The organism is Draconibacterium mangrovi, assembly GCF_010586825.1.
Classification (GTDB): domain Bacteria; phylum Bacteroidota; class Bacteroidia; order Bacteroidales; family Prolixibacteraceae; genus Draconibacterium; species Draconibacterium mangrovi.
In genome coordinates, this window is record NZ_JAAAGB010000008.1 from 57,672 (window position 1) to 287,296 (window position 229,625).

145 protein-coding genes, 1 tRNA gene and 4 pseudogenes (1 of these 150 only partly in view) are annotated in these 229,625 nt (G+C 40.5%); 51 read left to right on the forward strand and 99 right to left on the reverse strand.

Annotated elements, in window-relative coordinates; genetic code table 11:
* A protein-coding gene (locus G4420_RS17935) for an aminoacyl-histidine dipeptidase (RefSeq protein ID WP_163325323.1) crosses the window boundary here: on the forward strand, positions 1-734 show its 3' portion. It extends 721 nt beyond the left edge of the window; only the last 734 of its 1,455 coding nucleotides appear in the window; the start codon falls outside the window, past its left edge; its stop codon occupies positions 732-734.
* Between the two features lie 37 nt (positions 735-771).
* On the opposite strand, the gene G4420_RS17940 is transcribed toward G4420_RS17935, so the two are convergent.
* The 4 genes from G4420_RS17940 to G4420_RS17955 all read right to left on the reverse strand — a co-directional run bounded on the left by G4420_RS17940 (position 772) and on the right by G4420_RS17955 (position 3,632).
* The gene (locus G4420_RS17940) at positions 772-1,248 is read right to left on the reverse strand and encodes a hypothetical protein (protein WP_163325324.1); all 477 of its coding nucleotides are present in this window, start codon (positions 1,246-1,248) and stop codon (positions 772-774) included.
* 35 nt (positions 1,249-1,283) lie between these two features.
* Positions 1,284-1,850, reverse strand: a complete 567-nt coding sequence (locus G4420_RS17945; protein WP_163325325.1) for a nitroreductase family protein — start codon at positions 1,848-1,850, stop codon at positions 1,284-1,286.
* Between the two features lie 114 nt (positions 1,851-1,964).
* Positions 1,965-3,380, reverse strand: coding sequence for a type III PLP-dependent enzyme domain-containing protein (locus G4420_RS17950; protein WP_163325326.1), 1,416 nt, complete (start codon positions 3,378-3,380; stop codon positions 1,965-1,967).
* A gap of 84 nt (positions 3,381-3,464) precedes the next feature.
* Positions 3,465-3,632 carry a hypothetical protein gene (locus tag G4420_RS17955; protein WP_163325327.1) on the reverse strand — a complete coding sequence of 56 codons (168 nt, stop codon included), beginning with the start codon at positions 3,630-3,632 and terminating at the stop codon, positions 3,465-3,467.
* Positions 3,633-3,741: 109 nt separating this feature from the next.
* Between G4420_RS17955 and G4420_RS17960 the strand changes: the two genes are divergently transcribed.
* The 10 genes from G4420_RS17960 to G4420_RS18005 all read left to right on the forward strand — a co-directional run bounded on the left by G4420_RS17960 (position 3,742) and on the right by G4420_RS18005 (position 14,515).
* A complete protein-coding gene (locus tag G4420_RS17960) occupies positions 3,742-4,935 on the forward strand; it encodes a saccharopine dehydrogenase family protein (protein ID WP_163325328.1) in 1,194 nt (397 codons plus the stop codon).
* A 69-nt stretch (positions 4,936-5,004) separates the two neighbouring features.
* The gene (gene nspC / locus G4420_RS17965; RefSeq protein ID WP_163325329.1) at positions 5,005-6,141 is read left to right on the forward strand and encodes a carboxynorspermidine decarboxylase; all 1,137 of its coding nucleotides are present in this window, start codon (positions 5,005-5,007) and stop codon (positions 6,139-6,141) included.
* Positions 6,142-6,176: 35 nt separating this feature from the next.
* On the forward strand, positions 6,177-7,967 hold the full coding sequence (locus G4420_RS17970) for an alpha-L-fucosidase (RefSeq protein WP_163325330.1): 1,791 nt from the start codon (positions 6,177-6,179) through the stop codon (positions 7,965-7,967).
* Between the two features lie 813 nt (positions 7,968-8,780).
* Positions 8,781-9,236 carry a potassium channel family protein gene (locus G4420_RS17975; RefSeq protein ID WP_163325331.1) on the forward strand — a complete coding sequence of 152 codons (456 nt, stop codon included), beginning with the start codon at positions 8,781-8,783 and terminating at the stop codon, positions 9,234-9,236.
* Complete coding sequence (locus G4420_RS17980) at positions 9,220-10,356, forward strand: HlyD family secretion protein (protein ID WP_163325332.1); 1,137 nt, start codon at positions 9,220-9,222, stop codon at positions 10,354-10,356. Before G4420_RS17975 ends, G4420_RS17980 begins: the two co-directional genes overlap by 17 nt.
* A complete protein-coding gene (locus G4420_RS17985) occupies positions 10,346-11,380 on the forward strand; it encodes a hypothetical protein (protein WP_163325333.1) in 1,035 nt (344 codons plus the stop codon). The genes G4420_RS17980 and G4420_RS17985 overlap by 11 nt, the downstream gene beginning before the upstream one ends.
* Positions 11,370-12,752 (forward strand): efflux transporter outer membrane subunit, encoded by a 1,383-nt coding sequence (locus tag G4420_RS17990; protein ID WP_163325334.1) that lies wholly within the window; start codon positions 11,370-11,372, stop codon positions 12,750-12,752. The genes G4420_RS17985 and G4420_RS17990 overlap by 11 nt, the downstream gene beginning before the upstream one ends.
* Before the next feature lie 52 nt (positions 12,753-12,804).
* Entirely contained in the window at positions 12,805-13,626 is an 822-nt protein-coding gene (gene kdsA / locus G4420_RS17995) for a 3-deoxy-8-phosphooctulonate synthase (RefSeq protein WP_204273738.1), read from the forward strand.
* Positions 13,627-14,103 (forward strand): DinB family protein, encoded by a 477-nt coding sequence (locus G4420_RS18000; RefSeq protein ID WP_163325335.1) that lies wholly within the window; start codon positions 13,627-13,629, stop codon positions 14,101-14,103.
* Position 14,104: 1 nt separating this feature from the next.
* A complete protein-coding gene (locus G4420_RS18005) occupies positions 14,105-14,515 on the forward strand; it encodes a Dabb family protein (RefSeq protein ID WP_163325336.1) in 411 nt (136 codons plus the stop codon).
* Positions 14,516-14,527: 12 nt separating this feature from the next.
* Here G4420_RS18005 and G4420_RS18010 read toward each other — a convergent pair whose 3' ends face one another.
* From G4420_RS18010 to G4420_RS18025, 4 genes are all read right to left on the reverse strand, one after another.
* Positions 14,528-14,833 (reverse strand): hypothetical protein, encoded by a 306-nt coding sequence (locus tag G4420_RS18010; RefSeq protein ID WP_163325337.1) that lies wholly within the window; start codon positions 14,831-14,833, stop codon positions 14,528-14,530.
* A 102-nt stretch (positions 14,834-14,935) separates the two neighbouring features.
* A complete protein-coding gene (locus G4420_RS18015; protein WP_163325338.1) occupies positions 14,936-16,168 on the reverse strand; it encodes a nucleoside recognition domain-containing protein in 1,233 nt (410 codons plus the stop codon).
* Between the two features lie 155 nt (positions 16,169-16,323).
* Positions 16,324-18,156 (reverse strand): RagB/SusD family nutrient uptake outer membrane protein, encoded by a 1,833-nt coding sequence (locus G4420_RS18020; protein WP_163325339.1) that lies wholly within the window; start codon positions 18,154-18,156, stop codon positions 16,324-16,326.
* A gap of 37 nt (positions 18,157-18,193) precedes the next feature.
* On the reverse strand, positions 18,194-21,364 hold the full coding sequence (locus G4420_RS18025; RefSeq protein ID WP_163325340.1) for a SusC/RagA family TonB-linked outer membrane protein: 3,171 nt from the start codon (positions 21,362-21,364) through the stop codon (positions 18,194-18,196).
* 398 nt (positions 21,365-21,762) lie between these two features.
* On the opposite strand from G4420_RS18025, the gene G4420_RS18030 reads away from it, so the two are divergent.
* Positions 21,763-22,641 (forward strand): hypothetical protein, encoded by an 879-nt coding sequence (locus G4420_RS18030; RefSeq protein WP_163325341.1) that lies wholly within the window; start codon positions 21,763-21,765, stop codon positions 22,639-22,641.
* A 66-nt stretch (positions 22,642-22,707) separates the two neighbouring features.
* Positions 22,708-24,939, forward strand: coding sequence for a GH92 family glycosyl hydrolase (locus tag G4420_RS18035; protein WP_163325342.1), 2,232 nt, complete (start codon positions 22,708-22,710; stop codon positions 24,937-24,939).
* 133 nt (positions 24,940-25,072) lie between these two features.
* On the opposite strand, the gene G4420_RS18040 is transcribed toward G4420_RS18035, so the two are convergent.
* The 3 genes from G4420_RS18040 to kduI all read right to left on the reverse strand — a co-directional run bounded on the left by G4420_RS18040 (position 25,073) and on the right by kduI (position 28,108).
* On the reverse strand, positions 25,073-26,338 hold the full coding sequence (locus G4420_RS18040; protein WP_163325343.1) for a DUF4861 domain-containing protein: 1,266 nt from the start codon (positions 26,336-26,338) through the stop codon (positions 25,073-25,075).
* Positions 26,339-26,431: 93 nt separating this feature from the next.
* A complete protein-coding gene (locus tag G4420_RS18045) occupies positions 26,432-27,229 on the reverse strand; it encodes a gluconate 5-dehydrogenase (protein ID WP_045027602.1) in 798 nt (265 codons plus the stop codon).
* A gap of 36 nt (positions 27,230-27,265) precedes the next feature.
* Positions 27,266-28,108, reverse strand: coding sequence for a 5-dehydro-4-deoxy-D-glucuronate isomerase (gene kduI, locus G4420_RS18050; protein ID WP_163325344.1), 843 nt, complete (start codon positions 28,106-28,108; stop codon positions 27,266-27,268).
* Between the two features lie 121 nt (positions 28,109-28,229).
* Between kduI and G4420_RS18055 the strand changes: the two genes are divergently transcribed.
* The 8 genes from G4420_RS18055 (at position 28,230) to G4420_RS18090 (ending at position 37,286) form a co-directional block, all read left to right on the forward strand.
* Positions 28,230-29,255 carry a LacI family DNA-binding transcriptional regulator gene (locus G4420_RS18055; protein ID WP_163325345.1) on the forward strand — a complete coding sequence of 342 codons (1,026 nt, stop codon included), beginning with the start codon at positions 28,230-28,232 and terminating at the stop codon, positions 29,253-29,255.
* 209 nt (positions 29,256-29,464) lie between these two features.
* Positions 29,465-30,652: a T9SS type A sorting domain-containing protein gene (locus G4420_RS18060; RefSeq protein ID WP_163325346.1), complete on the forward strand. Its 1,188-nt coding sequence runs from the start codon at positions 29,465-29,467 to the stop codon at positions 30,650-30,652.
* Positions 30,653-30,878: 226 nt separating this feature from the next.
* Positions 30,879-33,227, forward strand: a complete 2,349-nt coding sequence (locus tag G4420_RS18065; protein ID WP_163325347.1) for a TonB-dependent receptor — start codon at positions 30,879-30,881, stop codon at positions 33,225-33,227.
* Positions 33,228-33,232: 5 nt separating this feature from the next.
* On the forward strand, positions 33,233-34,150 hold the full coding sequence (locus G4420_RS18070) for a DUF4249 domain-containing protein (RefSeq protein WP_163325348.1): 918 nt from the start codon (positions 33,233-33,235) through the stop codon (positions 34,148-34,150).
* 91 nt (positions 34,151-34,241) lie between these two features.
* A complete protein-coding gene (locus G4420_RS18075) occupies positions 34,242-35,231 on the forward strand; it encodes a YbbR-like domain-containing protein (RefSeq protein ID WP_163325349.1) in 990 nt (329 codons plus the stop codon).
* A 3-nt stretch (positions 35,232-35,234) separates the two neighbouring features.
* Positions 35,235-35,834, forward strand: a complete 600-nt coding sequence (gene coaE / locus G4420_RS18080; RefSeq protein WP_163325350.1) for a dephospho-CoA kinase — start codon at positions 35,235-35,237, stop codon at positions 35,832-35,834.
* Positions 35,818-36,555, forward strand: a complete 738-nt coding sequence (locus G4420_RS18085) for a TerB family tellurite resistance protein (protein ID WP_163325351.1) — start codon at positions 35,818-35,820, stop codon at positions 36,553-36,555. Before coaE ends, G4420_RS18085 begins: the two co-directional genes overlap by 17 nt.
* 92 nt (positions 36,556-36,647) lie before the next feature.
* Positions 36,648-37,286 carry an MOSC domain-containing protein gene (locus G4420_RS18090; RefSeq protein ID WP_163325352.1) on the forward strand — a complete coding sequence of 213 codons (639 nt, stop codon included), beginning with the start codon at positions 36,648-36,650 and terminating at the stop codon, positions 37,284-37,286.
* 346 nt (positions 37,287-37,632) lie between these two features.
* On the opposite strand, the gene argS is transcribed toward G4420_RS18090, so the two are convergent.
* Positions 37,633-39,423: an arginine--tRNA ligase gene (gene argS / locus G4420_RS18095; RefSeq protein WP_163325353.1), complete on the reverse strand. Its 1,791-nt coding sequence runs from the start codon at positions 39,421-39,423 to the stop codon at positions 37,633-37,635.
* Between the two features lie 103 nt (positions 39,424-39,526).
* Complete coding sequence (locus tag G4420_RS18100) at positions 39,527-40,828, reverse strand: OmpA family protein (RefSeq protein WP_163325354.1); 1,302 nt, start codon at positions 40,826-40,828, stop codon at positions 39,527-39,529.
* A gap of 162 nt (positions 40,829-40,990) precedes the next feature.
* On the opposite strand from G4420_RS18100, the gene G4420_RS18105 reads away from it, so the two are divergent.
* Positions 40,991-41,530, forward strand: coding sequence for a 3'-5' exonuclease (locus G4420_RS18105; protein WP_163325355.1), 540 nt, complete (start codon positions 40,991-40,993; stop codon positions 41,528-41,530).
* Here G4420_RS18105 and G4420_RS18110 read toward each other — a convergent pair.
* The gene (locus G4420_RS18110; RefSeq protein WP_163325356.1) at positions 41,527-41,949 is read right to left on the reverse strand and encodes a DUF5606 family protein; all 423 of its coding nucleotides are present in this window, start codon (positions 41,947-41,949) and stop codon (positions 41,527-41,529) included. The two genes, G4420_RS18105 and G4420_RS18110, sit on opposite strands and share 4 nt — an antisense overlap.
* Positions 41,950-42,096: 147 nt before the next feature.
* Positions 42,097-44,193: a TonB-dependent receptor plug domain-containing protein gene (locus G4420_RS18115; protein ID WP_163325357.1), complete on the reverse strand. Its 2,097-nt coding sequence runs from the start codon at positions 44,191-44,193 to the stop codon at positions 42,097-42,099.
* A gap of 312 nt (positions 44,194-44,505) precedes the next feature.
* Between G4420_RS18115 and G4420_RS18120 the strand changes: the two genes are divergently transcribed.
* Together G4420_RS18120 and G4420_RS18125 are read left to right on the forward strand one after the other, a co-directional pair.
* On the forward strand, positions 44,506-45,015 hold the full coding sequence (locus G4420_RS18120) for an RNA polymerase sigma factor (protein WP_038554909.1): 510 nt from the start codon (positions 44,506-44,508) through the stop codon (positions 45,013-45,015).
* A gap of 244 nt (positions 45,016-45,259) precedes the next feature.
* A complete protein-coding gene (locus G4420_RS18125; protein ID WP_163325358.1) occupies positions 45,260-45,808 on the forward strand; it encodes a DJ-1 family glyoxalase III in 549 nt (182 codons plus the stop codon).
* A 343-nt stretch (positions 45,809-46,151) separates the two neighbouring features.
* On the opposite strand, the gene purL is transcribed toward G4420_RS18125, so the two are convergent.
* Positions 46,152-49,841: a phosphoribosylformylglycinamidine synthase gene (purL, locus tag G4420_RS18130; RefSeq protein ID WP_163325359.1), complete on the reverse strand. Its 3,690-nt coding sequence runs from the start codon at positions 49,839-49,841 to the stop codon at positions 46,152-46,154.
* A 184-nt stretch (positions 49,842-50,025) separates the two neighbouring features.
* On the opposite strand from purL, the gene G4420_RS18135 reads away from it, so the two are divergent.
* The 3 genes from G4420_RS18135 to G4420_RS18145 all read left to right on the forward strand — a co-directional run bounded on the left by G4420_RS18135 (position 50,026) and on the right by G4420_RS18145 (position 52,089).
* Positions 50,026-50,355 carry a hypothetical protein gene (locus tag G4420_RS18135; protein WP_163325360.1) on the forward strand — a complete coding sequence of 110 codons (330 nt, stop codon included), beginning with the start codon at positions 50,026-50,028 and terminating at the stop codon, positions 50,353-50,355.
* A 99-nt stretch (positions 50,356-50,454) separates the two neighbouring features.
* Positions 50,455-50,540: transfer RNA gene (locus tag G4420_RS18140), tRNA-Leu, on the forward strand.
* Positions 50,541-50,829: 289 nt separating this feature from the next.
* The gene (locus G4420_RS18145; protein ID WP_163325361.1) at positions 50,830-52,089 is read left to right on the forward strand and encodes a site-specific integrase; all 1,260 of its coding nucleotides are present in this window, start codon (positions 50,830-50,832) and stop codon (positions 52,087-52,089) included.
* A gap of 327 nt (positions 52,090-52,416) precedes the next feature.
* Here G4420_RS18145 and G4420_RS18150 read toward each other — a convergent pair whose 3' ends face one another.
* The 3 genes from G4420_RS18150 to G4420_RS18160 all read right to left on the reverse strand — a co-directional run bounded on the left by G4420_RS18150 (position 52,417) and on the right by G4420_RS18160 (position 55,844).
* Positions 52,417-53,316, reverse strand: coding sequence for a relaxase/mobilization nuclease domain-containing protein (locus tag G4420_RS18150; RefSeq protein WP_163325362.1), 900 nt, complete (start codon positions 53,314-53,316; stop codon positions 52,417-52,419).
* Positions 53,313-53,657, reverse strand: a complete 345-nt coding sequence (locus G4420_RS18155) for a MobC family plasmid mobilization relaxosome protein (RefSeq protein WP_163325363.1) — start codon at positions 53,655-53,657, stop codon at positions 53,313-53,315. The genes G4420_RS18150 and G4420_RS18155 overlap by 4 nt, the downstream gene beginning before the upstream one ends.
* Positions 53,658-54,206: 549 nt before the next feature.
* Positions 54,207-55,844: an NACHT domain-containing protein gene (locus G4420_RS18160; protein ID WP_163325364.1), complete on the reverse strand. Its 1,638-nt coding sequence runs from the start codon at positions 55,842-55,844 to the stop codon at positions 54,207-54,209.
* Between the two features lie 550 nt (positions 55,845-56,394).
* On the opposite strand from G4420_RS18160, the gene G4420_RS18165 reads away from it, so the two are divergent.
* From G4420_RS18165 to G4420_RS23290, 6 genes are all read left to right on the forward strand, one after another.
* A complete protein-coding gene (locus G4420_RS18165) occupies positions 56,395-56,580 on the forward strand; it encodes a hypothetical protein (protein ID WP_163325365.1) in 186 nt (61 codons plus the stop codon).
* A 144-nt stretch (positions 56,581-56,724) separates the two neighbouring features.
* Positions 56,725-56,964 (forward strand): hypothetical protein, encoded by a 240-nt coding sequence (locus G4420_RS18170; protein WP_163325280.1) that lies wholly within the window; start codon positions 56,725-56,727, stop codon positions 56,962-56,964.
* 151 nt (positions 56,965-57,115) lie between these two features.
* Positions 57,116-58,408 (forward strand): glycosyltransferase family 4 protein, encoded by a 1,293-nt coding sequence (locus tag G4420_RS18175; protein ID WP_163325366.1) that lies wholly within the window; start codon positions 57,116-57,118, stop codon positions 58,406-58,408.
* A gap of 30 nt (positions 58,409-58,438) precedes the next feature.
* The gene (locus tag G4420_RS18180; protein ID WP_163325367.1) at positions 58,439-59,671 is read left to right on the forward strand and encodes a polysaccharide deacetylase family protein; all 1,233 of its coding nucleotides are present in this window, start codon (positions 58,439-58,441) and stop codon (positions 59,669-59,671) included.
* A gap of 73 nt (positions 59,672-59,744) precedes the next feature.
* Positions 59,745-60,197 (forward strand): hypothetical protein, encoded by a 453-nt coding sequence (locus G4420_RS18185; protein ID WP_163325368.1) that lies wholly within the window; start codon positions 59,745-59,747, stop codon positions 60,195-60,197.
* Positions 60,198-60,209: 12 nt separating this feature from the next.
* Positions 60,210-60,356, forward strand: coding sequence for a hypothetical protein (locus G4420_RS23290; RefSeq protein WP_204273739.1), 147 nt, complete (start codon positions 60,210-60,212; stop codon positions 60,354-60,356).
* 33 nt (positions 60,357-60,389) lie between these two features.
* On the opposite strand, the gene G4420_RS18190 is transcribed toward G4420_RS23290, so the two are convergent.
* The 5 genes from G4420_RS18190 to G4420_RS18210 all read right to left on the reverse strand — a co-directional run bounded on the left by G4420_RS18190 (position 60,390) and on the right by G4420_RS18210 (position 65,273).
* A complete protein-coding gene (locus G4420_RS18190; RefSeq protein ID WP_163325369.1) occupies positions 60,390-61,298 on the reverse strand; it encodes a cation diffusion facilitator family transporter in 909 nt (302 codons plus the stop codon).
* Between the two features lie 131 nt (positions 61,299-61,429).
* On the reverse strand, positions 61,430-63,004 hold the full coding sequence (locus G4420_RS18195; protein ID WP_163325370.1) for a L,D-transpeptidase family protein: 1,575 nt from the start codon (positions 63,002-63,004) through the stop codon (positions 61,430-61,432).
* Between the two features lie 22 nt (positions 63,005-63,026).
* The gene (locus G4420_RS18200; protein ID WP_163325371.1) at positions 63,027-63,731 is read right to left on the reverse strand and encodes a murein L,D-transpeptidase catalytic domain family protein; all 705 of its coding nucleotides are present in this window, start codon (positions 63,729-63,731) and stop codon (positions 63,027-63,029) included.
* Positions 63,732-64,256: 525 nt separating this feature from the next.
* Positions 64,257-64,655: a hypothetical protein gene (locus G4420_RS18205; RefSeq protein WP_163325372.1), complete on the reverse strand. Its 399-nt coding sequence runs from the start codon at positions 64,653-64,655 to the stop codon at positions 64,257-64,259.
* Between the two features lie 45 nt (positions 64,656-64,700).
* Positions 64,701-65,273: an RNA polymerase sigma factor gene (locus G4420_RS18210; RefSeq protein ID WP_163325373.1), complete on the reverse strand. Its 573-nt coding sequence runs from the start codon at positions 65,271-65,273 to the stop codon at positions 64,701-64,703.
* 72 nt (positions 65,274-65,345) lie between these two features.
* Here G4420_RS18210 and G4420_RS18215 point away from each other — a divergent pair, with 72 nt between their 5' ends.
* Genes G4420_RS18215 through G4420_RS18225 form a run of 3 tightly spaced genes read left to right on the forward strand, consistent with a single transcriptional unit; the run spans position 65,346 to position 66,456 of the window.
* Entirely contained in the window at positions 65,346-65,792 is a 447-nt protein-coding gene (locus tag G4420_RS18215; protein ID WP_163325374.1) for a hypothetical protein, read from the forward strand.
* Between the two features lie 39 nt (positions 65,793-65,831).
* Positions 65,832-66,077 carry a hypothetical protein gene (locus tag G4420_RS18220; protein WP_163325375.1) on the forward strand — a complete coding sequence of 82 codons (246 nt, stop codon included), beginning with the start codon at positions 65,832-65,834 and terminating at the stop codon, positions 66,075-66,077.
* Between the two features lie 49 nt (positions 66,078-66,126).
* Positions 66,127-66,456: an STAS domain-containing protein gene (locus G4420_RS18225; protein ID WP_163325376.1), complete on the forward strand. Its 330-nt coding sequence runs from the start codon at positions 66,127-66,129 to the stop codon at positions 66,454-66,456.
* Positions 66,457-66,595: 139 nt separating this feature from the next.
* Here G4420_RS18225 and G4420_RS18230 read toward each other — a convergent pair whose 3' ends face one another.
* The 5 genes from G4420_RS18230 to G4420_RS18250 all read right to left on the reverse strand — a co-directional run bounded on the left by G4420_RS18230 (position 66,596) and on the right by G4420_RS18250 (position 72,195).
* Positions 66,596-67,660: a mandelate racemase/muconate lactonizing enzyme family protein gene (locus G4420_RS18230; protein ID WP_163325377.1), complete on the reverse strand. Its 1,065-nt coding sequence runs from the start codon at positions 67,658-67,660 to the stop codon at positions 66,596-66,598.
* Positions 67,661-67,758: 98 nt separating this feature from the next.
* Positions 67,759-68,559 (reverse strand): creatininase family protein, encoded by an 801-nt coding sequence (locus G4420_RS18235; protein WP_163325378.1) that lies wholly within the window; start codon positions 68,557-68,559, stop codon positions 67,759-67,761.
* Positions 68,543-70,060 (reverse strand): hypothetical protein, encoded by a 1,518-nt coding sequence (locus tag G4420_RS18240; RefSeq protein WP_163325379.1) that lies wholly within the window; start codon positions 70,058-70,060, stop codon positions 68,543-68,545. The genes G4420_RS18235 and G4420_RS18240 overlap by 17 nt, the downstream gene beginning before the upstream one ends.
* A complete protein-coding gene (locus G4420_RS18245; protein WP_163325380.1) occupies positions 70,057-71,130 on the reverse strand; it encodes a DUF1611 domain-containing protein in 1,074 nt (357 codons plus the stop codon). Before G4420_RS18245 ends, G4420_RS18240 begins: the two co-directional genes overlap by 4 nt.
* 3 nt (positions 71,131-71,133) lie before the next feature.
* Entirely contained in the window at positions 71,134-72,195 is a 1,062-nt protein-coding gene (locus G4420_RS18250) for a pyridoxal-phosphate dependent enzyme (RefSeq protein ID WP_163325381.1), read from the reverse strand.
* A gap of 1,397 nt (positions 72,196-73,592) precedes the next feature.
* Between G4420_RS18250 and G4420_RS18255 the strand changes: the two genes are divergently transcribed.
* On the forward strand, positions 73,593-74,813 hold the full coding sequence (locus tag G4420_RS18255) for a site-specific integrase (RefSeq protein WP_163325382.1): 1,221 nt from the start codon (positions 73,593-73,595) through the stop codon (positions 74,811-74,813).
* Between the two features lie 1,181 nt (positions 74,814-75,994).
* On the opposite strand, the pseudogene G4420_RS18260 reads toward G4420_RS18255, so the two are convergent.
* From G4420_RS18260 to G4420_RS18365, 22 genes and pseudogenes are all read right to left on the reverse strand, one after another.
* Positions 75,995-76,216: pseudogene (locus G4420_RS18260) on the reverse strand (ankyrin repeat domain-containing protein); the annotation flags it as partial.
* Positions 76,217-76,337: 121 nt separating this feature from the next.
* Positions 76,338-76,447, reverse strand: a pseudogene (locus tag G4420_RS18265) (transposase); the annotation flags it as partial.
* A gap of 174 nt (positions 76,448-76,621) precedes the next feature.
* Positions 76,622-78,862, reverse strand: a complete 2,241-nt coding sequence (locus G4420_RS18270) for a GH92 family glycosyl hydrolase (RefSeq protein WP_163325384.1) — start codon at positions 78,860-78,862, stop codon at positions 76,622-76,624.
* Position 78,863: 1 nt separating this feature from the next.
* On the reverse strand, positions 78,864-81,332 hold the full coding sequence (locus tag G4420_RS18275; RefSeq protein ID WP_163325385.1) for a glycoside hydrolase family 95 protein: 2,469 nt from the start codon (positions 81,330-81,332) through the stop codon (positions 78,864-78,866).
* A gap of 28 nt (positions 81,333-81,360) precedes the next feature.
* A complete protein-coding gene (locus G4420_RS18280; protein ID WP_163325386.1) occupies positions 81,361-84,624 on the reverse strand; it encodes a glycoside hydrolase family 2 protein in 3,264 nt (1,087 codons plus the stop codon).
* A gap of 132 nt (positions 84,625-84,756) precedes the next feature.
* Positions 84,757-87,597 carry a glycoside hydrolase family 31 protein gene (locus tag G4420_RS18285; protein ID WP_163325387.1) on the reverse strand — a complete coding sequence of 947 codons (2,841 nt, stop codon included), beginning with the start codon at positions 87,595-87,597 and terminating at the stop codon, positions 84,757-84,759.
* Complete coding sequence (locus G4420_RS18290; RefSeq protein WP_163325388.1) at positions 87,594-88,877, reverse strand: glycoside hydrolase family 71/99-like protein; 1,284 nt, start codon at positions 88,875-88,877, stop codon at positions 87,594-87,596. The genes G4420_RS18285 and G4420_RS18290 overlap by 4 nt, the downstream gene beginning before the upstream one ends.
* A gap of 29 nt (positions 88,878-88,906) precedes the next feature.
* Positions 88,907-90,169: a glycoside hydrolase family 71/99-like protein gene (locus G4420_RS18295; RefSeq protein WP_163325389.1), complete on the reverse strand. Its 1,263-nt coding sequence runs from the start codon at positions 90,167-90,169 to the stop codon at positions 88,907-88,909.
* 22 nt (positions 90,170-90,191) lie between these two features.
* On the reverse strand, positions 90,192-90,626 hold the full coding sequence (locus tag G4420_RS18300; protein ID WP_163325390.1) for a hypothetical protein: 435 nt from the start codon (positions 90,624-90,626) through the stop codon (positions 90,192-90,194).
* A gap of 15 nt (positions 90,627-90,641) precedes the next feature.
* Positions 90,642-92,897 carry a glycoside hydrolase family 3 N-terminal domain-containing protein gene (locus G4420_RS18305; RefSeq protein WP_163325391.1) on the reverse strand — a complete coding sequence of 752 codons (2,256 nt, stop codon included), beginning with the start codon at positions 92,895-92,897 and terminating at the stop codon, positions 90,642-90,644.
* Between the two features lie 29 nt (positions 92,898-92,926).
* Positions 92,927-94,033, reverse strand: a complete 1,107-nt coding sequence (locus G4420_RS18310) for a Gfo/Idh/MocA family protein (RefSeq protein WP_163325392.1) — start codon at positions 94,031-94,033, stop codon at positions 92,927-92,929.
* A gap of 46 nt (positions 94,034-94,079) precedes the next feature.
* Positions 94,080-95,048 (reverse strand): family 43 glycosylhydrolase, encoded by a 969-nt coding sequence (locus G4420_RS18315; protein ID WP_204273740.1) that lies wholly within the window; start codon positions 95,046-95,048, stop codon positions 94,080-94,082.
* A gap of 303 nt (positions 95,049-95,351) precedes the next feature.
* The gene (locus G4420_RS18320; RefSeq protein ID WP_163325393.1) at positions 95,352-97,901 is read right to left on the reverse strand and encodes a kelch repeat-containing protein; all 2,550 of its coding nucleotides are present in this window, start codon (positions 97,899-97,901) and stop codon (positions 95,352-95,354) included.
* Between the two features lie 297 nt (positions 97,902-98,198).
* Entirely contained in the window at positions 98,199-99,446 is a 1,248-nt protein-coding gene (locus tag G4420_RS18325; protein ID WP_204273741.1) for a hypothetical protein, read from the reverse strand.
* 24 nt (positions 99,447-99,470) lie between these two features.
* Positions 99,471-101,189 (reverse strand): family 43 glycosylhydrolase, encoded by a 1,719-nt coding sequence (locus G4420_RS18330; RefSeq protein WP_163325394.1) that lies wholly within the window; start codon positions 101,187-101,189, stop codon positions 99,471-99,473.
* Positions 101,190-101,207: 18 nt separating this feature from the next.
* On the reverse strand, positions 101,208-102,533 hold the full coding sequence (locus G4420_RS18335) for a hypothetical protein (protein ID WP_163325395.1): 1,326 nt from the start codon (positions 102,531-102,533) through the stop codon (positions 101,208-101,210).
* Positions 102,534-102,760: 227 nt separating this feature from the next.
* Complete coding sequence (locus G4420_RS18340; protein WP_163325396.1) at positions 102,761-103,750, reverse strand: family 43 glycosylhydrolase; 990 nt, start codon at positions 103,748-103,750, stop codon at positions 102,761-102,763.
* A 46-nt stretch (positions 103,751-103,796) separates the two neighbouring features.
* Positions 103,797-105,503, reverse strand: a complete 1,707-nt coding sequence (locus G4420_RS18345; protein ID WP_163325397.1) for a family 43 glycosylhydrolase — start codon at positions 105,501-105,503, stop codon at positions 103,797-103,799.
* 13 nt (positions 105,504-105,516) lie between these two features.
* Positions 105,517-109,071: a glycosyl hydrolase family 28-related protein gene (locus G4420_RS18350; protein ID WP_163325398.1), complete on the reverse strand. Its 3,555-nt coding sequence runs from the start codon at positions 109,069-109,071 to the stop codon at positions 105,517-105,519.
* A gap of 294 nt (positions 109,072-109,365) precedes the next feature.
* Positions 109,366-110,658, reverse strand: coding sequence for a DUF5013 domain-containing protein (locus G4420_RS18355; protein WP_163325399.1), 1,293 nt, complete (start codon positions 110,656-110,658; stop codon positions 109,366-109,368).
* A gap of 24 nt (positions 110,659-110,682) precedes the next feature.
* Positions 110,683-112,617 (reverse strand): RagB/SusD family nutrient uptake outer membrane protein, encoded by a 1,935-nt coding sequence (locus G4420_RS18360; RefSeq protein WP_163325400.1) that lies wholly within the window; start codon positions 112,615-112,617, stop codon positions 110,683-110,685.
* Between the two features lie 13 nt (positions 112,618-112,630).
* On the reverse strand, positions 112,631-115,831 hold the full coding sequence (locus G4420_RS18365; RefSeq protein ID WP_163325401.1) for a SusC/RagA family TonB-linked outer membrane protein: 3,201 nt from the start codon (positions 115,829-115,831) through the stop codon (positions 112,631-112,633).
* 730 nt (positions 115,832-116,561) lie between these two features.
* On the opposite strand from G4420_RS18365, the pseudogene G4420_RS18370 reads away from it, so the two are divergent.
* A pseudogene (locus G4420_RS18370) lies at positions 116,562-116,764 on the forward strand (DDE-type integrase/transposase/recombinase); the annotation flags it as partial.
* Between the two features lie 538 nt (positions 116,765-117,302).
* Here the strand turns inward: G4420_RS18370 and G4420_RS18375 are convergent.
* From G4420_RS18375 to lacZ4, 9 genes are all read right to left on the reverse strand, one after another.
* A complete protein-coding gene (locus G4420_RS18375) occupies positions 117,303-118,697 on the reverse strand; it encodes an alpha-L-fucosidase (RefSeq protein ID WP_163325403.1) in 1,395 nt (464 codons plus the stop codon).
* Between the two features lie 33 nt (positions 118,698-118,730).
* Complete coding sequence (locus tag G4420_RS18380) at positions 118,731-120,272, reverse strand: sulfatase (protein WP_163325404.1); 1,542 nt, start codon at positions 120,270-120,272, stop codon at positions 118,731-118,733.
* Between the two features lie 7 nt (positions 120,273-120,279).
* The gene (locus tag G4420_RS18385; protein ID WP_163325405.1) at positions 120,280-121,188 is read right to left on the reverse strand and encodes an endonuclease/exonuclease/phosphatase family protein; all 909 of its coding nucleotides are present in this window, start codon (positions 121,186-121,188) and stop codon (positions 120,280-120,282) included.
* A 130-nt stretch (positions 121,189-121,318) separates the two neighbouring features.
* Positions 121,319-123,220: an alpha-L-fucosidase gene (locus G4420_RS18390; protein WP_163325406.1), complete on the reverse strand. Its 1,902-nt coding sequence runs from the start codon at positions 123,218-123,220 to the stop codon at positions 121,319-121,321.
* Between the two features lie 190 nt (positions 123,221-123,410).
* Positions 123,411-125,783, reverse strand: a complete 2,373-nt coding sequence (locus G4420_RS18395; RefSeq protein ID WP_163325407.1) for a glycoside hydrolase family 95 protein — start codon at positions 125,781-125,783, stop codon at positions 123,411-123,413.
* Positions 125,784-125,999: 216 nt separating this feature from the next.
* Positions 126,000-127,550: a beta-N-acetylhexosaminidase gene (locus G4420_RS18400; RefSeq protein ID WP_163325408.1), complete on the reverse strand. Its 1,551-nt coding sequence runs from the start codon at positions 127,548-127,550 to the stop codon at positions 126,000-126,002.
* A gap of 19 nt (positions 127,551-127,569) precedes the next feature.
* Positions 127,570-129,120 carry a sulfatase family protein gene (locus G4420_RS18405; RefSeq protein ID WP_163325409.1) on the reverse strand — a complete coding sequence of 517 codons (1,551 nt, stop codon included), beginning with the start codon at positions 129,118-129,120 and terminating at the stop codon, positions 127,570-127,572.
* Between the two features lie 33 nt (positions 129,121-129,153).
* Positions 129,154-130,341 carry a glycoside hydrolase family 88 protein gene (locus tag G4420_RS18410; protein WP_163325410.1) on the reverse strand — a complete coding sequence of 396 codons (1,188 nt, stop codon included), beginning with the start codon at positions 130,339-130,341 and terminating at the stop codon, positions 129,154-129,156.
* Between the two features lie 23 nt (positions 130,342-130,364).
* On the reverse strand, positions 130,365-132,392 hold the full coding sequence (gene lacZ4 / locus G4420_RS18415; protein ID WP_163325411.1) for a beta-glucuronidase LacZ4: 2,028 nt from the start codon (positions 132,390-132,392) through the stop codon (positions 130,365-130,367).
* 1,122 nt (positions 132,393-133,514) lie between these two features.
* Here lacZ4 and G4420_RS18420 point away from each other — a divergent pair.
* A complete protein-coding gene (locus G4420_RS18420; protein WP_163325412.1) occupies positions 133,515-137,534 on the forward strand; it encodes a hybrid sensor histidine kinase/response regulator transcription factor in 4,020 nt (1,339 codons plus the stop codon).
* Positions 137,535-137,913: 379 nt separating this feature from the next.
* Here the strand turns inward: G4420_RS18420 and G4420_RS18425 are convergent, their stop codons facing one another.
* On the reverse strand, positions 137,914-141,114 hold the full coding sequence (locus tag G4420_RS18425; protein WP_163325413.1) for a glycoside hydrolase family 2 TIM barrel-domain containing protein: 3,201 nt from the start codon (positions 141,112-141,114) through the stop codon (positions 137,914-137,916).
* Between the two features lie 312 nt (positions 141,115-141,426).
* On the reverse strand, positions 141,427-142,554 hold the full coding sequence (locus G4420_RS18430) for an alginate lyase family protein (RefSeq protein WP_163325414.1): 1,128 nt from the start codon (positions 142,552-142,554) through the stop codon (positions 141,427-141,429).
* Positions 142,555-143,320: 766 nt separating this feature from the next.
* Between G4420_RS18430 and G4420_RS18435 the strand changes: the two genes are divergently transcribed.
* The 8 genes from G4420_RS18435 (at position 143,321) to G4420_RS18470 (ending at position 161,812) form a co-directional block, all read left to right on the forward strand.
* Complete coding sequence (locus G4420_RS18435) at positions 143,321-146,503, forward strand: SusC/RagA family TonB-linked outer membrane protein (RefSeq protein ID WP_163325415.1); 3,183 nt, start codon at positions 143,321-143,323, stop codon at positions 146,501-146,503.
* Positions 146,504-146,536: 33 nt separating this feature from the next.
* Positions 146,537-148,549 (forward strand): RagB/SusD family nutrient uptake outer membrane protein, encoded by a 2,013-nt coding sequence (locus G4420_RS18440; RefSeq protein WP_163325416.1) that lies wholly within the window; start codon positions 146,537-146,539, stop codon positions 148,547-148,549.
* A 105-nt stretch (positions 148,550-148,654) separates the two neighbouring features.
* On the forward strand, positions 148,655-151,660 hold the full coding sequence (locus G4420_RS18445; protein ID WP_163325417.1) for a SusC/RagA family TonB-linked outer membrane protein: 3,006 nt from the start codon (positions 148,655-148,657) through the stop codon (positions 151,658-151,660).
* Between the two features lie 38 nt (positions 151,661-151,698).
* The gene (locus tag G4420_RS18450) at positions 151,699-153,375 is read left to right on the forward strand and encodes a RagB/SusD family nutrient uptake outer membrane protein (protein ID WP_163325418.1); all 1,677 of its coding nucleotides are present in this window, start codon (positions 151,699-151,701) and stop codon (positions 153,373-153,375) included.
* Between the two features lie 16 nt (positions 153,376-153,391).
* Positions 153,392-155,095 carry an SUMF1/EgtB/PvdO family nonheme iron enzyme gene (locus tag G4420_RS18455; RefSeq protein WP_163325419.1) on the forward strand — a complete coding sequence of 568 codons (1,704 nt, stop codon included), beginning with the start codon at positions 153,392-153,394 and terminating at the stop codon, positions 155,093-155,095.
* Positions 155,096-155,264: 169 nt separating this feature from the next.
* Positions 155,265-158,045, forward strand: coding sequence for a polysaccharide lyase family 8 super-sandwich domain-containing protein (locus tag G4420_RS18460; protein ID WP_163325420.1), 2,781 nt, complete (start codon positions 155,265-155,267; stop codon positions 158,043-158,045).
* Positions 158,046-158,234: 189 nt separating this feature from the next.
* Entirely contained in the window at positions 158,235-160,349 is a 2,115-nt protein-coding gene (locus G4420_RS18465) for a glycoside hydrolase family 2 protein (protein WP_163325421.1), read from the forward strand.
* Positions 160,350-160,387: 38 nt separating this feature from the next.
* Positions 160,388-161,812, forward strand: coding sequence for an alpha-L-fucosidase (locus G4420_RS18470; RefSeq protein WP_163325422.1), 1,425 nt, complete (start codon positions 160,388-160,390; stop codon positions 161,810-161,812).
* A gap of 18 nt (positions 161,813-161,830) precedes the next feature.
* On the opposite strand, the gene G4420_RS18475 is transcribed toward G4420_RS18470, so the two are convergent.
* The gene (locus tag G4420_RS18475) at positions 161,831-162,226 is read right to left on the reverse strand and encodes a hypothetical protein (RefSeq protein WP_163325423.1); all 396 of its coding nucleotides are present in this window, start codon (positions 162,224-162,226) and stop codon (positions 161,831-161,833) included.
* 304 nt (positions 162,227-162,530) lie between these two features.
* On the opposite strand from G4420_RS18475, the gene G4420_RS18480 reads away from it, so the two are divergent.
* Together G4420_RS18480 and G4420_RS18485 are read left to right on the forward strand one after the other, a co-directional pair.
* A complete protein-coding gene (locus G4420_RS18480) occupies positions 162,531-162,905 on the forward strand; it encodes a helix-turn-helix domain-containing protein (protein ID WP_163325424.1) in 375 nt (124 codons plus the stop codon).
* A gap of 269 nt (positions 162,906-163,174) precedes the next feature.
* The gene (locus tag G4420_RS18485; RefSeq protein ID WP_262888346.1) at positions 163,175-163,975 is read left to right on the forward strand and encodes an alpha/beta hydrolase; all 801 of its coding nucleotides are present in this window, start codon (positions 163,175-163,177) and stop codon (positions 163,973-163,975) included.
* Positions 163,976-164,320: 345 nt separating this feature from the next.
* Here G4420_RS18485 and G4420_RS18490 read toward each other — a convergent pair whose 3' ends face one another.
* The 20 genes from G4420_RS18490 to G4420_RS18585 form a co-directional block, all read right to left on the reverse strand.
* Positions 164,321-165,517 (reverse strand): beta propeller repeat protein, encoded by a 1,197-nt coding sequence (locus tag G4420_RS18490; RefSeq protein ID WP_163325425.1) that lies wholly within the window; start codon positions 165,515-165,517, stop codon positions 164,321-164,323.
* Between the two features lie 164 nt (positions 165,518-165,681).
* The gene (locus G4420_RS18495; RefSeq protein WP_163325426.1) at positions 165,682-168,777 is read right to left on the reverse strand and encodes a glycoside hydrolase family 2 TIM barrel-domain containing protein; all 3,096 of its coding nucleotides are present in this window, start codon (positions 168,775-168,777) and stop codon (positions 165,682-165,684) included.
* Positions 168,778-168,852: 75 nt separating this feature from the next.
* Positions 168,853-170,307, reverse strand: coding sequence for a carbon starvation CstA family protein (locus tag G4420_RS18500; RefSeq protein ID WP_163325427.1), 1,455 nt, complete (start codon positions 170,305-170,307; stop codon positions 168,853-168,855).
* An 8-nt stretch (positions 170,308-170,315) separates the two neighbouring features.
* Positions 170,316-171,338, reverse strand: a complete 1,023-nt coding sequence (locus tag G4420_RS18505) for a hypothetical protein (RefSeq protein WP_163325428.1) — start codon at positions 171,336-171,338, stop codon at positions 170,316-170,318.
* Positions 171,339-171,445: 107 nt separating this feature from the next.
* A complete protein-coding gene (locus G4420_RS18510) occupies positions 171,446-173,299 on the reverse strand; it encodes an FAD-dependent oxidoreductase (RefSeq protein WP_163325429.1) in 1,854 nt (617 codons plus the stop codon).
* Positions 173,300-173,391: 92 nt separating this feature from the next.
* Positions 173,392-175,857, reverse strand: a complete 2,466-nt coding sequence (locus G4420_RS18515; protein WP_163325430.1) for a hypothetical protein — start codon at positions 175,855-175,857, stop codon at positions 173,392-173,394.
* Positions 175,858-176,149: 292 nt separating this feature from the next.
* Positions 176,150-178,195 carry an alpha-galactosidase gene (locus G4420_RS18520; protein WP_163325431.1) on the reverse strand — a complete coding sequence of 682 codons (2,046 nt, stop codon included), beginning with the start codon at positions 178,193-178,195 and terminating at the stop codon, positions 176,150-176,152.
* Positions 178,196-178,388: 193 nt separating this feature from the next.
* Positions 178,389-180,077, reverse strand: coding sequence for a RagB/SusD family nutrient uptake outer membrane protein (locus tag G4420_RS18525; RefSeq protein WP_163325432.1), 1,689 nt, complete (start codon positions 180,075-180,077; stop codon positions 178,389-178,391).
* Between the two features lie 12 nt (positions 180,078-180,089).
* Positions 180,090-183,413 (reverse strand): TonB-dependent receptor, encoded by a 3,324-nt coding sequence (locus G4420_RS18530; protein WP_204273742.1) that lies wholly within the window; start codon positions 183,411-183,413, stop codon positions 180,090-180,092.
* Positions 183,414-183,705: 292 nt separating this feature from the next.
* A complete protein-coding gene (locus G4420_RS18535; protein ID WP_163325434.1) occupies positions 183,706-184,788 on the reverse strand; it encodes a FecR family protein in 1,083 nt (360 codons plus the stop codon).
* Between the two features lie 45 nt (positions 184,789-184,833).
* A complete protein-coding gene (locus G4420_RS18540) occupies positions 184,834-185,442 on the reverse strand; it encodes an RNA polymerase sigma factor (RefSeq protein ID WP_163325435.1) in 609 nt (202 codons plus the stop codon).
* An 810-nt stretch (positions 185,443-186,252) separates the two neighbouring features.
* Positions 186,253-188,448, reverse strand: a complete 2,196-nt coding sequence (locus G4420_RS18545) for a family 43 glycosylhydrolase (RefSeq protein WP_204273743.1) — start codon at positions 188,446-188,448, stop codon at positions 186,253-186,255.
* Between the two features lie 397 nt (positions 188,449-188,845).
* Positions 188,846-190,282, reverse strand: coding sequence for a glycoside hydrolase family 125 protein (locus G4420_RS18550; RefSeq protein WP_163325436.1), 1,437 nt, complete (start codon positions 190,280-190,282; stop codon positions 188,846-188,848).
* A gap of 33 nt (positions 190,283-190,315) precedes the next feature.
* Complete coding sequence (locus tag G4420_RS18555) at positions 190,316-192,478, reverse strand: GH92 family glycosyl hydrolase (protein WP_246241690.1); 2,163 nt, start codon at positions 192,476-192,478, stop codon at positions 190,316-190,318.
* 38 nt (positions 192,479-192,516) lie between these two features.
* On the reverse strand, positions 192,517-194,904 hold the full coding sequence (locus G4420_RS18560; RefSeq protein WP_163325437.1) for a LamG-like jellyroll fold domain-containing protein: 2,388 nt from the start codon (positions 194,902-194,904) through the stop codon (positions 192,517-192,519).
* A 35-nt stretch (positions 194,905-194,939) separates the two neighbouring features.
* Positions 194,940-196,085, reverse strand: coding sequence for a glycoside hydrolase family 76 protein (locus G4420_RS18565; protein WP_163325438.1), 1,146 nt, complete (start codon positions 196,083-196,085; stop codon positions 194,940-194,942).
* Positions 196,086-196,151: 66 nt separating this feature from the next.
* Positions 196,152-197,291 (reverse strand): SusE domain-containing protein, encoded by a 1,140-nt coding sequence (locus G4420_RS18570; protein ID WP_163325439.1) that lies wholly within the window; start codon positions 197,289-197,291, stop codon positions 196,152-196,154.
* A 47-nt stretch (positions 197,292-197,338) separates the two neighbouring features.
* Positions 197,339-198,976, reverse strand: a complete 1,638-nt coding sequence (locus G4420_RS18575) for a RagB/SusD family nutrient uptake outer membrane protein (protein WP_163325440.1) — start codon at positions 198,974-198,976, stop codon at positions 197,339-197,341.
* An 11-nt stretch (positions 198,977-198,987) separates the two neighbouring features.
* The gene (locus tag G4420_RS18580) at positions 198,988-202,335 is read right to left on the reverse strand and encodes a TonB-dependent receptor (protein WP_163325441.1); all 3,348 of its coding nucleotides are present in this window, start codon (positions 202,333-202,335) and stop codon (positions 198,988-198,990) included.
* 189 nt (positions 202,336-202,524) lie between these two features.
* Positions 202,525-203,496, reverse strand: a complete 972-nt coding sequence (locus G4420_RS18585) for a FecR family protein (RefSeq protein WP_163325442.1) — start codon at positions 203,494-203,496, stop codon at positions 202,525-202,527.
* A gap of 163 nt (positions 203,497-203,659) precedes the next feature.
* Here G4420_RS18585 and G4420_RS18590 point away from each other — a divergent pair, with 163 nt between their 5' ends.
* Positions 203,660-204,238, forward strand: coding sequence for an RNA polymerase sigma factor (locus G4420_RS18590; protein ID WP_163325443.1), 579 nt, complete (start codon positions 203,660-203,662; stop codon positions 204,236-204,238).
* A gap of 18 nt (positions 204,239-204,256) precedes the next feature.
* Here G4420_RS18590 and G4420_RS18595 read toward each other — a convergent pair whose 3' ends face one another.
* The 6 genes from G4420_RS18595 to G4420_RS18620 are packed head-to-tail and all read right to left on the reverse strand — an operon-like array spanning position 204,257 to position 214,945.
* Entirely contained in the window at positions 204,257-205,399 is a 1,143-nt protein-coding gene (locus G4420_RS18595; protein ID WP_163325444.1) for an MFS transporter, read from the reverse strand.
* Between the two features lie 14 nt (positions 205,400-205,413).
* Complete coding sequence (locus tag G4420_RS18600; RefSeq protein ID WP_163325445.1) at positions 205,414-206,343, reverse strand: ROK family protein; 930 nt, start codon at positions 206,341-206,343, stop codon at positions 205,414-205,416.
* Positions 206,344-206,353: 10 nt separating this feature from the next.
* The gene (locus G4420_RS18605; protein ID WP_204273744.1) at positions 206,354-208,117 is read right to left on the reverse strand and encodes a class I mannose-6-phosphate isomerase; all 1,764 of its coding nucleotides are present in this window, start codon (positions 208,115-208,117) and stop codon (positions 206,354-206,356) included.
* A 57-nt stretch (positions 208,118-208,174) separates the two neighbouring features.
* Positions 208,175-210,508: a GH92 family glycosyl hydrolase gene (locus tag G4420_RS18610; protein WP_163325446.1), complete on the reverse strand. Its 2,334-nt coding sequence runs from the start codon at positions 210,506-210,508 to the stop codon at positions 208,175-208,177.
* Between the two features lie 14 nt (positions 210,509-210,522).
* Positions 210,523-211,809, reverse strand: a complete 1,287-nt coding sequence (locus G4420_RS18615) for a glucosidase family protein (protein WP_163325447.1) — start codon at positions 211,807-211,809, stop codon at positions 210,523-210,525.
* A gap of 10 nt (positions 211,810-211,819) precedes the next feature.
* Positions 211,820-214,945, reverse strand: a complete 3,126-nt coding sequence (locus G4420_RS18620; protein WP_163325448.1) for a GH92 family glycosyl hydrolase — start codon at positions 214,943-214,945, stop codon at positions 211,820-211,822.
* A 227-nt stretch (positions 214,946-215,172) separates the two neighbouring features.
* On the opposite strand from G4420_RS18620, the gene G4420_RS18625 reads away from it, so the two are divergent.
* Positions 215,173-215,904, forward strand: a complete 732-nt coding sequence (locus G4420_RS18625) for a GntR family transcriptional regulator (protein WP_163325449.1) — start codon at positions 215,173-215,175, stop codon at positions 215,902-215,904.
* A gap of 288 nt (positions 215,905-216,192) precedes the next feature.
* Here G4420_RS18625 and G4420_RS18630 read toward each other — a convergent pair whose 3' ends face one another.
* The 10 genes and pseudogenes from G4420_RS18630 to G4420_RS18675 form a co-directional block, all read right to left on the reverse strand.
* A complete protein-coding gene (locus tag G4420_RS18630) occupies positions 216,193-218,007 on the reverse strand; it encodes a glycoside hydrolase family 2 protein (protein ID WP_163325450.1) in 1,815 nt (604 codons plus the stop codon).
* Positions 218,008-218,034: 27 nt separating this feature from the next.
* Complete coding sequence (locus tag G4420_RS18635) at positions 218,035-219,009, reverse strand: family 43 glycosylhydrolase (protein ID WP_163325451.1); 975 nt, start codon at positions 219,007-219,009, stop codon at positions 218,035-218,037.
* Between the two features lie 132 nt (positions 219,010-219,141).
* Positions 219,142-221,145, reverse strand: coding sequence for a beta-L-arabinofuranosidase domain-containing protein (locus tag G4420_RS18640; RefSeq protein WP_163325452.1), 2,004 nt, complete (start codon positions 221,143-221,145; stop codon positions 219,142-219,144).
* A 27-nt stretch (positions 221,146-221,172) separates the two neighbouring features.
* Entirely contained in the window at positions 221,173-222,165 is a 993-nt protein-coding gene (locus tag G4420_RS18645) for a glycoside hydrolase family 43 protein (RefSeq protein ID WP_163325453.1), read from the reverse strand.
* A gap of 11 nt (positions 222,166-222,176) precedes the next feature.
* Complete coding sequence (locus G4420_RS18650; RefSeq protein ID WP_163325454.1) at positions 222,177-223,733, reverse strand: glycoside hydrolase family 43 protein; 1,557 nt, start codon at positions 223,731-223,733, stop codon at positions 222,177-222,179.
* Positions 223,734-223,749: 16 nt separating this feature from the next.
* A complete protein-coding gene (locus tag G4420_RS18655; protein ID WP_163325455.1) occupies positions 223,750-225,615 on the reverse strand; it encodes a glycoside hydrolase family 127 protein in 1,866 nt (621 codons plus the stop codon).
* Positions 225,616-225,618: 3 nt separating this feature from the next.
* Positions 225,619-226,725 (reverse strand): glycoside hydrolase family 43 protein, encoded by a 1,107-nt coding sequence (locus G4420_RS18660; RefSeq protein ID WP_163325456.1) that lies wholly within the window; start codon positions 226,723-226,725, stop codon positions 225,619-225,621.
* A 257-nt stretch (positions 226,726-226,982) separates the two neighbouring features.
* Positions 226,983-228,137, reverse strand: coding sequence for an aldose epimerase family protein (locus G4420_RS18665; RefSeq protein ID WP_163325457.1), 1,155 nt, complete (start codon positions 228,135-228,137; stop codon positions 226,983-226,985).
* Between the two features lie 13 nt (positions 228,138-228,150).
* Positions 228,151-229,215, reverse strand: a complete 1,065-nt coding sequence (locus tag G4420_RS18670) for a glycoside hydrolase family 43 protein (protein ID WP_163325458.1) — start codon at positions 229,213-229,215, stop codon at positions 228,151-228,153.
* Positions 229,216-229,297: 82 nt separating this feature from the next.
* Positions 229,298-229,625 (reverse strand): annotated as a pseudogene (locus G4420_RS18675) (gfo/Idh/MocA family oxidoreductase); the annotation flags it as partial.

The following is a 229,625-nucleotide window of genomic DNA, read 5'->3' on the forward strand; positions in this document are numbered from 1 at the left end:
ATTTTAAAATCCGCCTCGCCGATTTTAACGGAGGAAATTTACGTAATGCCATCGCCCGCGAAGCTTTTGGCATTATCACAGTTCCGGCCGATAAACAAGATGAAGTGCTGGCTTCATTCAACAAAATGGCAGCTTCGATAAAAGCTGAATTTCAGTATGCTGAGCCAAAACTGGAAATCAGTTGCACAGAAACTGAACTACCGGCTTTTGTTGTTGATTCCGATACGCAGAACAAACTTTTAAATGCAGTGTATGCTTGTCCGCATGGTGTTTTGGAAATGAGTTCGCGCATGGAAGATATGGTTGAAACCTCAACCAACCTGGCTTCGGTAAAATTTACCAACGACAATAAAATAGTGGTAACCACCAGTCAGCGCAGCGAAATTGAAGGACGTAAATATTATGCCGCCGAAACCGTCAAAGCAGTTTTCAACCTTGCCGGAGCAACAGTTAAACACAGCGACGGTTATCCGGGCTGGACACCAAATCCGAATTCTGACATTTTAAAAACTACTGTTGATTCTTACAAAAAACTGTTTGGAGTTGAGCCGGTTGTTCGCTCGATTCATGCAGGATTGGAGTGCGGACTTTTCCTTGAAAAATACCCGCACCTCGACATGGTTTCTTTCGGGCCAACTATTCGCGGGGCTCATTCACCCGATGAAAGATTGGACATTTCAGCAACCGAAAAATTCTGGCAACACCTGGTTGATGTACTCGAAAATATTAAATAGACTTCAAGAAAAAAGAGCTTCAAATGAAGCTCCTTTTTTATTCTTTATTAAAATAAAATGATCGTAATGCAATTTTGGTTCCTAAGCTTTCAGAATTATTCCGCTCCACAATCCGGATCTGCAGCGTGTGCTTTCTGCTTTTCAATTCTTTATCCAGCGTAAAACCTTTTAATGTTGCTTCTGCATTTTTAGAAGATGCATCCAGCTCAAACCAGGGCTGTCCGTCAAGGCTGTATTCAATAATACCAGAAGTATTGTCGGAGTATACCAATATGCCAATTGCAGTTCCTTTAAACCGGAATTTGATGATTTCACCGGGAAATTTTCCTTGCAACACCTTTTCTTCCAAAACGCTTGTCATTTCCCAGCCTTTAATTGGCTTTGGCGGATCGGGAGAAATAAAAACCGGGTTTGGAAAATCCTTCCCGTCAACCAAAGTTGTTACATTCTGGTCGGTTTGTGCCAATGTAGTCAGGCACATTGTCAGCATTAAAAAGATTCCTGCTATTCGCATGATTCAGATTTTTTGAAAAGCTGAAGGTAAGAATTTCAATCCTTCCATTCAACTTTTTCCTTCCAGTCGCGGCGTCCCGGCGAAGGAAAATCCATCATTACCTGCCCAACGTAAAAGAAGCCCAAACTTTTTTGATTGTTTTCCAGTTCAAGCAATCCATCAAACAACTCGATAAAACCCGGTGTTGCCCAAAAGGCTGCCAAATCCATTTCGGTGGCAGTTAACCACATATTTTGCACGGCCATTGATACCGCGGCAATTTCTTCCCATTCCGGCAAACGACCGGCCGAATCGGGCTGTAAAATTACAGCAATAGCAACGGGCACACGCTCAATTGTTGATGCAAACTTTTCGATTTTCTCTGACGCAACCGGGTAACCTTCTTTTTGCTTTTCAAGTAACAAAGTCCTCGCATCAGCGGCCAGTTTGACTTTGGCTTCGCCACGGTAAACTTTAAAACGCCAGGGTTCCGTTTTTTTATGATTTGGTGCCCAGTTGGCACTTCTCAACAACTCCTCAATGGAGCCGTTTGGCAAGTCTTTTTTTGCAAATAAACGGGGAGGTGTCGCTCTTCGGTTTTTTATAATTTCTATAACTGACATGTTATTTTTCTAAAAAGATTAGTTTTTAGAAAAACACAGCATCACTCAAAAAGTTGAATGGATTTTTATAAAGTTTCAGCTTACAAAATTCGTAACTAAAAAATCTACCAAGAACTATTCCTCGTCCTTGGTATAACCTAAAATTTTAAACATTTCATCTGCCGACTGCTCATTACGATATACATAATCGAAGAAATTACCTTTCTCGTCCCGATCGATAATTACGTGTTTTGGCGCCGGAATCAAACAGTGTTTAATTCCGCCATAACCACTAATGGCATCCTGGTATGCTCCGGTGTGGAAGAATCCAAGGTAAAGCGGCTCCTTATCATCATCTGAATAGGCAGGAAGTAAAACCTCCTGGTTAAAGTCTTCCGAGTTGTAATAATCAGAATGGTCGCAGCTGATACCGCCAATATTGGCACGTTTGTATTCGTTATTCCATTTGTTGATAGGCAGTAAAATAAACTTTTCGAAAATCGACCACGAATCCGGGATGGTGTTCATTAAGCTATTGTTAATGATATACCAGCTTTCGGTATCGTTTTGCTGTTTTTGCTCCAGCACCTCGAAAATGATCGCTCCGCTTTCGCCAACCGTATATTTTCCAAACTCGGTGTAAATATCCGGATCGGGTAAATTTTCAGCCGAGCAGGCCGTTTTTATATTCGACACAATTTCCTTGATCATGTACTCGTAATCGTACTCAAAACCCAGGTGGTTACGAATTGGGAAACCACCTCCAAGGTTAAACGAATCGAGCGTGTCGCACTGTTTCTTCAACTCCACGTAGAGCTTCATTGCTTTTTGGAATTCGCCCCAGAAATACAGACTGTCTTTAATTCCCGAATCAACAAAAAAGTGAAGCATCTTTAATTCGATGTTTTTCTTTCCTTTTATCTGATTCTGGAAAAACTCAGGGATATTGGTGTGTCTGATTCCCAAACGAGAAGTGTAATAAGCCGATTGCGATTCCTCGTTAATCGCCATACGAATACCCACTTTTACTTTTTCTCCATTGGCCAGTTTTTCAATCCGCTGCAACTCGTTAATACTATCCAACACAATAATATTATTCTTAAAACCAAGGCGTTGCAGCTCGATGATTTTCGACAGGTATTCCTGCGTTTTATAGCCGTTGTGAATGATCTTCCGGTTCTTATCGATTTTTTTATCCTTAAAAAGATGCAGGATCAGATCGATGTCGTACGATGATGAAGTTTCGAGGTTTACATTGTGTTTTAAAGCCTCGTTAACCACGTGCGAAAAGTGGTTGCATTTTGTACAATAACAATAATAATATTTGCCATTATAATTGTTCTTTTTAATGGCCTTATTAAACAGGTTACGCGATTTTTTTATTTGTTCCCCAATTTTCGGCAGGTATATAAACCTAAACGGGGTACCGTATTTTTTAATCAGATATTTTAAAGAGATTCCGTGAAAAGTTAGTGAATCACCTCTTAAGTCAAAGCCTTCCTGTGGGAAATAGTAGCTTTGTTCAATCAAATCAAAATAAGTATTCTTCATCTACGTAACCATAAAAAATTATTAGTGTTTTTGCTCAAGTTTCAAACCGCAAATAAACTTAATTTTTTTCGATAATTCCCGTACTCAAAGTAAAAACGAAGCAAAAGCGTCATTTTTTTCCATTTCAGCAAAAAGCGGGTAAGAAATGCCAACAGCAATGTTGGCTTTCTGGTTCTGCCTTCCCTGTCGCGCATTCGCAAAAACCAAATAAACTTTTGCGGCAAAATCTTTATTTTCGAAACTTTCACTCATCAAAAAAAATGCTTAATTTGTCTCGGATTTTTTTATTCATTCCTACGAAATTACAATATTCGTATGAAAATATTTTATGTTATTGAATTTAAAATGATTAAACAAGAAAATGAGTAAAGTTTTAATAATTGGTGCAGGTGGTGTTGGCCGTGTGGTTGCCAGCAAGTGTGCGGATAACCCGGAAGTTTTTTCAGAAATTCTGTTGGCCAGTCGTACCGTTTCCAAGTGCGATGTAATTGCAAAAGAAGTTGGTAAAGGCAGAATAAAAACGGCCTCGTTGAATGCCGATAATGTAGCAGATACAGTTGCGCTGATAAAAGAATTTCAACCCGAATTGGTTATCAATGTTGCACTTCCCTACCAGGATCTTCCGATTATGGATGCCTGTTTGGAAACTGGTGTAAACTACCTCGATACTGCCAATTACGAACCCAAAGACGAAGCTAAATTTGAATATAGCTGGCAGTGGGCTTACCACGATCGTTTTAAAGAAAAAGGTATTATGGCCGTTCTGGGTTGTGGCTTCGACCCCGGTGTAACCAGCATTTACACCGCTTATGCAGCCAAACATCATTTTGATGAAATGCACTACCTTGATATTGTAGATTGCAACGGCGGCGACCACGGAAAAGCATTTGCCACCAACTTTAACCCTGAAATTAACATTCGCGAAATTACACAAAACGGACGTTACTGGGAAAATGGCCAATGGGTGGAAACCAAACCTTTTGAGATTAAACAGGCATTGAATTACCCGAATATAGGTGCCAGAGACTCATACGTTCTTTACCACGAAGAACTGGAATCGCTGACTAAAAACTTCCCAAGTTTGAAACGCGCACGTTTCTGGATGACTTTCGGACAGGAATACCTGACTCACTTGCGTGTAATCCAGAATATTGGAATGAGCCGCATTGATCCGGTTAAATACAAAGGTATTGACATTATTCCGTTGGAGTTCCTGAAAGAGGTACTTCCAAATCCGGGAGATCTTGGCGATAACTACACCGGCGAAACATCTATTGGATGCCGCATTAAAGGTGTAAAAGAAGGTGAAGAAAAAACCTACTACGTTTGGAACAACTGCAGTCACCAAAAAGCATTTGAAGAAACCGGTACTCAGGGCGTTTCATACACCACCGGAGTTCCTGCAATGTTGGGAGCCATGATGGTACTTACCGGAAAATGGCAGGGCAAAGGCGTGTTTAACGTTGAGGAATTCGATCCGGATCCGTTTATGGAGAAAATCGGAGAACACGGTTTGCCGTGGAACGAAGAAATTAATGGAGATCTGGAAGTGTAACAACATACTTGCTTCGAGCCCCGGGTTAATAACTTGGGGCTTTTTATTTAACTGCAAAATATTAAGACATTGAATTATAAAGAAATACCCTCTCCGGCTTTTGTGCTCGATGAAAAACTGCTTCGTAAAAATCTGGAGTTGATCAACACCGTTCAGCAGGAAGCCGGAATTGAAATTATTCTCGCATTTAAAGGATTTGCCATGTGGAGCGCCTTCCCCATTGTGCGCGAATATTTAAAAGGAGCAACAGCCAGCTCGTTGTACGAAGCACGTTTGTGTTTCGAGGAAATGAAAACCCGCGCGCATCTTTATTCGCCGGTGTACCTCGATCATGAATTTGATGAGTTGATGAGCTACAGCAGCCATATTGTTTTTAATTCAGTTAAACAGTTTGATAAATATTACCAACGCACGCAAACTGCCGGACATAAAATTTCTTGTGGTATTCGGGTAAATCCTGAATATTCCGATGTGGGTACCGACCTTTACAACCCTAGTGCTCCGGGCTCGCGACTGGGAATTGGCAGCAACGAAATGCCGGATGAACTCCCCGAAGGAATTGAAGGCATTCATTTTCATGTGTTGTGCGAATCGGATTCATTCAGCCTGGAAAAAGTACTCAAGAACCTCGAAAACAAATACAGTAAATATTTGCACCGGGTAAAATGGGTGAACATGGGCGGCGGCCACCTGATGACACGGGAAGGCTATAACCATCAACACCTCATCAAACTGCTGAAAGATTTCAGAAAAAAATACGATGTAAAAGTTATATTGGAACCCGGTAGTGCCATTGCCTGGGAAACGGGCGTTTTGGTTTCAACCGTTCAGGATATTGTGGAACACCAGGGCGTTAAAACAGCGATTCTGGATGTTTCGTTTACTGCCCACATGCCCGACACACTGGAAATGCCCTATCGCCCGAAAATTATTGGGGCCAAAGATCCATCAGAAGAAAGCCGATACCGTTATCGTTTGGGAGGCGGCAGTTGTCTGGCAGGTGATTTTATGGAAGCTTACGATTTTGGACGAGAATTACAGATTGGTGAACAGATCGTTTTCCTTGATATGATTCATTACACCATGGTAAAAACCACCATGTTTAACGGTGTTAATCATCCAACAATTGCCATTTGGACAAAAGATGATGAACTACAGATTATTCGGAAATTTAAATACGAGGATTTTAAAAACCGATTGTCGTAGTTATAAGCTATTTGCTAAAACTAACTAACCAACCTATGAAAAACCTTATTGTTTCAATTTGCCTGCTTTGCAGTTTAACATCATTTGGCCAGAAAGACACCAATGAACGCGCCAAATGGTTCACCGACTCACGCTTTGGAATGTTTATCCACTGGGGAGTGTACAGCGGTGCCGAAGGTTACTGGAAAGGCGAAAAACTGCGTCACGACAACAACTACGCAGAATGGATTTTATACCGAAACCGTATTGAACGCGACGAATATGTTACACTCCTCGACCGCTTTCGATGGGATGAAATTGATCCCGAAGAGTGGGTAATTCTGGCTAAAAATTCGGGGATGAAATACATTACCATTACAGCCAAACATCATGATGGTTTTGGGTTATGGGACAGCCATGTTAGCGATTACGACCTGGGAAATTATACAAACCCCAAACGCGATATCATCGCCGAAATGGCCGAAGCCTGCAAAAAACACCGCATAAAACTTTGTCTGTATTATTCGCATTGGGTGGATTGGGAACACCCGCTTGGTTGGGACCATACCCGCGAAATCTATAAAATATCGGAAAGCGATTACGACCGCTACTGGCAGCAAAAAGTAATACCGCAAATTACCGAGCTGCTAACCAATTACGGCGAGATTTCGATGCTTTGGTTCGATATGTGGATTCATCACTCGGAAAGTATTGTTACCAAAGAACAATTACTTCAGCTGAAATCACAGATTCGAGAGTTACAACCCAATTGCCTTGTAAATTCTCGTTTAGGTCTATCGATCGAGGAAGATTCCGACATTGATTACAAAACACTGGGCGATAATCAACTTGGCGACAAAAAAGAAGATTTCCCATGGCAATCACCGGCAACAGTGGCTCATTCCTGGGGTTTCCATTCGTCTGATTCGCAATGGAAATCAACAACAACATTACTTAAATCACTAATTGGCAACGTTAGCTTGAATGGTAATTTTATGCTGAATATCGGGCCACGTGCCAACGGCGATGTGCCTCACGAGATTTCGCAACGCATGCTTGAAATGGGCAAATGGCTGGAGGTGAACGGAGAATCGATTTACGGTGCAGAAGCTTTCGACCTAAACAAAGACCTTCACGACTGGGGAAAAATTACCTGTAAGCAAGATGGAAACAGCTTTAAATTGTTTTTGCATGTTTACAACTGGCCGTTAAACAAACACCTCAATCTAACAGGAATTACCGCGACTCCTGAAAAAATCTACCTGCTGGCCGATACACAGAAATCACCTCTCTCCTTTTCACATTCCGGAGCATTTACTCAAATCATACTTCCCGATAACGAACCGGATCCGTATGTTTCAGTACTAGTGGTTGAATACCAATCGAAACCGGAGATTATGGATGGACTGGTAGCCCAAACAAGCGACGATGGATATTCCTTACTTCCCGGGAATCAGAATCCGCAGCCTGAATCAATGAAAATTACGTCTCCGGCAAAATACGGTACGGTTCCGGCTTTTGTGGCCGCTGATGGTGTTACTGATTTTAGCTGGAGAATATACGTTGACAAACCGGGTGCAAAACGGGTGGATGTGTCGTATAGTTTTCAGGGCAACAGAAACAACAGCCAGATTGTATTAAAAGCTGCCGGGCAATCATTGTATCACCCAGTACATCCAACCGGGCAAACTGTTGGTGAACCCAACCAGGATTGGCATATCGATAACTTCGAATCGAAAAAAATAGGTACAATCAATTTTCCCAAACCCGGTTTTTACACTATAGAGCTCAGCATTCAGCCTACTGAAGCAGATCCGATCAGGTTCCAGTGGTTGTGGATTAAATAAGTTTGAATTGAGGATAAAAGACTAAACGGCCTTATTAACAATTGTTGATAACCGTGGTTAATTCATGGTGGATATAAACGACTGAAAATCACTTGCATTTTTCATTTTTCGCTGTATATTTGATCTATCAGGTGAGCGATAAAAGGCTGCTTGGAAATTGTGGAAACGGGAAAAGTTTCTTAGTCGAAACCGGAACCATTTCATCCCACCCTTCGGGGCGGCACAGTGAAAAAGCTGAAGTTTGAACGCGATATTCTGGAGTATCAAAGTTCAGGCAATCATCTGGAAGAAAATCCAGAAGTTCTTTCAAGATTGGGTCATCAGGCAGGAAGTAACAAGATCAAGGTCTTAACTGCGAAACTGCACAACGAAAACGAGGCAACTCAAACCCGTTGATTGGAAAGGGGACATCCTTAGGGATTAGCTGAATACACTGACAGACACTTCGTTCAGGAAGGTAAGCGCGATTACCGAAAGAACAACCGAAAGGCTGAGCCGTAGAAAGCAAAGCCGGAAAGTTAAGGCACAAGCCGATTCGAAAGAAAAAGCCAACGCCGGTCGTAATAACCGTAACCTGGCACCAATAGTAACTTCGGTTACTTGAGAGTGAATGGGAGCTATTTGTAACAAAATAGTTCCCATTTGTGTTTTATAGAAACCGATCATTCTCCCTCATATTCCCAAAACAATCCACATAAATTCATTCCAGCTCTTGATTTACGTTTTAGTATTATGTAATTTTAACAAAACACAAGTTTAATTCCCGACCTTTCTGTCTGGTGATTACACTGTTATTTAAAATTCTTAAATAAAATGTTTAAAATTCTAATAATTGGTTTTGCCATAATCGCCTTTAATGTTGTTCTTCAGGCGTGGGCAAATATCTACCTTACACGAAAAACAGTAAGTGTTATAAGCGAGTGGAAGAAAAAGCTCAACAATTTGCGAATATTACGCCTGCTTGTTTATTCCTTTCTGTTTCTAACATTCTTACATGCAATCCACTCTCTGATTTGGGCCTATTGTCTGTACCTTATCCCAACCATACAGCCCGATTTTGCCAGTTTTCACGACATGTTCTATTACTCGATTGTCACTTTCACAACGCTTGGTTATGGCGATATGACAATTAGCTCAGAATGGAAAATTCTGTCGGGAATTGAGGCGATAAACGGAATTATGCTTATTGGATGGTCAACAGCATTGATGTATTCGTTGATTCAAATTATATATAAAACCTTACGAGAACAAAATGGCAAGCAGCGATAAAACTGAACCAAAAGAACAAGATCCGGTTGAAAACAAACAACAGGAAACACCAGCGAAAAAAAGTCCGGTAAAGAAAATAAGTCTTATCATACTTATCATCACGGTACTTATTTTTATCATCAATGTCCTTTCCGATCGCCATACGCCTCACACCGATCAGGCGCGGGTAAAAGGGCTCGTACTGCCGGTGGCCCCAATGGTTAGCGGCTACATTGTTAAAACAAATGTTACCCAGCACTCGCTTGTAAAAGCAGGCGACACACTGTTTATCATCGATCCAACATCGTACGAAATTGCCGTAAAAGTTGCCGAATCGAACCTTGAAAAAGCCATTCAGTCGATTGATGCAGGTGAGTCGTCGTTAAAATCTGCACAGGCACGTTTAAGCCGTGCAAAAGTTAAACTCGAACGATCGACAAAAAACTGGGAACGCACCCAGCGTGTTTTGGCAGAAAACGAAGGAGCCCTTTCGGAAGCCGACATCGACAGGTCGGAAGCTTCGTATCTCGAAGCTATCGAATCCGTAAAATCATCGCAGGCCGATCTGGAGCGGCAAACCGAAGCTTTGGGGCCGTTAAACGAAAACAATCCAACAATAAAAGCGGCCTTAAACAACCTCGAGAATGCACAAATTAATTTGGGGTACACAGCGGTCATTGCTCCATCTGATGGAATTGTGGAAAGCTTTAACATCGAAGATGGCTATTTTGCTGCGGCAGGGCATTCACTTATGTCGCTGGTTTCGAACAACGATATGTGGATTCAGGCCAACCTGAAAGAAAATAACCTCTCGAAAGTTAAACTTGGCGACAAAGTGGAACTGATTTTTGACATTGAACCCGGTAAGGTTTTCGAAGGGAAACTCACCAGTATTTCTTACGGCGTATCGGTTGACAATACCAACCCGAACGGTTTGCCAAAAGTGTCATCGGCACAGGGTTGGTTACGAGACCCACAACGGTTTCCGGTGATGATCGAACTGGAAGACAAAGAAATTATAAGCAAACTACGCCAGGGCAGCCAGGCCGAAATTGTAGTGTATACCGGCAAAAAGCCACTACTGAATATGATTGCCCGTTTACGCATCAGAATCATGTCGAAACTTTCGTATGTCCGATAAAATCAAAACATATTTTACAGATTTAAGAAACGAATACCCTGTTATACGTGCAGTATTTGCCGTTACGCTTGCACTGGTTTACGCCACAACTGTGGGTTATCCGGCTCCTCACCTCACGGCCATTTTAACCATGATGTTTATCGGTCCGGGGAAACAGGCACTCGGCCTAAAAAAAGAAATAATTGTTCCTTTTTTAATTTATGTTCTGGGGTCCATTGGCGTTTTTCTGGGCAACAGGCTTATCGACTACCCGCTTGTAATTCTGCCATTGCTGGCTCTGGCAATTTTCTGGAGTTTCAAACTGGTAAAAATTCCAGCCCCCATCCGTTTGGTATTTTTGATGTTGATCGTGCTTATACCCTTTAATAGTATAACAGCCAACGCCATTGGCGGAATAATTCTACAGGTTTTATTGCTTAACCTGATCATTGCACTGATCATCGTAAAGATTGCGTTTGCGTTATTCCCCGACAAACCGGTAAGTACCAACCTTGCAAAAAAGAAAAGTGCAGCGCCTCCCAATCCGCTCGACATGAACAAAGTGGCTTTAAACGGTGTGCTGGTGATTTTCCCTCTGGTAGTACTATTCTATCTTTTTAATGCCACCGTTGGAACGCTTACACTTGTTTTTACCATTATCCTTGGATTTGATCCTTTTGTTTACCAATCAAAAAAAGGGCTGGTTATAATTGTAGCCAACATTCTGGGTGGATTCTTTGGTGTTCTGGCTTATCAACTCTTAATTATTGTACCTGCTTACCTGTTCTATATTTTCCTGATTCTGTCGGTAGCTTTCTTTTTTATGATCAACCTGTTCTCTACCAAAAAAATAGCGCCCGTTTTCGCAACAAGTTTTAATACATTTATTGTGATTATGGGAATAATTTCCACCTCAAGCAGTGGAGCAGGAAGTGAAGTCTGGAATCGTTTATTACAGATCGGTATTGCCATTGTTTACACCACATTGGCCTACATTGTGGTTACCGCTTTTAATAATCCTAAAATCTCAGCAATTGAAGAATAAAATTACATACCCACTTCTCACCTGTATGTTCGGAATGTTTGTTTTTTCGTGCAATGTTCACGAGAAATTCACTCAACCCGAAATTGATATTCAGGAAACGTATACCGACCAGATAGCCGACAGCAGCAGCTTTTCAGATGTTGACTGGTGGCAAATCTTCAACGACAGTATGCTTATCTCACTCATTCGCGAAGGACTGGAAAACAACCTGCAGGTGCAAAATATGGCGACCTCGATAAAACAGTCGGAGTTGCAATACGAAATTGCCAAAACCATGTTAATTCCGGCGGTAAATTACGGAGGAAGTGCATCTACTTCGGCAAACTCCTTATCCTCGGGCACTTTTAAAGGCAATGTGGCAGCACTGGCCAATGTTTCGTATACGCTCGATTTTTGGGGCCAGCTAACCAACCAGCGCGACGCCGCACTGGAAGCATACCTCGCCACCGAAATTGGCTATCAACAGGTAAAAGCAACACTGGTAACACAAATTGCAAGTTTGTATTTTACATTGCGCGATATCGACAACAAAATCATTGTAGCCGAGAATATGATCGTGAACATGAACGATTTTCACGACATTATTGGTGCGCGATACCGGGGAGGATTTGTTTCGAAAGTAGATGTTAACCAGTCGGAAATTGCGGTAAAAGATGCAGAAGTAACACTGGAATCGCTACTTCGTGCCCGCGGACAACTGGAAAATGCCATTAGTATTGTATTAGGGTCGGCACCAAAATCTATCCCGCGCGGTCTGCCACTGGAGCAACAGGTTATTACATCGGAAATGCCTCTTGGCGTACCTGTTTATTTACTTCAGCGCCGCCCCGATATCATTATCAACGAGAAGAAATTAAAGGCACAACTACGCATTATCGATGCCACGCAGGCCTTACGGTATCCGAATCTAACTTTATCGCTTGATGTGGGTGCACAAATTACAGACCCATCAATGGTATTTACCGAGTTGGCTGCCGATTTGCTGGGACCGATATTCAATGCCGGACGAATAAATAAATCGATTGCCGTGCAACAGGAAGAATACAATATTCTGGTAAATAACTACATCCAGTCGTTTTATTTGGCTTTACAGGAAGTACAGGATGCTGTGATTGCCATTGATTCGTATCAAAAAGAGTTTGAAATCAAAAAACAAAAACTCGATCTTTCGCAGGAAGCACTCGACCTGGCCTGGGTGCGTTACGAAGAAGGTGTGACGACTTTCCTCGAATTTATAAACTTGCAAAACTCGCTGTTTAGTGCGCAATTGCAAGCGTCGGATTCGTATATGAATTACCTGCAATCGGTGGTAAAACTGTATTTGGCACTTGGCGGCGGCTGGGAATACGAAGCTTATGTTGAAGCTGATTAGTGTGCCGTAGCAAATCATTTTCTTACTACCTTTACCCACTAAAATTCAGAACATGATTCCTACGATTAAAAATCTAAAACATACCGACGCGGGCAACTTTTTTCTGATGGCCGGCCCGTGCGCCATTGAAAGCGAAACCATGGCGATGGAAATTGCCGAAAAAGTGGTTGCCATTACCGACAAACTTAAAATCCCTTATATTTTCAAAGGCTCGTATCGAAAAGCCAACCGTTCGCGCATCGATTCGTTTACAGGAATTGGCGACGAAAAAGCATTAAAGATTCTAAAAAAAGTTAGCGAAACATTCGATATTCCGGTGGTTACTGATATTCACACGGCGGACGAAGCGGCGATGGCTGCAGAATATGTTGATGTGCTTCAGATACCCGCATTTTTGTGTCGCCAAACCGACATTTTGGTGGCTGCTGCAAAAACCGGGAAGGTGGTAAACATCAAAAAAGGACAGTTTCTTTCGGCTGATGCCATGCAATTTGCAGTGAACAAAGTTCGTGAAAGCGGAAACAACAATATCGCACTTACCGAAAGGGGAACAACATTTGGCTACCAGGATTTAGTGGTGGATTACCGCGGAATTCCGGTAATGAAAGAAATGAATGTTCCGGTTGTTCTGGATATTACCCATTCGCTGCAACAACCCAACCAGGCCAGCGGCGTAACGGGTGGCAAACCGGAATTGATTGAAACGGTTGCCCGCGCCGGAATCGCTGTTGGAGCCGACGGAATTTTCATCGAAACACATCCTAATCCTGCCGAGGCCAAATCGGATGGTGCGAATATGTTGCAACTCGATCTGTTGGAGCAACTTTTAACCAAGCTGGTTTTACTAAAACAAACCGTCAATCAACTGGGATAAATGGCATTTCAAACAATTGCAGAGGAATTAAACGAGCTGGTAACGAACTGGGTAAAGAAGTTTGAAAATTTGCCGCCGCCAACTATTTCCGATCGAAGAAATAGTCAGGACCGTTCGATCCGGCAAATCGTTGGCCACATGGTTGATTCGGCCTCGAACAATACACACCGTATGGTTCATCTGCAATACAGAGAATCGCCGGTTGAATTTCCGAATTATGCCACCTTTGGCAACAACGACAGGTGGATTGCCATTCAGAATTACCAGGAAGAAAACTGGAGTGTACTCGTAAACCATTGGAAATTTGCGCATCTGCATTTTATTCATGTCATCCGAAATATAAATACGGAGAAACTTGATCAGCAATGGATTGCAGACACCAATCAGTTTGTTTCGCTAAAAGATATGGTGGAAGATTTTCCACGACATTTTAAGCTGCACATCGGAGAAATTGAAGAACTATTAAACCAACAATAAGATGCAAAAAAGAAGATCGTTTTTAAAGAAAGCCATTGCGGGAGTTACCCTATCGGCCTTGCTTCCTATTACCAAAAGTGCCACTGCCGGCGAGGTAAAACTTAAGAATGCGCTGATACATCATGTATTTTTCTGGCTAAAAGAACCTGCAAATGAGCAGCATAAAAAACAACTGGTTGAAGCTCTAAACCAACTCACCAAAGTAAAAACCATAAAACTAAGCCACATTGGTTTTCCGGCATCAACCGAAGACCGTGATGTGGTAGACCATTCCTATTCGGTGTCGTATATGGTACTATTCGATAGTCAGGCCGATCAGGATTCGTACCAGATCGATCCGATTCACCTGAAATTTGTAGAGGAAAACCAGCACTTGTGGAATAAAGTGATTGTGTACGACTCGATAGACTAATTCATTTTTCTTTCAAATTAACGCGGAATACAATTTATCCAGTGCGGAGCACACTTTTGGTCGCGCGGAACCCTCTTTCGGTTGCGCGGAACATTCTTTCACCTGTGCGAAGCCCTCTTTACCTGACGCGCTGTCAGTTTTGGGTAGTGCGAAGCCTTCTTCACCTGACGCGCTGTCAGCTTTCAGTCGTGCGAAGACCGCTTTGTGTTGTGCGAAGATGTTTTTATGTTGCGCGAAGTCCTTTCTGTAATGCACATAAACTATTAAAAGGGCTGGATAACTTGATTTCATCTCTTCATAATAAACGTATTCCGTCATATCAACTTATCAGGATTTTACAATAAAAAGTGTTTGCCATTCATCCTACAATTGACAATAAATTTTCAGGATCTTGCGAAAAGAATCACAAACGTTCAGCGATTAATAGAAGAAAAGATAAGCCAGCAATATGGATGCGATGATTCCTACAAAATCGGCAATTAAACCACAAATTACGGCATAGCGGGTATTTTTAATTCCAACGGCACCAAAATAAACGGCCAGAATATAGAATGTTGTATCGGTGGCTCCCTGCACAGTACTTGCCACGCGGCCAACAAACGAGTCGGCACCGTAAGTTGTCATGGCGTCCACCATCATTCCGCGCGCACCACTTCCGCTCAGTGGTTTCATTAGTGCTGTTGGCAATGCCGGGGTAAAATCGGCATTAACGCCCATTTGCTCAAAACACCAGGTAACACCGGCAACCAGCCAGTCCATAGCCCCCGATGCACGAAACACACCAATGGCCACCAAAATAGCCACCAGGTACGGAATGATCTTCACGGCAGTTTTAAACCCGTCTTTTGCCCCCTCGATAAACGCCTCGTAAACATTTACCTTGCGGAACAAAGCCATAAGAATAAAGGCTACAATTACCGTGAACAGGATAAAATTACTGGCTACATTCGATACCTGCGTTATGGCATCTTTATCGAGGGTTGAAAAATACCAGATGATACCCACAATGATGGCCGTTAATCCTCCAAGGTAGGCCAGAATCGTTTTGTCAAGCAGGTTTATTTTCTGGTAAATCGCCACCGAAATCAGTCCGGCAATGGTAGAAAAATAAGTAGCCAATAAAATAGGAATAAATATATCTGACGGATTTACCGCTCCCAACTGGGCTCGATAAACCATAATACTTATGGGTAGCAAGGTAAGCCCCGAGGTATTCAGCACCAAAAACATAATTTGTGCATTCGATGCCGTTTTTTTGTTGGGGTTGGTTTCCTGCATTTCTTTCATGGCCTGCAAACCCATTGGCGTTGCGGCATTATCGAGATTCAGCATATTGGCCGCAATGTTCATTAATATCGAACCGTGTGCCGGATGTTCTTTCCCCAACTCGGGAAACAGTTTATTAAAAAACGGCCCAATAACTTTCGAAAACACATGAACAATCCCGCCTTTCTCCCCTATTTTCATAATCCCCATCCACAGGGTAAGCACACCGGTTAATCCCAGCGATATTTCGAAACCGGTTTTGGCCATATCGAAAGTGGCCTGCACCATGTCGGTAAAAACCTGTGTGTCGCCTAAAAACACAAGCTTTACAAGGGCAATTACAAATGCGATTACAAAAAAGAAAATGAAAAGATAATTCAGTGCCATTCTGCCAATTGAATTTTGATTTTATTCAAGAATTTCTGCTAAAAATTGTGCTTCATAAGTTTGGCATCTAAAGATAGATGAAGTTTTCTTTTCTGCAAACATAAAAAAAGAGGGACTTTCCAGCCCCTCTTCCATTCAAACCAAATCTCTATTTATTATTTGTATTCCGGACGTTGTTCCAGAACACCGATTTGTTGATCTAACTGATTTTGCGGAATTGGCATATATTTGTCGTTATCACTGAAGTTTGCACCCGACAAGAATGATGGGCGAACTCTAAGGTCAGCAGTAGCGAAACCATTAAGAATTTCTGCCATACTTTTACCACCAATCTGATTAGGAAGATCATCCCAGCGACGAAGATCGAAGAAACGCATACCTTCAGTAGCAAACTCCAAACGTTGTTCCCACTGTACAGCTTCCATAGCAGCATTTGCATCAGCAAACGATGTATATAATCCAATTTGATAATTAGCAGCTGGTTTAGTCCAGTCTACATCTCCTCCGGTTAAATAATCAGCGTCAGATGAACCTATACCCCAAGGATATGCTTCAGGAGGAAGTTTTGTAATAAGTACTTTTCCCATAACCACGTCACTATCTTTAGCACGCTGGCGTATCATATTTACATAAGTACGAGCAGTTTCCAAATCGCCACGGTAAGCAGCACATTCAGCTTTCCAAAGAATTACATGAGTGTAACGTAAGTAACGATAGTTGTTGGCGTTAATACCTGTTTGCCATCCTGTAGTTGTAGACAAGCTAAAACGCTCTGACTTTTTAAAGAATGGTTTTGCAACCGGCAGATAAGGACCACCATCAGTTTGTTTACGTACCCATGCATTACCGCGGTTAATACCCCAATCTTTATATGGGATACCACGACGGCTGAGAGTATGATCAACACGTGGATCAAGAGCATGATCAGTAGGAACAAAAGTTTCGTCCGATCCAATTCCAGCATCATTTGCCAAATCGGCATCATTAAATGTATCGAACATTGGTAAACCGTTAGCATCTACTTTATAGGCATTGAAAAGGTTTTGTGAAGGCTGGTGAAAACCACAGCACATACCTATATCTCCACCGTGTGGCCAGTTCAAACCAATTCCCATCTCAGCATTCAACGACTCGTTGATATCGTTTACGTTTGCCTGTATTTCAAAGATCGATTCTCCATTATTGTTTGTTGCAATGTTGAAGTTGTCCATAAAATCAGGAGCTAAAGTATACTTTCCACTCGCAATGATTTGATCGAGTAATGCTTCTGCTTCCGAATATTTCAAATCCTGCAGGTATGCTCTTGCAGCCAATGCCATCGCAGCATATTTAGTTGCACGACCAACCTGAGCTTGTGAAGCAGGCAAGTTGCTTGCAGCATAAGCTAAATCATCAGTGATAAATTTAAGGACTGCTCCATCAGCGTTTACGTTAGTAACCTGTGAAGGATCCTCTGTATTTTCATCCAGAATTGGTAAGTAATCTCCAAATACCAAACGAGCTTCAAAATAGAACATGGCACGCAGGAATCTGGCCTGAGCTCTGTATTGAGTAGCCTCATCTGCAGTAATAGTTCCATCCTCTTCAGTTTTATTGATCACTTTTATGGTTTTATTGGCACGGTCAACACCCATACCAAAAGCCCATTGCCATTTATTTGATGGATATCCGTTGGTTGTTTGAACCTGCCAACGTTCGATATCATTAACAGGAGTCTGGTCTCCTTCTTCCGATCCTTTATAAGCATCGTCAGATGCTGCAGAACCGTAAGTCCAGTTTTGGATAGATGCTCCCCATGAAATTTCCCAAAGAGAACTACCTCCCACCATCGCGTAGGTACCGATCAGCAAGGCGTCAATACCGGTAGCATCGTAGAAAACATTCTCTGAAGTGGAACCAGGAGGTTCCTTTGTCAGGAAGTCTTCAGAGCATGAATATGACATGGTTAGTAAAAACACTATAACCATTAATATTGATAGTTTTTTCATAATTCTTATCTGTTTAATATTCAAATTAAATTAACTGTTATAAACCGAGTTGAACACCGAACATGATCTGACGTGGTGTTGGCCACGCACCTTGGTCCAATCCCATAGTGGTTCCTGAAGAATTAACTTCCGGATCCAATCCACTATATCCAGAGATAGTAAATACGTTAGATACCTGTCCGTAAAGTCTTAAACTTTTAATTCCTGCTCTATCAAGCAATGATTTAGGAACAGTATAACCCAGACGTAAGTTTTTCAAGCGTAGATAAGAAGCATCTTCCAGGAATGCAGTAGAAGGTTCCTGAGAATAATCATTTTGATCCAACATTGGTAATTTTGCTTTTGAGTCGTCATCCAGATAAGGACTTCCCCAAGAATTGTACAAGGCGTCTTTACTTAAACCTCCATTAAACTGACCGTAATCAATCCAGCGAGTTACATAGTTCACCATATCGTTACCTAAACTTCCGTAAAAGAACATTGTTAAATCAAAGTTTTTATAACCCAAATTAAGGTTCAATCCTCCAACTAAATCAGGATGTGGACTTCCGATAAAAGTTCTGTCATCAGCAGTAATTGTACCGTCGCCATTCACGTCTCTGTATTTAAAGTGACCTGGTTGGTTGTAATCAGTATCACCATACGGAGCGTGTGCATCAGCTTCAGCCTGAGTTTGGAAAATACCATCAACGATATATCCGAAGAATTCAGGGAATGCAGTTCCTGCTGCATAACGAGTATAGGTCTTTTGACGCAAACTTCCGGCATCAATATAACGATCAGGATCTCCTGAAAGTCTCATGATTTCGTTTTTATAATGCGACAGGTTCATGCTTATGTTGTAAGTAAGATCACCACCAACAGCAGTATTATTATAAGATAACTCGAAATCAACACCTTTGTTACGCATTTCACCAACATTCACGTAAGGAGCAGTTGCAATACCCATTACCTGTGGTATCGGTTCACGGAACAACATATCTTCTGTGTCGCGTTGCCACAAGTCAATAGCAACTGATAAATGGTTATCCAACATATTCGCATCAATACCGATGTTTACTGTTTTAGTTGTTTCCCAGGTTACATCTTCACTACCTAAAGTAGCTGGTTTAAACCCTGATACAGCACTTGTATTCGATCCATCGATTGCATACGATGCTCTGTAAGAATCAGTTGAATAAGTTGAGTATGAGTTATAGTTACCAATACGGTCGTTACCTGACATACCCCAACCTAAACGCAATTTTAACATATCTAACCAGCTACGAGATCCTTGCATAAAGCTTTCTTCAGAGATTGCCCATGCAGCAGAACCAGCAGGGAAAACAGCATATTTGTTTTCTTCACTGAAACGTGAAGAACCGTCACGACGTACTGTACCTTCCACATAATATTTACCCATGTAGTTATAATTTACACGACCAAATACAGAGAACAATGACCATTCTGATGCATTACCACTGTTTTCTTTGTTACTTTCACCTGAATCTAATTGCATGTAATTAGGATCTTCAGAGAAGTATACACGACGACTTGCATTCAATGACTGATATGTATTTTCAACAGCCTCTGTACCTACCAACAAGTTCAATCGATGAACATCGTTAAATGTTTTGTTGTAGTTTAACGTGTTCGACCAGTTCCACTGAATGCTGTAATTCGAGTTTACATCAACTCCATTCACAGTATTTGGTTCTGAATGTTCGTAGGTTGGAAGAACATAACCTTTGTAGTTCCACTGTCCCATGTTTGCGCCAAATAATGTTTTTGCGGTAAGGCCTTCAGCTAAAGTAACTTCAGCAAATGCGTTACCTAAAATACGCATCCATTTACCATTGTTATTACGTGCGTCATAAAGCACACGAACAGGGTTTGCAGAGTTACCCATCTCCGGCGCTTTTGAACCTGCAAATTCACCGGCGATATCGTATACTGGGATGATAGGTTGTGAACGGTAAGCTTGCGAAATTACAGTTCCTTCACCGTTATCACCAAAGTTACCATTCTCGTCGATGTATACAACTTGTAATGATTCACCCACTTTTAACCAGTCGTTAAATTTGGCATCCGAGTTCATACGCATGGTATAACGTTTGAATTCTGTCCATTTTAAAATACCTTCCTCGTCAAGGTAATTGGCAGAGAATGCGTAAGTAGAGTTTTTACCACCACCACTAACTGAAAGGTCATACTCCTGAATGATACCGGTTTGATAAATCTCATCGTACCAATCAGTACCTAGTTTGTTCGCTTTAAAGATAACATTACCAGGATAGCTGTAAGCTGATTCATCAACTTCACCATTCATAGCACCACCAGGCAAAATATAATCAGGAATAACTGGAGAAGATCCAGAACCATATTGTTGGTGAGAAGGAGCTACTCCCCTGTTAGCAAACGATAACCAAACAGCTTCGGCATATTCCGGAGTATTCAACAAATCGTATTTGTTTGTTGCTTTGGTAACACCGGTACGTACAGAGAAATTAATGCTTGGCTGCTGGTTTGCACGTCCGCGTTTGGTGGTAATAATTACAACACCGTTTGCACCACGTGTACCATAAATAGCAGCAGAAGAAGCATCTTTCAATACTGAAATACTTTCAATATCTCCCGGAGGGATATTGTTACCTGGTCCTGAAGGTACACCATCGATAATATACAATGGATTTGGATCGTTAATCGTTCCAATACCACGAATACGAATGGTAGCATCGGCACCCGGACGGTTAGCAGAAGTAACGGTAACACCCGATACCTGACCTTGTAAACGGCTGGCAACACTGGTTTCAGAAGTAGTCTCCAGCTTTTCAGCGGAAACAGTAGAAACAGCACCTGTTAACTCTTCTTTCATTTGAGTACCGTAACCAACAACAACAACTTCGTCAACTCCGATCACGTCGGCTTTCATAACTACATTAATTGTTGATTGACCGGCAATCTCAACCTCCTGAGTTAACATCCCGATGTAAGAGAAAGTTAAGTTCTCAGCGCCTTGGGGCACTGTTAAGGTGTAATTACCATCAATGTCGGTGATTGTTCCCTGAGTAGTTCCTACAATCACAATCGACACACCAGGTATCCCTACGCCATCTTCACCGGTTATAGTACCGGTAACAGCTGTTTGCGCATAAGAACCTAGAGAAAATGCCATGAATACAGACATCATAAGCAAGGTTAAAAAACCTCTTAAAGGATTTTTTTCCATAGATTTTAAGTTTTGGTATTAATAAATAGAAATTTGAATAAAAAATTATTCTGGATTGAATTGTAGTGAGCCTACAATTCTACATAAGGATCAGTGTGGCTTATCCATAAGTTTAATTAATTAGTTAGCAAAATAGACTCTTCGTTAGTTTTAGTTTGTAATCGAAATACTGATTAAGTATTTTAGATTCGAATGCTAAAATATATTTTTCATTTCAACATCGATTATGTAGGCTATGTGTTAGAAAACATAAATGTAATTCCGACACAATGAAAACCAATCCAACCCAGACAATTACAAATAGCAAACTATTATTTTAAAAATCAGATGTATTCTTTTCATAGCTTAGTTATTCAGAAAATCCTTATATAATTGTATTATTATTCAAAACTGCTAAGATGAAAAGTGTACTTTATTGGTTACTTGCTATTGTTATCACTCTTGTTGCCGTTATCTACCAACGAAAAACCGGCCCAACCTACGACAAAAAGTTGTCGGTAGAAGTTAATAATACCCCATACGAAGTTAAACTCGTACGCAGTATTGAAATAGGCAGCAACAACGGGGTAAAACTGTCCATTGATGATAAAAATATTGAAGCCCGGCTTTTTTATAAAAAGTTCCTGTCTGACGATTCTTACCAATCGGTTGACTTTGTGTACAAAAAAAAACCTGTTGATTCGTATCTCATGAATAAGGTTTTTAAAATTACCGAAGAAAAAGGATGGTTTGCTCCGGTACCCGAACAGCCGGCCGCAGGAAAAATTCAGTACTATCTCGAAATCACCGACTCAAACGGAACAAAAACATATATGGAAAAAACTCCGGTTGTAATACGTTTTAAAGGAGCCGTTCCTTCATCGGTATTAGCACCGCATATTTTCTTTATGTTCTTTGCCATGCTGTTAGGTAACCTGGCCGGAATAATGGCTGTTTTCAGACATCGGCGATATACATTTTACACCACTATTACACTGATTACCTTACTGATTGGCGGCATGATTCTGGGGCCAATCGTTCAGTTATATGCTTTTGGCGAAGCCTGGGCCGGCGTTCCATTTGCCTGGGACTTAACCGACAACAAAACACTGGTGGCCTTTATTTTCTGGATACTGGCATTTGTTATGAACCGAAAAAAAGAACGTCCTGTGTATACTATCGTTGCATCGATTGTTATGTTGATTGTTTATTCTATTCCGCACAGCATGTACGGCTCGCAACTTGATCCTGAAACCGGTAAAATCATTCAGGGATGGATTCAACTGTTGATTATTTAAGCTAAAATTGTTATCCGTTTTTTCCGAAAATTTTAAATTTGGCATTCCTAACTAAAGCTAACTAAAATGAAGAACTGGTATTTACTTGTACTTGTACTCCTGTTTTCCTGCACGCACAATACCGAAAAAAATTACCTCAGTTATGTCGATCCACTAATTGGGACGGGACCGGCATCGACTATAGCAGCAAAAGATCATCCTGGTGACCATGTAAGCAACGGACAAACAATTCCGGCCGTTACTGCTCCATTTGGGATGACACAATGGACACCACAAATTTACGATAACGAGCAAAAATGTATCGCTCCTTTTTATACCGGACAAACCATGATTCAAGGTTTTAGGGCCAGCCACTGGCTAAGCGGTTCGTGCACGCAGGATTATGGTTCTTTTACCATCTACCCCACTGTGTTAAGTACCGGTTTTAGTTTTCAGCCGGTGCAACGCCAAACTTTGTCTTTAATGAAAACCGAAAACCTGTCGCCGGCTTACGCTTCATTTTTATTTCCGGCAAAAACCATTTTGTCGGAGATGACCGCAACCAAACGATGTGGCTTTTTTCGTTTTTCGTGGTTGGAAGAGAAAAATCCAACCATCATGTTCGACGTTAACAGTGACGAAGGTAAAGGATATATAAAGATCGATTTGGATAAACAGGAAGTATATGGTTATAATCCGGCCTTCCGCATTTACAGCGGACAGGATAAACCGGCGGGGATCTCAGGTTATTTTGTGGCTAAATTCGATCAGGAGATCGTAAAATACGGCACCTGGGGCGATTTTGAATACGAACACGGGACAACAGAACGTAAGGATCAGAAGCAAATTGGAGCTTATGTAACCTTCAACCTTGAAGGAGATGCACCGGTAAAATTAAAAGTGGGAACCTCGTTTACCAGTATTGAAAATGCACGCAAAAACCTGGAAGCCGAAATTACCGACTGGGATTTTGAAGCTGCCAAACAAAAAATGGAGAACACCTGGAACAATTACCTCGGGCGAATTGATGTGGAATCGGAAAACAAAGAGGAGCTCACTAAATTTTACACCGCTATTTACCACTCATTGTTTCACCCGCGATTAATGAGCGATGTAAACGGCGACTACCCTGCTTTTTCGAAACAATACGAAATAAAAAACAATAGCGATTTTGATTATTATGGCGATTTCTCGAACTGGGATATTTTTCGGGCACAAATGCCATTGCTTAGCCTTATTGCCCCAAAAGAATACAACGACATGGTAAAATCGCTGGTTGCAAAAGCCGAAGATGGTGACTGGCTTCCTATTTTCCCGATGTGGAACAATTACACCTCGGCAATGATTGGCGATCACAGCACATCGATACTTTGTGATGCAGCATTGAAAGGCTTCGATTTTGATTTGGAGAAGGCCTACCAATTTATGCGAAAAAATGCCTACGAAACACCTGAGGAAGAAGCCTACAAAGACGGAAAAGGACGCCGCGCTCTAACTTCATATATCGAGTTTGGATATGTTCCGCTTGACGATGTTGTTGCCGATGCTTTTCATAAAAACGAACAGGTTTCGCGAACAATGGAATATGCCTACAACGATTGGTGCGTTGCTCAAGTGGCTAAGAAATTGGGCAAAACCGACGACTACAATGATCTGCTTACCCGTTCGTACAACTATTCTAATGTTTTTGATGAAACTCAGGGCTGGGTAAGCGGGAAATATGCTGATGGTAGTTTTTATGAAGATTTTAATGCCAGCACAGAGCAATTTTTTATAACCGAAGGCACCCCAAAACATTACACCTGGTTTGTTCCGCACGATGTTGAAGGACTGATCGGGTTAATGGGTGGAGAAGAAACGTTTAGCGAAAAACTGAATAAACTAATTGACGATAAACTATACTGGCACGGCAACGAGCCCAGTCATCATATTCCTTTTCTGTTTAATTACACCAACGAGTGGGACAAAACACAAAAAACGGTAAAATATATTCTTCGCACAGAATATGGATTAGGACGTGGCGGACTTTCAGGAAACGACGATGCCGGGCAACTTTCAGCATGGTATGTTTTTGGGGCTATGGGTTTTTATCCGATGTGCCCGGGAAGCAACGAATATCAACTGTCGTCGCCAATATTTGAGAAGGTTACACTTAACCTGGATAAGAATTATTACCCGGGAGGCAAGTTTGTTTTAAATGCCGACGGAGCAACATCGTCAAGCTTATTCACTTCCGTTAAATTAAACGGAAAAGAAAGTGCCACGAAAATAAACCATGAGGATTTGCAAAAAGGGGGAACGTTGAAGTTCTTGAAATAAAAAATTCAGCAGATGACTCTTGTGTTTATAAAATAGTCACCTGCTGAATTTGTACTCCCGTCAATCTGAGCGAAGTCGAAGACTGAATGATTACACTTCGACTTCGCTCAGTGTGACATTAATCAAGATCAAGCTACAGCTTTTGAATAGGTGCTGAAAGCTTTTTAGCCTCATCAGTAATGTATTCCCTGAAACCATCTTCCGTTTTCCACTGGTCTTTATCCAATCCCCAAACCGAGAAGAAATAATGTTTGGCAGGTTGGGCATCTTTACATTTTTGACCGATGTAATACGTTTCCGAAATCACATGGCTAAAATTTTTCTCCGGCACGGTTTCAAAACCTTTTTTAAACCAGTTGATATTGGTAGTTCTTCCTATTTTACCGGCTTCGGTTTTAGGTACAATTACTGCCATTCCCAACTCATCATTGTTCAGCGACTGTACATCGTGCGTACCGATACAGGTAAAACCGGCTGCATCGAACCGGAACGGTTCCTTTTTTAATTGCGAGGTAACAATTCCTGTTACAATCTGGTCGGTTTCTGAACATCCGTAAACCGTTAAATCCGACTCAAACCAGTATTTTCCTGGATAAATGGTAATGCGCTCCACAGCTTCCATTTCTTCACCATCAACATCCCAACCCGAATATTTTAAATCGAAAACCGAACGAATCGGGCCTTCAACAATTTTCTGATATTCATACACATCAGTCGATCCCAACCGAATCAGTGAGTCATTTCTCAATAATGCAATGCCACCCGATCCCAGTGAACTACCGCAATGTAGCACATCCATTCCCCAGTCGTTCAAAACATGATAATCGTGTATGGCAGCAGTATGAACATCGTCGGCTACCATCACCGGTTTGCGTTTGCCAAACAGGTCTTTTACATTTCGGCAATCGAAATAAACCCTGAAAGCAATCTTGTCATTTTCCCAGGTCACACCTTCTCCCTGTGCAATAATTTTAAAAGGCTCGCTAACCGGAATTGCTTTATACTTATCTACCTCTTTGTAGGTTCCGTCAACTTGTGCAATTCCTAAACGTAAGTTAGTGCGTTTTTCAACTTTTGGATAATCCGATTCCGCAACCAATTCGATTGTTGCCTCAATGGTTTCGCTGGCTTTCAAATCTACCAACAGAACCACTTCGTCCCAGGTTCCATCACCGTCTAAATCGTCAACCTGGCTGGGAATAGTTTTTTCGCCGTTTTTAAAAACCGGTAGTTTGCCTTCCTGCAAAGTTATTTTAGCGGCAATTTCTTCGCGTGAAAATACGATCACTTCATCAGTTCGTTCTTCCGCGAGTGGATTTTCCAGAGTAATTGCAGCTTGCTGTGTACACGCGGCAAACAGCATAAGAGATAAAATACCAAATGGGAAAATGTTCTTCATAGTAGGTCCAGATTTATTGATTAGAAAAAGTGTATCAGAAACAAGTAACGATTCCGAAACTCTGTTTCCAACACACTTGTTTCTTGTTAATTATTAAATATCGTTTTCGCCTTTTACGTAGCCAAAATTGGCCAAAATACCACCATCAACATAAAGCACCTGACCGTTTACAAAATCAGCTGCTTTTGAAGCTAAAAACAACGCAGCGTTTCCAATATCTTCAGGTTCTCCCCAGCGGTTAGCCGGTGTACGCATCATCACCAAATCGTTAAACGGATGGCCACCTTCACGAATTGGCGCTGTTTGAGCCGTTGCAATATACCCCGGACCGATTCCGTTAATCTGTACATTGTATTTTGCCCACTCGCAGCACATATTTGCAGTTAACAGTTTTAAGCCTCCTTTTGCCGATGCATAAGCCGATACTGAGTTACGTCCGTAAACGCTCATCATCGAGCACATGTTGATGATTTTTCCCGCACGTTTTTCGATCATTTTCGGCGCAACTCGTTTGGCAAGAATCAAAGGTGCTACAAGGTCAATATCAATAACCTGCTTATAATCGGCAACCGGCATATCCAGAATTGGAATACGTTTGATGATTCCGGCATTGTTGATCAAAATATCCACATCTCCTACCTCTTCTTCAATTTGAGAAATTCCTTTATCAACAGCTTCCTCGTTGGTAACATCAAATTTCAGGGTATATACATCAACGCCTGCTTTGGCATATTCTGCTTTACACTCTTCCAGTTTTTCATCAGAAATATCGTTCACACAAATTTTTGCACCGGCCTGACCCAATGTTTTTCCAATGGCCATTCCAATGCCGTGAGTTCCACCGGTTATTAGTGCTACTTTTCCGTTTAGGCTGAATAATTCTTGTATCATTTCAATTAATATTTTTTTATGATTGCTTCTTGTGTCTTATCTCAATTCTTGTGGCTGAATAACATCCATATCAGTGTAATCGAGATTTTCTCCTGCCATTCCCCATATAAAAACGTAGTTTGAAGTTCCGGCAGCTGAGTGAATCGACCACTCAGGAGAAATAACAGCTTGTTCGTTTTTCATCCATATATGACGTGTTTCCTGTGGCTCACCCATAAAATGGCAGATGGCCTGATTTTCGGGAACTTCAAAATAAAAATATACCTCATTACGACGGGAGTGCTGATGTGCCGGCATGGTATTCCAAACGCTTCCCGTTTTCAGCTCGGTCATTCCCATTTGCAGCTGGCAAGTGTCAACAACTGTGTTAATCATCAGCTGGTTAATATTTCTTTCGTTCGATGTTTCCAGACTTCCCAGGTGCAGCACATTGGCATCGGCCAGTGTTACCTGCTTGGTTGGGTATTCTTTATGTGCCGGTGCCGAGTTAAAATAGTAGTGTGCAGGTTTAGCAGCATCGTCTGATTTAAAAATAACTTCTTTGCTTCCACGGCCAATGTATAAAGCATCTTTATAATTCATTTTATACGCTGTACCGTCAACTACAACTGTTCCGGTGCCACCAACATTCATTACCCCCACTTCGCGACGCTCGCAAAAATAGGCAGCTTTTAAGGGGTCGATGGTTTCCAAAGGAAGTTCGTCTTTTACCGGTACAGCACCACCTACAATGTAACGCTCAATCGATGAATACACCATACGAACATTACCTTCTTCCATCAGGTTTTCCACCAAAAATTCTTTTCTTATTTTTTCTGTATCGTATTTCTTAAAATCCTCAGGATGATAAGCATACCTTCTTTCATAAATTGTTGCCATTGTATTTATTTTTTAATTCTTAAACCATTTAGTTGTGCAAATGTAAGAAGAAAGAAACAGAAATGCAATCGATTGCATTGATTAAAAAATATTCTTAACTTTGCCGTAAATAAGACAACAAATGGCGCAAAAACCGGAAATTACAATTCACGATATAGCCAAAAAGCTGAAAATTTCGGCTTCCACTGTTTCGCGTGCTTTAAAAGACAATCCTTTGATTAGTGAAGCAACACGACACAAGATTAAAAAAGCGGCAATAGAAATGGGTTATCGGCCTAATGTAATGGCGGCTAATTTGCGTACCCGGCGCACCAATACCATCGGAGTAATTGTTCCGCTTATCAACCGTCATTTTTTTTCATCGGTAATTTCCGGAATTGAAGATGTGGCCTACAACCAAGGATTTGCCGTTACCATTTCACAGTCAAACGATAATCTGGAGAAAGAAAGTACCATTGCCCACACTCTTTTTTCGAACCGGGTTGATGGTTTGATTTTATCGATCGGTATGGAAACTCAGTCGTACGATCACCTGAAACTTTTTTCGGAAAGAAATATTCCGCTGGTATTTTTCGACCGGATTGTGGACGAAATTCCGGCGCATAAAATTGTTGTCGATGATTTTGGGGGAGCATACCGGGCCACGCAGCACCTTATAGAGCAGGGACGAAAAAAAGTTGCACATATTGGAGGGCCACTTAATCTGCAAATCTACGCAAAACGTGAAGCCGGTTACCGGAAGGCAATTAGTGATGCCGGATTGCAAATTAACGAAAATCAGATTTTGCATAACAGCCTTACCCGCGAAGACGGACTCAATGCCATTAAAAAGATCCTGAAAACAAAAGAACGACCCGACGCCATTTTTTGTGCCAACGACACCACCGCTTTGAGTGCTATCATTCATTTAAACGAAAAAGGCATTAAAGTGCCTGAAGATATTGCGATTGTAGGTTTTAGTAACGAGCCGTTTAGCGAATTGGTAACACCATCAATATCTACAATAAAACAGCCCGGTTTTGAAATGGGTCAAAAGGCAGCAGAACTGCTCATTAAACAAATTGGCAGCAAAACAAAACCCAAAAACTACGAAACGATAATGATGGAAACAGAACTGATTGTTCGAAATTCATCACAACAAAAATAAAACAATCACATCCTGCATTTCTAAATTCCTTAGCCAACACTCAGCAAAACAGATGTTTTACGCGCAAATACCTTACACACAACACAATAAAACTTAGTCCCACTAAGTAAAACGCCTTTTAAAAACAATCTTTTCACCCCACCATTTCAGCAATTATTATTCGCTAAAGCCCTCATTATCTGAGTAAATTTGAATAATACAAACCCGTTTTGAAAATACGAGCCAAGATATGGAACGCAGGCGTGCTTCTGGTTTTCTTTTTTTGTAGTTTATATACAACTCAAGGAGCATCGAATCTTACCAACAATGATGACGGTTTGAACGTTCCTCCCATAGCTGAAAACGATACTTTTCTTTTAACCGCCCAATACAATCTTATATTTTACGGAGATGTACTTGGGAACGATTATGATCCTAACGGAGACAGGATCGAAATTTTATTTGCAGCTTCTCCAAAAGAGGGTAAGCTGTCAATGGAAAAAAACGGGCATTTCAAGTTGGAGGTACCGGATAAATGTGAAGGAACAATTAGTTTCGACTATTACATTAAAGAAATTACCGAAAATGAATACAGTGCTCAAGCCAGAGTATTTATTCAAATCATAGAAAACGCCGATCTGGATGACATACCGAATTACGCTGACCTGGATAACGATAACGACGGCCTACCCGATTATTTGGATGGAATAGGACTGGATACCGACAATGATGGTGTTCCGAACAATTTTGATATCGACAGCGATAACGATGGTATTACCGATAATATTGAGTGGCAACAAGAGCACAATTACGTTCAGCCCGTAAATATTGATGCCAACCAAAACGGATGGGATGATGCATACGAACCAGAAATGGGCGGCACATGCTATAATCCGGTAGACACCGACCGCGATGGAATACCCGATATGCTTGATAGTGATTCGGATGATGATGGAAGTTCCGATTTATTTGAATCATACAACTTGGGAGACGCAAGCAAGGCCGGAATTCAACTCCTTCTTTCGGATCAGGATAACGATGGACTTGACGATCTTTTTGACATTGTAGTGAAAGGTTCGAACTGGCAAAACTCAACGGCCAGTAGCACTACTCCCGGCGATTCAAACCAAAACGGCATTCGCGACTGGCGCGATAACACCAGCCATCTTTCTTCACAATCGGCCTATCTTTTCCCAAATCCGGCATCAGAAACAGTTCAGTTTTTTGATCCCGAACAACAATTTGATCAGCAGTTAACCGTTCAAATTTATAATACAATAGGTCAGCTGAAAAAGGTTTATACAACCACCTACAGCAAAGATCGTATTCCGGTTCTGGACCTGACGAACGGAATGTATATTGTAACCGTTAGCTCAGGCACATATCAGCATTCTCAAAAGATTTCTATTCAGCACTGATTTCAAAAAAAATTCCTAAAACTGTAACCCTCATCATTTTTTGTTGTCACTAACTACAGAACCGACAAAAATATGGATTCGTATCATTTGTCGACTAAAATCGGTAATTGGTCGGATTTTTAAAAACACATTTATATGATGTATTACTTTTGTTGGAGCTAGAAAACAATGTGGATGTTCAGCCAAACATCCAAAACAAAAAACAATTAGAAACAAAAGCCAAAAAATGATGAAAACAATGATGTTACTCCTTCTCCTTTCTATTGGAGTTGTAGTACAAGCACAGAACATTACCTTAAGTGGGTACCTCAGAGACGCTTCCAACGGAGAAGCGCTAATTGGTGCTACGGTTTATGTTGAAGAACTGAAACAGGGCACCGCATCAAATGCCTACGGATTTTACTCGATCACCATTCCCGAAGGAAGCTACACGCTTCAGGTTTCGTTTATCGGTTACAAAACCGTTAAACAGAAAATTGATGCCCGGGAAAGTCTAAACATTTCGCTTTCGTTACAGGAAAATACCGAAGTAATGGAAGAGATTATTGTAAGCGGCGAAGCTGCCAATGCCAATGTGGAACGTATTGAAATGGGAATGGAGAAACTTCCGGTAAAAACCATTCAAAAGCTTCCGGCATTTATGGGAGAAGTGGATATTATCCGCACCATTCAGCTATTGCCCGGAATTCAGAGCGGCGGCGAAGCCAGCTCGGGTTTATACGTTCGAGGTGGTGGCCCCGATGAAAACCTGATGATTTTGGACGAAGCACCGGTTTACAATGCCTCGCACCTGATGGGTTTCTTTTCGGTGTTTAACTCAAATGCCATTAAAGATATTCAGGTGTACAAAAGTGGAATTCCGGCCGAGTATGGCGGAAAGGCTTCGTCGGTAATCGATATCCGACAAAAAGACGGTAACTCCAAACAGTTTGGATTCGATGGTGGAATCGGAAACCTGTCGAGCCGCTTAACGCTTGAAGGACCGATTATTAAAGACAAATGGAGTTTTCTGCTGGCCGGACGCCGCACCTATTACGACATTCTGGGAAAAGCAGCCGGTTTGGATGAGCTGGAAGACAACACCATGTATTTCTACGATTTGAATGGAAAATCAAATCTTGTTATCAACAACAATAACCGCATTTACCTTTCCGGTTATATGGGCGAAGATGTTTTTGAGCTGGGCGAATCGATGTACATGCGCTGGGGAAATGCCACAGCCACCGCCCGCTGGAACCATATTTTCGGAGATAAGATCTTTATGAATATTTCGGCCATTTTTTCCAACTACGACTACAAACTTGGAGTTCCGGGAGATAATGCCGATAACTTCGATTGGTCGTCAAGGATAAAAGACTACAACGGGAAAGCAGATTTTACCTGGTTTGCAAATCCACAAAACACCGTTAAGTTTGGAGTGAACACCATCAGGCATGAATTCCGCCCGGGCAAAATTACTACCAACGGCGATAACTCCATGTTTTCGGACATGGAACTGGCACACTACAATGCCATTGAAAGTGCGTTGTATCTTTCGAACGAACAGAAATTATCCGATCGTTTTTCCATGCAATACGGCGTACGTTTAAGTCACTTTCAGCAGGTTGGTAAAGGAGAAGTTAATATTTACGCGGATCCTGAAAATCCTGATAAGAATGAAATTATTGAAACCATCAGCTACGAAAAGAATGATAAAATCGGCGATGCCTTTGTTCATCTGGAGCCACGTTTTAGCATGAAATACACCCTCGACCGGAATAGCTCGGTAAAAGGATCGTATAACAGGATGGTGCAAAACCTGCACCTCATTTCGAACACACAATCACCTACACCACTTGATATTTGGTTGCCATCGAGCACCTACATCAAACCGCTAAAAGTTGATCAGGTATCGTTCGGCTATTTCCGAAACTTCCAGCAAAACATGTATGAAACATCTGTTGAGGTTTATTACAAAGACATGCACAATGTTCTGGATTACATTGAAGGGGCAGAACTGTTTTTGAACGATGCCATTGAAACCGAATTACTACACGGCTCAGGCACATCGAAAGGACTGGAAGCACTGGTAAAAAAATCGAAAGGAAAACTTACCGGTTGGGTGGGTTATACCTGGTCGAAAACCGAGCGCGAAATTCCGGGTATTAACAACGGAAATCCTTATCCATCGTCGTACGATCGCACACACGATCTTTCGCTGGTATCGAGTTACCAACTGAACGACCGCTGGAATTTTGCAGCCAATTTTGTTTATGCAACCGGAAATCCAACATCGTACCCGGTGGCTAAATACTATGTTCAGGGCAATCAGGTTTATGAATATTCGGCCCGCAACAGCAACCGGATTCCAGATTACAACCGCCTGGATCTTTCGTTCACCTACGACTTTAAAAAGAATGCAAACCGCCGTTTTAAACAATCGATAAACGTATCGGTGTATAATGTTTACGGACGACGAAATGCTTATTCGATTACTCCGGAGGCGAACGAAGACAATCCGAATCAAACAGAATTTATCCGTTTGTCGATTATCGGAGCTCCTATCCCATCCATCACTTATAATTTCAAATTCTAGAAGTCATGAAAACAGCACAAATAATAAAAGGAATTATCATTCTTCTGTTTGCCATCGTTGCATTCACCGCCTGCGAAGATGTGGTTGAGGTGGAACTGAACGACGAAGATATTGACCTGATAGCCGTTGAAGCATATATTAATACCAAAGCAGAAAACAACGTTTACGTAAAACTGGAACGTACGCTTGCGGTAAATCAAACAGCACAAAATCCGGTAATCAGTAATGCCGTTGTTCAATTAAGTGACAATGCCGATTCGCCAAACACCGTAACACTCGAAGAACAAGGAACCACAGGAATTTATATGCTGCCTGCCGGCGCTAATTATCCGGGAGTTACAGGCAGGACTTATACCTTAACAATAACAACTCCCGACGGGACCGTAATTACCGGCGAAGAATATTTACAGGAAGTTGAAACGCTTGACAGCGTAAAAGTAAATTTAAGTGACCGTGGCAATTACGAATACCTGGGAATTTATATCAACTCGCAGGAAACACCGGGTTTAGGACATTATTACAAATGGGATATTTACCTAAACGGCGAGTTACTTAATGACGGTGAAGACCTGGCTTTTGCCAGCGATGAACTGGTAGACGGAAATTATATTTACGACATGCTGGTCCTCCTCGACTGGGAAGACGAAGAAGAAGACAAAATACTCCATTTGGGAGATACAGTTGTTGTGGAGCAACTCTCCATTTCGGAGGCTGCTTACGAATTTTACTGGGGACTGAGCGACCAGGCCTGGGCCGGAGGTCCGTTCAGTGTACCGCCTGCAAATGTACCCGGCAACCTGACATCGAGCGATGGAAAACGAATTCTGGGATTGTTTTCGGCACGCGATATGTCGGTAGGAAATACGGTGATCATCGACGAATCAAATTTTACACCTTTGGTATCGAGCGTTCCCGGAATTTAAAAAAACGAAGCTTGCAAAAGGAATTTTGCAAGCTTCGTTTTTGATGTCGGTATTAATTGCTACTTTTCGTTAATTTTGCTGTTTTACCGGAATGAACAAGAACATTGAGAAAATAACGGGCTACTTAAAAATTGATCAACTTAAAAACGACAAACGGGTGATCGTTTATTTAATTTGTTTGATTATTGCCACAGTTTTGTGGTTTTTAAATGCTTTGGAAAAAGATTATTCAACAACTATTGCCTACCCGGTTCGATATGTAAGTCCGCCCAACCACCAGTTTTTGGCCAACAAACCTCCCGAAAAACTCGATTTAAAAGTTGATGCGCACGGCTTTACTCTTTTGCGTCATAAACTCAATTTTTCGTATTCGCCAATTATTTTAAACCTGACGAATATTACCCAAAACCTGGAATCGACAAATGGTACTTACCTGGTACCGACAAATACTTTAAACCGACGCATTTCGAGCCAGATAAGCAGCGAAATAAGCCTTCAACAGGTTAATCCTGACATCATCCGGATTGTACTCGACAGTTTAAAAACAAAATCGGTTCCCGTTAAAGCCGATGTTTCAATCGACTTTAAACCTCAGTTCAATTTAAAAAATACGGTACACGTAAAACCATCGGAAGTTAAAATTACCGGTCCTGCGTCGGTAATCGATACGGTTCGTTTTCTTTTAACTACAAACAAAACTTTCGAAGAAGTAGACAAAACGATTAACCGCAACATAAAACTCATTCATCCTGAAACCACCACAGTTGTTCCGGCAGAAGTGTTGTTACAAATTGAGGTGGAAAAATATACAGAGAAGCAGGTTCGCCTTCCCATACAGGTTATCAACAAACCGGCCGATGTAAGAATTAAACTTTTCCCCTCGGAACTTACGCTTAACTGCATAGTAGGTTTGAGCGAATTCGACAATATCTCGGAGGCCGATTTTCGGGCAGTGGTTGATTATGCGTCGATGAGTAACAGCGAAAGCCGCCTGAGGGTGAAAATAACTGATAAACCATCGTTTGTTGAGATCTCTCGTTTTAACCCCGAATCGGTAGAATACCTTATTGAAACGTATTAAAAAATGGCTTTAAAGATTGGTATTACAGGTGGAATTGGAAGTGGAAAATCGGTAATTTGTCAGGTTTTCAAGCTTCTGGGAGCTCCTGTTTTTGAAGCCGACGCTTGGGCAAAGAAACTGGTAAATACGCACCCTGAAATAAAAACCGGACTTATTGACTGGTATGGCCCCGACATTTATTCACCAAACGGCACAATTGACCGAAAAAAGCTGGCTGGCATCATTTTTACAGATAGCACACAGTTGAAGAAAGTAAACGAGTTGATTCATCCCGTGGTGCGGCAGGAATTTATGATTTGGGCGGATAAACAAAGCAGTCCGTACGTCGTTCACGAAGCGGCCATTCTTTTTGAAAGCGGTTTCTATAAAATGATGGATAATACGATTCTGGTAACTGCACCCGAAAATATGCGGATCGACCGCGTTACGAAGCGCGACGGTTCAACAATCGAAGCCGTAAAAGAACGGATGGACAAACAATGGAGTGATGAGCAAAAACGTAAACTCGCTTCAAAAGAAATTAAAAACGATAACAAAACATTATTGATTCCTCAGCTAATTGAAATCGATAAACAACTAAAAAAATATGGCAAAATTTGGTAAATGGATAGGAGCCGGACTAGGTGCTTTTGCCGGTGGTCCTATCGGCGCAGTTATAGGTTTTACAATAGGTTCGATGTTCGACGGCGGACAGGAAGCCGTAAAACGCGGAACGCGTGGAGGCTACTCGGGCAGAACAACTACCACCGGTGGATATGTAATGAGCCTTCTGGTTTTGGTGGCTGCCGTAATGAAAGCCGATGGAAAAGTGCTGAAATCGGAACTCGACTACGTAAAGAAATTTATGGTGCACAACTTTGGCGAAGATTCGGCACAGGAAGCTATACGAATGTTGCGCGATCTGCTGCAACAAACCATTCCGGTTAACGAAGTTTGCCAGCAGATAAAAGCAAACATGAACTACTCGGCACGCCTGCAGCTGGTGCATTTTTTGTTTGGCATCGCCCAGGCCGATGGCCAGGTTGATGTGGAAGAGCAAAAGCTGATTACACACATTTGCAACCAGATGGGTATTGGTAATAACGATTTTGAATCGATTCAGGCCATGTTTGTGCCCAACACCGATGGTGATTACAAAATACTTGAAATAGAACGCTCGGCCAGCAACGACGATGTGAAAAAAGCCTACCGCCGTATGGCAATGAAATACCATCCTGATAAAGTAAGCACCTTGGGCGACGAAGTTCAGAATGCTGCAAAAGAAAAATTCCAGAAAGTAAACCAGGCATACGAGAACATTAAAAAAGAACGGAAGATAGCGTAGCAAAAGTATTCAGTCTCAGTTAGCAGTTGCAGACTACTTTCTTATCTTGAAGCTTGGCTGCCCTTTCTCACCTCGTTCGAAATATCAAAACAATGAAAATCATCTCTACAAATATTGCTGAAGCCCGGATAATTGAATGGAAGGAAAAAGAAGTACCTACCGGTTTATTCAAATTTGGTGTCGATAAGGGGATTTTTCTGGGTAAAGAGGATATAAAACACGACAATGTAATGGATCGCAGATACCATGGCGGGGTTGATAAAGCCTGTTATCTCTACTCTGGGGATCACTACCAATACTGGCAAAACCTTTATACTGATTTGGAAATGCCCTGGGGAATGTTTGGCGAAAACCTGACCGTGGAAGGCCTGCACGAAAAGCAAATAAATATTGGCGACACCTTTAAAATTGGAGAAGCTGTGGTACAAGTTACCCAACCGCGCCAACCCTGTTTTAAACTGCAGTTCCGATTTAACAACAATAATATTGTGCGCCAATTTGTCGACTCCGGTTTTTCGGGTGTTTATGTCAGGATTTTGGAAAAAGGCCACGTAAATCCCGGCGACAGCATGATGCTGATCGATAAAAAACAATCGTTGTCAATTCACGAAGTTTACACCCTGCTTTACGCCGATGAATTCGATGAAAAAGTAAAAGAAGCTGTAAACGACCCTTTAATAGCCGAAAGTTGCAAAAGTGATTTAATAAAACGCTGGGGCGATTATTTGTAAGCCGTTAGCCACCAAAACCTTCCAAATAGAACGGTTTTAAATAGCAACTAATTCATAGATTTAAAGGTTACCTTTCCCCTTTTTTCAGAATATATAAGTGGACAAGGAAGGAAGTGCAAACCTCTTTCAACCATTAAATCAGAAGTGCAACATAAAGTTGCAAAAGACATTAAGGAGGCTTTGAAGATGGCCTCCTTTCTTTTTTTAAAAAAAATTCGACCTAAAATCTCATTAAGATTAAGCTATAAAAAACAACCCGTTTCAAATCGAGTCTTGAAACGGGTTGTCAATCTATTAAAATAGTACAACTATCAGTGTTGCCTATTTATGACCAAGGTCAATGGATCTACATTCTTTCGGGCATTTCAACACCAAGTAAGCCCATACCGGTTTGTACCACCTTACCCACTGCTGATGCCAGCACCAGACGGAAGTTTTTCACACTTTTGTCAGCTTCTCCAAGTATTGTATGATCGTGATAAAACTGATTAAATTCTTTAACCAACTCGTAACAGTAGTTGGCAATAATCGCCGGGCTGTAATTTTCGCCCGCTTCCTCAACTGCTGCAGGAAATAACGAAATACGTTTCACCAAATCCTTTTCTTTTGATGACAGCGACTCAACCGCCACGTTTTCATCGATAGTAATATTTTGGTCGGCAGCCTTTCGCAGAACCGATTTAATACGTGCATAAGTGTACTGAATAAATGGCCCGGTATTTCCGTTAAAATCAATCGACTCTTCCGGGTTGAACATCATATTCTTTCGCGGATCCACTTTCAAAATAAAGTATTTCAGCGCACCAAGGGCAATCATTTTAAAGGTATTCTCGGCATCGTCACCGGTTAGCGAATCAAGCTTTCCTAACTCAGCCGACATTTCGCGGGCCACTTCTACCATGTTATCCACCAAATCATCGGCATCAACAACAGTTCCTTCGCGCGATTTCATTTTACCCGATGGCAATTCAACCATACCGTACGAGAAGTGGTATAAATCTTTTCCCCAGCTAAATCCAAGTTTATCCAGCAAAATAGCCAACACCTGGAAGTGGTAATTTTGCTCATTACCCACCACGTAAACCATTTTATCGATCGAATAATCGTTAAAACGCATTTTAGCGGTACCAATGTCCTGGGTCATATAAACAGAGGTACCATCGCTACGAAGAAGTATTTTCTGATCCAGTCCGTCACCGGTAAGATCGGCCCAAACTGAATTGTCTTCATGTCTTGTAAAAGTTCCTTCTTCAAGACCTCTCAGCACTTCTTCTTTACCTATAAGGTAAGTGTCTGATTCGTAATAAATTTTATCGAAACCAACTCCAAGTGTTTTATAAGTTACATCAAAACCTGCGTACACCCAGTTGTTCATCATTTTCCAAAGCTCAACTGTTTCCTCATCTTTTGCTTCCCACTTTCTCAACAATTCGCGGGCGGCAATAATTGATGGTGCCTGGTTTTCAGCTTCTTCTTTTGAAACACCTTTTTCAACCAGTTCAGCTATTTCAGCTTTGTAATGTTTGTCAAATTCAACGTAGTACTTTCCAACCAGGTGGTCGCCTTTCATTCCTGTGCTTTCCGGTGTTTCTCCATTACCCCATTGCTTCCAAGCATACATCGATTTACAGATGTGGATACCACGGTCGTTTACAATGTTGGTCATTACCACTTTTTTACCATTGGCTTTCAAAATCTCAGAGATTGAAAATCCCAACAGGTTATTTCTGATGTGGCCAAGGTGAAGTGGTTTATTGGTGTTTGGCGACGAGTATTCAACCATTACCAACTCACTGTCGTAGGTTACGGATTTTAAGCCAAATTCTGAACTGGTGAAGCTGTTTTTTAGAACGTAGAGCCAATAGCTCTGGTGGATCTCCAAATTCAAAAAGCCTTTAATAACATTGAAGTTTTCAACTGTTTCAATATTTTCAACCAAATACTTTCCAAGATCTTCGGCAGTTTGCTCCGGCCCTTTTTTTGAGTATCGTAAAAAAGGAAATACCACAACGGTTATATCGCCGTCAAACTCTTTTCGGGTATTCTGAACCTGTACCTGATTTTCCGGTAAATCTGCACCGTACAAAGACTTCATCGCTTCTACGGTTCCTTTCTGAATCAAACTTTCGATACTCATAACTAAGCTTATTTTTTAGAGACCGCAAATATAACACATTACAGCCATAAACGAGAAAAGCCCTGCCAAATGACAGAGCTTTTCGAAAATATTTAATTAAAGCTTATTTGCGAATTTTTGCTACTTCAAATTCTGCTCTACGATTTTTACGTTTGTTATCTAATGTTGTATTAGGAACAGCCGGTTTAGTTTCACCATAGTTATTAGAACCTACATAAGCGTTGTTCACACCTTTTTGCAGTAAGTACTTAACAACAGCCTGAGCACGTCTTTCAGACAATCCCATGTTGTATGATTCAGTACCAATATCATCAGTGTGACCACCAATTACGATATCGTATTCTTTAGCAGCATTCAACTGATCAGCTAATTTATCCAATTCTGCTTTTGCTTCTGGTCTTAGAGTCGACTTGTCGAAATCGAAGTAGATAGTTGGAATTGAAATTTCACTCCAGTCTGGGCAACCATTGTTGCTTGCAGGACCTACTTCAGAAGGACAATCATCTTCACAGTCAATTACACCGTCGCCGTCTGAATCAAGTGGACAACCGTCAGCGTCAACAGGACATCCTTTTGGAGTATCAGGACACTTGTCTTTTGGATCTGGAACTCCGTCTTCGTCAGTATCAGGACAGCCATTGAATTTAGCCAATCCAGGAGTATCAGGACAGTCGTCATCTTTATCAGCAATTCCGTCACCATCTTTGTCTGGGCAACCATTTAAAGAAGCAGGACCAGCCTCTGTAGGACAGTCATCTTTGTAATCAGGAACTCCGTCGCCATCAGTATCGATCGGACAACCTTTTTCATCAACTTGTACTCCCGCAGGTGTACCAGGACATTCGTCTTTACGATCACTTACACCGTCACCGTCTTCATCTTTGGCTTTACCCAATGCGAATTCAAGCACACTGGTAACCTGAAAATGTTCGTCAGTCCATCCGTAAGCGTTGTTTGGATCATCTGAATGGTATCCTTTAATACTATTCACATAAGAGCCTGATACGAAAAGTGAAGTTTTTTCACCAACAGGAAATTTTAATCCTGCACCATAGTCGAATGTAAAATCACTTTCATCGTTATCCCACATATAACCAGGACCACCAAACAGGTATGGCTGAATTGCCATATCGTCATTGTAAAGTTTCAAACGCAGGTTCAACAATGATGCAACTACATCAGTTCCGGCATCATTGAATGACCACCTGTTGTCAAGCATTAAATCGAACCTTGGAGACAGGTAACGACTAACATAAAAGTCAGCTAAAATTCCGGTAGCTTCGGTCTCAATGTTATATTCCAATCCGGGGCCAACTCCAATGCCCCATTTGTTGTCTGCATTTTGTGCGATGGTATAACCAAGGGACAAAACCAATGCAAATAAGAAAAGAGTAATTTTTTTCATAGTTTTGAAATTATTTTTTTTGTTGTTTGTTGAATTCTACGGGCAATTTAGAAATTAATTCGCAGGTATCAAAAAAAGTTAGCAGTCTTAATTTCATGCTTAAGAATATTTTTTTCACAAATTTAAATATTTAAGTTCAATTAATTCAAAATATTAAACATTTTGTTCTCAATAATCGACATAGAAACTACCGGGCAAAGTTATAAAAACGGTAAAATTACCGAAATTGCAATTTATCAACACAACGGGCAAGAGGTTACCGACTCTTTTTCGACCCTTATTAATCCTGAAATGGACATCCCTTTTTTCATTACCGAGTTAACCGGAATAAATAATGAAATGGTAAGAACCGCTCCAAAATTTTACCAGGTGGCAAAAAAAATTATTGAGATGACAACGGGGCGAACGTTTGTTGCCCACAATGCAAGTTTCGATTATAAGTTTATAAAAGAAGAATATGCACGCCTTGGATACAATTATCATCGGAAAACAATGTGTACGGTTAAACTATCGCGAAAACTGCTTCCCGGACATCTATCCTATTCGCTGGGGAAGCTATGTGACGATTTAGGTATTGAAATTAATGGCAGGCACCGCGCTGCCGGCGATGCACTTGCCACTGCAAAACTTTTTGATATTCTTGTTGATCGAAACGACTCGCTGGGAAATCCCAAAGCCGTCAACAATTACAAATTGTTTTAATCTTCTTTTTCTTCAGTTGTTTCGTCCTCTTCAGTTTCTGAAAAGTCAAGCATATCCTTTTCCTGCAAAGCATTGTACCACTGCAGTACTTTTTTAATGTCGGAAACATATACCCGATCCTGATCGTAATCAGGCAGTACTTTCTCAAAATAAGTCTTCAACTCATTTCCCGACGATTTATGCGAAATGGCTGCTCCACCATCCTCGGTATCAGAAATGGCTTTAAAAACATCCTTTAACGGCACATCACTTTCGTGAGTGTAAATGGCTATATCTTCCAATGCCGATACCTTTGCGGTTGAATAAACCGGCATACGCTTTTGCGTGTCTAACGATTCAACAATAATGCTGTTTTTACTTTCGGCAACCATTTTGAACAGTCCCGAGTGTCCTGAAATTGCTAATATACCTTTTAACATGACTATCTAATTTTCGGCGAAGATACAATTTTTGTAGATTTCAAAAAGTAAGTACATGAAGTAAAAAGCCGGAAGCTTGCCTGTTTTGGCGAACTCCCGGCTCAAAATATTAATTTTTAAGATCTTAAATCAAGCGTTAAAAACAATTTAATTAAATCCTATTTTATATATAACCCCGGTTTTAAACCAACGCCCGGGCTGTATTACATTACCAATGTCGTTGTATTGTTTATCCAGAATGTTGTTTACCGAAGCAAAAACCGAGAACTGCTTTCTCCGGTAGCTCAACTTTCCGTCGAAAACCCAGAACGGATCGTACGACACTTCCCCAACCGGTATTTTATTTTCGAACCGGGTGTAGCTACCTTCCCTATCCTGGAAAACAAAATGCAAATCGAGCTGCAGCCCTTTCACCAGTTGCTCGCTAAGCGAACCAACCAGTTTATGTTTCAGGTTATCCAAAGCATAATTCGATACCAAATCGGCATTTCCTTTTTCTACATTATTATATAGGTAACTGATTTGAATATTTGGATAGTGGCTTCCAAACTCATTTCGGAACAGCAACTGCGCCTGAACCTCCGTACCCAGGTTATTTATCTCGGTCAGGTTTTGCGGTTGCCAGATCTCCGAAGTAGGATCTTCCTTTACCCAATCAATAATATCTTTTCCATGGCGGTAAAAAACAACAGCGTGCCCGCGCACCAGTTTCGATCGTAGTTTTAAACCACCTTCCAAGGTGGCCGACTTTTCAGGTTTCAAATCGGGGTTACCAATGTTCGACGGGCCATCGTAATACAAATCGGTAAAAGTTGGCATACGCAACGACGTGTTGTAACTCGAGTACAATTTTACCGCATCCGATACATTATAACTCACATCAATTCCCGGAAAAACATTTAATCCCAAATCACTTCCCGAAATGTAGTTTGCCATCAGCCCGGCTGTAAACGTCCACTTATTTATATAGTATGCGTGTTCCAAAAATCCGGAAACCGTATTGCGGTCATCCGATTTGGTAAACTGTGCATCTTCTCCCGGCACATCTTTTGGTTCGTCCATATCCAAACCAAGCGTATTACTATATATCTGTTCTCGGCGAAATTCAACTCCGAACGCCGTTTTCCCGGCAGCCCATTTTACCCACGAGTTAAGATTGGCACCGTAAACATTCGTAAGGTGATAATTATGTCCGCTGTACCAGCCCGGCAGCGTGTCGTTTTGCCAAACGTTGTAACCATCGTTGGTTAAGCCATATTTATCGGTTCGGTACAATTCAAACCGATCGTGATGCCGCCTGTAATAAACAACCGGAGTGAGATGCAATGGCCCGTTACCTTCCCATTTCAGCGAAGTGAACAATGTTTTTGTGGCTTCGTACTGGTTCGGGTATTTTGGCGTGTAAAAGCTGTTTGCACCAAATCCCTTTTCTGAAAGCCCCAACTGAAACTTTAACGTACCCTTTTCGGTATTCAACTGATTGGAATAAAAGCCATTCAGTTCATTAAAATCGGTGTTGTTGGTGTAACCGTCCGATATTTTTCCGTTAAAAGCGAGCATGTGTTGCATTTTGCCGGTTGAAAACGATCCCGAAAGATTTCCATCGAAATACCCGAAGCTACCACCCGAAACGGCAGCAGAAATTTCAGAATTTGCCGTCTGACGTGTTACAATATTAATAGCCCCCGAAAAAGCGTTGGGTCCATATACACGTGCAGCCGGTCCTTCGAGAATCTCTATTCGCTCGATTTGGGCTAAACTTACTGGTAGATTTAAATTGTGATGGCCGGTTTGCGGGTCGGTGATGTTGATGCCGTTAAGCAGGATTAATGTTTGGTCGAAAGTACCACCGCGAACACTAACGTCCGCCTGTACTCCTTCTGTTCCCCGTTGCCGTATGTCGATAGCTGCAACATACTCTAACAGGTCCTGAACACTCTGAGCCGGCGCCGCCTCAATTTCTTTACTCTCAATCACGGAAATTATCCGTGCAACCTGCGAATACAATGCAGGTGTTCGTTGCGCACTAACCTCGATCTCATCAAGGTCGTACTCCATTTTAACTTCAGAAGTGTCCTGAACAGTTGCCATGGTGATTACAGGTGCTGATAGTAAATACACCACCGATAACACTGAAATGACAACTTGTTTTCTGACCGTTAGAAAAGAAGAATAGTTCTTCCTTCCCCACTTTCTGAAAGTTAAAACAGATTGCGCATCATGATTAAACTTCAAATTTTTCATTATAATACTAATTGAACTTTAACAGACAGAATTCATTAAACGCTTGATTTTTTTTTTATCGACTTATCCTGTCTCAAATTCGAATGACAAATATACGCTTTACAATTATATATCGACTACCTCTATCACAGGAGCTCCTATGGAAACACAGACTTAACAATGCTTTTCGTAACCTTTAACCAATCAACGCGTTACCACAATAGAGAATCTTTATCCTGCATAGATAGAATCGACTGATTTAGGTCATCATTTATTTGCAAAAAGGGACTCGTTTGACTTAAATTTGTTTAGACAAATTAAAAATAAGACGCCATGACTCAGATTCAATTTAACAACGCTTTACTCGGCTTGAGTGACAAATTGCATTACTATGCACTTAGTTTAACTGCTGACTCGGAAAGAGCTGACGATCTGTTGCAAGAGACTTTCCTTAAGGCATTAACTTATCGTGACAAGTTTACACAAAACACGAATTTCAAGGCATGGATTTACACCATTATGAAGAACACCTTCATTAATGATTACCGTAGAAACGTAAAAACAAAGAACACCTTTGATGGTTCAAACAACGATTTCCATCTGATGTTCTCGAAAGACAAAGTTTATCCTGCGCCCGATTCGTTCTACAGTTCAAAAGAAATTAACAAAAGCATTAATGCTTTAGAAGATGAATATCGCGTTCCTTTTCGCATGTTTTTAGAAGGATACAAATACAAAGAAATTGCAGAGCAACTTGATTTACCACTAGGTACTGTTAAGAGTCGTATTTTCTTCACTCGCAAGAAACTGGAGAAAGCATTAAACGAATATTCAGAAAATTAATAATAGAGATAACGTGTATTGGTTTTTAAAAGGTCTTCAATTTTGAAGGCCTTTTTTTTATGGACAAAAAGGATGTCATCTTTTGTATAAGGTGACATCTTTTTTGCTTACACAAACCCTAAATCTTTGTTATTTTTATAAAATAATTTATACCTTCTTCTCCCCTAATGTTAGGGGAGGTGTCAGCGTAAGGCTTAAGGGCGGGTTGACAGAGGGGTAATGTTTCGAATTACAAATTAATACCATGAAAAAAATTGCAGTTCATTTAGCCGAAGGATTTGAAGAAATTGAAGCCATAAGTATTATTGATGTACTTCGCCGCGCCGTTTTTGACGTTACCATTGTTTCCATGAACAAATCGATGGAAGTAGACGGAGCACACCAAATTACCGTAAAAGCCGATACGCTGTTTGAAGACCTGGATTACGATAACATCGATATGATCGTGCTTCCGGGAGGAATGCCGGGGGCGGCAAATTTAAAAGCACACAGTGGTCTGCGAGAGCAAATCTTAAACTTTAATGATATGCAAAAACCGCTGGCTGCTATTTGTGCTGCTCCAATGGTGTTCGGGAACCTGGGTTTGCTGAAAGAAAAAAAGGCAACTTGTTTCCCGGGATTTGAAGATGAACTGCACGGAGCAATTATTACCGGAGAAGCGGTGGCAGAAGCCGGAAACATTATTACCGGAAAAGGTGCAGGTGTAGCCATCAAGTTTGCTCTTAAAATTGTAGAGCTGTTTAATGGGAAAGAAGTTGCCGACGATTTGGCAGCCAAAATGATAGCGAATTAAAAAGGTATAAAATCAATTCTATCTCAAGTTGCATTTTTGCGATACGATCCGCAGTCTTTGAGTAACAATCCGTAGTCTTTGAGATGCAATCCTGGGTTCTTGAGCAACGATCCGGGGTCTCTGAGATGCGATCCGGGGTTCTTGCCCAACGATCCGCACCTTCTGAGACGCAATCCGCACATATTGAATAACAATCCGCAGCTTCTGATTAACAATCCGGGCTTATTGCTATCCGATTCGGAAGTATCTCTTTACAATACGTGCTTTTCGTAATCAACTTTGTAAAAAACAAAAGCCGCCTCGTTAAACGATAGCGGCTTTCTTATATCCTCTTCCGAAATGTTTATTTCGTTTTCTCTGCGATCCAGTTTTTAGCATTTACAAAAGCCTGAATCCAAGGTGCAACCTCATCGGCTTTTCTGTCAGCAGGGTAATTTGCCCAAAGATGCGGTTTGAAAGCACGTTCCAGGTGAGGCATCATTACCAAATGACGGCCATCATCAGAACACAACGACGCAGCGTTAAAGTGCGATCCGTTTGGATTACCCGGATAACCTTCGTTACTGTATTTCATCGGAATATTGTACTGTTCTTCGTTAAACGGCAAGTAGAATTTACCTTCGCCGTGTGCCACCCAGATTCCGAGTTTCATTCCGGCCATATTTTCCAACATCACCGATTTGTTGTCCTGAATATCAACATTCAGGAACGACGATTCGAATTTACCCGATTCGTTGTGCAACATTTTTGGTTGAATGCTGTGCTCAGGATAAACAACTCCCAATTCCACCATTACCTGGCAACCGTTACAAACACCTAAACTCAAGGTATCTTCGCGTTGGTAGAATTTCTCCAGTGCCACTCGTGCCGTTTCGTTGAATTTAAAAGCTCCGGCCCAACCTTTTGCCGAACCAAGAACATCAGAGTTAGAGAATCCACCAACGAAAACAATCATGTTAACGTCTTCCAGCGTTTCGCGTCCTGCAATCAGGTCGGTCATATGAACATCTTTCACATCCATTCCGGCAAGGTACATCGCGTACGCCATCTCGCGGTCGCCGTTTACACCTTTCTCCCGGATAATTGCAGCTTTTACACCCGAAGCCGTGCGGCGCTTCAGGTCGATGCCCAAATCGGCAGCTTTTCCGGTGAAATCTTTAAAGTCGAATTTTAATCCCTGATCTTTATAATTTTTAAAACGTTCCAGCGCCTTTTCTTCTCCACTTTGTTTGCGGTCTAACAAATACGATGTTTTAAACCACATTTCGCGTAAGGAGTTGATATCAAAGTCGGCTTCGATAGTGCGGTTCATCACCCTTACTTTACGGTAAGGAACAGGGAAACCTAACGACATGAACTCTACTCCGGCATCAGTAAGTTGCTTTTTCACCTCATCGTTATCAGCACACTGAATAACAATTCCAGGGTTCTCAGCCAATAATATTTTCGCCAGATCTTCTTCCTCAAAAGAAGTAACATCTACTTTCATTCCGCCTTTTACGTTGGCGAAACACATTTCAAGCAAAGTAGTGATCAAACCTCCCGAAGCCACATCATGCCCGGCAAGAATCAGTTCCTGTTCGATAAGATCCTGAACTGTATTAAATGCCGTTACAAATTTTGCAGGATCAGCAACTGTTGGTGCCGTGCGACCAAGTTTATTGATCGACTGTGCAAAAGCACTTCCACCAAGCGCACGCTCCATAAACGACAAGTCAATGTACAGAATCTCTTTGCTTTCGTCGTTTACCAATACAGGCTCAACCACTTTTTTCACATCGGTAACTTCGCCCGACGATGAAATGATTACCGTTCCCGGTGCCAATACCACATCGCCTTTGTATTTCTGTGTCATCGACATTGAGTCTTTACCGGTCGGAATGTTAATTCCCAATGCACAGGCAAAGTCGCTGGCTGCTTTTACGGCGTTGTAAATACGGGCATTTTCTCCCGGATTTTTAGCCGGCCACATCCAGTTGGCACTCAACGATACACTTTTAATTTTATCGGGCATTGGCGCCCAGATAATATTTGTCAGCGACTCGGCAATTGCAAGCACCGAACCTCTTTCAGCATCAACAAGTGCTGCTACCGGTGCGTTACCGATTGCAGTTGCCAATCCGGCTTTCCCCTGGTAATCGAGTGTAATTACACCGCAGTTATTCAGTGGCAATTGCAATTCGCCGGCGCATTGCTGTTTGGCAATTCGTCCGGTTACCGAGCGGTCAACCTTGTTGGTCAGCCAGTCTTTACTTGCCACCGACTCCAGTTGAATGGTTTGTTCAACCAAGTCGTATATTTCTTCCCAGTTGTATTCTAATTCGTCAAACTCAGGAACGATGGTTTCATCCTCCATTATTGTTTTCGGAGGATTTCCGAACATGTATCCCAACTGCCAGTCGATCGATTTTTCCCCGGTTTTTGAGTTCTCAAAAGTAAACTGCATATCGCCGGTTGTTTCACCGATTTCGTAAATTGGTGCACGCTCGCGTTCTGCAATCTTACGAAGTAACTCAACATGCTCCGGTTTCATAACCAATCCCATGCGCTCCTGCGACTCGTTACCAATAATTTCTTTTTGCGAAAGGGTTGGATCGCCAACAGGTAATTTCGATGTATCGATTTTTCCTCCGGTTGTTTCAACCAGTTCGGACAAACAGTTCAGGTGTCCACCTGCACCGTGGTCATGAATTGAAATGATCGGATTATCATCAGCCTCACTCAGCGCACGAATGGCATTGTAAGCTCTTTTCTGCATTTCAGGGTTAGCACGTTGAACAGCATTCAATTCAATATGGTTTTCGAATTCACCTGTTGCCACCGACGAAACAGCGCCACCACCCATTCCAATGCGGTAATTATCGCCACCAAGCAACACTACTTTATCACCTTTGCCCGGCTCATCTTTCAAGCTATCCTTTTTGTTTCCAAAACCAATACCACCTGCAAGCATGATTACTTTATCGTAACCATATTTCACAAAGTCCTCGAAATGCTCGAAAGTAAGCAGTGATCCTGTAATAAGTGGCTGACCAAACTTGTTACCAAAATCGCTGGCACCGTTTGATGCTTTAATCAGGATTTCTTCAGGAGTTTGGTACAACCAATCACGTTCTTCGGTTGCCTGCTCCCACGAACGTTGTGCTTCGGTACGTGGATACGATGTCATATAAACCGCCGTTCCGGCAATTGGCAAAGCACCTTTTCCACCGGCAATACGGTCGCGAATCTCTCCACCTGTTCCAGTTGCTGCACCGTTAAAGGGCTCAACTGTTGTTGGGAAGTTATGTGTTTCGGCCTTTAACGAAAGAACCGTTTCAATATCTTTTACTTCAAAAAAGTCGGGTTTATCTTGTGTTTTCGGGGCAAACTGCTCAACAACCGGCCCTTGAACAAACGAACAGTTGTCTTTGTATGCCGAAACGATTTTATTCGGATTTTCCTTCGATGTCTTTTTAATCATCTGGAATAACGACGATTCCATTTCTTTTCCATCAATAATGAAGGTTCCGTTAAATATTTTGTGACGGCAGTGTTCCGAGTTTACCTGGGCAAAACCATAAACTTCGCCATCGGTAAGCGGGCGTCCCATTTCTTTCGACACCGAATTCAGGTATTGAATCTCGTCGTCGCTCAAAGCCAACCCTTCCTGTTCGTTGTACGCTGCTATATCTTCAATATTTAAAATCGGATCGGGTTCTTTGTCGATTGCAAAAACCTGCTGATCAAGCCCTTTGTAGATAGCCTGAAGCATTGGGTCGAATTTTGCTTTTTCATTTTCTACCTCGAAGAATTCCTCCATACGGCGGATTCCTTCAATGCCCATATTCTGGGTAATTTCTACGGCGTTGGTACTCCACGGAGTAAGCATTTCCTTACGCGGGCCTACAAACCAACCGTCGATTTGCTGAGGTTTTAAACTTTCGGCTCCGGAAAATAACCATACCAGTTTTTCGGTATTTTCATCGCCTAAGGGCTGTGCAGAATAAACTGCGATAATATTGTTACTTTGAGTTTTAAAGAATTGAATCATGTTGCAGCGAACTATTAATTTAAGAACATGTTGTAAAACACGCTGCAAAGATAAAAAATATTAATTGGCAAGTCGGCTAAGTTATAACAATAAGACAACAGTTTTTTAACACCGAAAACGTTAAATAGGATTAAAAGCCGGCGGATTTCATTTTTTCTGGTTTTCTTTGGGCAAAATTAGGTACATGAGAGTTTTATTATTTATTGTCGCTGTAGTTATTATGGTATCGTGCAGCTCGCAACGAAATCTGCAAAAAACATATATCGGAAAACCCTTATCGTCGTTAGAATCGGAATTAGGTAAACCTCAAACCGTTTTTAACAAGGAAAGTGAAAACATTTATATTTTTGAAAAAATTGAGATGCTGAAAAGCACTGAAATCAGCCAGCATAAACTTACGCTTGACCCGATGGTGACACCAAAGGTGAAAAAAACATCGCGTTACACAGTTACCGTTGTTGATGAAGTGATTACGAAAATAGAGCTGGAAGAACAATACGATCGAAACAATTAATAACAGTCTAAATCTGCTGAGAACTGCAAAAAAACAAATTGTATTTATCAGGTTTAAAGAAATTTTATAGTTTTGCAGGCACGTTCAAAAAAAATTATTGCCCAGGTGGTGGAATTGGTAGACACGCAAGGTTGAGGGCCTTGTGGGAGAATTTTCCCGTGCAAGTTCGAGTCTTGTTCTGGGCACGACGCAAAAATCATCAAAAACTAAAAGCGCTTAAAATCAATGTTTTAAGCGCTTTTTTTTGTTTTCCAGAAAGTCAAAAAAGCACAAAAAAAGTCAAAGTAAACGAGACTTTATCGAGAACAAGCATTTTTTTCAAAAACTGTTCTCGGCAAATCGTGTAACTATCTCTTTTACAACATTTAAATTGATACGAATTGACTCGATTTGGTGTTGAAAAACATGGTCAGAATGGGTATTTTTGACCAACAATCGAGAACAATTCTTCTGAAACTTTAAAATGAAGAAATTATGAGATTGACGATTAACTTTTTGATGAAAAAATCGAGACAGAAAAACAATGGTGAAATCCCTGTCTACGTGAGATTTACAATGAATTCAAAACGAGTAGAATTATCTACGGGAATTTACTGCCATTCTGATAAATGGGATGATGTCGGGCAACAAATCCGAGGGAGGAATGAATCCGCCAGGATTCTTAATAACAGGCTGGACAAAATCCAAAATGAAATCCAGGATCACTATAATAAGCTAAAGTCTTCCGGTGAAGAATTTAATGTTACAACCATAAAGAATAAACTACTTAACATTGATGAAAGTAAGGGTATTCTTAAAATATTCGATTACTACTTAAATAGCATTCTGGAGAAACTGGATAAAGGTTACTCCATGGAAACTTACAAACACTATAAATCTTCCAGAAAGAGATTGGCAGCCTTTATTAAATACCAATATAAAAAGGCCGATTATCCAGTTGAGTCTATTGATTACAAATTTTTAGATGCTTTCGATGTTTATCTGAAAAAAAGGTTTAAAGTTCACCAGAATACGGCATGGAATTATCACAAACATTTACGACGTGTTTTAAATCTCGCAGTTTCAATGGATCACATACAAAAAAATCCATACAATAAATACAAAGTAGATTTAAAGGAAACTCATCGTGAATTTTTGACGTCTGAAGAACTTGCTAAAATCGAAGAGAAAGATATTCAGATTGAACGTTTATCTGCAGTTCGTGACATATTTGTTTTTGCCTGTTATACTGGCCTTTCCTATTCTGATATTTCTAAATTAAGTAAACAGCACTTGCAAAAGGGTATTGATAAAAACGAATGGATAATCATAGACCGATCTAAAACTAATAACCGTTGCCGGATTCCCATTCTTCCGAAAGCCAAAGAAATTTTGGAGAAATACAAGAATTATCCCAAAAATCATAACAAAGACCTACTACTTCCCGTGCTAACTAATCAGAAAATGAACAGTTATCTGAAAGAGTTAGGTGATATTTGCAGTATTAACAAAAGTATTACAATGCACATGGCCAGGCACACATTTGCAACTTCCGTAACTTTAGCAAATGGGGTTCCTATTGAAACCGTTTCAAAAGTACTTGGACATTCCTCACTGAAAACAACACAGATTTACGCAAAAATTCTTGATCAGAAGATTTCGGAAGATATGCAAGCACTTCAGGAAAAGCTTGGGAGTAATGACAAAAAGGAAAGTTCAGCTGAATTCGAGAAAGGCAAGGCTAAGCTTTCTTAATTAATCATTTAAACATCTGTATCAATTTTCCAAAGCTGTCCTTAATCCCAAATCGTAAACACCGGCTCTTTCCAATTCAGGCATTAGGCAAAAGAAGGCGGAATAAATGGACTGAAAGATTGCGCTGGAGGACAGTAAATTGGCAAGTGTTTTCCCAATGCTTTGCTGCCAAGTCTCCTTTCGAAGTATGAGAAATGTGTATTGGCAGCAAAGAATACCAATAATTCCAATACTCTTGTCAATTTGCTGGCTGCGTTTATGCCGTAAGCTTTTGACGTTTGCCTGAATTGAAATCAATTTGTTGAAGATTTGGGAGAACCTTATGATTTACATCCTGTAGCCCCTGTTCTTTTTCTTTATAGGCTTTATTCGTTGATATGACTCCTTTTTTTGTTGTCTCTTTTCATCCTTCTCTGCCTGAAGCAGACCTTCTTTGATCAACTGATAGAAAGCCTGATCCAGTGATGGATTATCAATAACCGCAATATATTCCTGCCTCTTATTCTCATCCAGCTTGTACTTAATTTTTGAATAACTGAATTGCCTGTCAATTTTAGAACCGTTAAATCTCAAATCATTTTTAGTAAACGAAATCCCCTGAACAACATTTGTATTCCCCCTGCATTTGTAGTTTACTGTTATCCCCTCTTTATTCAGTTTAGCTTCCAGTTCGTCCAGGTCTTTACATTTGGGTACAAGCTCTTTCAGGCAAATATAAATCTCATATTTTGTTTTGTCCGGTTCTTTTAGCCGGTGAAACTTCACATTTTCTTTTCCCTTGGCAAAATACAAGTCGTTTTTTCGTGTAAGCTCTTTACAGATCTTTTCACTACGGTAACGATCGTTTTTATTGGATATCGTTTTCCCCTGGTTGTTCACCCTGTTATACACAATGTGAATATGAGGATGCTCCTTATCGTAATGCCGGGCTATTATAAACTGGGTATTTATGATTCCCATTCTGTTCATGTAATCATCCGCAATCTTTAGAAGAAACTCATTATTCAACTTTGCTTTATCCTGGACGGAAAAATCCAGGGAAATATGACCTACCGGTTTGCTGACCCGCGAATTGAGTTCTGTTTGAGCAACAAAACTTTTTGTTATCGAATTGGTATTTTTCAAACGAACGCCCTCTACCATTAACAATTCAGCCGCTTTCTTTGGATCAAGGATATAATCTACCGCCCCGGCAAAGTCTCCACCTGTTGTAATCTTGGCAATCATAGAATTTTGTTTATTATTCGGTCAATCTTATTAGCAAGAAACAGGTATTCGCTACGAATATGATCGTAACCCTGGGCATTGGCTTTACGTGCAATCTGATTCAGGTTATTGGCCATTCCTGAGAGTTTTCTTATCTCAGCATTCAGTTCGGGTGTCAGGCGTTGGACAACTGTAGTATTCATTATTGACCGTCTGACGAACTCACTTTGTGAAATCCCGGCTTCTTTCGATTTGCTAATAAGGGAGTAATATTCAACGGTCGACATTTTTACCGTTACCTTATATTTCATCTTCTCACCATCCAATTTTCGTGGACGTCCACCTTTGTTAAATTGCACCATATTTTATTACCATTTTTTAGACCAACGGGATGCTAAACATGGGTTTTGGTCTTACCAAAACATAAACTTGCTATCCTACCTCGAAAGGGTCTTTTTATGGAAATAAAGTTAGGTAACAGAACAGAGAAAGGAAACACCAAACTAACTCAATATCAATCAAATAAAATGCTTCATGGGTTTAGCTAGTTCTAATAAATTCTTTTATTAATTGAATCAGTTATCGTCACTTGTCACTAAACCGGCCTGAATATGATTCGTAATCAAGTCCTTAATAGCCACACAAGAGACATCGAGTTTTTCTGACAACAATCTGAGGACTTCATCCATGACATGTTGTTTTTCCATCGTTGCCACCGGAATCCCTTATTTATATTGAGTGTAATTATACAATAGATGACGAACGTTTAGCAATTAATCTGCTTTAACCTTTTAGTTTAAATTCTGACTTATTATTGCGATGCGTTCCAGTTAATTCAAAACCATTGGTGCTCTCTTATCAGATTCTTCTAGAACTCAGTATCAATAGTGTTAAATAACGGGCTAATTATACTACTTTGAATTATGGTCTAACATTTCATTTAATGTAGATAATGATATGGAAATACATTCCGAAACATCCAAATCGGTTTTCGAATACGCCTCACATTCAAGCAATTTCGTGTTGATCTCTTTAACAAGCTCCAATTCATTATTTTGCATTGCCATTTTCACGAAAAACTTAGTCATACTGCACTGCATCAGCCTATTACCTCTATAATATTCTATAATCTTAAAAAATAAGTCAGTTGAAAATAATACATCTTCGGTCCACGTACGAAAAATAATGTATTCAAGGATTGTCTTTTGGGCGAAACAAATCATAATTTTTAAATCGATAGTGTCGGTTGGAATTAAATATTCATAAAAAATTCCTTCTGAAATAAGCTGATCGTACGCCGGAACCAGTTCCGGAACAGACAATAATTGATTTTTGTCAACGAAAGTAGTTTCTCGGCCCTTCTTACAAAGAGTTACAAATCGTTTCAGTAACAACAATTTTTCCTCCAGAAAAGGGTGTGAAAATATTCTTGTTTTAATAAAATGATTGAGTAAAATTATTTCGGATATGTTATCGTTTTGCCTGAATTTATGAATAAATAACGAAAATGAATAAGGATGAGATATGATTTCAAGTACATCTTTATATCGGCTAAAAATATCTTTGTATTTGGATTCCGCATTCTGAAGTTTTAAGAGTGAATAAATTTCGTCTGAACTGAAAAGCGGAAAATTTATGGCATCGATATTTTTCTCATATGTAAAAGCAACATCGAACCAAAAGGATCGTCGAATCGGATTTTTATAAAGTTTTTGAACAAATACATCCAGGTTTTCCGGCCTGCACGTTAGCAACACTTTAAACCAACCTCCATCATCAACCATCATGATATGCATAATATTATCAACAAGTTGAGCGTAACGCTTCTGCTCGAAAAATACATCATCAACATCATCGATTATTAACCAAATACGCCCTTTCCGTTTTTCCGGATATTTATGAAAGTAGAAGTGACGGCTAGAATCGACTTCGAACTTTAAAAGCTGGTTGATTAAATCAATATTACTGTTTTTTGAATAGAGGTTAAAAAATATTTCCCCATCAATTAAACAGACGATATCATTTTCAAATTTCTCATTTCCCTGTAAAAAATATTTTTCTACAAGCTGTATCATCAGGGTCGATTTTCCATATCCGTCGGGAGCAATAAAAAGGGTGGCCGGAGTATTGCTTGTCTCAAATTTTTCAAAGCGATCTAATAGCGGTCGTCTAAAGATGAATTTCTGGTTATTATATTTGGTTTTTTGTTTTAACGAATCAAGACTGGTTCGCGTAACTTGCATCATTCGCCTTTTTAATAACTCCCATTGATCCTCTTCGGTGTCGGTTAGTTTAACTTCACCGTAACAAGCATAAAAATCATTCCAGTCTTTAAATCCAACAAATTCGGCTAAGGTATCAAGGGTATACTTGGAAGGGTTATGATTACTTTTTATCAGTCCAAAAAATCTTTTAAGGGTAGAAACGCTAATCTGCTTTTGAGTTTCTTCATATATTTTCTGCGACAGCCAGTTGCAATCGCTTCCATATAATCTTACTTTATTAAGTTTAGCCTGGACGCTGTTTCTTAACAACTTGTAAATATCCACAACAATCTATTTTATAGGTAAATAATTTCCAATATTCAAATAGATTAATTGCTTGTCTAAGTACAAAAGTATTGCAAAATGTTAAAGAAACCAACAGCTGATGGGGTATACACATCTTAGAACAATTAATATTAAAAAGTTAGTCTGTGATAATCGAATTCAAAGCCCATCTGTTCGATTATTTGAGCTTTCAATTCTTAAAATTCGGAATTAGGGAGTCCCCCTACACAATAGAATAAAAACCCTGAATTTCGGCTAGTTACCCAACTGCAAATCAAAAACTTTATTTATCATATAATCAAAACTCTAATGAGCTAATTAATGTAATTATTTCATTCATTATTATGAATAAAATGAGCAACAACATGAAAAGCTATTGTTACAACTTTCTGCTTTACAGATACTATTTTTGTATTCCAAGTTGTTGATAAAATCATTGCTAGCGCAAGGCCGTTATCGGTTACACTGAGTAATTCCGAGTGAAAGGAATTATGAAACTGCCAAAAGCAGGCTATTCGTTGAGATAAAAAATTAGGTTTTAATTGATACAATGGATACTACAACAAGAAAAGCGACGGTTTATTTGGACAGGGACCTTGTTGAAAGTAAGAAAACATCGGGAATTTACACCTCTACAAAAAAAGACATCAATCCTTTTATAAGCGTATACGGTAAGGAGAGAAATTCTTTTATTGTTGACTGGCAAGTTTGTGATGAGGAATACCTTGAAAAATAAATCAACAGGTAGATCTGAGGTGCTGAGGGAATAATCAGCAATTTTTCTTTATTCTGAATTCAGGCTGAATAAGGCGTAAATGGTATTGCCCAAAATCAGCTCTAAATAACAACTGAATAATTAGAAACCGTTAAAAGCAAAGCCATGATTGAGTATGCCAAAAGTATTTTACCCAAAATACGAGATTGGGAAACATTGTTTCGTAAAGAGCTGAACAAATGTTATAAATGGTCGCCGGAAAACGAAATCCCTGAACTTCGCACATGGTGTTATGCAAATTTTCATAGCTCACATCAAGCCATCTTGGCAGAAGTTTTCAATCCTTCGCCTAAAGTACTCATTCTAGAAATAAACAGGAGTAAAAAAATAGAAAAAGTGAGTTAGAAGAGAAATCTAATTTGCAGCAAAACAACGTTTACCAGCCTGATATTGTGCACAATAGGAGAAATAGAGAAAAACCAATAATACAAGATATACTTTTCCTGGAATTATAAGAATTCACAAAATAAAACACTAACAATTAACAAAAAAGCGCATGAAGGTATTAATGTTCGGGTGGGAATTTCCACCACATATTTCAGGAGGATTAGGTACAGCATGTTATGGACTTACAAAAGCACTATCAGTTTTTCCAGGATTAGATTTAACATTTGTAGTTCCTAAAATTTGGGGAGACGAGCCAGGCGGAGGAATGCAACTGCTGGGAGCAAGTGAAATAGATTTGCTGGCCAGTAAAATAAAAGCCGAAGAATTTAAAACTCCCTTTACTTATTTAAGTGTGCAGTCGGGCATGTTGCCCTATATCGACCCGACAGCCTATCCCGAAGCAATCAAAGAAGCGCAAAAAAAGTTCTCAGAACCAAGCAAACAAGATCCTTTCGAAAGTATAAGATTCACGGGAGCATATCATACTGACCTACTAACTGAAATACACAATTTTTCGGTAGTGAGCGAACACATTTCCAGGCAACAGGACTATGATGTAATTCATGCCCACGACTGGCTCACCTATCCTGCCGGAATAAAAGCCAAACAAGCCACAGGGAAACCATTAGTAATTCATGTTCATGCTACTGATTTCGACCGTAGTGGAGGAAATGCAAATCCCGATGTATATAACATTGAAAAAGCAGGGATGGATGCTGCTGACAGGATTATCGCGGTGAGCAATCACACTAAAAAAATAATTATTGAAAAATATTTCATCAACAAGGCAAAAGTTACTGCCGTTCACAACGGAGTTGAACCTTTTACCGCAAATGAAGATTCCCTGATAAAAACCAAAAAGAAGCATCGAAAAACAGTTACCTTCCTTGGACGAGTAACCATGCAGAAAGGACCTCAGTATTTTGTGGAAGTGGCCAGAAAAATACTTTCACGAATGCAAGATATTGAATTTGTAATGGCCGGAAGTGGTGATTTATTACAGGAAATGATAACGTTGGTTGACAATTTTGGATTGAGAGAAAACTTCTCTTTCCCTGGTTTTTTGAAAGGGCCAGCGGTTCGAAACTGTTTAAAACACTCTGATGTATTTATAATGCCATCTGTTTCCGAACCGTTTGGAATATGCCCACTGGAGGCCATGTTTTGCAAAGTTCCGGTAATTATTTCAAAACAATCGGGAGTTTCAGAGGTAGTACAACACTCCATTAAAGTAGATTTCTGGGATACAGACGCAATGGCCGATGCCGTTTACAGTATTCTAACCCGGCGTGTTCTCAGAAAAAAGATGAGAAAAGGTGGCGCTAATGAAGTTATTGAAATAAACTGGGAGAAAAGCGCTTTAAAAATAGCAGATATCTATGGCAGCTTATTGAGAGCTTGATGAATTACAACATTCTATAATTATAACCGTATGAAAAGTATATGTTTTTGTTTCCAGCTTCACATCCCTCTTATTTTGCGAAATTACAGGTTTTTCGAGATCGGGCAGCATCACGAATATTTTGACGATGATGAGCTTGCAGCTTATTTAAAACAAAAAACGAAGAATGTACTGGTACCTTTCATTGAAATGCTTCAGCTTCTTCACCTGGAAACAAATGGAAAATTTAAGGCCGGAATTTCTATTTCGGGAACTACTTTACAGCATCTTCAAAAATCGTCTCCCGAAGTGATACAGCTTCTAAAAGAATTACTACAGAATAATTGTATAGAATTTTTGTCGGAACCCTGGTCGCATTCATTGCTTCCGTTCACTAGTGACAAACTGCTTAAACAAGAAACGAGGCGCCATGACAAGCTTATACAGGAACTTTTTGGAACAAGACCCAAAGTACTCTTTGCCTATGTCCCTTATGGCTTGTTACCTTTACTTAATTCTTCAGAATTAAATAAACGAAATGGTACTATTACATATACTAATTCTCTGTTTAATAAAAAGAAAGACATTAACAATATAACTCCGCATCTACCCGATGACCGTCGTATCTTTTTTATCGACGCAAAAATTAGCCAGAAATTCGGAAAGATCGATTTTAATCCAAATTTTCACACATTAGCAGTTTATACTTCTGGTATAGCGGAACGTATAAATAGAAACGCTTTGTCGTATAGTCCCTCGATTATTGTGTTCAACCCGGGGCAAAAAGCGAGACCGTTTAATCTAAACCATGTATTAGTTTGGAAAACTGAAATTCAAAAGCTGCTCCATGACTACCAATTTGAGTACTTGTACCCTTCTCAAGTTATTGAGCATTATAATCACCCCGTTTCCAACGCTAATTGTTCTGAAAAGTTCTTAAATCGTTATCGTTCTACCGATTTCTGGCTTCACTCTAAATTACAACGCGAGGTATTTTCAAAGCAAAAAGCAATACATGCCATGCTTCAGAAGGCAATTTACAGTCCTCTTCATTCAAAGTGGGAGAATATTCAAGACATGGATCATTTGCTTTTTATAAGCGATAATTATTTCAAAGAATCGTTTGCTGCCAACTATTTCACTCCTTATTCAAGTCCGTATATGGCATATATTAATTATATGAATGTACTGGAGGATATATATTCCAGCCTGAAAAAAGAACTCCATCAACCCATTTTTCAAACAAAAATTCACAAAAAGAAAAGATATGTTACGGCTGATTGAGTTCTTTTATTCAGTTACTTATATAATAAATGAATAATTATAAAACATCCTGAGATTTTAGATTTACGATACCATGAAGACAGAAGATTTGAGGATTGGTAACTATGTCCTGATTTCAAATCATGATGCACTTGTAAAAGTTGCATCATCTCCCCAAAGAGTTTGTGGAATCACTTCAGAGAATGAACTTGAATTTCACAGAAAAAACCCTGATGATAAGATTTTCAAAGTACCGGTTGTACATTGTTTTGGAATCCCTTTAAGTGAGGAATGGTTAACTAAACTAGGCTTTACAATTGTAAAGTATGTACCATCTACTTATAGTGTTGTTTTAGGTGGTTTTGAGCTCTGTTTTGGTGAAGCCCCTGAATGTTATAATTTTCTCACCCTAAATAACTGGCATGGGAAAAATGAAATAAAACTGGAACTAATGTATGTCCATCAAGTTCAAAATCTCTATTACATACTGACTGGCAAGGAGTTGGAATTAAAAAATGACGAACCGAAAAATAAACAGTTCAATTAAAAAATAAAAACCATGTCAAAGTTTCATGAAGCATTAAAAAGTGCGAAAAAAGCTCCCAAAAAAAGTGCAAAAGAAAAGAGAGCTGAAAAGAGAGAAAAGAAGGCAATGAAAGATTCTTCTTATAGTATTAAAAAAGTTTTTGAAGAAAAGGAAAAGTAATTTTTAACTGGCCGGATAAGTTGAATCTTTTACCTATTCGAAACTCTTTTGATTGTCGTCGTTACCCGACAAATGATATTTTACTTCGGGTTCGATATGCACATGAACGTGGCAGCGCGAAATTTCGTTTTTGATTTTATTTTCAATCATATTAGCTATTTCATGTGCTTCCAGAATACTCATTTTTGATTTTATATGAATATTTAGTTCGACAAAAAATTCAGCACCGGCCGCTCTGACTTTTAAATCGTGGTATTGCTCAATTTCATCTAATCCATCTAAAATTGATCTGACTTTTAAATATGTCTCTTCGGGAACTCTATCAAGAAGTACGTTAATCGAACGTTTTCCTAACTTGTAGGAAACGTGAATAACGATAAACGCAACTATAAGTGCAGCAATGCTATCTGCAATATAAAATTCGAAATTTGAGCATATAAGCCCCAGGAGAACAACAAGAGAACTCCAAATGTCTGTAGAAAAATGCAAGGCATCGGCCTCTAAAGCCTGACTGTTGTATTTTTTAGCCACCCGCCTTAGAGCACGCGAGCGCGTGAAGTCTATTATAATTGAAGTAACAACAACAACATAACTCCAAACAGTAACATCGATATGTGTCTTGCCTGAGATTAAGCGGAAAACTGCTTCATAAATAATCCAGATACAAGTAACAAGCAACAATAATGTCTCAATCAGAGCAGATAAATTTTCGATTTTACCGTGTCCGTAATGATGGTCTTTATCCGCCGGTTTATCTGCTATCCGAACGGCTAACCATGTTATTGCAGCAGCTACAAAATCTAAAGCAGAATGCAAGGCCTCTGACAGAATTCCTAAACTTCCGGTAATTATTCCAACAATAAATTTGAAACTTGTCAGAACGATTGCAGCAATTACCGATAAAAATACCACTTTATTTTTTTCCTTAACTGCGTTTTCCATAAATGCATTAATGATAGTAGCTATTTTTCCAATTTACGATACCGCTTTTATTAATGTTCATCGATATTTGTTACTTCATAGAATTGCAGGAATAAACTCATTCCCAATTTTTCTGCTAAAACAGTTATATTCTAATGTCTCGCGGAAGTTAGCTCGAAGGGTGGTTCCGAAAGAAGCGCATCAATAAGCGGCTTGTCGCGTTCGTAAATATCTTTTCGGAAATTAACAACATGGTTGGAATCAACCCATGCTGTCCAATACAAAAGGTGGACATTAGGTTGCTCATTTAACTGAACCGTTTTACTAATTTTTGTAGCAACAGTTTTATTAATTTGTTCGCTACTCCAGTTTTCGGTGTCATCAAGCAAGTATTCTGCAAGCATTAAAGCATCCTGCACTCTTATGCAGCCCGAACTAAAAGCACGCTCATTTTTATCGAAAAGTTCTTTGGAAGGAGTATCGTGTAAATAAACATGAAATCTGTTCGGAAACATAAATTTAACTACTCCCAGTGCATTGCCGGGTCCCGGTGGCTGACGGAAAATCAAACTTTTAGCACGATCGCTGTTCCAGTCAATATTATCAGAATTTACAGCCTTACCACTATTATCAAAAACGAACAAGTTTTTATTTTTAAGATAGGCAGTATCTTTTCGTACACCAGGAAGAACATCCGCTCTTACAATACCGGGTGGTACAGTCCAGGTAGGATTAAAAACAAGGTATTGCATTTTTGCACTGAAAACCGGTGTCTTTCGGTAAGGTTTCCCTACAATTATTTTATGCTTTTGTACCAATAACCCATCTTTTATAACACTGAGGTTATAATCAGCAATGTTTATTAAGATATAGAAGTTGCCAAATTCCTGTTCAAGCCAGCGCCAGCGTTCCATATTTGCGCGAATTTGCTTTATTCGCTGTTCAACGGAGACATTTAATTCACTCATTGTACGTGGACCAATTTCTCCGTCATCTTCCAAACCGTGTCTGCGTTGAAAATTTTTAACGGCAATAAATAAGTTATCGTCAAATAAATTTTGATTTTCCGCTCCCTCCTCTTTCAAATCACCTAAAGAAAAAAGCCGTTTTCTAATTTCAGGAATACGATCATCTTCCATTGTTCGTTTAATGATCGGGCCTTCCAGCTTTAACGCCTCATTTTCAACATCTATCGATCGATAGAATTTAAGCACATTTTTTAAATCGGAATAAGTTTTGTGTTTGGGCAAAGCGGTCTGAACAGCTTTATTAATATCGCCCAATGCTAGAGAACTATTCAGAAGTTCAACAGGGTCACCTTCCCTTCTGGTAACATGCCACTGAGCATCAATTGTTTCCGGGTTTACTTTTCCTGAGAATAAATGCGAGGTATAGAGTAAAAAAGCATCGGTCAGCAACATGTCATATTCAGCTTTGTCGAGTTCGGTCTGATGTAAACCGGAAAGTTGCCGCAGCTTTTCAAAATGGTAATCGACCGGATTAAGACCTTCATTTTCTGCATTTTGTATTTCGATAATCAGTTGCGATGCAGTGTTGGAATTCCATGCAATGTTGAACAGACGTTTTTGGTAAAACAGTGAAAGCGATTGTGAACATTGCAGATTCTCGCCACAAGCAATTAATGGAATTTGACCGGCATTTTCAATTCTTCTTCTGATTATCTCATTTGCAAGCTCATTTTGCGGTTGAAACAAAAATTGTAGCAAACACAACAATATTAGAATACAGTTAAGCATCGAGATTTAATAGCGTAGAGTGTTTTAAATAATTCGTCTCAGGAAAATAAATAAAAAGGCAGGTTTTGTTAGCAAGCAAGTGAATTACCTCCTTGTATTTGTTTATCGATATAGCCGGACACCCAAAGCTTCTTCCAAGCCTACCATACTTTTTTATATAGGCACTGCTAACATATTCTGCGCCGTGAATTACTATATTTCGAGTTCTGGCATTATCGTTAAATTCCTTTTCCATTCCATCCAGATAAAGGGAAAGTCCGTGTTTCCCATAATACGTATTACCGGTTATAAAGAAACCAAGACTACTCATTTTCGTATTAGGCGTATTCGAGAAATTTTGAGCAAATTCCTCTCCGGTATTCTTACCATGTGCAACAAGAATATGGTACAATATTTTTTCCTTTTCAAGATCAATTACCCACATTCTTTTTTCTTTTGATGACACACTGAAATCAATAATGGTTAAAATATTCTTATTGCCTACTCGCAGTTGTTTTTTTAATTCGGTATACCCCTGCCACGCTTTATCGAAAACCACGAAATCAGGTTTATCCGAATATGACTCCAGATTGTTGAATACAACAATTGATTCAGTTTCATTGAAAGTCACCTTATCCGTGTTGGAGGAATTATTAATCGGCGGCAAAAATGTGAGGGATAAAATAAGCGTTATAAACGGCAAAATACTTAGTGTCATATCTAAAATTCAATATAAAGAAGTGATCACAAAAATACATTTAGTTTTTTAAAATCGCACATCATTCTCCACAGTTAAATATATGATTTTTAGCTACATAACATAATGCAACTGAACAGATCCTATTAATAATTAATCGGGAGATTAGGTCAGTTTAAAAAAGGGTCTTTGGCTTTTCGCGGTATGGTATCATAAACCTAAAATGCTTCTTCTCTTCAGACAACCTGATTATTTAATTCCAGTATGATTATTTACAACTCCATTGTGTTACTTTCAACTATCATCCCGTCATAATTTTAGCAAAAACAATAATTATGGCACAAGTTAACAGACAATTAAAAAGAGGTAATAATATCGCGTTAGTCATAGGGATTTTGATTATGCTGCTTTTAATGATATTGTGGTATGTAATCTGAGCTAATTATTTATAGGACAAATAACTAGCTACAAAAACACCAAACAGCACTGCACTGTCTTAAAAAAGAAATGGAGCCATTACATTATCAAATGCAATTTCTAATAATCTTACAGTTTCGTTTCTTCAATTATACTTCCTGTGTCTGATAGTATTATCAGATATCTGTTTAGGTCCTTATCTCTCAGAATAACCTCATACTCGAGTATATCGTCCTTATTTTTTACTACCAGATTCATTATTACCCCCATCGATGTAATCCTATTTTTAATTGCTGTCGGAAGATGATCCTCCTGAAGATTATGTTTGTATTCCAGTAATTTACCCGACAAATTGAAAATCGCGATATATTCAGTTTCGTTTTTGTAAAAAATGGCCTCCGAATGATTGTCTTTGTTAAACCACTCAACATTTACAGCATCTTCAAAATTCTGTTTAAGTGATTTTTGACAAACTTCTGATGGTATTACCCCGTTACCTTTTATTATTTTCTTTAAAAAGTCGTTCATTCTATCTTGTTTATATTTTTGACGTATCGAGTTATAGAAGTAACGTTATTCCCCGCTCAAATAATTTTTAGAATATAAATATACGACTCTGGCACGTGCCCTTTTCAGACGCATTTTTGCAGCATCTTCGCTAATCCGAAGCGAAGCTCCTATTTGTCTCATTGTAAGCTCATCCTTATACTTCATCAACAACAAAGCCTTCTCTTCCGGATGTATGAGTTCCAGAATATTCATCACCTTATCGTAATCAATTTCGTCAATTATTTCTTTTGTTTCATCAAGAATCTCGGCTATTTCGTTTTTACTACTCCACTCTGTATAATGCAACTTTTGCTTTGCCCGTAAATATTCAATACAATGGTTGTAGGTAATTGAATATAACCATGATGAAAAGGAGGACAATTGCCTAAAGGTTGACAGCTTTTCGAAAACTTTAGAAAAGATATCTTCAGTAAGTTCTTCCGCTAAATTTTTGTTTTTTACAAAAGTATAGCATTTGCCAAATACCTTATCAAAGTATCTTTCATACAACAGATTAAAATACCTTGACGCATCACCGCTTTGAATCTTTTCGATGATCTCAAAATCATTTAATGTTGTATGAATATTCTCTTTCATTTTTAAGCTTAAAGTCTGTTACAAATTTACTCTTCACCGTCTAAATAACAGATAATTAAAAACACAAATAAGATGAAAAAATTAATCGCAGTAGCTTTATTATTCTCTTGTTTGCTTGCAGTTGCGCAAGAAAAGAAATTACCCCAAAAGATTGTAACCGCACTTGAAAACAAATACCAGGAAGCCGAGATTGAGAACTGGGTACTTGTTGGAGATATGTATTACCTGGATTTCAATTTGATTTCCAAATCATACAAATCAATTTTCGATTCTGAAGGCATATGGATCGAAACCGCTGAGAATATATCAGAACTGGATATTCCGGTTGAGTTAGCAAATTTTATTAGTGAAAATTTTGAAGCAGGTATTGTACCTTATTGCGAAAAAGTAGAAACTCCGGAGCATCAATTTATACGGGTTAGTTTATACAATAGCGATAAATTCTTCGTATTGCAATGCGAGGATGATGGTAGCAATATCAAGATTATTCTGGAAGATCCATTAACTGATATTGACTAATGTGAGTTTGCTGATATAATATTGGAAGAAAGAATTACAATGAAAACACAACAAAACCCTATACACCAAATAATAACTTTCGGTGGTAAAATGGCCACTGCAATAGTATCAGGATTGCCTAATAGCAAAGTTATATTCAAACCTGTAAATAAATCTTTTCTCCAAATCAGAACAAAAAATGTAAAATTCCATGATGAAAAATATTATCACAGGCCGATTGCAAAGCCTGTTGTAGAAAAACAAACTCTATTAAAGGAGAAGAAAAAAGTAAAGATTGCGCACTAATTGTGATACGGAGAAGTCAATTAAGCAATGACAATTAAAACTAAAAAAAATGTTGAAAATAAAGAAAACAAGAGAAGGCCATTACATGGCCACTCTTGAACACAGGACAGAAGAATTAGACAGATACAACTCTAATTTAATTAAAAAGGAACTCTCTATGATTATAAAACCTCACCGTGAAATTACAGTTGATATGAAAGGTGTATATTCTATGAACATTGGAGCTTACAAAATCATTCAAGAGTTAGTGAACAAGGCCAATGCAAAAAAATGCAAAATAGTTTTTATTAATGCAGAGCCTTTTGTCTCAACCAAACTGTCATTCCTGAATTCCAGACGACTTAAAACCCGGGAAGAACTGGAAACAGATATGCTGTAAGTTTAATTGGGCAACTAAAGTTAATCTTCGAAAAATCCACATCGTAATGCTGAGACTAAAATACAACAGCTTAATTCGCTATTATTTCAGGTTATATTTCCTGGAAATAGTGCATAGTTCCACCGCATAATAAATACGGTTATAAATTTATTTTTCCCAGACCATAATCATGAGTTGGATACAAAACACCTTTTTTTAAAAAGAATAAATCACTAAAAGGATCATCTATTAAATCAAGATGTCCATCCAAGTCGGCAAATTCGATGTTAGGCCGACTAAGAGCAAAATGAAGACCCGCCGAAATACCTAAAGCACATTCATCAATACATCCCACCATTGTTTCCAACCCGGCAGCTTTCGCTACAGCATTAATATGTTGTGATTCGAGAATACCCCCTACCTTCATTAGCTTAATATTTACCATATCAATTAAATCGTTACTTGCCAGTCTGAAAGCGTCTTTTAATGTTCGAATGCTTTCGTCAGCCATAACAGGGAGATCAATATTCTGTGTCAATTTCCCCAGTAGATCATCTTTGGTTTGTTTTGTGGGTTGTTCCAGTATTTCAATCTTTGCACTTTTCGTTTTTTCCACAAATTCAATCGCATCGGCATAAGAATACCCCTGGTTGGCATCAAAACGAAGAACAATATCGTTTCCATATTTTTCTCTTATCTTAAGTATTTTCTCGATATCCTCAGCCAGGTTTAATCCTCCTTTGAGCTTTATAATCGTAAATCCTTGTTTCAGGTAATACCCGGCCTGATCTAAAGTATCTTTAACGGATAATATTCCAATAGTGATACTTGTTGCAATTCTATCCTTATACCCACCCAACAGCTGGTATAACGGAAGCTTTGCTTTGCGTGCCATTAAGTCAAACAGGGCCATGTCAACCATTGCCCTGGTCGATGACGCTCTTGGGCAAAGTTGTTTCAATATATGGGTAAAATGAGCAATCTGAAAGGGTGATTGGTTCTTTAGCAGCCTGATAACAATGTTTTCAATATTAGAAATAACATCTTCAGGGCTTTCATTCGTAACTTCCAGATCGGGAGCCGAACATCCCCAGCCTGTAATACCTTTGTCGGTATCTATTCTAAGAATGATATTAGTTGTTTTGCTTACCGTTTCATATGCTATTGTATAAGGAATAGCCAGAGCCATATCAAGCCTGAAATATTCAATATTGGTGATTTTCATCGTCGTAAAATTATTTGATTTCTATTGTTAAGTCGAAACTCCCTCCAAAATAGATATTCCGTAATGTGTCAGAAATTTTAGCATGGCGGCTTCATTTCTTAATATCTGTTTTGATAGAGCTCGTCAGAGGGTGTGTTTTTTATTGTCTCAACAAACTCCGCCATCTTTTTAATCATAATTTCCCACATTTTCATTCCTTTCTCAGCAGTGGCGCGTGTTGCGTTTCCCATTACCCCCGAAGCGGTCAGTTTTTCGGTGTGTACATACCACCTTACTCCCCTTTCGGAAGTATAATCAAGATATACATTATCCAGATCCAGTGTATCATCAATTGCCTTATCCATATCAACTAAATCGGGTCGGATTGCCAAACAAGTACTTGTTTCAATTTCGCCGGCATGAATGTCGTTTGGTGTATCTACTAAATTATAAAGATCAACATCGCTAGTTTCACCAGATTCAACACATACAAAAATATGTGCATCGCGGTTTATCATTTGTGCAGCATAAGTTAGCGTTGGTACATTATCACCATGGCCATTTAAAATCACTATCTTTTTTATTCCGTTGTGTGCCAGGCTCATTCCAATATCGTACACAAGAGCAGACAGTGCATTATTAGTAACAGAAAGTGTTCCTTTAAAATCGCTGTGGTGATAGGATACTCCATAAGGTATTGGGGGTAAAACAAAAGGTTTGGGATCATTACAATTTTCAGCAACTTTTTTCGCCAGATAATTTGCATCGAAATAATCCACATCAAGCGGCAAATGAGGCCCATGTTGTTCTATAGCGCCACAAGGCAGAATCGCTGTATCTACTATTTTCAGTCTTTCTTGAATATCGGGCCATGACAAAGATGCCCACATATACTCCGGATATTTATTGGTATCTTTCATTGTACTTGTACTTTATTTTATTTAAATAATCATCATTTAACACGATTTCTCTCCATTGGTGCTTTTCCCGAAGAACGGCTCCGTTTGAGTATTGAGACAAAATCTCAAACAATGGTTTGCGAATATGTTGGGGCATATCTTCCAGATTACTTCTTTCCTTATCAAATCTTAATTTGAGAATTTCGGGATGTCGTTTAGCTGTACTTCTCGTAAAAGCATTTTCCTCTATTAGTTGTTTATCAAGTAATGAATAATATAAATGAGCTGCATCGCTATTAATTTGCTTAATCGACCTGCAAGCCAATGCATGTAATCCGTATAGAATTTGTGTTTTATCGTATCCGCATTTTCCCGGATCTTCGTCGAGGGCCTTAATCATACCAATTATCCTTCTGCATTTTTCGCACTTTCCGCATGGAAACATTCGCTCTCCCAATTTATGCGCCGCATGGCAGGAGATTTGATGCTGTTGGAGTTCTGGATAACGCTTTATCAGAATCTTCATAATAAGCATTTCTGAAAGGCTACGCAAAATTGAATATTGACAGGTATTCCACCCCTTTCGAATGAAATACCGGGTCATGGCATTATCAAAATACTTACTCTGATCGTATAACGCGTTATAATGCGAAATACCACACAAATTTCCTTTTATAGTGGTGTCATACTCATCGCCGATAAGAATATTTCCCAAACCATTTTGAAGTACTATCGGCAAAACACCAAATAAGAATACCGCAACAGTCCACAATCGTATCGGATAAATATCAGCTCTGATGCTTGCATAATTTTCCTTTATAAATGGTAAATGTTTTAACATCCAATTAAATAAGCGGTCGCTGTTGCACCATGGCTTTTCTGTATTTGGTTCATGCTGTTTAAAATATCGATATGAATTTAGAGCAGTAAACCAGTGCCGACCTGCTTCGTTGATAAATACCGGATGCGGTTTTCCTATTTCGCTAATAATGCCATAGGTAAGTAAACTATCTTTTCCACCACTGCTAAGTATGGCGTATTTATCCATATCCACTTGCACTACATTAGCATCTGCCTTTAGATTATTGTACTGTGAATTAATAAAATTGATTTTTGCTTGCGTATACCTTTCTCTTTTTTCCGGTTGAAGGTTGTTATATGCAGGTTTTAGAAATTCATTTTTTATTCGCAACTTATTCGTGAGTATTTCCCGCGAAGTATTTTCCATCATATCAAGAATAAACTGCTGATCGGTTTTGTCGTAAAGCCCATCAAACTCGATGGTTTCACAGAATAAGCCATAATTTAGAGCGACCTGGGCCAACATCATCGAGGCCAGGTTTACGTCTCGGTAAAACTTCTTGTTAAAATATGGCTTTTCGTAAGTGTATGCCAGATCATATGATTCTGATTCACCGTTATAGTTCTTTATGCAATAACTTGCCTTTACTTTCTTTGATTCAATTTGAATATTCTTAACAGAAAGTTTGTTGATTGCTATGAATGAATCCAATGTTATCACTTGAGGTATGATTTTAAAAGCTTAACTAAGTCATCAGCACCATATTCCAAAACATCAAATGCCGGCAAGCCTGTCTCTTTTGTAATTTTCTCACAGGCAGGTAATATCTCCTCCTTCCCCATCTCCTCGTGGTTAACTGTTACTGCAATTACTTTTTTTCCGGAGATAATTTCAATGGCATTAATTTGCTCTTGAAGCGGATGTAGCTTATAACCGGGGAAACCATCATATTCCAGCCTTTTAGGGGCATGTTGTAAAATTACGTAATCCGGTCGTGCAGCAGCCAGTATTTCGAATCCCCCCGGATATGCTGGATTCATCAAGCTTCCCTGACCTTCAATTACAATAAGATCCGGCAATTCATTTTTCCAGGCATCATAAACCGTATGTTCAATTTCCCCCGAAACAAAATCGTTGATACAACTATCCAATATCATCGAATATTTTGCCCCCTGCATCCATGCCGTTTGGCCTGTCCCAACCATTTCTGCTTTCAAGCCTGATTTGCGAAAAGCATGAACGATAATCCAGGCTGTGGTTCTTTTTCCTATGGCTGAATCTGTTCCTAAAAGTGCAATTTTCAGGCATTCCACTTCGTCTATCTTTCCGGTAAAAAAATGTAGCTGGTCGCGGTCGGGTGTTCGTCTAATATCCCGGATACGACACTTGTTTTTTCTCGCAATACTCATGATTTCATCATCTTTATAAAGAAAATCATGTAGTCCACTGTCAACATTCAACCCCAGCTCCAGCGCCTCTTTAATTACAATTTTTGCTTCGGCAGGCAGCCTTCCTCCATCAGGTGCCAGTCCAATAACCAAAGTTTCCGGTTTGTTGTTGGCACCCAATTTTTGCAATGCCACCTTAAGGCTTTCAAATATCGGGATATCGTTGTTTTGACCGTCAAGCACCTGGCCGGCATCCAAACCTGAATACTTTTTATCAATCACACCCATTACTTTATATCTTGTTGTAAAACGCACCAGACCATGTGCTGTTTTTCCATTTGGTGTATTAAATGCTTCATCGCAATAAACAAGGGCTTTCCCATCAATTGTTGTTCGTTTCATTTTTCAATATCTTGCGGTTAAAATGACAACATATCTATCGTTTATCAGATTCATTTTTTTATGAATTTCAAGCATTGCAATCAGTCCTGATGTTGAAGCAGGCAATATCCTGTAACCTTCCTTTTTATGCAGAAAAGTGCTCATATCTTTCAATTTCTTGTCACTGATATAATGCGCCTCCCCTCCGGATTGCCTGATTGCATAAAGAGCTTCGTCACCGTCGAAACTATGCCAATTGATAAGCGGCTCGTTAATGCTGGTTTCCTTTATTATTTTTGGATCAATGTCGCGGCAGGTATCTAAACCGGCTTTGAAGGAAGCGATAATGGGATTCTTTGAAGAGGCTGAACCAGCAACAAATACCGGAATTCTCGAAGTTTTCCCTCTTTTGTAGAGGTTTACAAAGCCACGATACACTCCGGCAAGCAACGTTCCGTTAGAAACCGGAGCTGCAAGATATTTTGGAGCATCCCTTAAATGATCATAAATCTCGGTTGCTATTTCAGCATAGGCGGCAAGCTGTAATGATGTATTTGAACCTCCCGGGTTTGCATCATACCATTCATTTTCATTCGCAAGCCTGCTTGAAGCCGATACAGTGTCCTCATAAGTTCCGGGAAGCCGAATGATTTCTGCTTCAAAATTCTGCATTTCTCTAATTCGTTCTGTATGATAAGACTCTGGAATAAATATCTTGCAACTAATGCCAGCCAGAAAAGATGCATAAGCAACCGCTACACCGTAGTTCCCACATGTTGCCAAGGCTATTGTATCATAATTCCTTCGGAAAGCATCGTGAACCTGGGCAAAAGCAATTCTGTCTTTTTGCGTGCCTGTAGGATTTTCTCCTTCATATTTTACAAAAAGTTGACGGATATCCAATTCCCTCTCAAGGTTTCGCAGGCGGTTCAGCGAAGTGTCTCCTACCTCGAGCGAAATTATATCTTCGAAAGACTCTAATCTATCAATCAGCGACAAACTTGTGTCTTTCACCATTTCAGATAAATTGCCTACCTCTGTGGTAATCTTTATATCTGCTGTTTTAACACCATCTAAAATATTCATACTTTTAAGTTGTGGCTAACGTAATTCTACGTTAATGCAACACTCACTCAATTTGTCATAGTTACGCAAACTACTTTCCATTTAGCTCATACAACCGACAATCCATTTATACAATCTTTCATCTCCAAATAATATTTTCTCCTATTGCCGGGACATAAGTTTTCACTCAATTTAATCGTTTTTAAACCAAAAAAAGTTTCAAAAAATTTACACAAACAGATAGCTCTGCCTAATCTAATTCTCCTAATGATTTTCAGTGGATTAACCTATTATTTGCTTGTTATTAATGCGTAATCTCTTTAATCAGGTTCAATCCTTATTCAAAATGACAATTTCTTGGTTATTGAAGCCGTATTCTGACCTACTTCAGTATTTTATTGAGAGGAAAGAAACACTTGATCATAGCGCTACACTGTTGAATGCCAAAATTCATTTCTATCGCTTTTCTATGCAAAAGTACAGGCAGAGTTACTAATTATTGTGTTATTAATTCGATCGACAATATCATTCCAGCAGAGGTAAAATATCCCAAGCAATATGATGATTTCTAACGCTTGGCAGATAATGTATTTGAAATCAAAACAAAAATGGTTATCCTTTTTATTCTTTTCCAAAAACAAAACAATGGGATTTGTTCAAATAGAATTTAAAACATTAACTAACAATGGAATAATCAATTAGCAAATATGCACAATGCAATATTAAAACTTCTCTAAATCCATATCTCATATTAGATTATAAAAGATTAAAAATTAATATCAAGTATCTAAAAGGATTTATAATCTTAAAATTAATGAATCATGAACTTTTTGATTTTTCATGTCTAATTTCTTATTTCTATAATAATAAGAAAATCTCTTTAAAAGTGACCGATACGGTAACATGCAAAAAACAAGACTGCATAAATCTCTGATATAAAGGGATAAATGGACTGGCATTCAAATCATGCCATAACTACCCCAAATATTAATCCATTTTTGTATATTTGATTTAGAAAATAATAACGCTGTATTAGAAGAGAGACTTTACCGAGAACATAAAAAAATGACTTCTATAAGAAATTGATTATAAGCGCATAACAAATCCCAGAATCGTCTTGTTCTGGGCACGTTTTAAGAAACTAAAAAACAGAAAAAGCGCTTAAATCATTGATTTTAAGCGCTTTTCTTTTTTAACAAAATACCAATAAAGGCCATATATAGCCTTATTTGGAGGGACCACAGAGGGACCATAGCAATTTTCACAAAATCACGGTCCCTCGAAACTCTATAATTATTTGATTTTTAACATTTTATTTGGTTCTTTTTGGTGCTGTTTACTGTTTTAATTTTACTCAATATTCAGTAGTTTTAAGCATCAACCGGAATCATTTATTAACAATTTAAAAGGAGGTAATTATGAGAGTTATTATCCATTTTTATCCTCGAAAATCGAGGTTAAATGATGATGGTCAACTGCCCATCTATGTTAGGTTCACGGTTAAATCAAAAAGAGTAGATCTTTCCACCGGATTGTTTATTCAACCCAAACATTGGAGTGATGCAAAAGGAAGAGTTAAAGACCGCGCTCCGAATGCGTACACTGTCAATGAAAGACTTGATAAACTAAAAACCGAAATTCAAGACTATTTCAATCAGCTAAGATCAAGCGGAGAAGATTATTCGGTAAAAACGATCAAAGATTATTTATTGCAGGTAACTAACTCAAAGGGGATATTAGAAATCTTTGATTATTACCTAGAAAGTATCCTTGCCAAATTAAATAAAGGATACTCGATGGAGACTTACAAACACTATAAGTCGTCGAGAAAAAGACTGGCAACTTTTATCCGATTTAAGTATAAACAAAATGACTTCCCTGTAGAAAAAATAAAATTTGCATTTTTAGATGCTTTTGATGTTTATCTCAAACAAAAATTTAAAGTCCATCAGAATACGGCATGGAATTACCATAAACATTTAAGAAGAGTACTAAACCTGGCTATTTCTATGGAACATATTTCAAAAAATCCATACAATAAGTATAAGGTAGGACTTGAGCCGACGCATAGGGAAATTCTAACGATTGAAGAACTTACAAGAATAGAGGAAAAAGAAATACAGATTGAACGTTTGTCAGTTGTTCGCGATATTTTTGTTTTTGCCTGTTACACCGGTCTCTCTTATTCTGATATTTATAAACTAAACAAAAGTCATCTGCATAAAGGAATCGACAAGAAGGACTGGATTATTATTGATCGGACCAAGACCAGTAATCGTTGCCGGATTCCATTAATACCTGAAGCAAGAAGAATCCTGAATAAGTATTCGAACTATCCTAAAAATGAAAATAGTGGAAAATTACTTCCGGTTTTAACTAATCAAAAAATGAATAGTTACCTTAAAGAGCTGGGTGATATCTGCAACATCAATAAGGACATAACAATGCATATTGCCAGGCATACTTTTGCAACTTCTGTAACACTGGCAAACGGAGTTCCTATTGAAACTGTTTCTAAAATCCTCGGACACACCTCATTAAAAACAACGCAGATTTATGCAAAAGTTCTGGATCAGAAAATCTCTGAAGACATGGATTTGCTTCAAACAAGACTTAGTGAAAAGAAAAAAGCAATTTGATGAATTACATTTCAATGTCCGTTGCCTAAATCGCAATGGACATTGTTTTTTTAAAATCATTTTCATCTTTCTTTAAAGACCTTAATTCGAAGAATTAATCAAGCTTTTAATCGGCAGATTAAAAGTCCTTGCCGGATAGGCACAAGGGATTTTGTGAAACAAAATCACATCTTGCCAACCCCTCCCCTACCAACTAACTCATTGTCTTGAGGGTAAGAATATGAGAACAGCCTCTATTCATTTTATTTTGTAAAATAAAATATCCCCAAAAGAGAAGAAAAAAAGAAAAAAAAGAAAAGAAAGTCACAGACTTGCCATCCGTGATTAAATACAAGGCTGCCCTGAAAACTATTAATCCATACGTTCAGCTTTCAATTTATAATATCAGGGCATTTACTTTAGCCTTGTATTTAAATCTGGGTAGGACTGTGGGTAGGATGGCTAACTTTGGCTTTCTTTTTTTGTTTTCCATCTTTCAAATTTATATACCTACAGTAACATGCAAGGCGGCAGGCTAAAGAAAGTACAGTCCTGCCGTGAAACAAAGGGGCTGTTCTTTCCGTGCGATGCCTAAGGCTTTTCACATATAAAGACAAAACAACGCCGGTTACATGAAGTATGAACGAATGGAGGAGAATTGAAGACTGCGAGTGTGATATGCCGTGGCATAGGGAAATCTAATAAACTTTTAATAGCTCTTTTTTTCGTGGGCAAAAAATTTCGCACTTCCTGTATCACTTCCTATCGCACTTCCTGTATCAAATCTGATACAGGAAACTTTCAAGTCAGTAAGTACCAGATGCATAACCTCTTATACAAATATGAGGAACAGGTTTCTAAAACCTTTTATTTCATCGCTGAAACAAGGCAAAAAATAAACTGATATAATATGGCTTGATTCTAGTGTATTTATTGAACTGTTCAAACAAACCAATTTGGTATTTGATAGCGTTCCATGAAAGTATGATATTCCTGCGAGAATAATCTGCAATTTCGTCAATCTCTTATAGCAAGAAGTTTAGCGGCCAAAATCCCAAGTTCTATTAAATTATCGCTCATCCGATATTTTTAGCAATGTAAGTCTCGCTCCTCTTACCGGAATCAGAAATAGTCTAAACAATAATTGTTTTATTTTTATACTAGTTCTGTTTATGCTTTAATCGTTGGCAATAATTGACTATTTATTCTTTTGATTCTATGTATTCAACTACAGCCGTATGTCCGTCTAAACTGGCAAAATCCAATGAAGATTCGCCATCAATATCGACCATATCAAGATCGGCACCATAAGCAATAAGTGTTTTTAAAACGTCGAGCTGACCTTCTACAGCTGCCGTCATCGCGGCAGTCCAATTTTCTTCTTTCTCTATCAAATTTGGTTCTGCCCCAGCCTCTAATAAGGTTAAAACGGTGTTTGCAAATGGTCCTGTTGATCATACCCTTATGCTTTTCTCTCGAATTCGTCAGTAAAATTTACATCTACTCCTATATTAATGAAAAGCTACACAATATCTGTGTTTCCGTCGTATGCTTGATTTGGCAAATATTTTTCAATTCATCGTTTACCGATTCTACCAATGCTCTTTTACGAAGCAGTACTTATCCGGAATCTGCATTAGCGAGATTTTCATGTTTTTACTATACCAGTTGTCCAAGAATCTCATCATGAAAGTTTTGGAAGTGCTACATTTCAAGGATAGTAGATTTAACTCAATAATTCCGTTGTTAATTGATGCAAATAAAAAAAGCCTGCGAATTAAACGACTCACAGGCTTTACTATAAAACTCAAATCTATAGAAAAACTATTTTATTCAACTCCCCATAATTTGTTTGCTTTTGGTCCCATTCCGAAAATCAGTTTTCCGCCTTTCAAAATATCTTCGTGCGTAATCCATGGTGTATCCAGTGCTTCACCGTTTAAAGTGGCCGACTGTATATATTTATTCTTTTCCGATGTATTTATTGCTACAATTTCAAAGATATTTCCGTTTCCCAAAGCAACTGATACATGCTCAAATATCGGGCTTCCAATGGTATATATAGGTTCGCCCGGTGTTACCGGATAGAATCCCATGGAAGAAAATACAACGAATGCCGACATGCCACCACCGTCTTCATCGCCAGGAACACCCATCAAATCGTTACGGAACCATTCGTGCAATAATTTACGCAGGCGCTTTTGTGTTTTCCATGGCTCGCCTGCAAAATTGTACAAATACGGGATATGTAACGAAGGTTCGTTAGCCATTGAAAACTGTCCAACATTTCCGGTTTGGTCAGGCAATTGCGCATAAAATGCATATTTCCCTCGACCAAGTGGCTCGGTAAATGTAGCATCAAGATTCTTCACAAACTCTTCTTTTCCTCCCATTAAACTGATCAAATCAGGAATATTGTGCTGTACATCCCAGCGATAAGTCCAGGCATTGTTCTCGCCATAATATCCACGTGCCCCCATTCCTCCTGAAAACTTATAATCAAATGGCTCGATGAATTTGCCGTCTTTATCTTTTGGATGAAAGAATTTTGTTTCAGCATTGAACAGATTTCGGTAGTTGAATGAAGCCTTTTTAAAATATTCGGCTTCCTCCGTTTTTCCAAGCTCTTCAGCAATTTGCGACAAACACCATTCGTCATAAGAAGTTCCTAAAGTAACGGCAACCGGCTGACGACGTTCGAAAGAATGTACTTCCGGAATGGTTTCTTTTTCGCCTTCATACAATGCAGGAATGTAACCGTGATCTTTGTAAAATTGATCCAATTCCCCGGCCGGCATTCCTGACCAAGGTGCCAAAGTCTTTTCGGTAATCGCACCTTTACAGGCTTTGTATGCTTTTTCAAGGTCGAAGTTATGCAGACCTTTGCGATAAGCATCAATCACCGATGCCACACCGTGATTCGAGTTCATACGACGGCTGTCTCCAGTAATTTCAGGGAAAGTTGGCCACCAGAAATTATCCATTTGTTCCGACATCAATACAAACGAATTCAGGATATCTTCTTCCTTTTTAGAGTCGATCAAGACCCTTAACGGATGATGTGCGCGGTATGAATCCCAAATCCAGTCGTCGGTATAAAACGGACGTCCATTGTCATTGTGCACAGCTCCATCAAAGGCACTGTAATAACGACCTCCTTCAGAGATACATACCGGGCGCTCGAAACAACGGTACAGCGAAGTGTAGAAAACCGTTTGTTCATCTTCTGTTCCGCCTTTTACCGCTATTTCGCCTAAAGCTTCGTTCCAAACTTCGCGTCCTATTTTTTGTAGCTCGGCAGCTGTTTTTCCGGCAACTTCTCGCTCCATATTAACCTTCGCTTGCTGTTCATCGATAAAGGAAATACCGTAGTGAAGGTCTAGTTTTTTAGTTCCTTCAGGGTACTTCAATATTAAACATGCATTGCGTCCTTCGGCACTGGTTGCTTCAAAAAGGCCGGAATGATTTATGCTGGAAACCTGTTGTGGTAATTCTCCCGGCACCATACAGATGTATACTTTGGTGTTATTTTCTATCAGCTGGTAACCACTGATTGCAGTCCCGTCCCACTTCATTCCTCCGTTTCCGGAATTCAGGATTAGATAGGCCGGAGCATCTTTTTCAAACTGGATTTCGTAGACTGCTGCTTGATGAGATAAACCATAATCAACCTGGATATTTTGTTCATCGAGGTAAACAGAATAGGAATAAGGTGTTAGTTCTTCCTGATCGTAACGATACTGTATTACCGGTCTCAACTCGTGTTCTTCTCCCTGAAAAGGACTTAAATTGAAAGCCGAACTTCCACGGTGACTGGTAACTATCAATGGTAAACCATTCAATTCTATTTCTGTATAGTCACGACGTTCGGGATACACGCGTAACAAGCTGTTGGGCAAATGTATTGTTGGGAATGTTGGCACCAGCAAATGGCTGATGTTGCCCATATACGGATTGACATAATCTACCGGTTCTTTTGTCGCAGAACCGGATTCTGCGGTACTTGTTTCACAGGACGCTAAAAACGATATTGCTAACGCAAATAGCGCAATTTTCACAAAATGTTTCATTTTATATTTTATTAAGTAATTGATCCAGTTTAAGTATTTCTTTTTTCGATGTTTTTGCATCGTATTTATTTGTTCCATCGGAAACATGCAATGAATTTCCATTTTTAGAAAGGATCTTAACGCTGGTTACTTTGCCATCTTTCCAAACCAGGTCGACAACAAATCCCCCTCTCGCTTTTAGTCCTTTCACCGATCCGTCTTTCAATGCTGTTGGCAATGATGGCAACAATTGAAGATTGTAACTGCCATCTTCATTTTGCGACTGGCTTTGAACCAGCATTTCGGCAATCGCTGCCGTTGCGCCAAAATTACCATCAATCTGGAATGGCGGATGGTTATCAAACAAGTTCGGCAATGTTTTAGAAGCCAGCAAAACCGACAGTAACTTATAAGCATGATCGCCATCCTGTAAACGGTTCCACATGTTTATTTTCCAGGCCAATCCCCAGCCGGTTCCATCGTCGCCACGGGCAATCAACGTTTTACGTGCAGCCTCAGCCAATTCCGGCGTACCCAAAGTGGTGATCTGGTTTCCGGGATGCAAGCCAAACAAATGCGAAGTATGACGGTGATGTGGTTCTACTTCTTTGTAATCTTCTGCCCACTCCATAATTCTGCCGGTTTTCTCGCTTATTCGGATTGGAGCAAGATTAGCCAACGTTTCTTCACATTTTTGTTTAAACACTGCATCTTCACCTAAAATCTCACAGGCTTTAATACAGTGTGTCAGCAAATCATGAATGATTTCCAGGTCCATTGTAGCACCATAGGTAAAAACGGTTGTACTTCCGTCAGGTAAAAAGAAGGCATTTTCGGGCGAATACGATGGATTGGTAACCAATTTTCCAGGACAAGCTGTGCCTTCCGGTGCTTCTATCAGAAAATCGAAAATAAACTCAGCTGCACCTTTCATTAAAGGATAAGCACGGTCTTTCAGGAATGCTTCATCGCCTGTAAAAGCGTAATGTTCCCAAGGGTGCTGTGCCAACCATGCTGCTCCAACCGGCCAAATTCCCTGCGGGCCATCGGCAGGTGCTGTAAATCCCCACGGATCAGTTAAATGGTGAACCACCCAACCATCGGCTCCGTACAATACTTTTGCAGATTTAGCGCCTGGTTCTACCAATGCATCCATTAAATCGAACATTGGCATATGCAACTCCGAAAGATTGGTGATTTCTGCAGGCCAGTAGTTCATCTGGAAGTTAATATTCGTATGGTAGTCGGCGTTCCATGGCGGGTTCATTTGCCATGCCCAGATACCTTGCAAGTTAGCCGGCATAGTTCCCGGACGTGAACTTGAAATCAATAGATACCTTCCGTATTGGAAAAAAGTTTCCACCAAACTATTATCAGGAGTACCTTTTTCTCTCGCCAACCCAAGGCGCTTGTCGGTTGGAAGTGCAAGTGTTGATGCAGCTGTTTCGCCCAATGTCAGATCAACACGGTTAAACAAACGCTGGTGTTCTGCAATATGGTCTGCTTTTAATTTTTTGTAGTTTTTTGATTCTGCTTTCGAAATTGTTTCGGCACAAATAGCAGCGGGGTCAATAGATGGATCGGCACCTTTTGCCAATTTATCCAACCCGGGATAATTAGTTGCACCGCTTAACAGCAATGTTACCTCTTTGGCACCCGACACTTTCATTACATCATTTTCAACATCTACTTTTCCACCTTTTGTTACAACTTTCACCTGCGCTGCAAAACGTAATCCGCGCTGTTTTCCGCTTTCGTCTTTACGGTCGATCTTACCTTTTAATAACAATGAATTGGAATCGTCTGAAACGGATTCGCAAACAGCATCTTTCTGTCTTTTCAAAGTAAGATTGAAATGAATACCATCTTTGCATTTTGTTGTAAAATGAACAACCATTACCTGGTCAACCGGAGAAATAAATACCTCTCTTGTATATTCTGCCCCGTTAGCTGAAAAACTGGTGGTTGTTACCGCAGTTGCCAAATCCAGACTCCGAACATAATTCGATGCGTTCAGAATTGGCGTGTCAAACCAAAGCTCGCCTAACGACTGAAAAGGCTTCACTCCGCGGGGACGCCCCATCATGTGCTGCTCTGCCAATTTCACCGCTTCGTTATTCTTACCTTCAAAAAGCAAGCGTTGTACTTCGGGAAGATATTCAGTTGATGAAGGATCGTTTGGATCAAGCGGATAACCGTCCCACAACGAACTTTCGTTTAACTGGATACGTTCGTCAGCAACACCACCAAAAACCATGGCTCCCAGTGTTCCGTTACCAAGCGGCATAGCTTCCTCCCATATCTTTGCAGGTCGTTGATACCACAAAACGTATTGACCGTCGGGCTTTGATGCGCCGCTGTAAATTTTAGCGCGATCAAGCCAGTTTGCAGAAATCTCACCTTTACGTACACTGGCAGGCAACTCTGCATTTTGCGCCCCAACTACCCAGCTGACAGCTAGAAGTAAAACGATTAATAAATATGATTTCATCATATGATAATTTAATTATAAAATCAACTTATTGTGCTACAGCCGAATTCAACTGTTCTATAAACTCTTCCTTATTCGATTCAAGCTTGATTTTAGTCTGCCAGTCTTTTCCTTCCATGCTCCTCTTCATTTTTATGAACAGGTGGTTCCAGCCTTTCTCCAACGGAAGGTTTTCCAGTATTTGATCTCCTTCTGCTTTGTCAAATGATTTCCCGTTTACAAAGATACTGGCTTCCTGGTCGCCTTCTACCCGTAAATCAAGCTTGGGCATATCCGGCTCTACCAATAAGTCAACCATTGAGCGCGGACTGTAAACCCAGAAACTTAACGCAACTTCAACGTTTCGCCCCAAATCAAGGAAACCCTGTGCTCCTGATTGTACCATTTCTGGATCCCCTTTTTTCCCAATTTCCTTTATAAACTGGCCATTACCCATCGTTCCGTGGCCTGCATCTGCTTTTAGGACTAACGCACGCACTAATTCGCCATCCGAAGACAAGGCATGCAAACTGTTCACTGATACATCTTTTAGTTCTACTCCCAAATTAGTTAAAAGTTTTTTGAATAAATCCTCTCCTTCTGATCTTAGTGAAAGCAGGTTAATATTGCTGATATAAAATTCGGCATTACCAGTTGCTACTTTTACAATAGCGGTTCCTTCCGGTTTAGCTTCGTGCTCGCTGCGGTATACTGCCGCCGTTTTTAAATACTCGGCACGCGCATTCCAGCGTCCCCAGTCTGTGTTGCACGCTTCAACCAGAATGGTTCCATTTTTTACCAGATCACCACTTAAACCGTCTGTCATTACCGGACGTCGTATAAGCTCGGTAAAGTAGAAGTCTTTATTTCCCAGCCCTGCCAGCACCGGGTCGGCTGATTTCAAAATAAAAGAAGTGCTTTCACGGTTGGTCAATTTTACCGGGTAAGGCAACACTTTGTTCAAACCTGAAAGATTTTCCGGCTTAACTCCCCAAACCAATATTTTTGCTCCTGATTCAATTGCGCTTTTTATGATTTGCTGATCATCTGTACCCAACGTAGCTGTTCGCCCATCGATGACTATTAGGCCACAGTTTACTTCTTGTGATGCATTCAGATCAACAAAAGGAACTCCCATGTTGACCAGGTATTCTTTTAAACCGCTATTTTCTCCAGCAATAATTCCAACCTGTTTTATTTTTTCTGGTAAGGGCTGCATCTCTCCCAACCTATTCTTTTCTTCAATTTTGAAGTTTTTTTGGGGATTAGAATTTATCGCCTGGATAGCATGAAACATTGGCCATGGATCATATAAAGGCAAACCTGGATCGTAACCCGGGTTAACCGTACTGGTATACGGGCCCAAACGTTCCGGCTGCATCCCCGGAATTCCTTCCTGATACTCGGGGAAAAATATACCGTCCTCAGGAATTGAAGGACGAGAAGTGTCTTTCAAACCAAACGGAAGCGGTTTTAATCCGTACCAGATAATATTGAAAACACTGGCATATGAAGCATCGTAGCCCAACTGTTTCCCAATCAGGTCGTATGCTTCTGTCGCCAGGCCTTCCATTCTTCCCAGCTGCGATTCGTAGGCCCGGTTTTCGTTTATTGCCGAAATCTGCTTAGGTGTTCCGTAATACCCCATTCCGGTTTCTCCTACTCCCCATGGTTTACCCTGAGACGACCAGTTTTTCATCGAGTTTTCATCTCCGTAATGCCCTATTACTGTTGGCAGATCAGTCGGGCGCATATCTTCACCATCTCCTGAAATCCAGTCGCGGGTTGGGTCATTCTCCTTAACAATAGCTATCCAATTATTGATCTCATCAACTTGCCGTTGTACAATGCTTTCGGGTGCATGGTAAACATGAATCGCAACAGGAAGCGTTTCGTTACAAACACTCCAGCCAAATACAGATGCATGGTTACGGTCGCGCATTACCAGACTTTTTACATGATCTTTGCAGTACTCCCAATAGTCATCCGAATCCATTTTTGGTCCACCGTCGCTCGACCATATCCCTGTTTCATCCAGCACACAAATACCCATTTCATCGGCCACATCCAGGTAAAATGATGGGTAAGGCTGAGCATGCAAACGCACAGCATTGGCGTTGGCATTTTTCAGCATTTGGAACCAGGCCCAGGCATAACGTCGTGTCATTTGGGGTACTCCCATAAAATGCCACGAATCACCTTTTAAAACAATACGCTCGCCGTTCAGCAAAAAGTGGGTTCCGTCAATAGTAAACTGACGCCAGCCAAAGCGCGTATATTTAATATCTGCTACTTTCTTTTTACCTGTTTTCAGGCTGATAACTGAACCATAAAGGTTAGGAGTTTCAGGGGTCCAGTATTTTAACTTGCCGTCAACTGTTGCACTAATTTTCAAGATGGCAGATTCTCCTGCTGCAATTTTAACTTTGCTGTCGCCTGCGATTTGAAGAACTTCACCATTCAAAATACCATTCTGAACCGGGGCAAGGTTGACATCATCGGTTTTATCCTTGAACCATTCTTTGATAGACGCATCCAGTTGTACACTCTGCTCTTTTGCTGTATTATTCTGAACTGTTACCTCAAATGCCAACTGATCATTTGCTACATCTGGCTGAACAAAAACATTGGAAATATGAATCGCAGGAACTGCAATTAGCGAAACATCCTGCCAGATACCCACAATGTGTTGTCCCCAAAACGAACCGGCCACATAATTTCGTCGTCCGTATTTTCCCTGGTCGTCAGTCAGGCTGGCTTTGGCAATTCCAACCAATATTTCGTTTTTACCTGGCTTTAAAAAAGCGGTAATGTCTAGTTCGGTTGGAAAGAAAATATCCAGGTTTTCACCTGCGAGTTGACCATTCACATAGATTTTAGCAAATCCCGCAATGGCTTCAAAATGCAATTTTACCAGCTTTTCTGCCCAGCTTTCAGGCAGTTCAAAATCCTTTTTTATCCAGCCCATTTTCGCTTCCTCCCACTTCTGAGGATAGGACGGATAAGCAAGGAAATCGCCCCCGTCGCCTTCGGCAAACGAGTTTATATTCCAGGGAGACGGAACTTTCAATGGAACTGTTTCCCATTCAAACTTATCGGGCTTTTGAAACTGCTCTATCTTATTCTCAAACACTGGCATAAACTGCCATCTACCGTTTAAAATTAGCTCGTCACGTAACGGTTTTTCAGTCGCATCAACAAAGCTCTTCATCGGATTAAAAACGTGTTTGTAATTTTTCTGGCTCCAAACACTTTCTGAAAATACCAGTAACAGCAATATTATTAAGATAGGGTATAGTAGTTTTATTTTCATGATTCTACTTATTTCGTTTTTAGTTTACTGAATAATCTTCCACATCTTGTCATTTTTTAACCACGACGAAATTTTAGCTCTCTAAGACCAAAACACTCTCCGAATTATCAGTCCTTTGATGATTTCGTTTCATTAAAAAACGACAACTGCCGCATCGCCGGTATAATCGTATTCTTTTATCACCTGAATTGAAGCTTCAGGATCAATCAGTACAACTTTAAGTTTCTTCGCTTTTTTAAAGCCGTGAAAGTTCCCTTCACTTGCCCCAATCATCAATCTCCGCTCATGCTCTTTCCAATCAAAACTGATGGTATTGTATTCACCCGTCTCGTAATTGTAGTTGTTTCCTTCATCTTCATAATAAGTGAAAGAAGCATCGTTTCCTGAATAAATACGTATTTCAAACGGAGCATTCGGGTCCTCATCAGCATATTGCTGAACGGTTGTCATTGGTACAATAGAACCGGCTTTTACAAACAATGGGAAAATATCAATCGGATATTCACCGGATATTGTTTGCTTGCCTGAATAGAATTTGTTGGTCCAGAAATCGTACCACCCATTGCTTTCAGGAAGGTAAACTGAAACGGTTTTCGAACGTTCGTCATCTGTTTTTTCAGAAGTAGGCGTTTGCCAGCCCAAACGGGCAATTGCATCGTTTTCGCCCTGGAAATAATCTATCTTAATCGGGTATTTTTCTCCGGCCTTTAAATTCACCTTGTATTTAAAAGTAGTGGTTGCGTGTATACTCCAGTCGTTAATTACCAGCTCATTGTTCAGCCAAACACGGCATCCGTCATCCGACGAAAAAGTAAGCGTATACTCGCCTGTTACAATTGGTTTCAGGAAACCTTCCCAACGTACCGAAAAGTGATTTTCAGGTACGCCTGGTGGCAATCCGCCGCCGCCCCAGTTGTGGTTTATCTCTTTATCAACTCCTTCGTAAATAAGTTTCTCTAAATTCTCTCCCTTAAAATAGGATACTTTTAGCCCCTGTTTTCCGTCGGCAGTAAACAGATTCTCTGCAGGAACCGATTTCGGCATTTGGGGAAGATCGTAATACATTGGGATGGTAACCGGTTTAACTAAAAATGATTCCCCAAACATGTACTGATCTGGAACGTTATAAACATCTTTGTCATCCGGAAAATCCATCACCAGCGCCCGCATTAGCGTGTAATCGTTGGCCGTAATTTGCCAGGCGTTTGAATACACGTAAGGATAAAGCTGGTAGCGAAGATTCAGGCTTTTCCGCAAAGCATTGTAGAACTCAGGGTTGCGGTCTTTAAACTGCCAAACCTCGCGGGGTGTCCCGGTTCCGTGCGAACGGAAGATTGGGGTAAAAGCACCAAACTGAAACCAGCGCACATACAATTCCTGGTAAGCCGGATCGTTGATTCCGCCTGGATACATACCACCCGCACTGGTTGGAAAAAATGAGCCGATATCGTGTGTCCAGTAAGGAACCCCGGTAATACAGAAATTCAACCCTGCACTTATCTGCTTTTTGAAAGTATCGTAGCTAGCCGAAATATCTCCCGACCAGGTAACTGCAGCATTTCGTTGTTGCCCGGCCCACGACGAGCGGGTTAAAATAAATACGCGTTTTTCATCGGTGTACTCACGGTGCTGGCTGTAAACACCATCGGTTGTTACCAACGCATAAGTGTTCAGGTATTTTGCAATTGGCCCCGCAACAGTTTTGCCAACTTTCAGAAGTTCGCGCTCAGTATTTCGGGGATCATTGGTATCCGAAAATTCAGGTTCAGTACCGTCCATCCAGTAAGCGTCAACACCTTTTTCAGCCAAACCGTTTTGAATGTGCTTCCAATAAATTCCGCGGCCAGCTTCGCTGTAGGCATCGTATACTTTCCCGCCACACCAGTGATCCTGATTGTAAAGCAAACCTTTGGCGGCCATTTCTTTAAAAATTTTAGAGGAATCGCCCAAAACAGGCCAGATGGAAACCATAAAATCGACATGTTGGTTGTGCAACTTTTCAATATTTTTCTCCGGATTGGAATATTCTTTTCCTTTAAAATACATGCTGCTCCAGTAATGATTGTCGCCCCAGTAACGCCAGTCCTGCACAATGTTATCGATCGGCAATTTATTTTCACGGTAACGAGCAACCACATCCGATAATTCATCAAACGACGTATAGCGCTCCTTACTTTGCCAAAAACCGTATGCCTTTTTCGCAAAAAGGGGTGCTTTACCTGTTAACGTGCGGTAACCGGCGACGACACCGTCCATTGTTTTGGCACCGATAAAAAAGTAATCGATTTGGTCGGCAACTTCCGAACGAAACGACATGCCATCTTCACCATCATGAAAATTAGAAGCCGAATAGTTATCCCAAAGAATTCCGTATTTTTTTGTTGAAACCAAAACCGGTACAAGCGCAGTTTTATTGGCCTGAATCAACAACAAATCTTTGTTTCGGTAATTCATATACCCATTCTGAAACTGCCCCAGCCCATACAAAGCTTCGTCGTCGCTAATCTGAAAACTTTGCTTGATATGATAGTATGTTGATTGATCAATCAAAGTATCGGCGATTTGCGGCAAATAGGTTTCACTTTCAGAAAGATAAATTTGCTTATCTGAATTTCGGAAAGTAATTACACCGTTGGTTTTATTTATCGACAACGAAAGCGCAGGCGTATTTAACACCAACTTTTGCCGGTCTTCTTTAATATTGAAATCAGAAAATGTTTCCTTTTTGATAAGCACCAAACTTGAATCTTTAAAGCTTACCCCCGCTTTTACCAAAGAAACACGCACCAGGTTATCGTTGTAAAAAAGCACGCGCTTTGTTTGCCCGTTCACCTGAAACTCAATACCATCATCTTTTTTTTCGTAGGTAAATTTTGAGCACGAAGTAAACACAAGCATAAAGCACAAGGCAACAACTCCAATAACGCGGCAACTGTTTTTAAAAGAATTTATTTGTAATTTTTCACTAATCATTTTTGCTCAGGTTTTACTGTAGGAAGTGTTTCTTTAATTTTTAGCATTTCGGCTGCCTGACCTGTCAGCCACAGGTAATGATCATTGGGAATATCTGCATCAATTGGAACAAATTTACTTTCGCCTACCGGTACTTTTTTTGCGGTTTTAAAGATGGCAGTTCCTTCATCAATCTCATCAAACATGGCCACATAAATCATTTCGGCACCTTCGTTTGCTGCACCACTTAACTGTTTCCAAAAGAAACTTCCTGAGTTACGCGGAATAGTGCTGCTTGGAGCTCCCGGTCTCATGTTGTTCCAGCTAAATCCCGGAAAAACTACAGGCATATATTTCAAGTCATTTTCATCGCACCATTGTTTGTCTTTCCCGATAAGCGATTTGAAACTGTTGTATCCGTTCTCATTAAATCGGCCTACAAACCAGGGATGTACTACATCGGCCATTTTAATTACCTCGTGCAGCTTCTCATCTTTAATACAATCGTTGCCAAACTCGCGCCAGTATGTTGGAACGCCCAACAAAACCGAACAGCTACCACCTTCGTCCGACTTCATGAATTTTACCAACTTTTCAATATCGTCAAGGTTGTATTTACGGTTATCATTGAACCCAACCCCCCAAATGGCAACCAGCGGTTTATTGTTGCAAAAAAGATAATTGGAGTATTTCTCCCTGTCGCCAAAGCTAAATTTCTTCAAAAGGTTTTTCCAGTCGTTAATTACAATATCTATCTTATTTGAACTAATCCCGGACAAGTCGTACATAACTGCAATCGTTCGGTTGTAGTCCAAAGCCGCTTTGCTTGCCGATTCAAGTACTCCGGTAAAGTGTTTCATCCCAGATTCGTTGCGGATTTCGGAAACAAAACGTTGCATAAATACACCATCAATTTTATATTCCTTCATCCATTTAAAATGAAGGCGAACTGTACTTTCATCTGCTGGTGAGAATACGGTTGCAGGTGTTCCGTCTTCGAATTTAAACGCCGTTTCATACTGCTTCTCGTACTCAGTCATCTCGGGCCACAAATCAATGGTACAATTTCCCGGTTCAAACCGTCCCTGGCGTTCGTAGTGGTGCCATCCCCGGCCTTCACCATCTTCAGGCGTATTAAACCAGCCCTGATAACCAGCCATAACCAAACCTTTTCGCATTGAATGTTGGTCGTCACTTTCGTTTTCAATATTCTCCGGAATTGTACTACTACAGGCTATAATGCTCACGAAGAGAAATGAACCTGCAATAATCCCTATCTTTTTGCTAATTCTTAGTTTCATTTTATAATTCTTATGTTTTCTGATTACTGCTATTTTCTCTCGGGTTGAGTGAAAACCAAAGGCTTTTCTTTACGCAGCATTTTTGCAGCCTCACCGGTCAACCATAAATAATGATCCGACGGCTTACCATCCAAACCAACAAACTGCAAATACTCGCTTACCGGGGGATTATCCGTTACTTTGAAAATGGCAGTACCTTCGTTCACCTCATCAAACATGGCCACATAGATCATTTCGGCCCCGGAACGAATAGCAGTTGACATTTGCTGCCAGTAAAAACGCCCTCCCTGACGTGGAATCGATCCTGATGGTTTGATATCATCAGGAAACTCGTGTACACTTAAATTATGCCAGCTAAATCCCGGACAAACACAAGGCACATAATCAATATTATTGGCTGTGCACCAGCTTATATCGTCCAAAATGAGATCGCGGAACCGATCCATGTCGTTATGCAAAAGCGGGGTAAAACGCTGCACTGCCCAAGGTAAAACGATATCTACTTGCTTTATTAGTTCATGCAAATAAGGGTCGTGAATACAGTCTGCATTTAAATCTCGCCAAAAAGTTGGCACTCCCATCATAACGCTACAACCGCCGTATTCAGGATCATTTTTCAGAAAATCAATAAAACGTTCCAGCCCAATATTTCGGATGTCATACGGACGATCAGGAAAACCAACTCCCCAGATGGCTACAAGTGGTTTACCATTGTGATGCAGGTATGTTTTCTCGCCTTTCTGGTTGGTTACCTTTAACGAATCAACCAGGTATTTCCAATCTTCAATCAACGTCGAGCAATCTTCTCCCGATCTTCTCAACCCTGATAAATCGTACATAATTGCAATGCCCCGATCGTATTTCGATGCAGCTTCAAAAGCATGGTTCAACACATCAGTTGCATGTCCGTGGCTTGCATTTGGCCGTGCAGCACTAAAAAAGCGTTGCATAAAAACTCCATCCAGTCCGTATTCCTGCATCCAACGAAAATGAGTATCAATCGTACTTTGATCTGCTGAATTAAAAAAACGGGCAGTGCTACCATCTGCTAGTTTTAAACCGGTCGGATATGTTTTTTTGTATTCACTCACATCAGGCCACATATCAATACGCACCTCCTTTTCGTTCGGATACATGATTTGGTCTTTGGGCAAACGGAACCATCCCTGATAACCTGCCATTATCAGTCCTTTGTATGAAGGATATTTTGTTTCGGAGGCATGTTTGTTAGCAGATGCCCAATTAAAGACAAGCAGTAAACAAAGTGCTATAATAAACGTGTTCTTTTTCATATGGAATTTATTGAATTGATAATTACTTATTTGCAAGAAAATTAGAACCTGAAGCATTGAGCAAAAAGCGCACAATGTGTTCGGGATTTGGAAAACTGTGTGAATGATGGTCAAAACCAGGTTTATGCATTACGGTTACTTCCCCACCCGCAGCATTCACTCTTTTTTCAAAAGGAAACGTATTTTCATCGGGCAAAGCCGCTTTATCTTCGTCGGCACATAAAATCAGTATCGGATAATTTCCTTTTACAATCTGATCAACTTTATCAATCGGGCTGTTGTTAAACGCCTGTAATTGCTCGTCGGAAATTATATTGTAGTCTTTTTTGAATACTCCTTCAGTAACACTCGCGCCTACGTCGAAAATCTTTGTAACTGCCTCCGATTCAACCGCAGTTAACAGCACTCCGGCCAATAAAATCCATTGGTAGAACGACGTGATTATTTCTTTTTTCATTATAATCCCTTTTGACTATTCTTCAACTGTAAGCACTGTCTTTAAGCGAATATCATCCGATGCACTTCCCACCATAATGGTGAAATCTCCAGGTTCAACAACTCGTTTCATATCGCGGTTCCATAACGAAAGTGCTTCGTGATCAACTCTGAAACGAACCGTTTTGCTTTCGCCTGCGTTTAGTGAAATGCGTTCGAAACCTTTCAATGCCTTTACCGGTGTGGTTACTGTTCCTATCTCGTCGCGGATGTATAATTGCACCACTTCATCGCCAACAATATCTCCGGTATTTTTTACGGTTACTTCCACAGTTGCTTCTTCGTTAGGGGAAATTGTTTCAGGCTGAACTTTAAGATCGCTGTATTCAAACTTTGTATAGCTGATACCGTGTCCGAACGCATACAACGGTTTGTTTGAAACATCGACATAATTGTGTTGCGACGAAGGCTTGTGATTGTAGTAATAAGGAATCTGTCCAACCGAGCGTGGGAACGTAATTGCAAGTTTTCCCGATGGATTTACATTCCCCAAAAGCACATCGGCAATCGCGAGCCCACCTTTTTCTCCTGAAAACCATGACTCAACTACGGCCGGAATATTTTCTGCAATCCAGTTTATTGTTAACGGACGACCATTAAACAAAACCGCAACAACAGGTTTTCCGGTCGCATAGATTGCCTTAATTAGTTCAACCTGGTTGGCATCCAAATCAATTGCAGAGCGATCTTTTCCTTCGCCAACTACTTTTACATTTTCGCCAATTACCACAATTGCAACATCCGATTTTCTTGCCAGGTTAACAGCCTCCAGCTTTAATCCAGGCTCATCTTTTTCAAGATCGTAACCCTGTGCAAACTGAACACTTTGTCCAACACCAATACGTTGTTTCAAACCATCAAGGATAGAAATTCCTTCTTTGTCGGGATTGGTATAACCGCCCGGATAGGTACTTTCAGCCAATTCACCAATTACGGCAATACGTGCATTTTTGTCTTTTACGGGAAGAACAGCACCATCGTTTTTCAAAAGAACAATACTTTTCTGCGCAGCTTCCAGTGCCAGTTGCTGACTTTCTTCAGTATGAAATGCAGTTTTCTGAAGGCTCGGATCGATGTACGGATTTTCGAACAAACCCAACATGAATTTCACACGAAGAATATCGCGAACAGCTGCGTCTAATTCCTTTTCTGTTAACGACCCGTTTTGCAATGATTCCTTTACACCTTCAATAAGACTTTCGTGCGCAAAATCATAGAATTGCATATTCAGCCCGACCTTTAATGTTTGCGCTAAAGCATCGGCAGTATCTTTTGCAGCTTTGTGACTATTTACAGTCATTCGAATGGCTCCAAGATCAGACAGAACAAAACCGTCGAAACCCCACTCGTCGCGCAAAACATCTTTCATCAACCAATCGTTAAAAACACATGGCACACCATCAAGCTCGTGATAAGCCGCCATAATTCCTTTGGCTTTTCCTTCTTTTACCGCTTTTTCAAATGGATACAAGAAAGTTGAGCGGGCTTCGCGTTCGCCTATAAAAACTGTTGCAATATTGCTTCCTGCCTCAGGCACACTGTGTACAGCAAAATGTTTTGGTTCAGCAATTACAGTATTGGGCTGGTCGAGTCCTTTCCCCTGCATACCTTTTACAATTGCAGTTCCGTTTAAGGCAGTCAGGTATGGATCTTCGCCGTAAGTTTCTTCAACACGTCCCCAGCGCGGATCGCGCGCTAGCCCGATTACCGGAGCCAAAATCATATGAACTCCATGTGCACGGGCTTCTGTACCGATAACCTCGCCGACTTTACGTACCAGCGTTGTATCGAAAGCGCTGGCCAGTTGCAATGGAATGGGGAAAGTTGTACTTCCGTTACCACAGTACCCATGAAGGCCTTCTTCGATAAACATGACCGGGATTCCCAATCGGGTTTTCTCAATCATGTATTTTTGAATTTTATTGGCGATTTCAACATCCAGCGGATACAAGTCATGAATAGAACCTGCTCCTACCAAACCTATCATGTTCGAAATTTTTTCTTCTGAATAGGCTATGGCATCGTGGCCGTCCATATCGGCAATCTCTTTTCCCCAGTACATATCGATTTGGGCAATTTTTTCTTCAACGGTCATTCTGTTGAGTAAATCATTGGCTCTTTCATCCACTGGTAAAAATGAATTTCTATATCCTTCAATCTCTGATTTTTTATTGGTGGTACACGCAAATAGAGCTATTAGCGCAATGTAAAATACATACCTAATTTTAGTCATACTGGTTTAATGGCCTTATTGTTAATATTCTATTTTTTAGTCGGTTTTATCTTGACGCTTTTCCCTGTTTTTGCCGATTGACGGGCTGCATCAAGAATCTTTACAACCATCACATTGTTTTCAAGCGAATAAAGTCCGTAAGGAGGTTGACTGATTTTTTTAGTAATCACATCGTAGAAATAGGCAAAGGGATCTTCGTAAACAGCGATATCATTTGCTGTTACTTTTAGTGCTATTTCGTCTCCTGTATTTCTGGTACGAATACGCATATCATGGTTATTATCGGCAAAAATGTAGCCGTCGGTGCCATATATTTCCATGTCTTTCCTGTTAAAAGGCCAGTTCCACGAAGCCTGAATAATACACTCCGATTCGGGATAAGAAACCACAATTGTTGCATCGTCGTCTACTTTTGGATAAATAGCGGGCTTTAACTGGCGTGTTACAGCAGTTACCGAAAGCGGAGTTTCGCCTTTGGTTAAAGCAGTCATTAAATTTGCTCCGTAGCAGCCAAAGTCAACAATAGCGCCACCGCCGTTTGAAACAGGATCAGTAAGCCAATCGAGAAAATACTTGTCGCAACCGATTTCTTTTGGCCCCCGATGCCCATCGTGAAATACCACTTTACGCACCGTGCCCACATTGTTTTTATCGTTTACCAATTGAAATGATTTTGCAGTACTTGGATACCACGAAGTTTCGTAATCGGTTAGCAGGTGAATGTTATATTTTTTTGCAAGGGCAGCCATCTGTTTTGCATGATCCATGCTTACTGCCAACGGCTTTTCAACCATTACATCAATCCCACGGGGAGCACAGGACTTTACGACGGCCAAGTGTTCGTAGATTGATCCAAATGCGACAACTGCTTCGGGTTTTACTTCATCAAGCATTTTTTCCAAATCGGAATAAATCAGTTCGGTGGAAAACTTATATCGTTTTGATAAATTAATGGCCAATTCATGGTTGGGTTCACAAACGCCAACCAGTTCAAAATCGCCCTTATCAGGACGGCCTAAAATGAACGAAATGTGGCCATGTGTCATTCCAGCAACTGCAAGGCGAACAACTTTCTGTCCGTAGCCAGGAATAGTTGTCATTAGCGACAGTACAATCAATATCAATTTAAGATTCATATTTCAGATGGTTTTCATTTTCTTGGTCATTTCACAATTATTTACCCTATTTAGTTTGAAGAACAGTTTGGATTGTTCCGTCCTCGTTGTAATACAACTTATCGACACAAATCGAGCGAAGATTACCCTGACCTGAAATTGATTTGTTGTGGTAAAAAGCATACCACTGACCGTTGTATTCTACTACCGAGCCATGACTAGTGTCACAACCGGTTGGTTCAAGGTAAATACCTTTATATTCCCATGGTCCAAGCGGATTCTTACTCATAGCATAACGAAGTTGATTATTCCCCGGGGTGTTGTCGGCATAGGTCAAATAATAGATTCCATTTCTTTTAAAAACCCAGGTGGCTTCGTGAAAGTCTTCGAGTCCTTCCATTTGCTGGAGTTCTCCGTCGAGCTCCATCATATTATCTTTCAGCTTAACGCCTTCACATTTACTGCCTCCGCCGTAATAAAAGTAAGCCTGTCCATCGTCGTCGATAAAAACACACGGATCGATCATAGCAAAACCCCCAACACCTTTTATATATCCCTGATCTTTAAAATCTTTTGCAGGACTTTTACTCGTTGCAACACCAACTTTCCAGGTTTTATTCCAGTCGTTTCCACTTGGATGAGGATAATAAAAGTAATAAACACCATTTTTAAATGCACAGTCGGGAGCCCACATAAAACCACCTTCGGGACGTCCCCATTCAACGTTCTCCGAACGTAAAATTTCGCCATGGTCTTTCCAGTTCACCATATCATCGGTAGAAAAAACGTGGTACTTATCCATCAAATCGCAGCCGCGTGGCGGATCTACATCATGCGATGCGTATACATACAAACGGCCATCGTCCCAAACATGTGCAGATGGATCGGCGGTGTACATATGTGTTATAAATGGATTTTTTTGCGCGAATACACCACTAGGGTTTAACACTATTGAAAACAGCATTAAAAAAGATCCGAATGTTATGTAATAATGCGATACAGATAACTTTGAACAATCAAACTTATTGGTCTTCATACAAATAAGATATTTACTGAATAGTCGGTTTTAAAAATTATTGCTCAAATAAAGGCTGCAAGGATTAACAAATGCATTAATTTTGAGCAAACAGCTCAATTAATTTTTTTAGATCTGAAAAAAAGTAGGAGTTAATTGGCAAGAATCCTTTGAATCTCACTTATAGAAACAACTTGAAAAGATTTTCAAGAGAGAGAATTCTGCTACATGTGCTATAGATTACTGACAGATCAAAAATCCAAATCAAAGGTTACCTGAATTATCGAAGGAAGAAAAATGGGACATTTTTTGAGGATAAATAACTCAGGAATCCGTGTTGCCGGCCAAAACATCTTTGAAAGATGCAGGGAATTCTGAGTTGAGTAAATTTTGATATTCCTTACAGAAAGAATTGTAAGAGTGAAGAGCAACACTTCCCTTTCCGTCCTTGTGAAGAATCTGACATTTAACGATCAAAGCATCCTCATTAAGCGAGTCGAGAGAGAAAATACAGTCGGCAATATGCAGCAATGTCTTTTTATCACCTTTTATCTCTTGTCGTGAAAGCAGTTTCACCAGAAAATCGACCACAGAATTAGTAAATTGTGCTTTGTACGAATCTATCCAGTCAATCTCCAAATTAGGAAGTAATTCTCCCTTATCCAGCAATCCATAAAGTGTGGCAATATCTTTCAAATCCAGATGTTCGTCTTCTGATCTGTTTGTGATATTCAAAACGTGCAAATAGTCGCAATAAATGTTCGATGACATTTTCAGCTTCCAGTACGAGTTCTCATAAACGATTTCCAGACCTGCAACTTCTTCAATTGCATTTCTTAGTTTGCTAATGTTTACGTTGCGATTGTTTCGGGCACTTTTCTCCGTTTTATCGAACCATAAAGTTTCATCAAGCTTTTTTGATGAAATTCCTTTTCCGCGATGAACGGTATTGAAGAAAATCATTAAAAACAACTGTTTCAGCATTGGCGAAAAATCCGACGTAATATCTACCCCTGAATCACTGTAAATTTGAAAACCTCCAAGAAAAAGAACCGATGATTTTTTAATCTTTTCTACCCTCCGAAACATTTGTTGTTCGTAGGAAACAGGCTCCGAACTTTTCTCCTCAATTACAACATTTTTACGTTTTCTTTTAGAGTTGACATAAGCCAGAAACACAATCATAACGATCAGTGCTAATCCAAACAAAATGATTCGTTTATTTTTACCAACAGGATTATTTTTAGCTTTCACTTTCTGAAACACATCATCCGGAACAAGCGGTGGATAAGCCATCGAGTAGATCTTAACATCTGACTTGTTTGTGGTAACTGCAAATAACTTTCGTAATTTTTTATTTAAATAGAGGTACGACCATGAATCGGTATCCTGAAAGTCAAACACAATCGAGTCTGGATATATAAATTGGGAAGGCTCATAAATACCAAATTTTGCCAATTTGATGATCGAACTGTATTTTGAATTATCAAAAATAAGGGTATAAAAACCCGTGGAATCATCGTCAATGATTAGGGATTCAGCAGGCACAAAAGGAAATTCCGGAGCCGTATAATCCAACATTTTACTGAAATGCAAAGTATTAAGATCAAGCGAATACAGGTCGTTGTAGGCACCGGGAGTTAACTCCTGCCTACCGGTTTTGCTTCCATATCCTCCAAATACTAATAAAGTATCAGCGTTAAGCAAACCGGCAGCAGCCAGGTAACGCGGTTCAATTTGATCACATCTGTCAAATTTTTTCCAGGAATTATTTCGAGGATCATAATTAAAAACGGTACTGTTGTAACGGTATAAACCATATCCAAGAATTGCCAACAGCGAACTATCGACAGGCGAAATCACTTTATTATGATGCCCAAAGTTAGATTCGTCCATTTGAACCGGATCATTCGACCATCTTTGACTTGAAAAACTGAATTTACTTATTCCCTGTTGGTCGAGATTATAGGACCATATTTCATTGGTATAAGCATTAAAAACAACATGTTTCTCATTCATTTGGCGATACGGGCTGCCTCCTTTATAAAGAATGCTATCTAACTTGCCGGTATTCAAATCGTAGCGAAGAATACTGTTTTTATCAACAAAAAATAATTCATCTGTCGTTTCATTGCTAACAACGCCGTAAAAATTGCTTAAGCTAAGTTGCCTGACTTCTTCCCACGATAAATGCGCATCAATCAACCATTTTGGATTTTCAACTACTGCCACAGCTTCTTCTACTTCATCGTATGTTTTGTTGAAAGTATGTTTAGATAACAGCCAGTGTCTGACCATTTTATCGTTATGGTTATAAATCTGAATGTTTTTTAAAGTCATCGGGCATACATCGGTGCTCTGAAAAGGAGAGGTTTTCGATATTCCAAAAACAATATCAAAACGATCATCCTCATCAAAGTAGATAGCTGCCTTTTTCGAAACCCCGTTCAAACTAATTTCAACATATTTTTGTTCGGAATCGAGCTGAAAAGTAACATGAAACCATTTGTTATAATCTAAATCAGGTACATCTTCCCAACGAAACGTACACAAGATTTTTTCTTTAAAAATCAATGAAAAGTTTTCATTTTCGGATGCATAATTTGCAATAAAGTCGAAATTTTCAGTTTCATTCGAAAAAATCCGGAAAACATAGCCATAGTACCCATCTCCCAACCTTAGCTGAATATCGAAATCCAGCTTAAATCCACCGGTTAAATTTAAAGCTTCTTCTGGTGTGAGATTTAATGAGGTTCGTTTGTCTTGTACTACCTCAGATGATGCAAAATACAAACCTGAGTTTAGTTCATTCTGCGCAAATATTTTCGTTGCTAACAAAAGAAAAATAACATTTACACAAAGTAATAATTTCACATCTATCATGTTTAAAAGACCCAAATGTATTAAAATGGATCAAATTTTCCGAGTTCTAAAAATAGTTTTGAAACATCAACCGAGAATCTTTTCCATCGTACAAATCGTTAACACGTTTGTAACCAGATTATACAATATTCCTCTTGTTATTGTAACAACGAAAACATTCTACAAAACCGATGTATTCTTTCTTATCATTTTGACTTCAATACAAATTTTGCCATTTGACATAATAGAATAACAGGATGGCTTAGAAGGAATCTGTCAATAATGCGGGAAGTTGATTTTTTTTCGGATTTACTTATCATTCCAAATTTTTTTTATTGTTTCTTCCTGCGAGTACCCAATCGGACAGGTTTCACTTTTTGTATTGGCCCTGTAGCTACCGGCTGTTTCGTTTGGGCAGGATAACATTCTACTAACAGGCATTTGTAAGTGCCCGTTCGGATCAGTATCTTTTACCCAATTGTATGCATATTCCAGCCACGCATTTCTACTTTGTTCATCTTGCTGGGCAAACCACGAAATTTCATCCCAGCCCCAAACAAAATGCGAAGTAGTATCGGCTACATTGGCTTCTCCACTTCTTCCGTAATTATCAAACTCAACGAGATATGGCAGGTTATTGCACGACCAGCCACTGGGAGAAATACAACCTTTACTCTTTTTAAAAAGTGCATCAAGGTGATTCACTTCCAGTTTGCACTCGTATGGCTTTTCGGGAATTTCCTTAATTCGCAGTGGAAAGGAATTAAAATCGATCAGGCTAACGCCGTCTTTAATCATATCACCTTTGGGCACATGAGCATCAAGAATTACCCAGTTTCGCCGGGCGTGTATTTTTGCATAATTCCGTATTTTCGTTAACAGGCTCTTCCAGACCACCCGCTGTTGGTCATTCATTCCAATTAGTTCGACCTGCCCCAAATGAAAAGCTTCACAACCCACGTTAATGTACGCACCGGCCAGGTAATAAAACCACAATTGTGTTTCTTGTCGGCTGACATCGGGCACACTGCTTCCCTTTCGCCAGTGATCTACCAAAAAGCCTCTTTTGTTCAACATTTCGTTGTACGAAAAGGTCCGGTCTTCAACAGGTAAATCGAAGCCCTGAAATACCCAATTGGGAATCTTTACGCTATCCACATCTTGTGTAATAATTTCAAACAGACAGCCCTGAAATATTATGTCGGGATCGAAATTATGGAGTGTATCAATTAATGCTTTCGCGGTTTCCCAAAAATCAGGATCATTTAAACGGCTTTCGTCTCCCCACCGGTAAATGGAACGCCCGATAAATTTCGCCCCTATATTTTTAATCATCCGCACATCATCTTCATGATAAGGATATTTACGATGTCCTTCTGATTTTTCAGGAACAAGAAAGAAGGCCATCGTTACCGATCGATCGAGGTAATTGCTTAAAACTTTTTCCGAAATTCCGTTCACATCAAAATAGTATATCTTTTCTTCGTCACTCATACTGCCGCAACTCAACAGAGCTGTGGCAAAAATTATCAATAACAATAGATTTAGGTTTTTCATTAAATGTATTTTTTTTTGAATCAATTAGTCAACTTTTATAATTGATGAAGTTCCAGAAACACCATTTTCATTAAAAGACTCTATCGCAAAAAAGTAAGATTGATTTGCATTCAAGCTATTAATGGCAACAGCGTTATCGTTATATACTTTATAGCTTTTATAAAGCTTGTTTTTTGCTACACCATAGCGAATTTGATAGCCAACAGCTCCGGTTGTTTTTCCCCAACTTAAATGAGCCGTACGCCTGTTTCCCGAAGGCCTGGTAACCTTCAGATTAGAAACTGAAGAAGGCTTTTCACCATGTCCTAAACCAAAAATCCGAAAACCCGAAAGCGCAAAATTGCCCGATGGAACTTCGAAATTTGTAATTCTCAAATACCTACAATTTACTTTAGATTTTAGCTGAATATAGGGATGCGAATTATCGGTTTCGTTATGATAACGATCGATAATAGTATTCCAATTCATACTATCCAACGAAGCTTCAACGGTGTAACGGTAACAAAAATCTGGTTGACGCCCGTAAACATTGGTGCCGTGTTCTGCAAAATTAATCTGAACCGCGTAAACATCGCTTTCAGCTTCCAGATCGATCACCGCCCATTGGTTTGATCCGCTTTTCGCAGCCCAATATGTCCGTATGTCCTCATCAGTCATATTTTCTTTTGGGAAACTATCAACTTCTGTTAAAACAGAAACAGGTTTATTGTACGAAAGCAGCATCCACCCCGGAAAAAGCTCATCCTCACTTTTCACTTTTTCAGAAGGAATGATCATCGGATAATCGCCAAAACGTGTATCAGCATACAATTCTCTAAACTCGTCAAAAAAAGCAGGATAAATTGCAAGTCGACGCTCGAACATGTGTTTTTGCGAAATGGTAACTGTACCTATATGCCAGAAATTTCCATACTTGTCTTCGAAAGTACTTCCGTGCCCTGCACCTGTAGCAAAACCTTCGGGATGATACGCAAAAGGATTATTTTCGGCCAGCGTAAACGGGCCCAGCGGATGATCCGAAGTATATACGCCATCAGAGTAGCTTTTAAACTGTGTACCGGGCCCGGCATATTGCAGGTAATATTTGCCATCGTGTTTGTTCATCCAGGCACCTTCAATCCAGGGAGCATTGTCAAGCAAAGTGTTATAATCACCTGGAACTTCCCATCCATGATTTTTGGTATCGGCATGCATCAGTGCAACTCTTTCGCCAACAGGCTGAAAGTTGTTTTGATAATCCAATTCTACGCCGTAAATCGGTTCTTTATCCGAACATCCCCAGTAAAAATAAAGCCGTTGGTCATTGTCGAGAAAAAGTGCAGGATCGGTAACCCCAAACGGAAGTTTTGCTGCCATTTCCCATTTCCCACCTTTTAAGTCAGTAGCTTTATAAATTGAATTCGACGATGCCATAAAATACATTGTATCGTTGAGAACTAGGGCGGTTGGCGCGTATTGTTCGGTCGGAATTTCATTGGTTTCCACAAAAGTCCAGTCGGCCATATCTGATGAATACCAGTATCCGCCGGATTTTGAAGCGAACAAGTAATACTCGTCCTGAAACAAAACCACCGTTGGATCGGCAGCCTCCCTGCGGGATGGTTCGTCCAATTGAAAACGGTAACTTAAATCCAGCGGATTACATATCGTTTTATCTTCCGGTACACCATGTGACTTTGGCTCTTGTTTACAAGCCACAAAAGCCAGAAAGGGGAAAAAGAAATACCTTAAAATCTTAAGCATTTCACGCATTTATTTATATTAATTCTCCTCTGCAGGAATTTCTGTTATTTTCCATTGCGAACCACCTTTAAACCCTACCGGCCCACAGTCGGTTCGCATTAATCCATTAATCCGCAGGTAATTCTCGAAATGTTTGTTCATAATCGTTTCGCCCGCCCCAACTGCAATGGGTTCGGGCCAGCTTTGATCGGCACCGTAACCACCTCGTGCTGCTGCCAATATATCTGGAATATAATTTGGCCAGGTACCTTCAAACCACGTGTAACCAAATAAAAATGGTGTTCCGCCGGCTTCCCTGATCTTCCGCTTCAATTCGAGTTGAAGCCGAACAAAAGGTTCTCCGGGGCAAGTAGCAATTACAATGTCGTCGTTTATCAGAATGGTTGATATGAAAATATTATAATCGGCATCCTGTTTAAAACGCCCTTTAAATTGAAGTGAATCCTTCATTATCTTGATCGTTGAAGTAACCTCTTTAGGAGCTTTTAGATTTTTAGCCAGTTTGGTTGTTTCCCACGCTAATAATTCACCAACCCGCTCAATTGTCCGGTAATCAGATTTAAACGGATCATCTGGTCCTTTACGACGGGAGCTAATAATCAGCGATTCAATGTCGCCTCCAGCTCCCTGAACAAAAAGACAGGTCATATCGTCACCAAAAGCTTCTTCAACTTTGCGGCAGGCCACTCCCGGGTAATCTGCCGATATTTCGTAATTGCTGCAGACAATATCCGAATGCATGGCATAATTCATCAGAATTGCCCGCGGATTTCCGCTCAGATCTTCCACCTTTATTACGCCAACATCATGATCAACGGGGCCAAAAGGTATACGTTCGGGATTTTCTGAAGTATAATGTTCATCGGAAAACCAGGATTCGCGCGAATGCCCGTCTTCACGAACAATTAAACGGTTAAATCCCAGTTGCGGAAATGTTTTGCTTCCAGCCGAGATTCGAGCCGGAAACATCGATTTTTCAGCTTCTTGTAGCGCCTTTATAATTTGAGAATCAATATATTCCTTATCGCTACGGCCACTGGAGTGCGTATGCGAAGAAGAAATCAGGATCTGCGAAATCCCCAGTTTTTCCTTGCATCTCTGCACTAGTTTATCACTCGTAAAAATACCCTGATCAACAGCAACAAAGGCCAATTTGTGTTCGGGTGTTTTAAGCAGTAACACCCTCGCATACAACGAATCGTGCAAAGGTATTTCGGAGGATGATGTAATAGTTACTTTTGCCGTACCTGCCAGCAAATCGGCTGTGGCTGCAGAACTAAATACGGGCTGTACCGCAATTAGTAATATTATCCATAATTTGGTAATTAGTTTCATCTTTTCCATCTATCTGAATTTTAATTAGCTCTTCGGATTAGTAAATAATCGATTTTCAATCGACCGAATAAAAAGATGGAATTCGCATAACACAATATACCATTTGATCCTGAATGTAAATAAATGCGCATTTTTGTTTAAGTTTTAGGTTTGTCGTTAAGGTTAAAAAGGTGGTTCAGTAATACCGGCAAGGCCTCCGAAAAACAGAGACTGCCGATATTAAAAAACTATGCGAATTATTTGGTTTGATTTACCATTTTAATAGTTCCATCCTCGTTGTAGTACAATTTATCTACGCAGATAGAACGTAACCAATCGTTGAATTCACCATTTTTAGCCGACAATGAACTGTTGTGATAAAATGAATACCACTGTCCTTTAAACTCTACAATTGAACCGTGATTGGTGTATGAATCGGTTGGTTGCATGTATATGCCCTGGTATTTCCATGGTCCCAGAGGATTATCGCTTGTGGCATAACGCATTCTGTTATCGCCTTTTACTCCCTCTTTGTCATTTCCTTCGTCGTGATTATCCGAATAGGACAAATAGTAAACTCCATCGTACTTGTGTACCCAGGTAGCTTCATGAAAATCTTCCAGACCTTCCATCGGTTTCATTTCTCCATCAATCTCCATCATGTTGTCTTTCAGTTTTCCACCTTCGCATTTACCGCCACCTCCGTAGTAAAAATAAACTTCACCATCGTCATCAATGAAAACACAAGGATCAATCATCGGTTTTAAACCTTTAATGTATCCCTGAACTTTAAAGTCTTTTGCCGGATATTTACTTGTTGCCACACCAATTTTCCAGGTATCATTCCATTCCGATCCGCTTGGGTGTGGAAAATAGTAATAGTACGTTCCATCTTTATATGCACAATCAGGCGCCCACATAAAACCACCTTCTGGGCGTCCCCATTCTACATCTTCAGAACTCAGGATTTCGCCATGATCCACCCAGTTTACCATATCATCTGTTGAAAAAACATGGTAGCGATCCATTAAATCACAGCCCCGTGGCGGAGCTATATCGTGTGATGGGTAAACGTACAAACGTCCGTCTTGCCAAACGTGTGCCGACGGATCGGCTGTGTACATATGTGTTACAAAGGGATTTTTCTGCGCCTGTACTGAAATGCCACCAGCAAGCAACATTCCCAACATTAAACTACTTAAAACGTTTCTTTTTGCAATTAGCAATTTTAATTTTCCTACAATCATTTTATACCGATTAAATTATTTTGTTTTTGATTATTTTTTCGAAATGTTATTCGTACACCATCAGTTGTTTTGTTAGCTGCTTTTTATCTGATTGAAGAAGCAAAAAATAAGTACCTGCAGAAATTCCGCTTATGTCTAACTGAATTTCCTCGCTACTGATATATTTTTCAAAGCTTTTTACCACCTGACCGTTTATGTTGCGAATTTCAAGATGAAGCTCCTGTGCGGAAATTCTCTGAAACCTTAACGATACCGATCCTTTTGCAGGGTTTGGGAACAGCATAATATCAGTTTCGCTGTTTACACTATTCTTACCTGCGGAGAGTACGCCACTTTTGCTCACGATCATTTTATCGAGATTGTAGCCTCCGGTTTCTTCAAAAAACTGTATTATATGCGTTCCTTCATTCAACGGTATATCCGGAACAGTAAATGCCTGATAGTTTTGCCAGCCACCAGTTGAAGAAATAGCTACAGAACCGGATACATTTACTTTATCAATTTTTAAATGAAATTTTCCATTGCCATCGGGAGAAGCCGCTCGCAACTCAAAACTGTACAATGCCGATTCGGGAACCTCAACCGTATATTCCAGCCACTCTCCACCGTTCGTCCAGCCAATGTTGTAGTTTCCGGGACTGTTCATCTCAACATCCACACCTTCACTTTCGCGATAGACATTTCCGTTATTTGATGTATCCGAGTCACTGTAAGCTTTCCCCTGGCCTCCCTGGTCATAATCTTCCATTTCTATGGTGCCGGGAATAGCAAGTGCCGGTTCAAAATATGGAGTCCCGTGTTCACGTGTTTGATTAACCTCTTGTATGGTACCGTCTTCATTATAAAAAAGCGAATCGACACAAATGGATCGCAACCATGGATGCCCCGACAAAATGCTGTTGTGATAAAATGCATACCACTGGCCTTTATATTCCACTATCGAGCCATGGTTAGTAGGACTCCCAGTTGGTTTCATATAAACGCCTTTGTAGGTCCACGGGCCAAGTGGGCTATCACTTACTGCGTAGCGCAATTGGTTTCCTACATTGTTATTATTATCGGAATACGACAGATAATACAGCCCGTTGTACTTGTGCACCCAAGTTGCTTCATGAAAATCAACCAAGCCTTGCATTTGTTGCATTTGCCCGTCAATTTCCATCATGTTGTCCTTTAGTTTTCCGGCTTCGCAAAGGTTTCCGCCGCCGTAATATAAATAGGCCTGCCCGTCGTCATCTACAAACACACAGGGATCGATCATCGATTTTAAGCCTTCAATATAGCCCTGAACTTCGAAATTCGCTGCCGGTTCAGAGCTTGTTGCCACACCAATTTTCCAGGTAGAATTCCACTGGTCGCCACTACCCGTGGGATGTGGAAAATAAAAATAATAAGTTCCGTTTTTGTAGGCACAATCGGGCGCCCACATAAAACCACCTTCGGCCCTGCCCCAGTCAACATCGTCTGCCCTTAGAATTTCGCCATGATCTGTCCAGCTCACCATATCATCGGTAGAAAAAACATGGTATTGATCCATTAAATCGCACCCTTGCGGCGGGGCAATATCGTGCGAGGGATAAACGTATAAGCGTCCATCCGCCCACACATGCGCCGACGGATCGGCAGTATAAATACTTTGAACAAATGGATTCTGCCCTTGCACTGTCAAAGCACAACCAAACAAAAACATAACAAATTTCAGTTTCAAAGCCATCCATCCAAATCCTTTAACCATGTCCACTAATTTCATCATTCATCAATATTGACTATTGCACAACAAGCCGTTTAACATGAGATTCTTCAGACGTTCGCAACCGTACAAAATACACTCCCGTAGTAAGTTCTACCAATGATAGAGAACACAGGTTTTCGCCCGGATTCGAGCGAAATGATGTGGACTTTACAGCCGTTCCGTTAAGATTGAATAGTTCAATAAAAACCTCTTCTGTATTATTTGTGTGATAGCTTAAAGTAACCTTTTCCGTAGCCGGATTAGGAAACAATTTGAAACCGGTATTTTCAGTTTTTGAAATGTTGCTAACCGAAGTCACCCCATCAATACTAACAACTACGGTCAGGCTTGCCTTTTTTATCCCGTCCATACTAACCGCCGTTATTGTGGCTGTACCCGCCGAAATTCCAATTATCTTACCAGTGGTATCAACCGTTGCGATATTTGAATTACTCGATTTCCAGAATACGGTTTTATTGGCGGCATTTTCGGGAGAGAAAACAGGCTGAGCTTGGTAAACACTGTCGATGGCCAAACCAATCTGTTGTTTTTCAAAACCAATCCCGCTGACACTAATAGCATCTTCATCGCCAAAAGCGTAAACCTCGTGAATTGACCACCAATTTCCTTTCGATCCGGTTTGTTTAATTCGCACATACTGCACGGTTGAAGAAGGGAAACTCACAATGGTCATCACATCAGCGCCTGCACCAGTCGCACCTGGTCCGTACCAATCGGTTCCGTTATCAGATACATAAAATTCATATTTCTGCGGAGAGTCTGCCGGACTTGCAGCAACATCCATAATAATTTGCTCAATTTTCTCCGGTTTCCCAAAATTGATTGTAAACCACTGTCCCGGAGTTTGAGACCCGTTTGTATCCCAGCGTGTTGAGGCAGTACCATCAATGGCGCGTGTAGCAACGCCAGAGTTATTCGAAGCTGAAACCGTCCATGAAGTCCTGCTCAGCGCGGATTCAAGCGAAATTGCCGGTGTGTTATACAGGTTGTTTTCCCAAACGGCACATTGTGTGGTATCAATTCCGGTTGGATCAACCACTGACGAATGAATGGAAAATTGTTGTTCTGTACCGTAAGCCAGTAACGAATTATTCGGAAATACGCTCGAGGCTTCAATATTCAAGGTTCCTCCTGATATTAGCGCCATTCGTTGTTGCCCGGGCTGGTTAATATTTGCCTGCTGAAGTGTAAGTTCTCCACCATTCAAACGAATTCCGTTTGAAGGATTACCCCAGAAGTCAGCATTAAACAATGCTACTCCTGAGGTATAACCTGCCCCTGTCTCAATATATTTTGTGTCCTGATCTCCAATAGAAACGATTTGTGTGTTTACAAAATCAAATCCGTTATTGCCGACCGCATTAATAATTAGTGCATTTCTTGCACCATCAATACCGCTACCAATACTCAGTCCCGTTGGTCCCGTTCCATCAATGTCGCTTAATATCATTCCGTTTTGCGAGCCATAATGAAAATCGTTATACAACAACTGGTTCTGGCAATCGCCCAAAATCATAAAAGTGAAATTGGCAAATCCGTAATCGTAAGCCGGACCACTGTCGCCAGCAGAATTTGGCCAGCTTCCGTATTTCGATTCGTCGCCGGCACCATAAGCAATCACATTAAACTGGGTATTATAAATTCGGCCATCCGTGGTACCTCCGCCAACGCGGATTCCAATATCAAAAGCATGCCCGGCGATATAATCGACATAATGATTGTGACATGGGTAACTAAAAAGGTCGACACCCTTGCTAACCGCACGCATACCAATATTAATCATATAGGTATCGCTTCCAGTGGCTTGCACGCAATACGGATATTTTCCTACACTTGGCAAATCGGACAGTAACTGTTCGGGATAATTGAAAACGATACCACGAATACCGCTGTTTTCCGAGAGTTTTAGAAATGGTTCTCCATCAGGGTTATTCCGGTCGGCATAAACTTCCAGTATACTTCCCGGACCGGTTGGTGTCGTGCTAACATCAACAGACCCCTTCAGCTCCACATTTGAAGGTACCACAAGATTTCCCATAACCTTATATTTTCCCGGAGGAAGAAAGACAATACCACCGCCATCGGCTGCTGCTTGGTCTAGTGCTGACTGAATAGCCGCAGTATTATCGGTCATTCCATCTGCTACAGCATTAAAAGGAGCTTCGGTAGCCACATATAATTCAAGTCGCGATGGTTTGTGTGCTTCCGGTTTTATCTCAATTATTTCCGGTAGTTGTTTCATACTTACCGGAGTGTGGTCGACAATACTTTTAAAAATTGAACTTTCTTCAATCTGAACGTCCTGTGCAAAACGGTTTCCGGTTATAATGGCTCGTGTATTTTTCTTTAGGCTGATTTGAGGAGCAGGATTATTTAAATCGCAGTCGGTAATGATAAAAGTGCCTGCTTTAATATCAACCGCACCGCTGTTTATCTCTGATTGCAATATCATTAAACGGGTGCTTGCTGATTCATGTATCGAAATGGCATTCTTCGTTGCATTGAGCGAACAGGTATGTACCTGAACAACTCCTGATGCACTTTGGCCGACACCAATACCGGTTTCGCAGTCCACCGTTTTAATACCGGTGAACATTAATCCAACCGAATTTGCACCGCTGATATCAACACCGGTTTTACAGCTGGTAAATGTCATTGAATAATTATGTCCGTTTGGTTGTGCTCCCGGACTTGTGATGGATTCCACGGCATGAAAGCCTTTGTTATAGCCTTCTATATTTACAAAACAGGTGTACGACCAGTCGTTTCTTCGCATAATAATACCTGTTCCGTTTTCGTAAATCCAGGCTTTGTGGCTTCCATCAATCGATGGAGAATTAGGTAAGCCGGAGCCTGCCCAGTAATCAGGAGAAAAATCGATCCACTCGATGCGACCAACATCAACAATATTGTCGATTTCTACTCCCCTTGATAAAGGAGTTCCGTAAATACCGTTAATTGTAGGGCATGTTCCGCCATTTTTACGGGAGAAAACGACACCGGTATAAGAGTTGACCAGTGTAATATTTTTTGCGTTACAATTTTCGTTTCCGAAATAATTGGGTTTTCCAAATTCAACCGAAGGGGGGTATGGAGTTATCGCTGAAGGACTCTGTTCAGGGTACCAAAAAGCTATGTCCATTACCGCAGACGAGGGTTCCATGGTAATAAACGGGGTAGCATTTTCATCTCCTCTTCCGGCATAAGCCATTAATATTGTGCCTTCAACAGGGGCTCCTTTTTCAGGTTTCTTCCACTCTCCTCTCAGCGTAATACCCTTAGGCAAAAGCAGATTACCTTTTATTACATATTTTCCTTCCGGCACAAATAAAGTTCCTCCACCTAAATTCCCCAGCTCGTTAAGCAAGGTTTGAAATTGCTGGGTAACATCGGTAACACCATCTCCTGTAATACCGAAATCGGCAACAGAATAAGCTATAACCACATTGTCGATGGTGGGATACTTTGTGTCAACTAATCTCCAGTTCTGCGCTGATAGCAATGATGACAGGAGTAAAAAGAAAATTGTTGATACTGATGATATTTTATTGATTGATATTTGGTTCATGATTTATTGTTTAGAAATTCCCTGCACAAGCCTTTGAAAAATATCTTCCTTCTTTCCCTTTTTTTACCAAATGCCCTCAGAATTTCTCTTTATTTTAGAAGTTGGCAGCAGTTGAAGCCTCTATTTAGAAGAGGTGTTTGGTATAGAATGTGCTTCTCAATAAGAAAAAGTAAAGCACAAAACCACAAGGTTTATATGCTTTACTTGTATGATAACATAAACTAACTATGACAATTTTAGAAAAAGGCTGCTCTACACCGTAGTGAAGAACAACCATTTTAATATAAACTACCTTTAATCTAGTTTTTCCAATTTAAGCCACGAAGGTCTTACGTTTTGCTCAGTTCCTGTAAAACTAACTACAAACCCAGCTGACACTTTAGTCTTTTCGGCCACTGAAAATTCGATACTTGCATTTCCATCGTTTCCAAGACCAGCAAAATTCGTGGAAGCCAATGCTGAAGAAAGTTCCTCGATATCAGGAAGTGTTTCACCAATAGCTGCTGCAATATATCTCGGATCGCTACCATTATTACTGATAATTGGATTTTCTCCGGCCAAACTCATAGTAAATCGGTATTCGCCGGCAGGAAGTTCAAACGTTTGGTAAAGTTTACCGTTAACAATTGCAGTCTCGCCTTCGCCCCAACGTTCGAAACCTAAACTTTGCTTATCATTATCTGGGCCTTCCCATCCACCGTCGTATCCTCCCATACCATTACGGGTTCGCATTGCTTCGTTAGTAATCCATCCGCCTGATAAATTCCCCCAACGGTTACCATCCCATTCAGAACGACTAAATGGCCACTCAGCATTGTTAAAGAAATTGGCAGGAACCTCATTAGGGTCATTTACTGCATCAGCTGGAACTTCAACTTTCACAATTTCGGTGTAGTTATATTTACGGTTTGCATCGTTTACGTTTGCACCTAAACGCACATAATATGTATATCCAGCTTTTACCGGCATTGGACCAATACGGTATACATCACTTGTTTCAGCATCGCCCACTTCCTCTTCCCAAGATTTGTTGATCTGCTTACGCATGTTGTTGTACTCTCCAATACTTATATTGTTTGTCGCACCACAAAATGTATTCAGACTTAAGAAAGGTTTAATTTCAACAAGGTTTGGTAAACCTTCGCGAACCGGTGCATTAAGACGACATTTTAACATCAGTTTTAAGCCGTTTAATGATACTTCGAAATCGGTTAAACGCAAATACGGAGTCACTGTAAAGTCTTGTTGTGTATTTCCATCAAAAGAAACACCTTTTATAGTATCTACCGGCCAGAAAGGACCTCCATAAGGAAGCATGTCGTATGTTCCGGCAAACAATTTACTATTGTTATACGAACCATCTTGTTTTACAGTTAAATTCTGGTTATTGGGTACTGATTCCGTCCAGGTTCTTTCCCAAATACGGATCCCCCATTCACCTTGCGACGAAAGTAAATTCTCGCCGGTATATGAATCTATTACATTTCCATGGACTTTCACATCTGGTTCATCCCAGTTGTCGATGTCCAAACAAGAAGTAACCGAAACCAGTATTACTCCTAAAATTATATATAATATTTTTTTCATAATATTAGTGTCAATTGTTTATAATTAGTAAAGTGGATTCTGAGGAAGCAGATTTTCGTTCTTACCAATTTCTCCCCATGGAATTGGTTCATAGTAACATTGCTTTGAAGCAGTCCATTCTCTGTTCCAACGGTTGTCTTCATCCAGATAAATGTATTTTCCCTCGTCCGCAACATAATAACAGCTAAGAACCCTGTGACGGAATTGGTTCAATACCTGATCGGCAGTTCTCCAGCGACGAAGATCCCACCACCAATGGTTTTCAGCATAAAGTTCACGTTCACGCTCGTCGCGTATAAATTGCAATGATTTTTCGATTTGATATGGATAATTCGCTTCATTGATGGTACCAATGTTAGTCATCGTCATATCAATTGCAGGACGTACCTCCTGACAACCTGCACGGTCACGAATCATTTCAATATAATCGAAAGCTTCATTTCTTTTACCCAGTTCGTAAAGTGCCTCGGCAGTGTTCAGGTAAACTTCACCTAAACGGAATACTACCCAATGCTGATCACTGCGGTATTCTCGAACATCGCTGGTAGCCATATTTGTATTCACATATTTGCGAATAAATGCAGCACCCCAACAATTGTTTTCTGCGCCTTGATCATCAAAGTGTCCATGTGCTCCGGTGATATTGTATGTTACACCATCAATTTCTGTAGTCCAGCCACGTCCGCCTAAAATACGGTTACCATCGCTGTTTATTGGAGCGGCATTACTTCCTCTTTGAATATCAGTTGCCAATCCGTCAAAATTTCTGTAAATACCTTTTTGAATGCTAAATGTTTTTCCACGAAGCTCGTCGCCATCGAAATACATGGTACCCAGCATACGTGGCTCCATCCCGTTGCGAATGTCGCTGCGGTTGTCAAAACGAACCGGAGTTCCGTCAGGATTAGTATATGCCGGCATATCATATAACTCCATAAAATCCAGCGGAGGATAGCTTTGAGCACCAACAAAAGAAGACATATCAGGCTGTGGACACATTAATGCATCGTAACTATGTCGTAAACGCGTATTATGAGGAACAGTCTGGTCGTAATCTTTAATTAATATACTTTCAGAAGAATTTGGGTCTAAGAATAGCTTTGCAAAATTTGAAGCTTTATCAGGATAACCTGCAGTATATAAAGAATATGGCCCTTGTTCTACAATCTTACCTGCATCAACGCAATATTGAAAAAACTCATTAGCATGTGAAGGATTCATACCTGCCAAACCAGCCTGTGTTGCCGCTTCGTTTTCAAAACCAAGGTATTGAGAATATTTAGCATTTGAACCTGCATAAAGCATCGTGCGTGAAAGCAATGCCGCTGCAGCATATTTATTGGCACGACCAGATTCCATGGCGTCTGTCATGTTATCAATTGCAAATGTCAGGTCGCTATAAATAAATTTCCAGGTATCATATTCTGTAGCACGAGATACTTTCAATGAATCGGCATCAGCTAGCGGGTTCTGAACTTCTTTAACAAGAGGTACACCACCATAACGTTTTGCCAAACCAAAATAGAAGAATGCACGCAGGAAATGTGCTTCGCCCATTAATTTGTTATAATCTACATCAGTATATTTATCGCGATAAGCCGGGAAATTTTCGATAAACGTATTTACGTCGCGGATACGGTCGTATGGCCAGTAAGCAAAACCATCGTTATCGACCCCCAACCATTGATTAAAGAATTCGCCACTCATATTCCCCTGGCTCTTTTTACCTGCTTCCCAAAAGTTATCAGGACGATAAGCATGTTCCGAGTCGCTTCCATAATAAAGGAAATCTTCAATTGGAAGGTAGTTATAAAGACCTGCAAAATATTTCTTTACACCATACTCATTACCAAATAGTTCCGGTTCTCCTAACATCCCCTTAGGCTCCAGACTCAGATCCTGACAGGAGAATAGAACAACTCCTAAAAGAGCTATATATATTAAAAACTTCTTTTTCATAATTGTAATTTTTTTAGAATTTAACGCTTGCACCAATTGTAAATGTTCTGTTTACAGGATAATTGTAGAAGTCGATATAATTGGTTGAAGCACCACCGGATGCACCCGGACGCTCTGGATCTACATTTTCGAGACCGGTAAAAGTCAACAGGTTATATCCGCTCATGTAAACTCTTAAATTCTTCATACCTATTTTCGATATCAATCGATCTGGTAAGGTATAGCCAATTTCTGCAGTTTTTAAACGTAAGTAAGATGCATCCTGTACACCATTTGTTCCTGTTCTTCGGCCATCATGACCAGTTACCGGATAGTAACCAGGTACCCATTCTGTTGCAGGGCTGAAATAATCAGCAGTAGGATCAACAGGATGCCATCTGTCCATAAACCAGGTTAATGTATTTTGTCCTCCAAAAGGCAAAGCTTCCACTAATACCTCGCTATACTGCACATAAACCTCGTGTGCCCCCTGAAAATCCAGTGCCATATCGAAACCTTTCCAGGAAGCTCCAAATGACATACCGTAGTTAAAGACCGGTAGTCCATATGAAGCGATTGGATGTTCATCAAGGTTGTTAATTACACCATCCTCATTCCAGTCAACCAACCACCAGTCACCCGGTAAAGCATTCTGCCCGGTTGGAAGTTCGAAGTTGCGGATATCTTCGATATTGGTAAACATACCACCTGATTCCTGTCCCCACCAAATATTAGTGTAACGGTCACTACTGCGGTTTCTCCACTTGTCGTATGAGTTGCTGGCGGGAGTTTCAAGCCATTCTGTTCTTTTATGTTTAGTGGCTGAGATTTGTCCTCTTACCCAATAATTCAGGTCTCTATACTTGTTTTGGTAGTCGAGCGATACTTCATAACCAAAGTTACGATCGCTGTTCAGGTTTTCCTGTGGTAAGCTTGCACCAACAGTACCAGGAATTACAGATGCACTTGTTGCCAATAAGCCTGAACGATCGCGTTTAAATACATCAATTGCACCATTCAATTTGTTTTGTAATATACCAAAATCAAGTCCGAGGTTATAAGATTTAATTCGGTACCAGGTTAAATCAGGATTCGGAATACTAGCTGCCGACACACCACCTGTTAATGTACCATCGTAAAACCATCCTTTTTCGTTACCATCCAGATTGTAGCCTGTTGTAGGAGGATAATTACCAGCAGAACTGTCGTCACCCATCTCTCCATACGAAGCTCTAAGTTTGAAATTACTAAGGAATGCAACGTTATCCTTTAAGAAATTCTCTTCGCTAATACGCCATGCTGCAGAAACTGTTGGGAAAAATCCAAAACGGCTGCCTTCAGGGAAACGAGAAGAACCATCGTATCGGAATTTGAATGCAAGCATATATTTTCCGGCATAATTATAATCTACCTGGCCAACCACCGATTTATTGGCTCTGTCGCCGACACCACCGCCGATAGCACGTTGATTTTTATCCTCACCGGCAAACAGGTATTCCGATTCAACCATTAACTCGCGGTAAGCACTAAAGCTATCCCAGCTGCTATAACTTTCTTCATATATAAGGAAGTTGTTGAAATTATGATCTCCAAATGAATTTACATAGAACAAACCCAACTGCATGTTGGTATTGAAGTTGAAATTTACACCCCTTGTAACATCAGAAGGAGTATTTCTCTGAATTGGAGAATAGGTATCGTCGTCCGGATTGTAGCGAAACAACGTATAAGATCGTTTGTAATTCTTATAATCCGGTATATTCATTGCATAGTCATACGATCCTTTGGCAGATAAACCTTCCACTCCGGGAATATCATATTCCAACGTCAAAGTACCGTTGAAACGACGGTCTCTGTTCAAATTGTAACCAACATAATCGGCATCAGTTTGAACGATCATGTTAGCCCCTTCATTTAAATATTGTGTGTCTCCGTTTGGATACAACGGATTATCATTTGCATAGAAAGCGGCATCAGGACGAACCAGCCACGTAAGTTTGTAAGTTGTCCAGCCTGTATTATTAGGTTGAGTGGTATTAACCATAATTCCACCCAATGAAACTCTTGCTTTTAATCTTTCTGTAATCTGTGCATCAACATTTGTACGCATGTTCCAGCGTTCCGATTCATAGTCGCCGCTTTTATATGAACCTTCTTGTTTTGAATAACCCAGGGTGAAGTAATACCGTAATTTTTCGCTGCCACCATTTACACTCAAGTTGTTTTCATATTGAGGCGTAGTATTTCTGAATACCTGATCCATCCAATTGTATGACTGCTTTGTTCCATTCAGGTAGGGTTCGAAGGCTTCATCTGTAAACATAGGATTTTGACGAACGAGGTAGTTTTTACCAAAATCCTGCCAGTTCTGTTCGTTCCTCAAAGTCATATAATCTATTGCATCAACACTTTCAGGAACATAGAGGAACTGCTGCATAGAACTACTGGTATTAAAAGTAATATCAACTTTTCCGCCTTGTGCGGTACCACTCTTTGTTGTTACAAGAATAACTCCATTTGCAGCACGCAAACCATAAATCGCGGCAGTACCGTCTTTCAGTACAGAAATACTTTCGATTTCTTCTGAACTCATACGTGCGAAATAATCTTTGTCTCTTGGAATTCCGTCTATAACAAATAAAGGATCGCCCATACCACGAATATCGATTCGGGTATCGTAAGCACCAGGTGCACTACTTTTCTGAACAACCCGAACACCTGATAATTTACCGGTAAGCATGTTTACAACGTTTTCGTTTTTTGTGCGTATCATGTCTTCCCCTTTCACGGTAGACACGGCACCGGTAAGTGTAGCCTTTTTCTGCGTGCTATACCCCACTGCAACCACCTCTTCGAGGCCGATGGCGTCAAGCTGCATTTTTACATTTATTTGCGATTGATTTTCAACTGCAATCTCTTGTGCTTTCATTCCTACAAAAGAAAACGACAAGGTTGCATCAATTGGGACATTCGTTAGTGTATAAACACCAACTTCGTTAGTTACAGTACCAATAGTAGTACCTTTAACCACTACTGTTACTCCGGGAATTGGGTTGTCAGATTCATCAACAACAGTTCCGGTTACTTGTGTAGATTGATCAGCTAGGTTCGATTCTCTGCCCGCCAATTTTTCTGCGGATGCTGTCATCACTCCGAATAGTAAAATTAGCATTACTGCAAAGCGACCTTGTCCAACACAAGTCGAATGACAAATTCTTTTTAAAGTTTTTTTCATAGTTTACTTCAATACAATTATTAGATTTGACTCAATTTCATTTTTTAAAATCATTTTTCAATTTTTACTTTCTATTCATTCCATAGGCGTTTTAATTTTTTGATTTCGCTAAGTAAAAACCGGAATGTTAACATTTAAATTAATATTGAATTAACAGCATAGTATTTTGCATAATACCAATCCCACAAAAACCACATATGCCTCTATATCTGACAATTAAAGCACAAACAAAAATTTAATACTAATGCGATTAATAGAAAAATTAAGTGGTGCTAAGCACTTGTAGTTTACAAATCCGACACTATTTTTTAGAGGAACAAAAAGCATTTGCAGTTTAGACACATCTCTTTTTATTGTTTCTGTATATATGACAATTTGCCCAAAATAACATCTGGAAGATCACTCACTTATGGTTCAAAAAGCAGAGCTGGTTTAAGATACCGGAATGATGGGCAGATATACTGTAGGATATCATAAATTATAATCATAAGATTCGTTGCCCCAGGCATTCTGATCAAAAGTCATCAGGCAAACATTTCACGCATGAAGCAACGTCCGGTTCTTTCGCATTTATCAAACATAAATCTAACAATACTAATTTTACCACTCAATTTTAATTAGATATTCAAGCACCACCGATATCCCAAAACAATAATCCTTCAAGCTGTTTATTTCAAATTAAGATTCACTTTAAGCTAACTAGATATGGAAGAAGCGAAATGTGAGTTGGAGGCAATGCAAGTATTTAAACAACTTGTGGAACAGGATCATCGCAATGTCAAACGAAGAATCACTATTACTACAGGATTTAAGGAGTTTGATTCTGCCCAGCGAACTTTGGCCGGAATTGAAATAATAAATATCATTAGAAAGAATCAGATTATTGATTCTAAATCCACAACGTTTAAAACATTTTATTCTTTGGCTTCATAATTCATCATAAAATATAATTTTGAGAATCGTGCTGAACTAATGCGACAGAATCGATTATTCAGAGTTACCTATTGATAAAATATAAAGATAACTTTTGGGATTAGTTACTTTAAAAACTTATCTTTTGAAATCACAGCTTGAATAAAAAAATAAATTTTGATATATTTAAACGATATTTGAATTATTAAACAACAGATTTTTATAGAGTTACCCAAAAGGGACCAATAGAAAACTGGCTAGAAAAATCACTGACAATTAGCGCATTACAAAATAATTCGTGTCCTTGTTCTGGGCACCAAAGAAAAAAGCAACAATCTAATAATTAGCATGTTGCTTTTTTATTTTCAATTTAATATAAATATTTCAAGTCCGTATTCAATAATAATCCCCCATGTTTTCACTCCCTTAAATAGCCAAACTAAATTTGAATCGAATAATCGAAACTTTTTCCTACTTTATCGTTTAAGCTTTGATAATAATAATATCACGATGTTCGACCGATACATTTTCAGCACTTTAGACCTTATTCTTTTTGAAATCATTTTTCAATGTAAAAAGCGGAAAAGGCGGCAATCTGCGGCTCTGCTTTAGATTCGCTAATTTTTAACCTTAATTCCGTCACTGCCAGATCATCGAAAAGATGAATAAACTTGTGCCCAATGCAGGAGCCTTCAAAAATGGTTTGCCAGCCTTTGTTCGTTTTTCCTTCCAGCAAAAATTCCCTCACTCGTTCTCCAAACTCAATGTTTTCAGCAAGCACTACCTGGTTAATTTTTTGGCCTTTTTTCAGATTGAGTGAGAATTTAGTACCCTTACCGGAAGTACTTGCCAGCGGATTGGAAAAACGGCGATTTATCTCCTCACCCATTTCCTTTAGGCGCTGTACATCTGGTTCTGAAAGTAAACCATCGGGATTGGGAGTAAGACCAAGAATAAGTGAGCTGTTATGCCCCACCGAATTGTAATACATGTCAACCAGGTTTTCGAGCGGGAAAATATGTTCATCATCGCCGGGTTCCCAAAACCACTCGTGACGGCCATTGATACCCCGAAGGGGCGCATCACTCATGGCGGGCATGTAATACGGCCCATCTGGATCACCTACTTTTAATAGCTGGAAATCATTTTTAAAGATTACCTCCTGATTGGTTGAGTGTGAGAATGGATAGGAATAGGTTCCCCAGGAGGGATAAGGAACAGTTCCGCTTTCGCTTCCTCCCCAACGGATATCGGCTCGTTGCGTATTGTGGTAGAATATGCAGTTCGACTGATGTTGTTCGAATATACTCAATACGTCAGGACCACCTTTCTCCGGGCCATGGGCGCCACCATCGAACCAAACAATCGCCAGGTCGCCATAGCGCGACATTAGTTCGTTGGTCATACCTTCACACATACTGTTATAGTATTTTTGCCTGTTTTCGGCAAAAGCTCCTTCGCCGCTCACCGAAAAATCGTGAATCCCTAAAAATGCATTCCAGCGAATTCCAATATAAATTCCCGGCAGAACATCGTATTTTCGGCAGGATTCAACAAAATCTTTCACAATATCTCCCTTGCCGTCTCTCCATTTTACTGCTCTCAGACAATATGGATTAACATCGCTCTGATATAATGCAAAACCGGTTTCGTGTGTAGCTGTAAGAATAGCGATTTTGCACCCTGCAGCTTTAGCCGCTTTTACCCACTGGTCGGTATCAAGAGTTTGGGGATTAAAAATATTATAATCCGGTACAGGAGTGATACGGTTTTCGTGCTGTGCGTATTGTTTTCCGTCAAACACATGTAAATCGTAGTGAAATACGGCAACCAGTTCGGCATTCTGCCATGTTAACTGTGCCGGTGTTGGAATTGGCAACTTCTTGATGTCCTGGGCAACAGCAACTACAAGTATAGTAAGCAGGAACAGTATCATTAATGGCGTCTTCTTCATTGGCAATTTTTAGATTTTTAGTTTAAATTAAGCTTAAAGTGCGTTATTCGGCCACGGCGCAACTTGTCCAGTTGTTTTATATTTGGGGCGTTGTGCATCCACACTTCTCAGGTATTCTCCCAACTTTAGGGCAAGTTGTTTTACCTGCTCAGGATACTTTTCGGCCAGGTTTTTATGTTCACCGATGTCCTCTTTTAAATTGAATAATTCGAAATGCTGGTCGTGGTAATAATAAATTAATTTAAAGTCGCCACTACGTATGGTGCTGGTAGCCCCAATTCCGGGTCCGGTTGGCCCCCAGTTATTTGGGAAATGCCAAAACAAATCGCGTGCTTCTGTCTCTTTATCCGGGTTTACCAACATAGGGACAAAACTTTTTCCATCAACGTGTTGAACGGTTTTATAGTTCATTATGCCTGCCATTTCAATAATGCTGGGGAAAAAATCTTCGATAATTACCAGCGAATTATTTTTTGTTGCGGGCGCCACTTTTCCCGGCCATTTAACAATCATCGGTTCCCGTATTCCGCCTTCATAAGCCGATCCTTTGCCGCTGTTTAGCGGGCTGTTATGTGTGTGCAGTTCACCTGCCCTTGGCCGGTGGCTAAACCCACCATTATCTGACATAAACAAAACGATTGTATTGTCCGCAATGCCCTTTTCATCGAGGTAGTCCATTAAATCTACCAGACTTTTGTCCATGGCTTCAATCATCGACGCATATTTGCCTTCCGGTTCGGGTAAGCCTGCATCGATGTATTTTTGGTAAAAACGGCGATCAGCATTCAAAGGAATATGAACAGCATAGTGCGACATGTATAGATAAAAAGGACTGTTAAGCGATAAAGCCTTTTCCATAGCACCTTTTGCTTCGAGTGTCAATGCTTCGGTAATAAAAATTGAATCTCCATGGTATTTCTCCAAACCCGGAACACCCCATGGCAAAGTATGTCCACCCTTTTCCTTGTTTCCAAAATTTTGCTCGCCCAGGTAACTTCCCAGACCACCTGCAGCATGTCCTGCAATATTTATATCAAAACCACAGTTCTCTGGATTGGCTGCGGGGGTGTTCATTGCTCCAAAATGAGCTTTCCCGCAATGGATCGTGAAGTAACCGTTGTCTTTCAGAATTTGTGGCAGCATGGTTGCATAAGCCGATCGTTCAATGCTATCCACCGGCTGAACACCATTTACATTCCAATCAGGGTATTCAAGTACTTCATGTTTTCCATCTACCGAAGCATTACGGTGTAGTGTCCAGTTGGTAACCCTGTGCCGGGCAGCATTCATTCCGCACATCAGACTTACACGTGTAGGTGAACAAACCGAACTGGCATAAGCCTGGGTAAACATCATCCCTTCGGAGGCCAGCCGCTCCATACCGGGAGTATGATACCTTTTGTTAAACGCTGTTTTTTCTTTCCAGAAAGGGACAGATGTGTCCTGCCAGCCCATATCATCTACAAAAAAAAGGATAATATTAGGTTTGGTGTTGCCTGGCTCTTTATTAACTTTTTGTGCACAAGCAAAAAAGATAAAGCCAAGCGTGAATAGTGTAATTACTTTATATTTCATTTGATTTTCATTCCCTATTTTTAAATTCTGTAATAACAGGGTAATGGTCTGATAAATACCAGTTTTCTTCCCCGTTACACACTTTTGCACTTACACATTGTGTTTCAAGCTGGGGAGAAACAAGGATATAGTCAATCCGTTCCATACGCGAAAGCACTTGATCGACGGTTTCATTGTTTACAGGCCCCAAAGCACGCGCCGGAAAACTTCCGCGTTCCATCATCCCGCTTGCAAATTTTCGGGTTACATCATACAGCGGAAACGAAAGAAAATCTGAAATAACCGAATAATCCAGGTCGTTATTATCGAGGTTACCATCCGGGCCTTTTCCTTTTTCAGTTTCCCGGAGTGTGGTAAGGAGTTCGCCATTTGCCTCATACAGATCGGCATCAAAAGGCGAATGGGCATTAAAATCGCCCAAAACGATATATTCGGGATTTTCAGCCCTCATTTGTTCCAGTTTCGAAAGCAGGATCTTTGTTTCTTCACGCCGGCGTTTTATGCTTTTCGGGCTAAGGTGTAACACCAAAAAATCGATACCATTAATTTTACAATGCAAAGACCCGTGATGCATACCTTTGATGATTTTCTCTTTTATTTCTATGGGATATTTCGAAGTCAAACCAACAGAGTAGCCGGTTTTCTTTAGCAATACCGAATAATCATGTCCCCATGATTTTGCATCTTCCGAAAGTTTTTCGGGTGTGTATTCACACAATTCCTGCAATGCCACTACATCAGGCTTTTCTTTATTTACCCAATTCCGCCACTTTTCCCTTCGCGCAATGTCTTTTCCCCAATCAAATCCGTTCCAGATATTGTAGCTCATCACTTTCAAATTCTTTTCATGGTTCTGAGAAAACACGAACAGAGGAAATACCAATACCATCAATAAAATTACAATTCGTTTGACCATTACTTATCTGTTTTTTATGTAAGATTATGAGAAATCCGGGAAAAATGAAATTATTAAATCGCTCATTCTACGAAATGTATCCTTATAAAAGCAAACGATTCAACACTTGGCCCTATTAATGAAGAGATTTTTACAGTACGTAAACATGTAGTCTTTTTAAATGAATTGCATCTTCATTATCAGCATCCAGCATAATTTTCACATACCTGGTTTCCACTCCCGGCAACTGGATTCCGGCATTGAACTGTGCCACCGTAACTTCCCAACGCGCAAATACCCCTTCATGTTTTTCAATTGATTGCCAATTGGTTCCATCCTTTGAAACCAGTACTCCAAATGTGCCCGGATTTCCGTTGTAATGTTTTTCGTTATACAAATCAATGCCTGTTACCGAATACATTTTACGTAAATCGATAATCGCATACGGTTCTTCTTCAGCCTCGGTATGAAATGCGAAGGGACTGTTAAACAAAGTATTTTTAAAAAGCAGTTCGTGATGTTCCGGGTTATCGAGAGACGATTGTGAACTCAATTCCAGCTTTAAATCTTTGGTGAGCTGTTTTCCAAACATCGGGTCATCGAACCTAGATTTCGAACGCTTTTCGGCCACCATTCCATCTATTTCATATTTGAATGAAAGTTCTACGATAACTGACTCCACATTCCTGTTTACCTTTTCAAGGTTAATAAACGCCTGCTTTCCGTTTTGGCTGTAGGTAACCTGTCCTCCGGTGAGAACTTTTGCAGTCACAATTTCATTATCAATTGCAGGCAGTGAAAGCGTATCTCCTACTTCTCCGGTAATGTGAACGAAGGCCGTGTTTCCGCGATAGGCGCTACCACCCCACTTCTCTGGATACCAGGGCCCGCCTTGAGTCTGATAAATGGTTTGTCCGTATTGTTTCAGCCAATCACCCACTTCTTCCAAACGATTTACCTGAAACGGATCGTATTCGCCTTCCCATTTCGGCCCCCAGCTAAGCAGCATGTTTCCGTTACCGCAAGCCGTAGCTGTCAGCATTTCCACTATTTCTTTTTTCGATTTTACAGGCGTATCCGACCACGACCATGTGCCACAAAGTGTTACACAACTTTCCCAGGGGCGGAACTGGTACATCCCGATTTTTTGCTCCGGAGTATCAAAGTCTCCGGGAAGAGAAGCACGGTTATTGATGATGATTCCCGGCTGAAGTTCGCGGATCATTCGTGTAAGTTTTTCCGACTCCCACATATCAGCCGTGAACATGCCTCCCCACCAGCAAGCATCAAACCAGAAAATATCGACTTTGCCATAGTTCGTACAAAGCTCTCGTACTACATTAAACTGGTAATCTATGTATTTTTGATGGCTTGCTCCCGGTTTCACCTCTTTCACTCCTGGTTTGGCACTGAAGTACGGAGCTTCTTTAACCTGATCGATCAAAGCGGTGTCAACAGGCGCATAGTCGGGATGGTACCAGTCGCGCTGCGAATAGTAAATTCCAAACTTCATTCCCGCTTCATGACAGGCATCTGCAATCTCTTTTAAATAATCGCGCCCAAACGGCGAGTTGGTAACTTTAAAATCGGAATATTGGGTATCCCACATATGAAAACCATCGTGGTGCTTGGCAATAGTTACAATGTATTTCATGCCGGCACGTTTGGCGATATCCACCCATTCTTTGGCGTCAAAGTCTTCGAAAACAAACTGTTCCGGGTATTTCACCCACACCGAATCGGCAATCGGGCCATGGCCTTTATCCGGTGCTTTGCGGGTGTAACACATGCCCCAGCTGAGGTCCCGGCCAATATAGGTCGATAATCCGAAATGAATGAACATACCGTAACGTGCATCGTTGAACCATTGCATTTCCTCGTCGGTAGCAAAATTACTGGCATCCCATTCCTCAACAGAAAACATTTGAATATGATTCCATCGGGCTTTTTTATCGGTTGTTTCTCCTCTAACTGACCACTGGGCATAGGCGAGATGCCCACAAAACAAGGTCAGCAAAAAAACAACACTTATCTTCTTTAGACTTAAGTTCATCCTGTTCTATTTTAGTTTTTGAGTTCTTTTATCCTCTTTAGTGATTCCTGCGATACGCTTCCATCTTCCCACATTAATAAGTTAATTGACAAGGGAACATGCCTTTTTGAGGTGCTTTGGAACCAGTTTTTTATATCGTTGGCGTTTATGCGGGTTTTAATTTTCTGATTCGGATTATGTATGGCCTTTTTTATAAAAGCAACTCTTTACTCTCCCCTTTATTTAGTATCACCTCTATCTTTTTGGATTGATATATCAAATTAACTTTGCCGCCACTATGGGCTTTTAAAACGATTTTGGTTAACACTTCATTGTCCCATTCCAGGTCAAGTTCATAATTGCCTCTGGCCTTCAAGCCTTTTACCGATCCTTTCTTCCATAGTTCAGGTAAAGCCGGTAGCAAACGAATAATACCAGGTTCATGCGATTGCACTAACATTTCGGCGATTCCAGCAGTAACTCCCAGGTTCCCATCTATCTGAAAAATATTTGGTGGATGCAAATCAAATAAGTTATTCGCCATTTGGTTTTTAAGTAATTCATTAATATGATTATAACACTCATTCCCATCCATTAAACGGGCATAAAAATTAACCATCCATGCTCTGCTCCAGCCTGTCTGCCCACCACCATATGATAATCTTCGCTCCAGGGTTTTTCGGGCTGCTTCGTAAAGTTCAGGTGTTGAAGGATTTATTTGTGATGAAGGAAATAATCCATACAAATGCGAAATATGCCGGTGTCCGGGGCTAGCTTCTTCGTAATCTTCAATCCATTCCATTATTGTACCATTTGCACCTACCTGAATGCGAGGTAATCTGCTGATCACAGAATTGATTTCATCGGTAAGTTCCTTTTTACCTAAAAGTTGTTCTGCTACAATACAACTCTCTAAAACATCCCGAATGATCTGGATATCAATACTGGAAGCAACTGTATTTGCTAAAGCTTTACCAGTTGCCGGATCAATGTATTCATTTTCTGGAGAATAGGAAGGAGCTGTCACCAACATTCCATTTGTATCTTCCTGAAGAAAATCCATTATAAAACGTGCAGATCCTTTTAATATGGGGTATAAAGTGTCATTCAAATAGCTTTTATCCTGAGTAAACAGGTAGTGCTGCCAAAGCGTTTGTGTCATCCAGGCACCGGCCAATGGGAAACTGTAACCTACACTCACCTGATAAAAAGTATTTGAACCTGACGGTGTTGTACGTCCAAAAATATTACTTGTGGCATGAAGCATCCATCCTTCAGAACCAATATATTTATGAGCGGTTTCATATCCCCTGTTTGTTAAGCGCTCCAGATATTCAGATAAAGGATGAACTGTTTCGGATAGGTTACACACATCGGCCGGCCAATAATTCATTTGCAGATTAATGTTCATATGGTAATCTGACTCCCATGCAGCCCACATATCCTTATTCCAGATTCCCTGAAGATTAGCTGGCAAAACAGCTTTCCCACCCGAGCTTGTCATTAACAAGTAACGGCCATATTGAAAAAGTACTTGCGTCAGGAAAGGATCATCAACACCTTCTCTTAGCCTCTTTATTCGAATATCGGTAGGTACGGTATCCGTCTGTATATTGGCAATTTTAAGGTCTACCCTATTATACATTTCCTGGTGTTTTTTTACATGGGCAGCTTTTAATTTTTTATAGTCCGATTTATGAGCTTGTTCAACCGATATTTCAGCTTCTTTAAAACTGTTAATGCTCTCATCAAAATTAAACTGTTCGAAATTATAATTTGTTGCCACTCCCATTAAAAGTGTAAAAGAGGTAGTTTTATTCAAAATCAGCGAAGTGTCATTTTGTTGAAAACTTCCATTTGTATCAAATACTTTTACAAGACCGGAAAATTTCATGTGTGGGCCGCCTATTCCTGAACCTCCGGGATTGTCATCATACCCATTTGGGTCGTCAACTATCTGACCATCTATTTTCAAACCATTGGATAGAACCGTTGTAACGGCATCCTTATCCCGCTTAAATGAAAAATTTACATCCACTGGCTCATCGTCAAGGCTGTCAAATCGATAAACCAATACATCATCGGAAAACGAAACGAATGATTCTCGTCTAAAACGCTTACCTTCAATTTCGTAAATAACAGAAGCAATTCCTGTGCTTAAATCCAGTTCCCGGCGATAATCTGAGGCATCGGGGTGATCAAAACCAATAAGTAAATTGCCAAAGGGCTCATATGAACGAAAGCACGTTGGTGTGGTAGATAAATGTTCTACTGCATACCGATAGGCTTCATCAAACTTACGTTCCAGATTAAGCTGTTGAAAAGTATGATAATGCTCTTTCACATTTTCCGGATACGGTTGTTCCGGGCAACCTGCCCATAGGCTTTCTTCATTTATTTGCAAGTGTTCATGGTTTATATTTCCATGAACCATTCCCCCAATTCGGCCATTTCCTATTGGTAAAGCTTCATACCAATCATTAGCGGGTTCGCCATACCACAATTTATCTCTAACTGGCTCCTTTTTAGTACACCCTGTATGCATAACCAGTACGCACATAAATAAAAATAAATATCGAAACATTTTTTACAATTGGTTTTAATCTGTTAGTATTCGTAATTTACAATTTTTGGTTCATACCAAGGGTTAGCTGTTTTACTTAATACCAATGAGAAATCGCAATGAACCTTACTTCAGACAATTCTCTTTTTAGTCGACGTTAACTCCCGAAAAATTTCAAGACAAGCTATCCTAATTTCAGTGTTTCACTTTAGCTGAAAAACAATTGGTTAACGTGTCCTACTTCACTGGCTCTTTTTGTTTATAAAACGGATTATAGTAATAGATGGAAAGCCGATCGTAGTAGTTAAAAAGTTCCTTTAAACGAAGGTTAAACGATGTAATATCCTTTGTTTCAGGAGAAGTCCAGGCGGATTCGGCCATTGCTGCCAGCCGGGTATAAACCATATAATCAAACCGTTCAGCGCTTTGTACCGTTTCGGTCCACAGATTGGCTTGAACCCCTCTAATTAAATCACTCTGCTGGGCATTAAACTGCGCTAAACTATCCGGAAAATGATAGACATCTTCATACGGATTGTAGCCGTTCCATCTGCGCCCAACCTTGTCGGTGCTGTCTTGTACAAAATCGAAATAAAGCGGACGACGCGGGCATAAAACAGTAGGAAAACCCTCTGCTAAACTTCGCTCCAGTTGCTCCGGCAAATTGTGTCGCCACCAATAAATCAAGGTATTTGATGCATCCAGATCGCCATCAACCGTTTCGTCCCAGGCTCCCACTACTTTACCCAATCCCTGAATACTATCGGCCATTCTTCGGACAAAATAACTTTCAACTTCTTTCAAATCGGCTAAATTCTTGTCCTTCATTAAAGTTTGTACCTCCTCAAGCTTCTGCCATTCCTCGTTCCCATAATGTACCTCATCGCCCCCCAAATGAATAACAGACGCGGGAAATAACCCGGCTACTTCAGCCAAAATATTTGTTAAATATGTATAAGTTTCCTGTTTCCCCGGGTTGAATGTAAAATCTGGATGTTTTTTACTTCCGCCACCACTGTATTCGGGATAAGCCCTATTGGCAGCCGTTGCATGGCCAGGCATATCAATTTCAGGAATAACAGTTATACCACGTTTTGCAGCATAGGCTACAATCTCTTTTATCTCTTTTTGGGTATAAAAACGTGCGGGGGCATCAGCGTTGGAATGACTTCCGCGCGCTCCAATTGTAGTTAATTGGGGGTACGAACGAATTGCCAGGCGCCAGGCGGGTTCGTCGGTTAAATGCCATGCGAAGTGGTTCAATTTTAAATACATCATCACATCCAATAGCTGTTTTACTTTTTCCATGCCAAAAAAATGACGCGACTCATCAAGCATAAATCCCCGATACGAAAAACGAGGTTCATCCATAATCTCGCCTGTTGAAATTTGCGTACTGTTATGCATTAATTGCAGGATACTTACCGCACCATACAAAATTCCTTTTTCCGAATTTGCTGATATGTATATGGCTTCCTTTTCGATTTTTACGCTGTACGACTCATCGTTTTCCTGGTAATTTTTATACAATACAAAATGAATCGGAATTCCGCTTTCTTCCAGTCTTAGATCCTCTTCGCTTATTTTATCAGCAAACAAATCGACAACAGAATCAAGGCGCTTGTCGTTTGAAATTATCTTAACTCCATTTTCCAGAGATAGAGAACTTCCTGTTTGGATTTGATATGCAGGAGCCGGAATTAATTGATATTTTTCGGCACTAGCATCACATACGGAGAGCAGTATGATTGCAAGCATCATACTGAAAAAGTTTAGTTTTAAGTTCATCTTTTCAGGATTTTAATTTTCAGAGATCGGTTTTGTAGTCTATCCAGTCCGACAATATTTTTTGTTGATACCATGGATCATCAGATTTTTTTAACCAATATACCATTTCTTTCAGTAATCCAATTACCACCGGATCATCAGATTTTACCGGCAAATTATTCATCTGGTATGGATCATCAATGTCGTTAAAGAACTTTGTACCGACCAGCTTTTGGTTCGAATCAATTTGCAATTCAATGGTGTAACTATGTGTTTTTACACCACGTGCCACCGGGAAATAATCGATTACTTTGCCTGATGAGTCCTTTTGTCCATCTATATTTCTAATGTATAATGCCGATTTTGGACGGTTTTTATCGGATTCTCCTTTAAGTACCCGGGTATAATTCGTTCCCTGAACCTCGGTTGGAATAAAGTCTTGCAGTCCCATAACTCCTAAAAGTGTAGGCATAATATCCGGCGATCCCATAATCAGGTCATCCAGGCGGTGAGCTTTAAGTCCCGGATAACGAATTAAAAACGGCACATCAAATGCCTCGGTGTAAATATTATTTTTAGGATCGTTAATTCCATGGCTGCACATTGTTTCACCATGATCGGAAGTAAATACAATAACCGTATTTTCGTATTCTCCCATGTTTTTCAGCTGATCTATTATTCTGCCGAATTCGCGCGATACTCCGGTAACATTAGCAAAGTAAAAGGCAGCTTTTCTGGCTTTATCCATTTCAAGATCGGCATTTGGTCGAACCAATAGCTCTTTTGTGAGTTTATCTTTGTATAAGTTGTAATCTTTTTCTTCGCAGTCATTTAACGAGTTGTATGGATTGTGCGGCGGGTTCATTGATACAAAAACAGCAAAAGGCTTTTCCGGATCGCGCTGTCCTTTCTCATTTTTCAGATACGCTATTACCTGGTTGGCTTCGTGTTTTGGCGACCATTCTTTCGGTTCAGTTCGTTGCCCCTGATTATTATAATAATGTGGATCTTTGTGAACATCCCAGGTGCCGTATGAGTACCAATGCTGAAAGCCATGACGGTCTTCTTCGGGAGTATATGCATCCCAGGCAGGAGTACGTGGATCGACATAATTTCCCGGATTTATCGGATCATTTGGTTTCGGATAATCTAAATGCCATTTGCCAAAATACGCAGTATTATACCCCTGCTGATCTAACACATCGCTAAAACATACGGCATCCTTGCGAAGCGAACTTACCGGACGGTTTGAATTACAATTTAAAGGCACGCCACTCGCCCCGGGAAACATTCCTGTTAATAAACTTCCGCGGTGAGGGCTACAAATTGGAGCATTGCTAACCATATTTGTTAAAACTACCGCTTCATTGGCAAAACGATCCAGTTCCGGCGTTTCTACCGGGTCTCCAATAGTACGGATTGCATTTTCGTATCCAGGCTTCTCCCAAAAGCCCATTGCCTGCTTACGAAACTGATCGGGAAAAATGTAAACCAAATTTGGCTTAGCCGGTTCGGGATTACTGCATCCGCAAAGAAGAATGCCTACCGTGTAACAGACAATAATCCAGCTATTTTTGATTTTAAATTTCATTAGTTAGTTCGTTTATTCGATAGAAAGTTATTTCTAATTGTTATTATCAATATTCTTTAATCTTAAAAGTGCTTCAATAAAATAATAATCGGCATAAACCAGAGGTTCATCTATTTCGCTATTGTGTGGTACCGAGCCTGTAGAATGTTTTAAAACAAAACCCCAATTCGTTCCGGGTTTAGCCATGTATTGCGAAGAAGCAAGTGAAGTAAGCAGCTCCCTGGCATATTCCACGTAAGTGTAATTATTGGTAAGCGTCTGTAGTTCGATTAATGCGGAAGCTGTTATAGCAGCAGCCGATGCATCGCGTGGCTCACCTGTTTTTTCCGGCACATCATAATCCCAGTAAGGAATCAGGTCATCTGCCTGATTGTTATGATTCATAATATATTCAGCAACATTTTGTGCCTGTTTTAAATAGGCCGGAATACCGGTTTTACGGTAACACATGGTATAGCCATACAATGCCCAGGCCTGTCCGCGTGCCCATGCCGATTCATCAGAATACCCTTGTGCTGTAGTTTTGTTTCTCACCTTTCCTGTTTTCGGATCGTAGTCTATAACATGGTAACAACTGTTATCTTCCCTGAAATGGTTTGTTAGGGTTGTAAGAGCATGTTTATTGGCAATGTCTTTATACTTGCTGTCGCCACTAACCTCGCTGGCCCAATAAAGCAACTCCAGGTTCATCATGTTATCAATAATTACCGGGAATTCCCATTTGTCCTTGCCATGATCCCATGACCGGATACATCCCACAGTTGAGTCAAACCGGCTAATTAATGAATTGGCTGATTGTAAAAGAATGTTTTGATACGCTTCGTTTTGCTTAATCTCATAGCCTTTTCCATAGCTGCAATACATCATAAAACCTAAATCATGCGTACGTGTATTATATTGCATTGGTTCTAACTTCGAGGTATATTCTTTAGCGGCAATTTTCCATTTGTCATTTTTTGTATACTCATACATTTGCCAAAGTTCTCCGGGGAAAAAACCACTTGTCCATTCCACCAATCGACTCATTTTAATTTTCTCGTTTTCCACCGATCGTGGCGAAACAAAAGTTGCTGTTCGCAGCGAATCGGAAAGATGGAGCTGATAGGATAATTGTTCTTCAACCAAGTTTAACAAATCATCGGTTTTAAGCTCAGGCTGGCGGGTATTCACTCCGCAACTAACCATTAAAAACAACAATGCTCCCCAAGTGAGATTTTTCATATTTGTATTTATTTTTATAATCATTATTCATTTATTACCTTCCAGATGCAAACATCTGTTTTGCGTTTTTTACCTTTACCTGCTTTTACTTCAATTTTATTTTCGCCGTTTTGCAACTGCCGTTTCTCCCAAATAAATGTGGCATAATTACCTTGTTGAACTCCCTGAGATTTTCCATTGATAAAAAGCTCAACTTCATTAAAACTGGAATAAACTTTAATGTCTGTAACATTTGTTTCCCGTTCTGTAAACCGACGGTTTGTAATGTATAGTGTTGGTTCTTTTGTATTCCAGTTGGCTTTGTAAAACCAAAAAGCATCTTTTTTTACTTTTCTGTCGAAACTTATTAATCCTTTATCATTCCGCCCGTCTGAGTCACCTTCGGTTCGGTGGGCAGCGCCAAAGTCAAACATGTTCCAAATGTAAGTGCCCCATAGATACGGTCTGCTGTCAATGGCTTTCCAGTTTTCTTCATGATAGTAAGCCTGCCATGCTTCGGGATGCCACTTGCTTGTTGCAACCGGTTTTTTTAATTCATTCTCGTGCTGGGAAATACTTGCTCCTGCCCCATATTCACTAATTCCGATACATCGGCCTGGGAAATTTTTATGCACCCGATCGGCCCAGTTGCCAATTTCTTCGGGTTTGCCACCATACCATCCGTAATAACGATTCCAGGCAATTAGGTCAGTAATATGGTTAATTTCTCCGTTAATATTACTTGCAGCAGATGTTATACGCGACGGATCGAGTTGATGAGCCAATGCCTGCAATTCAGCCAGGTACGAAGCAGGGTTGTCGCCATCTTCTTTTAATTCGTTAAATAGCCCCCAAAACAATATTCCAGGATGATTATAATTTTGTTTAATCATTTCGGTGAGTTGCAGTTTACCGTTTTCGCGAAATGAAGTTTGATCAACAAAACCTTTATTTCGGTATCCGCCCGGACCAACAAAAGGAATTTCCGACCAAGTTACAAGTCCGGCTTCGTCGAGTAAATTATAGAAATACTGATCATTAGGATAATGCGCCAGACGAATGGCATTTGCCCCCATTTCCAGAATCAATGCTAAATCCTCGTTGTGGTGTTGTGGCAAAAGCGCATTGCCAATTTCACTTCGGTCCTGGTGACGACAAACGCCCCTCAGTTGAATATGTTTTCCGTTTAAGAAAACTCCTTGTTCCGGGTCAACAGAAAAATAGCGTATTCCCAGCGACTGCTTTACCGAATCAATGAGCTGGTTGTTTTCTTTTAGCAGAACTACTGCAGTATACATAAACGGATCGTTAACCCCATCCCAGAGATGTGGATTTTTGATCTGAAATGGTAGTTTAACTACTGCTTGTCCCGAATGGTTCAATGAAACATTTTTTGTTTTGCTTACCACCAGTCGATTATTATCCAAGATTCTCATTTCCAGATCAAACTCACCTCCACTTGCTGAATTAATCCGAATTTCAGATTCGAATTCAGCACTATCTTCAGTTACCTGTAAAGGCGTTAAATAAACTCCGGAAGATGCATAATCTAAAGGAGAAACGCACGTACGTGACGTTCTTAATATTGAAACATTACGGTAAATTCCGCCATAGAAATTAAAATCGCCCAACAGAGGCATTACGTCAAGAAAAAGCGCATTACTTACACGTACTCTAATTTCGTTTTCCTGTCCGTATTTAACGACATCGGTAATTTCAAAATTAAATGCAGTATAACCACCGCGATGCTCGCCAACGTGTTTACCGTTTATAAAAACATTGGCAACCGTATTTACACCCTCAAATTGTAAAAACAGGCGCTCCGCTTCCCAATCTTTCGGAATATCAATAATTTTTCGATAAATACCTTCGCCTCTAAAATAGTCGGGATTGCCATTTAGCGCATCCTTATCATTCCAAGTATGCGGTACATTAACAGATTCCCACACTTCCTTTTTTACTTCGTAGCCGAAGGCAAAGTCCCAGTTTTGGTTTAGCGACACCACCTCGCGGCTGTAAATGCTAATTATGCCAACGAAAAAGATGGTTAGAAATACTATTGTTCGTTTCATTTTAAAATCAACAAGTAGCTTTTCATGCTACGTTATAATTCATAAACCGTGCGAAAATGTTAGACGTTTAATTAGTTCCTTATACTCAACTAATCTTTAGCCATTTTCACACTACAAGCTTACACCTTGTTGCTGAAAATATCTTGCAGTTGTGTTGCAAGTTCTTTCATATTGGTGCCGAACTTGCACATTTGACGCATGGGTGCAACATGTATGAAAATAGCTTCAAAACCGATATTCTCTGAAAAGTTTGTTTCGGCAGTGAAAAGGCCTTAACAGTTACTAAGCTATTATACATTGGAATACATAAGTTTATGTCTAGAATGAAATTCGATGATATAGTACATTAGACAGAAGTCTGAAGTCTGAGAACGGAAGAAAAAGATTCTACAATGTTTTCCGAACTCCGGTCTACGGTCCAAAAAAAAGAAATTTATAGAACGAAAGTAGCTACAATAAAACCTGACTGCAGTGAAGTAATAACGATGTGAATTCAAATTGAGCCTTTTATTCCTCAATCGCCATTAACTCCTGAATAATCCAGGACAAGCAATTGCAATTTCAAAGTTTCGCTTAAGGCTTACCCGTAAAAACAATTGAAATATCGAAATAATAGTGAAAAAACCGGCTAACTATACAAAGCTAACCGGTTAAACTAAACTAAAACTGATGCGTAAAATAGGGCTACCAAAAACTCTATGGACAATTCTAGTTTTAAATATTTACCAATAAATATTTTGTTTTACTTTTTTACCTCTCCCTAAATAAAATCATCGTTCCTCAATAAAGCCTGACATCTTCCTTCGCCCGGGGAGAAAAAGCGAAACCCCATGGCAAAGCGTCTGGGAATTCTTTAGATTAAACTTTTCAATGTTTGTACTTTAAAACAGAAGATAGATTTTAAATTGTAAGATTATGGTTTTGTAATGTATTCTGTTAACACGACCGAATCATTTTTTTACACTAATGTTGCCCTTTAACACATGTGTTTCATTTGTGAAACATTAATGCAAAAAGTTATAATATACGTTAACTAAATTTGCAGCGCGTATAGCGTCTTAAAGCATTAAAACAATTAAGACTAAACTGTCGTAATACCTTTGTGAAAACAATTGACTAATTTTGAAACAGACTAAATTAATAAAACAATTTATTTTGAAACCGTTCCTGATATTATTATTCGTCTTGGTGGCTTCCCAAGCACTATTTGCCAAAGACGTCTCCTTTCAGCAAATTTCACCCGATGGAGGAATCGTTGTTGGTGGTATTAACGATATCATACAAGACAAATATGGTTATACCTGGGCTGCTACTTCTCAAGGCCTTATTAAATACAGCAGTGCTGGTTACGAAATCTACAGAAGTCTTGCCGACGATACGCTTTCGCTTGCATCCGACGATATTAATGGTTTCTTCATTGATAAAAATCAGCGACTATGGATTGGAACAAGCCTGGGAATTTGCTGTTACAATCCCGATGAGAATAATTTTAATCGATTCCGCTATGTTCTTCCTGATCATTCACTACCCAACCACAATGTCAGGCAAATACTCATTGATTCGGAGAATAACCTGTGGATTATTAGTCGACACGGATTAGGAATTATTAATATAAATCAAAAAGTTTATTACCCGGTAAGTTTCCCTGATGGAGAAATCCCAAATATTATTTGCAAAGATAAAGAAGGAATACTTTGGATAGGCAGTGTGGAAGGCAGTTTGTTTACTATCAACAATTCAACATTGGAGGTTCAGCTTGTAATAAAAGGACTGGGTTCGAAAATTAATTCAATTTGTGAAGCAAATGAATTACTTTGGATTGGTACTGAAAAAAACAGCTTGGAATGCATAAACAAATCAGGCAATATTGTAGCCCACCCAAGTTTCAACAAAGTTATTCCGAAAAACGAAACGATAAGAAAGATTATTCAGTCCCACGATGGAAGATTATGGATTGGCACCTACCATGGACTATTCATCTATCAGGATGGAAACGTTTCGCATTACGATTCAAGAAATAACAACTTACCACACACTTCAATTTATGCTTTATACGAAGATCCGAATTCAGGAATTTGGATTGGAACCTGGTCAGGAGGTATTAGTTATTATAGTCAATTTAAAAATCAATTTACAAATTATCGGCATACAAACAGTGCTACCTCGTTAAGCAATAACATTGTTAGTAGTTTTGCCGAGAATCAGTATCAGCAACTTTATGTAGGTACCGAGGTTGGCGGAATTAACTTCTTTAACCGGGAAGACAAAACGTTTAAAATTATTCCCCTGGATAAGAATTTGAGCGAAGCAAACATTAAATGCCAGACATTCGACAAATTTGGAGGCCATTGGGTTGGCACAAATAAAAACGGGCTGTGGTATAAAGCACCGGGAAGACTGTATTTTCAGCATTTTGCAAAAGGAGTAAACGATGGTAATCATGTTTCTTTCGACGAAATTTATGATTTGCAAGCCACCGATACAGGGATATGGATTGCAACGCATGGCCGTGGCGTAAATTTCTATAATTTTGCCAGCGGAAAGATTGAATTTGTAAGCATTTCTTTTGCAGAAAAACACCCAAATAACAACTATGTTAGAACTTTATTCGTCGACAAACATTCGCAGCTTTATCTTGGAACTTTAAACGGAGCATTTGTTATTAACCTGAAACAAAATGAACTGAAAGCAGATAAAATAATAAACGACTATATCTATTCCATTTTCCAAAAAAGTGATGACGAAATTTGGTTTGGGACACGCTCGAATGCAATTTATATCTACAACACCAAACAAAACAAAGTCACACATTTTAATGCCAATGAATTGCTTGAAGGCAGAGATGTATATGGTATTATTGAGGACGAAACAGGAAAACAATGGATTACTTCCAACAACGGTTTAATCTGTTACAATTCATCAAACAACCAGGCTAAACGTTATACCTTCGATGATGGAATTCAGGGGGCACTATTTTCTGCCAATTCTGTTTTTAAAGACAACAATGGATTTTTGTATCTGGGAGGAACAAACGGCTTTACAGTTTTCAATCCTGAAGGAATAAAACAAAACAATATACCTCCCAAAGTAACGGTTTCAACTGTTACTGTAAATAATAAAAAAACGCTATTTCTCAATTGCCTCGATGAGAAAACGATTACATTAGAACCCGATGAAAACACACTCCGAATCAATTTTGTATCAAACAATTATTTGTCGTCGCAAAAAAATCGTTATCACTATCGTTTAACAAACTATTTAAACGAGTGGCAAGATTATGGTAGTGAAACAAGTTTACTTTTCGCTAATTTACCGTGGGGAAAATATACTTTCGAAGTAAAAACAGCAAATAACGATGGGGTTTGGTCTTCAGAAAGTGCCCGGTTGAATATTATTATTTCCAAACCATTTTTTGCATCAAACCTTGCATTGATAATTTATTTTTTACTGGTTGGTTTCGTGATTTTTATGATAGTTAGAACAGCTAAAAGAAGAGCTGCTGCACGCGCAGAAATAGAGCGGGAAAGAATGCGCCACAAGCAGGAAGAACAAATTCATGAACTAAAACTTCGCTTGTTTACCAATATTTCACACGAATTTAGAACCCCTCTATCGCTGATTACAGGCCCGTCAAAACAACTTAAATCCGACAGCTCTTTATCATGGTCACAAAAATCATCGGCAGACATTATTTACAGGAATTCACAACGAATGTTAAACCTTATCAATCAAATTATTAATGTTCAAAAAATTGATAAAGGCGTTGAAGAACTGGAATTAGTAAATAACAATATTGTATCATTTATTCATGAATGTTGTAAAAACTTTAACCTCAAAGCAGAAGAAGAACAAATTAAGTATGAATTTAAAAGTGATTTTGATGTATTAAACATCGATTATGATGAAAAGAAAATTGATTTTATTATTACTAATCTGGTTTCGAATGCATTTAAATATACCCCAAAGTTTGGAGCGATAAATGTAAAAATTAGCGACACTCCATCAATATCATCCGATTACAGCAACTCCTTTAGTTTCGGGAATTCGCCTGAAGGTGAGCGAATAATCATATCAGTGTCAGATACCGGCCCGGGAATACCAGCCAGCGAATTGGCATCTGTTTTTGAACGGTTTAAGCAAGGTAAGGAACATAAAAGCGGGTCAGGTATTGGACTTCATTTGTGTAAACAATACACCTTGTTACTGCATGGATGCATAAAAGTACAAAGCACAAAAGATCGTGGAAGCTGCTTTACTATTGAAATTCCAACTATTCAAAGCGGATCGCGTGTTCTACAAACAAACGATAATATTCCCGGAGAAGTGCTTGAAACGGTTTCGGTTAATAGCCATGTGGCCTTTTTAAATCGGGCAGATAAAGAATCACAATTCAGCATACTAATTGTAGAAGACAATATTGATCTGGCCCATTACATCAGCAATTTGTTAAAGGCTCAAAATTTTAAAACTGAGATTTCGCAGAATGGAGAGAATGCACTTACGCTTCTTCTTAAAGATACATTCGATCTGATTATATCAGATGTAATGATGCCTGAAATGGATGGTTTCGAATTTTGTTCAAGAGTAAAAAGCGATATAGCGATTTCCCATATTCCAGTAATTCTTTTAACCGCTTTATCCACCACACAAAATAAAGTAACAGGGCTTTCAAAAGGTGCTGATGCATACATTACAAAACCGTTCGAAGACGAAATTCTCCTTTCCTATATCTACAATCTACTTTCGCAGCGACAACAACTTCACGAATATTTTCTGTCGCAAAACAACGAAGTGCCAAATAGCCAGCTTAATGGCCTGGATAATTATTTTCTGTCGAAAGTGAATGCTGTGATTGAAAATAACATGGACAATGAAGAACTTGATGTTGAAATGATGATGCAGGAAGTTGGATTTAGCAGAAGTCAGTTACACCGTAAGTTAAAACAAATAACAAACCATTCAGTTACGGAGTATATTCGGAACTACAGGTTAAAAAGAGCCATTGAGTTAATGAAAACCAATGAATTTAATATTGATGAAATATCGTTTAAGGTAGGCTTTAATACGCATTCCTATTTTACACGTTGTTTCAAAAAGAAATATGGGGTAAGCCCTAAAGAATATATAAAGTTAAAGCTCTGAATAATACCGATTACCCAAAAATATATGAATTATATTCAATACCAATACTTTTATACTGCCTTCTAAAAAGTTTTGAGCCTCAAGCATTATATAGTATTGGTTGCTACCCCAAACCTGCCTCGCCAGTAGTTCCCGAAAGTTGTATCGTATAACTAATTCTTTTCCCGACCAATTCTCTTTTAGTCCTAAGTCATTTGGGGCAAGCTACGCGTTCATGGCACTCGATAGTTAACAAAAACATTTTCGTTTCTTACTTTACAAGGCAAACAAACATCCAAGGATACCAATAATTACCTAATAGTCTATTTTTTCCATCGACTATTAAATTAGTATCGTTTTATGTTTTGTTATGCATAATACAAAATTTAAATGCGTACTATTATTCAAATATTAAGGAAAAGGTAAAATCATAGTTTTTATCATTCAGCCAGTATTTTTCATGGGTTTTAGCCCCCCAACTATCGTCTCCGCCAACTCCCATTTGTCCATAATCTACATTTAATGTTATACTGCCATTACGCGTTAAAGCTACAGGATGTGTAGCAGTCTCAAGTGTTTCCATGGTGTATGGCCAGGCTGAAAATTGAATGAGTTCCTTAGCTTTAATAATAAGTGCTTTGTTCTCTTTATCCGAAAAGGATACCCATCTTACGTCTGTATGATTTCCATTCTCCTGAGGCCGCACATAATCATGAATGAAATCATTGACAGTACCACGATGAATACCTACTTCGCCACATGTTTTTCTATCCCAATAAGTTTCCCAAGGGCCACGACCAAAAAAACTGACATTTTCATATTGATCATCAATGGCCATTTGCATACCAAGTCGAGGGATTTCAGGAATACTATCTCCAACAAGCGATATCGATGTGTGTACGTCTATAACTCCGTTCCCGGAAATTGCATAGGTAATTTCAACCTGACTGTTACTACCCACACCCAGTTTACTATTTGCCTTAACTACTACCAGTCCTGTATCAACCTGGTTCACATTAATTGTTTGAACCTTTATTGAAGGATTCTTCCATACGGCTAATCTTTCCGGCATTTTATTCCCACGGTCGTTGTCAGTTGGAACACGCCAGAAATTTAGTTTCATTGGAGATTTCAATATCTCTGTATTTTTGCTTTTATACGACATCAACTGTCCGTTCCGGGGATCAATATCAACTGAAAAATCCTCATTGGAAACCCGGATTAGATTTTTATTTTGGACTACCATTACAGAAGGTAAATGACACGATGGTTCTGATTCTGTTTCCGGCACATCAAAAGGGATAAGGTATTGGTCCCAAGCTGTAATATGCCCTTTCTTTGCCCACAAAGCATCTTCACGCAGAGTTGCTGTTACTTTTAGATGATATTCTGCCCCTGCTTTTACTTGTGGCTTAGTGAACGGTATGTGAATACGCATTTTCTGACGAGGCATTACATCGTAATTTGGCAGTTCTCCATTTTGGATCAAATGTCCGTTTTCGGTTAACTCCCATCTGAATAATAACTGCTTTGTTCCAATGAAAAAATTCTTATTAAACAAATCAACTTCGCCTTCGGGTAAGTTAACCGGCTCTATTTTTTGATATTGATATACTTTTTTCACCTCGTATAAAGCTGGATTTGGTGTACGATCAGGCCTCACTATTCCATTACAACAGAAATTACCATCGTTTGGATAATCATTGTAATCTCCTCCATACTTAAAGTATATATTTTCGCAAGTATCTTTAGCCTCCAGGCCTTGATCCACAAAATCCCAAATACATCCTCCCTGTAAATATTTATAGCCTTCAATCACATCCCAATAATCCTGAAAATTACCCAGGCTATTCCCCATGCTATGTGCATACTCCGAAAAAATCCACGGCTGGATACGTGTTGCTGATGCCTTGTAATCAAAAGTTCCCCATTTCCATGCATAGTTATATATTGCACCTGCGTTACCCGTTGCATAATTAACCAATTCCAATGGATGCGAATACTGAGGACAAATAATATCGGTATATGTGCGTGTTCCTGCACGTTCGTACTGAACCGGTCGATCAGGATCGCGCTGGCGAATATAATCACGTGCCACCTCAAAACTTGTTCCGTCACCAGCTTCATTACCCAGCGACCATATTATCACCGAAGGATGATTTTTACTTCGCTCTACCATACGGCGAATGCGATCAACATGGGCTTCGCGCCACTCCAGCTTATTGGCTAATGTCTTTACTGGTTCATAGCCAATCTCATGCGACTCAATATTCGCTTCATCAATCAAATACAAACCATATTTGTTACATAACTCATAGAAATAGGGATGATTCGGATAGTGGGACAAGCGTACAGTATTAATGTTGTTTTGCTTCATGATCATTACATCTTCCAGCATGCGCTCCTTTGAAATGGCACGACCTGTTACCGGATCATGTTCATGACGATTAACTCCTTTGATATAAATAGGCTGCCCATTCACTAATAACTCACCATCTGCCACTTTAACTTCCCGAAAACCGAAATCACATGATACACGCTCAATAACATTACCATCGTCATCTTTCAAAGTTAGGATAACCTTGTATAAATAAGGATTCTCAGCACTCCACTTATATGGGTTAGAAATTTTATGTTTCAAATACACAACACTTTCATTACCAGCAAGAATCATCATTGTTGTATGTTCTGCTAATGGTGATTGCTCATAATGATTACCTTCTGCATCAACCAAATCCAACTCTAAATGAGGGCGAAAGTGTGCCGAATCAGCATAATTATGGAGGTAAGCTGTTATATTGATTTCTGCATTTTTATAATCGGCATCAAACTTACTACGAGCAAAAAAATCGCGAATATGCAATTTCGGAGCTGCCATTAGGTAAACATCCCGGAAAATACCGCTAAATCGAAAAAAATCCTGATCTTCAAGGTAAGAACCATCACTCCACCGATACACCTCAACAGCTAATAAATTCTCCCCCTTCTTAACAAAGTCTGTTATATTAAATTCCGCTGATGTCATACTACCTTGACTGTACCCTACTCTTTCTCCGTTAATCCAGATATAAAATGCACTTTTTACACCGTTAAAATGAATAAATATCTCACGATCATCCCAGTTTTCACTTACCGTAAAATGATGACGGTAGGAACCAACAGGATTTCGCATCTTAAACGACGTATATGTGCTATCGGGCTCTGACATTACGTATGGAGGATTATTTTTAAAGGGATATTTTACATTGGTATAAATTGGTTTTCCATAGCCATGTAACTGCCAGTTGGAAGGAACCGGAATTTTATTCCAGTTACTATCGTCGTAATCAGGTTTATAAAAATCGACAGGACGTTCAGCAGGCTGTTGTACCCAATTGAAATTCCACTTGCCATTCAGCGATTGAATCCAATGCGAATTAGTCGGCATACCTTTTATGGCTTGTTCAAAAGTGTCAAACGGATATAAAACAGCATGTGGTTGCTCTTTATTTATTCCAATTACAGCTGGGTTTTCCCAGTCATTTATTTCTTGAGCTTTTAATAATCCCGTCAGCATTATTATGCTGATCGATAGCATTACCCCACTTATAATCCTAGACATAAATTTATTTTGATAATTCCTTATTATTTTTTCTGTAATTTTTTGTTCTCCAACTAAATAACCGGTTGAATAAAGCAAATAGTAATGCGCAAATGTTGCTAAGTAATGAAAAGTATGAAACAGCTGTAACATTCAATCCAATACTCCTTTCACGTTGCTCGTGTTTTATTATTACCGGTAATCATCCAATACCAAAGGAGCCAATCCCCCATTTTAATGCCATAGTTGGGATTTCGGTTTATAAAACGGCAATTACTGCAATCCGGATAAATAGAGCCAAACGTGGTTAACAATTTGGTAAGTTTCTAAGTTTTATATTGCAATTGAATTAATCCAGTATTTAAAATTCCGGCTATACCGGTTTCCCGAAATAATTGATTCGATATAATCTTCACAGCGTGGTTCAATGTATCTTAGTTCATCTAGTACATACAATGTTCCGTTGGGGTTATATGGCTTATTATAAGCAGAATTACTTTTGTCGGGTTCCCAGGATGTGTTCACAAACTCAAGATGAACATTGTTTGCCGGGTCGATAAGATAGGGTTCCCAAAAAGTAACACAGTCTTCAAGCGAACTGCCTTTGTTGTTTTTTAACCGATATAAACGTAGCGCTGCATCGCGCCCTTTAAAAGTTGCTACCGATTTTAATATACGTGAATAAAACAATAAGTTATAGGCATGATAGGTTAAGGCATCTCTGTTAACAAAATCGTGAGATATGCCATCGGATAATATATTTAATTCAATATGGCTTTTAAACTGACTGACAGCATAATTGTACAATATTTCATCTTCTAAAATTTCAGCAAAATAGAAAAGAAAGTTTATCCGAATGGTATTCCAGTTGTTTTCGAGCAGAGTACCATCTAGTTTCAGGTTCTTATAATAGTTGGCCCGCATTTTTATCCATTGATCAATTTGTTTTCTGTCGCCTTCGTCAATGCTTTTACGAATAATTGAGTAGGCTTCGTAGATGGGAGATAATAACGACTCATTTGGGGTGTGCTTTGTTGGTTCGTTAATTAATGCCCAATTTAAAATTAGAGATGTTGCCTTGTTTAAATAGTTTTGAGCCTGAATTGACTCCTTATTCATAAAAAACCAGCTAACGGCAATCTGGTAAATGTCGTTTGCACTTTGTTTATATTTGGACTGATCTGCATTATCAAGGCTTTTAACGCTGTATGAATCGTGTAACATTGCTTCTTCTGCCGGATTTGTAATCCAGCTATTGAATGCCGCTTTCGCATCTGCCGATGTCTCCAGTTCTTTAAGTGCCGAAGCCCAGGTTAAGGAGTCCGCAATAAGATTGGGAAAAAACTCAATGTTACCTTTCAGATCGTTTTCAGGGAGGTCTTCCAAGGCATCGCTACTTTGGCACGAATACACCATGTAAACTGCCATTGATAAAACTAAAAATACTCTTTTCGAAATCATATCTAAATATTAATATTTCTTTTACTCACTTTTCAAGGCTAAATTCAAAGCAAAAGAAGTAAATTGATTATTGGTTTACTTGCAGTTTTATTGCATATTATTATACAATTGTTCCGCGAAAATAAAGCATGTGCCATCCGTGCAACATTGGTGAAATTTGACCTTACATTTTTCAGCAATTTTGTTTTCATTGAGTTGTTACCATGTGGAGAAAATGGTTCTTCTTATTTCTGTCAGGAATTATTTTGGATAAGACTAACAATTATTTCCTGAAAAAACAGGACGTAATAATTCAGGAGAATAAAGTAAATTCTTGAATTTGAATATCCCCGTGGCAAAGCCAGGGGAAATTATTAAATTATAAACAGTGAAGAATTCACCAATCATAAAATTGGGAATTTACCGAAACCGATTTTAAGTCATCACCGAAACCTGTATTCATTACAGATTGTAATTTCGTTTTCTATGCAGCTACGACAAAGGCAAAAAAGCGAAATAATCAATAAAATCAGATTGACTGGATTAGCTGATGTAAGCCTTTAGCAAAACCGCTCACTTTAACCAACCCTACAAAATCAAAAAAAACGTAAATCCCTCATTCCCAACTTGAATATATGTTGCATTTACGAAACATCTGTATCGACCTGCAACATTTGTATCGTTTTGTGCAATGATACTTCAAAAAGTTTACCCACGCATCTTATAAGTTTGACCGAGACAAAATCAATAACACAATAAAGGATCAAATTAACATGAATTTATGATTATGAAAAAGAGCAATTTGATTTATCGGCAAAGGAAAACCACCCTCCCCGGTAAATTTAAAACTAAATCAAAGCTAATCCTGTTGTTAGCTATTCTTTGCGTGTTTCAGGTAAATGAGGCATTTGCAGCACATGCAACACCCAAAACTCAGCGTGTTGATAATGATATTAAGTCTGAAACAGCCGCACAGCAAGAAAAGCGTATTGTTTCAGGTTTCGTACGAGACGAGCAGGGAGAGGCAATTCCCGGAGTATCAGTAGTTGTTAAAGGAACGGTTAATGGTACCATTACAGATGTAGATGGAGCCTATACGGTTGAGGTTTCAAAAGATGACATACTGATGTTTTCGTTTGTTGGTATGGCAAGTCAAGAAGTTGCTGTGGGACAAAAGAAAACGGTGAACATTGTACTGAAGAATGCCGACATGGAACTGGAAGAAATTTCTGTTGTAGCCTATGGTACCAAGAAAAAGGCAACCATAACCGGGGCAATTTCATCTGTGGGAACCGAAGATTTGGTAAAAATACCAACAGCATCAGTTAGTAACATGCTCGCCGGTTCGGTTTCCGGTTTGGCGTCGGTTCAGTATTCTGGACAACCGGGTGAAGATAACGCGAATCTTTATATTCGTGGTATTGCAACGCTTAACTCATCATCGCCATTGGTATTGGTAGATGGTGTTGAGCGTAGTTTTACACAAATCGATCCCAACGAAATTGCCGATGTTACAGTTCTTAAAGACGCTTCATCAACAGCAGTTTTTGGTGTAAGAGGAGCCAATGGTGTTATTCTTGTAACAACCCGTCGTGGAAAAACCGGAGCACCAAAAATTAGTTTGTCTTCTACTTTTTCGATACAAACACCTACTCGACTGGGAAAATACGTTGGTGCCAGAGACTACATGTTATACATTAATGAAACAGATATGAACGATGGCCGGTCTCCTTCGTTCTCGCAGGATATTTTGGATATTTATGAGGATCCAAACCGGAATAAGCTGATCTATCCTGATACCGACTGGCAAGACATGCTTTACGACAAATATGCTCCACAACAACAACACAATGTAAATATAACCGGCGGTTCGGAAAGAGTACGCTATTTTGCCTCGGTGGGGATGTTTAATCAAAAAGGTATTTTTAATGGAAACAAAGACCTCGATTATAACGGTAACTTTTCCTATCATCGAAATAATATCCGTGCCAATCTCGATATAGATGTAACCAAGAGTACGCTGGTTTCGGTAAATATTGGAGGACGAATTGAAAACCGTAATGAACCACAGGGATTTAATGATAATTTCTTTAATAACATTAGGGAGGCTAATCCGCTAAGTGCCGGTTTAGTTGATGGAGTAAATATTAAAGGGAATCCTCAATACATGATTATTCCAGGATCAGGAATGGACTATTATATACGTGGAGTAGACAATAAAACAACCAATGTTCTTAACCTCGACTTAAAAATAAAACAAGATCTTGATTTTATAACCAAAGGTTTAGATCTTAGCATTAAAGGTTCGTACAATAGTTATTATACGTACCAAAAAACCAGAACAACATCGCGTCCTTCGTATACCCCGTGGTTCCGTAAAGACATTCCGTGGTTGGATGCACCGGCAAGCGAAGAAGAAGGTGAAGAGGTAATCCTGATTAAGGAAGGTGATTATGGTGAAGTAAACTATACCGACTCTTACGGAAAAGGCAGAGATTTTTATATTGAAATGGCCACGAACTACAAAAGAAGTTTTGGCAGCCATAACGTGTCTGGTCTTTTAATGTATAATGCAAGCCGAATATTTTACCCTCCAAGCTATCCTGATTTGCCAGAAGGTTATGTTGGAATTGTTGGTAGAGCTACATATGATTACAAAAGCCGTTACCTCGCTGATTTTAGTGTGGGCTACAACGGTTCTGAAAAATTCCATCGCGATAACCGCTATGGATTATTCCCTTCTGCATCGATTGGCTGGGTAGTTACAGAAGAAGGATTTCTGAAAGACAATTCAGTAATATCCTTTTTAAAAATTCGTGCTTCGTATGGTTTGGTTGGTGCAGATAATATTGGCCGGTTCTTGTATTTGCCCGATAGTTATAAGTTTGGTGGCGGATACATTTTTGGAGGTGTTGCCGGTGGAAACAACCCGGGTGGAGCCTACGAAGGTTCTATTAACAACAAGGATGTAACCTGGGAAACTTCGCAAAAACAAAATTACGGTGTTGATATGCGTTTTCTGGGTGCCAGGTTAGCTGTAAGTGCCGACTATTTTATGGAAAAACGCGATGATATCCTTATCAAAAGAAATACCTTCCCGACTTTTGTGGCCTACAATCCTCCGGCTGTAAACATGGGTAGGGTTGACAATAAAGGTATGGAACTCAGTTTGAAATGGCACGACAAAATTAATGAGTTCAAATACAACATCGGGATAATTGGTTCTTACGCTAAAAATACGGTTGTATTTAAAGACGAAGTTCCAAATCCGGAAAATCCGTGGACACTTGCTACCGGCCATGCGTTGGGGCAACCATTTGGGTATAAATTCCTGGGATTCTATTACGACGGCATGTTAAACGACCAGGGGGTTGATGCCATTGAAACACAACCAACCTTAAAAGAAGGCGACTGTGTTTATGCCGACACAAATGGCGATGGCTCAATCGATGACAACGATAAAATAGCTATTGGTTATCCAAACTATCCCCTGTTTACTGCTGGTGTTACCACAGGATTCGAATGGAAAAAGCTCTCGTTTAGTATGACTTGGAATGGTGCTACAAAAGTATCGCGTGTGTTCGAAGGCGTATTGCGCGAACCTCTGGGACCAACCGGTAACCGATCGTTAATGCAGGAACAATTCGACAACCGTTGGACTCCGGAAACCGCAGAAACCGCAACTTTGCCTCGCGCAACCGTAACCGATCTTGCAAAAAACAGCCAGCTATCTTCCTTGTGGATAAAAGATGCCAGCTATATAAGATTAAAGAACATTCGGGTTGGATACGATATTAATAATGCCTTTCTAAAAACGATAGGTGTTAAAAATATGAATCTTTTTGCCGTAGGCTATAACCTGCTTACACTTGATAAATTAGGGGTTCTCGATCCTGAAATTCGTACGCAGGGTAAACCAACCTATCCATTGATGAAAGTATATAGTTTAGGAGTTAACGTTACTTTCTAATACCAGGTTTTAAAACTTTTAAAAGATTGAAAAATGAAATCAATACTAAAAAATATTTTACTTATTGGCGCCATTGCAACGGTCATCTTCTCCACGTCGTGTGTAGATGAGTTTCAAGTAGGCGACGATTTTCTGGTGAAACAACCCAGTACCGATGTTACCGAAGATACCATATTCAGCGATGCGGTATATGCCCGTAAATTTCTGTGGAATTCATACAAATATCTTCATTATGGTTTGGTTGATCCTACAAACTATGGAGCACAACTAGGCTCGGAGAGTTTGAATACACTGGCCGATGATTGTCAGAGTTTTCTAAACTGGGCAAATGGTACATCTTATTATTACAACGGATTGATGAATGCCTCGAAAGAGGGCTATAATTCGAAGTGTAATTACCGTGATAACAGGCGTTGGGATGGAATACGTGCAGCATGGGTTTTTATTGAAAATGCTGATCGTGTGCCTAATTTCGATACCGGCGAAAAAGAGCGTTTAATAGCCGAGGCAAAAATGATTATCGCTTGCAATTACTCCGATATGTTTCGTCATTTTGGCGGATTACCACTGGTAAAAAAAGCATTCCGACCTGCTGACGATACCAATATCGGACGGGCAACTGTTGAAGAAACGGTTAACTTTATTACCGGCTTGTGTGATGAGGCTGCCCAGGATTTGCCCTGGCAACTTGATGCCAGTGACATGAGTACATGGGCAGGCCGTTTTACAGCTGCTGCTGCTAAAGGATTAAAAGTGCGGGTATTGTTGTTTGCTGCAAGTCCCTTGTTTAATTCGTCAGACACCTGGTCGGGTGTAGAAAACGAATCAGTGTCAGCTTTGCATTCTTCATATGGGAATTACGATCAGCAGCGTTGGCAGAAGGTTGTCGATGCCTGCGAAGATTTCCTCAGGAGCAATGGTGGATTAACACCTGACGGAGGTATTTATTCACTTCACCAAAATTCAAACTATCGTTTGGCGTACCGTGAAGCCTATTACAACAGAAGCAATTCTGGCATGTTAATCTCATCGCGTCGCGAAGACAAAGCGCCATCAAAATGGAATTATAAATATTTCCCTACAATATGGGTTCGCTGGCATGGTTTGCAACCTACCCTTGAGGGATTAAATGCTTATCCAAAAGCCGATGGTACGCCATTCCTGGAAAAAGATATGCCTTGGTTAAAATCAAATGCTGAACAGCAGGAAGCATTGGATAACGGAACTTATGTTGATCCGTTTGCAAATCGCGATCCAAGAATTTACGAGATAGCCCATATCTCCGGAAAAAGTTATTATAACGGACACAAATTTGCGGGTTACATGGGAGGTCAGGACCGTGGCGACAAAGAAGACGGATCGCAGATTAACACCTCGAAAGGCTTTGCCGTATCTGGTTTTACCAACTATAAATTCACGCTAAATTTTGCCGATGAGTTCAATGGAAATACCATTCACTGGCCATACTTGCGTTTGGCAGAAGTTTACCTGAGTTATGCCGAAGCATTAACCATGGTTGGCAGGACAGCAGATGCCTACGAATGGGTTGATGCTGTGAGAGCTCGTGTTGGATTACCTGGTATTCTGGAATCGAATCCTGAGCGGAAGGCAATTGATGTAACACATCCCGATTTTAGTGTGGCTATTCCGGCTGATGAATTCCTGCTTAAAGAAATTTTGCGCGAACGTAACTGTGAGTTTACTGCAGAGGAAGTACGTTTCTTTGACCTGGTTCGCTGGCGTTGTGCTCCCGATTTCAGAAAACGTCTTACCGGATTGCTATTCTGGAGATATAAACAAGCGGATGGTACTATCGTAAACGATGATGCATCATTTGTTTACAATAGTTTTCCGATGAATAAGAGATATATTCAGGATGGAGAACAGGGAAAAGAACATGTCATTAAAATATACCCTGGTAACCAAGATTTTACTATATCAGCCGATGCACACGGAAGTATGTGGAATCCGAAATGGTATTTATCGGCTTTTCCTACCGACGAGCTAAATAAAAACTATGGATTAACTCAAAACCCAGGGTGGTAATCCTGTCAAACATTTTTAGATGTAATTGCCGGGACAAGTGAATCCATTAAAAAATGGACCATAAGCAATAGGCAGTTTATTGAAATAAAAATAAATGATAAACAAATGAAGAAGATATTTTTAAAATTATACTTGGGACTTTCTTTGTTGATTGCATTGCAGGCAAATGCCAATCCAACCGATTTAACCGGAAGGTTAACCGATGCGAAAGGAAATCCAATTTCCGGGGCTAAAATTGCTTTGGCAGGTAAGCCTTCAGCATATAGCGTTACAAACAAAGAAGGAGCCTATACAATAGTAGCTGAAGTTGGAGATACTGCATTGGTTTCAACGAGTGCACAGTTTTCTAAAAAAGTAGTTTTAGGTCAGCAACAAACAATTGTATTGGGCAAGGATGCATCTCCTGTAATTTACGGGACAGGAATTGTAAAGAACAATGCAGAATCAACAGCGGCAGTTTCAACAGTTTTTGCCGACAGATTGGAAAAATCGTCATCAAAATTGAATGTCTCAAATGCTTTATTCGGCGAATTGCTTGGATTAAGTGTACTTGAAAACAGTGGCGTTAATGAAGATAAAAGAGCCAGATTCAACATGCGTGGACTTGGTACTCCAATGGTATTGGTCGACGGATTTGAGCGCGATTATAACGACCTTACGGTTGAAGAGGTTGAGTCGGTTACTTTATTAAAGGATGCTGCATCCCTCGCAATTTATGGAATGCGCGGAAGTAACGGAGTTATTCTTGTTACTTCCAAAAGGGGAAAATATAATACAACCGAAATTGAAGCAAGTTATGACAGAAGTATAAATTTTGCAGAACCTTTTGTTCCCATGGTTAATGCTTATGATTACGCTATGGGTTTAAACGAGGCACTTGCAAACGATGGGCTTTCTTCACAGTACAACAATTACGAGCTAAATGCTTTCCAAACAGGAACCCAACCTTTGATATATCCCAATGTGAATTGGGCTGATGAGACTTTAAATAAGATCGCTCACTCGAACTCGCTAAATATGCAAGTACGTGGTGGTAGCGAGGTGGTTCGTTATTTTACCTCTATCGGGTACGATACCGATAAAGGCATTGTTGGTGTTGACGCACCCGATGCTTCTATCCCAAATCAGTTCCAGTATTCGAACCTGAATGTTCGTTCAAATCTCGATATTTCTATCTCAAAAAATACGCTTCTCAGCATTAATTTATTGGGTAAACTGAAAGAGAAAAGTAGCCCTATGTTAAGTGCAACCTCGCTGATGGAAACTATTTACAATACACCTTCGGCTGCGTTTCCTGTAAAAACAGAAAATGATGAATGGGGTGCAAGCACCAACTGGACAAAAAACCCGGTAGCCGACCTGGCCAATGCCGGTTTTTATAAATACCATACCCGTACTTTACTTGCTGACTTTACCGTAAATCAGAATCTTGATATTATTACGAAGGGGTTAAAAGCAAGAGTTAGCCTTGCTTACGATAGCGATGCCGTAATGTATGAACGTAAAAACAGAGATTACAGAACAGAAACCATCATTACCAGTTTCGATGAAGACGGAAATCCGATTGACATCGAGTACAACCAGATTGGAGAGAATGAAGGAAGTTATTCTTTTAGCCACTGGTTAAGTACACAATACCACAGAACAACTTTGAAGGGCATAATCGATTACAACCGGACTTTTGGATTATCAACTGTTAGCGGTGGTTATATTTACGAGCTTACCAGCCTTGTAAACAAAGGTATTCAGGAAACATACAACCGCATAAATAATTCGTTGTTTATGTCCTATGCGTACGATTCAAAATATTTACTTGATGCCTCTTTCACTCTGGCTTCATCAAATATATTAAATCCAAGACGTAAGTGGGGGTATTTCCCGGCAGTATCTGCTGCATGGGTAATCTCAAACGAGGATGTAATGAAGGAAAATGAAGTAGTGAATTACCTGAAACTGCATTCATCGGTGGGTATTTTGGGAAGCGACAATATGGATTTCGATGCTTACAAACAGGAATACAAACCGGGCTCAAACGTTCTCTTCGGAAACTTTATCGGCGCTCCTACCTTACAAATGGGTGCCTTGCCTGTAAGAAATCTTACCTATGCTAAAACCCTCAGTCTTAATATCGGTTTGGAAGGAACTCTATATAGAAATCTCAATTTCGAAGTTGAATTATTCCATAACAAAGTTTACGATATTCTTACCGGGATTGGCAATATTAATTCATCAGTGTTGGGTGTTAATCCTGGGTATGCGAACGATGGAGAGAGAACTTTTAAAGGCTTCGAGTTAGGATTGGGATACCATAAAAATGTTGGCGATTTTAAATATGCCGTTAATGGTAAATTTACTTTTAACCGAAGCAAAATCGTTAACATGAACGAACGTTCGTGGAAGAATGATTTCAACAAAGCTACAGGCCATTCCGTTGGGCAGATATTCGGATACGAAGCTGAAGGTTTTTTCAAAGATCAGGCAGATATCGACAACAGCCCGGTACATACTTTCTCTGAAGTACAAGCAGGCGATATAAAATATAAGGATCAGGATAAAAATGGTGTTATCGATCAATACGACAGGGTTGCCATTGGTAATAGTTCATACATGCCCGAACTTTATTTTTCATTCGACATGAATATGGAGTATCGCAACGTAGGAATGAGTTTCTTGTTTCAGGGTGTTGGTAACTACAGTGCTATACTTAATACAACAAGTATTTACCGCCCTCTGGTAGGAAATAATAATATATCGCAGCATTACTACGATAACCGTTGGACAGCTACAAATCAAGATGCATTGTACCCGCGATTAACTACCGAATCGAACGAAAATAATGAACAAAACTCTACCATTTGGCTGCAGGACCGATCGTATCTGAAATTGCGCAGTGCCGAAATTTATTACAACCTGCCTGAGCAACTGGTGAATAAAGTTAAGCTGGATAATGCCAAAATTTTTGTGCGGGGTTACAATTTGTTTTCAATTGATAAAGTTGATCTAGGCGATCCTGAAACTCTTGGAAAAAGGGATATGAATGATGATGAATCAACAGGTATTAGTTATCCCTTATACAGGACTATTAACCTTGGGGTAAAAATTAGCTTTTAAGCAAACCAATTAAACGAAGAACCTTAAATTTTAGAGTAATGCAAAAAAGAAATTCAATATTACTGTTGTTGGGATTATTTTTAATCTCACTCTCTTCCTGCGAAGATTTCCTGGAATACAGCGAGTCTTCCACTTTGAATAAAGAGTTGGCCTTTAGCAACATGGAAAGAGCAACAAAAGTAGGGCTTAACAGCTATACTTTTTTACAAGACAACTTCGGCGGAGCAATGCGTTCATCGGCATGCGACGAATCGCAATACGTTTGGGCCACCAATTCAATTCACCGATACTACAACGGCAGTTGGTCGGCGTTTACTACAGTCGACGATCAATGGGAGCATTATTACAAAGGAATTCATGCCTGTAACGATTTCCTGGAAAATGGAGCAGACTTAACGTTTGACGAATATAGTTTTCAGGAAAATTTTAAAAACGAATATCAAAATTTCCAGAATCTGAAATGGGAAGTTCGTGCTTTACGTGCCTACTACCATTTTGAGCTGGTTAAACGTTATGGAGATGTTCCTTTAGTAACCAATACGTTGACTCTTGCGAGCGCAAACAACGTTACACAAACACCAGCAAAAGAGGTTATTAAATGGATTGCCAACGAATGTCAAACGAGTTACCAACATCTGCCCGAGTCGTACGATTATACAGGAAACCCATATGGAGGACAAGCCGGACGTGTAACAAAGCTCTTTGTAAAGGCACTCGAAGCACGCGCTATGTTGTATGGCGCAAGTCCATTATTCAATGAAGGTTCCTACGATAATGAACTTTTACGTTCGTCGGCAAAAGCCTCATTAAATATAATTGAAGAAATGGAAGGCAAAGGCGTAAGCCTTGCAAATATTGCTTATTCCGACTTGTGGAATTCAGATGGAGACAAGCATGTAAAATGCCCGTCGGTTATTGCAAAAATAAGAAAAGGCGCTAGCAATAATTTCGAACGCGAAAACTTCCCAATTTCAGTTGAAGGAGGAAAAACAGGCAATTGCCCGACTCAAAATTTGGTAGATGCCTACGATATGCAATCCGGATTTACTTATGATCCTGCAAATCCGTATGCAAACCGCGATGAGCGTTTGGCAGAAACAGTAGTTGTAAATCAATCGGTATGGGCCTATCAGGATACCATGGATATTTCGGAAGGCGGAATGGCTGGCTTACCGAATAAAGGAGCTACTCCTACAGGATATTACCTGAAGAAATTTGCTATGGGAAACACCAACCTGAAACCAACTGGTACAACCCAGCATAAAATGATCTGGATATTGTTCCGGTTAGGCGAAGTTTATCTGAATTACGCCGAAGCTGCAAGTCAGCTCAACGGAGTTTCAGGAACCGACGGTGACCTTTACATTTCGGCGGTTGATGCGCTAAATAAAGTGCGCGCGCGTAAAGGATTAACTATCGATCCGATTTCTGCCAACTTGTCGTTATCTGAGTTTATTTCGAAATACAGAAAAGAGCGAATGGTAGAGCTTGCATTCGAAGATCACCGTTTTTGGGATATTCGCCGCTGGGAAATCGGCCCTTCATCGGTGATGATTAAAACCATGAAAATTCAGAAGGCTGTGGAAGGTAATTTTACGTACCAAATTCAGGAAGACAATTCAACTCGTGTTTGGGATGATAAATACTATTTCTATCCAATTAACCAAAAGGAATTGGATGCCAATAAAAATCTTAATCAAAATAAAGGCTGGTAATAATTAATTCGTAAGTATGAAAAAAATAATTAATACAATAATGGTATTGGCAGCCAGTGCAATAATCATGTTCTCGGGCTGCAACAAGGATGATCTTCTAATAAATAATGTCGATATTGCTCCTGTTCCGTTAAAAATGGAACTATCAAAAAATGTAATTATTTCGGGAGATAGCCTGATCTTACAATTTAGTGTAGAGGGTAATGGCGATATGACTGCCAACAAAGATATTCCAATCACCCTTTCTGTTTCCGACGAAAATGGCCAGGACGCATCGGAATATTTTTTGGGTTTTACCAAAACAATTACTTTTCCTTTAGGCGAAAAAGTGTTTACAAAAACGTATCAGCTCAGTAAATTACAAATGCCAAAGCAAGAAGTTACTGTCAGTGCCATATCAGAGGCAACAACTATTTCGAATAACTCTGTAGCATTAACTATTTCAAACAATACGCTGAGTAAAATGCTTTCGTTCAAAATTGGCGATGAAGAAGTTGCTGTTGAGGATGGAACTACAACCGTGCATCTTTTAGTGCCAACAGGAACAGATTTAACGAACCTTGAGCCTGTGGTTGTAGTTTCTGCCGATGCCACGTATGAACCTCAAGGTCCGCAGGATTTCACCAGTCCGGTGATATATACAGTTACAGCTCAGGATGGAGTTACTTCGCTTGAGTACACGGTTACTGTAGAAGTAGAAAAAAGTACAGATGCTTCTTTAGAGTCGTTAATTCTTGGAGGCTATGTGGGTATTATCGACAATGATAATTCAACTGTAATAGTAAATGTACCTGTTGGAACCAATACTGCAGATTTAACTCCTACGGTTATTCCTGCCTTTGGTGCAAGCTTCCAAATTAGTGGAAATACCTGTGTGGTTACTGCTGAAGACGGAATTCATACCAGTAACTATATGATTAGTTTTGTTGAAAAAGCATTTGTTCCGAAAATGGTATTGGTTGAAGGCGGAACATTTACAATGGGTGCCGGTGGCGATGACGCTACGTTCGAAGCTACTATTTCAAGAGATTTGTATGTAAATATTATTGAAATTTCCTGGGGACAATACAGTGAAGTACTTGGTGCCGACAGAGGTGCAGTTTGTGGCTGGCGATTCAAACCAATTGGCCCCGACGTGGCTATGCAGAGTGTTACTTTCTTCGATGCTGTTGATTTCTGCAACGAGCTGAGCAAAATGCACGGCCTCGATCCGTATTATGAAATAAGCGAACAAGTGGAAAAAGCTGATGGAAATCTGTCGGATGCTAAAGTAACAATCATTAATCCGGAAGGAAATGGATACCGGATTCCAACTGAAGCCGAATGGGAATTTATTGCCCGTGGAGGAAATAAGTCTGAAGGGTATACTTACCCCGGAAGCGATGTTATTACTGAAGTAGGCTGGGTTCAGGAAAATGCTATTAAAACCTATAATAACTGGGGAAGTCCATTCCCGGGAGGTCTTTTAAAAGCGAACGAATTAGGAGTTTACGATATGTGTGGAAACGTAAGAGAATGGTGTTGGGATTGGTTTGGAGATTATCCCGGGTTGCCAACAACAGATCCTACGGGACCAGCAAGTGGAGAAAACAAGACCACACGCGGAGGACAATTCTGGAGTAAAACAACCGGAGAAACTGCGGTTTGGATGCGTGGCAATCCTTATGCTCCTGAAACATCGAGGTACGACATTGGTATAAGGGTAGTTAGAAATAAATAACATAGCAGAGAAGGTAGATAATTGAAGAGTTGGTGATCTTTACAGACATCAACTCTTCGTATTTATCAACATGTTTAATTGTAGTTACAAATTCGGGAATACAATCAAACAAGCCTTCTTGCTTCGTGCTGTAATTTTAAAGTTAATATTAGCCGTTTAAAAATAAGGTATGATTCTAGCAAAAAGTAACAACATAAAGGCGATCTGTTTTTTCGTCATTATTTTTTTTACCATATCAAGCAGCTATTCGCAACAACCAGTTACAATTACCGAAGAACACCGAAGCAGTTATCCATCTGTTAAAAACCAATTTACGTATTCAGCACTTGGGGGGGAAACCGGCACAACTTCCGCCATAATAACTGCTGCCAAAACCGAGGTAGCTGATCTCAATATTGTTCTGGAATCAAACGGAATTGATGTGAGCGGTAATGCCATTCCCAAATCAGATCTTTTAAATGGAGAGAAGATGCTGGCATGGTCGAAAAATATGCAGGCACTCGCTTTGGCAGCTCAAACAAATACTCCTGATCCGCAGGCAAAAACCGCTCTTATAAAACTAACAAAACACCTTTTAAAACAATGTAAGATTAATGGTTGCGATGGTAGCGGTATGTCGGGCCGAGATTATACTTTTTATTGGGAAATGTGGAAAGGCTGGTTATGTGCGATGCCTGTTTTTCAGACATACGATGCATCTGTAGAAGGATCAGAACTGGCTTTGGAGGCATTAGCTTTTATTAAAAAAGTGTATAATTATGAGGCGATTCATGCAAATCCATTCGATGTTAATGACCTGTCGTATGCAACCGGCGATTTTATTTACACCCATACCCGGTTTCTGTTTTGTATGGCTGCATACAATGCAACGGTTGATGAACAAATAGAAGACTATATTCGTATTCAGCGTTTGTACGAAAATTATGCGGTACCCCGCGATGGAGGAATTTACTACGGAAGCGGGATTTGGATCGATGGCACATTTGCACACCATGGATCGGCACATTCGAGTTACTTTTATCAGTTACGACAGTGGATCGACGATATGTGGAAAATGAGAAGTACAGCTTTCGCAATCAGTCTCGAAGCCTATAATAATATTGCAAATGGAGTGTATTCATTTTATCTGCAAACGACCGATGGAGCAGCATTGGCAAGTACGCTTGGCGGAAGAAACCCATTAAATTCGGTCAGAAACTGGATGCTTGCACCGTCGTATTTTATTAATCTTGTAAAAATGGGTGGTTTGCTAAAAGAAAATCAGGCCTTCGATCCGGAAATGGCTGCCAAATTTAACTACTTAACCAATACAAGACATACTTTCGATGTCCCGGCCGAAAACCTCGATGGCTTTCATCAAATGAATTATTCGGGAATGGGATTGTACAGAGGTACAACAAATGGTAACCGGTGGGTAGCCACAATGCGCGGTTTTACCAGTAAAAACTGGGGAGCTGAATTTATTAATAGAATTAATACATTTGGTCGCTATCAAAGTCACGGCGTTCTGGAAATAATCTATTCAAACGACAGCTACACAAAAGAAAACTCGGGCTATCCCAGCGATTCTAAAACCTGGGATTGGAATGTGATTCCCGGAACTACAACTGTTCATCACTCTCCGAACAGATGGCACAGCATCCAGGTTATTAACAGCTCGTCGTTTTCGTGGCAAAAAAAGAATTTTGTTGGCGCTCTTACCAACGGTGCAAGCGGAATATTCGCAATGGATTACGAAGAAGATCCGGTAAATGGAGGATGGGGCAAGTCTTACAATGTAATCGACAATCTGAAATTTAAAAAAACGGTATTTTCTCATAACAATATTATGGTGTGTCTCGGCTCCAATATTCAAACGGCACCAACCACTTCCCGACCGGATGATAAAGTTTGTACCAACCTGTTTCAGTTTGTATACGAACCGGTAGCCACTCCTAAAGGATTGTACCTTAATGGTTCCAAAGAAATAGGTGGTACCATCGTTTCATCAACAAATTTAACAGGTAATAACTGGCTTATATCTCCTTCCGCGACAGGTTATTATATTCCTGAACAAAGTGGATCTCTTGAACTGTATAAAGGAAAACAGTCGGTACCACAATGCGATGTTTACCCACGTAACAATTCTGCTACGGAGGCAACATATGCCGATAAAATGGTGAGCCAGGATGTTGCAAAATCGTGGATAGCGCATCCTGCCGGAACCAGTAAATACGAATTTGTAGTTGTTCCGGGTACTACTCCTGCAGAAATGATGGAGAAAGGGAAAAAGCTGGGGAGTGGAAAAAGTGTTTACTCCATCGTTCAACAGGATGAAGTGGCACATGTAGTTAATTTCGATGATGAGGATCTTAATTGTTATGCAATTTTTCAGGCAAGTACTAATTTGCCGTCCCCTCTTGTTTCCGCTACAAAACCTTGTTTAATTCTTGTAAAACCTGTTGAAGATGGCTACAATATTTCAATTTGTACGCCCGATTTAAACCCTCAGATTAATTCGGTGGTTCGACCCAAAGGATGGCTGGCCGGAGAATCTCTTATTTCCTTTAAAATTAAAGGATATTGGGAATTAATGGATGCAACAGATAAAGTTACTGTAACTGCACGTGATGCTTCTACAACTACTGTTTCTGTTATTCTTCAGCATGGGTTAAACGAAACTTTTAAGCTAACGTCAACGCCTACTTCTATAATCAATAATAAAAGCTTTCAAGATCGTAAGCTTTTGGTTTACCCTAATCCTTGCGAGAATTTCATCAGGATAAACGGAGATTTTAACACAGCGATGCAATGGGAGATTGTGAACCTGGCCGGTCAACTTGAAAAATGTGGAAAAACTATTTCGGATGTAGCTATCGATGTTTCATCCCTTAATTCAGGAGTGCATATAGTTACTGTTAAGAATCACGGTGAAAGAAAGAGTTCTTCAGCAGTGTTTATAAAAAATTAGTACCGGCTAATATTACGAGGAATTAAATTCGGACTATAACAATGTGGTAGAAGATTTTAAACAGAAACTAGTGGAAGTAAGACAAAACAACCTGAGTAAAAGTTATGAAGAACGCATTTTGAATTACCATCCAAAAAATAAACAGCGAGTCAACACTATACACCAAAACGATCAGAAATCAAAACAATCATGAAATCTAAAAATGTAATTACACTCATACTAGTGCTATTCAGTATTTACAGCAGCTTTTCACAAGGGCGCAAAACCTACTCATTCAACGAAGAATGGGAATTTAAAAAAGGACCATTTTCTGAAAATCCGGTTATGCTTTTAAATTCATGGGAACAAAAGTGGCAGAAAGTTACCATTCCCCATACCTGGAATGCAAAAGACATGCAGGAAAAACACAATGCCTTTTATGCCGGCGAAGCCTGTTACCGAAAAATATTTCACGCGAATGAAGAGCTAATAGACAAACGTATTTTTCTACGCTTTGAAGGTGTTGGACAAGTAGCCGAACTTTATGTGAACGGAACTTTTGTGGGCAATCATAAAGGGGGTTATTCAGCCTTTGCTTTTGATATAGCACCGGCACTAAAATGGGGCGAAGATAACGAAATCATCCTGTTGGTCGATAACGCCTCGCGCCCCGATATAATACCTGTAAACCACAGTTTATTTGGTGTTTATGGCGGTATTTACCGTCCCGTGTCCATGATTGTTACCGACAAAGTAAATATTGCAGTTACCGATTATGCTTCGAATGGCGTGTACATCAGCCAGCGCAATGTTAGTTCAAAAAGTGCCAACGTTAGTGTGAAAGTGAATCTCGTAAATAAAAATCTTTACGCGCACCAGGTAACTCTGGAAACGCGAATTGCTGATATCAACGGGAATGAAGTTCAGAGCAATTCTTCGGAAATAAACCTCACGCCGCAGGGAATGCAAAGTTATGTACACAACTACACCATTCGAAAACCACACCTGTGGCAGGGACTCGACGATCCGTACTTGTACAGGGTAGAAACAATTTTAAAAGAAAACGGAAAAATTATCGACAAGGTTGTTCAGCCGCTCGGTTTGAGAAATATTGAAGTACGTGCCGGAGAAGGTGTGTTTCTTAACGGCGAAAAATACCCGATGTATGGCGTGTGTCGTCATCAGGACAGGTGGCAGCTTGGAAGTGCACTACAGAAAAAGCACCACGACGAAGACTTGGCGTTGATCATGGAAATGGGAGCTACAACCATTCGCCTGGCGCATTATCAGCAGTCTGATTATTTCTACTCGAAGTGCGATAGTCTGGGTTTACTGATCTGGGCAGAAGTGCCTTTTGTGAACCGCGTTACCGGAGAAGAAGGTCCGAATGCAAAACAGCAACTCACAGAATTGATCCGTCAGAGTTTCAATCACCCTTCGATTTATGTTTGGGGCATGCACAACGAGGTGTACCAGCCACACCTGTACACTGCTCAGCTAACACAGGAAATGCACGATCTGGCCAAAAACGAAGATCCGGGACGCTACACCGTGGCTGTAAATGGCTACGGACATATTGAACACCCCGTTAACCTGAATACCGACATTCAGGGAATGAACCGCTATTTTGGCTGGTATGAGAAAACAATTCCCGAGATTGAAGGCTGGGTTGAAGACCTGGAAAAAAATTTCCCGGATCAGAAAGTGATGCTGACTGAATATGGTGCCGATGCAAATATTCATCACCAAACCGAATATATTGGCAACACCATTCGCTGGTGGGACGATTATTTCCCGGAAACCTACCAAACAAAAATACATGAAATACAATGGGGAGTAATTGAAAAACATCCGTATATAACCGCTTCATACCTTTGGAATATGTTCGATTTTGCGGTGCCAATGTGGTCGCGCGGCGGCGTTGAGGCACGTAATATGAAAGGGCTTATTACTTTCGACCGGAAAGTAAAAAAAGATGCGTTTTACTGGTACAAAGCCAACTGGAGCAAGGAGCCGGTAGTTTATCTGACACAACGACGTAATACCGATCGCGAAAAGCAAGTTACCACCATTACTGTTTATTCGAATGTTGACCGCCCGGAGGTGTATGTAAATGACACCCGTTTAGCTGATCCGAAAACAGGTACCACTTCGGTGCATTATATTTTCGAAAATGTAGAGCTGCAAAAGGGCACAAACACGATTAAGGCCGTTGCGCTTGACGGCGAACAAACCATCGAAGATCAGATGGAGTGGAACTACTCGGGCGAAAAAAAACGGGAGAGTTTGGAATACCTGAACGACAAAGCACATTTTGGATTTTAAACAACTTATATAATCATTAAAAAATCAAAACTTTAAATATGAAAAGAACAATTTTTTATCTGGTGTTGATCCTTGCTTTTGCTACCACAGGAATAGTGCAAACATCTGCACAGAAAGAAGTAAAATACGGGCAATATAACGGATTACCACGTCAGGACCAGGCCATGAAAAAGTGGCGCGAGAATCGTTTCGGACAGTTTATTCACTGGGGATTGTATGCCATTCCGGGTGGAGTATGGGAAGGAAAAACCTATTCGTATGCTGCCGAGTTCCTAAAATCTTCAGCAAAAATTTCGGATGAAACCTGGGATGCATTGGCAAATGATTTTTCGATAGAAAAATACGATCCGAAGGAATGGGCAAAAATCGCCAAAAACATGGGCGTAAAATACGTAACCATCACTACAAAACACCACGAGGGATTTTGCTTGTGGCCCAGCGAATACACCGAGTTTGACATTGAGAATACGCCATACAAAAAAGATCTGTTGCGCGAATTTGTTGATGCCTACACCGCTGCCGGAATTGATGTGAATTTCTATTATTCGGTACTGGACTGGCATCACCCTGACTGGCGTTACGACATTGAAAACACAGAAGATGAAGTGGCTTTTGAGCGCCTGAAAGAATATACTCAAAACCAACTAGTGGAGCTGGTTACCCGCTATCCCGAAGTAAAAGGTCTTTGGTTCGACGGTACCTGGGACAAATCGTGGAAAAAGAATGGACTTTTTTCATACGAACTGGAGAAAATGTTAAAAGACATTAGTCCGGGTCTGGTCGTGAACAGCCGCATGCGTGCCGATGAATACGGGGCAAGGCATTTCGACTCTAATGGTATTTTAATGGGAGATTATGAATCGGGTTACGAACGACGTCTTCCCGATCCAAATAACAAAGAGGTGCTAACCCGCGACTGGGAATGCTGCATGACGATACCTGAAAATCAGTGGGGATACCACAAAGACTGGACAATCAGTCACGTTAAATCGCCTTTGGAATTAATAGAAATGCTGGTGCAATGTACGTCGCAGAATGGTAATTTTCTGCTCAACTTCGGACCGATGGGCAATGGCGACATCCGAAAAGAAGAACGTGAAGTTGCCAAAGAAATTGGCGCATGGATGAAACAAAACAGCGAAGCAATTTATGGCTGCGGTCCTGCCGGATTAGTAAAACAAGATTGGGGGTTCTATACCCACAACGATAAAACCGGAAAAGTATTTATGACGGTTTTTAACAACCCGGTTTCCGGGAAATACCGGGTGAGGCTTAACAAAGGACAAACGCTTCAAAAAGCCTCTTTCATCAACAATCAAAAAGAAGCACTCAAAATCGAGCAAATCAGTTCAACCGATTATTTTGTTGTTCCTGAAAAAGTAAACAGCCAACAACCTTTTGTAATCATTCTGGAAATTCTGAATAAAGAGTCAGGTAAATTTCATCAGAAAGCATTGACTTAAAATTGAAGGAGGAGAAAACTACTGTTTCCTATTGTAAAAAAACTCGTCACTAAATGACGAGTTTTTTTTAAATACTTTCGTATGTCCCGTTTTGACGTAGTTTTCACGACACCTTTTTGCCATCTCTTTGTAAATATGTTGCATCTCCGTCTCCCAGCAATCAAATTTTTCCTTAGCATCCATTATCATCGGATCTAACCAGCTTAACGGCTCCCCATACAGCGCTATGTAAGCCATATTGCAATACCCGTTTGTTGAGATATTTAGGCAAGAAGGCATTTCAACAATATTGTTAAAATCAATATAAACCTTGTCTTCATTAGTCTCCTTTTTGCAGCGTAAAAATTCAAGTACTGCTTTCACTTGCTTTGTACTTCCATTAATTGTTATAGTATTTTGTGCATAATTTGGCATAACTCTTCTTTTTAAAGTTTAACTATTGTATTTTTTTAGTGCACCGAGGATGTCGTGCGATTACCTTTTTCAGTTCCTGTTCATAAAAACGAATGTCAGATAATGGAACTTTAAAGCCACGAAACTCCTCTAATTTGGATGCATTCATATCAATATGAAGCTCCAGTAACTTTGTATCAATTCCGTGCCTTTGAAATTGATAAACCACAAAAGACAATTCCATCGGGTCAAATGATAACTAGCACAAATTACCAACCTCATTAATAATAGAGACAGTGTACGTAAATACTATATCAATTCGCCAATGGCCAAACTTAAGTCTATTGCGCATACCAAAGCTGATGAAATATTTTTAGAAAAACTAAATGAAATTATACTACAAAATATATCAAACTCTGATTTAGATGTTGATATGCTTGCCGAGCAAATGAATATGAGTCGCCCTACCCTTTACCGTAAAATTAAGGCTGTTTCTGATTTAACTCCAAACGACTTGATTCGTACCTGTCGTTTAAAAAAGGCAGCCAAGTCTATCGAAGAAGGAGAACTTAGTTTAAATGAAATAGCCGAAAATGTAGGATTTAATTCTCAATCCCATTTTAGTCGCTCATTTTCAAAACAATTTGGCTCTACCCCATCTGACTATTTAAATAACATCAAGAATAAGTCATCGGTATAACTTGGAAAATGTTTTTTGCAACCTTCCGTAATCGATTTAGCATTAAAAATTGTATAAAATTTTAAACTAATCTGAAGTACCCTCTAACCAGAGTTCATTGCATTCAATTCTAACAAACTATTTGAAATGAAAAATATAGTATTCCTATTCCTTCTAACACTAGCGTCAACACAACTAATAGCACAAAAACGTTATCGCGATATAATAACTGAACGACTACTTCTACATATAATTATGCCGAAAAAGACGGACAGAAGCTTGATCTGGATATTTATACACCAGCTAGTGATAACGAAACAAATCGTGTGGTACTCCTTTATCTTCATGGTGGTGGTTTTTCCGGGGGCATAAAAGATTCCCCTGAAATTGTAGCATTTTGCAATAAAATTGCCCAACATGGTTATGTGGCCGTTTCAGTAAATTATCGGTTAATAAGAAAAGGAACCCAAAGCGGATTTGGATGTGATTGCCCGGTTACTGAAAAACTTGCAGCTATTGACACTGCAGTGTACGATCTCAGAAGTGCCGTTCATTTTCTGGAAGTTAATAAAGATAAATTGGGGATTGATCCTCGAAAGATAATTTTAGCGGGGAGCAGTGCTGGTGCCGAAACCGCGTTATGCGAAGTTTTTAATACACCAAAATATACAACAGATCAGGCTCCATTTAAATATGCCGGTGTAATTGGAATGGCTGGTGCTATTTCCGATGTTTCAAAATTAACATCAAAAACATCAATTCCGGCATTGCTATTTCATGGCACTTGTGACCAACTTGTTCCGTATGGTTCTGAGCCGCATCGTTACTGCGAAAAAGAATCAGCAGGTTACATGATTATGAATGGCTCGAGAACCATCGCAGATAAACTTGAAAAGCTGGAAAAACCGTTTTGTTTGTATACATTTTGTGGAGAAGACCATAAAATAGCGCATATACCAATGTCGGAAAAATTTGATGAGATTATTAAATTTTGCTATCAATGGGTGATACGCGACTCGAAAAAACAGGAGCAGTATATTATTTCAGGTGATCACAACTGTGATTATCTTGCTTACGATGGGTGTAATTGATAGTACAGAATATATATATAAAATACTGATGTAGGCATAGCTTGATAAAATTTTGGTCCAAATTTGTATATTTGATACTACAAAATAAAATTTCTGAATTATAAGAGAGACTTTATCGAGAACAAAAATTCTACACCTCTGTAAAAACTGATTTTAAGCGCATAAGGAAACATAAAATCGTCCTTTACTGGGCACAAAAAAGCAACAATCTTATTTTGATTGTTGCTCTTTGTTTTCCTTTTCAATATGCAATAGAAAATCATTTCATCGTTGTTCATATATAGCAATTCGTTCCTGCAATTTCAAGGCAATACTTATTATACAGAACAGTCTGAGTCCATTAGGTTAAGGCATTAGCTTTACCCACTTTTTAGGAGTTTGATAATTTGCATAGTCAATAATTCGATGAAATGTAAGATAGTTGGCATTATGCTGACTATCAGCACCTCCGTTCTCATCATCAAAAGCAGTTCTTGAAACGAATATGATGTCTTTTCCATCAAATTGAAAATCAGCATACTGAAAACCATGCTTCTCCACATCCGGGTGGTACAATACAATACCTTTTACCGACCAGTGTCTAAGATCATCGGAAAACATAAGTGCTAAGGTGTTTCGTGTCCTCTCGGGATTATACCCTTTCTCCTGTTCTGGCACATAGTTGCTAATTGACCAATATTTCTTCGTCACAGGATCAAAAAGAATATTAAACTTCTTACATCCTCCGGGGAAATTTATAAAACCCGAAGAGGAATTAAAAGTAGCGGTTTTGCCATCCTGTGAAACATCAATAATTGCAGCTTTCTCACCATCCGGCTGGCGATAATCTACCCGAAGGATGTTATGTAATTTATCGTCAGGACCAATAACCACATTGCCTTCAAGCCATCCGCCAAAATTACCATTCAGATAAGCGTCATCAAAAGGCATCGGATTTGTTTTAGTCCAGTTTGATGCCTTTAACAGATCACAATTCAAAGGTGCTGAAACAACAAACGCCCGAAAATGCTTTCCCCAGCCTCTTACCGGTCCATCCATGTCTTCAACAGCTTTCCATATTCGGTTATCATAAAAAACAACCGAAGTGGGTGCCGTATGAAAATGTCCGTTAAAGATACGCCCGGAATACCTGTCAATGGGGGTAGTCCAGGTGTAACCTCCATCAACAGATTTTCTAATAACCAGATCACCACCACTAGCAACAGGCCCTAAAATGTATAGAGTATCTTCTATCTCAAACAGTTTAGACCAAGTCTGCCCAATTATCTTTGCTACCTGTTCCCATGATTCACCCCTATCCGTGGACTTAAAAATCTGAACAACTGTTGATGTTTCGTTCATTCCCGGTCCAAAAAATTCATGGCTAGCAATATAACTCCCATCAGAAAGGATACATATGCCTGGTGATCCTATGTAAAATCCTGCACCGGCAAAACAATGGTTAACAACCACGCCCGGAATATCATCCGTTTTAAAATGCTGACCATTAGAATAGAATGCAACAAGAAGAAAAGACAAGAATGATAAGATTAGTTTGTTCATTTTTATATGGTATTAATACTAAATCTCGGGCGCCATCATTTCTATTGATTGTTTAATTTTTAAATCTTGTAATGCCCTATCTGTTAGTTAATTTATTTTCCAGTACCCACAGTTTACATTGCACCTTGCACTGAAGACAGATAATTCACCGTTTACTGCCAACACTAACGGGTAATCGGCTCAATACGGTAAGAATAATCGTATTCTTTATCCAGCATACGGTACTTTTTCAAAGGTTTCTGTCCCCAGCTGTTGTTCCCGCCAACTCCCCGCTGTTTGTAATCTACCTGAACAGAATAAAACGACCGGTTAGGAAGCTGATAAGCATGTGTTGCATTTTCCAGTTCGTCCATCGAATACGGCCAGGCGCTCACATTTATCAACGGTATTCCTGAGATTTTAATTCCCCGGCCTTCGTTACTTACAAAGCTCACCCAGCGCACATCGGTTTTATTTCCATTCTCCTGCGGGTAAACGTAAGCAAAACTCTGCTCATCAACTTTTCCCGAGTATAAACCAATGGCAGCGCCACTTTTCCGGTCCTCATAAGTTTCCTGCGGACCGCGTCCATACCACTGCATTTGACCAAAGCTATCCGGAATTTGAAATTGCATACCAAAACGCGGTAATTCCGGCATGCCATCTTCCAGTTCCATGTGGCAATTCACCTGTAGTGCTCCTGTGTTGTATATCGTGTAAACCACGCTATACTCCGTTCCGAAAACCGGTAATCTGCTTGATACGGATATTTTTATACTATCATTTCCAAAAGTTTTGGCCTCTACCGTTTCCACTTTGCGATCAGCAGATGCCCTGCGCCAACAGGCTGAAGTTTGGTCAAATTTACTTCCTCGATCGTTATCGTTTGGTACCCGCCAAAAATTAGGAACAATCGGTGCATTCAAAACCTCCACACCATCATATTTTATACTGCGAACCTCTCCTCTCTTTTTCGAGATTTGGAATTGAAAACCGTCTCCACTAATTTCATAATTGTCGGCCGACTCATTAAGTTGAAGTTCTACAGCCGGGTTAATTTCGACTTTTGCGTTTGGTAGCTGCTCAGATATTTGGAACTGATCCCAAGCGACAATATGGCCTTTCTCGGCCCAGCTGGTATTTTCTTTCATCGCAAAAAGGACAGTTAAAAAATATTCCTTTCCTGATTTCAGATTATAAGCCGAAGGAACTCTAACCTGCTTTTTCATCCCTGGGTCGATATTTAAATCCTCTAGTTTCCCATTTTCAACAACTTCGCCATTCTCGAGAATTTGCCAGCTGCAATCAAAATCTGAAAGGCTAGTGAAATTATACTTATTAGAAATGTCAATGGCAAGATTCTCAGCACTAACCAATTTAACAGTAACATTTTGGTACACTTTCTTCACTTCATACAACGAAGGATTTGGCTTCCTATCGGGCGAAACCAGCCCGTTTATACAGAAATTATTGTCGTTTGGCTTATCGCCAAAATCGCCACCGTAGGCAAAATATTCAATTCCACTTTCAGTTTTTGTGCGTAATCCCTGGTCTACCCAATCCCAGATAAAACCACCGATCAGCGCAGGATATTCTTCAATTGCATCCCAATATTCCTGAAAATTTCCCATGGAATTTCCCATGGCATGTGCATATTCATTCATCAAAAACGGACGTTCCGGTTTTTCCTTTGCGCGCTGAATAATCCAATCCGGCGTGGGATAAGTCTGGCTATCCATATCAGCCGCTTCATTCATTTGGCGATACTGAATGGGACGTGTTGGATCCAATTCGCGAATATGATCCGCCATTTTAAAGAAATTGTCTCCATGTCCGGCTTCATTTCCCAACGACCACAAGACAATGCTTGGATGATTTCTGTCGCGCATTACCATTCGTCCCGAGCGTGCCAAAACAGCAGCCGTCCAATTCGGATCGCTTCCCGGTAAAATATCTTTTCCGTATGATATTCCGTGCGATTCAACATTGGCCTCATCAACCAGATAAATACCGTATTCGTTACAAAGCCGGTACCATTCGGGTTGGTTTGGGTAATGCGAACATCGCACCGCATTGATATTGTTTTGCTTCATCAACAGGATATCTTTTATCATACTTTCACGCGTAATTGCACGTCCGAGATCAGGATCATGTTCATGACGGTTCACGCCTTTGAATAAGATCGATTTACCATTTACAAAAAACTCTCCTCCCCGGATCTCAACTTCGCGAAATCCAATAGCTGTTGAAACACGCTCCAGCATTTTTCCATCTGAATCACTCAACTCCAAAACCAGTGTATATAAGTTCGGAGCTTCAGCCGACCACAATTTCGGATTTTTTACTTTTTGAGAGAGCTCGATTTCCTGCTCTTCATTTCCAGCGATATTGATTTTCTCATTCAATGTTGCTAACGACTCATCGGTCCAACTACCCTTAGGAAATAAATAGGCTTTCAGTTCCAGCTTCGACAAATCTTTGCCGGTTGTATTTTTTATCGTAGTCTGAATTTTCAGCCCGGCATGCTTAAACTGTTCGTCTAAATTAGTTGTCACATAAAAATCGCTGATTGCCGTTTTGGGAGTTGTAAAAAGATACACATCGCGGTAAATCCCACTGAAGCGCCACATATCCTGATCTTCAAGATAACTTCCGTCGCTCCATCGATACACTTCAACTGCCAAAGAGTTCGCTCCTTCTTTCAGATACTCGCTGATATTAAATTCGGCAGGCGTCATACTTCCCTGGCTGTACCCCACTTTTTTTCCATTCACCCAAACATAAAATGCACTTTTAACTCCATCGAAATGAAGAAATACCTTTTGATTTTTATCCCAATCTGCGGGAATGGTAAAGTTCCTTCGGTACGATCCAACCGGGTTATTATCGTGCTGAATGTATGGAGGATTTGATTTAAAAGGATATACTATATTCGTATATATAGGGATTCCGTAGCCATGTAATTGCCAGTTGGAAGGCACAGATAACTCATCCCAATTAGTGAGATCATAATCCGTTCGGTAAAAATCCACAGGCCGGTCGGCCGGTTTGGCACTCCAATGGAAATTCCATGTTCCGTTCAAAGATTTAACGAACGGGCTTGCGTCCTTACTAAAGTCAGTAAGTTTTCCGTCCGTTTTTAAAGGGACAAATTCAGCACGCCCTGGTTCTTTATTGATTTCGAAAATTGTTGAATTTTCCCAATCATTCTGTGCCCAAAGATTTGAAAACTGACTACAAAACAAGCAGGTACATAAAACAAACAAGCGTATTTTTTTCATATTTATAAAAATTAACCACCATCCGGCACTATTATGACGCCCTAGATAACACAGACTAACTAGTTAGCTTCTAAATTATTTGTTTCTCACAGAACTCATTCTTACTTGGTCGGAGAGCATTTTTTTTGACCGATAAAAGAAAAAATATCCCGACAAAATGACCGTTACAATACATCCGATAAATACCGACAATGAATAGGGCAACATCAATCCTTCCGGGGCTACCAGAATATAAGTTGTCACCACTACGGTCATAAAAATAGCGGGGATCAGTGCGATCCAAAAGTTCTCGCCCCTAATGAGCATATAAACTGCTGCGGTCCACAATACAACAGTTGCCAGCGTTTGGTTTGACCACCCAAAATACCTCCAAATAATATCGAAATTGATTGTTGTAAGCAGAATTGCAACAAGAAAAATCGGTATGGTAATAACAAGCCGCTGCACCAGTTTCCCTTGCTTAAAGTTAAAAGTATCGGCTATGGTTAAACGTGCACTTCGAAATGCGGTATCGCCCGAAGTAATGGGTGCAGCAACAACGCCAATTATCGCGAGTAATCCCCCGATTTTTCCCAGCATCGTATCACAAATTTGATTAACCACCCAAGCTGCGTTGTGTCCCGGCTGAGCCATTGTTTCTCCCAGTTCGCGAACACCGCCAAAAAATGTCATGGCAGCAGCGGCCCATATCAATGCAACAATTCCTTCGGTTATCATCGCACCAAAAAATATCTTTTTCCCATCGGCCTCATTTGAGAGGCAGCGGGCCATTAAAGGCGATTGCGTAGAATGGAAACCAGAAATCGCTCCACAGGCGATGGTAATAAACAACATTGGAAATACGGGGAATTTACCGGGATTCGCATGCATGTTGGATAATGTTTCCGGTGTAAGATCGGGGATCGTATAGTTGCCGAAAAGTAATACCGCAAAAATACCCAATGCCATAAACAGTAACGAACCACCAAAGAACGGGTAAATTTTTCCGATTAATTTATCGATGGGGATCATTGTTGCCAGAATGTAATAGAGGAATATGATGAAGATCCAGTATAAGGCGCTTACACTTGAAAGTCCGGCAAGAATGGTTGCAGGCCCTTTTACAAAAACTACCCCAACCAGAATGAGCAAAACCAGAGCAAAGATCCGCATAAAATTTTTGACGCCAACACCCAGATATTTTCCCACAATTTCGGGGATACTCTCTCCTCCGTGCCGCACTGAAAGCATGCCCGAAAAATAGTCGTGCACCCCACCTGCGAATACTGAACCCAGCACTATCCAGACAAAAGCTACGGGTCCCCACATGGCTCCGGCAATGGCACCAAAGATTGGTCCCAGGCCTGCAATATTCAAAAACTGGATCAAGAAAATCTTGCTTGTTTTCAGGGGCACATAATCCACTCCGTCGTTTTTTTCTATTGCAGGAGTAGGTCGGGAAGAATCACTTTTGAATTTGCGATCGACATAGCCTCCATAAATAAAATATCCGGCTACCAATACCGCAATCGAAATAATAAATGTAATCATCCTGTAGCTTATTTTGTTTTCAAAACCTTTTGCGTTAATGTACGCACATAGGCATCGTCACCATTTAAAAAGTTATTCAACAGTGTCTCTGTTTCTTTATTTTCAAGGAATTCCGGTTGATAAAGCTGATAAACCAGATTGAGCGAAGTAACCTGTAGTTTGCCCTCGTTTACAAAGAGCAGAAGCTGCCGGAAGATCTCTTCTGAAACGCCGCCATTTTCTATTAGCCGCCAAATAAGTTCCACATTTGCACTGGTCGAAAAGAAAGGCATTTCATCAACCAGCTGTTTTTGGATCTGCTCATCTTTCAGCACCTTTTTCCGAAAATAATCCAATGCTTTTTCGGCCATTATTTCATCTTCCGATTTTATAAAGCTTAAGATGCGTGGATAAAACGTCTCGTGATATTCCGGATGCTGTTTCACCGTTTCAATCGCCCATATAATTTTTTCGGGTTTATTCGAGTCAAGCATTTGTGTTAGAAAAACAGCATCAATACGTTCATCCAGTAAGCGAAATATTTCCTGTTGAGTAGGGCCGTATACCGTGTGCCAAATCGTATGACACGAGTAAACAGCATCTTTTACTACTACCTCTGCCAAAGCTGGCTGAGTAGCTGCCGTGTAGCCATCCAACTCATATGGATTTTTTATCGAATCAGGAATAATTACCAAATCCTCCTGTTTCAGGTTTTTCAGAATAGAGGAACGGTCTTTTAAAATTTTATCCAGTTTTTGATAGTCTTGTGGCTCAAAAATGGTATGATCCGATTTTGTCAGCGGCTCGTTATCAGGCACCTGAAAGCCGAGATAATTACCGGCGCCATCCCAAAAAAGCCAAAGACGGATCATTTTGCACTTCCCTGAAATACAAACGTCTTTAAAAAAATGCCGTGCAAACCACAGTGGCATTCCATTGTCGCCCTGCAGCTCAATAATTTGCTGATCAGAAGATGCATCGGAAGTATCGTTAAAGGGATGCAATACGCGTGTTCCTTCCCAGTCCAGAAAATTTTCCTGTGTACTTCCCACCTTATAATGGGAAAGACAGAACAATCCTCCGGAAAGGATCACAACCAGAATCCAGAGGTTCTTCCTAATTAATGTTCGCCCAAACAAACTAATTGACTTTATGATTTTTACTTTCTCGGTCCCAATGTACTACCCATGTTATATTTTTGCACATTTCCCATGTCGTACTTACCAACACCAGTGTCGATCAAACTTTTTAGTTCGCCCAAATAGTATTCGTAAACACCGCGCGGGTTGGTATTGTGTTCCGCGGCAATTGAAGCAGCCATACCAACCACTTCCCCCATCATTCCGGTTGTGCGCATCACGCGAACTGTTCCCAGCGCCACGTGCGTTACACTAATATTTCGCCCTGCCATAAACAGGTTATCCACATTTCGCGAGTAAAAGCAGCGGTAAGGAATTGGATACAAATGAACTTTCTTGTGCACGGCTATCGATTTAAACTCGCTTCCCGGAAAATATTTTGTGTTTTCAGGATCGGGATAATGCAGGTCTATCGTCCACGAAGTTGGTGCTGAACCATCAGGATAAACTACATAGTCAGTAAGATCCTGCTCCCTTAATATCAGGTCTCCCATTAGTCTTCTCGACTCACGTTTTCCAGCGACATAAGCTACCCAGTCTAATTTTCGGTTTTGGTATTTCGCTTTCTCCGAACTATGATTTTTCAGAAACGACCAATTGGAATATACCACCAATAATCCATAATCGCGGATTCGTTCGAATTCAGAAATCTGGTCGTAATTCATTCCGGTTTCCCAGGTCCATTCGCCCATGGTCACCTGCTGTGAATTCTCTTCATTAAAATCCACACCATATTCAAATTCGGGAAATACACTGGCATTTTCACCTTCAACCGAATACCATTGAACCGAAGCTCCCATGGTCAAATCATCAGCAACTTCAGGTGCACTTGGCTCGCCATATTCATTTCTGCCTTCGCGGCCCATTGCAAAGTCGGCTCCGGCCAAATAACCAATAGTACCATCGCCGGTACAATCAGCAAACAAGGGAGCGGAAAAAGCCAACTCCTCTGAAGTCTCAATATTTTTAGCAATTACCTGCGTAATTCGCGAACCTTCCATTTTTACAGCAAAAGCCCGGCAACTGGCAAATAAGGTAATATTTTCTTCAGCCAACACCATACTCATTTTTTTATCATCTTCGTAATAGGCAGCAGGCTGTGCATTTCCGCCTTTGGTTGGCCCAATTTCATTTACAATTTTTCCCAGTGCCGGATTTGGTTCTACCATTGCTCTTCCGCCCAAATGTACCCGAACCTCAGAACTGTTATTACCCCCCAAAACAGGACGATCCTGAATAAGTGCCACTTTAATTCCCAATCGGGCACCGGATATTGCAGCGCCTATACCGGCCATTCCTCCACCAATTACCACCAGGTCAAATTCGCCGGCATCTTTTGGTTTTTCAGGCATATCAAGCAGTTTCTTTCTGAAACTGGTGAGTTCCGCCAGGTCTGAAGGAGGTATTTCCTCACCTTTTGTAAGATATATTGCATCTACACGCCCGTTAAAACCGGTGAGGTCGTGCAAGCTTAGCGTTACTTTATTATTGGGAATATTTACTTTACCTGCACTTTGCCAGATCCACACTGAACCGGAATTTCCCAAAACATCACCAACGGGATTACCATTGATAATGATCCTGAATTGTCCGGGACCTTCGCCTTTATACCACGGCGATGTCCAGTTGAAGGTGCGCACAAAAACCTTGTATTCACCAACAGAAGGAACGCTGACCGTTGCCTTTGCATCGGCTACAGGAACGCCCATTCCATGCGCCATCAGATAAGATGATCCCATCAAATCCATAAACTGCTGATCGACTACCCAGCCACCTTTTTCGCTAAAGCTTTCGGCTTCAACTAACACTGAGTTTTTCTGCGCTGAAAGCAAAAATGTACAAAACACAAACGCTAATAAAAATGTGTATTTCATGGTATTATTGAGTTTAATAATTATCTAATAACTTAATTATTTTTCTATCTCCTTTTTATGATTCTGTACTCCAGGCCGAAGTATGCTTCAGGTTATTTATATTCCAGCCAGGTTGTTGCCTCACAATCTTCGTCAGTTGAAAAGCGAATCCAGCGTGCCTGAAAACTTTCAGGGAACTCGTATTTATATGTTTTACCCGATTCAACAGTCACTTTTTTGTACAGCATCCACGGGCCATGGCCAATGGGTTCCACTTCGATATTAAAATCCACTGAATAATCTTTGTCGTGCGAAATCTCCAGAGTACGCTTATCATAGAATCCAATCAAATACGGATCCGAAGGAGTATTGGCTTTAACAACCGTATTTTTCCATGGGCCGCCGTGTCCGGTTGGTTTTCCCATTTTCCACAAATCATCAATGGCGCCAACCCATACGGCAGCATTTCCATCTTGCGAAACTACAACATGCTCACCTTCCTTCACATTAGCATCAAGGCCAGTCATTACCAATAAGCCCCGATAAGATGCATAATCATGAATTCTGAAATTATGAGATGCCACAGGTCTGATTTTAGCAAAACCATCTGCGTTTTCGGCAGGCAATTCATAGAATGTTCCGGCACAATTCAACAGGTCGCGTTCGGTTGCAACTTCCCGGCAAATGCGTAATTGAGCGGCATTCGTAAGTTTCTGATATACATCATTTCCCAGAGGCAATCTCCACCGCCGACCGGAATCATCAATTACCAATACTGATGAATTCTCAAACTCAACCACATTCTCGGGAATTGCAAATTTCTCTTTTATAAAACTATTGGTTTTTGCATCCTCTTTATGAAGCAGCTTCAAATTCTTATCCAGTTCATAGTATCCCTTTTCAGAAACGATACCGTTTTTTATATCAACAGCAGAAATTCCTAAGGCTCTTCTGTTATCACCCAAACCATATAGTAATCCGCCGGTACTTTCATTTTTATTGATCGTTGAGAGCCCTGCAAAAATGCCGGCCGGTGCCGATTTCCTTTCATCAACAGACGTATAATTAAAATTAACCGTAGCAATGGTTTTGATATTTGATGAAACACGGATCCATTCTCCTGTTTCATCATCAGCAAATTCAACAAATTCAGAAGTTCCGGGTGCCACTTCAATGGTTTTAAAATTGCTAAAATTCCCTGTTCCGTTGTTATCCACTTCAAAGCTGAATTCTGCAATATTTTTTCCGCTGTTCTTAATCCAGGCACAACGCTTACCCCATCCCGAGAACAAGAATGGTTCTGAATATTCTCCGGCATTTACCTCATCGTTAAGCCACACTGCTCCGGATACTGTTGCCGGCCCCAGGAGGTCGGGTTTGTCAGGAGAGGTAAACCACAGATTTGAATTCGATTGCCCCGGGCCCTCAATATTGCCCTTTTGTTTTCGTTTGTTAAGGAATTCCTTTTGTGCCGAGTCATCGCAGCCAAAAACCAGCTGATCATTCCAACGGGTAAAGTCGCCAATTACTTTTAGATAGGCGCTTCGCGGACGAATGCCGGCAGAATTTTTTGCAGTAAAATCGCCCGGAAAATGCCAGAACATTCCGTGCATTGTCATCAGGTAATCGGGATTGCCTTCAGTTCCAACATCTCTGATTCTGGGCCATTCGGTATTCCAGCCATGAGCACCATCGTAACTATGACTTGCTTTAGGCAGGCGGTAAAAATCCCAACCGGTTTGTGCATCACGAACTCCCAGCAAAATAGATTTATGGTCCCATCCGGTTGCCCAAACCGGATCGGTTGCCGGATTTGGATTTCCGAAAGTTCCTCCGGGACCGGTAAGTTCTACAAACTGGTTACGGCGCACCACTTTCCAGTCTTTTCCGTCCCATTCTGCCAGAATTCCTGATTCTACATCAAAGCGGCGGTTAGCTTCCTGTGTTGCCTCCCCGTTATTGGAATACACCAAAACGCCTTGTCCTGAATACAAACCTTTACCGTGCGCACCAGGCAACAATTCAGCCTCTTGTGCCATTTCTCCGGGTTTCCGGTTCACATTTCCGTCTTCATATAAAGTTTTTACGTTCAATGTATTTACATCCACCTCATAAAAACCTTCCTCCATGGTGCCGTAGTAAATTTTATTGGCCGGATCAGTCAGGTGGCGGGCATTTCCGGTATGTCGACCGGGCATCTCTTTGTATGGAATAACCCGGACATTCCGCTCGGCATCAATGGCGTAAGGGCCAATAAACAGCTGGTTACTTTCGTGATGTATCATGCGGTTGGCGGGAGTTCCGCCAATACTTTCCTCTCTAACTACCTGTTCGAACCCGGGTGTAATCTCATACAGTTTATCTGAGGAACCAAACGGAAGATGGGGGCCATAAGTCATCACCCACAAGCGACCGGCCCATGGGACTACAGCTCCTGTTCCACATTCTCCTTCGTTATTATAATAAGCCAGTTCGGGGTAAATACCACTTACCTGAACAGGTTTTTGGACTGTTTCTTTTTTGGTCTGACAGGAAACTATCAAAGCCAAAACGGCAATGAATGAAATTAATTTTAGCATGTTTTAATTCGTATTATTGGTTTTACACGTATAATACCAAATCAATAAGTTTGTACCATTCCAAAATGCGGAAAGCAACAAGTGAACTCCCACAAGTCAGAGCTGCAGTATCTCAAAGGTCTGATGTTTCCCAAATCGCCAATCCCCATTAAATCCCTGTACCTGCGCATCGAGATCAGTTCTTTTGCATAATTTCAATCTCTTGTTCTCCTATTAGATTCTTACTGATAAAAAAGCATAAACCATGTAATGCCAGTTTTTTCTGTATACAAACAAACAGAAGTATTCTTTTCTAATCTTCAACTTTATATTCATACAAACCGTACGAAAACTCATCTGGCAACTCAAACTCAATTTCATGTTTCGAACTCGAGATGGTTGCTATTTGTTTTCCCTTACCCAAAACCGGCGTTAAAACAATATTTTTCTTCGCCGGCAACAGTGTTTTCATCAACCGGGAAGTTTCCTCGTTTTTTTCACGAAACACAAGTATATAACCACTTTTTTCATCTTTAACTGACTGAAAACCTGACCAGCTATAACCACTGGGTTCGTCTCCAATGGGATAAATATCGCCCGAATGAATATCGGCCTGAATGCTTCGGTATTTTTTTATCACATCTCCAATTTTCATCGCTTCTTCCGGCAAACCGGTCCCTTCAAACCAGGCCAGGGGCTGCGCCATCATGGTAATTGCAAACTGGTACTCGAAAGGGATGAAATACGGAGCCAATGGATCATCTCTGCCATAAACAGCTTTGTTGCGCCATTTATTCAAAAACTCAATCTGAAAGTTTTTGGTGGGTACATAAGCTGATAATTGCCAGAGATTGCGCAAGGTCCAGTGCGGGTAATAATTTCCCCAATCGGTATAGCGGTTTTCGAGGAAAATATTGCCATACGAATTCATATAGTAATACCCTGTTCGGTTACCGGCAGTGGCATCGAGGTTAATAACAATATTCCCGTCAGATTCGACAGATACCTTATCAAAAAGCATTTGCAAGCGATGATCTGCCAGCTTGTCGGGCAGCATAATACCATCGATTTTAAAGTATCTGATGTTATTTGTTCTATACAGATTGAGTATGATCTCGGCATCTGCTTCCCAGTTTTCGTAACTGTTGTGATCACTTGGGTGGAACCAAAGCCCCAGCTGAATGTCTTTTTTGCGGGCATATTCCACAAAGGGTTTAAACCCGTTTGGCAATCGTTCGGCATGTGGTTTCCAATCGTCTTCCGACCACAAATCCCATTTGTTTCCTGCAGACTGGGCAGAGTTTTGTGAGAGTCCCTGCTGCCATCCATCGTCGATCTGAAAATGTGAAATGCCCAGTTTTTCACAGGCATCCAGCTCGGCTTTTAAAAACGCTTCGCTAATGCTTGCATCCTTGTTTCGGTCGCCCCAGGTATTCATCATGATCATCTCATCGCGAACGGCAAATGTTCGGCGAATTGATTTTAGATACAAATGCAACGCATGCGTAAAACCATGTTCCGAACCATTATAAACGCCAATCACTGTTCCGTAAAGTTTTACCCATTCGCCTTTTATCAACTCTTGGGTTGAAATACCGGCGCCGGCAACATTTATTGAATTTCGTACCGACTTAAAATCATAACCGGGATAACTCAACTGAACAAACGAACATGGGGCTTCCTTCAGAATAAAAATTCCGGGCGCACCGGATTCTGCAGAAGATACCTGTAACAAATTCCCTTTAAGTTCCAGGTCATTTCTGAAAGCCACAAATTGCTGCTCTTTCACCAAATTATTGTTATGGTCGGTTCTGTCGAAAAACTCCACTGCTTTTAAATGTGGATACTTATATTTTGAATTAATATTCTCCAGACTAACTGGTACTTGCAAAAAGTCCTGCGTTTTTTCAAGAGTTGAATTTTCAGCAATAAAAAGGTAGTTTTCGCACGAAATGGCCGGCACATTGTCGTAAATGCGGAATATCCGTTTCAACTTAAAAGTTCCATAGTCGAGTAAAACCTCCACCTCTGAATGGGCGTAATTCAAATTGCTGGCTGAAACCTGTTCTGTTTTAAATGATGATTCCTTTAGCGAAAACATTTCATTAACCTGAAAAGCCGGCAGAGTTGAAGAAACAAGAAGACTTTTGCCACTTTGGTTATCGATTAAATCAGTTGCTAACAACTCGCCGTTATTCCAAAGAAACTGTCGTTTAATCAGCGAATTTGATAGTGTTAAAGTGTCGTTTTTCAGGTATGCCCGGGTTTGTGCGTTTCCGTTACAAATACAAATAATAGAAAACATACAACCTAGCACTATACAAAAAATTGTTTTACGGTTTACATCTGAAATTTTCATTGTAAATGGTTAAAGTTGGTTCTAATTTCTCCTTTGATCAAGAGAAATCGCATACCTGTAATAGTTGCAAAATCCCTTTTAGGAATGACACTAAGTTAATTAAAACAAGGTCACAGCAAAAACTAAACGATTATTACGAAAAAAAGCCTGCCCAAAAAGGCAGACTTATAAAATTAACTAAACTAAACTATTCTTAATAGCCTTCATTTTGTACAAGATTTTCGTTAATTAAAATCTCTTTCGAAGGTATTGGCCATAAATATTGTTTACTGGCATCAAATGTTCTTAATCCCAAAAGCTTAATTAATCCGGCATTATACATCGAAGCAAAATCAGCAATTCCATCTTCATCGATTTCCGGAGTTTCCGGGAAAAACCACAAGCCCTGATTTACAACTTTTTCTCTTAACTCATCTACATCAAGCATACCGTAATTAGGAATATTCAATACCTTTTCGGCTAACCCCCAGCGTATGATATCCATATAACGGCGTCCTTCGAATGCAAACTCCATGCGACGTTCGATACGAAGTGTTTTGCGTAGTTCGGCCTGACCAGTTGTTGTTACTGCCGGGTAGGATACAACATCTTCGACATTTACTCCGTAGGCACGTGCGCGCACCTGGTTAATGGCATCCAGAACCGACTCGTCGATGTCATTCAATTCAATTTTTGCTTCGGCATACATCAACAATACATCGGCGTAGCGCATGATAATGATATCGCCATCGGTTTTATAATCGTCCGACCAGTCTTCATCAACACGTTTTTTCCAAATCAAACCGTTATATGATGCATATTGGGCATTCGCTCTGGTATCGTTATTTTTAACATATGTACCTGAATTGAAACTATAAACCGTTAGCGAATCAGGATGTGGCTGATACATAAATCCCAGGTGATTGGTTTGAAACTCAACAATGGTTTCAGCACATCGCGGATCACGATTCTCAAATGGATTTTGTGGATTAAAAAGTGGCGATTCATCGATTGGCAAACCATCGGTACACAGAAACGAACAGAACAATTCCCACGACGGATCTTTTGCTGCCCATCCTCCTGAGTTCCTTGAAATGTAATTCTTACAATCGGTAAAAGCTTCGTCTAATTCTACCGAACGTGGAACAACAAAGATGGTTTCTACCGAGTTTTTGGTTGTTGATGCAAACAATTTTCCAAAATCTGAATACAATTCATAGATATCCAGATCCATACATGCTTTGGCGGCGTCGCGAGCAACTTCGTAGTCTCCCATGTAAAGCGCAATCCGGGCTTTCAAAGCCAATGCAGCACCTTTAGTAGCTCTTTGGTTCTCCGAACTTCCATAACTTTCAGGTAAATATGTGGCTGCAAAATCATAGTCCTCGTAAATACCTTCAAGAATGATCTCTTTATCTGTTCTTGACATGGTAAATGACTCATCCAAACCGATAATAGATGTTGAATATATAACATCGCCCCAGTGAGAGATTAGACGGGCATATTGAGCTGCCCTGTTAAAGCGGGCGTCAGCTTTATACCTATTCAATTTATCTTCGGAGATCTCGTCTGTAATTTCATCCAGATTTTTAATAAGCGTATTGGCACGTGTTATTACTTTATAGGTACGCGACCACCAATCGGAAACGGTACCGTCTTCGCCCGACATTGTTCCGCCGGTTATTGAATTGGTTGTTCCACGGTAGGTCCAATCGTCTGTCCACTGATCATCGTCCCTCGGCCAAAATACGCCTCTGTAAAGATCGTTAATAGACATCTCAATTTCAGTTTCATCAGAATACCAGTTCTCGCTTGAACCTTCAGACAACGGACTTAAATCCAGGTCTGCACAAGCTGTAAATACCAGAAGTATTAATAGTGTATATAATATTTTAATTTTCATAATTGCTTGCGTTTAAAATTTAACAGAAACACCAAAAATAAAAGAGGCAGTAATTGGATAACCGTAAGCAGAAACCTCAGGGTCCCATCCTTTTGGATACTTATTGAACGACAAAATATCGGAAACACTTCCGTAAACACGGATGTTGTTGATATTTATTTTCTGGCTAACAGCACTCGGAATATTGTACCCCAGGGTCATATTTTTCAAACGTAAATACCGTCCGTTAAACAACCAGTAATCCGACATAGCGTAGTTATTACTTGTGTTATTGTAGGTTAAACGCGGATACTTTACGCTTAAATTTTGTTGTTCCGTATTATAAACGCTCCAGTAATTTCCATCCAGAACTTCCTGTATATTCCCCCAGTTGTCGCGCAACGGTTGAACCATTGCTGTACTCATGCGTACGTTCTGTTTACCTACGCCCTGAAGGACCATCGAGAAATCGAAGTTTTTATACCCAAGTCGGATATTAGCTCCATACATATAACGCGGTAGTGATCCTCCCAGTAACTGACGGTCGTAATCAGAAGAGATAATACCATCGGGCACTCCATCCGGACCACTGATATCTTTATATTTTATATCTCCGGGAGAAACATTTGAATTTAACACAGCCGAATTGTCCACCTCTTCCTGCGTTTGAAACAAACCTTCGGATACATAACCATACCATTCGTTAAACTCACTACCTTTAAATTTCACCTGATCGCCCAGGAATTGAATACCCCCAAGGTCGCCCATTTCAGATGTAAAATCAGACAAGTTAGCCGATACCGAGTAGCTAAAATCACCAATTCTGTCGTTCCAGCTCAGTTCCAACTCCCAGCCTTTTGTATTCATTTTACCAGTGTTCTGCTGTGGATTATCAAAGCCGATGTAGTCCGGAATCTCCAGATCGAGCAACATATCTTTTGTTTTCTTCTGATAATAATCAGCTGTAACATGGAATCGGTTATCGAAGAAAACAGCATCGAAACCAAAGTCGAGCGACTCAGTTGTTTCCCAGGAAATATCCTCAATTGCATAGGCCCATTGTGCGGCTGTTTGCGAAGACACGACATTGTTTCCCTGGTAAAAAAGTGCACTTGAAAAACCAATAGTCGATTGATATGGGTAATTACCAATACGTTCGTTACCCAATGTACCCCATGATGCACGAAGTTTTAAGAACGACAGTGCCGAAATATTTTGCATGAACGACTCTTCAGAAATTACCCACCCGGCAGAGAATGAAGGGAATGATCCCCAACGGTAATCTTTTGCAAAACGCGAAGATCCATCGTAACGTATATTTCCCTGCAAGAAATATCGGTTGTTATAGTTGTACATTACACGGCCAAAATAAGAACGGTAAGCATTCTCATATGCATTTCCTCCGTTACTCAGGTAATTCTCGTTGCCCAAATCAAGGTATGGGTATGACATCAGTTCCAACTGATCGCTTGATGCCCCAAGTTCCTCGTAGAATGCAGAATAATCCTCGTAACCTGCCATTAAATTAAAATTATGAGCATTGATCGACTTCACATAATTTGCAAGAAATTGCTTCGTTACCTGGTAATTATCGTTACGTGTTTCACTTAGGCTTGTTGATGATGCCCATTGCAAAGTTCCAACGTAAGTATTCGGATCTTCATAATCAGTATACTGTACTTTTTTCAGAAACTGCTTTCCTTTATCGTAGTTGAAACGAGGTGAAATAACAGCTGATAGTTTTAATCCTTCAAGCGGTGTAAAATCCAAAGCAACTTTACCTCCAACCTGATTATACCAGTATTGTCTACTTCCGCCCTCTTTTACCTGCCCATAAATATTGGCTCCCGATTTTCCTTCGGCAATCAAACCATTCGACCAAACTGCGGCATAAACAGGTGCAGAAACTCTCATATCATACATCGGGTCTCTGCTTGGATTGTTCGAGATAGACCGTTTTGCATAGAAATCGATAGAGGCCGACAAAAACTCATTTATTTTAACATCGTTATTAAAACGTGCGGTAAGTCTTTCGTAGCTACGTCCCTCGTACAATCCATCGGTTTTATCATACGACAGGATGGCTTTGGTTCGAACAACCTTTGATCCGGCAGTAATACCTATCGAATGGCTTTGGCGAGGAGCGTTGTCTTTTAGAATCATGCCGGTCCAATCGGTATCGGGATACATATCCGGATTTTCCGCATTTAAAGCAGCATAATTTTCTACAACATCCTGCGTGTAGGTAGGATATTCTCCTCCTTCAATATTTCCATTATCATTCCAACGTAATTCGTTTACCAATTGCATGTAGCGAACTGCATCGGCGTATTCTGTCAGCTCTGTTGGTTTTTCAATTCCGTATTCAAAATTGTAATCCAACCACAGTTCGCCTGATTTGGCACGTTTTGTTGTCACCAAAATAACACCTGCTGCAGCTCTCGATCCATAGATAGAAGCCGAGGCAGCATCTTTCAGTACAGAAATATTTTCGATGTCATTTGGATTAATATCGTTAATGCTTCCAACCGGCACACCATCAACAATAACCAGCGGGCTGCTTTCGCCAATTGTAGTAATACCCCTGATTCGAATTGTTGAACCGGAACCCGGTGCACTGTTATCACGGGTTACCATAACGCCGGCCATGGCTCCCTGTAAAGCTTGCGAAACCTGAGTTGACTGACGCTCGGAAACTACCGAACCTTTAACTGACCCAACAGCACCGGTTAAGTCACTCTTTTTTACGGTACCATAACCAATGGCTACAACCTCTTCAATTCCGATTGCCTCCGATTGCATAACAACAGAAAATTCAGTTTGGTCTCCAACTTCAACTTCCTGGGTTGCCATTCCCACAAAGCTGAATACAAGAACCTGGGAACTGTTTTCAACATTTAGAGAGAAATGACCATCCATATCGGTAACGGTACCAATTGTTGTACCTTGAACAACCACTGTTACTCCTGGAAGCGTTTCTCCTGTTTCAGATATTACGGTACCTGTTACTTTTCGGGATTGCTGAAAGAAATCGTCATTCTCTCTCAATTGCAAATCTTCAGGACTCAATACAATCTGACGATTATTGATAAAGTATTTTACTCCTTCTCCCTGAAATAATTCATCTAGTACCTCTTCAATTTTTTTATTATTGATGTTCACATCAATTTTTCGTTCTACGTCTATAAGTTTGTTAGAATAGAGAAAGTAGAATTCGCTACTTTCTTCAATTTCGAAAAGAACATCTTTCACTGTAGCGTCTTTCATCTCGAGCGACAAACGGGTTACCTGCGAATAGGAATCAATCGCAAAAACCTGGGCTATAGCGAAAAATATCAAAAAGCTAGTTAGTTTCATAATTCTAATCAATTTTGTCAGACCGGGACACAAGAAGTCCGATCCAACCATTTCTCGATTTTTTTCCATAATTTTGTGATGGTTTGAATTTGACAAGTTTAATCTTATTGTTATCGTAAAAATTCAGATCTGAGATGGAAAATGTTGGAGCATTTTCCATTTCGTTTTTTAGGTATCATTTCATTGGCAAGTCTTTTTAGTTCATAAATTGGTTTGTTAGTTGTTTATTCCAAAACAAGCGATATTAGTTTTATTGTTTGTGTCAAAATGACTGATAATCTGGTTTGATAAGCTACCTGGCACTTACAATGTATTCTATTTTCTCAATGCCATTTTCGCCGTCATCATCAATATACTTTGTGCTGTACATCAGTGGCGCGGCTTTACACAAGTATTCTAAAACCATAGGTAGCGTTTCGTTCACAACCGTAAATGTAAACGGATGGCTATACAAGTTCTCGGTATCTCCGGCTAAAAGAATATCTGCATCAAAATGTCTTTCAAGCGTTTTACAAACCTCCTGTAAAGGGATATTTCTGAATACCAGTTTCCCGTCTTTCCAGGCCACATCATCCATTACATCCTCACGTGAAATCGCTACTTTACTGTCTTCCAAATTTAAAGTGGCTTTGTCGCCCGGAGTCAATTCGATACTACTCCCCGACTTATCTCCTACCCTGCTTAGTTCAACTTTTCCTTCAACCAAAACGGTCTCAACTTTACTGTCATCGGCATATCCTTTTACATTGAACTTGGTTCCGGTAACTTTTATCCGTGCTCCGTTGGCAGTTACAAAAAAGGGCAAATCTTCGTTATGGGCTACTTCAAAATAGGCCTCACCCAAAAGCAGAATATCGCGTTCTTTTGTATTAAACTGGTTCGAGTATTTTATTTCAGTCTCAGAGTTTACCCACACCCGGGTTCCATCCGGAAGCGTTAATCTGCTTTGTTCTGCTGTGGGAACATAAACAGAAAAATATTCAGGATTTGTATTTTTATTGCTGATATAGTTTGTTACTAACGTAAACGAAATCATCAGAAAAATAACTGCAGCGGCAGCTACTCCACCCCGGTAAATAAACTTCGAGGTTTTTAAAATAACGGTCTTGGATTTCTCTTCCCGGTAATTATTCCAGGTTTCTTCAAACTGGTTGTGCAGTTTTACATCCGGAACTTCGTCCAGTGAAGTATGGTCCTCCATCGAACCTAATCCGAGTATAATTTTCTCAGCCTGATCGGCAGCATATTTTGTATCAGGAAATGCTTTAAAATAAGCTTTCCACTTTTTTTGTTGTTTTACCGACTCATTAATGACATACTCGGTGAAGTTTTCACTAAACAAAAAATCATCGATATCTATATATTTCTTATGCATTAAAATCTTTCTTTATCAGAATAATGGAGAATCTCCAAAAATGTACTATTCCATTTTCCGAAATAAATGTAAGAGCACTATCATTTTTCCTTTCGGCTGCTCATCATCAAAATCTTTTCGGATATTTTTTAGCGCATTACACAAGGTGTTTCGTACTGTTTGATACGAAACACCAAGCACTTCTGCAATTTCTTTATTATTTAAGCCTGAAAAATATTTCATGTAAATAATTTCTTTTTGACGTGCTCCAAGTTTATTCACCGATTTGAACAATACTTTAAGCGTTTTATTCTCATCTTCATTTTCGCCAAAAGACGGCTCAACACCTTCGTCAAAACTAAAATCGGGATTTAGCGGATCAAACAGTTCGGTTACCTTATATACTTTTTCATTTAAAGCCTTAAATAGCCTCCTTCGAATAGAACAAAGCAAATACAGACGAATATTATCGGTATCGCTTAACCTGTCTTTTAGCACTAGAATATTTACAAATAAATCTTGTATCAGATCTTCAACAAGAGAAGTATCAGAAGTAAACTTACGACAGTAATTGTATAAAAACCGATAATGATCAAAGTAAATTTTTTGAAAAGCGACCTTGTGTCCCTTCCTAAAATTCTGCCATATCCGGATATCGGTTTCTGTTTTAGCCAAGTTCTATTAATTTAGTTTGACTTATAAATGTAATAGTACTCTAAATGTACCATCCAAAATCAAAAAAAAAGTTCAATTAATTTACATTCGAACTCTAAACAGACAATCAAGATGAAACATCTGCTTAATACTCCAAGCAAAACAAACCTCTCGTATAAGCCTCTCATCCTGACACTTAACACATACACGCATCTACAGCAAGTGATTAAAAATTAGAGAAATAGATTCTTAAGAAATTGTGACTTTTTTACTATTGGACTAGGATTTTCTGAAATGGCTGAACATAATGACCATAAATAAGCCTGCTCTCTAAAGACAGGAGTTTAGTTTCTGTTTCACTGATCCCAATTTAAACTAAATGACAACTGGATTTATGTTGCGTTGAGACTATTCAATAAGATGCAGTTAAAAGAGAATTAAAATATTTGTACTCGAGATGGCTAATTACAAGATCAATTAAGTCAATCAAGCATATTCATCGGAATTAATTAAGTTAGAAAACAGAGTTATATGAATCTACTTTGTATTCGCAATTTCTCAAAAATTGAAAGATTAGGTTAGTAAGCTCTATATAATTTGATATATTCAATTGATATTTGAACTATTAAACAACTAGTAATTATAGAGCTACCTGAAAGCGACCATTAAACAAATAGCAAACATAATAGTTGATAATTAGCGCATTACAAAATAAATTGTGCTCTTTTTCTTTTTTTTATATGACTATAACAAAATAAGCGTTACAGCTTATTGGACTAATTTAATAGACACAGATCGTTTAAAACTAGTTTTTTCTTTTTTCTTTAGAAATTATTGAACATGATCAATACCCTTAACTGTTGGCACCACCGGTTTAATGGTACCATCTTCATTGAATTCCATTTTATCGATACAAACTTCGCGGTGATATCCGGGACCATCTTTTAAATGCTTTGCATTGATTCGATGATACACCATGTACCATTCGTCTTTACCAGGCACCTGAAGTACCGAGTGGTGTCCGGTTCCGTATATACCGTTGTCTGCATCCTGAATGAGCACAATTGGGTTTTCGGCCACTTTAATTGGCCCCATTGGCGATTTGGAAGTTCCGTAAGCAACATGATAATTTGGTGAACCCGTATCATCAACCGACCACATAAAATAATAGGTTCCTTCGCGGTAAATCACATAAATTCCTTCGCGGAAAGCATAATCAGCAAGCGTTCCTCCTTTTGGCGTTAGTACTTTTATTGTCTCCTTTTTTAGGGAAACCATATCGTCATTCAGCTCTGCTGCTGCCAGATAACCATTTCCCCAGTAGATGTATGCTTTACCTGAAACGGGATCGATAAAAGCACAAGGATCGATTTGTTGTCCCCTGCCTGCAGGAGATTCCTTTATCATCGGCTCTTTTCCGGCAACGAACGGACCGGTTGGATCATCCGCTACCGCTACACCAATCTGTTTTCCTCCTCCGGCCACATAGTTTCCGCTGAAATAGTAGTAGTATTTATAATCGTCACCCACTTTTTTTTCCACAATGGTTGGAGCCCACGAACTGCCGTTAGCCCACGGCACATCGCCGGCTTTCATATCCAGAATTTTACCTTCATCTTTCCAGTTCACTAAATCATCAGAAGAAAACACTTTGAAATAGTAGCCCGACCAACCCCGAAATCCGTCAGAAGTTGGATAGATGTAATATTTCCCGGTTTTGTTGGAATACAACACTTGCGGATCGGCGTAAAAGCCAACCAGTGCCGGGTTATGGTCTTCTGACGCAGTAACACTATAAACCACCGGCTCCTGCCCAACAATGGTAAACGTATAGTCAACTGCACCTTTCGAAAAATCCTGCGGGCCCTGAGGTGCAACCGTTATACCTCGCCAGGCGGTAAACTGCGGATCAAATGTGCTTAAATCTGTGCCTACTCTTACAGGAAGATGAATCGTCTTTTCCTCCCCGTTAATAAGCACATTGTTCTTTTTTAACTGATCGGAAGTGGCATCAATAAACAAATCATCAGGCCTTGCATAAGTTGTCAATAAGCGTTTGTACTCCTCCGAAGTTATGGGCATTACCGTACCGTGGCGCGGATGAAAATTCATCGAAATCTCCTCGTCGATCACTTCGAAATGTTGTAAATCAGGGCTTTTTGTAAACTGGTAGCGGCCGTTGGTGTAAACATCGTACATGAGTATCCACTCATCAGAATTATTCAGTTTGAAAACGCCTGAGCCTTCCACCCGTTCCGTTTCTTTATCCACACGATCAAAATTCGGATATGTGTACCCTTCTGTGAGTTTATCAGAAATAGCCAGTTTTATTCCCGGAGCTCCACTCTCCGACTTATGGAACAAATAGAACTTACCGTCTTTTTCAATAATATCCCCGTCGATGCAAGCATTGTTGGTTGGATTGTATAACAACTGTTTTGGTGCTGCCTCGAAACCACTAAAATCCTTATTGGCATAGGCATAATAAATAATATCAGGATGCGCACCTTTGTCTTTCATCGACCAGTAAACCATGTATTTTCCTGCGGCTTTATCGTAAATGGTTTGCGGCGCCCAAACACGGTCTACATCACCAAACTCTTCGGGGTACGTCTCCGGAATATTAATTACTGTTGTTTTCCAGTTAATCAGATCAGTCGATTTCATCAAGATCATCGCGAAATTATTCCAACCCTGTTCGGGCACATACAAATCGGTGGCAACCATGTAAAAGGTTTTACCATCGGCGCCACGTAAAATGTGCGGATCGCGAACGCCACCTGACGTACTGATCTTTTTGGAATCCAAAACCGGCTGGTTGTTGTTTAGTGCACGATAGTTATAACCATCGGTACTTACCGCATAGCGAATGGCCTCACCCCCCGGCCCATTACCCGTAAAATAGGTAAACAGGTAGGCATCAGTTTGTGGTGTTTTGTTTTGACACGAAACGATTGGAAACAGTCCTGCCAAAAACAGGAGACATTTTAGCATTGCCACTATTGACTTAGGTTTTGATTTATTCATATGTATGTAGTTTTATATACGGATTTTATTGCCACAAATTTATTTAACCGATAGCTTTTAAACTGTTACAGAATCGTCAAATTGAAGAAACAAATTCGAAAAACCGCTCAAAAAAAGGATCAATTATAGCGATTGTTTCCTTTTTTCAAAACTTAACCCGAAAGAATATTGTATTCATTCCTCTGTTTAATTATGGTTTGTCGTTGCGCAACGATCCTTAATTTTAGGACTAATTTTCAGGCCTCATTACCTATTGTGATTTAGAATTTTTCAGCAACAACGAGGTTTGGTATCAAAAACTAAAAATCGTTGAATTAAGAACAGCTTTACCAAATAAAAAAGCAACAACCTAAATTAGATTGTTGCTTTTTGTGATGTATCTTTTTTGGAAGACCAATTAAACCTCTAACAGGTTCTCTTTCCCTTCGTTAACCAGCTTTAACACCAGCTCGCCAAACAAGGTATTTGCCCATGCAAACCACGAACGTGTGAAGTTTGCAGGATCGTCTTTGTGGAAAGTTTCGTGCATAAAACCGGTATCGGCGTCGGTATCGCGCAAGGTTTTAATACACCAGCTTATTTCCTTATCATCCGAGCTCGTCATAGCACGCATAATAATACTCATTGGCCAAACCATATCGTATCCAACGTGAGGGCCACCAATTCCTTCGGCTGCTTTTCCTTTAAAGAAATAAGGATTGTCTTGGCTCCAAACCAGCTTGCGGGTATTTTGGTAAATTTTATTGTCTTTATCAACCAGTCCTAGATAAGGCAAAGCCAGCAAACTTGGCACATTTGCATCATCCATAAACGTGTGGTTACCAAAACCATCTACCTCAAAAGCATAAACTTTTCCGTATTTTTTATGGTCTACAATGGCATATTCCTTAATTGCCGCATCCACTTCTTTTGATAAAGCCAAACACTCTTTAGCAAATGCCTTATCGCCTGTAATTTCATTGCTAATTTCTGCCATTTGTTTCAATGATACAACTGCAAAAATGTTTGAAGGAATTAAAAAGCCGTAAGTAGTTGCATCATCCGATGGACGGAAGGTTGAGTTAATTAGCCCAACAGGTTTTAACGGACGTCCATAACCATGATTAGCAACTGTATCTAATTGCTGAGGTGTTTCGCGCTGAAATTTATAAGGTCCCAGGCTATCCTTGCGTTGCTGTTCCTTAAATGTTTTTACAATCAGAGCTGCTGCTTTTTGCCAGTCGGCATCAAAAACACTTTTATCGCCGGTAGTTTTCCAGTAGTTGTAAGCCAAACGAACGGTATAACACAGCGAGTCAATTTCCCATTTGCGTTCGTGTAAACCGGGTTTCATGTCGGTCATATCGCTCATCCAGTGTACTTCTTCTTCCTTTGTTTTGTTGAAAGCGTTGGCATAACTATCGAGCAAAACACATTGGGTTTGACGGTGAACAACTCCGGCCAGCAAAGTTTTCAATTCGTCATCCTGGTTGGCAAGAGGCATATATGGCCAAACCTGGGCTGTTGAATCGCGCAACCACATGGCATGAATATCGCCGGTAATTACAAAAGTATCGGGTTTACCATTTAGCGTTCCGTGCTCAACTGTTGTATCCAGCGTGTTCGGAAAACAGTTTTCGAACATCCAGGCCAGCTTCGGATCTTTAATTTTTGCTTTTGCTGCTGCAATTGTTTCTTCTACAGCCTTCGACACAAAATTACGTTCGCCGGCGGCAGGACGATTGCTTACATAGCTTTTTCTACCAGTCGCGGCCCAAACCGACGAACTTCCGGCAATTCCGATTCCGGCAACTGTTAATGCTCCTGCTTTTATAAAATCTCTTCTTGTATTCATTATTATTGGTTTTATTATTATTTCGATGATTATCTATTCGGCTAAAATAATTAATTCTTTTCCGGTTTTCAGTTGATCGTACGACACAAAATACCCGTCTACTTGGTTTCCGTCGATAGTGATATCATTAATCTTTCTCCCCACATTCCGTTTTGTAATGGTAATTAGTGACTCTTCTCCCAAATCCAGTTTAACAGAATCAAAAATCGGAACCGAAACAATGTATTCTGCATCGGCCGGTGAGTAAGGATAAATTCCCATGGCAGCAAAAACATACCATGCCGACATTTCTCCTGCATCATCCATTCCGCAAAGCGCATTTTCCCACTCGCCCATTCCGTAAAAACGGTTCATGATACTATCGAGGTACATTTGCGATTTTTCCTGCTTTCCGATAAAGGTGTACAAATACGGGAAGCTGTGATCGGGCTGATTCCCATGGCAATACTGCCCGATAAATGAAGAAACGTTTCGCGCAATATAACTGGCATTCCATGGGATTGAAAATAACGAGTCCAGCTTTTGCTCAAATTCTTCTTCACTTTTGTACAAGCCAATCAATCCTTTGGTATCGTGTGGTGCAAAAAACGAGGACTGCCAGGCATTGGCTTCACGGTACATGTATTCGTAATACGGGTATTCTGCATTAAAATCAGGCACCCAATCCCCATTTTCAAGGCGTCCGCGCATTAATCCGGTTGACGGATCAAAGAGGTTTTTATAATTTGAAGTGCGCTTCATCAGCATCTCATAATCATCCTGTTTTCCCAGTTCTTCGGCAAGAAGCGCCACGGCATAATCATCGTAAGCAAATTCGAGTGTTTTGGTAACGCCGGCTTTGGCTTTCGATTCCACATGTGGATTTTGAACTTCAGGAGTCGAAATGTATCCTTTTTCGATATACTCGGCAATGTGCGGACGTGTACCTCCTTCTTTTGTTGCATTGTTCAGCAACAGCTGGTAGGCACTTTCCATATCATAGTCGCGAATGCCGCGCAGGTACGAACCGGAGATAAACGGTGCTGCGTGATCGCCGTGAAAAAAGGTAGGCATAAAACCTGTGTTTTCGCCTTTATCAATCAACGACTGAATAACATCGGCAGTTACATCAGGCGAAAGCATTCCGAGCAAAACCAACTTATTGCGGTACGTATCCCAAAGCGAAGGATTGGTGTAATAACGAAATCCTTTGTTTACAACCTTCCCTGTTGAATCTGTAAAATCGCCATTTACATCGCTGCGTAATGCCGGCCACAAAAACGAACGGTACAACGAGGAATAAAACAACTCTTTTTCTTTTTCGGTACCGCCTTCAACCTTAATTTTTGCAAGCAAATTTTCCCAGGTTTGCGAAGCTTCAGTCTTCACATCTTCAAAACTCTTACCTGTTAACTCGGCTTCCAGATTCTGCTTCGCATTCTCTGTGCTTACAAACGAAAGCGCCAGTTTGAGCTCGAGCGGCTCATCTGATTCATTAAAAGAAACAAGGGCGATCTCACGTCGTGCATCGCCGCTTGTTTTCAGGTTTACTATTGTCCGGTTGGTTTCGGCATAGAAATATATTTTTTCGCCTGTTTGCTGAAATCCTTTAATTACATTGGCGCCTTCCTGTTCAATATGCCAGTCGCGAACCCGCTCGTTTGATTTCGACAGGTTCAGTATCATGTTTTGTGGTTTACCTTTTGGATATTCGTATTTATGGTAACCGCAATGCAAGGTGCTTGTAAGCTCTGCATCAATTGCATAACGATCGAGTTTAACCTGGTAATAACCCGGTTCAGCCGATTCGTTTTCGTGGCTGAATTTTGACCCAAAATCATTTGCGGTAAAATCTTCAGTAACCGGAAGAACCGGTATGTGACACAAATTCCAGTGGCCTTTGTTGGTGTGTGTAAAAGCCAAGATAACATCGTCTTCGTATTCGTAACCAGCACCGCTGTTCCATTCGGTAATTGGGCTAAGCTGCACCATGGCGTTTGGCAATGAAGCCCCGGGATAAGTTAATCCGGCCCACACACGCCAGTCTTTTGGCGGATTGTAACCACAGTCGATGCTGTCTTGCAAAGGGGCAGTACCCAGAAATGTATTCACATATTGGGTAAGCTTTTCAGGGCTATTTGGACTGGAATGGTTACTTGCCGTATGGCAGCCAACCATTGTGAAAATAAATGTATTTAGTAGAATTGTTCGTATCATTTTTAGTTGGTTCAAATATTAAAATATGTACTTATAATTTAGTGTATTATAATTTTTGTGGTGAACGTATTCTCTCCCGATACAAGCTTAACAAAATACATTCCCGAAGCGCTTACTTCCGGCCGAAAATATACTTTGCCTTCAGCGCTTAGATCCAGGGAATTGTTCTTTTGCAGTAACTGCCCCGCCTGGTTATAAAAATAAACGGCGCAATTAAAATCGGTTTCCCCTGGTAGTTGTATACTGATTTCCTCACCCGCTGAAACCGGGTTGGGAAACACTACTACGGTTTGTCTGTCCCCGAGAATTTCAATTTCTGGGACCGATGTCACAGGATTTAAGGTACTATAGGCTACATTTAAAAACGATGAAGCGGCAGCAGCCTGTCCCATCATACCAATTTCTGAAGGATTTTCGTTTATTCTGTTCAGATTCCATTTCCCATCCGCATCCGAATAACTGCTGGCGTAGTAACCGCGTTTATCTCTGTTGTAGGCACTTAGAAAATCCATAATATCGGCCGCAATGGTATAAAATCTATCATCCGCCGTTTGGCGGTACATATCGAGCAAAGCATCAATCATATCGTCGCCACCCCAAAACGAAATCTCGCTTAAGCCTTGTCCCGGTTTGTACCAATGATCGATACAACTGTTCATCATTTCGAGGGCATCGTTGAGGTATTTTTGTTCGTTTGTTAGCTGATACAAAAGAATGGCATTCTGAATAACTACCGTGGTTTGGTAGGCACGGTAACCACCACCACGAACCGTGTTTCCATTTACAACACCATTCAGCGACCAGCTGCCGTTTTGGTAATAACTTGCCTGATTAAACAGTTTTGTGTTCGAATCTTTAATCTTTACCGAAAAATCATTCTCCAACTCGTAATAAGTCAATGCTTCGTTCAGGTATCGGTTTTCGTTGGTATACTGGTACAATCTGGCAGCAGCGTAACTGGTGTAATTAACCGACATGGAAAATAACATTCCAAAGCCCAGTTGATCTTCATGCTGCGGAATGGCGAAGCGACTGTCGCGAATTTCGTTGTTAAACTCGTAGGCCACTTTCAGATTATCAAGAGCGGTAGCATCCTTCGTCAGATCATAAATCATCGAAAACGGCATCATCAGTTGTCCGTTGTCATCGTAAAAACGGTTTCCTGTATTTCCCGGAAGAACAGCATAACCGGTTCTTCCGGCTTTTGTTACTTTGTACGTGTCGATAGCCGACAGGTAGTTAAACAGAAACCTTTCGTATTTTTCAGGATTTAATTTCCAGGCATTTGTTAATGCCCGTAACATATGCGAAGCCGGCCAAACAAAACTGCTTGCTTGTTTAAAATTTGATGATTCATCAATCGCTTCTGCATACAAACCATTGCTTTTGTTGTAAAACTCGTGGTGAATTTGATCCAGTAATTTTTCACCGAAGTACTGGTATTTATTGTCGTATAAATCAACCGGCACTAACGCTTCAATATCGTTAGCATTAGCAGTGGTAGCTTTTATCGAAATTGTATCGTTTTGATAGACTGAAGTTTCTGCAGAATAAACCAGATATGCAGATTGATCGTCAACTTTCCGAAATGAAAATTCACCGGGGATTTTGGTTTCTGTCACACTCCAATCGGTAATCACTTCGCCGGCAACACTTAACAACACCGAGTCTTTTCCACTTTCCAGTATTTTCAGACTTCCATCGACCTGAATATTGTCTTTTTGCACCCATTCAGTCCCGGCCCCTCTTTTCAGATTATGCTGTGAGGTTAGATCAATTATAGAATCGCCTTGTCCTTCGTTCAACAGCCAGTTGGCTACCAGGCCATCTTCGTTGCCATTGAGTTGAATGTCTTTATTTAAGTTAATTTCTTCTGCTGTTCGAGCTGTATTCCAAATTCTGAAATCGGATAATTTACCATCCAAACGTCGGTTTTTCCACGCCGAACCTTCGCCCATAAAAACATGGGTTCCTGATGCAATCATTGGCTTACTCAAAGTTCCGTTACCAACCAAAATGCCATCAACAAAAATTTTAACTTCATTGTTGGTACTCACCGAAACGGCAACATGTTGCCATTTGCCTGTTTCGAGTTGATTTCCGGTACTTGTAACAGCTTCCCATTCTCCGGTTCCCACATTTACTTCAACGTTTCCGTTTGAATTAAACCGAAAAGCAAATCCAACCGAACCGGAAGCAGCGTTCCACGATTCATCGGCAAGTATGTAGTTTCCGGCCCAACTGTCTATATACATTCGGGTTTCGATGGTAAAATCACCGGAAACATATTCATCAAAAGTTCCGCAATCGATATAACTTTCGGGCTCATTGGTATTGAATTTCAGCACATAGCTCTGTCCTTTCGCATGCACCGAACATAAAACCAATACCAGAAACGCTACTCCAATAAATACCGATCGTATCATTTGCTTCGTTATTCTTTTAATCAAATAAGATCCGATTAAGGGTTAATCAGTCCTTCTGCTTCTAATAAAGCGGCGGCCTCAATTAACATGGCTCCACTGGTTTGCGCTGTTAAATCGCTGGTGCTTCCCGGTTTGTTTTTCCAATATGTTCCGTAAAGCAATTTATTTTTATCGGTTCCTTCCTGCCACAGTTTTTCTGCATTGTATTTCAGAAATTGCAGGTAGCGGTTTCGGGTACCGTCTGATAAATCGGGATGAAGAATGAGTTGTGTGAAATAGCGTACAAATATTCCTTTGAACAAACCACCATCGCCGGCACCTTCATCCTTTAACAATCGGTCGCTGCCATTTACCAAAGTATTCAGGGTATAATCGGCGGCTTTTTGCGCATCGTTTAAATAACTTTTCTCGCCCGTAATGTTATATAGTTCGAGGGCCGAACCCAAAAATGTTCCCTGGTTATAGGTAAAAATCCAGGCTTTTTGAATATCTCCGGTACGACTGTCAATATTATCATAAACGGCTCCATTTGCCGGGTTAAAAAGATATTCTTTTTCCCAGTCGTAAATTTTTAGCGCCCATTCTTTATCCTCCTCATTGCCAAACTGCTGATAAAGTCGTGCAGCCAAAATAGAGGCCGGTCCGTTTGAGCAGGCGTTTTTGCTGTACGGCTGATCTTTTTTCCACGAAATACCACCACCGGCGTTGTCGTTCCATCCGGTTTGAATGTCTTCCCAAACCGAAATAGCTGCAGTTTTGTATCGCTCCTGATTGGTTGCATTATACGCACGTAACATAGCCAACGCATTCCATTCCATATCGTCGTAGAAAACGTTTAAAAACGTGTTGCCGTTTTTGGCTTTCACACCTTCGTACCAATCATTAATGGTAGTCAGGTAAAAATTGTCTCCTGTCCTTTCGTAGGCATCAATGGCAACATCCAAAGCATGAGCCTGCGGCCAGTAGTGAAAATCAGTGTTATTCAGGTTATTGTAATGGAAATATGCTGCTGCCGGATTCCAGTATGAATAGATAAACGACGAGCTGCTACTGTCGGCAGCCGCTGCCCAGCTTATTGCAGTTTCTTCACCACCGCCATTTCCCGGATCAACTTCATCCTTCTCACATGCCTGGAAAACAAACAGGCTAATTATCGCTAATACTAACAATCTTTTATTCATACCTCAATTTCTAAAAAAATAAACTGAGACAGGGTTTCCCCTGCCCCAGTTCTACCTTAACTCTATCTATTGATCACCAACTTTGATAACATTGTGTGTATATGGTCCTTCTGCCCAGAAATATGCAATTACATCGATGTAGGCCATATCCATAATTCCATCGAATTTCCACTTGTCGTCCCATCTCGATTCAGCAACAGGTGCCATGTAGTAATATTCTTCGTTTCCACTTGGGCGGCCATCGGTTTGATTCAATGTACCCCACCATTCGTAAGCATCGTTACCATCAGCATCTTTAATGGTCATTCTGAATTTGTAACGCTCATCGCGTCCCCAACCTTCCTGCTTAAATTCAAGTGGCTGGTTGCTTGCTTTAAAGATACCGCCACCCTGGTATTCCAATGAGAATAAGTATTCATCAGTTGGAGCAAAATGCAACTGGAAGTCGACAATCTCAGTCATTACTACAGAACCAACATTAAAATCGATATTGATACGGTAAACTGCTGTATTTTCAACTGTACTTGTTGAAGCTCCTTCTTTAATCACACCGTTCTCGATGTAGAACTGACGGGTGTCGCCTGCGTTTCCATCGGTAAAGAAGTACTCTTCGCCGGCAGTAAGTTCAGTGTAAATTTCAAATTCGCCTGGTGCAACACCTTTCATCATGCCAGCGTTCGCCAAATCGCTGCCACCTTCTGATCCGGCTCCTGTAATGTATACATCAACTGGAACATCAGCAAAACCAGCCAAACGGGTAATTTCCATTGTTCTTACTTCCTCACCTTTCAAATCGTTAATTCCTTTTGATGAGAAAACAGTCCAGATCAACTTACCTTTTTCAGCCGAACCAATTCCGGCCAAGGCACCAATTTTATTCAACTGTTTGTGCGAAATTGTAGCGTGGTTATAGCCTCCGTTATTATCCGAAGCCATTCTGTAAATCGGTGCTGAGAAGTCACCGCCTTCAACATCAAAGGCCACTTCGTAAAGTACCATTCCGCTGTCTTCAGCTTTTGCAGGCTCCCATTCGAAATATACAGCTGCCGAAGCAGAAGTTTGTAATACAATTGATGCATCCGCTGCAGGTTCGTACAAAGTTTGTACTGCAGTAACACGTGTGTCTCTTAGTACTTCGTCTTCGCATCCTGCAAAGGCAATAAGTAATGAAGTTAATATGGTAAGTTTTATAATTAGTGTTTTCATAATCGATATATGTTTATTTTTATTATTCATTTATTGATTCACTTAGCTTAGTAGCCTGGGTTTTGACCAAGATTTGGATTTAAATCTTTTTGCGACTGCGGAACCGCCCATAAATAATCTCTTTCGGGATTAAAGGTTCTTTTGTCGAGTCTGATGTATCCATTATCCATACTTGGGTCGCCATACTGTGCTCCATGTGGAGTAACATTTAAGACTGTCTCTGCAGTTTCCCAACGACGGATATCAAAGATTCGTAAACCTTCCAAAGCCAATTCAATACGACGTTCGCGGCGAATAGTCTCACGCAGATCAGCCTGGCTTAACGAAGCATCAAAATTTAATGCGCTTGCATCCGAAAAACCGGCACGCTCGCGTAAAGCTTTAATTGTTGAATTCCAAACGTTTTCATCCATCTGGTTCAGTTCGTTTTTAGCTTCGGCATACATTAACAGCACATCGGCATAACGAATCAGAATCAGGTTCAGGCCTGAAGTAAACGATGCCAGTGATTGCGGATCATAGTACTTACGCATGTAATACCCTGTTGATGTAGAGTTGGTACCCTGACCTTTGTATTCATCCACTTCGGCACTTTCGTCAGGTGCAGTACCCGGCTTAATGTAAATGGTCTGGATTGTTCCGTCGGGCAAACGCCATGGAAATTCGTGATACACCACAGTTGCTGTTAAACGTGGGTCGCGACGTACATACGGATCGTTCTCGTCGTATCCCGAGTTTGCATCATCAATGGCTCTTCCGTTCATCATCAGGTAATCGTCAACCAATTCCTGTGTAGGTGCCATTTGATTTACACGTGCTCCCACTGAAAGCGGTGCATAATCAAAATATTCTCCCCAGGTGCGCAATGATGGTACATAACCTAAATCAAGAATGACTTCATCGTTATATTCATTTTCAGGAAGGAAAATGCCTTCGTACGATGGGAACAAACTGTATGAACCATACTGATCAGAATTGATCAACTGTTCGCAGGTGTTTACCACATTTTGCCAGTCGTTACTGTATAAGTAAGTTCTGGCTTTCAAAGCCACTGCAGCTCCGGCGGTAATTCTGCCGTTATCTTCTTCACTGTATTCTTCGTTTGTTGGCAATACAGCGGCAACTGCATCCAGCTCGTTGCGTACAAAAGCCAGCACTTCCTCGTGCGAGGTACGCGCAATCTGTTTCGATTCATCCAATGTTATATCGGTTTCGAATAACGGAACGTCGCCGTACCAGGTAGTTAAGCGGAAATACAGATAAGCACGGATAAAACGCGCCTCGGCATTCATTCTTGCTTTCAGGTCTTCATCCATTCCTTCTACCCGGTCAACATTTTCAAGAAAAGTATGACAGGTTTTAATTCCGCCGTAACAATCTCTCCATTCGTTGGCAAAACGGTTGTTTGAAGCATCGGCCTGTCCCGAAGAAATTATTTTCTCTGAGCTCGATCCACGACCTTCATAAATATTATCGCTTAGTGCTTCGGTTGAGAAGAAATAGCCTGAATTATACATCTGACTGTACGCCATATTTAAAACCATGTTGGCTTTTTCAGGCGACGACCAGTAATTGGCTTCTGTAAACTTATTTGTTGGTGCCAAATCCAAATCGTTACAAGAAGTAAGTAGCATTAAAATTAAACTTGCAACGCCGGCACTATATTTTAGAAATTTCATCTTCATGTCATTCAATTTTAAAATTCTAATTCTAAACCAAAACCGTAGTACTTAAGCGTAGGATAATTCCGGCCGCTGTTTGCTCCGGTTCCTCCGGTTCCTCCCATATTACTTCCAAACTCTGTCGATTCAGGATCGATAAAAGAAACATTTGAAAGTGTGAACAGATTCTGTGCATTTATACTCAATCGTAGTTTTTGAACACCCACTTTTGTGGTCAATTCTTTTGGCAAAGTATAACCCAACTGAATGTTTTTCAAGCGTACATATGCTGCATTGAAAATGTAAATATCTGAAGCTCTACCCCAGTTGTTCTGGTTAGATGATGATCCGGGAGCCGATAAGCGTGGCCATTCTGCATCAGGATTTACCGGAGTCCAGAAATCCAACTGATGCTGGTACATTACGTACGAGTAGTTGGCATGGAAAGGCTCTACAAGCTCACCACGCAAAAACATATCGCGTTTACCCACACCCTGAATTAATACGCCAAAGTCAAATCCTTTCCAGGTAACATCGTAGTTCAATCCGAAAGTATAACGCGGGAATGCATTTCCTAAAACCTGACGATCTTTGTCGTCGATAACACCGTCGTTATTCGAGTCTACGTATTTTACATCGCCCGGCTCAACAGTTGCTCCAATTGGCAATGCACTGTTTTCAATCTCCTGGTAACTACCAAAGTAACCATCGGTTTTATATCCAAAGTACGATCCCAAAGCTTCGCCTTCGCGAATAAGTTTACGCAACTGGTCGTTCGAATCAATTTGTTCGTTGCCTCCAAAGTCAACAACTTCGTTTTTCGAATCGGCCATGTTCAGACGCACGTTGTGGTCAACCGCACCTGTTTTTGCATGATAGTTTATCGTAGCTTCCCAACCCTGGTTTCTCATTTCTCCTGCATTTTCTTTTGCAACTGCACCACCAAATACCGACGGCACAACCGGAGTTAACAGGATTTGAGAAGTAAGTTTATTGAAGTAATCCAATGAAACCGACAGTTTATAATCGAAGAATGTAGCGTCGGCACCAATGTTAAAGTTGGCCGATTGCTCCCACTGCAGCATACTGTTTCCAAAGTCGAAACCGGTTCCTGAAACCGCGTCATTATTAAAACCATAACTGTTGTTATAAACGGTATAGGTTGTGAAGTACGAGTAATCATCAACATTTTGGTTACCCAACACACCGTACGAACCACGTAATTTCAGGTCGCCGATATTGCTTTTGTAGTTGTCCATGAAGCTTTCTTCAGACAAACGCCAACCACCAGTAAACGATGGGAAAAATCCCCAGCGGTAATCTTCGGCAAATTTTGAAGAACCATCGTAGCGGAAACTAAATTCGCCGTAATATTTGTCTTTGTAGTTATAGCCCGCACGGCCAAAAATGGAGTAAATACTTCTCTCCTGTGTTTGTGCCGGCGTGTTGTAGCTTCCCGGATCAATTTCGGTATCCGACTGCGGCAAACCGAGATCAGGATCAGTATATTTCATTCTTATTTCGTTCGCCTGACGAGTATACGATTCGTTCGAAACACCGATCAAACCGGACACATTATGGTCTTCGTTAAAAGTTTGGTTGTAATCCAACAAAAACTGTGTATTCAGAATGTACCTTTTCTCGTTGTAATCTTCGGTAGGTCTGGTATCGTTGGCATACGAGTTAGGCTTTTCAGCAGTTGGGCTTGAGTAGAACGGAACTTCCAGTCCTCTGATAAAACGGTGGTTTGCTCCTAAATCGAGTCCCACCATAGCTTTTGCCTTTAAACCTTTTGCCACATCCAGTTCCGCATTTAAACTTCCAAGGAAATTATCATCGTCTTTTTTCTGAAAACCACCGGCTTCCAATTGCCCCAGCGGGTTAAATTGCGAAAGCACATCGTTAATCAGGTACTTGCCATTGTCGGCTTTCATCTGGTAAGTGTAGTAAGGCGGAATACGCGAACCGTCAACGATAAGGAATCCGGTGCTGGCATTTGGCGCTTTCTGCATCGTGCGGTTAAAGGCCATTAAAGCACTCAATTTCAACTTTCCGTATTGGCTTACCAAATTAGTTCTGAAGTTGTAACGTTCAATTCCGAAACTGCCAACGAAGTTACTTTCCTGGTTGTAATAACCTGCAGAAACCATGTAAGTAGAAGTTTCGTTTCCGCCAGAAATGCTGGCGTTGTAATTTTGCTGCAAGGCTGATTGCAAGATGCCGTCCAGGAACCACTGTCCATCTCCGTTCTGCTGAAAATCTCTGATTTCGGCAGGCGTATATTTAGGCGAAGAACCAACATTTATTAATGCCTGGTTTTTAAGCAAGGCATTTTCGTATCCTTTTACAGGCTGGAATAATACATCCGGATCCTGAAAACCTGTCATTGTACTTACTCGCACAATTGGTTTATCACTTTTCGAACCTTTTTTAGTAGTAACCAAAATTACTCCGTTTGATGAACGCGAACCATAAATAGCAGCACTACCGGCATCTTTTAACACCGATACATTTTCAATATCCGCCGGATTCAGGTTATTTAAACTTCCCATTTCAGTAATCATTCCGTCGATTACCACCAATGGATTATTGTTATTCATGGTACTTACACCACGAATGTTAATATTCATGTTATTGTCGTTCGGGTTCATGCTGCGTTGCTGAATAACAAGGTTAGCCGAAGCTCCCTGTAAAGCCTGTACCGCATTTGCAACCGGACGATTTTCAATTAAATCTGAGTTTACCTGATCAACAGAACCAATCAGGTTTTTCTTTTGCATGGTACCATAACCAATTACCACAACCTCTTCGATACCAATGGCGTCTTCTTCCATTACCACCGAAATTTTGCTTTGGTTGCCCACAACAACTTCCTGCGATAGCATCCCAACAAATGAGAAAGACAGTACGGCATCAGGTCCAACATTGCTTACCTGGAAATTTCCATCAATGTCGGTAACCGTTCCCTGGGTTGTACCTTTTACAAACACTGTAACACCCGGAATTGGCAAACCATCAGCTCCGGTAACCGTTCCGGTTACAGACTGTTGTTGCACCGCCGGAAAGTTTGCATCATCAAACTCGCCTTTAAACAGGGCTACCTGCCTGCCAACAATTTTATACTCAACACCGGTGTTATAAAATATTTCTGTTAGAATTTTCTCGATGTCAGTATTTCTAAAACTAACTGACACTTTACGCTCTGTGTCGACTACATCCTCGGAGTAGAAAAAATAAAACTCGCTTTGATTTTCAATTTCCTCAAGGACACTTTTGACATCCGTATTTTTCAGTTCAACAGATAAACGTGTTACCTGCGAATAGCTTTCCTTAGCCATTACTGAAAAAACACTAATACATAACAAAAACAAAGTTACTTTCATAAGTCTTAAAAGTTTTAAGAAGAAACTCCACAAAGGGATTTCCTTCAATCTCTTTTTTTTCATAGATTTGACGTATTAAGATTAATAATTCTGATAATTATTTTTCGGAGGTGGGGAAGTTGGTGGCTTCTCCACTTCTTTATGTTTTTGGAGGTTTAGTTCTAGTTACTTATTCCATAGGCAGATATGTTATTTTATTGGTTTTACAATCAGTTTTCTTTCGTTCTTATCGTATTCATATTTTAACGACATTGTTATTTCCAACAAATCCATCACTTCCGTAATCGACTCGTATTCTATTGTTGCCGTCAATTTCTTATCTGATATATATTGATCATCCAGTTCAATCGAAATATTATACCACCGCTCCAGCCGTTCAACAACATCTTTCAACGATTCATTTCTGAATATCAACTTATTGTCAATCCACGACGAATAAATTTCGGTATCCACTTTTTGCACCTGAATTGAAGAGTTTTCAGCATCAATTACAGCCTGCTGTCCGGGTGCCAGAATTTTTTCTTCACCCGAGTTTGAAATCAATTGTACTTTTCCCCTTTCCAATGTTACTTCAGGGTTGGTATTTGAATAACTCATTACATTGAAAGCCGTACCCAGTACATTTACCTGTACATTCTCTGTAACAACTTCAAAGGGTGTTTCGCTTTTCTGAACATCAAAATAGGCTTCACCACACAGTTTAACGAAACGCTTTTTTCTGCTGAATTCTTTCGGATATTCTAAGGAAGAACCCGAGTTCAGCCAAACTTCAGAACCATCGGGTAAAACAAAATGGGTTTTTGAGGCCAGCGGAGTTGAAACAGTCTGCAGCTCGGCGCTACTGTTCGTTTTCTCAAGTGTAAAAAACAGAGCAATGGCCAGGGGAATAAAAAGAACTGCTGCCACCCGGGTTAAATAAGTTACTAATTTTCGGGTTTTGCCTGTTCGTGGTTCCTGGCTATTTATTTCGTAATGAATTTTGTGTAGCGTATCCGATAAATCGGGAGTTTCTGTTTCCTCAGCTTTTGTATGTTTCCAATGCTCCTTCATATTGGCATCCAAAACCAACTGCTTGTCCGGTTTTACAAACAATTCAACAAACTGCTGAAACTCATCCTCCGTGCAATTGTTATCGATATATTTTTTGTAATATTCTTTCATATAATCTTGTACTCGCTTGTTAAACGTGTAAAGTATAAAAAACCCCTGCTTCGGATTTACATTTTTTTCATTTTTCTATCTTCAGGAATCATACTCCCCTGTTTCATTCAGCCAGAATCTGAAAACATTTTATAGATTTGTGAGTTCTAGCTAACAGCGACAGATGAATAACGAGAAACTAATTAATCGATTTATTGACGGCGATAAAACTGCCATTAATGATTTGTATGCTGAATATAGCCCAAGGCTGTATCGCTTTGCAATGGCATACCTAAAATCGGAATCTGAAGTTCTCGATATCGTACAGGAAGTATTTGTTAATGTTTGGATGAACAGAAACAAACTAAAAAAAGACTCAAATCTTGATGCCTATTTATTTACGGTGGCCAAAAACACAATCGTTTCTGTTTTTCGCAAAAAACTTTCGGAAAAAGACTATTTGGAACACCTGAAAAACAAATCGATAACCAATAGCATCGATACTGAGTCGCAGTTTAATTACAACCAGTTATCCAACAAGCTCAACGACCTGATAGAACAACTACCTCCGCAACGAAAAAAAATATATCAACTTAGCAAAGAACAAGGTTTAGCGAATAAAACAATTGCTGCCGAACTTGGTATTTCGATAAAAACAGTTGAAGACCATTTAAGCAAAGCAAGCAAATTCATCAAAAAGAATTTAACCGAATATGGTTTCCTCGCCTTGCTTTTTATCGACCTGTTTGTTAACTCCAAATAACAGCTCCGGCGTTACCCGCTATTTCATTTTTAACGCGTTTATCAAAAGATACACAAATAACAAAAGCACAACAAGCATTGCCCCTGTTTGTCCTGCAGTATCAGATACCACACCCATAACCGGCGGAACTATTGCACCTCCGGCTACTCCCATTATCAGCAAACCCGAAACTTCGTTTGCATACTCCGGCTTTCTGCGCAATGCTGCCGAAAATACGATGGAAAACACATTGGCAACTGCCAGCCCGGAACAAAATATCATTATATACATCAGCGAAACCGGACCGGGAACAGCAACCATAACCACCAGCGCGAATATTCCTAAAACCGCACTGCCGATGTAAAATTTCCGCCCCGAATATTTCATCAATAAAATAGCGCCGATAAAAGTACCGATGGTACGGGCTGCAAAATACAAGCTCGTGCCTAATCCGGCTTTCTCCAACGGCATCACGGTACGTTCCATCAGAAACTTTGGTAAAGTAACGTTCAAACCTACATCGATTCCCACTAAAACCACAATTGCAAAAAAGAAACTCAGCATAAGCGGATCTTTTAACAATCTAAAGCTTGCGGCAAAACCTGCCGTTTCACTGTTTGATTGTTCTTTTTGAATCGGAGCCAATAAAAGCCACAATCCCGACAACAGAGTAACTGAAGCAAAAATTGGGAAAATAAGTTTCCAGTTTCCGAATGTGCCTGATGCCACTCCTGCAACAATAGGCCCGATAAACGAAGCAATGGCTTTTACAAACTGGCCAAGTGTAAGGCTACTGGTTAATTTCTCGCCACTAACCACATTGGTTAAAAGCGGATTTAAGGCCACCTGTAAAATCGTGTTTCCGATGCCCAGCAAAGCAAAGGCAATCAGAACCATGGTATAACTGTAAGTGGCCAATGGCACCAGCAATGCCAGCAGCGTAACAACAATACTCAGCAATACGGTATTTTTCCGCCCCAGTTTGTTCATTAACACACCCGTGGGTACAGAAAACACGGCGAACCACAAAAAAACCATCATAGGTAAGAGGTTGGCCATTGAATCACTCAAGCCAAAATCCTGCTTTACGTAGCTGGATGAAATGCCGACCACATCGGCAAAGCCCATAATAAAGAAGCTAAACAAAACCGGCAGTACGGCTAAATTCGATTTTTTGCTCATAATTTTATTGATCGTTAGATTTTAGCCACCAAAGGCTCCATTTTAGTCCAAAATTCGTCGTCCAAAAGCCGGGCACTTCCCACCATTGCAGCCGACTCCATTAATTCTGATATCAGTATTTCAATATTTATTTCCTGCTCATTCAAAACTCGTAGGAAAGCAGCGCTAAACAATGGGTAAGCCCGCGAGATATTTCCGCCAATCACCAAACAATCAGCATCAAAATTAGCAAGAACGGGAACAAGGAAATTGGCCAGATTGCTTCCGAAATCATCAAAAAGCGCTTTGGCAGCCTCATCGTTGCCAACACGGTCGGCAATCTCTTTTACTCCACTGCAGCCGATTCCTGTTCTGGTTTTATATTCACCAAGAAACCAACGTGTTGAAAAATAATCGTCGGCAATTCCCTCTTTGTAGGGAATGTGGTAAACATATCCCGATTCCGGCACCCGATCGCCTTCAATTACGGGAACACCGTTGCTTAAAAAGGCGGAGCCAAATCCGGTTCCCAGAGTAATAGCCACTACATTTTTATAGTTTGCAGCTTTGCTCCCCCAGCATTCGCCAACAGCAAATGATAGCGCATCATTGGAATAGCGAAAAGGAAATTCAGCAGGCAAATCCAAACGCTTTTTCAGTTCGTAGCCCACATTAATTCCGTATAGGCTGTCGTATTTTGCAACGTTCTTAAGCAAAGCAACACCATTTTTATAATCAAACGGACCTGGCACGGCTAAACCAATTCCAATCAGTTTTTCTTTATCGATTGATAATATGGATTCACTAATTGCAGCGGCCCATTTATCCAGAATCTCGTTGGCAGCAGCCTGATTGTCGACTTTAACCTCGGCCAGGCTATCCTTTAGCATTTCGCCGGAATTCACATCAACCACAACCGAGCTAATGTGACTTCCTCCTATATCTACTCCAACTGCGTAACTCATATGCTTTCCATTATTTCATAAATGCCACAACAATCATCGCTTCCTGCTCAGAATGATTACGAACAGTGTAACTTTTTGCGGCTGCAGGAACTACAAAAGTCTCGGCAAATTTAAATGTATCTTCCATTCCGTTTGCTGATTTAACAGTTACAGATGTTCCTTCAACCAGGCTCAGTACATTAAATTTTCCTCCTGTTTCAATTTCAACCTCATTGGTAAAATGAAAACGATGAACGCCATAGCTGTGTTTTTCATGTGTTGGAAGTTCGTAAAGTTTCCAGTCTTCCGCTTCCTGAAGCAGTACCGGCTCCGAAATCAGTTCCTTTTTCACCTTCTCCCCTTTTCTGTCGAAATACAGGTTTTTCATTCCATGTTCGATATTCAGCGGACGTGGATTTCCATCTAAATCAGGGCGCACCCAATCGTACATTTTAAAGGTAAAAATGTAGGGCGTTGTGCTGATCTCCAACACCAGGTTATCGATACCCGATCCGTGAATTGTTCCCGGCGGAATCAAGAAAAGATCATGCTTCTTTGCCGGAAAAACCTGCACATATTTAGTTATATCAATCGCCGTGTTTGTGTTGAAACTATCCCATAAAGCGGTTTCAAATTTCTTCGGTTCTATGTCGTCCTGAAATCCGATATACACTGAAGCATCATTTTTCCGGTCAAGAATGTAGTAGGTTTCTTCCTGCGTAATGTCTTCGCCAAAATGCTCTTTACAATACTCCGGACGCGGATGACACTGCACCGACAAATTTCCGCCATCGAAAGTGTCCAGGAAATCGAATCGTAAGGGAAACTCATCGCCATATTTTGTATGATCGGCTTCTCCCATAACTGCTTCGCCCTCGCCAAACATCAGCAAATCAAAAGAAACTTCCAGCAGTCTTCGCGAGCTTTCAAACACAATCCCATTCTCAGGCGTAATCAATTCAAACGACCACGCATAGTTCGGCACATCCGAATTTAAACCTTCGATATTGTCTTTAACCCAGGTTCCTCCCCAAACGCCGGGCTCAAACCACGGACGTACGCGGAAAAAGTTCTCGCCCATTGTCTTTAAACCTGCGCGCAAATTTTCGCCGTCCATCCATGAATATACATCCTCATGCTGGCCGTCAATGATCACATCAATGACATTTAAAATCTCCTTTTTGTGTTTATTGAGTACAATCCAGTCGACAAAATAATACCGTTTGTACATCTTTTTCATGTCGAAACACTGGCTTGCTCCCAGGTTCTTTATGCTTCCGGCACGCGCACGAAACTGCAGCTCGTTTTTGGGCAAATCGATATACAATAGCTTTCCATCCCAACCTGCAAGTGATGCTCCGGCGCCATAAATCACGTTAATATCGGTGTTTGCTTCAGCTGTTATATTCTTGAGTTTTTCTGAATCAAAATAATCTTCCAGTTTAATGGCTGCCCTCGTTCCGAATATAGAATCTTCTTCGCCCAAAAACGGAGAAATCAGTTCATCGATTTCGTTTTCAGGCTTTAAGGCCGCTTCCACATTTACCCAGTTGGTTGTTTTTCCCAATGCGGTGAGCGCATTATCCAATAACAACCTGAAGTTTTCGAAGTATACTCCAACATAACCGTCGAGAATAATTGTGCTTTCTCCTTTAAGCTTTTCGGCAAGTGCCGACAAATCGGTTGAAATTACATCGCCTCCCAATTTTAACGATGGATATATATCGTAGCCATTCACCACCGCGCCGTCTTTTTCAACAGGCATTAAAAACTGTGTTGTTTTCCGTTTTTCCATTATCTAATTTACATTTTACGCGACTTTGGTCGCAAACAGAGAATTGAGTTTAACTTATTACTGATTGATTTTTGGCGTTCCCGACATATTCAATTTAAGTTTGCCACCATCTACAATATCCTGAAACTTAACAAAAGGTGAATTTTGAACTTCTCCGTTCAACTCAATCTTTTGCACATAAACATTGTCTTTCGAATTATTTTCCGTTTCAATAACAAACTGTTTTCCTTTGTAATAATCGGGGTTAAGCTGTATGGTAATTTTATCAAACAAGGGGCTGCCAATCTGCATTTCAGGATCGATAGCAGTCAGACCTTTTACATCGAATAAACCAATACCGGCCATTACGTACCAGGCACCAAGCTGCCCCTGGTCTTCATCCTGTCCGTAACCATAGCCGTGAATCCCTTCTGTTCCGTAGAATTCGTCGCAAATGGCACGCACCCATTTTTGGGTCAGGTCGGGTCTACCCGAAAAGTTAAACATCCACGAGATATGTAAATTCGGTTGATTTCCGTGATTGTATAAAGCTTTCAGGCCTGCAAATGCATCCACCTCTTTTCCGCCTCCGAAAATATTTTTTTGCGATGCAATAAAGATGCTGTCCAGTCGATTATTAAAGGTTTCACGTCCCAGTTTCTTCACCAATTCTTCGGGCTGGTGCGGCACATAAAAAGTGTATTGAATGGCGTTCCCCTCCTGAAAACCAATCCATGGTGCCAGGGGATCAAAGTTCTGAATGAAATTACCGTCAAGATCTCTTGGCCTGATCAGTTTTGTTTCTTCATCAAATAACAACTTCCATCCATCAGACAGGCGGGATAACAATTTATAATCGTCGGTTTTGCCAAGGTGCTTGGCATATTGAGCTACCGCAAAACTGCTGAACGAATATTCCAGTGTGTGCGAAGCTGAGAATCCCGATCCTTCGTCAACGGTCACCCAGGCATAACGTTCGTCGTACGGGCTATAGCCGCGCTCCACAAACTGACGAACATCCATCTTTCCGGCACCTTCGATACGATCTCTCCACTCGATTTCGTTTTTAAGCGCGGCTTCGTAACCCAGCTCCACATCAAAGTCGCGAATTCCACAGTTGTAGGCCGCCGCTATTGCCAGGCTGGTAAAATTGGTTCCCACTCCCGAAACATATTTACTACATGCAATTCCGTCGCCCAGCCAGCCGGCATCTTTGTACACAAGCAACTGACTCTGAATCCAATCTGAATAATATTCAGGATAAGCAATGGCCCACAATTGTGTCAGGTTCCAGAAAGCTCCCCAAATGGCATCGGTATTATAGTGGTTATGAACAGGATTTCCCTTTTCGTCCAACGCAATTTGTCCCACTTCTCCATTATTTTTGGGGTAAGCACCATTCACATCGCTGGCCAAACCACGCCCTAACAGAGCATGGAAAAGCCCGGTGTAAAATTTCACTTTATCATCGTGGTTATCGGAACTAACTTTAATGCGACCCAGGTAATCCTCCCAGGTTTTGAGACTGGCTTTCTTTGCCTTTTCAAAAGTCAGATTCTTTGCCTCTGTTTCAAGGTTAAGTCTGGCATTTTCAACAGAAGTATACGACAAACCAACTTTAATGGTAACCGCTTCATTTTCTTTAGTGGAAAAGGTGAGGAAAACTCCGGCTCCTACACCGTTAATCTTCTTTTCGTTTCTGAAAATATCAGTTCCTTTAAAAGTTCCGTATGCTGTTGGTTTTTTGTCTAAAACAGCCGTGAAATACATTTTAACGTCGGCGCCTTTCTGGTATTTTTTTACGTACTCAGGTTCGGTAATCACATAACCTTCAATTCGCCCATCTGCTGTTATAACAGCTTCCGCATCTTTTACTTTGCCGCTTTCACCTTGTTGGTTGCCAATATCAAAAAGAATATTTGCCGACTCTGATTCCGGGAAAGTATAACGATGAAATCCAACACGTTTTGTGGCAGTCAGCTCGGCTTTAACTTTATAATCGTCGAGCCAAACCGAATAATAACCGGCTGTTGCATATTCATTTTTGCGGTCGAAACGCGAGCGGTATCCGCCGTCAGGATTGTCAAGATCTCCCGGAACAGTTTGCAGTTCGCCAACTGTTGGAGCAAAAACAATTCCGCCCACCTGAAACTCGTGCAGGTTCGCAAAACCTTCGATTGAACTGTCGCGGTCGTCGTAACCAACGGCTTCCCAGCCCTGCTCATTCCCGTAATGTGCATTGGTTGACGGAGCCAGTTTTGCCATTCCGAATGGCACTGCTGCCGGCGTGTAAAAGAACCAGCGCGAGTGGGCGGTTCCGATATTTGGGTCGACATATTTTGTTAGCTCTTGTCCGAAAACAAAGCTCGTAAATAGTGTAATGATCGATACTAAAAGGGTAATTTTCTTCATATTATACATGTAAATTATTTGTTTACTGATTTTTCAAGATTTGTAATTGCGGTATAAAGTACGCCTGCCGAACCGCGGAAAGTTCCAGATCCACGAGGTTCATTATTTACGGTGTACCATTCGTAAAAACCTTCATTTTCCAACACTCGTTCGGTCATCGGTAAAAGCTGCTCGTAGGCTTCGCTAAGAAAACCGTTGGCAACCAATTGCTGCACCATACGTGCACCAAACCAGGTCCAGTCTCCACCGTTTTGGTAACTATACGCTTTCATTCCCGGGTTTTGGAAAAAACCATCGGGATATACAGGGTACAAAGTAAGACCAATGGAAGCCGCCCCCGCCTGCTCTACCCGCGAAATCATTTCGTTAAGTGATGCTTTTATTTCTTCTTTCGACAGTAGACCGGCCTCAATTGCAACGGCGGTTCCGCCAAAATAATAGATGGCACTCTCGTCAAAGCCGTCAGGAAAAGGCGAGCCTTCTAAATAAATATGAGGGATAAACTGCTGCTTTTCATCATCCCATAAATGTTTACGACAGTTTGCAGATAGTTGCTCGCAAAAAGGAGCCCATTTATCCGCTAAATCCGGCACCATTTCTACCAGGTTGTTTAATGCAATAATCATCATTGCATTGTCGTATATATCAATTGCGCGGTGGGTATTTTCATCCAGATCTACGCCCCAGCTATGCTCGGGCTGAACATCTCCCCAATCAACTGTAGTGGCGCCCCATAACAAACCATATTCTTCTGAATAGCGCTGCTCTTTTAAGAACTCCATCGCCCAATCCAAACGTTCAATTACCGTTTTCCCCGCAATTTCTTCATCTAACACCGACCGATCGCCGGTTGCCTGCACATACTTATAAACAGCCTGAACAAGCGATGATTCCTGATCGGTTTCCACAGTATTTTTATGACCGGCATAACGAGGCTCCCGATCAGTGTAAATAAAGTCCTCGCGAATAATTGTATCCTTTCTGGGGGTGAACCCATCGATGATATTTCCATCCTCTCCCTGCATTCTGAAAAATACGAGCAGGTTCTTTTTTAACTCATCTGCCGAATAAACCTGTGCTGCCAATTCAATAAAAGTATTGTAATCTCTGATCCACACTTCGGCATACCCGTCTCCGGCGTTAAAACCTGTTTTAACAATTTCAAGCGCTTTTTCTTTTGTGTAAAGAATTGACTCGTTTTTTTGTAGCTGTGCCGACAGTTCTGCTTTAAGTTCTTTTTCAGGATTCTGACAAGAAATAAGCACCAAAATGGCAAGGATAAAAAATACTATTCGTTTCATTTTATTAGTGTTAGTTGTTTTCTGCTACGCCCCAGTTTTTGTTTGGCTGGGCTCCCATTTCCAATTCCAGCTTTCCGCCTTTTAATAATTCAGAAGCCGGAAATAAGAAGCTGTTTAAGGCTTTCCCGTTCAGACGGGCACTTTGTACATATTTATTTTTTCGGGACGCATTTTTTGCGGTGATTTCGAACGTCTGCCCACGGCCATAACGTTCGCCCAAATCAATAACAATCTTTTCGTACAGAGGGCTGGCGATCTCGTAAACCGGCTCTGTTCGGCAACCACCATCGGTTTGAAACAAGCCAATGGAAGCCATTACCAACCAGGCACTCATTTGCCCCTGGTCTTCATCGCCGAGGTAAGCATTTGCAGTACCTGTTCCATAATATTTTTCAATAATTGAGCGGCTCCAGCGTTGTGTTAACCAAGGTTTTCCGACCCAGTTAAAAAGAAATGCAAAGTGCATCGACTGCTGATTTCCCTGAACCACCGGGTAATCCCAATACTGATCGTTTGGTGCATTATACCGCAAGGGCTCGCTGCCTTTGAAGCCCCAGTTCAGGCGTTCAACAAATTTGTCGGCACCAATAAAGTTTGCCAATTCAGGAACATCTTGTGGCACAAAGTAGCTCAACTGCCAGGCATTTCCTTCTACATAATGATGATTGCGGCCGGTTTGAAAAGGATCAAACGGATTTTCAAAATCGCCAGTGCTATCGCGCATTTGAGCATAACCGGTTTCGGTATTGAAAGCATTTTTCCACCAGCTTCCACGGTCGTTAAAAATATTATGATCATCCTCCTTTCCTAAAGCTTTTGCAAATTGTCCCAGGCACCAATCGTCGTACGAATATTCGAGCGTATTAGAGAAACGCCCTAAATCGGAAGGAACGTATTGGTATTTCATGTAGGCCACCAGATCGCGATTTCCGGCAAAACCCCCGGCTACCTGTGTTGCAGGCGTGGTCTGCATTTTTTTCATCGCTTCAAATGCTTTTTCCGCATCGAAATCACGTATTCCCATTTGCCAGACCGACACCATTTGCGGAATTTCGTGCTCGGCAACCATTACCGGGATGTACTCCATTCCGGCAGGGCCTTTTGCTAGCCAGCCGTTTACGTCATACATGGCCAGTTGCGAGTTTACCCATTTCGATGACCATTCAGGCGTTACCAGATTCCAGAATTGGTTCAAATTCCAGAATGTGTTCCAAAAGGCATCGCAGCCCAATGCCAGGTGATTGGGATTTGAAAATTTTTGTTTTGTCTCATCCGGGGCAATCCATTCGCCGTTTACATCACTCCACGTATTTCGGCACATCGAGCGATAAAAGTTGCTGTAAAAACGAACTTTCTCCAGGCGATTATCTGTTTCGATATGAATGCGCGACAAGTAGCTGTTCCAACTATTTTTTTGATTTTCCACAACCGCCTCATAACTCCAGCCAAACGGTTCTGAAATTTCAGTTTCAAGGTTTTCTGCAGCATTTTCAATACTTACCAGCGAAATACCTGTACGCACCTGAACCACATTTGACTTTTTTGTATCGAACTCTACATACACTCCGGCATCTTTCAAATCTTTCCCGGAAATAACCTTCGAGTCGAAAATTTCGTCATTCTTCCAACCTCCAATTTTCTTAATCGGCTGATCGAACTCAATAACAAAATTTACGGTGTATTCCTGATCAGCGTCGTTACTCCACACGGTTGGCCTTGGCGATATCTGGTGACTTCTCCCTTCAATACGGGTTGCATTCACCAGCTTAATTTCCACCTCCTTCAGTAAATAATCGTATTCTGCCGGAATGTGCAGATCGATCATCACGCGCCCGTCCTGCTCCATCGGAAAAGTGTAGCGCTGAAAACTACAGCGCGTGGTAGCGGTTACTTCTGCTTCTATTTTGGTATCGGTAAGAAATACCTTGTAATAGCCGAGCGGTGATTCTTCGGCTGACTTATCAATGCGCGATCGATAGCCCGATTCAGGCTCAAACTGGTCGCCCACCTTGATTTGAAGGTCACCGTTGGTGGGCATCATTCCCAACCCGGCCATTGTCCATTCGTGAATGTGACTAAAACAACCAAGTGATTCGAAAGTAGGTTGATAACCGGCCTGCCATCCTGAATTCTGATTATCGGGGCTGATTTTTACCATACTAAAAGGCATCCACGGCCCGGGAGCGATCATCCAACGCGAATGCGCCGTGCCGATTCTTGTATCCACATAATCAGCCAGTGTTTGCAATTGCTGCTGTGCCCGCACTATTTCGCCCGACTGCACCTCCTCACCATCAATTAATATCTGATAGTTGCTTCGTTTTTCTTTTGAAACCGCCGGCATTGGAACCTCTATTTGGTAGCGTCCGGTATCCAGCTGTGTTGAGTAAATCGCCCGTTTATCCAAAAGCACCTGCAAAACAGGAGAACCTGAAAGATGCTCAACATCAACCAGCAGCGGCTGAAAATTGGTATGCCCTTTTGCTATTTCGTAATCAGCAGCTTCCACATTCCGAACAAAACCTGCCTTATTTTTATAAAGCACCACTCCTTTCGGGCCTTCCATTCTGATGGCATCAAAAACAATCCACGAACCTTCCAGAATGGTTATGCTAACAGAGTTTCCGCCCTCTATTATAATTCCCTCATCAACCGGTATTTCCAGGACCTTTTCGGAGGTTTCACCAACTGTACCGTTAATCGATTCATTCGATATTCCTTTTAAACGGAATTTTGCCGACTGATCGTTTATTGTAACCTTCACCAGCGACTTATCGGGATTGGAATCAATCAAATCGATAACCAATTTCCATTCTCCGGCAGGTAAGTCTTTTATGCCAAACAAAATATTTACTTCATGCGTACGCCAACCTGCAGTTCCCCAGGTTCCGCCCCAGGTATCATTCGGTCCGGGCAACACATACGGAAAATCTGTTTTTGGAGATGATTCGCCAATTAAATAATAGCGGTCTTCAAATCCAAAATCATTACTCAAAAAATTCTTGTAATCCGATGGACCAAGGGCAAGATCTGCCGAAGAATTGTTGTTTGTTCCGATCTCCCAAACAACTTTAGCATAAATATTTCCGTTAAAAATGAACAGAATCCCCAGCAAGTATTTTAGTAATTTGTACATATTGGTTTAGATTAAAATCGCGTAGTTCCGAAAAACTACAAGTTACTACAATCCGTCATTTTATTTGGCCAAAAACGATCAGGTAACTTACAATTGCGAAATTCATATGTTCATACATTTAAATTCTTGTGCAAACATATACATATTTTTAAAAACTTAAAATATTGAGGAATATATTTTATTTTATTGTGTTTAGCGTATCTTTGGGCGCAGATAAATGTATAAACATGAAGTTGAACATAGATCATAAAAGCCAAACACCACTGCACATACAAGCTGAAGCACTTCTTCGGGAAATGATACAAAGGGAAGAATACCAAAAGGGGAAATTGCTTCCTAACGAAGTCGACCTGTCAAAACAACTCAATATTTCGCGAAATACTTTACGCCAGGCGATTAATAAACTGGTTTACGAAGGATTACTCATCAGAAAGAAAGGTTATGGCACAAAAGTGGCTGCGAAAGGAATATCGGGGCGGGCAAAAAACTGGTACAGTTTCTCGCAGGAAATGCAGGCACTGGGAATTCAGGTTCAGAATTTTGAACTTCATGTAAGTTGGCAAACTGCCGGCAACGAAGTATGTTCGTTTTTTAATTTGCAACCCGACCAACCAGTCCTGACGTTAGAACGGTTGCGCGGAAAAAAAGACTTTCCTTTTGTTTACTTCATCTCCTATTTCAACCCGGAACTGGGCATCAGCAGCGACGAAAATTTTGCCAATCCACTGTATGAAATACTGGAAAAAAAATACGGAGTAAAAGCATCACTTTCGTACGAAGAGATTAGCGCCATAAAAGCAACACCCTTTTTGTGTAAAAAGCTAAATATTCCGAACGATGACCCGGTTCTTTTTCGTCGCCGGTTGGTGTACGACGAGAACAAACGCCCGATCGAATTCAACCTGGGTTACTACCGGGGCGATAGTTTTGTCTTTTCAGTTGAAAGTGAGCGCAAATAACAAAAAAACAAAGAGTGATAAAGAGTGTACAGAGACAAGTGATCAGCTAATTTTGTTAGAAGCACGCCTAATAAAGGTCGTGTATTGTTAATGGACCAGGTGCTTTGGGTTAATGGATGGCCGGAAGTAACAGGACAGTCTCCTTCCACACAAAATTCAATTCCGGTTTTTGAATAGCCGTTTTCTGACTAAAATTGGCCGATTAAAAAGCAAAAAAAGGAGTTTAACGTTAAACGTTAAACTCCATAACAAATAAAAGACTATTCGCAAACTGAATTTGTCCCAAATCTATTTTTCGTCTAAAACCTTACATACTTTCTGATTTATCTCGCGCACACGAGCTTCATCCAGTTTAATCACTTTACGGTCGTAAGTCATTAACCCGTTTACTTCGCCTTCCACATCGGTGGTTTGTGTGTATACTGCAGCAGAAAAACCAGTCTTTGCCATTTTGTACAACTCTTCAGCATACTCAATGTATTTATCGGTTACTTCTTTTGAGTTTTTAAACTGAACGTAACCCCAGTTGCGATCGGTGGCCCATAAATGATCTTCAAGAGCCAGGCCAATTCCACCATACTCGCCTAAAACGTTAGCACGGCTTCCATCATACAGATACATATCGGGTCCCGGATAATTGTGCAGGTCTAACATATCGCCAACACGGTAATGGTTTCCGCCACTGGCCGGATTTACCAAACGACTTTGATCATGGTTTTTGGTCCACTCAACAATCTCTTCGGTTTTAAATTGTCCCCAGGCTTCGTTAAACGGCACCCAGCAAACAATAGATGGATTAGACATGTGTTCGTCCATTATTTCCTGCCATTCTGTGCGGTAATTAGCTTCCGATTCAGGAGAACGTTTTAACTCGGTACCATCAAAATACTTTCGGTTTTGCCACTGCGGCGAGCGGTCGCCGTTTGGCATATCCTGCCATACTAAAATCCCCATTTCATCGCAATGCGTATACCAGCGTGCCGGTTCTACTTTTACGTGTTTACGGATCATGTTAAAACCAAAATCCTTGGTTTTTTGAATGTCGTATTTCAATGCCTCATCAGTTGGAGCAGTGTACAAACCATCGGGCCACCAGCCCTGATCCAATGGGCCAAACTGGAAGTAATCTTCGTTATTCAGTTGCAAGCGAACAATTCCGTTTTCATCGCGTTTGCTCGAAACCTTGCGCATGGCTGTGTAGCTGTCAACAGCATCAACAGTTTTTCCATTGCTAATAAGTTTTACTTCCAGATCGTACAGAAACGGTGATTCGGGGCTCCATAATTTTGCATTAGGAACGGCCAGCTCCACCGATTGTCCGGCAACAGCTTTTCCACTTGAAACAACACTATTTCCGTCTTTCAGAATTACCTCATACACATCGCCAAAATCAGCACCACAAACACCGGCATCAACTTTTAAACTTGCGTTGTCGATATTTGGAATGGCAACAACATCGGTAATATGTTTATCGTTTACAGGCTCGAGCCAAACCGTTTGCCAGATTCCGGTAACCGGAGTGTACCAAATTCCGTGAGGATTGCCAATCTGTTTTCCGCGCGGCTGAAATCCTTTATCCGAAGGATCCCAAACTTTTACCACCAGGTTCTGCTCGCCAGACTTGGTTATGAATGGAGTTACATCAAACGAAAAGGCATCGTAGCCACCTTTGTGCGAACCAATTTTTATGTCGTTAATCCACACCTCTGCCTTCCAGTCCACAGCACCAAAATGCAGCAGTACTTTTTTACCCTTCCACGACGAAGGCACAGTAAAAGTGCGTTGGTACCACAATTCTTTTGTTTCGCCAACGGTTTTCTGAACACCCGACAAACTTGATTCTACCGCAAAAGGAACCAGAATCTCACCATCGAAATCAGCCGGCTGTGCCTGCCCGGCATCGGTAATGGCATAATTCCACAAACCATTCAGGTTTTGCCAGTCGGCGCGTTCCATAATCGGTCGCGGATATTCAGGCAACACATTGTTTACATCAATTTTTTCGGCCCATGGGGTTTTAATTTTGTCGCCGGCAGGCTTCCATTGGGCAATACTTGTTAATGCGCTCAGCGCAAAAATCAGAACAATTAATCCTTGTTTCATTTTAAAATATTAGTTGGTTTAAAAAATTCATTTTAAATAGGGTCCGCTTTCATTCCAGCCGACCTCTGTTTTTGATATATACCAAGTTTCTCCCTGATCATTATTTCCCTGAAAAAACAAGTACGTTCTGCCATCCTGATCTTCAAAGATATGAGGATGCCCCGATTCACTTGAGTTCCATGTTCCGGGATCGCCATTGGTAAGAAATGGCTTATTCGATAATTTTTCCCACTTCAGCCCGTCGCGGCTTTTTGCAACTCCAACTTGCTGAGGTTTGTTGTTGTAAGCTCCGGCATAAAACATATAGAGCCATTCGCCTTTCTGAATTACAGATGCACCTTCTGTACACATTCCTTCCCAAGGAAACTCCGGAGTAAGTATTGGCTTATCACACTTCTGTGTCCAGCTTTCACGTTTAAAACCACCATCAAGAGGTGAAACTGCCACGCCCATAATCTGTATTTGCATATCCGGGTTGCGTGTGGCAAAAAAGAGATAATATTGGTTATTAAATGAATAAACTTCGGCATCGATTGCACGGCCACTGGTCCATTCTCCCGTTGGATGGAAGATCGGATTTGTGGTATTTCTTGTAAAATGGATACCGTCAGCAGACCAGGCATGACAAATCGCATCATTTCGCCAGTTGCCATAAGTTTGATAAAAAAGATGTACCGTATCGTTTACGACCAATGCACACGGAGCACATATACCTTTTGCTTCCAGGTCGCCAGAAGGTGGTACATCGGCAATTTTTTCCCAGTTGACGAGATCCGAGCTTTCGGCTACGCCAATTCCCCACCCTTGCATATCATTATCTCCGGTTTCAGAAGGCGGTGCACTTGTGTACATTAAATATCTTCCTTCGAAATGGATAACATGCGGATCTTTCGAAAAGGCTTTTCCCAAACGGGAAGTGTCTCCGTAATACATTTCAGGCTGTGCTATTACAGCCAGGGTATTCAAAAGAATAATTACTGTAAACGGAATTTTGTATTTCATAGTAATAGTTGTTTAATTATTAATTCTACACTACATGGAAAAATGCTTAATGATGATTTATCGCATGCATTAGATAAAGCACACCGACAGTATTTTCAGCGATACTGTTTGTATCTCCAAAAATATCTCTCCTTAATTACAAACCGGGAATTCCGAAATCCTCAAAGTTGTACAGCCATAAGGAACCAAAATTATTTCATCCTCATTTTCCTCTACAATACGGTAAGGCCACGCTGGTGAAGGAGTTTTGCCGGCCATGTTTCGATCCTCCGTCCAGATAGGCATACGTTTACCTTTTGTTTTTACAATAATCGGCGCATTTTCCAGATTCCACGGATTTTTAGCTATTTCATCGCTTACTTCAGTCTCGAGCTTGTTTTCATCTATTTCGCTTTTTAGTAAAGCATAATTCCAGGGCGATTTTGGCAACACTTCCCAGAAAGTATCATCGTATTTATTGTTTGTTACTTCACGCCACTCCTCATCAATTTTCAGGGCGTAAACCAGTGGTCCGCGCTCAATTCCCAAGGACATTTCGTGCCAGTAACTATACCTGAAATCCATGCCCAGGTTGAGTTCTACTTTGTCGCCCGACTTCCACTCACGATCAAGCACTACAATTCCATTTTCAGCTTCAACTTGCTGAACCGAATTGTTTACTTTTAATGTGAACGTTTTACACCATTCAGGAATTCGCAAATGAAACGGAAATCTTACTGCACTTTCACAATCAATTGTAAATTGAATTTGCTCTTTAAACGGATAGCCGGTTTCTTCTTTAATGGTCACCATTTCGCCATTTGCAACTTTTGCAGTAATTGTAGTAGGTCCGTAAACCAAAGCAGCCAAACCATTATCTGCCGTTGCAAACCACGTGCTTTGTACAAATTTTGGCCAGCCCTGGTGCATATTTGTCAAACAACATGGGTAACCGGTTGTAGTTCCAAATACATTTCGTCCTTCGCGGTCGTTAAAAAAATTTCGTTCATCATCCGATACCTTTATCTGGTTAGCCTGCTGAAAATATTGTTTCCGCATATAATCATCGGTACTTTGGGTTGGCAGCACGTTGTAAGCTATTTTTTCCAGGTAGTCGGCATAATAAACATCGCCGGTTATTGGAATAATATTCTCGAAACAAAACATCATTTCAACAGCCGAACACAGCTCCGAACCTTGTGTTGGATCGTTTCCGTGCAGACGTTCATCACCACCATACATGCCGTTTACAAAACCATGTACATCTTTTAGTGATGCCAGTCCCTTCTTCACCGATTCCAGGTATTTTTCCTCGGGATGCTGCTGATAATAAACGATCGGCTCTTTTAATCCCTGCGCTACATTTACACAGTGCAAATCGGGTAATGGATTCAGCTTTCGAATCATATCGCCGGCATACACATTTGTCCAGTCAAAAGTTTGTTCATGAATGATCTCTGCCAGTTCGAGCAAAAATTTATCGCCGGTTATATTGTAAAGCCAGTAAACCACTGCAAGGTTGTCGCCTCCCCTACGATTTGCCCAGAAAGTTACATAGCCCAATTCATTTTCGGGAAGCATTTTTAACTGGTACTTAAAGTAGTTGGTCATTAAAGTGATCACGCGCTCGTCGCCGGTTGCGGTGTAATATTGCTGCAATACTTTAAGCATTACCATTTTGGGCCACCAATCGTTACGCATGGTTTGCTGCGTACCGGGAATGGGCGTATACCCTTCGGGCAATGGTTGTGGCCCGAAATAGCCATCTTCTTGCTGGTTATTAATACTCCATTCGATCCATTTCTGGGCTTTTGCTTTTAGTTCGTCATCATCTAATAGATAAGCCAGCGGAACAAGTCCATCAATCCAATATGGTCCGCGCTCCCATCCATCGCCGGTTCCTCCCAACCAACCGTTATTATCGCCACACACCACTTCGTAAATACTATCCAGATGGCCGGTTAATCCATTTCGCTGGATCTTTAACATTTCAAGCAAAAATCCTTCAGCTTTTACCGCCCCCAAAGGAAGTGCCGTATAGGGTTGATTAATCAACGGTGCCTGGTTGGTTATATAATGGCTGTTTCGTTTCTCTTTTCCGAAAGATGAAAAAGCGATCAGAATCAGGCCAAGGCAAAGTAGTGGTAATTTTTTCATCGGTTTAAGTTCTGATTATTTTAGGTTTTATTTTACAGGCCGGGCCTGCACTCCTTCGAATGTAATTTTTACGGGTTTAATAAATCCCTCATCATCAAAGTACATGCGGTCGATACAGGTTTCGCGGTGGTTTCCATCAGTTTCACCCAGTGGTCTGCGATGATAAACAATGTAATATTCATCAGTTCCGGGAACATGAATTACCGAATGGTGTCCGGCGCCTGTTGCTACTTCCGGATCCTGTTTCAGAATCTTTCCAACACGTTCAAATGGTCCGAATGGCGAATCGGCGATGGCATAAGCCACGCTGTAATCGGGCCCGGTCCAGCCACCTTCGCTCCACATAAAATAATACTTGCCGTTGCGGATAAACATAAACGGACCTTCCACATAACCCTCGGGCGTAACTTCTTTGAAAATTTCACCATCTTCAAAAGGAACAAAGCCTGTGAAATCGTCCTTTAGCTTAGCAATGTTACAATGACGCCAGCCACCATAAAACATATAATACTGGCCGTCTTTATCGTGAAAAACAAACTGGTCAATGGGTTGTGCACCGTTGTAAAATTTATCGATCAGCGGTTTACCAAGGTAATCTTTAAATGGTCCTCCCGGAGTATCGGCAACACCAATTCCTATTCCACCTTCTTCCTCATCGCTCTGAATATCATTTGCCGCAAAAAACAGGAAATATTTTCCGTCTTTTTCAATAATGGCCGGCGCCCACATGGCACGCCATGCCCACTTTACTTCTGTGGTATCAATAATTCGTTCATGCTTTTCCCAGGTCACCAGGTCTTTTGACGAGAAAGCATCCATAAAAACCTGTTCGTTGTATGGTGCCGAATAAGTTGGGTAAATCCAGTATTCATCTCCGAATACAATTCCTTCAGGATCGGCATACCAACCTTCAAAAACCGGATTATGATTGTTGCCTGTTCTTTTTTGAGCTGTACTGTTCAGAAACAATACTAAGAAACAGGAAATAAGTAATAAACTTGAAATTTTACGGATTGTCATCATATAAATTATTAATAGTTGTATTTAATTTCTAATGTTGAAAAACGGAAGGTGCTTTTCTCCTTTCCGCGGGTTACGAATCCAACTCGCGGAGCAAATCCCCATTGTGCCAGAAATGTTCCGTCAACCTGCTGTTCGTTGTTTACCACAACAGGCATCCAGTCTTCGCCATTTTCCGACCAGAAGAACTGAAAGTAGCGGCCGGATACAGCTTCGTACTTTAGGAACACGGATGCAGGATTATTCAATTTCTCCTCGGCAAGAATCTGCTCTTCGCCCTTGTTTAGTTGATAAAGCACCAATTTCGATTTATCCACGGCCAGACTCAATACATGGCCCTGATTGCTGTATATACCTATACCGCTGAGCTCTTCTGCAGGAATAACTTCTGAAGTGAGACTGTAATTTCCTGTTTCAGGACGTAATCCCAAAAATGCGGCTCCGCTTTCCTGAGTGCTAATTACCAACTCGCCGGCATCAATTTTCGACTCAAATTTCACCCCTTTTACATCCCACTCAAAGCCGGATAAATTTCTATCGGTTGAAAAATCATCTCTAAAAACAGAATCAACTTTTTGAACGGTGTTCTCAAACGGAACCGGAGCCATTTCGGATGGTGTACCACCTTTAAAATAGGGGCACCCCGTTTCCTCGTTCCATAACATTTCATCCAGCATTACCTGCCTTCCAATAAATTCAAAATCGGTGGCATTATATGAATGATACATATAAAAATAACTTCCATCGGGTGTTTCGACCAAAGTTCCGTGACCGGTACAACGCCAGGTTTCCCCGCCCTGCAAAATAGGTTCAGGCAGTTGCTCCCAGCCTTCTCTCAGGTTTTTGGAACGAGCCACCAGTACGTGATAATCGCAACGGTTATCGCAACAACCTCCGGCCGAATTAAACAGGTAATAATACCCGTTTCGTTTTATCAAACATTGTCCTTCATGTCCGGGGCCTTCCCATCCTTTTGATTGATCGGTTAGGGAAAATTGTTCACCGACTAAACTCAAACCGTCATCACTTAATTCCGACGCTAAAATCTGAATCTCGCGGTCGGGTGTTAGTCCGTAAGCTTTCCAGGTAATGTATAATTTTCCATCGTCATCCTTAAAAATAAAAGCATCGATGGCTTCGTCGCCCCATTCAATTATAATCCCCTGATCGGTAAATCCTTTGTGAATATCTTTTGTAGTTGCCACTCCGATACAGGCAATTCCGGTATCCTTTCGTTTGGTGGTGTAATACACGAAAAATGTGCCGTTGTTATAATAAAGTTCCGGTGCCCAAAAATCTTCCGAAGCCCATACAGGAGGCTCATTAAAAACGGCTCCTATACTTGTCCAGTTAATTAGATCGGTTGATTCGAACAAGGGATAAACCGGAGCAAAATCGTTGGTGGTGCCAACGGCATAATACATGTCGCCTACCCTGACAACCGACGGATCGGGCAAATCTCCTTTAATAACCGGGTTTTTATAATATACCGGCTCCTTATCTTTTTGCTGTGCCGAACAAGAAAATAATACGGCAGCCACTGCCAAAATTAAAATATGTTTTATCATCACTGTTTATTCTAAACTATTCATTGTAATCGATCCAAACTTTCATTCTTCCTGCTTCTCGGTTATCCCAGGCAAAATATGGGATCAGCGTAAAATTCTCCTCGCTGGTTTTTCCCTGAATTTCAACCATACCATCCAAAATACCTGAAGCATAAGCGGTTTGAAAAGTACTGGCATCCGTCAATTGAAGATCGTTCCAGTTTTTATTGACCAGATCGTTTTCTTCCACACAATAAACCAAAGGACCACGCTGAATGGCACGTTTTCCAACATTTGCGGTTACCCGCGGATCGGCAGCTACAACTTCAACCGGCATGTCGAGATTCAGTTCTACTTTATCTCCCTTTTTCCAGCTTCTTTCCAGGGCAACATAACCGTTCTCTTGTTTGGCGGCATTTTGCTTTTGGCCATTTACTGAAAGGGAAAAACATTTACACCAGCCCGGAATCCGAAGATATAAAGGAAAATCCGTCTCCTTTTCAGGCTGAATTTCCAATTCGATCTTACCATTCCAGGGATAATTGGTGTTTTGTATAAGCTCCAGTTTTGTATGCTCAACATCCATGGTTGCCGTGCTGCCCACATACAAATTCACAAATACTCCTTTTGCCCCGGAAACGGCATATATATACCCACCAACGGAAGGTAAAAACCTTGACACATTGCTTGGGCAACAGGCGCAACCAAACCACTGCTGGCGATGATGATGACCTTCCGATTCTAACGGATTCACATAAAAGAAACGATCTCCTTCAAGCGAAATGCCGGCCAATACACCATTATACATCGATCGTTCCATTACATCGATGTATTTGGCGTCCTGCGAAAACAGGTTCATGCGGTTGTTCCACAAAACCATTCCTATTGACGCGCAGGTTTCGCAGTAAGCTTCTTTGTTCGGAAGATCATAATCGGTTGAAAATCCTTCGTTATCGCCTGAGCTGCCAATTCCACCCGTAATGTACATATTTCGTTCAACCACATCTTCCCAAACACGTTCAAGAGCAGCTGTGTAAGCCGGTAAATCTTTTTCAGCTGCCACATCTGCCATTCCCGAAAACAGGTACATGGCACGCACAGCGTGTCCTTTTATATCCGAAATTTCTGAAACCGGCACATCGTCCTGGCAATAAGCCGGTCCCCAGTGTTCCTTATTCCAAATTTCACCCTTACCATGGCCATGCCCTCTTTCTTCGAGCAACCAGTGCGAAAGATCGAGGTATTTTTTATCTCCGGTTTGGTGATAAAGCTTAACCAGTGCCAGTTCTATTTCTTCATGTCCGGCCACCCAGTGTTTTTTCCCGGGGCCAAATTCTGATGCCAGATGATCGGCAAATTTTACCGCTACATCAAGAAAACTGTCTTTCCCCGTAGCTTTATGATGAGCTACGGCTGCTTCAATCATGTGCCCGCCGCAATACATCTCATGCTTCTCCATATCCGTCCATCTGTCCTCCGGATGGTTCAGCGTATAAAAGGTATTCAAATACCCATCTTCTTGCTGTGCTTTGGCTATGTATCCAATCCACTTGTCGAGCAAAGTTTCGTGCTCAGGATTTGGATTATTGATCAGCGAATACGCAATGCCTTCCATGGCTTTATACACGTCCGAATCATCAAAATAAATCCCCTCGTGTCCGCCCTCCATTAATCCGGCGGCCTTTATAAAATTATTGATGCGTTGAGTTGAATCCTGAGTTTGCGCGACACAGGTTTCGAGTGTTGCATGAGCATGCGCCTGCAATCGTGAACTCCAAAACTGATCGGTGATTTTAACCTGATTAAAAGGCACCTGCTGCGCAGTGTAATTTGAAGCAGGTTTCTTGTAGGCTGAAAATACAACGATCAGTGCCAGAACTGTTATATTCAAAACGTTCTTCATCGCCTATTTTTGTGTTGTTGTTGGTCCGTGAACAACTAATTTCCCATCAGCAGTAATTTCCATCGGATCGATAAAAACAACCCGTTCCTCGCCGGTTTCCGATGTTCTTCCGTGGTAAACACAAAGCATTGTTTTTCCATCAGGCGCTACCGTTACCGAGTTGTGTCCAGTTCCGGTTACAATTCCACCCTGCTCAACATTTTTTTGCAAAACCGGGTTGTTATCGGCTTTTTGGAAAAGCCCCAGTGGCGAATCGGAAGTGGCATAACCCACCGCATAATTTTTACCGCCAAAATAGTTGGCCGAATACATAATGTAGTAGGTATCTTCATTTTTAAACAGGTACGATCCTTCGGTCCAGCGGCGGTTTACCTCGCCTGAAGTTACCGAGCGGCTTTCCCATTCTGCTTGCTGATCGTCCATTTTTAAGGGCGGACGCAACAACAGTTTTGGTTCGCCGATAATTCCTGAAAAATCAGGTTGCAGTTCCACTCCATACACCCAGCTTTCCTCAATCTCGTCAAACATTCCTTTTTCGCGTGCCCAGTCGGCCACTTCGCTTTCAACAGGATTTTTATAGCAACAACGCGAATAATAAAGGTAAACTTTATCGTTTTCGAACCAAAGATTACCGTCGATTACCGGGTAACCCGGATCAAATATCGGACGATCGAACAAATCGGTATACGGTCCGGTTGGATTATCGGCCACAGCCACTCCAATACGGAAATTTTCTAATTCGTTAGTCGGATTTTCGCGCCAGTCGGCACTAAACAGCAGGTAAAAATTGCCGTCTTTTTCGTACAACTCAGGTGCCCAGAAATTAGCAGTATTCCACGAGTCGGAAGTATTTCCCTGGTATATACGGCCTTCATCTTTCCACGATTTTAAATCGGCAGAAGAATACATTTTAAAACCGTCTTTTACTCCGCCGGTTCCAATCATGTAGTACATTCCATCCGACGCTTTAAGAATGTATGGATCACCAAATTCAACGGGTAAAGGATTTTCGATTTTTAGTTGCTTTTTCTCCGACTGACAAGCCGTAAAAAACGTCGTTAGCAGGAATAACAAAATAAGAGAAAAGTTGTGAAAACAATTCTGTTTCATGATAGGTATGTGGTTTTAAGTTAAAAATTTCCACCAATCAAACTTCCATTGAATGAACCCGGTTTCGTGGTTAACGATATTCTTTCTTCGGGCCACTACAACTGAAAGGTTGTTGGTTTTAGTATACAATACGAAAATAATCAAGTTCAGGCCATTGGCAATAATTACCTGCCCGAAACCGGATTCTTCCCTGATGGATTTTTGGTTTTGGGCAGGTAAAAGTATTCCCTTTTTGAATCGATTAATTTTCTAAATTCTTATTGAGTATCCGCTACACTAAAGCGGTAAATACTGGCCGTAGAATAAGTCTCTCCCGGATTTAAAATAATTGATGGGAAAGCAGGCTGATTTGGTGAATCAGGGAAATGTTGTGTTTCCAAAGCGAACGACTCACGAAAATCAAAGGTCTTTCCGTATTTTCCGGTATCTGCTCCATCCATAAAGTTTCCGCCGTAAAATTGAATACCAGGCTCTTTCGTAAATATCTCCATTTTTCTTCCGCTTGCCGGCTCAACAACAGTTGCTGCCCACGACATTTCGCCATCAACGGTTTTATTCAGTGCAAAATTATGGTCGTAGCCCAAACCGTTTTGCAACTGTTCGTTTTCGCTTTGCAATGCCAAATCAGCACCAATAGCTTTTGCTTCTCTGAAATCGAACGGCGTTCCTTCAACAGGCACATTTTCGCCAAATGGAATTAATGTTGAATCAACAGCCGTAAAATTATCAGCATTGATGGTCAACAGGTGATCATTGATCGTTCCGTTGGCTTCACCTTTCAGGTTGAAAAAGGCATGATTGGTTAAATTCACCGGCGTACTTTTATCGGTTGTGGCTTTGTAAGCCATTTTAACCTCATTCTGCGGTGTAAGCGTATAAGTTACTTCTGCATTTAAATTCCCGGGGTAGCCCATTTCGCCGTCTTTCGACAGATAGCTGAGAACAATTGATGTGTCGTTCACTGCTTTTACATCCCAAACTACATTGTGAAATCCTTCAGGGCCTCCATGTAAATGATTAGGATCGTTGTTAATTGGCAAGGTATACTCTACATCATTCAACGAGAATTTACCTTTTGCAATACGGTTTCCAACACGACCGATTAATGCTCCGTGAAATACTTCTTTGGCGTTCAGGTAAGCATCGATTGAAGGGAATCCGAGGACCACATCAGCCATTTCTCCGTTTTTACCGGGTACCAGTAAACTAACGATACGACCACCATAATTGGTTACAGCCATGGTAAGTTCTCCGTTTTTCAACTCGTACAAACCGGTTTCTTTACCAGCGATTGTAGCTTTAAAATCTGCTTCTTTAAGACTTCCGCAGATTAATTGCTCTGCAGGTTTTTGATTACAGGCAACAGCAAGAGTTGCCATAACAAGTGCAATAAATAGGTTTCTTGATTTCATTTTATTTGTTTATCTAATTTTGTTCTATTTCTACCTCTCCAGATGGACAGTGCAGCGGTTTGCCAGCCTTAACAGCTTCGCCAAAATCAGGTGTTCCGTCGGCATTCCATGTAAAAGGCTGCATCCGTACATCGCGATCCCACCCGGGTTCTGTTGTTTTTTTCGAGTGGTAAATAATCCAGTCCTCAGTGCCATCAGGCGACTTAACAAACGAAACATGCCCCACTCCGTGAACAGAATCATTTCCTTCGAAAACCGGACCGGTTTTAACCCAGCTTTCAGGATCAAGCGGATCGGCGCCTGAGTCTTCTAGCTGTAACATTCCCTGACGGTATTCTTTCAGCCACGATTCGCGACAGGAGTAAATGATAAATACCTGATCATCATGTTTTAAAACCTGGGGCCCTTCGTTCAAATTTAACGGACCACCGGTTTCCCAGCTTTCTTCGGGCGACGAGAGCAAAACTCGCTTTCCTTTTAAGGTGTATGGATTTTCCATTTCCTGAATAAAAAGGTGCTGCGGTGTGGCATCGGTGTCCCTTTGTTCCAGCCATCCCGACCAAATTGCGTACAATTTATCGTTATGCTCCAGCACGGTCATATCAATAGCCCAAACGTTTTTTGAGCTATCCTCAGGATTGTCGCCAGTATTCAACATCCCCATATCTTCGTATTCACTATAAACATTATCGTTTACCGAGCGCAAAACCCCTGTTCGCTGATGAATAAAAGGAGGCCCCGAAACGCCGGCAGCATAATAAACATACCAGTGCCCATCAATAAAATGGATTTCCGGTGCCCATACACAGTTGCTGTTCCATCCTGTTGCTGGTGCTTTCCAAATGGTTTTTGCCGGTTCTCTTTTGGTCATTAATTTTGAACTGGAAACAGCAATTCCGTTGTTTCTTGAAAAACAGTAAATATAGTCGTCGCCCTGTTTTACCAGCCACGGATCGGCACCGTTCCAAACGGGATTAGTAAAAGTTGTTTCTACCGTATCTTTTGGTAAGTCTTCGCTTTTAGCGCAGGCACAAAGCGCTACCAGCAAGAACAGTGTTATATAAATTCTCAACTGCATTTTTCTTTATTTCAACGGAGAGGCGTACACGCACGCCTCTCCGTTATATGTTACTTCTGACTATTCTGATAAATGTAATCGACTACAAAAGATAGAATTCTTCCCAACCTTTACGTGGAGGAGGGCCTTGCAATAAATCGTTTGCCAGCGAACTGTTTGTGATCTGCTTGCTCTCGCGATCAAATTTCAGTGTGGTATTCAGGCGTTGTGCCAGCGTTCCCAAAACAAATACCTGGCTTAGCGGCCCGGAAACCTCAAACGGCGAGCGTGTTTTCTCTTCGCCTTTACAAGCCAGTACAAAGTTTTCGAAGTGACTGGATGGACTTTTGGGAACTTCCGGTAGGTTTTGTTTCACTTTTTCTGCCTTTTTCGACGGCAGTATCGATAAAGTACTTCCGTGCGAGCCTCCT

Bases quoted from the DNA above. Each gene is read 5' to 3' on its own strand.
- G4420_RS17940 (WP_163325324.1), bottom strand. From the start codon at position 1,248: ATGCGAATAGCAGGAATCTTTTTAATGCTGACAATGTGCCTGACTACA.
- G4420_RS17945 (WP_163325325.1), bottom strand. From the start codon at position 1,850: ATGTCAGTTATAGAAATTATAAAAAACCGAAGAGCGACACCTCCCCGT.
- G4420_RS17950 (WP_163325326.1), bottom strand. From the start codon at position 3,380: ATGAAGAATACTTATTTTGATTTGATTGAACAAAGCTACTATTTCCCA.
- G4420_RS17955 (WP_163325327.1), bottom strand. From the start codon at position 3,632: ATGAGTGAAAGTTTCGAAAATAAAGATTTTGCCGCAAAAGTTTATTTG.
- G4420_RS17960 (WP_163325328.1), top strand. From the start codon at position 3,742: ATGAGTAAAGTTTTAATAATTGGTGCAGGTGGTGTTGGCCGTGTGGTT.
- G4420_RS17970 (WP_163325330.1), top strand. From the start codon at position 6,177: ATGAAAAACCTTATTGTTTCAATTTGCCTGCTTTGCAGTTTAACATCA.
- G4420_RS17975 (WP_163325331.1), top strand. From the start codon at position 8,781: ATGTTTAAAATTCTAATAATTGGTTTTGCCATAATCGCCTTTAATGTT.
- G4420_RS17980 (WP_163325332.1), top strand. From the start codon at position 9,220: ATGGCAAGCAGCGATAAAACTGAACCAAAAGAACAAGATCCGGTTGAA.
- G4420_RS17985 (WP_163325333.1), top strand. From the start codon at position 10,346: ATGTCCGATAAAATCAAAACATATTTTACAGATTTAAGAAACGAATAC.
- kdsA (WP_204273738.1), top strand. From the start codon at position 12,805: ATGATTCCTACGATTAAAAATCTAAAACATACCGACGCGGGCAACTTT.
- G4420_RS18000 (WP_163325335.1), top strand. From the start codon at position 13,627: ATGGCATTTCAAACAATTGCAGAGGAATTAAACGAGCTGGTAACGAAC.
- G4420_RS18005 (WP_163325336.1), top strand. From the start codon at position 14,105: ATGCAAAAAAGAAGATCGTTTTTAAAGAAAGCCATTGCGGGAGTTACC.
- G4420_RS18010 (WP_163325337.1), bottom strand. From the start codon at position 14,833: ATGACGGAATACGTTTATTATGAAGAGATGAAATCAAGTTATCCAGCC.
- G4420_RS18015 (WP_163325338.1), bottom strand. From the start codon at position 16,168: ATGGCACTGAATTATCTTTTCATTTTCTTTTTTGTAATCGCATTTGTA.
- G4420_RS18020 (WP_163325339.1), bottom strand. From the start codon at position 18,156: ATGAAAAAACTATCAATATTAATGGTTATAGTGTTTTTACTAACCATG.
- G4420_RS18025 (WP_163325340.1), bottom strand. From the start codon at position 21,364: ATGGAAAAAAATCCTTTAAGAGGTTTTTTAACCTTGCTTATGATGTCT.
- G4420_RS18030 (WP_163325341.1), top strand. From the start codon at position 21,763: ATGAAAAGTGTACTTTATTGGTTACTTGCTATTGTTATCACTCTTGTT.
- G4420_RS18035 (WP_163325342.1), top strand. From the start codon at position 22,708: ATGAAGAACTGGTATTTACTTGTACTTGTACTCCTGTTTTCCTGCACG.
- G4420_RS18040 (WP_163325343.1), bottom strand. From the start codon at position 26,338: ATGAAGAACATTTTCCCATTTGGTATTTTATCTCTTATGCTGTTTGCC.
- G4420_RS18045 (WP_045027602.1), bottom strand. From the start codon at position 27,229: ATGATACAAGAATTATTCAGCCTAAACGGAAAAGTAGCACTAATAACC.
- kduI (WP_163325344.1), bottom strand. From the start codon at position 28,108: ATGGCAACAATTTATGAAAGAAGGTATGCTTATCATCCTGAGGATTTT.
- G4420_RS18055 (WP_163325345.1), top strand. From the start codon at position 28,230: ATGGCGCAAAAACCGGAAATTACAATTCACGATATAGCCAAAAAGCTG.
- G4420_RS18065 (WP_163325347.1), top strand. From the start codon at position 30,879: ATGATGAAAACAATGATGTTACTCCTTCTCCTTTCTATTGGAGTTGTA.
- G4420_RS18070 (WP_163325348.1), top strand. From the start codon at position 33,233: ATGAAAACAGCACAAATAATAAAAGGAATTATCATTCTTCTGTTTGCC.
- G4420_RS18075 (WP_163325349.1), top strand. From the start codon at position 34,242: ATGAACAAGAACATTGAGAAAATAACGGGCTACTTAAAAATTGATCAA.
- coaE (WP_163325350.1), top strand. From the start codon at position 35,235: ATGGCTTTAAAGATTGGTATTACAGGTGGAATTGGAAGTGGAAAATCG.
- G4420_RS18085 (WP_163325351.1), top strand. From the start codon at position 35,818: ATGGCAAAATTTGGTAAATGGATAGGAGCCGGACTAGGTGCTTTTGCC.
- G4420_RS18090 (WP_163325352.1), top strand. From the start codon at position 36,648: ATGAAAATCATCTCTACAAATATTGCTGAAGCCCGGATAATTGAATGG.
- argS (WP_163325353.1), bottom strand. From the start codon at position 39,423: ATGAGTATCGAAAGTTTGATTCAGAAAGGAACCGTAGAAGCGATGAAG.
- G4420_RS18100 (WP_163325354.1), bottom strand. From the start codon at position 40,828: ATGAAAAAAATTACTCTTTTCTTATTTGCATTGGTTTTGTCCCTTGGT.
- G4420_RS18110 (WP_163325356.1), bottom strand. From the start codon at position 41,949: ATGTTAAAAGGTATATTAGCAATTTCAGGACACTCGGGACTGTTCAAA.
- G4420_RS18115 (WP_163325357.1), bottom strand. From the start codon at position 44,193: ATGAAAAATTTGAAGTTTAATCATGATGCGCAATCTGTTTTAACTTTC.
- G4420_RS18120 (WP_038554909.1), top strand. From the start codon at position 44,506: ATGACTCAGATTCAATTTAACAACGCTTTACTCGGCTTGAGTGACAAA.
- G4420_RS18125 (WP_163325358.1), top strand. From the start codon at position 45,260: ATGAAAAAAATTGCAGTTCATTTAGCCGAAGGATTTGAAGAAATTGAA.
- purL (WP_163325359.1), bottom strand. From the start codon at position 49,841: ATGATTCAATTCTTTAAAACTCAAAGTAACAATATTATCGCAGTTTAT.
- G4420_RS18135 (WP_163325360.1), top strand. From the start codon at position 50,026: ATGAGAGTTTTATTATTTATTGTCGCTGTAGTTATTATGGTATCGTGC.
- G4420_RS18145 (WP_163325361.1), top strand. From the start codon at position 50,830: ATGAGATTGACGATTAACTTTTTGATGAAAAAATCGAGACAGAAAAAC.
- G4420_RS18150 (WP_163325362.1), bottom strand. From the start codon at position 53,316: ATGATTGCCAAGATTACAACAGGTGGAGACTTTGCCGGGGCGGTAGAT.
- G4420_RS18155 (WP_163325363.1), bottom strand. From the start codon at position 53,657: ATGGTGCAATTTAACAAAGGTGGACGTCCACGAAAATTGGATGGTGAG.
- G4420_RS18165 (WP_163325365.1), top strand. From the start codon at position 56,395: ATGGATACTACAACAAGAAAAGCGACGGTTTATTTGGACAGGGACCTT.
- G4420_RS18170 (WP_163325280.1), top strand. From the start codon at position 56,725: ATGATTGAGTATGCCAAAAGTATTTTACCCAAAATACGAGATTGGGAA.
- G4420_RS18175 (WP_163325366.1), top strand. From the start codon at position 57,116: ATGAAGGTATTAATGTTCGGGTGGGAATTTCCACCACATATTTCAGGA.
- G4420_RS18180 (WP_163325367.1), top strand. From the start codon at position 58,439: ATGAAAAGTATATGTTTTTGTTTCCAGCTTCACATCCCTCTTATTTTG.
- G4420_RS18185 (WP_163325368.1), top strand. From the start codon at position 59,745: ATGAAGACAGAAGATTTGAGGATTGGTAACTATGTCCTGATTTCAAAT.
- G4420_RS23290 (WP_204273739.1), top strand. From the start codon at position 60,210: ATGTCAAAGTTTCATGAAGCATTAAAAAGTGCGAAAAAAGCTCCCAAA.
- G4420_RS18190 (WP_163325369.1), bottom strand. From the start codon at position 61,298: ATGGAAAACGCAGTTAAGGAAAAAAATAAAGTGGTATTTTTATCGGTA.
- G4420_RS18200 (WP_163325371.1), bottom strand. From the start codon at position 63,731: ATGACACTAAGTATTTTGCCGTTTATAACGCTTATTTTATCCCTCACA.
- G4420_RS18205 (WP_163325372.1), bottom strand. From the start codon at position 64,655: ATGAACGACTTTTTAAAGAAAATAATAAAAGGTAACGGGGTAATACCA.
- G4420_RS18210 (WP_163325373.1), bottom strand. From the start codon at position 65,273: ATGAAAGAGAATATTCATACAACATTAAATGATTTTGAGATCATCGAA.
- G4420_RS18215 (WP_163325374.1), top strand. From the start codon at position 65,346: ATGAAAAAATTAATCGCAGTAGCTTTATTATTCTCTTGTTTGCTTGCA.
- G4420_RS18220 (WP_163325375.1), top strand. From the start codon at position 65,832: ATGAAAACACAACAAAACCCTATACACCAAATAATAACTTTCGGTGGT.
- G4420_RS18225 (WP_163325376.1), top strand. From the start codon at position 66,127: ATGTTGAAAATAAAGAAAACAAGAGAAGGCCATTACATGGCCACTCTT.
- G4420_RS18230 (WP_163325377.1), bottom strand. From the start codon at position 67,660: ATGAAAATCACCAATATTGAATATTTCAGGCTTGATATGGCTCTGGCT.
- G4420_RS18235 (WP_163325378.1), bottom strand. From the start codon at position 68,559: ATGAAAGATACCAATAAATATCCGGAGTATATGTGGGCATCTTTGTCA.
- G4420_RS18245 (WP_163325380.1), bottom strand. From the start codon at position 71,130: ATGAAACGAACAACAATTGATGGGAAAGCCCTTGTTTATTGCGATGAA.
- G4420_RS18250 (WP_163325381.1), bottom strand. From the start codon at position 72,195: ATGAATATTTTAGATGGTGTTAAAACAGCAGATATAAAGATTACCACA.
- G4420_RS18255 (WP_163325382.1), top strand. From the start codon at position 73,593: ATGAGAGTTATTATCCATTTTTATCCTCGAAAATCGAGGTTAAATGAT.
- G4420_RS18270 (WP_163325384.1), bottom strand. From the start codon at position 78,862: ATGAAACATTTTGTGAAAATTGCGCTATTTGCGTTAGCAATATCGTTT.
- G4420_RS18275 (WP_163325385.1), bottom strand. From the start codon at position 81,332: ATGAAATCATATTTATTAATCGTTTTACTTCTAGCTGTCAGCTGGGTA.
- G4420_RS18280 (WP_163325386.1), bottom strand. From the start codon at position 84,624: ATGAAAATAAAACTACTATACCCTATCTTAATAATATTGCTGTTACTG.
- G4420_RS18285 (WP_163325387.1), bottom strand. From the start codon at position 87,597: ATGATTAGTGAAAAATTACAAATAAATTCTTTTAAAAACAGTTGCCGC.
- G4420_RS18290 (WP_163325388.1), bottom strand. From the start codon at position 88,877: ATGAAACTAAGAATTAGCAAAAAGATAGGGATTATTGCAGGTTCATTT.
- G4420_RS18295 (WP_163325389.1), bottom strand. From the start codon at position 90,169: ATGAAAAAGAACACGTTTATTATAGCACTTTGTTTACTGCTTGTCTTT.
- G4420_RS18300 (WP_163325390.1), bottom strand. From the start codon at position 90,626: ATGAAAAAAGAAATAATCACGTCGTTCTACCAATGGATTTTATTGGCC.
- G4420_RS18305 (WP_163325391.1), bottom strand. From the start codon at position 92,897: ATGACTAAAATTAGGTATGTATTTTACATTGCGCTAATAGCTCTATTT.
- G4420_RS18310 (WP_163325392.1), bottom strand. From the start codon at position 94,033: ATGAATCTTAAATTGATATTGATTGTACTGTCGCTAATGACAACTATT.
- G4420_RS18315 (WP_204273740.1), bottom strand. From the start codon at position 95,048: ATGAAGACCAATAAGTTTGATTGTTCAAAGTTATCTGTATCGCATTAT.
- G4420_RS18325 (WP_204273741.1), bottom strand. From the start codon at position 99,446: ATGAAAAACCTAAATCTATTGTTATTGATAATTTTTGCCACAGCTCTG.
- G4420_RS18330 (WP_163325394.1), bottom strand. From the start codon at position 101,189: ATGCTTAAGATTTTAAGGTATTTCTTTTTCCCCTTTCTGGCTTTTGTG.
- G4420_RS18335 (WP_163325395.1), bottom strand. From the start codon at position 102,533: ATGGAAAAGATGAAACTAATTACCAAATTATGGATAATATTACTAATT.
- G4420_RS18340 (WP_163325396.1), bottom strand. From the start codon at position 103,750: ATGATTGTAGGAAAATTAAAATTGCTAATTGCAAAAAGAAACGTTTTA.
- G4420_RS18345 (WP_163325397.1), bottom strand. From the start codon at position 105,503: ATGATGAAATTAGTGGACATGGTTAAAGGATTTGGATGGATGGCTTTG.
- G4420_RS18350 (WP_163325398.1), bottom strand. From the start codon at position 109,071: ATGAACCAAATATCAATCAATAAAATATCATCAGTATCAACAATTTTC.
- G4420_RS18355 (WP_163325399.1), bottom strand. From the start codon at position 110,658: ATGAAAAAAATATTATATATAATTTTAGGAGTAATACTGGTTTCGGTT.
- G4420_RS18360 (WP_163325400.1), bottom strand. From the start codon at position 112,617: ATGAAAAAGAAGTTTTTAATATATATAGCTCTTTTAGGAGTTGTTCTA.
- G4420_RS18365 (WP_163325401.1), bottom strand. From the start codon at position 115,831: ATGAAAAAAACTTTAAAAAGAATTTGTCATTCGACTTGTGTTGGACAA.
- G4420_RS18375 (WP_163325403.1), bottom strand. From the start codon at position 118,697: ATGAAGAAGACGCCATTAATGATACTGTTCCTGCTTACTATACTTGTA.
- G4420_RS18380 (WP_163325404.1), bottom strand. From the start codon at position 120,272: ATGAAATATAAAGTAATTACACTATTCACGCTTGGCTTTATCTTTTTT.
- G4420_RS18385 (WP_163325405.1), bottom strand. From the start codon at position 121,188: ATGGTCAAACGAATTGTAATTTTATTGATGGTATTGGTATTTCCTCTG.
- G4420_RS18390 (WP_163325406.1), bottom strand. From the start codon at position 123,220: ATGAACTTAAGTCTAAAGAAGATAAGTGTTGTTTTTTTGCTGACCTTG.
- G4420_RS18395 (WP_163325407.1), bottom strand. From the start codon at position 125,783: ATGTTTCGATATTTATTTTTATTTATGTGCGTACTGGTTATGCATACA.
- G4420_RS18400 (WP_163325408.1), bottom strand. From the start codon at position 127,550: ATGAACTTAAAACTAAACTTTTTCAGTATGATGCTTGCAATCATACTG.
- G4420_RS18405 (WP_163325409.1), bottom strand. From the start codon at position 129,120: ATGAAATTTAAAATCAAAAATAGCTGGATTATTGTCTGTTACACGGTA.
- G4420_RS18410 (WP_163325410.1), bottom strand. From the start codon at position 130,341: ATGAAAAATCTCACTTGGGGAGCATTGTTGTTTTTAATGGTTAGTTGC.
- lacZ4 (WP_163325411.1), bottom strand. From the start codon at position 132,392: ATGAAACGAACAATAGTATTTCTAACCATCTTTTTCGTTGGCATAATT.
- G4420_RS18425 (WP_163325413.1), bottom strand. From the start codon at position 141,114: ATGTCTAGGATTATAAGTGGGGTAATGCTATCGATCAGCATAATAATG.
- G4420_RS18430 (WP_163325414.1), bottom strand. From the start codon at position 142,554: ATGATTTCGAAAAGAGTATTTTTAGTTTTATCAATGGCAGTTTACATG.
- G4420_RS18435 (WP_163325415.1), top strand. From the start codon at position 143,321: ATGAAAAAGAGCAATTTGATTTATCGGCAAAGGAAAACCACCCTCCCC.
- G4420_RS18440 (WP_163325416.1), top strand. From the start codon at position 146,537: ATGAAATCAATACTAAAAAATATTTTACTTATTGGCGCCATTGCAACG.
- G4420_RS18445 (WP_163325417.1), top strand. From the start codon at position 148,655: ATGAAGAAGATATTTTTAAAATTATACTTGGGACTTTCTTTGTTGATT.
- G4420_RS18450 (WP_163325418.1), top strand. From the start codon at position 151,699: ATGCAAAAAAGAAATTCAATATTACTGTTGTTGGGATTATTTTTAATC.
- G4420_RS18455 (WP_163325419.1), top strand. From the start codon at position 153,392: ATGAAAAAAATAATTAATACAATAATGGTATTGGCAGCCAGTGCAATA.
- G4420_RS18460 (WP_163325420.1), top strand. From the start codon at position 155,265: ATGATTCTAGCAAAAAGTAACAACATAAAGGCGATCTGTTTTTTCGTC.
- G4420_RS18465 (WP_163325421.1), top strand. From the start codon at position 158,235: ATGAAATCTAAAAATGTAATTACACTCATACTAGTGCTATTCAGTATT.
- G4420_RS18470 (WP_163325422.1), top strand. From the start codon at position 160,388: ATGAAAAGAACAATTTTTTATCTGGTGTTGATCCTTGCTTTTGCTACC.
- G4420_RS18475 (WP_163325423.1), bottom strand. From the start codon at position 162,226: ATGCCAAATTATGCACAAAATACTATAACAATTAATGGAAGTACAAAG.
- G4420_RS18480 (WP_163325424.1), top strand. From the start codon at position 162,531: ATGGCCAAACTTAAGTCTATTGCGCATACCAAAGCTGATGAAATATTT.
- G4420_RS18490 (WP_163325425.1), bottom strand. From the start codon at position 165,517: ATGAACAAACTAATCTTATCATTCTTGTCTTTTCTTCTTGTTGCATTC.
- G4420_RS18495 (WP_163325426.1), bottom strand. From the start codon at position 168,777: ATGAAAAAAATACGCTTGTTTGTTTTATGTACCTGCTTGTTTTGTAGT.
- G4420_RS18500 (WP_163325427.1), bottom strand. From the start codon at position 170,307: ATGATTACATTTATTATTTCGATTGCGGTATTGGTAGCCGGATATTTT.
- G4420_RS18510 (WP_163325429.1), bottom strand. From the start codon at position 173,299: ATGAAATACACATTTTTATTAGCGTTTGTGTTTTGTACATTTTTGCTT.
- G4420_RS18515 (WP_163325430.1), bottom strand. From the start codon at position 175,857: ATGCTAAAATTAATTTCATTCATTGCCGTTTTGGCTTTGATAGTTTCC.
- G4420_RS18520 (WP_163325431.1), bottom strand. From the start codon at position 178,195: ATGAAAATTTCAGATGTAAACCGTAAAACAATTTTTTGTATAGTGCTA.
- G4420_RS18525 (WP_163325432.1), bottom strand. From the start codon at position 180,077: ATGAAAATTAAAATATTATATACACTATTAATACTTCTGGTATTTACA.
- G4420_RS18530 (WP_204273742.1), bottom strand. From the start codon at position 183,413: ATGAAACTAACTAGCTTTTTGATATTTTTCGCTATAGCCCAGGTTTTT.
- G4420_RS18535 (WP_163325434.1), bottom strand. From the start codon at position 184,788: ATGCATAAGAAATATATAGATATCGATGATTTTTTGTTTAGTGAAAAC.
- G4420_RS18545 (WP_204273743.1), bottom strand. From the start codon at position 188,448: ATGAATAAATCAAAACCTAAGTCAATAGTGGCAATGCTAAAATGTCTC.
- G4420_RS18550 (WP_163325436.1), bottom strand. From the start codon at position 190,282: ATGAATACAAGAAGAGATTTTATAAAAGCAGGAGCATTAACAGTTGCC.
- G4420_RS18555 (WP_246241690.1), bottom strand. From the start codon at position 192,478: ATGATACGAACAATTCTACTAAATACATTTATTTTCACAATGGTTGGC.
- G4420_RS18560 (WP_163325437.1), bottom strand. From the start codon at position 194,904: ATGATACGATCGGTATTTATTGGAGTAGCGTTTCTGGTATTGGTTTTA.
- G4420_RS18565 (WP_163325438.1), bottom strand. From the start codon at position 196,085: ATGAATAAAAGATTGTTAGTATTAGCGATAATTAGCCTGTTTGTTTTC.
- G4420_RS18570 (WP_163325439.1), bottom strand. From the start codon at position 197,291: ATGAAAACACTAATTATAAAACTTACCATATTAACTTCATTACTTATT.
- G4420_RS18575 (WP_163325440.1), bottom strand. From the start codon at position 198,976: ATGAAGATGAAATTTCTAAAATATAGTGCCGGCGTTGCAAGTTTAATT.
- G4420_RS18580 (WP_163325441.1), bottom strand. From the start codon at position 202,335: ATGAAAGTAACTTTGTTTTTGTTATGTATTAGTGTTTTTTCAGTAATG.
- G4420_RS18585 (WP_163325442.1), bottom strand. From the start codon at position 203,496: ATGAAAGAATATTACAAAAAATATATCGATAACAATTGCACGGAGGAT.
- G4420_RS18590 (WP_163325443.1), top strand. From the start codon at position 203,660: ATGAATAACGAGAAACTAATTAATCGATTTATTGACGGCGATAAAACT.
- G4420_RS18595 (WP_163325444.1), bottom strand. From the start codon at position 205,399: ATGAGCAAAAAATCGAATTTAGCCGTACTGCCGGTTTTGTTTAGCTTC.
- G4420_RS18600 (WP_163325445.1), bottom strand. From the start codon at position 206,343: ATGAGTTACGCAGTTGGAGTAGATATAGGAGGAAGTCACATTAGCTCG.
- G4420_RS18605 (WP_204273744.1), bottom strand. From the start codon at position 208,117: ATGGAAAAACGGAAAACAACACAGTTTTTAATGCCTGTTGAAAAAGAC.
- G4420_RS18610 (WP_163325446.1), bottom strand. From the start codon at position 210,508: ATGAAGAAAATTACCCTTTTAGTATCGATCATTACACTATTTACGAGC.
- G4420_RS18615 (WP_163325447.1), bottom strand. From the start codon at position 211,809: ATGAAACGAATAGTATTTTTTATCCTTGCCATTTTGGTGCTTATTTCT.
- G4420_RS18620 (WP_163325448.1), bottom strand. From the start codon at position 214,945: ATGTACAAATTACTAAAATACTTGCTGGGGATTCTGTTCATTTTTAAC.
- G4420_RS18625 (WP_163325449.1), top strand. From the start codon at position 215,173: ATGAAGTTGAACATAGATCATAAAAGCCAAACACCACTGCACATACAA.
- G4420_RS18630 (WP_163325450.1), bottom strand. From the start codon at position 218,007: ATGAAACAAGGATTAATTGTTCTGATTTTTGCGCTGAGCGCATTAACA.
- G4420_RS18635 (WP_163325451.1), bottom strand. From the start codon at position 219,009: ATGAAATACAAAATTCCGTTTACAGTAATTATTCTTTTGAATACCCTG.
- G4420_RS18640 (WP_163325452.1), bottom strand. From the start codon at position 221,145: ATGAAAAAATTACCACTACTTTGCCTTGGCCTGATTCTGATCGCTTTT.
- G4420_RS18645 (WP_163325453.1), bottom strand. From the start codon at position 222,165: ATGACAATCCGTAAAATTTCAAGTTTATTACTTATTTCCTGTTTCTTA.
- G4420_RS18650 (WP_163325454.1), bottom strand. From the start codon at position 223,733: ATGATAAAACATATTTTAATTTTGGCAGTGGCTGCCGTATTATTTTCT.
- G4420_RS18655 (WP_163325455.1), bottom strand. From the start codon at position 225,615: ATGAAGAACGTTTTGAATATAACAGTTCTGGCACTGATCGTTGTATTT.
- G4420_RS18660 (WP_163325456.1), bottom strand. From the start codon at position 226,725: ATGAAACAGAATTGTTTTCACAACTTTTCTCTTATTTTGTTATTCCTG.
- G4420_RS18665 (WP_163325457.1), bottom strand. From the start codon at position 228,137: ATGAAATCAAGAAACCTATTTATTGCACTTGTTATGGCAACTCTTGCT.
- G4420_RS18670 (WP_163325458.1), bottom strand. From the start codon at position 229,215: ATGCAGTTGAGAATTTATATAACACTGTTCTTGCTGGTAGCGCTTTGT.